Annotated in this window: 183 protein-coding genes, 1 tRNA gene and 3 pseudogenes (2 of these 187 cut by a window edge); 48 read left to right on the top strand and 139 right to left on the bottom strand. The window is 69.5% G+C overall.

Features of this window, described 5'->3' with window-relative positions; translation table 11 throughout:
* The 7 genes from JG540_RS02785 to iolC all read right to left on the bottom strand — a co-directional run.
* Nucleotides 1-83: the beginning of a sugar ABC transporter ATP-binding protein gene (locus tag JG540_RS02785; RefSeq protein WP_200276930.1), read on the bottom strand. 1,453 nt of this gene lie to the left of the window's left edge; the window shows 83 of its 1,536 coding nt (coding positions 1-83); it begins with the start codon at nt 81-83; its stop codon lies beyond the left edge, outside the window.
* Between the two features lie 36 nt (nt 84-119).
* On the bottom strand, nt 120-1,169 hold the full coding sequence (locus JG540_RS02780; protein ID WP_200276927.1) for a Gfo/Idh/MocA family protein: 1,050 nt from the start codon (nt 1,167-1,169) through the stop codon (nt 120-122).
* A 252-nt stretch (nt 1,170-1,421) separates the two neighbouring features.
* On the bottom strand, nt 1,422-2,915 hold the full coding sequence (locus tag JG540_RS02775; RefSeq protein WP_200278006.1) for a CoA-acylating methylmalonate-semialdehyde dehydrogenase: 1,494 nt from the start codon (nt 2,913-2,915) through the stop codon (nt 1,422-1,424).
* Nucleotides 2,916-3,116: 201 nt separating this feature from the next.
* On the bottom strand, nt 3,117-5,024 hold the full coding sequence (gene iolD, locus JG540_RS02770; protein WP_200276924.1) for a 3D-(3,5/4)-trihydroxycyclohexane-1,2-dione acylhydrolase (decyclizing): 1,908 nt from the start codon (nt 5,022-5,024) through the stop codon (nt 3,117-3,119).
* 33 nt (nt 5,025-5,057) lie between these two features.
* Entirely contained in the window at nt 5,058-5,927 is an 870-nt protein-coding gene (gene iolB, locus JG540_RS02765; protein ID WP_200276921.1) for a 5-deoxy-glucuronate isomerase, read from the bottom strand.
* Nucleotides 5,924-6,802: a Cgl0159 family (beta/alpha)8-fold protein gene (locus JG540_RS02760; protein WP_200278004.1), complete on the bottom strand. Its 879-nt coding sequence runs from the start codon at nt 6,800-6,802 to the stop codon at nt 5,924-5,926. The genes iolB and JG540_RS02760 overlap by 4 nt, the downstream gene beginning before the upstream one ends.
* Nucleotides 6,803-6,807: 5 nt before the next feature.
* Nucleotides 6,808-7,794, bottom strand: coding sequence for a 5-dehydro-2-deoxygluconokinase (gene iolC / locus JG540_RS02755; protein ID WP_200276918.1), 987 nt, complete (start codon nt 7,792-7,794; stop codon nt 6,808-6,810).
* Nucleotides 7,795-8,102: 308 nt separating this feature from the next.
* Between iolC and JG540_RS02750 the strand changes: the two genes are divergently transcribed.
* The 7 genes from JG540_RS02750 to JG540_RS02720 all read left to right on the top strand — a co-directional run bounded on the left by JG540_RS02750 (nt 8,103) and on the right by JG540_RS02720 (nt 16,205).
* Entirely contained in the window at nt 8,103-8,885 is a 783-nt protein-coding gene (locus JG540_RS02750) for a GntR family transcriptional regulator (RefSeq protein WP_200276915.1), read from the top strand.
* Nucleotides 8,886-8,974: 89 nt separating this feature from the next.
* Complete coding sequence (locus JG540_RS02745) at nt 8,975-9,574, top strand: hypothetical protein (protein ID WP_200276912.1); 600 nt, start codon at nt 8,975-8,977, stop codon at nt 9,572-9,574.
* Entirely contained in the window at nt 9,546-10,775 is a 1,230-nt protein-coding gene (locus tag JG540_RS02740) for a hypothetical protein (protein ID WP_200276909.1), read from the top strand. The genes JG540_RS02745 and JG540_RS02740 overlap by 29 nt, the downstream gene beginning before the upstream one ends.
* 165 nt (nt 10,776-10,940) lie before the next feature.
* Nucleotides 10,941-12,017, top strand: coding sequence for a transaldolase family protein (locus JG540_RS02735; protein WP_200276907.1), 1,077 nt, complete (start codon nt 10,941-10,943; stop codon nt 12,015-12,017).
* Between the two features lie 30 nt (nt 12,018-12,047).
* A complete protein-coding gene (iolG, locus tag JG540_RS02730; RefSeq protein WP_200276904.1) occupies nt 12,048-13,037 on the top strand; it encodes an inositol 2-dehydrogenase in 990 nt (329 codons plus the stop codon).
* 436 nt (nt 13,038-13,473) lie between these two features.
* Nucleotides 13,474-14,937 (top strand): phosphate acetyltransferase, encoded by a 1,464-nt coding sequence (gene pta, locus JG540_RS02725; protein WP_407648351.1) that lies wholly within the window; start codon nt 13,474-13,476, stop codon nt 14,935-14,937.
* 83 nt (nt 14,938-15,020) lie between these two features.
* Nucleotides 15,021-16,205: an acetate/propionate family kinase gene (locus JG540_RS02720; RefSeq protein ID WP_200276898.1), complete on the top strand. Its 1,185-nt coding sequence runs from the start codon at nt 15,021-15,023 to the stop codon at nt 16,203-16,205.
* A gap of 250 nt (nt 16,206-16,455) precedes the next feature.
* Here JG540_RS02720 and JG540_RS02715 read toward each other — a convergent pair whose 3' ends face one another.
* The 3 genes from JG540_RS02715 to JG540_RS02705 form a co-directional block, all read right to left on the bottom strand.
* Nucleotides 16,456-17,127, bottom strand: coding sequence for an RNase H family protein (locus JG540_RS02715; RefSeq protein WP_200276895.1), 672 nt, complete (start codon nt 17,125-17,127; stop codon nt 16,456-16,458).
* Nucleotides 17,128-17,405: 278 nt separating this feature from the next.
* Nucleotides 17,406-17,672 carry an HPr family phosphocarrier protein gene (locus JG540_RS02710; RefSeq protein WP_200276892.1) on the bottom strand — a complete coding sequence of 89 codons (267 nt, stop codon included), beginning with the start codon at nt 17,670-17,672 and terminating at the stop codon, nt 17,406-17,408.
* A gap of 268 nt (nt 17,673-17,940) precedes the next feature.
* Complete coding sequence (locus tag JG540_RS02705) at nt 17,941-19,077, bottom strand: GuaB3 family IMP dehydrogenase-related protein (RefSeq protein ID WP_200276889.1); 1,137 nt, start codon at nt 19,075-19,077, stop codon at nt 17,941-17,943.
* A gap of 363 nt (nt 19,078-19,440) precedes the next feature.
* Here JG540_RS02705 and JG540_RS02700 point away from each other — a divergent pair, with 363 nt between their 5' ends.
* Nucleotides 19,441-20,196 carry an exonuclease domain-containing protein gene (locus JG540_RS02700; RefSeq protein WP_200276886.1) on the top strand — a complete coding sequence of 252 codons (756 nt, stop codon included), beginning with the start codon at nt 19,441-19,443 and terminating at the stop codon, nt 20,194-20,196.
* Nucleotides 20,197-20,305: 109 nt separating this feature from the next.
* On the opposite strand, the pseudogene JG540_RS10290 reads toward JG540_RS02700, so the two are convergent.
* Nucleotides 20,306-20,671: pseudogene (locus JG540_RS10290) on the bottom strand (ISL3 family transposase); the annotation flags it as partial.
* A 245-nt stretch (nt 20,672-20,916) separates the two neighbouring features.
* Here JG540_RS10290 and JG540_RS02695 point away from each other — a divergent pair.
* Entirely contained in the window at nt 20,917-21,129 is a 213-nt protein-coding gene (locus tag JG540_RS02695; RefSeq protein WP_200276884.1) for a hypothetical protein, read from the top strand.
* Between the two features lie 353 nt (nt 21,130-21,482).
* Entirely contained in the window at nt 21,483-21,842 is a 360-nt protein-coding gene (locus JG540_RS02690; protein WP_200276881.1) for a hypothetical protein, read from the top strand.
* A 1,143-nt stretch (nt 21,843-22,985) separates the two neighbouring features.
* Here JG540_RS02690 and guaB read toward each other — a convergent pair.
* Entirely contained in the window at nt 22,986-24,506 is a 1,521-nt protein-coding gene (gene guaB, locus JG540_RS02685) for an IMP dehydrogenase (protein WP_200276879.1), read from the bottom strand.
* A 556-nt stretch (nt 24,507-25,062) separates the two neighbouring features.
* Here guaB and JG540_RS02680 point away from each other — a divergent pair.
* Complete coding sequence (locus JG540_RS02680; protein ID WP_200276876.1) at nt 25,063-25,398, top strand: WhiB family transcriptional regulator; 336 nt, start codon at nt 25,063-25,065, stop codon at nt 25,396-25,398.
* A 124-nt stretch (nt 25,399-25,522) separates the two neighbouring features.
* Here the strand turns inward: JG540_RS02680 and groES are convergent, their stop codons facing one another.
* Nucleotides 25,523-25,819, bottom strand: coding sequence for a co-chaperone GroES (groES, locus tag JG540_RS02675; RefSeq protein ID WP_200276873.1), 297 nt, complete (start codon nt 25,817-25,819; stop codon nt 25,523-25,525).
* 419 nt (nt 25,820-26,238) lie between these two features.
* Here groES and JG540_RS10550 point away from each other — a divergent pair, with 419 nt between their 5' ends.
* Nucleotides 26,239-26,367: a hypothetical protein gene (locus JG540_RS10550; RefSeq protein ID WP_267977948.1), complete on the top strand. Its 129-nt coding sequence runs from the start codon at nt 26,239-26,241 to the stop codon at nt 26,365-26,367.
* A gap of 76 nt (nt 26,368-26,443) precedes the next feature.
* On the opposite strand, the gene JG540_RS02670 is transcribed toward JG540_RS10550, so the two are convergent.
* Nucleotides 26,444-27,286: a SanA/YdcF family protein gene (locus JG540_RS02670; RefSeq protein WP_325133260.1), complete on the bottom strand. Its 843-nt coding sequence runs from the start codon at nt 27,284-27,286 to the stop codon at nt 26,444-26,446.
* Nucleotides 27,287-27,320: 34 nt separating this feature from the next.
* Here JG540_RS02670 and JG540_RS02665 point away from each other — a divergent pair, with 34 nt between their 5' ends.
* Entirely contained in the window at nt 27,321-28,571 is a 1,251-nt protein-coding gene (locus JG540_RS02665) for a class I SAM-dependent methyltransferase (RefSeq protein WP_200276870.1), read from the top strand.
* A 323-nt stretch (nt 28,572-28,894) separates the two neighbouring features.
* Here JG540_RS02665 and tsaD read toward each other — a convergent pair whose 3' ends face one another.
* Nucleotides 28,895-29,941 carry a tRNA (adenosine(37)-N6)-threonylcarbamoyltransferase complex transferase subunit TsaD gene (gene tsaD / locus JG540_RS02660; RefSeq protein WP_200276867.1) on the bottom strand — a complete coding sequence of 349 codons (1,047 nt, stop codon included), beginning with the start codon at nt 29,939-29,941 and terminating at the stop codon, nt 28,895-28,897.
* 679 nt (nt 29,942-30,620) lie between these two features.
* Here tsaD and JG540_RS02655 point away from each other — a divergent pair.
* From JG540_RS02655 to JG540_RS10545, 4 genes are all read left to right on the top strand, one after another.
* On the top strand, nt 30,621-31,325 hold the full coding sequence (locus JG540_RS02655) for a TetR/AcrR family transcriptional regulator (RefSeq protein ID WP_200276864.1): 705 nt from the start codon (nt 30,621-30,623) through the stop codon (nt 31,323-31,325).
* 890 nt (nt 31,326-32,215) lie between these two features.
* Nucleotides 32,216-32,893 carry a DUF6318 family protein gene (locus tag JG540_RS02650; RefSeq protein WP_200276861.1) on the top strand — a complete coding sequence of 226 codons (678 nt, stop codon included), beginning with the start codon at nt 32,216-32,218 and terminating at the stop codon, nt 32,891-32,893.
* 278 nt (nt 32,894-33,171) lie between these two features.
* A complete protein-coding gene (locus JG540_RS02645) occupies nt 33,172-33,726 on the top strand; it encodes a zinc transporter (RefSeq protein ID WP_200276858.1) in 555 nt (184 codons plus the stop codon).
* A gap of 245 nt (nt 33,727-33,971) precedes the next feature.
* A complete protein-coding gene (locus tag JG540_RS10545; RefSeq protein WP_267977946.1) occupies nt 33,972-34,859 on the top strand; it encodes a DUF6318 family protein in 888 nt (295 codons plus the stop codon).
* A gap of 589 nt (nt 34,860-35,448) precedes the next feature.
* Here the strand turns inward: JG540_RS10545 and JG540_RS02635 are convergent.
* The 9 genes from JG540_RS02635 to JG540_RS10650 all read right to left on the bottom strand — a co-directional run bounded on the left by JG540_RS02635 (nt 35,449) and on the right by JG540_RS10650 (nt 44,621).
* On the bottom strand, nt 35,449-36,222 hold the full coding sequence (locus JG540_RS02635) for a succinate dehydrogenase/fumarate reductase iron-sulfur subunit (protein WP_200276852.1): 774 nt from the start codon (nt 36,220-36,222) through the stop codon (nt 35,449-35,451).
* Nucleotides 36,219-38,219 carry a fumarate reductase/succinate dehydrogenase flavoprotein subunit gene (locus tag JG540_RS02630; RefSeq protein ID WP_200276849.1) on the bottom strand — a complete coding sequence of 667 codons (2,001 nt, stop codon included), beginning with the start codon at nt 38,217-38,219 and terminating at the stop codon, nt 36,219-36,221. Before JG540_RS02630 ends, JG540_RS02635 begins: the two co-directional genes overlap by 4 nt.
* Nucleotides 38,220-38,236: 17 nt before the next feature.
* Nucleotides 38,237-38,989, bottom strand: coding sequence for a succinate dehydrogenase cytochrome b subunit (locus JG540_RS02625; protein WP_200278000.1), 753 nt, complete (start codon nt 38,987-38,989; stop codon nt 38,237-38,239).
* Nucleotides 38,990-39,253: 264 nt separating this feature from the next.
* Nucleotides 39,254-39,832 carry a GNAT family N-acetyltransferase gene (locus JG540_RS02620; protein ID WP_325133255.1) on the bottom strand — a complete coding sequence of 193 codons (579 nt, stop codon included), beginning with the start codon at nt 39,830-39,832 and terminating at the stop codon, nt 39,254-39,256.
* The gene (gene tsaB, locus JG540_RS02615) at nt 39,829-40,539 is read right to left on the bottom strand and encodes a tRNA (adenosine(37)-N6)-threonylcarbamoyltransferase complex dimerization subunit type 1 TsaB (RefSeq protein ID WP_200276846.1); all 711 of its coding nucleotides are present in this window, start codon (nt 40,537-40,539) and stop codon (nt 39,829-39,831) included. Before tsaB ends, JG540_RS02620 begins: the two co-directional genes overlap by 4 nt.
* Nucleotides 40,540-40,650: 111 nt before the next feature.
* Nucleotides 40,651-41,436 carry a hypothetical protein gene (locus tag JG540_RS02610; RefSeq protein ID WP_200276843.1) on the bottom strand — a complete coding sequence of 262 codons (786 nt, stop codon included), beginning with the start codon at nt 41,434-41,436 and terminating at the stop codon, nt 40,651-40,653.
* A gap of 85 nt (nt 41,437-41,521) precedes the next feature.
* Nucleotides 41,522-42,106, bottom strand: a complete 585-nt coding sequence (gene tsaE / locus JG540_RS02605; protein WP_200276840.1) for a tRNA (adenosine(37)-N6)-threonylcarbamoyltransferase complex ATPase subunit type 1 TsaE — start codon at nt 42,104-42,106, stop codon at nt 41,522-41,524.
* Complete coding sequence (alr, locus tag JG540_RS02600; protein ID WP_407648350.1) at nt 42,103-43,434, bottom strand: alanine racemase; 1,332 nt, start codon at nt 43,432-43,434, stop codon at nt 42,103-42,105. Before alr ends, tsaE begins: the two co-directional genes overlap by 4 nt.
* The gene (locus JG540_RS10650) at nt 43,434-44,621 is read right to left on the bottom strand and encodes an ADP-dependent NAD(P)H-hydrate dehydratase (RefSeq protein ID WP_200276837.1); all 1,188 of its coding nucleotides are present in this window, start codon (nt 44,619-44,621) and stop codon (nt 43,434-43,436) included. The genes alr and JG540_RS10650 overlap by 1 nt, the downstream gene beginning before the upstream one ends.
* 110 nt (nt 44,622-44,731) lie before the next feature.
* Between JG540_RS10650 and JG540_RS02590 the strand changes: the two genes are divergently transcribed.
* Complete coding sequence (locus JG540_RS02590; RefSeq protein WP_200276835.1) at nt 44,732-45,142, top strand: holo-ACP synthase; 411 nt, start codon at nt 44,732-44,734, stop codon at nt 45,140-45,142.
* A 10-nt stretch (nt 45,143-45,152) separates the two neighbouring features.
* Here JG540_RS02590 and glmS read toward each other — a convergent pair whose 3' ends face one another.
* The gene (glmS, locus tag JG540_RS02585) at nt 45,153-47,117 is read right to left on the bottom strand and encodes a glutamine--fructose-6-phosphate transaminase (isomerizing) (RefSeq protein WP_200276832.1); all 1,965 of its coding nucleotides are present in this window, start codon (nt 47,115-47,117) and stop codon (nt 45,153-45,155) included.
* Between the two features lie 139 nt (nt 47,118-47,256).
* Between glmS and coaA the strand changes: the two genes are divergently transcribed.
* Together coaA and JG540_RS10540 are read left to right on the top strand one after the other, a co-directional pair.
* On the top strand, nt 47,257-48,264 hold the full coding sequence (gene coaA / locus JG540_RS02580; protein ID WP_234042873.1) for a type I pantothenate kinase: 1,008 nt from the start codon (nt 47,257-47,259) through the stop codon (nt 48,262-48,264).
* A gap of 135 nt (nt 48,265-48,399) precedes the next feature.
* Nucleotides 48,400-49,926 carry a dihydrolipoyl dehydrogenase family protein gene (locus JG540_RS10540; protein WP_200276826.1) on the top strand — a complete coding sequence of 509 codons (1,527 nt, stop codon included), beginning with the start codon at nt 48,400-48,402 and terminating at the stop codon, nt 49,924-49,926.
* A 150-nt stretch (nt 49,927-50,076) separates the two neighbouring features.
* Here the strand turns inward: JG540_RS10540 and glmM are convergent, their stop codons facing one another.
* From glmM to JG540_RS02555, 4 genes are all read right to left on the bottom strand, one after another.
* Nucleotides 50,077-51,429 (bottom strand): phosphoglucosamine mutase, encoded by a 1,353-nt coding sequence (gene glmM / locus JG540_RS02570; RefSeq protein WP_200276824.1) that lies wholly within the window; start codon nt 51,427-51,429, stop codon nt 50,077-50,079.
* A gap of 478 nt (nt 51,430-51,907) precedes the next feature.
* Nucleotides 51,908-52,402: a 30S ribosomal protein S9 gene (rpsI, locus tag JG540_RS02565; RefSeq protein ID WP_200276821.1), complete on the bottom strand. Its 495-nt coding sequence runs from the start codon at nt 52,400-52,402 to the stop codon at nt 51,908-51,910.
* 41 nt (nt 52,403-52,443) lie between these two features.
* Nucleotides 52,444-52,887, bottom strand: a complete 444-nt coding sequence (gene rplM / locus JG540_RS02560) for a 50S ribosomal protein L13 (RefSeq protein ID WP_200276819.1) — start codon at nt 52,885-52,887, stop codon at nt 52,444-52,446.
* A gap of 539 nt (nt 52,888-53,426) precedes the next feature.
* Nucleotides 53,427-54,395: a tRNA pseudouridine synthase A gene (locus tag JG540_RS02555; RefSeq protein ID WP_200276817.1), complete on the bottom strand. Its 969-nt coding sequence runs from the start codon at nt 54,393-54,395 to the stop codon at nt 53,427-53,429.
* Between the two features lie 99 nt (nt 54,396-54,494).
* Between JG540_RS02555 and JG540_RS02550 the strand changes: the two genes are divergently transcribed.
* From JG540_RS02550 to JG540_RS02540, 3 genes are all read left to right on the top strand, one after another.
* A complete protein-coding gene (locus JG540_RS02550) occupies nt 54,495-55,253 on the top strand; it encodes an ROK family protein (protein ID WP_200276815.1) in 759 nt (252 codons plus the stop codon).
* Nucleotides 55,254-55,936: 683 nt separating this feature from the next.
* Complete coding sequence (locus JG540_RS02545; protein ID WP_200276813.1) at nt 55,937-56,131, top strand: hypothetical protein; 195 nt, start codon at nt 55,937-55,939, stop codon at nt 56,129-56,131.
* A 613-nt stretch (nt 56,132-56,744) separates the two neighbouring features.
* The gene (locus tag JG540_RS02540; RefSeq protein WP_200276811.1) at nt 56,745-57,560 is read left to right on the top strand and encodes a hypothetical protein; all 816 of its coding nucleotides are present in this window, start codon (nt 56,745-56,747) and stop codon (nt 57,558-57,560) included.
* 916 nt (nt 57,561-58,476) lie between these two features.
* On the opposite strand, the gene rplQ is transcribed toward JG540_RS02540, so the two are convergent.
* From rplQ to JG540_RS02140, 81 genes and pseudogenes are all read right to left on the bottom strand, one after another.
* On the bottom strand, nt 58,477-59,223 hold the full coding sequence (rplQ, locus tag JG540_RS02535) for a 50S ribosomal protein L17, sunset domain variant (RefSeq protein WP_200276810.1): 747 nt from the start codon (nt 59,221-59,223) through the stop codon (nt 58,477-58,479).
* A gap of 31 nt (nt 59,224-59,254) precedes the next feature.
* A complete protein-coding gene (locus JG540_RS02530; protein ID WP_200276807.1) occupies nt 59,255-60,253 on the bottom strand; it encodes a DNA-directed RNA polymerase subunit alpha in 999 nt (332 codons plus the stop codon).
* Between the two features lie 174 nt (nt 60,254-60,427).
* Nucleotides 60,428-60,829, bottom strand: a complete 402-nt coding sequence (gene rpsK, locus JG540_RS02525; RefSeq protein ID WP_200276804.1) for a 30S ribosomal protein S11 — start codon at nt 60,827-60,829, stop codon at nt 60,428-60,430.
* 66 nt (nt 60,830-60,895) lie between these two features.
* On the bottom strand, nt 60,896-61,270 hold the full coding sequence (gene rpsM, locus JG540_RS02520; protein ID WP_200276801.1) for a 30S ribosomal protein S13: 375 nt from the start codon (nt 61,268-61,270) through the stop codon (nt 60,896-60,898).
* 157 nt (nt 61,271-61,427) lie between these two features.
* On the bottom strand, nt 61,428-61,541 hold the full coding sequence (gene rpmJ / locus JG540_RS02515) for a 50S ribosomal protein L36 (RefSeq protein WP_200276798.1): 114 nt from the start codon (nt 61,539-61,541) through the stop codon (nt 61,428-61,430).
* 32 nt (nt 61,542-61,573) lie between these two features.
* On the bottom strand, nt 61,574-61,795 hold the full coding sequence (infA, locus tag JG540_RS02510) for a translation initiation factor IF-1 (protein ID WP_003781847.1): 222 nt from the start codon (nt 61,793-61,795) through the stop codon (nt 61,574-61,576).
* A 175-nt stretch (nt 61,796-61,970) separates the two neighbouring features.
* Nucleotides 61,971-62,708 (bottom strand): signal peptidase I, encoded by a 738-nt coding sequence (locus JG540_RS02505; protein WP_200276795.1) that lies wholly within the window; start codon nt 62,706-62,708, stop codon nt 61,971-61,973.
* 502 nt (nt 62,709-63,210) lie between these two features.
* The gene (locus tag JG540_RS02500) at nt 63,211-63,861 is read right to left on the bottom strand and encodes an alternate-type signal peptide domain-containing protein (protein WP_200276792.1); all 651 of its coding nucleotides are present in this window, start codon (nt 63,859-63,861) and stop codon (nt 63,211-63,213) included.
* Between the two features lie 245 nt (nt 63,862-64,106).
* Nucleotides 64,107-64,985, bottom strand: coding sequence for a type I methionyl aminopeptidase (map, locus tag JG540_RS02495; RefSeq protein WP_200276789.1), 879 nt, complete (start codon nt 64,983-64,985; stop codon nt 64,107-64,109).
* A gap of 280 nt (nt 64,986-65,265) precedes the next feature.
* Nucleotides 65,266-65,850 (bottom strand): adenylate kinase, encoded by a 585-nt coding sequence (locus JG540_RS02490; RefSeq protein WP_234042872.1) that lies wholly within the window; start codon nt 65,848-65,850, stop codon nt 65,266-65,268.
* Nucleotides 65,847-67,139 carry a preprotein translocase subunit SecY gene (gene secY, locus JG540_RS02485; RefSeq protein ID WP_200276785.1) on the bottom strand — a complete coding sequence of 431 codons (1,293 nt, stop codon included), beginning with the start codon at nt 67,137-67,139 and terminating at the stop codon, nt 65,847-65,849. The genes JG540_RS02490 and secY overlap by 4 nt, the downstream gene beginning before the upstream one ends.
* 364 nt (nt 67,140-67,503) lie before the next feature.
* On the bottom strand, nt 67,504-67,977 hold the full coding sequence (gene rplO, locus JG540_RS02480; protein ID WP_200276782.1) for a 50S ribosomal protein L15: 474 nt from the start codon (nt 67,975-67,977) through the stop codon (nt 67,504-67,506).
* 1 nt (nt 67,978) lies between these two features.
* Complete coding sequence (gene rpmD, locus JG540_RS02475) at nt 67,979-68,173, bottom strand: 50S ribosomal protein L30 (protein WP_200276779.1); 195 nt, start codon at nt 68,171-68,173, stop codon at nt 67,979-67,981.
* The gene (rpsE, locus tag JG540_RS02470; RefSeq protein WP_200276775.1) at nt 68,173-68,877 is read right to left on the bottom strand and encodes a 30S ribosomal protein S5; all 705 of its coding nucleotides are present in this window, start codon (nt 68,875-68,877) and stop codon (nt 68,173-68,175) included. The genes rpmD and rpsE overlap by 1 nt, the downstream gene beginning before the upstream one ends.
* 34 nt (nt 68,878-68,911) lie before the next feature.
* Nucleotides 68,912-69,286, bottom strand: a complete 375-nt coding sequence (rplR, locus tag JG540_RS02465; RefSeq protein WP_200276772.1) for a 50S ribosomal protein L18 — start codon at nt 69,284-69,286, stop codon at nt 68,912-68,914.
* 2 nt (nt 69,287-69,288) lie between these two features.
* Nucleotides 69,289-69,828, bottom strand: a complete 540-nt coding sequence (gene rplF / locus JG540_RS02460) for a 50S ribosomal protein L6 (RefSeq protein ID WP_200276770.1) — start codon at nt 69,826-69,828, stop codon at nt 69,289-69,291.
* Nucleotides 69,829-69,849: 21 nt separating this feature from the next.
* Nucleotides 69,850-70,248, bottom strand: coding sequence for a 30S ribosomal protein S8 (gene rpsH, locus JG540_RS02455; RefSeq protein ID WP_200276767.1), 399 nt, complete (start codon nt 70,246-70,248; stop codon nt 69,850-69,852).
* Between the two features lie 58 nt (nt 70,249-70,306).
* Nucleotides 70,307-70,492, bottom strand: coding sequence for a type Z 30S ribosomal protein S14 (locus JG540_RS02450; RefSeq protein WP_200276764.1), 186 nt, complete (start codon nt 70,490-70,492; stop codon nt 70,307-70,309).
* A gap of 1 nt (nt 70,493) precedes the next feature.
* On the bottom strand, nt 70,494-71,051 hold the full coding sequence (gene rplE, locus JG540_RS02445; RefSeq protein ID WP_200276762.1) for a 50S ribosomal protein L5: 558 nt from the start codon (nt 71,049-71,051) through the stop codon (nt 70,494-70,496).
* 2 nt (nt 71,052-71,053) lie between these two features.
* On the bottom strand, nt 71,054-71,398 hold the full coding sequence (rplX, locus tag JG540_RS02440; RefSeq protein ID WP_200276759.1) for a 50S ribosomal protein L24: 345 nt from the start codon (nt 71,396-71,398) through the stop codon (nt 71,054-71,056).
* Nucleotides 71,399-71,402: 4 nt separating this feature from the next.
* A complete protein-coding gene (rplN, locus tag JG540_RS02435) occupies nt 71,403-71,771 on the bottom strand; it encodes a 50S ribosomal protein L14 (protein WP_200276756.1) in 369 nt (122 codons plus the stop codon).
* Between the two features lie 481 nt (nt 71,772-72,252).
* Nucleotides 72,253-72,546 carry a 30S ribosomal protein S17 gene (gene rpsQ, locus JG540_RS02430; protein WP_200276753.1) on the bottom strand — a complete coding sequence of 98 codons (294 nt, stop codon included), beginning with the start codon at nt 72,544-72,546 and terminating at the stop codon, nt 72,253-72,255.
* Nucleotides 72,543-72,788 carry a 50S ribosomal protein L29 gene (gene rpmC / locus JG540_RS02425; RefSeq protein ID WP_200276750.1) on the bottom strand — a complete coding sequence of 82 codons (246 nt, stop codon included), beginning with the start codon at nt 72,786-72,788 and terminating at the stop codon, nt 72,543-72,545. The genes rpsQ and rpmC overlap by 4 nt, the downstream gene beginning before the upstream one ends.
* A complete protein-coding gene (rplP, locus tag JG540_RS02420) occupies nt 72,788-73,207 on the bottom strand; it encodes a 50S ribosomal protein L16 (RefSeq protein ID WP_200276747.1) in 420 nt (139 codons plus the stop codon). Before rplP ends, rpmC begins: the two co-directional genes overlap by 1 nt.
* A gap of 5 nt (nt 73,208-73,212) precedes the next feature.
* Entirely contained in the window at nt 73,213-74,025 is an 813-nt protein-coding gene (rpsC, locus tag JG540_RS02415; RefSeq protein WP_200276744.1) for a 30S ribosomal protein S3, read from the bottom strand.
* Nucleotides 74,025-74,402: a 50S ribosomal protein L22 gene (rplV, locus tag JG540_RS02410; protein ID WP_200276741.1), complete on the bottom strand. Its 378-nt coding sequence runs from the start codon at nt 74,400-74,402 to the stop codon at nt 74,025-74,027. The genes rpsC and rplV overlap by 1 nt, the downstream gene beginning before the upstream one ends.
* Before the next feature lie 29 nt (nt 74,403-74,431).
* On the bottom strand, nt 74,432-74,710 hold the full coding sequence (gene rpsS, locus JG540_RS02405; RefSeq protein ID WP_008729396.1) for a 30S ribosomal protein S19: 279 nt from the start codon (nt 74,708-74,710) through the stop codon (nt 74,432-74,434).
* A 12-nt stretch (nt 74,711-74,722) separates the two neighbouring features.
* Entirely contained in the window at nt 74,723-75,559 is an 837-nt protein-coding gene (gene rplB, locus JG540_RS02400; protein WP_200276738.1) for a 50S ribosomal protein L2, read from the bottom strand.
* Nucleotides 75,560-75,577: 18 nt separating this feature from the next.
* Nucleotides 75,578-75,883 (bottom strand): 50S ribosomal protein L23, encoded by a 306-nt coding sequence (gene rplW, locus JG540_RS02395; protein ID WP_200276735.1) that lies wholly within the window; start codon nt 75,881-75,883, stop codon nt 75,578-75,580.
* Entirely contained in the window at nt 75,880-76,527 is a 648-nt protein-coding gene (gene rplD / locus JG540_RS02390; protein WP_200276731.1) for a 50S ribosomal protein L4, read from the bottom strand. Before rplD ends, rplW begins: the two co-directional genes overlap by 4 nt.
* A gap of 4 nt (nt 76,528-76,531) precedes the next feature.
* Nucleotides 76,532-77,200, bottom strand: coding sequence for a 50S ribosomal protein L3 (rplC, locus tag JG540_RS02385; protein ID WP_200276728.1), 669 nt, complete (start codon nt 77,198-77,200; stop codon nt 76,532-76,534).
* A gap of 11 nt (nt 77,201-77,211) precedes the next feature.
* Nucleotides 77,212-77,520: a 30S ribosomal protein S10 gene (gene rpsJ, locus JG540_RS02380; RefSeq protein WP_006946210.1), complete on the bottom strand. Its 309-nt coding sequence runs from the start codon at nt 77,518-77,520 to the stop codon at nt 77,212-77,214.
* A 621-nt stretch (nt 77,521-78,141) separates the two neighbouring features.
* Entirely contained in the window at nt 78,142-79,098 is a 957-nt protein-coding gene (locus JG540_RS02375; RefSeq protein ID WP_200276725.1) for a hypothetical protein, read from the bottom strand.
* An 839-nt stretch (nt 79,099-79,937) separates the two neighbouring features.
* A complete protein-coding gene (locus JG540_RS02370; protein WP_200276722.1) occupies nt 79,938-84,128 on the bottom strand; it encodes a DUF5979 domain-containing protein in 4,191 nt (1,396 codons plus the stop codon).
* A 113-nt stretch (nt 84,129-84,241) separates the two neighbouring features.
* Nucleotides 84,242-85,231, bottom strand: a complete 990-nt coding sequence (locus tag JG540_RS02365) for a class C sortase (protein ID WP_200276719.1) — start codon at nt 85,229-85,231, stop codon at nt 84,242-84,244.
* Nucleotide 85,232: 1 nt separating this feature from the next.
* On the bottom strand, nt 85,233-88,142 hold the full coding sequence (locus tag JG540_RS02360; protein WP_200276716.1) for a CshA/CshB family fibrillar adhesin-related protein: 2,910 nt from the start codon (nt 88,140-88,142) through the stop codon (nt 85,233-85,235).
* 58 nt (nt 88,143-88,200) lie between these two features.
* Entirely contained in the window at nt 88,201-89,268 is a 1,068-nt protein-coding gene (locus JG540_RS02355) for a class C sortase (protein WP_234042871.1), read from the bottom strand.
* A gap of 224 nt (nt 89,269-89,492) precedes the next feature.
* On the bottom strand, nt 89,493-91,232 hold the full coding sequence (locus tag JG540_RS02350; RefSeq protein ID WP_200276711.1) for a SpaH/EbpB family LPXTG-anchored major pilin: 1,740 nt from the start codon (nt 91,230-91,232) through the stop codon (nt 89,493-89,495).
* 394 nt (nt 91,233-91,626) lie between these two features.
* Nucleotides 91,627-93,378, bottom strand: coding sequence for a SpaH/EbpB family LPXTG-anchored major pilin (locus JG540_RS02345; protein ID WP_200276708.1), 1,752 nt, complete (start codon nt 93,376-93,378; stop codon nt 91,627-91,629).
* Between the two features lie 423 nt (nt 93,379-93,801).
* Nucleotides 93,802-94,140 carry an MSCRAMM family protein gene (locus JG540_RS02340; protein WP_267977956.1) on the bottom strand — a complete coding sequence of 113 codons (339 nt, stop codon included), beginning with the start codon at nt 94,138-94,140 and terminating at the stop codon, nt 93,802-93,804.
* Nucleotides 94,141-94,193: 53 nt separating this feature from the next.
* The gene (locus JG540_RS02335) at nt 94,194-94,349 is read right to left on the bottom strand and encodes a hypothetical protein (protein WP_200276702.1); all 156 of its coding nucleotides are present in this window, start codon (nt 94,347-94,349) and stop codon (nt 94,194-94,196) included.
* A gap of 182 nt (nt 94,350-94,531) precedes the next feature.
* The gene (locus JG540_RS02330) at nt 94,532-97,333 is read right to left on the bottom strand and encodes a CshA/CshB family fibrillar adhesin-related protein (RefSeq protein WP_200276699.1); all 2,802 of its coding nucleotides are present in this window, start codon (nt 97,331-97,333) and stop codon (nt 94,532-94,534) included.
* Between the two features lie 308 nt (nt 97,334-97,641).
* Nucleotides 97,642-98,832 (bottom strand): elongation factor Tu, encoded by a 1,191-nt coding sequence (gene tuf / locus JG540_RS02325; protein ID WP_200276696.1) that lies wholly within the window; start codon nt 98,830-98,832, stop codon nt 97,642-97,644.
* A 192-nt stretch (nt 98,833-99,024) separates the two neighbouring features.
* Entirely contained in the window at nt 99,025-101,160 is a 2,136-nt protein-coding gene (fusA, locus tag JG540_RS02320) for an elongation factor G (protein WP_200276694.1), read from the bottom strand.
* 87 nt (nt 101,161-101,247) lie between these two features.
* A complete protein-coding gene (rpsG, locus tag JG540_RS02315) occupies nt 101,248-101,718 on the bottom strand; it encodes a 30S ribosomal protein S7 (RefSeq protein WP_200276692.1) in 471 nt (156 codons plus the stop codon).
* Complete coding sequence (gene rpsL, locus JG540_RS02310) at nt 101,718-102,092, bottom strand: 30S ribosomal protein S12 (protein WP_111835869.1); 375 nt, start codon at nt 102,090-102,092, stop codon at nt 101,718-101,720. The genes rpsG and rpsL overlap by 1 nt, the downstream gene beginning before the upstream one ends.
* Before the next feature lie 558 nt (nt 102,093-102,650).
* Nucleotides 102,651-103,844, bottom strand: coding sequence for a hypothetical protein (locus JG540_RS02305; protein WP_200276690.1), 1,194 nt, complete (start codon nt 103,842-103,844; stop codon nt 102,651-102,653).
* Nucleotides 103,841-104,737 (bottom strand): hypothetical protein, encoded by an 897-nt coding sequence (locus JG540_RS02300; protein WP_200276689.1) that lies wholly within the window; start codon nt 104,735-104,737, stop codon nt 103,841-103,843. Before JG540_RS02300 ends, JG540_RS02305 begins: the two co-directional genes overlap by 4 nt.
* Before the next feature lie 21 nt (nt 104,738-104,758).
* On the bottom strand, nt 104,759-107,479 hold the full coding sequence (locus tag JG540_RS02295; protein ID WP_200276687.1) for a GAP1-N2 domain-containing protein: 2,721 nt from the start codon (nt 107,477-107,479) through the stop codon (nt 104,759-104,761).
* 4 nt (nt 107,480-107,483) lie between these two features.
* Nucleotides 107,484-109,736: a hypothetical protein gene (locus tag JG540_RS02290; RefSeq protein WP_200276685.1), complete on the bottom strand. Its 2,253-nt coding sequence runs from the start codon at nt 109,734-109,736 to the stop codon at nt 107,484-107,486.
* Nucleotides 109,737-109,813: 77 nt separating this feature from the next.
* On the bottom strand, nt 109,814-112,519 hold the full coding sequence (locus JG540_RS10535) for a hypothetical protein (protein WP_200276683.1): 2,706 nt from the start codon (nt 112,517-112,519) through the stop codon (nt 109,814-109,816).
* A gap of 1 nt (nt 112,520) precedes the next feature.
* Nucleotides 112,521-116,096 carry a tubulin-like doman-containing protein gene (locus tag JG540_RS02280; RefSeq protein ID WP_200276682.1) on the bottom strand — a complete coding sequence of 1,192 codons (3,576 nt, stop codon included), beginning with the start codon at nt 116,094-116,096 and terminating at the stop codon, nt 112,521-112,523.
* 85 nt (nt 116,097-116,181) lie between these two features.
* Nucleotides 116,182-118,929 carry a vWA domain-containing protein gene (locus JG540_RS02275; protein WP_200276680.1) on the bottom strand — a complete coding sequence of 916 codons (2,748 nt, stop codon included), beginning with the start codon at nt 118,927-118,929 and terminating at the stop codon, nt 116,182-116,184.
* Nucleotides 118,930-118,973: 44 nt separating this feature from the next.
* Entirely contained in the window at nt 118,974-119,543 is a 570-nt protein-coding gene (locus JG540_RS02270) for a hypothetical protein (protein WP_200276678.1), read from the bottom strand.
* A gap of 73 nt (nt 119,544-119,616) precedes the next feature.
* Nucleotides 119,617-120,183, bottom strand: a complete 567-nt coding sequence (locus JG540_RS02265; protein WP_200276675.1) for a hypothetical protein — start codon at nt 120,181-120,183, stop codon at nt 119,617-119,619.
* 336 nt (nt 120,184-120,519) lie between these two features.
* Nucleotides 120,520-120,960, bottom strand: a complete 441-nt coding sequence (locus JG540_RS02260) for a hypothetical protein (RefSeq protein ID WP_200276672.1) — start codon at nt 120,958-120,960, stop codon at nt 120,520-120,522.
* 210 nt (nt 120,961-121,170) lie between these two features.
* Nucleotides 121,171-121,338: pseudogene (locus JG540_RS10735) on the bottom strand (variant leucine-rich repeat-containing protein); the annotation flags it as partial.
* A gap of 239 nt (nt 121,339-121,577) precedes the next feature.
* Entirely contained in the window at nt 121,578-122,834 is a 1,257-nt protein-coding gene (locus JG540_RS02255; protein WP_200276669.1) for a variant leucine-rich repeat-containing protein, read from the bottom strand.
* A gap of 400 nt (nt 122,835-123,234) precedes the next feature.
* Nucleotides 123,235-125,829, bottom strand: coding sequence for a hypothetical protein (locus JG540_RS02250; protein ID WP_200276666.1), 2,595 nt, complete (start codon nt 125,827-125,829; stop codon nt 123,235-123,237).
* Nucleotides 125,830-126,291: 462 nt separating this feature from the next.
* Nucleotides 126,292-126,585 (bottom strand): WXG100 family type VII secretion target, encoded by a 294-nt coding sequence (locus JG540_RS02245; RefSeq protein ID WP_200276663.1) that lies wholly within the window; start codon nt 126,583-126,585, stop codon nt 126,292-126,294.
* Nucleotides 126,586-126,738: 153 nt separating this feature from the next.
* Nucleotides 126,739-127,305, bottom strand: coding sequence for a hypothetical protein (locus tag JG540_RS02240; protein WP_200276660.1), 567 nt, complete (start codon nt 127,303-127,305; stop codon nt 126,739-126,741).
* On the bottom strand, nt 127,302-127,925 hold the full coding sequence (locus tag JG540_RS02235; RefSeq protein WP_200276657.1) for a hypothetical protein: 624 nt from the start codon (nt 127,923-127,925) through the stop codon (nt 127,302-127,304). The genes JG540_RS02240 and JG540_RS02235 overlap by 4 nt, the downstream gene beginning before the upstream one ends.
* Before the next feature lie 29 nt (nt 127,926-127,954).
* On the bottom strand, nt 127,955-129,247 hold the full coding sequence (locus JG540_RS02230) for a putative T7SS-secreted protein (protein ID WP_200276655.1): 1,293 nt from the start codon (nt 129,245-129,247) through the stop codon (nt 127,955-127,957).
* On the bottom strand, nt 129,247-130,989 hold the full coding sequence (locus tag JG540_RS02225) for a hypothetical protein (RefSeq protein WP_200276651.1): 1,743 nt from the start codon (nt 130,987-130,989) through the stop codon (nt 129,247-129,249). Before JG540_RS02225 ends, JG540_RS02230 begins: the two co-directional genes overlap by 1 nt.
* Before the next feature lie 364 nt (nt 130,990-131,353).
* Nucleotides 131,354-135,829 (bottom strand): FtsK/SpoIIIE domain-containing protein, encoded by a 4,476-nt coding sequence (locus tag JG540_RS02220; protein ID WP_200276647.1) that lies wholly within the window; start codon nt 135,827-135,829, stop codon nt 131,354-131,356.
* Nucleotides 135,829-136,587 carry a hypothetical protein gene (locus tag JG540_RS02215; protein ID WP_200276644.1) on the bottom strand — a complete coding sequence of 253 codons (759 nt, stop codon included), beginning with the start codon at nt 136,585-136,587 and terminating at the stop codon, nt 135,829-135,831. The genes JG540_RS02220 and JG540_RS02215 overlap by 1 nt, the downstream gene beginning before the upstream one ends.
* Entirely contained in the window at nt 136,584-138,284 is a 1,701-nt protein-coding gene (locus JG540_RS02210) for a serine/threonine-protein kinase (RefSeq protein WP_200276641.1), read from the bottom strand. Before JG540_RS02210 ends, JG540_RS02215 begins: the two co-directional genes overlap by 4 nt.
* Nucleotides 138,277-139,869, bottom strand: a complete 1,593-nt coding sequence (locus JG540_RS02205) for an FHA domain-containing protein (RefSeq protein ID WP_200276639.1) — start codon at nt 139,867-139,869, stop codon at nt 138,277-138,279. The genes JG540_RS02210 and JG540_RS02205 overlap by 8 nt, the downstream gene beginning before the upstream one ends.
* Nucleotides 139,869-140,741, bottom strand: coding sequence for a PP2C family protein-serine/threonine phosphatase (locus JG540_RS02200; protein ID WP_200276637.1), 873 nt, complete (start codon nt 140,739-140,741; stop codon nt 139,869-139,871). The genes JG540_RS02205 and JG540_RS02200 overlap by 1 nt, the downstream gene beginning before the upstream one ends.
* A 5-nt stretch (nt 140,742-140,746) precedes the next feature.
* Entirely contained in the window at nt 140,747-142,171 is a 1,425-nt protein-coding gene (locus tag JG540_RS02195; protein WP_200276634.1) for an RDD family protein, read from the bottom strand.
* Nucleotides 142,171-144,606 (bottom strand): transglutaminase-like domain-containing protein, encoded by a 2,436-nt coding sequence (locus JG540_RS02190; protein WP_200276630.1) that lies wholly within the window; start codon nt 144,604-144,606, stop codon nt 142,171-142,173. Before JG540_RS02190 ends, JG540_RS02195 begins: the two co-directional genes overlap by 1 nt.
* Nucleotides 144,603-145,973: a DUF58 domain-containing protein gene (locus JG540_RS02185; protein ID WP_200276627.1), complete on the bottom strand. Its 1,371-nt coding sequence runs from the start codon at nt 145,971-145,973 to the stop codon at nt 144,603-144,605. The genes JG540_RS02190 and JG540_RS02185 overlap by 4 nt, the downstream gene beginning before the upstream one ends.
* 26 nt (nt 145,974-145,999) lie before the next feature.
* On the bottom strand, nt 146,000-146,965 hold the full coding sequence (locus JG540_RS02180; RefSeq protein WP_200276624.1) for an AAA family ATPase: 966 nt from the start codon (nt 146,963-146,965) through the stop codon (nt 146,000-146,002).
* Nucleotides 146,966-147,015: 50 nt separating this feature from the next.
* Entirely contained in the window at nt 147,016-153,030 is a 6,015-nt protein-coding gene (locus JG540_RS02175; RefSeq protein ID WP_200276609.1) for an Ig-like domain-containing protein, read from the bottom strand.
* A 526-nt stretch (nt 153,031-153,556) separates the two neighbouring features.
* Complete coding sequence (locus JG540_RS02170) at nt 153,557-157,510, bottom strand: DNA-directed RNA polymerase subunit beta' (protein WP_200276606.1); 3,954 nt, start codon at nt 157,508-157,510, stop codon at nt 153,557-153,559.
* Nucleotides 157,511-157,642: 132 nt separating this feature from the next.
* Entirely contained in the window at nt 157,643-161,158 is a 3,516-nt protein-coding gene (gene rpoB, locus JG540_RS02165; protein ID WP_200276603.1) for a DNA-directed RNA polymerase subunit beta, read from the bottom strand.
* A gap of 277 nt (nt 161,159-161,435) precedes the next feature.
* On the bottom strand, nt 161,436-162,338 hold the full coding sequence (locus JG540_RS02160) for a hypothetical protein (protein WP_200276600.1): 903 nt from the start codon (nt 162,336-162,338) through the stop codon (nt 161,436-161,438).
* A gap of 305 nt (nt 162,339-162,643) precedes the next feature.
* Nucleotides 162,644-163,033 carry a 50S ribosomal protein L7/L12 gene (gene rplL / locus JG540_RS02155; RefSeq protein ID WP_200276597.1) on the bottom strand — a complete coding sequence of 130 codons (390 nt, stop codon included), beginning with the start codon at nt 163,031-163,033 and terminating at the stop codon, nt 162,644-162,646.
* Between the two features lie 85 nt (nt 163,034-163,118).
* On the bottom strand, nt 163,119-163,640 hold the full coding sequence (gene rplJ, locus JG540_RS02150) for a 50S ribosomal protein L10 (RefSeq protein WP_200276594.1): 522 nt from the start codon (nt 163,638-163,640) through the stop codon (nt 163,119-163,121).
* A gap of 283 nt (nt 163,641-163,923) precedes the next feature.
* A complete protein-coding gene (locus tag JG540_RS02145; RefSeq protein ID WP_200276592.1) occupies nt 163,924-165,483 on the bottom strand; it encodes an OmpA family protein in 1,560 nt (519 codons plus the stop codon).
* Nucleotides 165,484-165,561: 78 nt separating this feature from the next.
* Entirely contained in the window at nt 165,562-168,144 is a 2,583-nt protein-coding gene (locus tag JG540_RS02140) for a serine/threonine-protein kinase (RefSeq protein WP_200276589.1), read from the bottom strand.
* 81 nt (nt 168,145-168,225) lie between these two features.
* Here JG540_RS02140 and JG540_RS10700 point away from each other — a divergent pair.
* Together JG540_RS10700 and JG540_RS02130 are read left to right on the top strand one after the other, a co-directional pair.
* A pseudogene (locus tag JG540_RS10700) lies at nt 168,226-168,681 on the top strand (DUF192 domain-containing protein); the annotation flags it as partial.
* Between the two features lie 106 nt (nt 168,682-168,787).
* Entirely contained in the window at nt 168,788-169,480 is a 693-nt protein-coding gene (locus JG540_RS02130) for a prepilin peptidase (RefSeq protein WP_234042869.1), read from the top strand.
* A 47-nt stretch (nt 169,481-169,527) separates the two neighbouring features.
* On the opposite strand, the gene JG540_RS02125 is transcribed toward JG540_RS02130, so the two are convergent.
* From JG540_RS02125 to JG540_RS02090, 8 genes are all read right to left on the bottom strand, one after another.
* On the bottom strand, nt 169,528-169,773 hold the full coding sequence (locus JG540_RS02125; RefSeq protein WP_200276555.1) for a hypothetical protein: 246 nt from the start codon (nt 169,771-169,773) through the stop codon (nt 169,528-169,530).
* Between the two features lie 68 nt (nt 169,774-169,841).
* Complete coding sequence (locus tag JG540_RS10530) at nt 169,842-170,921, bottom strand: OmpA family protein (RefSeq protein WP_267977945.1); 1,080 nt, start codon at nt 170,919-170,921, stop codon at nt 169,842-169,844.
* A 165-nt stretch (nt 170,922-171,086) separates the two neighbouring features.
* Nucleotides 171,087-172,664, bottom strand: coding sequence for an OmpA family protein (locus JG540_RS10645; protein WP_325133191.1), 1,578 nt, complete (start codon nt 172,662-172,664; stop codon nt 171,087-171,089).
* 223 nt (nt 172,665-172,887) lie between these two features.
* Complete coding sequence (gene rplA / locus JG540_RS02110; RefSeq protein WP_200276549.1) at nt 172,888-173,577, bottom strand: 50S ribosomal protein L1; 690 nt, start codon at nt 173,575-173,577, stop codon at nt 172,888-172,890.
* A gap of 74 nt (nt 173,578-173,651) precedes the next feature.
* Complete coding sequence (rplK, locus tag JG540_RS02105; RefSeq protein ID WP_200276546.1) at nt 173,652-174,083, bottom strand: 50S ribosomal protein L11; 432 nt, start codon at nt 174,081-174,083, stop codon at nt 173,652-173,654.
* 226 nt (nt 174,084-174,309) lie between these two features.
* Entirely contained in the window at nt 174,310-175,068 is a 759-nt protein-coding gene (nusG, locus tag JG540_RS02100; RefSeq protein ID WP_200276543.1) for a transcription termination/antitermination protein NusG, read from the bottom strand.
* A gap of 81 nt (nt 175,069-175,149) precedes the next feature.
* Nucleotides 175,150-175,377, bottom strand: a complete 228-nt coding sequence (gene secE, locus JG540_RS02095; protein ID WP_200276540.1) for a preprotein translocase subunit SecE — start codon at nt 175,375-175,377, stop codon at nt 175,150-175,152.
* A 94-nt stretch (nt 175,378-175,471) separates the two neighbouring features.
* A tRNA-Trp gene (locus tag JG540_RS02090) sits at nt 175,472-175,544 on the bottom strand.
* Between the two features lie 139 nt (nt 175,545-175,683).
* On the opposite strand from JG540_RS02090, the gene JG540_RS02085 reads away from it, so the two are divergent.
* Complete coding sequence (locus JG540_RS02085; protein ID WP_200276538.1) at nt 175,684-176,658, top strand: DUF4862 family protein; 975 nt, start codon at nt 175,684-175,686, stop codon at nt 176,656-176,658.
* A gap of 151 nt (nt 176,659-176,809) precedes the next feature.
* The gene (locus tag JG540_RS02080; RefSeq protein ID WP_200276535.1) at nt 176,810-178,024 is read left to right on the top strand and encodes a pyridoxal phosphate-dependent aminotransferase; all 1,215 of its coding nucleotides are present in this window, start codon (nt 176,810-176,812) and stop codon (nt 178,022-178,024) included.
* 205 nt (nt 178,025-178,229) lie between these two features.
* On the opposite strand, the gene JG540_RS02075 is transcribed toward JG540_RS02080, so the two are convergent.
* Both JG540_RS02075 and JG540_RS02070 read right to left on the bottom strand, forming a co-directional pair.
* Nucleotides 178,230-179,663, bottom strand: coding sequence for an alanine/glycine:cation symporter family protein (locus tag JG540_RS02075; protein WP_234042868.1), 1,434 nt, complete (start codon nt 179,661-179,663; stop codon nt 178,230-178,232).
* A gap of 184 nt (nt 179,664-179,847) precedes the next feature.
* On the bottom strand, nt 179,848-181,110 hold the full coding sequence (locus tag JG540_RS02070) for an aminoglycoside phosphotransferase family protein (RefSeq protein ID WP_200276530.1): 1,263 nt from the start codon (nt 181,108-181,110) through the stop codon (nt 179,848-179,850).
* A gap of 132 nt (nt 181,111-181,242) precedes the next feature.
* Between JG540_RS02070 and JG540_RS02065 the strand changes: the two genes are divergently transcribed.
* On the top strand, nt 181,243-182,292 hold the full coding sequence (locus JG540_RS02065; RefSeq protein ID WP_200276527.1) for an adenosine deaminase: 1,050 nt from the start codon (nt 181,243-181,245) through the stop codon (nt 182,290-182,292).
* A 166-nt stretch (nt 182,293-182,458) separates the two neighbouring features.
* On the opposite strand, the gene JG540_RS02060 is transcribed toward JG540_RS02065, so the two are convergent.
* From JG540_RS02060 to JG540_RS02045, 4 genes are all read right to left on the bottom strand, one after another.
* Entirely contained in the window at nt 182,459-183,397 is a 939-nt protein-coding gene (locus JG540_RS02060; RefSeq protein ID WP_200276524.1) for a DMT family transporter, read from the bottom strand.
* A 243-nt stretch (nt 183,398-183,640) separates the two neighbouring features.
* The gene (locus JG540_RS02055) at nt 183,641-184,891 is read right to left on the bottom strand and encodes a UDP-N-acetylmuramate dehydrogenase (protein ID WP_200277992.1); all 1,251 of its coding nucleotides are present in this window, start codon (nt 184,889-184,891) and stop codon (nt 183,641-183,643) included.
* A 332-nt stretch (nt 184,892-185,223) separates the two neighbouring features.
* Entirely contained in the window at nt 185,224-185,322 is a 99-nt protein-coding gene (locus JG540_RS02050) for a 30S ribosomal protein bS22 (RefSeq protein WP_003792170.1), read from the bottom strand.
* Between the two features lie 141 nt (nt 185,323-185,463).
* On the bottom strand, nt 185,464-185,709 hold the full coding sequence (locus tag JG540_RS02045) for a helix-turn-helix domain-containing protein (RefSeq protein ID WP_200276522.1): 246 nt from the start codon (nt 185,707-185,709) through the stop codon (nt 185,464-185,466).
* A gap of 268 nt (nt 185,710-185,977) precedes the next feature.
* Here JG540_RS02045 and JG540_RS02040 point away from each other — a divergent pair, with 268 nt between their 5' ends.
* Both JG540_RS02040 and JG540_RS02035 read left to right on the top strand, forming a co-directional pair.
* Nucleotides 185,978-187,465: a TrkH family potassium uptake protein gene (locus JG540_RS02040; RefSeq protein ID WP_200276519.1), complete on the top strand. Its 1,488-nt coding sequence runs from the start codon at nt 185,978-185,980 to the stop codon at nt 187,463-187,465.
* A 71-nt stretch (nt 187,466-187,536) separates the two neighbouring features.
* Nucleotides 187,537-188,205, top strand: coding sequence for a potassium channel family protein (locus JG540_RS02035; RefSeq protein ID WP_200276516.1), 669 nt, complete (start codon nt 187,537-187,539; stop codon nt 188,203-188,205).
* Nucleotides 188,206-188,368: 163 nt separating this feature from the next.
* Here the strand turns inward: JG540_RS02035 and JG540_RS02030 are convergent, their stop codons facing one another.
* Nucleotides 188,369-189,310, bottom strand: a complete 942-nt coding sequence (locus JG540_RS02030; protein ID WP_200276513.1) for an aldose-1-epimerase — start codon at nt 189,308-189,310, stop codon at nt 188,369-188,371.
* Between JG540_RS02030 and JG540_RS02025 the strand changes: the two genes are divergently transcribed.
* From JG540_RS02025 to radA, 3 genes are all read left to right on the top strand, one after another.
* Entirely contained in the window at nt 189,303-189,470 is a 168-nt protein-coding gene (locus JG540_RS02025; protein ID WP_200276510.1) for a hypothetical protein, read from the top strand. The two genes, JG540_RS02030 and JG540_RS02025, sit on opposite strands and share 8 nt — an antisense overlap.
* 192 nt (nt 189,471-189,662) lie before the next feature.
* Nucleotides 189,663-191,762, top strand: a complete 2,100-nt coding sequence (gene tkt / locus JG540_RS02020) for a transketolase (RefSeq protein ID WP_200276507.1) — start codon at nt 189,663-189,665, stop codon at nt 191,760-191,762.
* A 260-nt stretch (nt 191,763-192,022) separates the two neighbouring features.
* Entirely contained in the window at nt 192,023-193,465 is a 1,443-nt protein-coding gene (gene radA / locus JG540_RS02015; RefSeq protein ID WP_200276504.1) for a DNA repair protein RadA, read from the top strand.
* Nucleotides 193,466-193,542: 77 nt separating this feature from the next.
* Here the strand turns inward: radA and JG540_RS02010 are convergent, their stop codons facing one another.
* The 5 genes from JG540_RS02010 to glpA form a co-directional block, all read right to left on the bottom strand.
* Nucleotides 193,543-194,256 (bottom strand): hypothetical protein, encoded by a 714-nt coding sequence (locus JG540_RS02010; protein WP_200276501.1) that lies wholly within the window; start codon nt 194,254-194,256, stop codon nt 193,543-193,545.
* Between the two features lie 955 nt (nt 194,257-195,211).
* Nucleotides 195,212-196,171, bottom strand: coding sequence for a sugar-binding transcriptional regulator (locus tag JG540_RS02005; RefSeq protein ID WP_200276499.1), 960 nt, complete (start codon nt 196,169-196,171; stop codon nt 195,212-195,214).
* Between the two features lie 147 nt (nt 196,172-196,318).
* Nucleotides 196,319-197,662, bottom strand: a complete 1,344-nt coding sequence (locus JG540_RS02000) for an anaerobic glycerol-3-phosphate dehydrogenase subunit C (RefSeq protein WP_200276496.1) — start codon at nt 197,660-197,662, stop codon at nt 196,319-196,321.
* Nucleotides 197,662-199,200, bottom strand: a complete 1,539-nt coding sequence (gene glpB / locus JG540_RS01995; protein ID WP_200276493.1) for a glycerol-3-phosphate dehydrogenase subunit GlpB — start codon at nt 199,198-199,200, stop codon at nt 197,662-197,664. The genes JG540_RS02000 and glpB overlap by 1 nt, the downstream gene beginning before the upstream one ends.
* The gene (gene glpA / locus JG540_RS01990; RefSeq protein ID WP_325133474.1) at nt 199,197-200,915 is read right to left on the bottom strand and encodes an anaerobic glycerol-3-phosphate dehydrogenase subunit GlpA; all 1,719 of its coding nucleotides are present in this window, start codon (nt 200,913-200,915) and stop codon (nt 199,197-199,199) included. Before glpA ends, glpB begins: the two co-directional genes overlap by 4 nt.
* A gap of 428 nt (nt 200,916-201,343) precedes the next feature.
* Between glpA and JG540_RS01985 the strand changes: the two genes are divergently transcribed.
* Nucleotides 201,344-202,108, top strand: coding sequence for an MIP/aquaporin family protein (locus JG540_RS01985; protein WP_200277990.1), 765 nt, complete (start codon nt 201,344-201,346; stop codon nt 202,106-202,108).
* Between the two features lie 60 nt (nt 202,109-202,168).
* Nucleotides 202,169-203,704, top strand: a complete 1,536-nt coding sequence (gene glpK, locus JG540_RS01980; RefSeq protein WP_200276487.1) for a glycerol kinase GlpK — start codon at nt 202,169-202,171, stop codon at nt 203,702-203,704.
* A gap of 104 nt (nt 203,705-203,808) precedes the next feature.
* Here the strand turns inward: glpK and JG540_RS01975 are convergent, their stop codons facing one another.
* The 3 genes from JG540_RS01975 to JG540_RS01965 are packed head-to-tail and all read right to left on the bottom strand — an operon-like array spanning nt 203,809 to nt 206,201.
* Nucleotides 203,809-204,129, bottom strand: coding sequence for a metal-sensitive transcriptional regulator (locus JG540_RS01975; RefSeq protein ID WP_267977944.1), 321 nt, complete (start codon nt 204,127-204,129; stop codon nt 203,809-203,811).
* Nucleotides 204,130-204,132: 3 nt separating this feature from the next.
* Nucleotides 204,133-206,022 carry an FAD-dependent oxidoreductase gene (locus JG540_RS01970; RefSeq protein WP_234042866.1) on the bottom strand — a complete coding sequence of 630 codons (1,890 nt, stop codon included), beginning with the start codon at nt 206,020-206,022 and terminating at the stop codon, nt 204,133-204,135.
* 2 nt (nt 206,023-206,024) lie between these two features.
* A complete protein-coding gene (locus tag JG540_RS01965; RefSeq protein ID WP_407648335.1) occupies nt 206,025-206,201 on the bottom strand; it encodes a hypothetical protein in 177 nt (58 codons plus the stop codon).
* 201 nt (nt 206,202-206,402) lie between these two features.
* On the opposite strand from JG540_RS01965, the gene JG540_RS01960 reads away from it, so the two are divergent.
* From JG540_RS01960 to JG540_RS01910, 11 genes are all read left to right on the top strand, one after another.
* Nucleotides 206,403-208,097 carry an L-lactate permease gene (locus tag JG540_RS01960; RefSeq protein WP_200276481.1) on the top strand — a complete coding sequence of 565 codons (1,695 nt, stop codon included), beginning with the start codon at nt 206,403-206,405 and terminating at the stop codon, nt 208,095-208,097.
* Between the two features lie 288 nt (nt 208,098-208,385).
* Nucleotides 208,386-208,850, top strand: a complete 465-nt coding sequence (locus JG540_RS01955) for a hypothetical protein (protein WP_200276479.1) — start codon at nt 208,386-208,388, stop codon at nt 208,848-208,850.
* Nucleotides 208,851-209,161: 311 nt separating this feature from the next.
* Nucleotides 209,162-209,965 carry a (Fe-S)-binding protein gene (locus tag JG540_RS01950; protein WP_200276476.1) on the top strand — a complete coding sequence of 268 codons (804 nt, stop codon included), beginning with the start codon at nt 209,162-209,164 and terminating at the stop codon, nt 209,963-209,965.
* Nucleotides 209,962-211,587, top strand: coding sequence for a LutB/LldF family L-lactate oxidation iron-sulfur protein (locus JG540_RS01945; protein ID WP_200276475.1), 1,626 nt, complete (start codon nt 209,962-209,964; stop codon nt 211,585-211,587). The genes JG540_RS01950 and JG540_RS01945 overlap by 4 nt, the downstream gene beginning before the upstream one ends.
* A gap of 3 nt (nt 211,588-211,590) precedes the next feature.
* Nucleotides 211,591-212,250, top strand: coding sequence for a LutC/YkgG family protein (locus tag JG540_RS01940; RefSeq protein ID WP_200276473.1), 660 nt, complete (start codon nt 211,591-211,593; stop codon nt 212,248-212,250).
* A 431-nt stretch (nt 212,251-212,681) separates the two neighbouring features.
* On the top strand, nt 212,682-213,347 hold the full coding sequence (locus tag JG540_RS01935) for an ATP-binding protein (RefSeq protein ID WP_200276471.1): 666 nt from the start codon (nt 212,682-212,684) through the stop codon (nt 213,345-213,347).
* Between the two features lie 574 nt (nt 213,348-213,921).
* Complete coding sequence (locus JG540_RS01930) at nt 213,922-215,190, top strand: alpha-hydroxy acid oxidase (protein WP_200276469.1); 1,269 nt, start codon at nt 213,922-213,924, stop codon at nt 215,188-215,190.
* 828 nt (nt 215,191-216,018) lie between these two features.
* Nucleotides 216,019-216,624 (top strand): DivIVA domain-containing protein, encoded by a 606-nt coding sequence (locus JG540_RS01925; RefSeq protein ID WP_200276467.1) that lies wholly within the window; start codon nt 216,019-216,021, stop codon nt 216,622-216,624.
* 303 nt (nt 216,625-216,927) lie between these two features.
* Complete coding sequence (gene panC / locus JG540_RS01920) at nt 216,928-217,869, top strand: pantoate--beta-alanine ligase (protein ID WP_200276465.1); 942 nt, start codon at nt 216,928-216,930, stop codon at nt 217,867-217,869.
* A 343-nt stretch (nt 217,870-218,212) separates the two neighbouring features.
* On the top strand, nt 218,213-218,668 hold the full coding sequence (gene panD / locus JG540_RS01915; protein ID WP_200276463.1) for an aspartate 1-decarboxylase: 456 nt from the start codon (nt 218,213-218,215) through the stop codon (nt 218,666-218,668).
* 426 nt (nt 218,669-219,094) lie between these two features.
* Complete coding sequence (locus tag JG540_RS01910) at nt 219,095-220,807, top strand: lysine--tRNA ligase (RefSeq protein ID WP_200276460.1); 1,713 nt, start codon at nt 219,095-219,097, stop codon at nt 220,805-220,807.
* A gap of 36 nt (nt 220,808-220,843) precedes the next feature.
* Here the strand turns inward: JG540_RS01910 and JG540_RS01905 are convergent, their stop codons facing one another.
* The 6 genes from JG540_RS01905 to folP all read right to left on the bottom strand — a co-directional run bounded on the left by JG540_RS01905 (nt 220,844) and on the right by folP (nt 228,330).
* Nucleotides 220,844-221,821, bottom strand: a complete 978-nt coding sequence (locus JG540_RS01905) for a Rossmann-like and DUF2520 domain-containing protein (RefSeq protein ID WP_200276457.1) — start codon at nt 221,819-221,821, stop codon at nt 220,844-220,846.
* A gap of 161 nt (nt 221,822-221,982) precedes the next feature.
* On the bottom strand, nt 221,983-223,896 hold the full coding sequence (locus JG540_RS01900; protein ID WP_200276455.1) for a PH domain-containing protein: 1,914 nt from the start codon (nt 223,894-223,896) through the stop codon (nt 221,983-221,985).
* The gene (locus tag JG540_RS01895) at nt 223,893-224,582 is read right to left on the bottom strand and encodes a PH domain-containing protein (protein WP_200276432.1); all 690 of its coding nucleotides are present in this window, start codon (nt 224,580-224,582) and stop codon (nt 223,893-223,895) included. Before JG540_RS01895 ends, JG540_RS01900 begins: the two co-directional genes overlap by 4 nt.
* A 165-nt stretch (nt 224,583-224,747) precedes the next feature.
* Nucleotides 224,748-225,290 carry a DUF3180 family protein gene (locus JG540_RS01890; protein ID WP_200276429.1) on the bottom strand — a complete coding sequence of 181 codons (543 nt, stop codon included), beginning with the start codon at nt 225,288-225,290 and terminating at the stop codon, nt 224,748-224,750.
* A complete protein-coding gene (gene folK / locus JG540_RS01885; RefSeq protein ID WP_200276426.1) occupies nt 225,287-227,443 on the bottom strand; it encodes a 2-amino-4-hydroxy-6-hydroxymethyldihydropteridine diphosphokinase in 2,157 nt (718 codons plus the stop codon). Before folK ends, JG540_RS01890 begins: the two co-directional genes overlap by 4 nt.
* Nucleotides 227,443-228,330, bottom strand: a complete 888-nt coding sequence (gene folP, locus JG540_RS01880) for a dihydropteroate synthase (protein ID WP_407648334.1) — start codon at nt 228,328-228,330, stop codon at nt 227,443-227,445. The genes folK and folP overlap by 1 nt, the downstream gene beginning before the upstream one ends.
* Nucleotides 228,331-228,687: 357 nt before the next feature.
* On the opposite strand from folP, the gene JG540_RS01875 reads away from it, so the two are divergent.
* Both JG540_RS01875 and JG540_RS01870 read left to right on the top strand, forming a co-directional pair.
* Entirely contained in the window at nt 228,688-229,581 is an 894-nt protein-coding gene (locus JG540_RS01875) for an ABC transporter ATP-binding protein (protein ID WP_200276424.1), read from the top strand.
* Nucleotides 229,581-230,686, top strand: partial view of an ABC transporter permease gene (locus JG540_RS01870; RefSeq protein WP_200276422.1) — the beginning only. Its footprint extends 1,357 nt past the window's final position; only the first 1,106 of its 2,463 coding nucleotides appear in the window; it begins with the start codon at nt 229,581-229,583; the stop codon falls past the right edge of the window. The genes JG540_RS01875 and JG540_RS01870 overlap by 1 nt, the downstream gene beginning before the upstream one ends.

Genomic DNA, 230,686 nt, shown 5'->3' with positions numbered 1-230,686 from the left:
TCGTCGAGGGCCAGCACGCCCGGAAAGCGCTTGGTGATCCCCTGGGCCTCCAGCAGCGGCGTCTGCGTGGTGTCTACCGCCATATCTGGCCTCCTCCTTCCTTTGGTGTAGCTGTCGGGTCAGTTGGCTCGGATCTCGGAGACCTTAACGGGGCGCCCTTCCTCACGGGACCGGCCGATGGCCAGGGCCACGTGCAGGGCCTCCAGGGCGTCGTCGATGGTGCAGGGACTGGCGGCCCGGCCTGCGGCCACGTCCACGAAGGCACGCAGCTCAGTCTCGTAGCAGCCTTTGAAGCGGGCGATGAAGTCCACCCAGGGCTCGTCGTCAGGGAAGGTGACGCCCGGCTCGACGCTTACGAGCGGCACCTTTGGCTCCAGGCCCACGGTGGCGTTGGCCAGTGTGCCGGAGATCTCCATGCGCACGTCGTATCCCTGGCCGTTGTTGCGGGATGTGTGCGCGGTCACCAGGGTCTGGTCGTCCAGACGCAAGAGGGCCACACCTTCGTCGACGTCACCGTGGGTGCGGAAGTACTCCGCCCCGCGCACCGCCCCGAAGGCGAAGACCTCCTCCACCTCGCGCCCGGTCACCCAGCGCAGCGCGTCGATGTCGTGGATCAGGCAGTCCCGCCAGATGCCGCCGGAGCCTGCCACGAAGGTCTCCGGGGGCGGGTTCTGGTCGCAGGTGAGCATGTGGACGCGGTGGACGGCGCCCAGCTCTCCGGCGGCCACCCGGCGCCGCGCCTCCTGGTAGCCCGGGTCAAAACGCCGCTGGAAGCCGATCTGGGAGGCGACGCCGGCGCCGTGCACCGCCTGGATGCAGCGGCGGGTCCCCTCCAGGTCCATGGAGACGGGCTTCTCGCAGAAGAAGGGAAGTCCGGCGCGGGCGCAGCCGAGCACCAGCTCCTCGTGCGTGGCCGTGGGGGTGGCGATGACGACGCCGTCATAGTCCTGGGGGTGGGCCAGGACCTCCGGCGCGGTGGAGACCGCCACCTGGGTGCCGTGGGCCGTGCCGACCTCCTGGGCCACCTGGGCGGCCCGCTCGCCGTCGGCGTCGCAGACGGTCAGGCTGACCTCCGCGATACCCGCCAGCGCGGCCGCGTGCCCGACGCCGATGCGCCCGGCACCTATCAGGGCGATGCGTACAGTGCTCCCGCCGCTGCTTGTGACCATGTACAGCTCCTCCGAGCCAGGCTGTCGTCCTTGACAGCCGTTCCAGTGAAAGGGACTAGGTGGCACACCCTCGTGCCAGCAGGTATGTCGCAGATTACACTAAGTGCTTTGTCCCGACAATTGCTTTGGTAGATTTCGGGGCCCCGGCTGCGTTCCTGCGGTTCCTGCGGCACTCCCCCGCACCCGCAGGACCCGCGCCAGGGCCGCAGGAAGCCCGGGGACCAGGCTCCCCGCGGCCCGGAGGCCAGGGGCTTACTCCTCCCGCTGGAAGGACATGGTGGCCGCGTAGGTCTTCTCGGAGGGCCAGCGGCTGGTCACCGCCTTGGCACGGGTGTAGAAGCGCACGCCCTCGGGGCCGTGAATGTGGGTGTCGCCCAGCAGCGACTCCTTCCAGCCGCCGAAGGAGTAGTAGGCCACCGGCGTGGGGATCGGCACGTTGACCCCCACCATGCCCGCCTCCACGTCCATGGTGAAGCGGCGGGCGACCCCGCCGTCGTTGGTGAAGATGGCCGACCCGTTGCCGAAGGGCGAGGAGTTGACCTGCTTCATGGCCTCCTCGTAGGTGTCGGCGTGGACGATGGCCAGCACCGGCCCGAATACCTCCTCGGAGTACAGGGAGGAGTCCAGCGGCACGTTGTCCACCACGGTGGGGCCCAGGAAGTGGCCCTGCTCGTGGCCGGGCACCACCAGGCCGCGCCCGTCCAGGACCACCTGGGCGCCCTTGGCCTCCGCGTCGTCGATCAGGGAGGTGATGAACTCCTTGGCCTTGACGTTGATGACCGGCCCCATCTCCACGCCCTCGTCCAGGCCGTAGCCGACCTTGATCTTCTCAGCGTGGGCCTTGACCTTCTTGGCCAGCTCAGGCCCGCAGCCGCCCACGGCCACGACCACTGGCAGGGCCATGCAGCGCTCCCCGGCGGCCCCGAAGGCGGCGGCGGAGATGTGCTGGGCGGCGAAGTCCAGGTCGCAGTCAGGCATGACGATGGCGTGGTTGTTGGCCCCACCCAGGGCCTGCACCCGCTTGCCGTGGGTGACGCCCGTGTCCTGCACGATGTGGGCCACCGGGGTGGAGCCCACGAAGGAGATGGCGTCGATCCCGGGGTGCTCCAGCATCCGGGAGACCATCTTGCGGTTGCCGGAGACGACGTTGAACACCCCGTCAGGCAGGCCCGCCTGCTTGTAGAGCTCGGCAGTCAGCAGCGCCGCCGAGGGGGTGGCGGAGGCGGGCTTGAGCACGAAGGCGTTGCCGGTGGCGATGGCGATGGGGTGCATCCACATGGGCACCATGGCCGGGAAGTTGAAGGGGCAGATACCGGCTACCACGCCGACGGGCTGGCGCAGGGTGTGGATGTCCACGCCGGTGGAGATGTCGAAGGAGTACTCGCCCTTGAGGGCCAGGTTGATGGCGGTGGCGAAGTCCAGGGTCTCGCGGCCGCGCTGGATCTCACCGACGGCGTCGGAGTAGTTCTTGCCGTGCTCGGCCACGATCATGCGGGCCATCTCGTCCTGGTGGGCCAGGACCAGCTCGCGCATCCTGAACATGATGGCGGTGCGCTTGGCCAGCGAGACCTTGGCCCACTCCTTCTGGGCGGCGCGGGCGACGGCGACGGCGTGGTCGAGGTCCGCGTCCGAGGCCTCCAGCAGCTCCGCCTCCACCTGTCCCGTGCCGGGGTTCTCCACCTTGAAGCGCCCGGCAGGGGTGCCTTCGTAGTACTCACCGTTGATCCAGTGGGAGATCGTCTTCATCGTCATTGACTCCTGAGTCTCTTGGTGGCGTTCAGCCTGGGGGCGCGACGGCGGGCCTTAGGTCCCCTCCTTGCGACCTGGGCTCCACCCTAGCGCGCCCGCCCACCAAAAGCGATGCTTTTGTCAGTACATTTTCCAGAAAGTGGCGCCCCGGCCCCGGGGTGGTCCGGGAACGGGGCGCCAGCAGCGGCCGCGGCAGGCTCACAGGTAGTGGCGCTGCGGCTTGCGCTCCTCCAGGTAGCGCTCGTAGGCCTGCTGGGTGGACTCCAGGCGGGAGACGCCCGAGACCGCCACGTCCCACCAAGAGGAGCTGGGCGGGTTGGGCCCGTACAGGTCCGTCTCGATGTGGATCATGGAGGCCCGCGTGTCGGCGTGGGCGGCCGCGTAGGCCTCCTTGAGCTCCGCGATCGAGGAGACCCGGTAGACCTTCAGCCCCCAGGACTCGGCGTTGGCGGCGATGTCCACGCCCGGGACCTTGGTCTCGTCCTGGAGGTGGCCACCCTCCCCGCGCTGGCGGAACTTGGTGCCGAAGCGCTGGGAGCCGCGCGACTCGGACAGCGCCCCGATGGAGGCGAAGCCGTAGTTCTGCAGCAGCACGTAGATGACCTTGACGTTCTCCTGCACCACGGTGGCAAGCTCCATGGGCAGCATCTGGTAGGTGCCGTCCCCCACGATGGCCACCACCTCCGACTCCGGCCGGGCCAGCTTGCAGCCCAGCCCTGCCGGGATCTCGTAGCCCATGCAGGAGAAGGCGTACTCCACGTGGTACTGCACGGGGGTCCGGGCCTGCCACAGGGCCTGCAGGTCCCCGGGCATGGACCCGGCGGCGTTGATGAGGATGTCCTCCTCCCCCAGCATCTCGTTGAGGGCCCCGAAGACCTCAGTCTGGGCGGGCAGGGGGCCGTGGCCCAGGTGGTAGCAGCGCTCCGTGGCCTCCGCCCAGGCCTGCCGCTCCCGAGCGACCTCCTGGGTGTAGGTCTCGCTGACGTGGTAGCCCTCCAGGGCGGCGGTGAGCGCCACCAGGGCCTCCCGGGCGTCGGCCACCAGCATCTCCGCGCTCTGCTTGGCGGCGTCGAAGGGCCGGACGTTGACGTTGACGAACTTGACGTGCGGGTCCTTGAACTGGGTCTTGGAGGCGGTGGTGAAGTCCGAGTAGCGGGTGCCGATCCCGATCACCAGGTCCGCCTTGTCCGCGATGTGGTTGCCGGAGTCGCCGCCGGTGGAGCCCACGCCACCGATGGCGCAGGGGTGGTCGAAGCTGATGGCGCCCTTACCGGCCTGGGTGTCGGCCACGGGGATGCCGGTGGCGGTGGCGAAGGCGCGCAGCTGCTCGGAGGCCTCCGCGTAGATCGTGCCACCGCCCGCGATGACCATGGGCCGCTTGGCGGCCTTGATCATGGCCACCGCCCGCTCCAGGGCCGCCGGCTCGGGCACCGGACGGCGCACGTGCCACACGCGCTTGCGGAACAGCTCCACCGGCCAGTCGTGGGCCTCCGCCTGCACGTCCTGCGGCATGGCGATGACGACGGCGCCGGTCTCGGCAGGGTCGGTGAGCACCCGCACGGCCGCCAGCAGGGAGGGGATGAGCTGCTCGGGCCGGTTGACGCGGTCAAAGAAGCGGGCCACGGGCCGGAAGCAGTCGTTGACGGTCACGTCCATGTCCGTGGGGTCCTCCAGCTGCTGCAGCACCGGGTCGGGGACCCGGTTGGCGAAGACGTCGGAGGGGAGGATCAGCACCGGCACCCGGTTGGTGGTGGCCAGGGCCGCCCCGGTGACCATGTTCAGGGAGCCGGGGCCTATCGAGGCGGTGACCATGTAGGTGGACAAGCGGTTGCGGACCTTGGCGAAGGCGGCGGCGGCGTGCACGGCCCCCTGCTCGTTGCGCGGCATGATGTAGGGCATCGGGTTCTCGCCCTCCACCGGGGCGACCTCGTTCTGCAGCAGGGCCTGCCCGATCCCCGCCACGTTGCCGTGCCCGAAGATGCCGAAGGCCCCCTCGATCAGGCGGTGCTCCACCCCGTCACGCTCGGAGTACTGGTTGGACAGGAAGCGGATGGTCGCCTGGGCGACGGTCAGGCGGATGGTGCCCGCATAAGCCTCATTGCTCACGTCTACTTCTCCTTGGGTAGTTTGCTGGCGGCCTCAGTGGGCCATGGGCAGGCGGGGGTCGGGCTCCTGACCCTCCCAGCTGGCCCGCAGCCAGTGGTGGGCAGGGTCGTCGGGGGCGAGCCAGACCAGGTCGGTCTCCGGTCCTGCCATGACGTTGAGGTAGTACATGTCGTAGCCGGGGGCGGCCACGCAGGGACCGTGGTAGCCGTAGGGCACCAGGGCGACGTCGCCGTCGCGCACCTCCACGCACACGTCTATGGGGCGCTCGGGGCTGGAGGCGTAGGTGCGGTGCAGCCCGAAGCCGGGCCCGCCCTCCGGGGACGGGGCGATCTCGAAGTAGTAGACCTCCTCCAGCTCGCGCTCCACCTCGCTCTTGGTCTCGTGCTTGTGGGCGGGGTAGGAGGACCAGTTGCCGCCGGGGGTGAGCACCTCGGTGACCAGCAGGCGGGAGGTGAGGACGTCGTTGTTCAAGGCGTAGTTGCTCACCTGCCGGGAGCAGTCCCCGGCGCCACGAATGGTCACCCCCACCTGCTCACGGGGGAAGTACCTAACCGGCAGGTCGCGCTCGGCCACGGCTGCGGGCAGGGCGAAGCGCCCCCCGGCGGCGGAGGTGAGGGTAAAGGTGCTGGACCGGGGCACGTACAGGTAGTCGGTGATCTGCTTGAAGACGCTCTCGCGCCCGGCCAGCTGGTGGGACTGTCCGCCCACCTCCACGGTGCAGGCCCCGGCCAGGGGCAGCACCAGCAGCTCACTGTCCCCGGACTCCAGGGTCAGGGCCTGTCCCGGCTCCAGCACGGCCACGCGCAGGCCGCTGTAGCACCACCCGGCGTCGGCGGGGCTGATGTCCACGGTCAGGGAGCTGTGCGCGGTGCTTCCGGCACGTACGTGTGATGGCAGTGTCATGAGAGCAGTCCTACTGTCTTGTCAACGGCCCCGGCGACGTCGTCGTCGGGCGGGAAGAGGAGGGAGCGGCCGATCACCAGCCCCCGGACATTGGGCAGGGCCAGGGCCCTGGACCAGCCCTGCCTGGCAGCCTCGGCGTCGGCGCGTACGGCGCCCCCGAGCACCAGGGTGGGCAGCGTGGAGGCCCCGACTACGCGCTCCATGTCCTCCACCAGGGGGATCTTCAGCCAGGTGTAGGCGCTGGTGCGCCCCAGGCCGGAGGCCACGCAGACGGAGGTGATGACGGCGTCGGGGTTGAGGTCGTTTACCACCCGGCCGTCCCAGCGCCGGGACACGAAGGGCTCCACCATGGCGATCAGCCCCCGCTCGGCCAGCGCGTCGACCGCCTGGGCGCAGGCCTGGAGGGTGTCGGCGGTGCGGGCGTCGTCGTAGCCCAGGCGCAGCAGCATCTTGCCGCCGTCCAGGCGGGAGGCGGCCACACCGGCGGCGTCGTAGCCGGTCATGCGGTCGTCCAGCTCGAAGCAGGCTCCGGCCAGCCCGCCCCGGTTCATGGAGCCGAACACGGCCTTGCCGTCCAGGGCGCCGAGCAGGGTCAGGTCCTCCACCAGGTCCGCGGATCCCAGGAAGCCGTTGACGCCGGGGCGCGACAGGGCCGTCACGCAGCGGCGCAGCAGCTCCTCGCGCGCGCCCATGGCCAGGGGTGAGCCGCCAGCGGCCAGGGCCCCGCGGGCGGGGTGGTCGCAGGCGATCACCAGCAGGCGCTCCAGCTCGGTCACGGGCGGGCTGGGCGGGCGCTGCGCCAGGGCCTGGGCCACCCGCCCCGGCTCGCGGGCGCGCAGCCGGCACAGCTGCTCGGTCAGGGAACGGGAGGACACGGCGCTCACAGGTCCTTCACCCCGGGAGCGCACTGCTCCCGGAAGCGCCGCATCTCCGCCAGCAACTCCGGCTCGGTGGGCATGGCGGTGGAGCACTCCAGGCGGGAGGCCACGATCGCGCCCGCGGTGGAGGCCGCGAAAATGGTCTTCTCCAGGGACCAGCCCGAGAGCAGGCCGTGGCAGACGGCGCCCCCGAAGGCGTCCCCCGCCCCCAGCCCGTTGAGGGTCTTCACGGGGGTGACCGGCATGGCGATGCGCTCGGTGCGGGTCTTGGCCAGGGTGCCACGCATGCCCTGCTTGACGATCGCCAGCTCCGCCCCGGCCTCCAGCAGGGCGTCGGCGGCCCGCTCCGGGTCCGACTCCCCCACGGCCACGCGGCACTCCTCCCGGTTGCCGATGGCCACGTTGACCTTGGGCAGGACCTCCTGGACGTAGCGGTGTGCCTGGACCTCGCTGTCCCAGAAGTTGACGCGGTAGTCCAGGTCCAGGATCGTGAACTGCTTGCGGGCGCGGGCGTCCAGGGCCAGGTGGTGGGTGGCGCGGGAGGGCTCCTTGCTGAGCCCGGTGGCGGAGATCCAGAAGATACGGGCCTCCTTGACGGCCTCCAGCGGCAGGTCGTCCGCCGTCAGCTCCAGGTCCGGTGCGGAGGGCTCCCGGTAGAAGTACAGGGGAAAGCTGTCCGGGGGGAAGATCTCGCAGAAGGTCAGCGGGGTGCTGAAGTCGGGCTTGGTGACCACGTAGTCGTCGTAGACGCCGAGCTGGCGCATCTCCCGGCAGACGAAGCGCCCGAAGGGGTCGTCCCCTACCCCGGTGACGACGGCGGCGCGGTGCCGGTAGCGGGCCGCGGCCACGGCCACGTTGGTGGGGCTGCCGCCCAGGAACTTGCCGAAGGTGGACACGTCCTCCAGTCCCACCCCGGTCTGCAAGGGGTACACGTCTATCCCGCAGCGTCCTATAGTCAGGACGTCCAGCGGCGCGACGGTGCCGGTCACCTGGTCCCTCCACTTCCTTGGGGCGGGCAGTTGCGCGGGGGCGTGGTGGCCCTCACACGCCAAGCCTGCCCCAAGCAGGCAGCCCCGTCAACCTATTGTCCGAACATTTCTGACGGGCTACTGGGGTGCGCGGACGCCGTCGCCCCGTGGCACCTGTCCCGCCCCAGTGCCGCCATCCACCACTCCCCCTGCGCCACCGTCAGTCCTGCCGCCTGGACGCCCGCCGCCTCGCTAGGGCCGGTCATAACCCTCCACCAGCCAGCCCCCGCCACTTATCATGGCTGACAAGCCACTAGTAGGAGCTTGTCATGGCAAGTAACGCCCCCGCCCCGGAGCCGCACACGCAGGAGCCCGGCCCTTTCCAGCCCGAGCTCTCCATAGACCGTGGTTCCAGCACCCCGCTGCACCAGCAGATCTCTGAGCCGCTGGCCGCGCTTATCCTGGCGGGCACCCTCAAGGCCGGCACCCGCATAGAGGACGAGGTCTCCATGGCCCGGCGGCTGCACGTCTCCCGCCCGACCACCCGCCAGGCGCTGCAGAGCCTGGCTGACCGGGGGCTGGTCTCGCGCCGTCGTGGCGCGGGCACCGTGGTCACCTCCCCGCACGTGCACCGGCCTATGCAGCTGTCCAGCCTGCTGTCTGACCTGACCGACGCCGGGCACCAGGTCTCCACACAGCTCCTCTCCTACGAGGAGCGTCCGGCCACGGCGGAGGAGGCCGCCCAGCTGGAGACCGAGCCGGGCACCCTGATCGTCTCGCTCAAGCGCCTGCGCCTGGCCGACGGCGAGCCCATCGCCTTGATGCACAACCTGCTGCCCGCCGACCTGGCACCCACCGAGGCCGAGCTGGAGCAGCAGGGCCTGTACGACCTGCTGCGGGAGCGCGGCACGGTGCCGCATACCGCCACGCAGGTGATCGGGGCGCGCAACGCCACCAAGAAGGAGGCGGAGGCCCTGTCCGAGCAGCGCCGGACCGCCCTGCTGACCGCCCGGCGCACCTCCTACGACGCCGCCGGGCGGGCGATCGAGTTCGGCTCGCACATCTACCGGGCCGCCCGCTACTCCTTCGAGACCACGTTGTTCTCCGGCTAAGGCAAAGGTCGTTATGGTGGGGGTGGGTGGGGTAGCGTTCTTGGGGTGGGTACTGCTGAGCTCCCGTTGTGGGGAGGTAGGAGGTTGTGGTGGGTGAGGTGGTAGAGCCGGTGGGGCAGGGCTCGCCGGAGGGGCCGGTGGGCCAGGAGCAGCCGGGACCGGTTCCTGAGGGGCGGGTTGCTGAGGACTCGGTTGCTGGGAGGCTGGTGCTGGATGACGGGACGGTGCTGGTGGGTCGTAATGGTGAGGACCTGCGGGCCCGGGCCCTGCGGCTATTGGCTCCGATCGAGGAGGACCGTTTGAGCCGGGACCTGCTGGCCCAGGGGCTCAGCCCCCAGGAGGTAGCCGAGCGGGTGGGAACCGAGGTGCGGTTCGTGCGGGGTGTACGGCAGGACATGGAGCGGGGTGAGGAGATCCGTCCGGTCACGCCTGAGGAGCTGGTGTATCGGCGGGCTGCGGGTCAGATCAGTACCCAGGAGATGATGGAGCGGTTGCGGGCCTGGCCCTACACCTTTGGGCGGGTGCGGGGCTATGACGGCTACGAGAGCGGCAGCTGGGACGACATCATAGGCGTGCAGTTCTACGGCTTCCTCTCCCCGGAGGAGTTCGCGGAGCTGGATGACATAGCCCAGAGCCTGCCCCAGCCCCCGGAGGCGCCTTATGGCAGTGCCGAGTTCTGGGGGTACTGAGCCCGAGGGGCCCGTGGCGTCTGGGCAGGAGCGGGCGGGCGTGCTGGGGCGTACGGGGGCGCAGGTGGCTGAGGTGGTCCAGCGCCTGTCGCGGGAGCACTGCCTGCCCGCTAAGCCTGCTAGGGGTTCTGCCTGGTACGAGCTGCGGGAGGCGGTGCGGGCTGCTTACGTGGCGCGGGCGGGTGCCTGTGGTTCGCGGCGGGGGCGGGCGATCATTATGGCGGGGGCGCCGGGGGCGGGTAAGTCCCGGGCGGTGGGTGTGGCCGGGGGTGTGCTGGGGGCGGGTGAGTCTGGGCGTATGGGTCTGGACGAGGCTGGTTTCACCACGGTGGACGCTGATGACGTCAAGCAGCTGCTGCTGGGTAACCGGGTGGAGGGGCTGGAGGTTGACCAGGGGCTGCTGGAGGGGGCCCGGGCGCACTGGGACGCCTTGCTGGCGCGGCACGCGCCGCAGGTGCTGGCTGACGGGCGGCCTGTGGTGCGTGGGGAGCTGGCGACGCTGGTGCACCAGATGTCCACCGATACCGCGGACCTGGTGCGTAAGGACCTGCTCAAGGAGGGGTTTGACGTCAAGATCGAGGGGACCTTGCAGTGGATGGAGTCTCCTGCCCGGGGGCAGGGCCCGCGCCTGCTGGACGAGCTCAAGGCAGCCAAGTACGGGCAGGTGGTCGTGGTGGTAGCGGACACGCCGCGGCAGGTGTGTGAGCGGGGAGCGTTCCAGCGGTGGGCGGGTCCGCGTTCCCGGGGGGAGGTGGGGGCTCGTTTCACGCCCAGGAGCGCGGTGGCGGGCGTGTTCCAGGCTACTGGGGACGGGGAGGTGTGCCGGTGCACGGATAACGCCCGCGCGACCTTCAATCAGGCTAGGCAGGTCGAGAGCTTTGCCCAGGTGGACCTGGTAGTGGTCACTAGGCGGGAGGACCAGCCCACGCTGGTGGAGCACGTGGACCGCTGCGGGCAGTCGCACCGCCACGAGGTCCCGCAACAGGCACCACAACAGGCACCACGGCAGACCCCGCAGCAGGACCCGCAGCAGGGCCCGCATCGCTCTGCCAGCCAGCAGGCGTCCCGCCCGGGCCAGCCCAAGAAGCTCTCGCCCCAGCAGGTGCTGGCCTCTATCCAGCACACCGCCGCCACCCGCCACCAGGGCGCCCGCCCGCCCCAGCACGGCATGCCAGGCCCCCGCAACACCCTAGGACGCTAAGGCACCCCCCGCCCGGAACCGCCTCTCGACAAGCCTTGCAAATGCCCACCACATGACACCCTTTGTCCAGACAAAGGTTGACACCGGTGGGTGTGACGGATTCAATTGCCCTATGGGCCGGGCGGCAACGAGGCCGACCGGCTGAACCGACTCAGGAGCAAGCTGATGAGCATCGAGTACACCCCCGGCCCCCTCCTTGAGGCCTCACGCACCACCCCCACCGCCCTGTGGAACGACTCGGCCGACCCTGACGAGCTGCGCCAGTCCATCGCCTACGGCGGCGTGGGCGCCACCTGCAACCCGGCTATCGCCTTCACCTGCATCAACCAGAAGAAGGAGCGCTGGCTGCAGCGTATCGCCGAGCTGGCTGAGGAGATGCCGGAGGCCACCGAGTCCGAGATCGGCTGGCAGGTGGTGCGCGAGCTTTCCATCGAGGGTGCCAGGCTCTACGAGGGCATCTTCGAGGAGCACAAGGGCCGCAACGGGAGGCTCTCCGTGCAGACCGACCCGCGCCTGGCCCGCAGCGCCCAGGCCCTGGCGGACCAGGCCGAGGAGTTCTCCCGCCTGGCCCCCAACATCGTCGTCAAGATCCCTGCCACCAAGACGGGTATCGCCGCCATCGAGGACGCCACCTACCGGGGCGTGTCCGTGAACGTGACGGTCTCCTTCACCGTGGCGCAGGTGCTGGCTGCCGGGGAGGCCATTGAGCGCGGCCTCAAGCGGCGCGAGGCTGAGGGCAAGGACGTGTCCACCATGGGCCCGGTCATCACCCTCATGGGCGGACGCCTGGACGACTGGATCAAGATCGTCGCCAAGCGCGACCAGATGTTCCTGGACCCCGGACACCTGGAGTGGGCCGGCGTGGCCGCCATGAAGCGCGCCTACCACGAGCTGCAGGCCCGTGGCGTGCGGGCCCGCCTGCTGTCCGCCGCCTTCCGCAACGTCATGCACTGGTCCGAGCTGGTCGGCGGCGACCTGGTGATCTCCCCGCCCTTCAAGTGGCAGAAGCTCATCAACGACTCCGGCTACAAGGTGGTGCCGCGCATCGACGTGCCTGTGGCCCCGGAGATCATGCGGACCCTGGAGTCGATCCCCGAGTTCCGCCGCGCCTACGAGCCCGAGGGCCTCAGCGTGGAGGAGTTCGACACCTTCGGGGGCACCGTGCGCACCCTGCGGGGCTTCCTCCAGGCCGACGCCGACCTGGACGCCCTGGTACGCGACGTCATCATGCCCCAGCCCTGAGCGCCCACCCACAGACAGGAGACGTAGCAGATGCTCAACATCGCCATTATCGGTGCGGGCCGTATCGGCCAGGTGCACGCCAAGACCGTCGCCAGCCACCCCGGCGCCCGGCTCGTGCTGGTGTGCGACCCCGTGGGCGACGCCGCCCAGAACCTGGCCACCCAGTACGGCGCCCGCTCCTGCCAGGAGGCGGAGGAGGTCTTCGCGGACGCGGAGGTTGACGCCGTGGTGGTGGGCTCCCCCACCCCGCTGCACATCCCCCACCTGTTGGCCGCAGCCAAGGCGGGCAAGGCGGTCCTGTGCGAGAAGCCGATCGCCCTGGACATGGCTGACGTCAAGGCCGCCCAGGCCGAGCTGGACGCCATAACCACCCCCGTGATGTTCGGCTTCAACCGGCGCTTCGACCCCTCCTTCGCCGCGGTGCACGCGGCGGTGCAGGACGGGCACATCGGCGCCCTGGAGCAGCTGACGATCATCTCCCGGGACCCGGCCGCCCCACCGGTGGAGTACATCAAGGTCTCCGGCGGGATCTTCCGGGACATGACCATCCACGACTTCGACATGGCCCGCTTCTTCCTGGGGGAGATCACGCAGGTGCACGCCGTGGGCCAGAACCTGGACCCGGCTATCAAGGCCACCGGTGACTTTGACGCCGCCGTCGTCACCCTCAAGGCCGCCAGCGGGGCGGTGGCCACGATCATCAACAACCGGCACTGCGCCTCCGGCTACGACCAGCGGCTGGAGGCCTCCGGATCGGCGGGGGCCCTGTTCGCGGAGAACATCCGGGCCACCACCGTGCGGCTGTCCAACGCCCAGGTCACCGACGCCCAGGAGCCCTACCTGGACTTCTTCCTGGAGCGCTACGCCGACGCCTACCGCCTGGAGCTGTCCGCCTTCATCGAGTCGGTGGAGCAGGGACGGCCCACGCCCACCACGACGGCGGACGCCATCGCCGCCCTGGCCCTGGCGGAGGCGGCCACCGAGTCGGCCCGCACCGGCCAGCCGGTCCAGCTGGACTGAGTACCGCAGGCTGGCGCGAGCAGCACGTCCGGGGCCCGGTGACCAATGCAGGTCACCGGGCCCCGGCGTGTCCCTGGCAGTGCGTGGACCACTCGCATCCAACCGCAGCCATTGCACCCGGGGAGCCAAGCAGCGGCCCAGCAACCTGCCTGCAAGCACCTAGTGCTGCACCAGCGCCCGCGCGCACCACCCCTGCCCCCCCAGATGTGCCTGTTGCCACACGGCAGCCTCCTGAAGACGTAGGTCCTAAGCCTCTGGCAGGGGCAGACTTGGCACGTGGACTGTCGGCAGATCCCGGCGCCCCGCATGACGCCCGAACCCCGAATCCAGAACCAGAAGGAAGCAGACCGTGGCGCAAAGCATCTACCTCGCCTCCCCCAGCAAGACTGACCGCTCCACCGTCGTGGCGGCACTGACTGACAGCCTCTCCAAGGCGGTGTCCCGGGTAGGCACCTTCCGGCCCTTTGCCGCCGCCCCGGCTGCGGGCGTGGGCGTCACCTGGGAGGCCTACTACGCCGACCCGCAGGAGGCCCTGACCACCGTGGTAGACGCCTTCCGCACCGCCGCCAAGGAGACCGACGTCCTGGTCCTGGACGGCACCGACGGCACCGCCGCGCCCGGTACCCCCGAGCTGTCGCTGGACGCGCAGGTCGCCGCCAACACCGGCTCCCCCCTGGTGCTGGTACTGGACGGCAGCCAGGAGCAGGCGACCCTGGAGGCCAGCGCCCGCGTGTCCCTGGCCCAGGTCCAGGAGGCCCACGCCACCGTCGGGGCTGTGCTGGTGCTAGGAGGCCCCGGCCACACCCTGAGCCTGGAGGGCGTGGAGGTCGTGACACTGCCCGCCGGTGCCGACCTCAACGAGTCCGAGGCCCTGGAGACCCTGCTCGGTGTGGTCGAGCTGCCCACCAGCCAGGTGGTCACCCCCCTCATGTTCCAGGCCGGCCTGGTGGACCGGGCCCGCGCGGACCGCAAGACCATCGTGCTGCCCGAGCCCGACGACGACCGCATCCTGCAGGCCGCTGACGAGATCCTGCGCCGCGGCATCGCCGACCTGGTGCTGCTCGGGGACGAGACCACGGTGCGCGCCCGGGCCACCGAGCTGGGCCTGGACATCAGCGCCGCCCGGGTGGTGGCCACCAACGACCCCGAGCTGCTAGAGACCTACGCCGCCGAGTTCGCCCGCCTGCGTGCCAAGAAGGGCGTCACCCTGGAGCAGGCCCGCCAGACCGTCCAGGACGTGTCCTACTTCGGCACGATGATGGTGCACATGGGCCAGGCGGACGGCATGGTCTCAGGCGCGGCCCACACCACCGCCCACACAATCCTGCCCTCCTTCCAGATCATCAAGACCAAGCCGGGCACCGCTATCGTCTCCTCCGTGTTCCTGATGCTCATGGAGGACCGGGTCTGGGCCTTCGGCGACTGTGCCGTCAACCCCAACCCCACCCCGGAGCAGCTGGCGGACATCGCCCTGTCCTCCGCCCAGACCGCCCAGCAGTTCGGGGTGGAGCCCAAGGTGGCCATGCTGTCCTACTCCACCGGCACCTCCGGCACCGGCCCTGACGTGGACGCCGTCGTCGAGGCCACCCGCCTGGCCCGGGAGAAGGCCCCCGAGCTGGCCATTGAGGGCCCCATCCAGTTCGACGCCTCCGTGGACGAGGCCGTGGCCGCCAAGAAGCTGCCCGGCTCGGCGGTGGCCGGGCACGCCAACGTGTTCGTCTTCCCCTCCCTGAACGCCGGGAACATCGGCTACAAGGCAGTGCAGCGCTCCAGCGGCGCGATCGCCGTCGGCCCGGTCCTGCAGGGCCTGAACAAGCCGGTGAACGACCTCTCCCGCGGCGCCCTGGTGGAGGACATCATCAACACGGTGGCTATCACCGCCGTGCAGGCTCAGGGCTGAGCCGCAACGGCCGCCGTCCCCGCGGCGCCAGCCCCGCCACGCTGCCGCCGCCCACACCCCCAGAACAGAAGGAAAAAAGGCTCTTGAGCACACGTACCGTACTCGTCATCAACTCCGGCTCCTCCTCCATCAAGTACCAGCTGGTGGACCCCGACTCCGGTGAGCGTCTGGCCTCCGGCCTGGTGGAGCGCATCGGGGACAGCATCGGGACCATCACCCACAAGCACGGGGAGGAGAAGACCGAGATCACCGAGCCGGTCCCGGACCACGGCTTCGGCCTGGCCGAGGTGCTGCGGCTCTTCGAGGAGAAGGGCCCCACCCTCTCCGAGGCGCACGTGGTGGCCGTGGGCCACCGGGTCGTGCAGGGTGGCCGGTACTTCTCCGGCCCGGCCCTGGTGGACGACGCGGTCGTCGCCAAGATCGAGGAGCTGGTGCCCCTGGGCCCGCTGCACAACCCGGCCCACCTCAAGGGCATCGAGGTGGCCCGCAAGCTCATGGCCGGGATCCCGCAGGTGGTGGTCTTTGACACCGCCTTCTTCCAGGACCTGCCTGAGGAGGCGGCCCGCTACGGCCTGAACCGCGAGGTGGCGGACAGGTACTCCATCCGCCGCTACGGGGCGCACGGCACCAGCCACCAGTACGTCTCCCAGGAGATCGCCAAGCGTCTGGGCCGGGAGGACCTCAAGCAGATCGTCCTGCACCTGGGCAACGGGGCCTCCGTGTCCGCGGTGGTCAACGGGCACGCCGTGGACACCTCCATGGGGCTGACCCCCCTGGAGGGCCTGGTCATGGGCGGGCGCACCGGGGACATCGACCCGGCCGCCGTCTTCCACCTGGTGCGGGTGGCGGGCATGACCGTGGACGAGATCGACCACCTGTTCAACCGCGAGTCCGGTATGAAGGGCCTGACCGGCCAGCAGGACATGCGTGAGGTCTGGAAGCTGATCGAGGCCGGGGACCAGCAGGCCCGGGACGCTATGGACGTCTACCTGCACCGCCTGGTGAAGTACGTGGGCGCCTACACCGCCGTCATGGGTGGGGTGGACGCGATCACCTTCACCGCCGGGATCGGGGAGAACGACAAGCGTCTGCGGGCCGAGCTGTGCGAGCGCCTGGCCTTCCTGGGGATCACCGTCGACGCCGCCGCCAACGCGGCACCCGCCGGTGAGCCGGTGACCATCTCGACGCCGGAGTCCGCCGTGGTGGTCACGGTGCTGCCCACCAACGAGGAGCTGGCGATCGCCCGCCAGGCGGTCACCCTGATCTAACCGTGCCGTCCGGCTGCGGCGGCCCTCCTACTGGCTACGTGCCCCACACCGCCCCCGCCCGGCAGAGCCCTGCGGCGCACAGTGACGGCGTCAGCCCCCATACAGGTGGCTGACGCCGTCACTGCTGCTACCAGGCCGGGGAGACGGGCACCTGCTGGGTCCGGGGAGGCTTTGGCCTGGCAGACGGCACGGGCTGCTAGGCGGCGAGTGCTGCTGGCCCTGCCTAGGGGCAGTGGAGCGGGGCAGCCTGCTAGAAGAGAGTCTCCTCCTGGGACTGCCGCACGGCCTGGGCCTGCTGCTGGGCGAGCTTCTGCTGGGCCTGTAGCCGGGCCCGGCGGGCCGCCGTCGCCCCGGGCACCACCGGCTTTCCAGCACGCTCGCCTAGAGACGCTGTGCCTGTGGGCTGGCCAGGACCTGCCCCCTGGCCGGAGGCTCCACCAGGACGGCCTGCTCCCGCGTCCTGGGGCCACCCTGGTCCGGCTGGCACCGGCGTGCCGCGCTGGTAGGCCGTGGCGGCGGCCCGGGCCCGTGTGTCGGCGGCCTCGTTCAGCGGGTGTCCCACGTGCCCGCGCACCCACTCAAAGCGTACCTCGCGGCCCACCAGGGCCTGGTCCAGCTCCTTCATGAGGTCGTCGTTGAGGACCGGCTTGCCGTCGGCCTTGCGCCAGCCCCGCTTCTTCCAGCCGTGGCGCCACTTGGTCAGGGAGTTGATGACGTACTGGGAGTCGGCCTGGATCAGCAGGTCCTGGCCGGTGTGGGCGGTGGCGCGCAGCAGCTCCAGGACCGCGGTGAGCTCGCCCCGGTTGTTGGTGGACTCGGGCCAGCCCCCGGCGGCCCAGCAGGAGTCGTCCACGTACCAGGCCCAGCCTGCTGGTCCCGGGTTGCCGAGGGCGGAGCCGTCTGCGGCGGCGATGATCGTCATGCGGCACACCCTACCTGCGGAACCCTGGACGCTTGAGGGGCTCACGGGCAGGCCTCTAGGTGCGAGGCCAACCGGGTGCGGCCCCCGCCCGCTTGCGGGCGCGCTCCCCGAGTGGCAGAACCGGCTGGAGATTACCCGCGGCCCCACCCGCTCGCTGGGCGTACCTGTGGGCTGCAGGCACTTGCTGACGCCGACAAGGCGCCACCAGCACGCTGAGGGGCGCGCACCACGCAGGTGCGCGCCCCTCAAGCGGGATCTACTGGGCTGTCTGAGGCCGCTCAGGCGTCCAGGTCGGTCTCCAGGAGGTCCTTGAGCTCGGCCAGGCCCTTGTCACTGCCCTCGTCCTCGGAGGCGAGGGTGACGACGTCGCCGAAACCTGCGCCCAGGGTCATGACCCCCAGGATGGAGGAGGCGTCCACAGGGGCACCGCCCTCCTTGGCGATGGTGACCTTGATGCCCTTCTCGGCGACAGCCTTGACGAAGGTGGCGGCGGGGCGGGCGTGCAGCCCGACCTTGGAGGCGATGGTGGCCTTGACCTCTGCCATGGTTTGCTCCTTGTAGTTGGTTGAGCAGCGCAGCGGGGTGCCGCGCCCTTGGTCCACGGGGGCTGCGCCTCGTGGTCAACGTTGATGGGTCGGGCTTTAGCCTACCCGAAGGCGGGCCTAGCGGAGGCAGCCGAACGGGGTTCTGTGCCGCCTTCCCTACCGGACCGGCGCACGCAGAGGAAGCAGGGCTGGTAGCCGCTTCAGACTGTCTTCCGTCATGGACGCGCTAAGACCCCTGCCCCCAGCTGCGCAGCCTGCAGCCCAGGTCTCAGCTCCGGGGGCGGGTGCCCTCATAGGGGGCCAGGACCACCTCCACGCGCTGGAGCTCCTTGACGTCGGAGTAGCCGGTGGTGGCCAGGGTCCGTCGCAGGGCTCCCATGAGGTTCAGGGTGCCGTCGGCCCGGTCGGAGGGGCCGGTGAGGATCTCCGCCATGGTCCCCACCGTGCCCACGTAGGAGCGGTAGCCGCGCGGGAGACTCGGGTGGCGGGCCTCCGCGCCCCAGTGGTAGCCGCCGCCGGGGGCGTCGCTGGCCCGGGCCAGGGCGGCGCCCAGCATGACGGCGTCAGCCCCGCAGGCGATGGCCTTGACGACGTCGCCGGAGTTGCCCACGGAGCCGTCAGCGACCACGTGCACGTAGCGGCCCCCGGACTCGTCCAGGAAGTCACGGCGGGCGGCAGCGACGTCGGAGACGGCGGTGGCCATGGGCATGTGGAGCCCCAGGACCTGGCGGACGGAGGAGGAGGCGCCCCCTCCCTGGCCCACCAGTACGGCGGCCGCCCCGGAGCGCATGAGGTGGAGGGCGGCGGTGTAGGTGGTCACGCCGCCGACCACCACGGGCACGTCCAGCTCGTAGGTGAAGCGCTTGAGGTTCAGGGGCTCGGTGGAGCCAGAGACGTGCTCGGCGGAGACCACGGAGCCTCGGATCACGAAGAGCTCCACCCCGGCCTCCACCACGGTACGCCAGTGGCGCTGGGTCTGGGCGGGGCTGAGGCGCCCGGCCACCACCACCCCGGCGTCGCGCACCTGCTGCAGGCGGGCGGTGATGAGCTCGGGCTGGACCGGGGCGGCGTAGACCTCCTGGAGCACGCGGGTGGCCTGGTCAGGGCGGGCCTGGCGGATCCGCTCCAGGGCGGGGGACGGGTCCTCGTAGCGGGTCCACAGGCCCTCCAGGTCCAGCACCCCGATGCCGCCCAGGCGTCCCACGGCGATGGCGTTCTCCGGGCTCATCACGGAGTCGGCAGGGGCGGCCATGACCGGCAGGTCCACGTGGTAGGCGTCCAGCTGCCAGCCCACGCGCACCTCCTCGGTGTCGCGGGTGCGCCGGGCGGGCACCAGCGCGATGTCGTCAAAGGAGTAGGCCCGGCGGGCACGCTTGGAGCGCCCGATCTCAATCTCACCGCTCATGCCCTGATGGTATGCACTACCACCGTCACGAACCGCCGTACCAGGGCAGGCGGGTCTGGGGGGAGGCGCGAAGGCAACCTGGTTGCAGGAAGAAGGCGCGTGGCGGCCGCCGCACCGGGCCTGGCAGTGGTGCTCCCTGGAGGCGCCGCTGGAGGCTCAAGGGTGACGCCGGGGCCGCCCGTGCCCTGCAGGCTCTAGGTTCCTGCACAAGCTCAGCGTCCGCTCTCGGCAGTACGGGGCACGGGGTCCGCATCGTCCTACCCTTTCTCCCGCTGACAAGTCCGCTCCCCAGCGGTACCGGGTCCGGGACCAGTTGCTGCGTGGGCAGGGTTCTTGTCTGAGGCTGGTGGCAGACTCGGGGACATGAGCACTGACGCACCGCAGACCCCCACCTTCCCTGAGTGGCTGGAGGGCCCTCTGCTTGGCTTTGACACGGAGACCACCGGCGTCTCCCCCACCTCAGACCGCCTGGTAACGGTGGCGCTCGTGGAGCGCGGTCCGCTGCAGGACGGCGGCAGCCGGGCGCAGCGCACCACCACCTGGCTGGCGGACCCGGGGGTGGAGATCCCGCCAGCGGCCACGGCTATCCACGGGGTCACCACGGAGCGCGCCCGCACGGAGGGCCGCCCGGTGGCGGAGGTGCTGCAGGAGGTGGCAGAGCGCCTGTGCCAGGCCATGGCCGCGGGCACCCCGGTGGTGGCCTTCAACGCCGCTTTCGACCTGACCCTGCTGGAGTCGGAGCTGGCCCGGCACGGCCTGCCGACCCTGCGCGCCCGCCTGGGACGGGAGCTGGGGCCGGTGGTGGACCCGCTGGTGCTGGACCGGGCGGTGGACCGCTGGCGCAAGGGCAAGCGGACCTTGGGGGACCTTTCGGCGGTCTACGGCGTCCAGGTGCTGGACGACCTGCACACGGCGGAGGTGGATGTGGAGGTCACCCTAGACGTCCTGGAGGCCATGGCCGCCCGCCATGCAGCGCTGAGCCGGGTGCGGGCGGAGGAGCTGGTCTCCTGGCAGGCCCGGGCGCACCGCACCTGGGCGGAGTCCTTCAACCGCTGGCTGGAGTCCAAGGGCCGCACCCCGGACGTCCAGCTCGAGTGGCCCCTGCCCGCCAACCTTTAGCCCCACCCACGGGTGGCAGGCGGCTGGCCCCCGCAATGCCCCGCGCAGCCGGTCGTCACCCCTTCCGGCTCCCTCCGTGCTGGGTGAGTGCACACCCCGCGAGCGGCTGCAGGTGCTGGCACACCAGTGCCTCCAGGCCCCAGTGCACACCGGCCCGGAAGGCCTTGGCACGCGGCTGGCCACCTGGCTGGCATCCTGGCGCCACACGTGCCCACACCCCTGGCAGCGGTAGCGGCGCACGGTTACCAGCAGCGTGGTGGGTCTCCACCCAAAGGGCCATGAGCCAGCTGCCTGGTCACCGTGTCACGAGCCACCCCCAGGCCGCCCGCCAGTGGCACCACTCATCTGGCTCGACCACGCGGCAGGCCAGCACCGCACGCTCGGGCTCAAGGCGTTGGCCGGTGACCTCCCCACCGAGCCCCTCAAGGCCGGTGAACGTGGTCAAGCCAGGGACAGCCAGGGTAGCGTTAGACACATCGAGGTCTTCCAGACGGGCTGATGCAGCAACCCCCACCACTGGAACACCTCGACCCCCACCCAGGCACCAACACACCAACCCCACCCACACCCTCAATGGAGAAGAGCCCGTTTGGCGGGCGCTGTCGGGCCTGCCAGCACCAACCGATAGGAGACCCTAATGAAGACGCTGTTGCCTGTGGCTGGCCCGACACCTACTGCGATTGACCCGAGGGTCACCACCCTTCCGGGGCTGGCAAACTGGTGAACACCTTCCTGGGTTATGGCATGCGGGTTGGTGGTGCCATCACAGTGATCTCTCTGACTGCTCCGGGAGCCGTCGTCACGCTGAACTCATTCGGTCGTGCGGGCGACCACGCTAAGGTCATCGTCAAGGGCCTGGCGATGGTGGTGGCTGGGGCCGTGCTCATCACCTCGGCAACCTGTCTAGGTAGACTCCTGATCCCTGGGATCTGATGATGGTAAGTGCGAGGGATGAGGAGAGCCCGAGCCTGTGGACTAGTACACGGTTCGCTCTCTCGACCGTGATGATGCTTGTGCTGGTTGTTGCCGGGGTGTGGCTGGGTGTCAGCCATTTGACAAAGCCTGTGCAGGGGCAAGCCCAGTCCAGCCCAGGAGGGTCGACTACAGGTGTCAGCGACTCGGTGTACAGCCTGGAGGCCGAGTCACAGGACGTACCTACTGCTCAGCCTGAGACCCATAGGGTCTCACTGTCACCAGAACTGGTCATACAGACCTCGGCGCAGGCTGGGCCCAGACTGCTCGATGAGGTTCCTCTCCGCTTCGCCCACTCCCCCACGGGTGCGGTCATGTCCGCAGCGAACTTCATGCAGGTCTTCTCCTCGAAGTGGCGCATGGATGAGGTTGCCCAGGAGCAAATGGCCAGCGGCCCCGAGCGGGACGAGGCCGTCGCGGACATCAAGGCGCACTGGGACGGGCGCTCATGGCAGGGACTGCGGGTGCTCGGCTTTAAGGCTGATGTCAGGGGCCCGGACGAGGTCCTGGTCACGCTGGCGGCCGGTCTGCCGCAGGCCCCCTCACAGATGACGTCCTGGCCCCTCCTAATGGTCTGGGACGAGGGTGACTGGAAGTTCAAGCAGCCGGGCAACAACGCTTTGGGCGAAGAGCCGATTTCCAGCTTGTACGGATTCATTCCCTTGCAGGAGTAGGGACGATTACTTCAGCAGCCGCCTGGACTAAGGCGGAGACCAGGTGGATTCAGACCTCATCCCAATTGCGGGTGCAGGCGGGGTCTGAATCCTCAATTGGGAAGAGCCAAATAAGTCTTGCGCACTACAGCCTGGCACAAGCGCTACAGCGACCTTAACACGAAAACCCCACCCACCCACAACTAGTAGGAAGCAGATCAGTGTCCACCGCACCCCGGAGCAACACCACGACCCCGCCAGAGCACACCCAGGACAGGCACGACGAGGACACACCTCCCGGCAGTAGAAACATAGGCACACTGCTGCCGTCAAGGCGCACGATTATCACATCTTCCCTCACGGCAGCAGCCACCACTCTAATCATTAAGGCTTCTGATGCTTACACAAGCAAACCCCTCGACCAAAGTTCGAGCATAGTCGCAGGCGGAGAGGCCTTCGATCAAACCTTGCAAAATAGCGGGGCCTCAGGCATCAACTTCACTATCACCAACAAGGGGAAAGAATATGTCTCAGTAACGGGGATTCGCGTTAGAATAGAAGCATTTGAGTACCTGCAGATGTGCGGCTCAAGGCACGGACAGTCAAGACCGTCCACACATTGCTACAACGTGGTTCTACCGCTAGATAATGCCACAGGGCAAGTGATAGACCATAAGTTCATTCTAGCCCACAATGTCGAACCGGGCCGAACCATAAACCTGCCCGTGACCTTCACACTACCCGACTCCCTGTTCACACTATCCGTCGCACTGTACCGAATTCAAGTAGAACTGCTCCAGCATGATAGAGGACCTACTCCAGCAGGTTCATACGCGCTTGCCTTGCCAGGCGCAGACTTGATTTACCCACACTCATGGGCGGCCCAGAAATCAGAGTATGGACACAGAGCCAATGGGAGCAAACCGCTCAACCTAAGCAGAAATCAACAGGCTGCACGCTACTCCCACAGCCGTGAGCAACTCGCTGAGACCATCGCATGCTACTCACACAATGACCAGCTATTAAGGTCAATCTTATCTGACGACTTAGTCATGTCGCCCGCCCTGAGATCCATATGGGATGGAGTAATTACAGGCACCTATCGACCACTATACCTTCCCCCTCCCTCTCACCCTGAATGTTCCGCACTTTAGTGCACTATCTTCAGCCCCGGCCGGAGTAGTTGGGGGCCTCCACCGTCATCTGCACGTCGTGCGGATGGGACTCCTTCAGCCCCGCCGCCGTGATCCGCACGAACTGGCCGTTGGCCTTCAGCTCCTCGATCGTGCGGGCCCCCACGTAGAACATCGACTGGTGCAGCCCGCCCACCAGCTGGTACACCACGTCCCCCAGCGAACCCGAGAAAGGCACCTGGCCCTCGATCCCCTCCGGCACGATCTTGGAGTCGGAGGAGACGTCAGCCTGGAAGTAGCGGTCCTTGGAGTAGGACTTGCGGCCGCGCGAGCTCATGGCCCCCAACGAGCCCATCCCCCGGTAGCGCTTCCACTGCTTGCCGTTGACGAACACCAGGTCCCCCGGCGACTCCGTGCAGCCCGCCAGCAGCGAACCCAGCATCACCGTGGAGGCCCCAGCCACCAGCGCCTTGGCGATGTCACCCGAGTACTGCAGGCCGCCGTCGGCAATCAGCGGCACCCCCGCAGGCGTGCAGGCCCGGGCCGCCTCGTGCACGGCCGTCACCTGCGGCACCCCCACGCCCGCGACCACCCGGGTGGTGCAGATAGAGCCCGGCCCCACCCCCACCTTCACGGCGTCGACCCCGGCGTCGATCAGCGCCTGCGCCCCCTCACGGGTGGCGACGTTGCCGCCAATTACCTCTATCTCAGAGAAGGCTGGGTCAGACTTCAGGCGCGAGATCATCTCCAGCGCCAGGCGGGCCCCACCGTTGGCGGTGTCCACCACGATCACGTCCACGCCCGCCTCAGCCAGCGCCCCGGCCCGTTCCCAGGTGTCCCCCCAGTAGCCGACGGCGGCCCCCACCACCAGGCGCCCCTGGCTGTCCTTGGTGGCGTTGGGGTACTGCTCGGTCTTGACGAAGTCCTTGACGGTTATGAGCCCGGTCAGGCGCCCGGCGTCGTCAATGATGGGCAGCTTCTCCACCCGGTGCTGCGCCAGCAGGGACTTGGCGTCCTCACGCGAGATCCCCACCTGGCCGGTGACCAGGCGCTCACGCGGGGTCATGCACTCACGCACCGTCATGGAGGACCACTGCTCCGGCGGCACGAAACGCAGGTCACGGTTGGTGATGATCCCCAGCAGGTTGCCGCCCTCATCCACCACGGGCAGGCCGGAGACCTTGTAGCGGCCGCACAGCTCGTCCAGCTGGGCGATCGTGGCCCCCGGGCCCACCGTTACCGGGTCGGAGACCATGCCGGACTCGGAGCGCTTGACCTGGCGCACCTGCTGGGCCTGTTCCTCGATGGACAGGTTGCGGTGCAGGACGCCCATACCGCCCTGGCGGGCCATGGCGATCGCCATCTCGGACTCGGTGACGGTGTCCATGGCGGCGGAGAGCAACGGCACCTTCAAGGTGATGCGCCTGGTCAGGCGGGAGCTGGTGTCCACCTCAGAGGGGATGACGTCGGTCAACCTGGGCAGCAGGAGCACGTCGTCGTAGGTCAGTCCGGTGGGGGCGTACAGGTCTGGGTTGGTGATCGCGTCGCTCACGGAGCCATCGTATGGCCAGCAGGCGGCCCCACCCAAGGAGGGGCTGTTCCCATCCCGGCAGCGCACCGCCACCACCGTCTGTCGGTGCCGACGGCGGCGGCCGAGGCGCGGACGGCACGCAGGACGACGACGAAGCCGCGAGCAGATTCCCCACGGCCGTCCGCGACACCTTTACACCGCATCCACACCACCCAAGCCCATGAGCACCAAGACCGAGGCCCAGGCCCGGATCGCCGTTGTCCGTTCGGAGCCCCACCCGCGTGCCCCGCCACCCCACTGTGACCTCCTCCCAGCCAGCCCGCTCCCCCGAGACACCCCGCCACCCCCACCAGATTCCGGCCCTGCCCCCCCCAGGCCACGACCGACGGACGCAAGACCCTCAGCCTGTAACGCACTTCATATCCCGCCTGCCAGTCACTCCTAGCAAGCGGACATCGGTACCTATTCGTAACTGCATTGATATATGCCTGAGACTGGAACTACGCTTGTGTCATTCTCACGCGACCCGCGCGGGCAGCCCGCAGCCCCCTGGCCCGCCCTCCAGAAAGGACAGCCGATGCTGGCTCTCTCCCAACTCCCTGGCCCCCTGGCAGACCTCTGGGAGTGGCAGGTCCACGGCAGGTGCCGCACGGCTGACGCCTCGGTCTTCTTCCACCCCGAGGGCGAGCGGGGCTCGGCCAGGCGGAACCGCGACGCCCAGGCCAAGACCTTCTGCGCGCAGTGCCCGGTCATCGAGCAGTGCCGCGAGCACTCCCTGCGCGTCAAGGAGCCCTACGGCGTGTGGGGCGGCCTGACCGAGGAGGAGCGCCGCACCATCCTGTCCACCAAGCAGCCCGCCACCGCCTACCGGAGCCGCGTGCCGCTGGTCGAGGTGCAGGAGCCAGCAGCCTGAGCCGCTGGGCCATCCTCCTGGCTCGCCCAGCACCTTGACCCCAGAACGGCAGGAGCCCCGACCTACACAGGCCGGGGCTCCTGGCTTACCTGCTCAGGCGGATGCTGCCCGAGCAGGCCGACAGTCACTTGGTGACGACGGCGAGGATGTCGCGCGCGGAGAGGATGAGGTACTCCTCACCCAGGTACTTGACCTCGGTGCCACCGTACTTGGAGTAGATGACCACGTCGCCCTCGGCGACGTCCACCGGGACACGGTTGCCGTTGTCGTCAACGCGGCCGGGGCCCACGGCCACGACCTTGCCCTCCTGGGGCTTCTCCTGGGCGGTGCCCGGGATGACGAGACCGGACGCGGTGGTCTGCTCTGCCTCGACCGTCTGGACGACGACGCGGTCCTCGAGCGGCTTGATGGAGACCGACACTTCGGACCTCCCCTTCTCGCTGGTTAGCGTGTGGAACGACTCTTGGGTTCACGGCCCTCTGCTGCCAGCCGCCGTCGCGGGGGTCGGCCGGTGCCTGGGTCGCGAGCCGCAGGGGAAGGGGATCGCTCCCGCTCCCCTGCGCCTGATGAGAATCTACGACGCCGTTAGCACTCAGTCAACGCGAGTGCCAACGGCGTGGCCCAGGTTCGCCCCAGGCGAGCCCCCACCCCACCCAACCCCCTTGTTTACCGCGAGACCGGGACATATGGACCGCGAGGCCGGTAAGGCCACCCTAAGCTGCGGCGGCCAGCGACCCCGTCAGCACCGTCACCGCCCTGAGCGTCAGGCACCAGCGACCCCGCCCGCTCCCCTGCTAGACCCCGCGACTCAGCAGCACGCTGCGGCCACAGACCGCCACCATGACCCAGCCACGCACCACCGTTACGGTCCCCACAACCGACGACGTCGCCGTCGCCACACTCGCAGCCACCACCCACCCAGATGCCCCCACCCAGGCACCACCAGCACCCCCAGTTATCCACAACTAAGGTCACCCTTACCGAACTCGCGAGCCATATGTCCCGGTCTCGCGAAAGATAAAGACGGGGACGGGGCTGCCGGTGCTCAGGCGCGCCTGCGCTGGGTCCAGGCCACAGCCTCCTGCACACTCGTCTCCCGCGGCCCCAGCAGCGGCGGCTCACCCCGCACCTCCTCATAGGCGGCCTTGCCCACTGCCAGCCGCTCCCGCACCCAGGACTGCACCCAACGAGCCCGGTTGACATGCGCCCGCGTGTCCGCCACCCCGTACGCCTCGACCCCCGCCCGGCGGCACAGCGTCACCGCCCGTGCCTGATGGAAGTCCTGCGTGACCAGCAGGGCGGCGTCCACCCCGAAGACCTGCTTGGCACGGATACAGGTGGCCCGTGTGTCAAAGCCCGCATAGTCCAGCGCGATCGCCTCCGCCGGCACCCCCACCTTGACCAGGTAGCGCCGCATGGCCGTGGGTTCGTCGTAGTTAGCCACCCGGTTGTCTCCCGAGACCAGGATCGCGTCCACCCGCCTCTGCTTGTACAGCTGCGCTGCGGCGTCCAGCCGGTAGGCCAGCCAGGGCGACGGCGAGCCGTCAGGTCGCACCCCCGCCCCCAACACGATTGCCACAGGTGCGGTGCGGTTGTCATCCACCTCCCCCAGCACACTGACCCGGCCAGCCGCCCCGGCGACCACCCAGAGGTTGGCGCCCACCAGGGCCAGAAGCACCAGCACGACCAGCAGCACCAGTACCCGCAGCACCCACCGTGACCAGCTCGCAGCACCCCGCGTGGGAGCCCCACCACGCGCGCCACCCCGGAGGTCGGCGCCGAGACGCGCACCAACTGCACGTAGGGCCTGCGCCGGGGGCTCCTTCCCGGCACCGTCCTCAGGGCGCGCCCGCCTGGCCCGGATCAGCTCGCACATACTTGAGGTCACGCACCGAACCTACCTCCATGACATGATGCCCACGATGGATGCAACTGCCCTTGCCCCCCTGCTCACGCCCCAGGGCTGGGCCCTGCTGGAGTCTCTGCCGCCCTACGAGGAGTCCACCGCCCTTAGCCTGGGAGAGTCGCTGCGCGCCCAGGGCCACTCCCCCGAGCTGGTCGCGGCCGCCCTGACCCAGCAGCGGTTGCGCGCCCGCGCCCAGGGCAAGTTCGGTCCCTTCGCCTCCCAGATGCTCTTCACCCCGGACGGCCTGGAACAGTCCACCCGCCTGGTGGTGGCCGCCCACCACGCCAAGCGCTACCTGCAGGCGCAGGTGAGCAAGGTAGCGGACCTGGGCTGCGGCATCGGCGGCGAGTCGGTGGCCTTGGCCGGCCTGGACCTGCCAGTGCTCGCCGTCGAGCAGGACGAGGCCACAGCCGCCCTGGCCACCGTGAACCTGATGCCCTTCCCGCACGCACAGGTACGTTGCGCGGACGCCTTCAGCCTGGACCTGGCCGCAGAGCAGGTCGACGCCGTGTTCGCTGACCCGGCCCGCAGGCGCAACGGCAGGCGGGTGACTGACCCCGAGCAGTGGGAGCCTCCCCTGTCCCGGGTGCTGGGGCTGCGAGAGCAGGTGGAGGCAGTCGGGGTGAAGGTGGCTCCGGGTCTGGAGCACCGGGCGATCCCGGCGGACTGCCACGCCCAGTGGGTCAGTGTGGACGGCGACGTCGTAGAGGCTGGTCTGTGGTTCGGGCCGCTGGCCCCGGAGGGTCCCGGTCGCAGCGCCCTGGTCATCCAGGAGACTCTCGGTCAGGCCACCAGCGCGCACGTGCTGCAGGACCCTGACTGCCACGACCCGTCTACCGCCCCGGCCCAGGTGCAGGCCGTCTCCTCCCCGCAGGAGGTGGGCGCGTATCTGTTGGAGCCCGACGGCGCCGCCATCCGGGCGGGTCTGGTGGCCCACCTGGCGCAGCGCGCGGGGGCGCAGCCGGTCGGGGACAGGATCGCCTACCTGACCGGCGCCAGCCCGGCCCCCGCCGAGCTGCAGGCTTTCCTCCGCTCCTGGCGGGTGACGGAGGTGCTGCCGCTGCACCTGAAGTCCCTGAAGGCGCGGGCCCGCGAGCGCGGCCTGGGCCGCCTGGACATCAAGAAGCGTGGGGTGGAGGTCTCCCCCGACCAGCTGCGGGCCAGCCTGCGGCTGACGGCCGGGGCCGCGGGGCCGAGCGAGACCTGGATCCTGACCCGTGTGGGCGCGGCCCGAAAGGGGCTGGTGCTGGTGGTAGAGCCTGCCTGAGGGACCGGGGCGGCCGGGGCCGGGCTGGCTGCGAGGCCACCGCCCCCCTGCGGCACGCACCTGAGCGGCGCCCCCAGGGGACGACTCGCACACCCCGGGGTGCGGTCACGCGCCGGACCGCCTGAGCAGCCCCCACGGAAACCGCCGCCCGGCAGCTCCACTACCTACTGCCAAGCAGAGGCAGCTTAGGGACCACGCGGCGGTTCACCCCGTCAGGCCGAAGGAGGCACGCTCCACAGGTCCGTGACGGCGTCGGAGACGTCGCGGTTCACCCCGTCAGGCCGGGGCAGGCACGCTCCCACTCCGTCCCTGCTCCCGGCCCGTCAGTGCGCTACGGGCACGTCCAGGGGCATACCGGAGTCGGGGGCGAAGTCCAGGGGGCTGGGCTCCACCCCGGAGCGCACCGCGGCGGCCCCGAGCGCGGCGATCTGGGCGCCGTTGTCGGTGCAGTAGCGCAGGGGCGGCAGGCGCAGGGTGATGCCTGCGGCCTCACAGCGCTCAGCGGCCAGCGCCCGCAGGCGGGAGTTGGCGGAGAAGCCGCCCCCCACCACCAGGGTGTCGCAGCCGGTGTCCTGGCAGGCGCGCACGGCCTTGGCCGTCAGGGAGTCGTTGACGGCCTCGGAGAAGGCGGCGCAGACGTTGGCGGCAGGCACCTCCTGCCCCTGGTCCTGCAGCGACTCCACGTAGCGGGCCACCGCCGTCTTGAGCCCGGAGAAGGAGAAGTCGTACCTGTGCCGCTCCTTGTCCTTGCCTGCGGCCAGGCCGCGGGGGAAGCGGATGGCGGTCAGGTCCCCCTCCTGGGAGAGCCGGTCGACGTGCGGGCCACCGGGGTAGGGCAGCCCAAGCAGGCGGCCTACCTTGTCAAAGGCCTCACCGGCGGCGTCGTCCAGGGTGCCGCCCAGCTCGACGACGTCGCTAGCGATGTCCCGCACCGCCAGCAGGTTGGAGTGCCCGCCGGAGACGATCAGCCCGACGAAGCGCTCGGGCAGCGGCCCGTCCACCAGCTCGTCGACAGCCAGGTGCCCGAGCACGTGGTTGACGCCGTAGACCGGCTTGCCCAGGGAGGCTGCCAGGGTCTTGGCGGCGGAGATACCCACGGTGAGGGAGCCGATCAGGCCGGGGCCCGCGCACACGGCTACGGCGTCCACCTCCGCAAGGGTGACTCCGGCCTTGTCCAGGGCCGAGTCCAGGGTGGGCAGGAAGGCCTGCAGGTGGGCCCGGGAGGCGATCTCGGGGATGATTCCGCCGAAGCGGGCGTACTCGTCCATGGAGGTGGCCACGGTGTCGCCTAGCAGCTCACGGCCCCGCACCAGGGCGACGCCGGTCTCGTCACAGGTGGACTCGATGCCCAGGATCAGTGCTTCACTCACGGCCGCCAGCCTAGCGCCCTGTGGGTTTGCGGCCCCACCAGCCCTGGCGGACTGGGCGGCAGGACGGACGCCTCCCAACCACTGCCGCCCCAGCAAGGTCACAGCAACCGGCACGGAAACCGAGTGCGGCCGGGGCCGCCCACGGTGCGGGCGGCAGGAAGGTCACAGCAACCGGCACGGAAACCGAGTGGTAACCCGGGGAGACGCCAGTCACCTAGCAAGGGTCCCGCGCCCAGAGGCTGATTCTCATGCGCCTTCTGGGTACCAGCCAGCGGGCCCGGCACCTCCTCCATCAGCAGGATCGGGCGCCCTCTACACCAGCGTCGGCACTGGGATGCCGTTGAGAAGTTGTCACTGACGGAGGATTAGAGCCCGCCAGCCACCACAACCCCTCCTCAAGAACCGCATGATTCCAACAACAGCCCCGTCACCCACCCCCAGCCACCGGCTTCTAATCCTCCACCAGTGACAAAACCCGGCACAGGAACCGCGCAGCACCCAGGGAACGGCCAGCAACCGGCACAGGAACCGTGCTGCAACCCGGCGCTCTGGGACAACCTGACCAGCGGTGCCACCCACCGCCCACCCAGCAGGACCGAGACTGTTCTCACTGCCGCCAGCCAGCGCACCCCAACCAGGCAGATAACGACCACATTACAAAAGCGGTTATCTTAAAGGTATGTCGCGTGAGCCCCTGAACCCAGACCACGGTCCTGCCCTGACACGCGACGATGTGGTGGACACGGCTTTGTCTCTTGGCCTGACCACTTTCACCTTGGTGGGCGTGGCGGGCCGCCTGGAGGTGCCCACCTCTGCCCTGTACCGGGTGATTGACTCGCGCGAGGACCTGCTACGCGCCTGCCTGGAACGGATCTCCCAGGAGTGCCTGCCGGGCTTTGACGACCTGTCCGGCTCCTGGCAGGAGGTGGCCGAGCGGTACAGCCAGCTGTGGTGGGACCAGCTGGAGCACAGGCCGGGGCTGGCGCACGTGCTCATGTCCTCCCCCTGGGCCTACTCGGTGTTCGCCACGGTGGTCGGCTCTACCTGTGCAGGGCTGGAGGCTGGCGGGCTGCCTGCTGAGGAGGCACTGGTTCTGGCTGACCTGCTGGTTGACACGGTGGTGGCCACGCATCTGCAGCTGGAGGCGCTGGAGGCTGCTGGCGGCTCCTGGGCGGTCGGGACCCTCTGGAACTCGGAGACCTGGTTACGGCACCGGATCGGCATCGTGGTCGACGGCGTAGCCGTGCGCGCCGGTGCTGGCGGTGGCGCCCGATCGTCTTCTGCTGGTACGCAGGCGGCTGACACTGGTGCGCGCGACCGGTCTTCTGACCCTCGCCCCGGCCCTTCCGGCAGGTCTCCCAGCTCCGCTGGCGCTGTGCGCTAGACGACGCAGCCGCCAGCACTGCCCTTGCGGAGGCGGAGGGTACAGGTAAGCCGCAACCAAGGTAGTGGCTGCAGCCCAGGTCGCAGAACAGTCACCCCAGCTCTGCTGGCCCTGCCTTCTAGCCGACGCGGGCTCCAGACCATCTTCTGCAGGCTAGCCGCCATACACTGTGGCTGGTCTGCGGACCGTGCACTGGTCTTTGCTATCTGCTGAGCCCTGATGACTATCCGGGGCTCAAACGGCGCGACTACCGGCAGCGCTGTTCTTCAAACTGGTTGTCCACAGGTCACCCCAGTGGCCGTTGAGGATGGTTAAACTCTGCTTGTGCCTGTTTGGGCGGGTGGCAAGGTCTCCGTCTGTGCCGATGAGGGCCGCCACCCTGGTCATCTCCCTGAGCTTTTGTGAGGACAGCCGTGCGTAGTTCTGTGCCCGCTAGCGCAACCGTGCTCGCCGACACCAGCACCCCCACCCCGACCCGTGGGGCAGCCGAGGCGAGCGAGGCCTGCCGACAAGATGCTCCACCTACAGGAGGAGGAAGCCGCCATTCTGGCAAGCCGAATCCGTGGGAGGGCTTGCGCTGCGCGCGGTCCCAGGCCGAGCACCATAGGAGGCAGGAAGCGGAGCGTCGTTTACCCGAGCAGGGCCTCGGCAGCGGTGGGTGCGCGCAGCCTGGCGCTGCAAAGTACTGGCTGCGCACCGCTTCTGCCGCACCAACTCAGACGCGAGCACCCAAGCATGCCTCAGACGGTGGTGGGCGTTCGCGGCGGGGGTCTGTAGGCCATTGGCTGGGTGCTGCTTGTGCGGTGCTGGGGCGGTTGCGTTTGTTCGTGCAGGGAGTCGACGGCGGGCGTGGTGTGCGTAAGGTGTCTGCTGGGCGGGGTTGGCGGCTGGTGGCGGGGGTGCTGGCTGTGGTGGTGCTGGTGCTGCCGGTCAGTGCCTGTGGGGGTAATCGCTTGCCCGAGGCTAAGCCGACCTTGACGCGGGAGGAGGCGATTGCGCGGGCCAAGGAGCGTTACGCCTCGGCCGAGGCCTCTGCCTCGGCGGCGGGCCTGCCATGGCCGCCCACCCCCTCGGCCAGCCCGTCAGCGGCACCCTCGCTGTCTCCTGAGGCCCAGGCCAGCAAGGACCAGGCCCTGGCCACACCCCTGCCACCCCGGTTGGAGCGCATGGACGAGAACAGCCCAGAAGGTGCGGCCCAGGCAGCCAAGTACTTCATGCTGCTGTACACCTACACCTTCACAACTGGTAACACCCAGCCCTGGCAGGACATAAGCGAGGAAGGGTGCGTCTTCTGTCAAAATGTGGTCGACAACACCAAAGCCATCCAAGACAAGGGTGACTGGCTGGAACACTGGCATATTTCGATAAGTCGCATTTCATACATCAGGCCAGCGGAAGGAGATGACCTGCATCTTATCACATTGACCTTCTCTAATCCTGGTACTACTAGGCACAAGGCCGACGGGAGTACGGCGGCAACCAACTCTGAAACAGACCGTAAACTGCAGTTTGGGATGCGTTACGTAGACGGCCGTTGGGTTGTTAGCCGAGGAGCGACCGCCTCATGATCAGAAGCAAGGTAGCCGCACTTACAGCAATACTTTCCGCATGCGTGTGCGGTATTGCCCACGCGGAGGAACCTGATGTGGTTGCTCAAGGGGAAGGGAATGTTATCTCAACTACTGGTGACGCAGAGACATATATAGTCGTGTTAGACGAAGAAGATAGTGATGTGGTAAACCAGTTGACTTCTGATGGCAGCAGAGGCGATCCCGAGCCTTCAGACCTGGCCCCACCTGAAGTGGGTAACTCGAATAATTTCTGTGCTGCTCCGGATGATCCTGAGGTGTACTTCCAGGTGTGGAACGCTTGTCAGGAGCCTCCGGCTGAGCCTGTGGCTCCTGGTGGGCCCCAGCCAGCGGCCCGCCCCGGGGGCAAGCGGGTCATCACGATCACCCGCTCACAGGTCGCCCGCCTGCTGGTGGGCGGCTCGGGCATCACCCGCCAGCCACCCTCGCTCAACACCCGCCTGAACATGCCCCTGATCGTCTACACCAGCCCCAGCCCCCAGACCCTGTCTACCACCGTCCTGGGCACCCCCGTCACCATCACCGCCACCCCCAAGAGCTACACCTGGTCCTGGGGGGACGGCACCACCACCACTACCACCGACCCCGGCCACCCCTACCCCAACCACAGCGTCTACCACTACTACCAAGCCCCCGCCCAAGGACTGCACATCACCCTGACCACCAGCTGGAGCGCCACCTACACCACCCCCGAGGGCACCACCCGCCCCGTAGCCGGCACCATCACCACCACCAGCACCACCACCGCCTTCAACGTCAAGGACTACACCGCCGTCCTGACCGACGAAGCCGAAGAAGAACAAGGCCGCTAAACCCCCGCACCAACGTCACCACCACCCACCACGACCAGGACGCAGAGGCGACACCACACCACCACTCCCGCCCACAACAGAAGGGAGGGGTGGTGCGCCACCCTCACCCTCAGCACCACCAGTACGCCCCCCGCCCCGGTCCGGATCACCGCGGACAAGATCCCCCACGCACCAGAGGCTGCCAGACCAAACCCCCGGTCCCGCGGCAGGCACACCCCCAGCCCCTGAGCCCCTGAAAGACTGCTATGCCAAGTACAAGCTCTGCCCATGCCCCCAGCCCCGTTGACGACGCCGTGAACACCCTCAGGCCCCAGACCCTCACCAGCCCACTGGCAGACACAGACACGACCAGACAGAGGGAGGCCCCGCCCCCGCCTCGAAGGGTCCCGAGCGGGCGCCAGGCCGCCAGCACTCAGCGCTGGAGAGCAGCTCCAGCGCGCCCTTGGGCGCACGCCTGGGCCAGGGCGCTAGCGGCAGCGCTCCTGGTACTACCAGCCAGCGCCTGCACCAACCAGCCCACAGCACCGACCCCCACAGAATCCGCCAGCACCACAGTCACCCCAGGCACCACCCCCGCACCCTCCGCCGCAACCCTCGTCCCGACCACAGGCTCCTCCCAACCACCTGCCACCTCGGCCAGCCCGTCAGCGGCACCCTCGCTGTCTCCTGAGGCCCAGGCCAGCAAGGACCAGGCCCTGGCCACACCCCTGCCACCCCGGTTGGAGCGCATGGACGAGAACAGCCCAGAAGGTGCGGCCCAGGCAGCCAAGTACTTCATGCTGCTGTACACCTACACCTTCACAACTGGTAACACCCAGCCCTGGCTAGAAATGACCGAGGAAGGGTGCGTCTTCTGTAAATCCGTTGTAGACAACACAAAAGAAATCCATGACAAAGGCGACTGGGTAGACCACTGGGATATACTAATCAGTAGGATTACGTATGCCGCTCCAGTTGACGGATATGAACTGTCTGCCGTTACTTTAACCTTATCCCACCCCGGCACCACCACCAGATATAAGGCAGACGGGAGCATCGTGCAAGTGGAGGGGGAAGATGACTACAAGCTGCAGCTAGGGATGCGCTACACAGGTGGACGTTGGACGGTTCGTCAGGGAGCAAAGGTCGAATGAGCATCAGCGCACACACAGCGGCAACAGCCCTGCTTCCAATATGCTTGTACGGCACTATCTATGGTACAGATCTGACATTTGACGCCCAATCATTAGATAGCGAAGTGTCCGTGGTAGGTACACAACAAGAGGTAGAAGTTGTTTCTCCTCCAGCAAGTCGCAACGAGGACCCAGCCACTCAAGGACCCATTAAGCAAATATATGATCCGGCAGAGCTAGATTCCCATAAAGTAAAGAGCATCAGAGACTATTGTGCTGCTCCGGATGATCCTGAGGTGTACTTCCAGGTGTGGAACGCTTGCCAGGAGCCTCCGGCTGAGCCTGTGGCTCCTGGTGGGCCCCAACCAGCGGCCCACCCCGGAGGCAAGCGGGTCATCACGATCACCCGCTCACAGGTCGCCCGCCTGCTGGTGGGCGGCTCGGGCATCACCCGCCAACCACCCTCGCTCAACACCCGCCTGGGCATGCCCCTGATCGTCTACACCAACCCCAGGAACCAGCCTCGTACAGCACAGACACGTGTGGGGCCTGCGGAAGCTCCGCAGGCCCCACAACGCCAGCCAGTCACTCACCCCAGAAGGGGCTGGGTTCAGGAGTGCGCCACCGTGCCCTTCCACAGGGCCCGGCCCAGATCACGGTTCAGGCGGGCGATAACCTCCAGCGGCACCGACTTGGGGCAGACCGCGGCGCACTCACCAATGTTGGTGCAGCCGCCGAAGCCCTCCTCGTCGTGCTGGTTGAGCATGTTCACCACACGGTTGAGCCGCTCCGGCTGCCCCTGCGGGAGCAGGCCCAGGTGCGCCACCTTCGCCCCAGTGAACAGCATCGCGGAAGCGTTCGGGCAGGCCGCCACGCAGGCACCGCAACCGATGCAGGCAGCAGCCTCGAAAGCGGCCTCCGCCTTGTCCTTCTGCACCGGCACGGCGTGAGCGTCCGGGGCCGCCCCCGTGTTCACCGAGATGTAGCCACCGGCCTGGACGATCCGGTCCAGGGCCGAGCGGTCAACCACCAGGTCACGCAGCACCGGGAACCCGGTGGAGCGCCAAGGCTCAATGGTGATGGTGGAGCCATCCTTGAAGGACGGGTCCTCCGCCAGGTGGCGCATGTGCAGCTGGCAGGTGGTGGAGCGGATCGGCCCGTGGGCCTGCCCGTTGATCACCACACCGCACTGGCCGCAGATGCCCTCACGGCAGTCGGAATCGAAGGCCACCGGCTCCTGACCAGCCTGGAAAAGCTGCTCGTTGAGCAGGTCCAGGACCTCGAGGAAGCTCATGTGCTCCTCGACGCCGGACATCGAGTACTCCTCGAAGTGGCCCTTGGTGTTCTTGTTCTTCTGGCGCCAGATCTTCAGCTTGATGTTCACTTGTAACTCCGCTGCTTGAGCTCGATGTCGTTGTAGATGAGGTCCTCCTTGTGGAGGATCGGGGGCTGGTCCTCGCCGCCCCACTCCCAGGCCGCGACGTAGAGGAACTCGTCGTCGTGACGCATGGCCTCCCCCTCAGGGGTCTGGGACTCGGCGCGGAAGTGGCCACCACAGGACTCGCGGCGGTGCAGCGCGTCGATGCACATGAGCTCAGCGAGCTCAAAGAAGTCGAGCAGGCGGCCCGCCTTCTCCAGCGACTGGTTGAGCTCCATGGGCTCGCCGGTGACCCGGCCGTCACGCCAGAACTCGGCCTTGAGCTCGCGGATCATCTTGATCGCCTTACGCAGGCCGGAGTCGCGGCGCTCCATGCCGCAGTACTCCCACATGATGCGCCCCAGGGCCATGTGGAAGTCGTCCACGGAGCGGGTGCCGCGCAGCGCCATGAGGCGGTTGATGCGGTCCTGCACCGCGGCCTTGGCCTCGGCGATCTCCGGGGCGTTGGGATCCACCTTGCCCAGGCGCAGCATGTCGGCCAGGTAGTCGTTCATGGTGTCCGGCAGCACGAAGTAGCCGTCCGCCAGGCCCTGCATCAGGGCGGAGGCGCCCAGGCGGTTGGCGCCGTGGTCGGAGAAGTTGGCCTCTCCACCCACGTACAGGCCGGGGATGTTGGACTCCAGGTCGTAGTCAACCCACAGGCCACCCATGGTGTAGTGGACGGCCGGGTAGATACGCATCGGCGTCTCGTAGGGGTCGTCGCCGGTGATGCGCTGGTACATCTCGAACAGGTTGCCGTACTTGGCGGAGACCTGCTCCTTGCCCATGCGGGAGATGGCCTCAGAGAAGTCCAGGTAGACGCCACGACGCATCATGCGCTCGTTGCCGTCCGCGTCCCGCTCCTTGATGGCCGGGCCTACGCCGCGGCCCTCGTCGCACATGTTCTTGGCCTGGCGGGAGGCGATGTCCCGGGGCACGAGGTTGCCGAAGGCGGGGTAGATGCGCTCCAGGTAGTAGTCGCGGTCCTCCTCGGGGATGCTGCGCGGGTCCTTGTCACAGTCCTCCGCCTTCTTGGGCACCCAGATCCGGCCGTCGTTACGCAGCGACTCACTCATCAGGGTGAGCTTGGACTGGAAGTCACCGGACTGCGGGATGCAGGTCGGGTGGATCTGCGTGTAGCAGGGGTTCGCGAAGTACGCGCCCTTGCGGTAGGCCCGCCAGATGGCGGTGCCGTTGCAGCCCATGGCGTTGGTGGACAGGAAGAACACGTTGCCGTAGCCACCGGTGGCCAGGACGACGGCGTCGGCCAGGTGGGTCTCGATCTCCCCGGTGACCATGTCACGGGCGATGATGCCGCGGGCACGCCCGTCGACCAGGATCAGCTCCACCATCTCGTGGCGACGGAACTCCTGGACAGTACCTGCCGCAACCTGCCGCTCCAGGGCCTGGTAGGCACCGATCAGCAGCTGCTGACCGGTCTGTCCCCGGGCGTAGAAGGTACGGGAGACCTGCACGCCACCGAAGGAGCGGTTGTCCAGCAGGCCACCGTACTCGCGGGCGAAGGGCACGCCCTGGGCCACGCACTGGTCGATGATGTTCGCGCTGACCTCGGCCAGGCGGTAGACGTTGTCCTCACGGGCGCGGTAGTCGCCGCCCTTGACGGTGTCGTAGAACAGCCGGTACACGGAGTCGCCGTCGTTGCGGTAGTTCTTGGCGGCGTTGATACCGCCCTGGGCGGCGATGGAGTGGGCCCGGCGGGCGGAGTCCTGGTAGAAGAACACCTTGACGTTGTAGCCCTGCTCACCCAGTGAGGCCGCGGCGGCGCCACCGGCCAGGCCGGAGCCGACGACGATGACGTCCAGCTTGCGGCGGTTGGAGGGGTTCACCAGCTTGGTGTTGAACTTGCGCTGCTCCCACCTGCGGGCGATGGGGACGTCGTGGGGGGCCTTCGTGTCGGCGACCTTGTCGCCCAGCTTGTAGAGGCCATCGATGAGGTCAGTCATCATTTACTCGCTCTCGGTCAGTGGGTCAGCGCAGCGCAGTGGGAGACGTGCTCGGCCGCAGAGCCGACCGCCTCACACAGCTGCGGGTAGTAGTCGGTTGCAGCCATGGGGGCGTCCACCATGCCAAAGAGGATCGCGGTGGGCACCGCCATGAAGCTGGCGAAGACCGCGAAGGCCACCAGGAAAGCGATGATCCGGATACCGGGGACGGTCTGCCGACGGGTGGCCCCCAGCGTCTGCAGGGCGGACCACACGCCGTGCCACAGGTGCAGGCACAGGGAGATCAGCGCGACCACGTAGACCAGGTAGACCCACCACAGCTGGAAGCCCCAGTACATGTTGGCGTAGGCACGTCCGTGCACGTACTCGCCACCGGGGGTGAAGTGCAGGGTGGTGAACTGCAGCAGGTGCAGGATGATGAACAGCAGCAGGATGGTGCCTCCCCAGCGCATGGTGCGCATGGCGTAGCGGGAGGCGTAGGAGTCCGCCTTGGACACCTTGACCGCGTACCGGTCCGAGCCACGTGCCCGCTTGTTACGTGCCCACAGGGAGTAGGCGCTGTGCACGTGGGCCGCCAGGCACACCAGCAGGGCCAGGCGCAGGATCCACAGGAAGCCCTCGTAGGGGAGGATCGGCTCCAGCAGGGTGCGCAGGAACACGGCGTAGTGGTCGTAGGCCACCTCGCCCTGGAAGTAGTGGAGGTTGCCGTAGGCGTGGAATACGACGAAGAAAAGGAAGACGAGTCCGGAGACCGCCATCATGCGCTTCATGAAGACCGTCGTGGTGAAGGCGGTCCTCTTCTTTGGGGATGAGAGTGTCTTGGCCACGAAGACACCCTAGCCAGTGCACGGCGCCCGGCTGGCCGCCTTGGCCGCCCCAGGTTCACCGCAGCCCCACCGACCGCCACTATTCCCATTGCTGGCGCGGATCTTTGCGATAGGAGCCGGTTCTGACACTCGCCGGGCACACGTCACCACCGGCAGCCCTGGACAGGCTTTTGGTGACAAGCCTGTCAGCCAATTCTCAGGCGCGGGCTAGAGGTTCAGGCGCATGACCAAGGCGTCCTCCACAGGTGCGGTGTAGTAGCGTCTGCGCCTGCCCAACGGCTTGAAACCCCGCCCCAGGTAGAGCCGTTGTGCCGCGGTGTTGGACTCCCGCACCTCCAGCAGCAGGGCGGGGCACCCGGCGGCGCGGGCGCAGGCCACCGCCGCCTCCAGCAGGGAGCGGGCTACGCCCTGACGGCGGTGCTCGGGGACCGTGGCGATGGTCAGCAGGTCCGCCTCCCCCTGCCCGTCCCCCGTCCACACCCCGGCATAGCCCACGACGACGCCGCTGCCGGGCCCCTGTCCCTCGCGGCCATCCGGCCCGGCGTCGTCATCCGGCCCGGCGCCGTCATCCGGCCTCCCACTGGCCTGCACCGTCTCCGCCGCCGTGGCAGCGGCCTCCGCCACCAGGTAGCGGCGGTCCACTGGCCCGCGGACCCCGGCGGCAGCCGCCAGCTCGGCGGTCAGCAGCTCCTGGCTCCAGGCCTCGGCACCAAACAGCTCCTGCTCCAGCCTGGCTATCTGCGGCAGGTCCGCGGGGCGCATGGGCCGCAGGCGCCAGGCGGTCACAGGGCCCGCTTACGGGCAGCGGACATCTGCACGTCGGCGTGGCGCAGGTAGAGGGGCTCGGTGTCCAGCACCTGACCGGCAGGCAGCCGCTCCAGGCGGGCCAGCGCCACCCGCACCTGGGTCAGAGCGTCCCCGGAGACGGGGGCGAGCACCTGACGGCCCTCCGCCAGCACCGGGTGGAGCCGAGCCCCGGAACCGGCTACGGCATCGGCGGGCCCCAGGTCCAGCGCCTCCTGCGGCGCCGCCACCAGGAAGCCGTCCAGCCGCTCGACGTCGTCCGCCCCGGCGGCCCGGTACCTGGCGGCGTACACCTCCTTGCGGCGGGCGTCAGTGGCTACCAGCACCGTGGCGCCCTCAGGCAGCTCGTCCAGGGCCAGGCGGGCGACGGCGTCGAGGCTGGGCACACCGTGCACCGGAACTGACCGGGCGCGGCCCAGGACCCGGGCGGTTACCAGCCCGGCGCGCAGCCCCGTGAAGGGCGCGGGCCCCGTGGCCGCCACCACCGCCTCCAGCGGCAGCCCGTCGCTGTCGAGCCGCTCCAGCACCTGGGCGAGCATGGGCCCCAGGGACTCGGCGTGGTGGCGGGGGTCAGCCTGCTCGGCACGGTGCAGGACGCGCAGCTCCAGGCGGCCCGTACCCGGGTCGCGGAGGGCGTCGCAGGCCAGCAGCTGGGTGCCAAGGGAGGAGTCGATGGAGATAACACGCACGCCCCAAGCCTAGCCCCGGCCCGGGACCGCGACCCCAGCACCCCTGCCCAGAGGCCCAAGGGCCTAGCCGGGCCAACGCAACCGGCACGGCCAACGCAGCCCCGCCGTCGGCTAGTCCTCCGACACCTGGCGCTCGTGCCGCCAAGCCATCAGCACCGCGGTCACGGCCAGCAGCCCGAAGCCGCCCACCGCCACCCAGACCAGCTGGGGGCCTGGCAGCCAGCCGTTCCAGATCGGTAAGTCACCCGGCCCGGCAACGGCACGCCGCTCCTGCACGATCCTGGCGTAGACGCCTACCGGCAGCTCACCGGCCAGCACGCTCTGCCCGACAGGCCGCACCACTGCGTCACGCACCACGAACCAGGACTGGTCCACCTGGTCGTGGACTACCATCCCTGCGCCTTCGGCACCCGCCTGGGTCTGCTGGAGAAGAGCGTTCAGCAAGGCATCACCTAGGAGCGGGTCAGCCAGGTACTCGCCGTGGAGGACCATCTCCTTGGCCAAGGGGACAGCGCTCAGGCGGGGCCGGGCCGAGGCGGCTGCCGCCGGGGCGGGAGCGTCCTGGTGGGATCCAGGGGCCACCCGCCTGCTGTAGCGGAGGGCGTCCCCCGTCCACAGGTGCACCGCCCCCACGGTCTGCCCCAGCACCTGCACGGCGGCAGCCCAGTGCTCAGAGTCCTTGACCCCGTTACCCTGAGGCTCTCCCTGCAGGAAGGACTCGTCCCAGTCCCACACCCGCACGGGCTCCATGACACTGACCTCTGAGTTGGGCACCCCACCGGGGGTGGCGTCTGACACAACCTGTGGGGCGCTGCTTCGCAGCCACTCGCTGACGGCGGCAGGTACCGCCTCGGTCGCGGCCGCGCGGGGGGCCGGGGAGGTATGGAGAACCAGCACGGAGGCCAGGAGAAGTGATCCGGTGAGGGCCAGCCAGGAGCGGCTTACCTGTTGGGGAAGATAGCTGCAGCACATACTGGGGCTCTCAGCTCCCGGTCACGGCCACAGAGGACCAGTCCGTACCGGCCCACCGCGGTCCTACCGCCCTGATAGTCACGCTACGGCGTCCGTCATCAGCCTCCGCCAGGTCCGTGACCGCCTGGGCGGCCAGAGCGGCAGCTTCCTCCTGCTTTGGCGCAGGCCCTGCCCCCAGGCCACCATGAGGCCTGCTTACGGTGATCTCCAGCCGGTCAGCGGCCAGGGACTCCACCTTGTCCTCCCCCCACTCCACCAGCGTGACCGAGCTGTCCAGGGAGGAGTCCAGGTCCAGGGCGTCAACCTCCTCCAGGCTGTTGAGCCGGTAGGCGTCCACGTGGATCAGGTCCGGCCCCTCCCCGGTGGCGGGGTGGACCCGCGCGATGATGAAGGTGGGTGAGGAGACCCGGCCCCGCACCTGCATGGCCGCGCCGACCCCCTGGGCCAGGGTGGTCTTGCCTGCCCCCAGGCCGCCGGAGAGCAGCACCAGGTCACCCGCGCGCAGCAGCCGGGCCAGGCGGGCCCCAAGTTCCCGGGTCCCGTCAGGTCCGCTGGTCTCCACGGTCAGCTCGTGGACGCTGTGGCTGCTGGTCATGAATGTTCCTCATCGCTGTTGTCTGTGTATGCGCGCGGCACCCGCGGACCCAACCGGGTCACCATCTCGTAGCTGATGGTCTCGCAGGCCTGCGCCCAGTCGTCTGCTGTAGGCACCCCGGGCAGCGTCTGTGGGTCGCCCCACAGGACCACGGGGTCACCGGCCTGCGCCGGGGGCACAGGCTGCTCCTGCTGCGCTCCGCTGCCCGTCACGGGGCCCAGGTCGATCATGAACTGGTCCATGCAGACCTTGCCGACCACCTGGGTGCGCCTGCCACCAGCCCAGACCGGGCCGCAGGAGGCGGCGGCTCGGGGCACGCCGTCGGCGTAACCCAGGGGCACCAGCCCCACCCAACGGTCTGTGGGGGCCGTCCAGGTGCCCCCGTAGGAGACCGCCTGTCCCGCCGGGATCCGTTTGACCTGCAGGAGCCGGGACTCCAGCCGCATGGCCGGGCGCAGCCCCAGCTCCGTGCCAGAGGCCACCTCCGGGGCCGGACTGAGCCCGTAGAGCCCGATACCGGCCCGCACCAGGTCCAGCCTGGTCTCCGGGTGCCACAGCAGCCCGCCGGTGGCCGCCAGGTGCCGCAGCGGCGGACGCAGGCCCGCCTCGTGCAGCAGCTGCTCAGCCAGGCGGAAGCGCCGCAGGTGCTCCTGGGTAGAGCCGCTGCCTGGCTCGTCGGCCCGCGACAGGTGGCTCCACAGGCCCACCACCTGGATCAGCCCCGCCTCCTGGGCCTGCCGTGCACCGGCGGCCAGCTCAGGCAGGTCCTGCGCCACCGCCCCGGCCCGGGACATCCCGGTGTCGGCCTTCAGGTGCACCCGGGCCATCTGCCCCTGGGCGCGGGCGGCCGCCGTCACCGCAGCCAGCTGGTCGCTGGTGGAGACCGACAGGTCCAGGTCGGCGGCAAGTGCCGCTCGCAGCGGCGAGCCCTCCCCCGCTGCCTCCTGGGGGCGCAGCACCGGCATGATCCAGGTCAGCACCCGGGGCGCCTGCGGGCTGGCCGGAGCACCAGCAACCGGGCGGGCGACGGCGGCCTCGTCCAGCAGTGCCCGCAGGTGCAGGGCCTCCGCCAGCTGCGCCACCCCCAGCCAGGAGGCTCCGGCCCGCAGGCAGGTCAGGCTCACCGGCAGCAGGCCGTGCCCGTAGGCGTCAGCCTTGACCACCGCCATCCAAGGTATCGCGGCCGCGCGGGCCAGCACCTGGGCGTTGTGGGCCACCGCCTTCAGGTCCACCACCGCCCGGGCGGTTGCCGCGCCCGGGGCAGTACCAGCATCCAGGCCCGGTGGCACGTGGCCCGGGGCCTTAGGGGTAGGTACTTGCGGTGGGATCACGACGCCGATTCTTGCACTGCCTCCAGCAGTGCCTCCAACACCGCGGGCAGTGTCTCCACCAGGTCCAGGGCAGCCAGCGGACGCCCCTGACGGCCCGGGCCGGTGCCTGCGCAGATGTCTGCGGCGCGGGCATGAATCCGCCCTCCAAGAGCGGTCACCAGGAGCGGGTGCATCCATACCGGCACCAGCCCAGTGAGGCAGGACACCTTCACACCTCCAGTTTTATTGCTTGGAATTGCAACAGAGTCTCGACTTATATCTTCCTGGTAACACTCCAGCACCGATTTGGTTGAACCATGTAGCAGCGGGGCACTGTCAGCCGCCTGCGGCTCACCCGCAGACGGGTCCACCGGGGCGGGCCCCGGACTGCCAGCCCCCGGCTCGGCAGCGTCTGCCTGCCCACGGCCCGTGACGCAGGCTTCTCCGACGCGGTAAACCTCACTGTCAGGTCTCTCCCAGGAGGCGGCCTCCACGGCCAGCAGGGCACCCAGGACCCCGGCGAGTACGTCGCCGCTGCCCGCGGTGGCCAGCCAGGCGGGACCCGGGTCCAGGCGTACAAGGAGCTGTCCCCCCTCACCAGACACCAGGGTCGGGTTGCCTTTGAGCAGCACCGTGGCACCAGTCATCGCTGATAGCGCCCGGACGGTGGCCTCCGGATCCTCCTCCACCTGCTGGCGGCTGGTACGCCGTCCCAGGCCACTAAGCAGGACGGCGGCCTCACCCGCGTGGGGTGTGAGCACGTGCCAGGGCCAGCAGCGCGCGCCTGCCTGCAGGCGGCAGGCCAGCAGCGGCAGGGCCCCGGCGTCAAGCACCGCAGGCAGCGGCGGGGTGGTCGGGTCCCCCAGGGCCAGGGCCAGGGCGGCGTCGGCCTCTGCCGCGCGGGGCACGTCCTGCGCGCTGATGCCGGGGCCGATCAACAGGGCCTGGCTGCGCCCGGCAGCGGGCACCACCTCGGGACGGCGGGCCAGCACCAGGTCCGCCACCCGCTGCGGGGCCTGCAGGCGAACCAGCCCCACCCCCGTGCGCACCGCGGCGGCGCAGGCCAGCACCGCGGCCCCGGGGTAGGTCTGGGAGCCTGCCCACACGCCCAGCACCCCACGGGTGTACTTGTGGTCCTTCGCCCCTGGCACCCGTAGACGGCCTGCCAGCTGTGTGTCGGTCAGCGTCAGGGACTGCGGGCTCATGCGCCTATCTTCCCGTGGTCGGGCGGCGCCGTCGACCAGTAGCGGGCCCGCGACCAACCGGGCCGCAGGACGCAGCCCCACTACCTGAGGGGCTAAGGCACACTGGGGTGGTGATCGTGGCAGTAGGTACCGACGTCGTAGAGGTAGCACGTCTGGCCGCCCGCCTGGAACGGCACCCGGGGCTACAGGACCGGCTCTTCACAACCCGCGAACGCGAGCTGTGCGCAGGCCGCCCCCGCTCCCTGGCGGCGCGGCTGGCCGCGAAGGAGGCGGTGCTCAAGGCGCTGGGCAGCGCCCTGGCCCACGGCCCGCAACGCTCCCCGGCGGCGCCCCCCACGGGCTGGCGGCTGACTGATATAGAGGTCAGCACCCCACCCGGGGCGGTCCCCGGCCTCCGCCTGCAGGGGGTCACGGCACAGGTCGCCCAGGCGGCGGGAGTGCGGCACTGGCACCTGTCCCTGTCGCATGAAGGCGCGCTGGCGCTCGCCTTCGTCGTCGCGGAGGGCGACGCCCCGCGCTGAGGGGTACGAGCTACTCGACGGTGACGGACTTGGCCAGGTTGCGGGGCTGGTCCACGTCCAGCCCCCTGGCGGCGGCCAGGGCGGCGGCGAAGACCTGCAGGGGCACCACCGTCAGCAGCGGCCACAGGAGCGTAGGGGTCTGCGGGACCCGGATCACGTAGTCAGCGCAGGCGTCCACCGCCGTGTCCCCCTCCTCCGCGATCACGATGGTGCGCGCACCCCGGGCCCGCACCTCCTGGATGTTGGAGATGACCTTGTCGTGCAGCACCGGGCGGCGCGGGGTGGGCACGATGATGAACACCGGCAGGCCCTCCTCGACCAGGGCGATCGGCCCGTGCTTGAGCTCCCCGGCCGCAAAGCCCTCCGCGTGCACGTAGGCGAGCTCCTTGAGCTTCAGGGCCCCCTCCAGGGCCACGGGGAAGCCCACGTGCCGCCCCAGGAACAGGAAGGAGGTCTGGTCCGCCAGCTGCGCCCCCAGGTCCTTGACCCGCTGCTCCTGCTCGTCGAGCACCTGCTGGATCTTCCGGGGCACCTGGGCCAGGTGCCCCAGGTACTCGCCCACCTCGTCCGGCCACTTGTTGCCCCGCTGCTCGGCCAGGTACAGGCCCAGCAGGTAGCAGGCGGTGATCTGGGCGATGAAGGCCTTGGTGGAGGCCACCGCCACCTCCGGCCCGGCGTGGGTGTAGAGCACGGCGTCCGCCTCCCGGGCGATGGTGGAGCCGTAGGTGTTGACGATGGCCAGCACCTTGGAGCCCTGCTCGCGGGCGTGGCGCAGCGCCTGGATCGTGTCCATGGTCTCCCCGGACTGGGAGATCGCCACGGTCAGGGTCTTCTCGGAGACGATCGGGTCACGGTAGCGGAACTCGTGGGCCAGCTCGATCTCCACGGGCACGCGGCACCAGTGCTCGATGGCGTACTTGGCTACGTGCCCGGCGTAGGCGGCGGTGCCGCAGGCCACCACGATGATCTTGTCGATGCTGCGCAGCAGGGCGGGGTCGATGCGCATCTCGTCCAGGACCAGCTCCCCGTTCTGGTCCACGCGCCCGCGCAGGGTGTCGGCCACGGCTGTGGGCTGCTCGTGGATCTCCTTGTCCATGAAGGTGGCGTAACCGCCCTTGACGGCGGCGGAGGCGTCCCAGGAGACCTCCCAGCGGCGGGGCTCGACCACCTCACCCTGGGCGTCCCACACGGTGACGGCGTCGGCGCTGAGCAGCAGCACCTGGTCGTCGCCCACCTCAGCAGCCTGCTTGGTGAATGACACGAAGGCGGCGACGTCGGAGCCCAGGAAGTTCTCACCCTCGCCCAGCCCGATCACCAGGGGGCTGGAGCGGCGGGCGGCCACGATCACCCCGGGAACCAGCGGTGTGAGGGCCAGCAGCGCGAAGGTGCCTTCCAGGCGGGCGGTTACGGCGCGCATGGTCTCCACCAGCAGCCTGCGGGCCAGCGCGCTGTCGGGGGCGGCGCCGTCCGGGCCCCGCCAGCCGGTGGCCGTGTGCTGGCAGCCCGCAGCCTCCAGGCGGGCGGCCAGCTCCAGGTCCAGCAGGTGGGCCACCACCTCCGTGTCCGTGTCCGAGGCCAGGGCGCGGCCCGCCGCCTCCACCTCCACCCGCAGCTGGCGGAAGTTCTCGATGATGCCGTTGTGCACCACCGCCAGGTCACCGGCCTGGTGGGGGTGGGCGTTGGCGGCGGTGGGGCCGCCGTGGGTGGCCCAGCGGGTGTGCCCGATACCGGTGGTGGCCGGGGCCGGGTGCCGGTCGGCCAGGGCGGTGCGCAGCCCCTCCAGCTTGCCTGCGACCTTGACGACGTCCATGCCCTGCGAGGAGACCAGGGCCACGCCAGCGGAGTCGTAACCGCGGTACTCCAGGCGGCTGAGCCCGTCCAGCAGCACCTCCAGGGAGCGGTTGGAGCCTAGGGTTCCTGCCGAGGCTGCGGAGGCTGAGTCAGCGGGACCAACATGACCAACAATTCCACACATAGGAGTGATCGAACCATGCGTGGATCAATCATTCAACTGCTTCAGCCGGGTGCGGCCGCCGCCCGCCGTCGATAGTGCCCCTGCCCACTAGTGGACCAAACCTGCCGGACGACGGCGCCCTATGGGTAAGACTGGCCGGGTGACCGACTCCTTCAGCCCTACGGACGCCGCCCCTGGGCGTTCCGGCACCGGCCAGGGTGAGGCCTCCGCCTACATCGAGCTGTGCCGCGACCAGTGGCGGCAGCTGGCCTCCACCGCGCCCCTGCCCCTGACGCAGGCCGACGTGGAGAAGCTGCGCGGGCTGGGCGACCCCATAGACCTGGCGGAGGTCGACGTCGTCTACCGGCCGCTGACCGCCCTGCTGCAGGAGTACATCGCCACCAGCCGGCAGCGGGCCCGCCAGATCGCGGGCTTCCTGGGGGTGCCGGAGACACCCACGCCCTTCGTGGTGGCGGTGGCTGGCTCGGTGGCCGTGGGCAAGTCCACCACCGCCAGGCTGATCGCGCACCTGCTGTCACGCTTCGAGGCCACCCCGCACGTGGCCCTGGTCACCACCGACGGATTCCTGCTGCCCAACGCCGTCCTGGAGGAGCGGGGGCTGACCGCCCGCAAGGGCTTCCCCGAGTCCTACGACCGCCGGGCGCTGCTGGGCTTCGTCTCCGCCGTGAAGTCGGGGGCGCCGCGGGTGGAGGCGCCGGTCTACTCCCACTCCGTGTACGACGTCGTCCCCGGAGAGCACGTGGTTGTGCAGCGCCCCGACGTGCTGGTGCTGGAGGGCCTGAACGTGCTGCAGCCCGCGCCCCGGGGCCGCTGGCAGACTGACGGCGAGCCCTCCTCCGCCCTGGCGGTGAGCGACTTCATCGACTTCTCCATCTACGTGGACGCCGACCCCCAGGACATCCGCCGTTGGTACCTGGACCGCTTCCTGACGCTCAAGCGCACGGCCTTCCGCGACCCCGGCTCGTACTTCCGCCGCTACGCGACCATCCCGGACGACATCGCCGTGGCCGCCGCCAAGGAGGTCTGGGAGACTGTGAACCTGGCCAACCTGCGGGAGAACATCGAGCCCACGCGGGGCCGGGCCACCCTGGTGCTGCGCAAGGACGCCAACCACCACATGAGCCACGTCCTGCTGCGCAAGTCCTGAGGTCACGGCCCTCGGGCACCGCTCCCCCGCTCTGGCCGCACCGGCACCTCCACGGGCCTGCTCGTTGCTGCCCCCGGGCCTGAGCGCCCCACGGTCAGTTCGGGCCGCTCCACAGGTGTGCAAGTATTCGGGGCCATGAGCAGTACGAAGAACCCTGAGAACCTCGTTCCCCAGAGCGCCGGTCTGACCACCGTGGCGGCACAGGCCGCCCAGGGCAGCGCGCTGGCGGGCCCGGTCCCTGCCGAGCCCACCGAGGTATACGACGTCGTGGTGGTCGGTGGTGGGCCCGCCGGGGAGAACGTCGCCCAGTACGCCACCCAGGGCACCAGCCTGACCGTCGCCCTGGTCGAGGGCGAGCTGCTGGGTGGAGAGTGTGCCTACTACGCCTGTATGCCCAGCAAGGCGCTGCTGCGGCCGCTGGAGGTCGCCGCCGCCTCCCGCAACCTGCCGGGCCTGACCGCCGCCCAGCCCAGCGCCAACGGCCTGCTGGAGCGCCGAGACCAGTGGACCTCCCGTTACGACGACGCCGGGCAGCTGCGGTGGGCGCAGAGCCTCGGCATCGAGGTGCTGCGCGGCTGGGGCCGCCTGGTGGGTGAGCGCCGGGTGGCCGTCAGCGGCCCAGCAGGGGTACGACTGGTAGAGGCCCGCCACGCCGTCGTGCTGGCAACCGGCTCCCGCCCCGTGGTGCCGCCCCCGCTGCGCGACGTGGCCGCCTGGGACTCTCGTGACGTGACCGCCGTCAAGGACGTCCCGGAGCGCCTGGTGATCGTGGGCGGTGGCGTGGTGGCCTGCGAGGCCGCCACCTGGATGACCGCCCTGGGCAGCAAGGTGACCATGGTGGTGCGCGGGGGCCGGCTGCTGGCCACCTCGGAGCCCTTCGCCTCCCAGCTCGTGGAGAAGGCCCTGACCGACCTGGGCGTACGGGTGGTGACCGGCCTCCAGGTGGAGTCCTGCACGCGTGACGAGGTCGCCCCCGCCCCCGAGCTGGGCCGGATCCACGGTGGTCCGCTGCGGGTGCAGGGCGGCGGAGGGGTCCTGGAGGCGGACGAGGTGCTGGTCGCCACCGGCCGCCGTCCGGCCCTGGAAGGGCTGGGCCTGGAGTCGGTAGGCCTGACCGCCCAGGACGTGACCTCCGGGAACCTGCCCCAGTGGCTGCACGCGGTGGGTGACGCCAGCGGGCGCAACCCGCTGACCCACATGGGCAAGTACCAGGCGCGGGTCATTGGTGAGCGGATCGCCGCCCTGGCTGCGGGCCGCACGCCGGAGGAGGTCCCGGAGATCGTCCCGGTGCCCCGGGTGGTCTTCACCGACCCCCAGGTGGCGGCCAGCGGGCTCACGGAGGCCCAGGCCCGGGCCCAGGGCCTGGACGTGGTCACGGCCACGGTCCCCTACACCTCCGCCGCCGGGGCGGCCCTGCTGCGCGACGACGCCCACGGCCAGGCCATGCTGGTGGTGGACCGGGCCAGCCGCACCCTGGTGGGAGCCACCTTCGTGGGCCCGGAGGCCGGGGAGATGATCCACGCCGCCACCATCGCGATCGTGGGCCGGGTCCCGGTGGAGCTGCTGCGCCACGCGGTACCCGCCTACCCCACGGCCTCGGAGATCTGGCTGCGCCTGGTGGAGTCCCTGCCCGCTGAGCTCCTGCACCCGGCCCAGGACTGAGCAGGGGCCGCTGGCTCCTTCAGACGCGGCACCGCCCGGCGCGCTTAGCGCCGGGCGGTGCCGTCCTAGCCGGGCCCGGTCGCAGACGTCCTGCTTCCGGCAGGCAGCTCAGACCACCAGGTTCCAGTCCACTGCCCCAGGATCTCCTTCCTACAGGCTCAGGTTCTCCTTGACCACCTCGGCCAGGCCCTGGGCTACGGCGTCCGCCTCCGCCTGGGTGGCGGCCTCCACCATCACGCGCACCAGCGGTTCGGTGCCCGAGGGGCGTAGCAGCACCCGGCCGGTGTCGCCCAGGCGCTCCTCGGCCTCCGCCACGGCCTTCTGCACAGCGGCGTTGGTGCCTGCTGCGGACTTGTCCACGCCCTTGACGTTCACCAGGGTCTGCGGGAGCCGCTGGACGATACTGGCCAGCTCCGCCAGGCTCTTGCCGCTGCGCTTGACGCGGGCCGCGATCCGCAGCGAGGTGAGCACGCCGTCGCCGGTGGTGGAGTGGATCGTGTCGATCACGTGGCCGGACTGCTCCCCGCCCAGCGTGTAGCCGCCCGAAAGCATCTTCTCCAGCACGTAGCGGTCCCCGACCCCGGTCTGGACCGTGCGGATACCGTGCTCCTTCATGGCCAGCACCAGGCCCAGGTTGCTCATCACGGTCACCACCAGGGTGTCGGACCCCAGGGTGCCGTCCGCCTTCATACCCACGGCAAGCATGCCCATGATCTGGTCACCGTCCACGAGCCTTCCCTCAGCGTCCACCGCCAGGCAGCGGTCGGCGTCGCCGTCGTAGGCCACCCCCATGTCCGCGCCCACGTTGCAGACGTAGGCCTGCAGGCGCTCGGGGTGGGTGGAGCCGCAGGCGTCGTTGATGTTCAGGCCGTCCGGGGAGGCGTTGATGACGATCACCTCCGCCCCGGCGGCGCGCAGGGCGGCGGGGCCCACGTGGGAGGCCGCCCCGTTGGAGGCGTCCACCACGATGCGCAGGCCGGTCAGGTCGGTAGACACGGAGTCCACCAGATGGTTGATGTAGTTCTGGTCCGCGACGGTCTCACCCTTGATGACCCGCCCCACCCCGGCGCCCGTAGGCAGGTCGGTGACCTTGCCCAGCAGGGCCTCGATCTCGTCCTCCACGGAGTCCTCAAGCTTGTAGCCGCCCCGGGCGAAGAACTTGATCCCGTTGTCCTGGAAGGGGTTGTGGGAGGCCGAGATCATGACGCCCAGGTCAATGTCCTGGGTGGCGGTCAGGTGGGCGATGGCGGGCGTGGGCAGGATGCCGACGCGGGTCACGTCCACCCCGGAGGAGGCCAGCCCCGAGCTGATGCCGTGGTCCAGGAACTCACCACTGGCACGGGTGTCACGACCGACCACGGCCCGGGGGCGGCCGGAGCGGGAGGTGGTGGAGTCGGCGGCCAGCACGCGGGCCGCTGCCTCACCGAGCTGTACAGCCAGGGCCGGGGTGAGCAGGTCGTTGGCCAGGCCCCGAACGCCGTCGGTGCCGAAGAGTCTTGCCATGAGGTCCTCCTGGGGGTGTTCCCGGTGTAAGTCACGGCAATCATTCCACGCCTGCCCCGGCATTCGCCGTGTCTGAAGGGGCGCTTCGCAAGAGCCGGGGCTGCCTGCTGTGCCGTCGGGGCATTCGCCGTGTCTGACAGGAGCGCATCGCAAGAGCCGGGGCTACCTGCCGTGCCGTCGGGGCATTCGCCGTGTCTGACAGGAGCGCATCCCTGCCAGAGGACATGCGATTCATCCACGCACCCGTGAGCGCGGCGCAGCGTCGTCGTGCCCGCCTGGACCTGCGGCTGGCTCCCCGCCCGCGCCCCACTTGTGCATTTCGGCTCGACTGGTGCGGTTTTCCAGCACCAGTCGAGCCGAAATGCACAACTCGAGGCAGAGGAACAGGCAGGGGAACAGCGACGGCGACGCCCCGCCGTCGCTGTGGCAGCGGAGCGGGGCGTCGTGCTGTGGCTGGGGCCAGCCTGAGGTAAGCGGGTCAGCGCTTGGAGTACTGCGGGGCGCGGCGGGCCTTGTGCAGACCGGCCTTCTTGCGCTCGACGATGCGGGCGTCGCGAGTCAGGAACCCGGCCTTCTTCAGGGCGGGACGGTTCGCGTCGCGGTCGATCTCGTTCAGGGCGCGGGAGATGCCCAGGCGCAGGGCACCGGCCTGGCCGGAGATGCCACCGCCGTTGATACGGGCGACGACGTCGAAACGGCCCTCCAGGTCCAGCAGGGTGAAGGGGGCGCGCACGAGCTGCTGGTGCAGCTTGTTGGGGAAGTAGTCCTCCAGGGTGCGGCCGTTGAGGGTCCACTTTCCGGTGCCGGGCACGAGGCGCACGCGGGCGACAGCCTCCTTGCGGCGGCCCAGGCCAGCGCCTGGGGCGGTGATGGACTGGCCACGCCCCTCACGGGCGGCCTCGGTCTCGGTGGTGTAGCTGGAGGGGGCGTTCTCCTCGTCCAGCGTGTCGATGTCGACAGTGGTCTCAGCCACGATATGTCCTTTGCTTGTCGCGGGTGCCGGGCGCGGAGCGCTTACTGGGCGACCTGGGTGATCTCGAAAGCCTGCGGGTTCTGCGAGGCGTGCGGGTGCTCAGCGCCCGCGTAGACCTTCAGCTTCTTGAGCTGGGCGCGGCCGAGCTTGGTGTGAGGCACCATGCCCTTGACGGCCTTCTCCACGGCGCGCTCGGGGCGCGTGGCGAGCAACTCACGGTAGGAGACCGCAGTCAGACCACCGGGGTGGCCGGAGTGGCGGTAGGCGAACTTCTTGTCAGCCTTGCCGTTTGTAAGGGCGACCTTGTCAGCGTTGATGATGATGACGTAGTCGCCGCAGTCCGCGTTGGGGGCGAACTGGGGCTTGTGCTTCCCACGGAGCAGGGTCGCGGCCTGGGCCGCTAGACGGCCGAGGACGACGTCGGTGGCGTCGATGACGTACCAGTTCTTCTCGACGTCGCCGGGCTTCGGTGAATACGTGCGCACGGGCGTTGCCTTCGTTTCTCTTTGGCGGGCGGACACGCGGGCACCGCGATGAAGCTTCACGGCACTGCGAGACCACCATGGTCATGTGGGCGGTCGGAGCACGGGCGGTTCGAGGCGAGTGGGATGGCACCCGGAACGCGCACAGTTGTGCTTCACGACGTTGCCACACATTACCGGCTAGCCCGGACGGGGGTCAAAGCTGTGGTGGCTCGATCTGCCGTGAGTCCTGCCACGGTAGGCCCGCCCCGCTGGTGCCTGCACCCCGACGGCGGACGGCGGTCCCGGCCCACTGACTGCTGGTGCCCCCTTGGTGACTGGCGCACCGCTCTGGCCTCGGCCTGGACCCGGAACACCGGAAGGATCGCCGCTGCCCCAGCCTCGCTAGCGGCCCTCCACTTCCAGCCTGCGCTGCACCGCAAGCCTCAGCCCACCGCAAGCCTCAGCCCACCGCAAGCCTCAGCTCACCGCAAGCCGCGGCCCACCGCTAATCTCCGCCCACCACAAGCCGCGACCCGCAGCCGCCGTCGCCGTCGGCACCCTTAGCAGCAGTTCGTGCGCAGCACCCGCGCCCTGGCGGCCTGGGCGGCCAGCTCCTCGTCGGGCGGATAGCTGACCGCCTCCAGGGTCAGGCCGTGCGGCGGGGCCACCGGGGCCGCCCCCTGACGGGTGCGGGCCGCCAACAGCTCACCGGGCCAGTCCGGACCCTGGCGCCCCTGCCCCACGGCCAGGCCCGCGCCCACCAGGGCACGCACCATGGAGTGGCAGAAGGCGTCCGCCACCACTGTGAGCGTCACCAGCCCCGCCTCCGGCCCCTCGGACGCACGCCGCCACTCCAGGTGCCGCAGGGTGCGGATGGTGGAGGCCCCCGCCCGGGGCTTGCAGTAGGAGAGGAAGTCGTGCTCACCCAGCAGCGGCCTGGCGCTGGCCGCCATAGCCGCCACGTCCAGCTCGCCCGGCACCCACAGCACCCGGTGGCGCTGGGCGGGGTCGCGCTGGCTGGGACGGTCGCACACCCGGTAGGTGTAGCGGCGCTCCAGGGCGCTGAAGCGGGCGTCGAAGCCCTCTCCCACCACGGCCACCCCGTGCACCACCACGTCACAGGAACCTCGGGGCGTCCCCGGCGGCCCCGACTGCTGGCAGCGGTGGGCCAGCACTCCCGCCAGGCGGGACAGCAGGGCCTCCCCCGGCTCCCGTCCGGAGCGTCCCGGCAGCCGCTGCCAGACCGCCACCGGCAGGTCCAGGTGGGCGACCTGAGCCGCAGCGTGCACCCCGGCGTCGGTACGCCCGGCCACGGTCAGGCGCACAGGCACCCGGGTGACCGCCTCCAGGGCGGCGGTAAGCTCGCCCTCCACGGTGCGCAGGCCCGGCTGCGCCGCCCAGCCGGAGAAGCCTCCGCCGTCGTAGGCCAGGTCCAGGCGCAGGCGCAGCGTCTCCGGCCCGACGGCGCGCCCCCGTTCCGCTGCGGGCGGGCCCAGTGCCGGGCTGCTGGGGGGCGTGTTCTGGCTCATGCCCCCATTCGACCACGCCTGCACCGGTCCCGGCATCCCTGGCGGCGACAGCCCCCGCGCCTGCCGGGCCCAGCCCGCCCCGCACGGTAACTTCGTGCCGTGAGCAACCTGACCACCTTGTCCGTCGACTGCGGTGGCGGCGGGATCAAGGCCTCCGTGCTGGACGGCACCGGCAGCATCATCTCGGACGCCGTGCGCACCCCCACCCCCTACCCGCTGCCCCCGGAGCTGCTGGTAGAGACCATTGTGGCGCTGGCGGTCCGGCTCCCCCGCGCTGACCGGGCGACGGTGGGGATGCCTGGCATGATCCGGCACGGCGTGGTGGTGGCCACCCCCCACTACATCACCAAGGACGGCCCCCGTTCCCGGGTGCTGCCCGAGCTGGTGCAGGCTTGGCGGCGCTTCGACATGGGGGCGGCGTTGCGCGGCGCCCTGGACCTGCCGGTGCTGGTGCTCAACGACGCCGAGGTGGCCGGGGCGGGCGTGGTCACCGGCCAGGGCCACGAGATGATCGTGACCTTGGGCACCGGGCTGGGCAACGCCGTCTTTGACAACGGGGTGCTGGCGCCCCACGTGGAGATCTCCCAGGGACCGATCCGCTGGGGCCTGACCTACGACGACTACATCGGGGAGCACGAGCGTCTGCGGCTGGGGGACGCCCACTGGTCACGGAGGGTCCGGCGGGTGGTGGACTCGCTACGGCCCATGTACCTGTGGGACCGCCTGTACCTGGGTGGGGGCAACTCCCGGCGGATCGTGGCCTCCCAGCTGGCGCTGCTGGGCAACGACGTCGTGGTGGTCCCCAACGAGGCCGGGATGACTGGCGGCGCCCGCTGCTGGGACATGACCCGCCCCTAACAACCCCCTCCCTCACCGCGAGACCGGGACATCGGTACCGCGAGACCGGGACATATGGCTCGCGACTTCGGTAAGGGCGGCCTCAGTTGTGGATAACTCGAGCGGGTTTGGTGGATGCTGGTGGCTGGTCGACGACGAGGCTCGCTGGGCGTCTTGTCTGCGGGAAGAAAGTTGGGAGTGGGCGATAAGTCTTGCGGTGAGGCTGTGCCCCTGCTGCGGTTCTCCCGGCTGGTCTCGGTGAGCGTGGTCGACCCAGAGCTGTCACTGGCGGAGGACTAGAAGCCCCCACACCGACTGCTGACGGCTCAACTACCCCGGAATCAAGCCGAAACTTCCCAGGACCAGACTCAGGACACACTTCTAATCCTCCACCAGTGACAAAATCCTCCCCCTCAGACGACAGAAGGCCCAGCAACCAGGGACAAGACCGCCCCCCTAGATGGTTGTTTCCACGGGATGCGGGTAGGCGTGGGAAGATGTGGGTAGGCGTGGGAAGATGCGGGTAGGCGCGGGAAGATGCGGGTAGGCGTGGGAAGATGCGGGTAGGCGTGGGAAGATGCGGGTAGGCGTGGGAATCTGAGGCGCGGGCGAGGGCCTCGCAGCATCGGTACTGCTAAGCACCACCTCCGAACCCTGTTGGAAGGCGCCCCCATCGTGGACACCGACCTGAAGCCAGCCCCATCGTGGACACCGATCTGGAGACCCTCGCTACCGCGCTGCACGACATCGCTGATGACTTGTTGAAAGCCCGTCCCCAAATCGTTCCCGCTCGCCCACGCACTGGAATCGCTCCGACCATCACCGACGCCGAGGCCCTGCCCCTGACCACCATCGCACCGCTGCCGGGCATCAACACCGAAGGATGCTTCCTGCGCTAAGCCCGCAGGCACCTGGCAGCCAGGTTCCCCTACACCCCCTGGCCAGTGCTCGCACCCCGGCGCAGGCCGGGCTCACGGCCCACAGGCTCCCCTACACCCCCTGGCCACAGTGCGAGTACAACAAGCACATATGAGCCCTGGCCAGCACCATGGGATGGCTCACCACCGCGCTGGCCACGTCCACCAGCGTCTACACCGACGACGTGCGCCTGGCCGACTCCACCCCCCCCCGTTGAGTGCGCCCGCTCCCGGCCCACCGTCACACGTTCACACCTGGGCAACTTAGCCGGCTGGGCCGGCTGGGCCAGCTAGGGCCGACTGGGCTGGCTACGGATACCGCGCCTCCCGCTCACGCTTCTTCTGCGGCCTGCGCCTGCACCTGACCACCACCCCAGCCAGCCTGCCAGCGGCCTGGACCCAGACCAGCCCCAGCCCCTACCCCAAGCCCCAGCGCCCGCAGGCCACCAACGACACCAGCCACGCCGTCGCCGTCGCCCCTCCCACTCCTCCGACTGCTTTTCTGACGCCATATCTCACAGAACTGGACGAACACTCCGAACGAGGAGTATTAATCCATGGCAAGTACTCCCAACCCTGAACTGGATTCATAATCGTGCGCAAACCAGCACTCAAGACATACGCCCTTGCCCTGTCCCTGTCCGTCGCGGCCCTCACCGTCCCGGCCTACGCAGTGCCGGCGGAGACGCCGTCCACCACCACCGAGGCTGTAGCGAGCGGCGCCACAGCGGACGCCGACGACCAGGCCCCCTCCTCTGCCCAGACCGCTCCCGACAGGGCGGCGCGCTCCTCGGTCACCATCGAGGCCCAGCAGAAGCAGGTGCACCCCGGCGATCAGGTCACCATCAACGTAGGCGGCCTGGACTCCGGCGAGAGCGTCACTGTCACCGTCCGTGACAGCGACGGCAAGGTGGTGGCGACCCTGCAGTCCCCGCGCACCGAGCGCGGCACCGGCGAGACCACGGTGCTGTGGACGGTCCCGGCCAACGCCAGCCTGGGGTCCTACTCGCTGACCGTCGACCCGCAGCGCGCCACCACTTCGGTCACCGTCGTGGCCCGGCCCGTTCCCCCCATGCCAGAGGCGCCCAAGAACCCGGAGGCCCCGAAGCCGACCCCCACCAAGAAGCCGGAGGCCCCAGAGCCGACCCCCACCAAGAAGCCAGAGAACGACAAGCCGGAGGCTAAGGCCCCCGCCCCGAGCACCGAGAAGCCCGGCGAGCCGCAGGGCTCCGCGACTGCTACGCCTCAGGCGCCTGGTGCGGCCGGTGCAACGCCTTCCACCAGCCCCAGCGCCAAGGCCAAGAAGGGCCAGTCGCTGGCCCAGACCGGTGTTGAGGGCCCGCTGCTCGTGCTCGCCGCCTCCGTGCTGGTCCTTGGGGGCGTGGCTCTGCGCCTGCGTTCGCGCGCCTGACCTCTCCGGCCTAGCGGCCTAGCGGCCTAGGCCGTAACTGCCCCGCCGTCGTCCTTACTGCGCTCTTTAGCCTTGGTGGTACGACGGCGGGGCACTTTCGTACCTGCGGGTGGTCTCCGCTAACGACGGCGAGGCCACTTCTAGGCAGGCGTTGGCTGCGGCCGTTCAGGGTGGTCTCCACCTACGACGGCGAGGGCACGCTCTTACCTGCGAGTAGTAGCCGCCCCGGGGTGGCAAAGTGGGGCCTGGCCTCCGGACCGGTCTGGGCGGGCTACGGCTATGGCTGCTGCGACTCCCGGCGCAAGGACCCGCGGTGTCGGCTCTACCAGCACCGACACGCATAGCCACCTGCCGCAACGGTCATCCGACCACTACCGCGTCCTGGGACGCCTCCAGCCCTAAAACGGCGCTGGTACCACCAGATGCCGCCGTCATTCACCAGGAGGCGTTGGCACCCACCAGGGCGCCGGCACCCACCAGACGCCTCCAGCTCCCAGGCGCCGCCGTAAACCCCTGAGAAGGCGGAGCTATCCACAACCAAGGCCACCCTTACCGAACTCGCGAGCCGTATGTCCCGGTCTCGCGGTACATATGTCCCGGTCTCGCGGTACGTATGTCCCGGTCTCGCGGTACCGATGTCCCGGTCTCGCGAGAAGCGATCGAGAGCGGGGATGCGGAGGGCCCGGGCACCTTGTAGGTACCCGGGCCCTCCGGTCCAGTTAAGCAGCCAACTCAGCCAACCAGCTCAGTCACAGACCAACCCAGCCAAAACCAGCTCAGTCACAGACCAACCCAGCCAACCAACTCGGTCACAGACCAACCCAGCCAACCAGCTCAGTCAGGCAACCGTCCTGGTCACGCAACCAGCTGGGGCAGCTGGCGGTTCAGCCAGCAAGCGCCTCAGCCAGCAGCTAGCTCACTCAGCGATCTTCTGGGCGGCGGCGCCACCTGCGGGCTCAAAGCCCGCGGCGACGGCGTCCTCAGCGGTGGCGAACCAGACCTCGGCGATCGTGGCGTCGTACCAGCGGGAGCCGGGCACGTGGTACTTCATGGAGTCCTCGTTGCCCTTGATGAGGTGGTCGGCGTCGGGGGCCTCAGCAGCGCCCTCAGCAAGGCGCACCGCGCCCTTGTACTCCTTGGCCTCTACCTTGGCGGCAGCGTCCTTCTCAGCAGCCTTGTCCGTGGTCTTCTCGGTAGCCTTGGCAGCCTTCTTCTCAGCAGCCTTCTCCCCGGCCTGCTCGGCAGCCTTGGCGGCGGCCTTCTTGGCGGTGGCTACGGCGTCGTTCACGACCTCCTTCTTGGCCACCGGCTCGGTGACCAGGGCGATGACGGCCATGGGCGCGTTGTCACCCTTGCGGGGGGCGGTCTTGATGATGCGGGTGTAGCCACCCTCGCGGCCCTCGAGCTTGGGGGCGATCACCTCGAAGAGGCGGTAGACGGCTTCCTTGTCGGTGATCTTCTTGAGCACGGTGCGGCGGGCGTGCAGGTCGCCGCGCTTGCCCTTGGAGATGAGCTTCTCCGCGTAGGGGCGCAGACGGCGGGCGCGGGCCTCCGTGGTGGTGATGGACTCGTGCAGGAACAGCTGGCGAGCCAGGTTGGCGAGCAGGTGGCGCTCGTGCTGGGCGGAGCCGCCCAGGCGGGGACCCTTGGTGGGACGGGGCATTGTTGTCTCCTTGGTTTATGCGAGGCGGCGCTCAGGCCTGCTCGTCGCTGAAGGTGGGGTTTGCGTAGGCGTCATCCGCGATGTAGTCGATCGGCGAGCCCTTGAGGGACAGGCCCAGGGCCGCCAGCTTCTCCTTGATCTCGGAGATCGACTTGGCACCGAAGTTGCGGATGTCGAGCAGGTCGGCCTCGGAACGGGCCACCAGCTCACCAACGGTGTGGATGCCCTCGCGCTTGAGGGCGTTGGAGGAACGGGCCTGCAGGTCGAGCTCGTCGATCATCAGGGCGAGGTCCTGCTGGAGGGCCTGGTCCATCGGCGAGGGACCCACCTCGATACCCTCCGCCTCCACGTTGAGCTCGCGGGCCAGGCCGAAGAGCTCAACCAGGGTCTTGCCTGCGGAGGCGAGCGCGTCCCGCGGGGTCATGGAGGACTTGGTCTCCACGTCCACGATCAGGCGGTCGAAGTCGGTGCGCTGCTCCACACGGGTGGCCTCCACGGCGTAGGAGACCTTCTTGACCGGCGAGTAGATCGAGTCCACGGGGATCCGGGAGATCTCCGCGTTGGGGTCCTTGTTCTGGCTGGCGGAGACGTAGCCGCGGCCGCGCTCCACAGTCAGCTCGATCTCCAGCTTGCCCTTCTCGTTGAGGGTGGCGATCACCAGGTCGGGGTTGTGGATCTCCACGCCCGCCGGGGGGGTGATGTCACCGGCGGTGACGACGGCGGGGCCGGACTTGCGCAGGTACATGACCACCGGCTCGTCGTTCTCGGAGGACAGCACGATCTCCTTGATGTTCAGGATGATCTGGGAGACGTCCTCCTTGACTCCCGCGATGGTGCGGAACTCGTGGGGCACGCCCTCGATCCTGATCGAGGTGACGGCGGCACCGGGGATTGAGGAGAGCAGGGTGCGGCGCAGGGAGTTGCCGAGGGTGTAGCCGAAGCCGGGCTCCAGAGGCTCGATGACGAACCGCGAGCGGCGGTCCTCCTCGACAACCTCCTCGGTGAGGGTGGGTCGCTGTGCGATCAGCACTAGGTGTTCCTTTCGTCACGGCGCCCGCTATATGACGCCGGTCCAAGGTGGCCGCCCCGGCCCCGCCTGCGCGGGTGGCGGCCCGGCGTCCTCCCGGTGGGAGGTGCCGGTGCTAAACCGGTCCCGACGGCGTGGCTCGGCTGGGGGCCGGGCTACGCCGTCGGGGCTGGGTGGTCAGACGTGGCGCCGCTTGGTGGGACGGCAGCCGTTGTGCGCCTGGGGGGTGACGTCCGTGATGGAGCCGACCTCCAGGCCAGCGGCCTGCAGGGAGCGGATCGCGGTCTCACGGCCCGGGCCGGGGCCCTTGACGAAGACGTCGACCTTCTTCATGCCGTGCTCCTGGGCGCGGCGGGCGGCGGCCTCGGCCGCGAGCTGGGCGGCGTAGGGGGTGGACTTGCGGGAGCCCTTGAAGCCGACCTGGCCGGAGGAGGCCCAGGAGATGACGGCACCGGTCGGGTCCGTCAGGGACACGATGGTGTTGTTGAAGGTGGACTTGATGTAGGCGTGGCCGTGGGTGACGTTCTTCCGGTCCTTACGACGCGGCTTGCGCACGGCGGTGCGGTTCTTGGGAGGCATGTTTCCTTCTATGGGTGAGGTCGTCTGTCCGCGCCAGGGCTAGCCGCCCGGCGTGTGGATCACTGCTTACTTGGCCTTCTTCTTACCGGCCACGGTGCGCTTGGGGCCCTTGCGGGTACGCGCGTTGGTCTTGGTGCGCTGGCCGTGGACCGGGAGGTGACGGCGGTGGCGCAGGCCCTGGTAGCAGCCGATCTCAACCTTGCGGCGGATGTCAGCCTGGACCTCACGGCGGAGGTCACCCTCGACCTGGTAGTTGGCGTCGATGTGGGTACGGAGCTTGACCAGCTCCTCCTCGGTGAGGTCCTTGACGCGGGTGTCGGGGTTGACGCCCGTCGCCTTGAGGGTCTCGTCCGCACGGGTACGGCCGATCCCGAAGATGTAGGTGAGCGCGATCTCTACCCGCTTCTCGCGGGGGAGGTCGACACCGGAAATACGTGCCACGGTAGTGGTTCTCCTGTGTGGTCCCGGAGGTCGTCACCCATTCGCCCCGCCGTCCTCGTGGCGGCCCCGGCCTCCGAGAACCGGGGGTTGTGAGCTGGGCTCACTGGAGTGGGTGCTTGTGTTGTGGCCACCGCGGGGTGGCCGGCAGCGTGGGCGTTCAGCCCTGGCGCTGCTTGTGCCGCGGGTTGGAGCAGATCACCATGACACGTGCGTGGCGACGGATCACCTTGCAGCTGTCACAGATCTTCTTGACGCTCGGCTTGACCTTCATGATGTTCCTCCGCCGGCCCAGGGGCCGACTTGTCACTTGTACCGGTAGACGATGCGACCACGGCTGAGGTCGTAGGGGCTCAGCTCCACGACCACGCGGTCCTCGGGGAGGATCCGGATGTAGTGCTGCCGCATCTTCCCGGAGATGTGCGCGAGCACGACGTGCCCGTTGCTCAGCTCCACACGGAACATTGCGTTGGGGAGGGCCTCGACGACCGATCCTTCGACCTCGATGACGCCGTCCTTTTTCGCCATGCTTCCTTCTCGGTACTTTCTCGCTCGAGTTCCCCGACGACGACGCCGCCGGGCGTTCGCCTGCCCCGCCCTGCTGCTCCCCCTCCTGGTCCAGGACCGGTGTGCGGGCGCGGCAAAACATGGACAGACGTCCGGCTGCTAACTCTATGACAGGCTGACGCCCCGCCACCATCCGCTAGGGGCTTGCGGCCCGGTGGTTCCTGCCACACCGCTTAGCGACGGCGTCGGCGCCGTCTGGCTGCTGGTTGTCGGCGGCCTCTGGCACTGGTGGAGATGAGGGCCCCACCTCGGCGGCCTCTGGCACTGGTGGAGATGAGGGCCCTGCCTCAGTGGTATCTGGGGCCTGGGGGTTCTCGGGCCCCGCCTGGGCGGCGTCCTGCGCGCGCTCGCGGGCCTTGCACCTGTCCCGCCTCCACTCGATCACGGCCCCCACCCCCTCCCACAGGGCGTAGACGGCCAGAGCCAGTGCGACTACCAGGCGCCATGCAGCCTTCGCGCTCGGGTCCAGCAGTACAAGCAGCCGACCGAGCAAAGGCACGTGGTAGCGCAGGATGCCACGTATCTGCTTGGGCTGGACCCAGCCGGGGTCCGGGATCGAGTTGGCGTCCCCCTGGATCTGGTAGGTGGTGTCCCCACCGCCTGCCGAGCGGATGCCTACGATCCGGTGGGTGACCAGCACGTCTGAGTCGGCTTCGGGCAGGTAGATGACCACGTCCCCTATCGCCAGATTGCCCGCCTGCTCCAGGGAGAGGCTTTTAACCACGATCAGCGACCCTGCGGGGATACCTGGTTCCATGGATCCGGTGAGCACGGTCAGCGGCACCCAGCCCATCACCGCCGGCACTAGCGAGGTGGCAGACAGCACCGCCAGGATCCCGAGCCCCAGCAGGATCTCCGCAACGAAGACCAGCACCCCCAGGACCCCCTTCGGCCTGGGGCGTGGCCGGACCCGCCGCGGTTCGGAGCGTCCGGGTAGGGGTAGGACTGCACGCCAACGCGAGCTGGCGGCGGAGTGGACAGCTCCTTGCCTACGCGCCTCGCTTGGCCGCTCGTGGCGCCTGCAAGCGCGGGTAGAGGCATGCCAACGCTTACGTCTCCGTACCTGGCGGCGCGGCTCGTTAGGACCAGAGGTGGCACCTTCCCGAGGAGGTCCGGGCCAGTGGCCGTGAGCCGTTTGCGGCTGGCTGTCACTGTCCACACCCACAGCCACCTCCTATCATTCTGCTTCAGCCTGTAAATAGTCCACACCTCTTCGGCCTGGCGCTCTTGCCACCAGGCTACTTGCCACTAGGTCAGGCAAGCCGCGTCCGGGGCAGATATCACTTTGGGTCGGCCTCCTGATGGAGGCCGACCCAAAGTTGAAGCTAGCTCAACAGCTAGTCATGGCGAGTATCTCGGCTCGCCGACTGCTCGAATCAGGGAGCCGGCGCGGGGTCCGCCGGACGTGCCTGCTGCTCGAGCACCAGGGCGTATCCCGCCACGGAGATCCCCTTCCCCATCTCGGCGTCCGCCTTGCTCCAGTCCGTGTGCGTACCGTCACCCATACCGTTCGGGATGGCGGAACCCGTGTTGTCGTGGGGTCCTACCGGGTAGATGAGCTCAACCTTGACGGTGCAGGTAGCACCGTCGTCAGCTTCCGTGATCTGTCCCTGGTTAACACTGCCAACACCGTCCGCACGAACACAATCGATGTTGGTGATCTCCGACTTGATCTTGCCGATAGCTGGAGACGCGCTCGCCGGGGCGCTGACAGCAAACTCGGCACGAAGGTTCTTACCCTTAACGTCGAGCTTGATCTTCTTGGTGAAAGAGACGACGTCACCAGGAACGATAGTCTCAGTTGCCGGGTCAAACTCCTTGGTTGGGTCAGCCTCGGTACCTTCCTCCGGCGCGTTGATAAGCCACTTGTCCTTGACATCGGTGTCGACGATCTTCAGGGTACCGGTGGTGACCGAGGCGTCAGTCACGGTCTTCTCGTCGTACCAGCGGGCAAAGGTAGCGCCGGAACCAGCGAGCAGCGCCAGCGCGGCACCACCAGCGATCAGAGCGCGGGAAGTACGGGACATAGGTTGCCTCCTTGCGACCTACTAATGGGAATGGGGCTGGAACGCTCACCGACGTTCACCGGGCTCAACCTACCCTGCAACCGTTCCGATACACAAGCGGAACCCGGTCTTAACACCCGGCTAAACCCGCATACCTTGCCCTTAGGCCGCTGCTGACCCGCCCGCACCACCCCCACCCCGCCAGAGCCGGCCACAGCCCTCCGGCAGCAGCTCAGCCAACCGGGCCAGCCAACCGGGCCAGCCCCTCACAGGGGCCTGGGCCTGATCCCGTAAGGCGCCAGCCCCTCCACGCCGCCGTCAGGCGCCGTCAGCACCCACACCCCGCCGGGAACCACTGCCACCGTGTGCTCCCACTGGGCCGCCCGCGAGCCGTCAGCCGTGACCACCGTCCAGCCGTCGTCGAGCTCCCTGACCTGCGCGGAGCCCGCCGTGAGCATAGGCTCCACCGCCAGCACCATCCCGGGCCGCAGCCGGGGCCCCCTGCGCTTGACCGAGTAGTTCAGCACGTCCGGCGGCATGTGCATGGCCGTGCCGATCCCGTGGCCCACGTAGTCCTCCAGGACGCCCAGCTCCACGCCCTCCTCCTGGGCCACCCGCTCCACGCGGGCCTCCACGGCGTCGCCCACCACGTTCAGGCAGGCGGCACGCCCCTTGGCCTCACCGCTCACGGCGCGGGCGATCGCGGCGATCGCGTCCCACAGGGCCGCGCGCGTGGCCGTGTCCAGCACCCGGTCGGTCTCTGAGGCGTAGCGGCCCCCCACCACGGTGGTGAAGGCGGCGTCGCCGTGCCACTGGGTGCCGTCCGGGTCGGTCAGGTAGGCGCCGCAGTCAAAGGTCACCAGGTCGCCGTCCTCAAGCACCCGCGCGCCGGGGATGCCGTGCACCACCTCCTCGTTGACCGAGACGCACACGGTGGCCGGGTAGTCGTAGTAGCCCAGGAAGTTCGACCTGGCCCCGGCGGCGGCGATCGTACGCGAGCTGACGGCGTCCAGCTCGGCGGTGGTCACGCCTGCCGTCACCGCCTCCCGCAGGGCCTTGTGCACCTCAGCCACCACCAGCCCCGCCTGGCGCATCCTGCGCACCTGCTCCGGGGTCTTGATCTGGATCTGCTCCCGTCCCAGCACTGTGTTCCTCTCTGTCTGCTAGCCGTCTCGACGGCGGACGCGCCGTCGTCTGTGCCTGCCCTCGGCCCTGCGCGCCTGCGGCACCGGCGCCTGGTGCACCGTCTGCTCTGTGCGTCTGTCTCGCTGCCCGACCTGCGCCGTCGCCGCTCCCTGGGAGCCTGTGCCGGACGCGCCTGCGCCGTCTGTGCCTCCAGAGCGAGCCGCCCCGCCAGCCTCAGCGCCCCGGCCCCGAATGACGATGGCGGGCCGTCCGTGCTGGAACGACCCGCCATCCTCCGGCTCAGGCGCTCAGGCCCGCCTGCGCCAGGGCGGCCATTATGCGCTCAGTGACCTCGTCGATCTCACCGATGCCGTCCACCCGCACCAGCAGCCCCTTGTCCTGGTAGAGGGCGGCCAGCGGCTCGGTCTGCTCGGCGTAGACCTGCAGGCGGCGGCGGATCACCGGCTCGGTGTCGTCGGCACGGTTCTGCTCGGTGGCGCGCTTGAGCAGGCGCTGCACCACCACCTCGGCGTCGGCGGTGATCTCCAGTACCACGTCCAGCTTCAGGCCAGCGGCGGCGAGCATCTTGTCCAGCTCATGCACCTGCGCCTCCGTGCGCGGGTAGCCGTCCAGCAGGAACCCCTGGGCGGCGTCCTCCTGGGAGAGGCGGTCCTTGACCATGGCGTTGGTGACGGAGTCGGGGACGTACTCCCCCTTGTCCATGTACGCCTTTGCCTGCACGCCCAGGGGCGTGGCCCCGGCGACGTTGGCACGGAAGATGTCTCCGGTGGAGATGGCGGGGATCCCCAGGCGCTGCGAGATGCGGGCGGCCTGGGTGCCCTTTCCGGCTCCGGGGGGACCGAGTAGGACCATGCGTGCGCTCATGACAAGAACCCTTCGTAGTGGCGCTGCTGCAGCTGGGAGTTGATCTCCTTGACGGTCTGCAGGCCCACGCCGACCATGATCAGGATAGTGGTACCACCAAAGGGCAGCGCCTGTGACAGGCCGAGCCAGATAACTGCCAGGGTCGGGATCATGGCCAGCACCAGCAGGTAGACCGAGCCCGCTGCGGTGACACGGTTGATGACGTAGCTCAGGTACTTGACCGTGGGCTCACCGGCCCGGATGCCCGGGATGAACCCGCCGTACTTCTTCATGTTGTCCGCGATCTCCTCCGGGTCGAAGGTGATAGCCGTGTAGAAGAAGGCGAAGAACAGGATCAGGACGGCGTAGGCCACCAGGTAGACGGTGTCGGTCTGCTGCAGGTTGTTGGCGATCCAGTTGGTCCAGCCGTGGGGCCGGTCGGCGAACTGGGCGATCAGCTGGGGCAGCGCCAGGATCGAGGAGGCGAAGATCACCGGGATAACGCCCGCGGTGTTGATCTTGATCGGGATGTAGGTGGTGGAGCCACCGAACTGCCGCCGACCGATCATGCGCTTGGCGTACTGGACCGGTATGCGCCGGGTGGCCTGCTCGACGTAGACCACGGCCAGCGTGGCCACCAGGACCACCGCCACTACCACCAGGAACTTGCTGACGCCGCCGCTGCCCGCCGCGATGGAGATCATGTTGGAGGGGAACTGGGCGATGATCGAGGTGAAGATCAGCAGGGACATGCCGTTGCCGATGCCGCGCTCGGTGATGAGCTCACCCAGCCACATGATCAGGCCGGTGCCCGCCGTCATGGTGATGATCATGAGCGCCAGGTTCAGGGGGGAGGCGTTGGGGATCACGGGCACCGCGCAGTCGCCGAAGAGACGGTTGTCGGCGGCGGTGGCCACGATCGTGGAGGACTGCAGCAGACCCAGCGCAATGGTCAGGTAGCGGGTGTACTCGGTGAGCTTGGCCGTCCCGGCCTGGCCCTCCTTGTGCAGCTCCTCGAAGCGGGGGATCACCACGCGCAGCAGCTGGATGATGATCGACGCCGTGATGTACGGCATGATGCCCAGCGCGAAGACGCTCAGCTGGAGCAGGGCGCCACCGGAGAAGATGTTGATCAGGTTCACCAGGCCAGCGTCCTGCGCCTCACCCAGACAGGTGTTGACGTTCTTCAGCGAGACGCCGGGGGTCGGCACGACCGAGCCGAGCCGGAACAGTCCCATGATGCCTAGGGTGAAGAGGAGTTTCTTCCTCAGGTCGGGCGTCTTGAACGCCTGCACGAACGCGCTGAGCACTCGGACTCCTGTGGTGTGCGGATGATGATGTCCCTGCCGCATGCGGTGCTTGCGGCAGGCGGGCCAAGGCGCACGTAGCGCCGCAGTAACACTACCTTGCCTGCGCGCCCCTGAATAACCCGCCCGACGACGGCACCGGTCTCGTGGTATCGATGTCCCGGTCTCGCGAGACCGGGACATCGATACCACGAGACCGGGACATATGGCTCACGAGACCGGTAAGGGGGGCCTAAGAGAGGACCGAAGGCCGCCTGGGAGCTACGCAGGAGGCGAGGTACGAACGCCACGGACCCCGCCAGCGGGATCGCCTCCCGTGGCGGGGTCCGTTACCAGCTTGCAACGCGCGACGGCGTCGCTAGCGCGCTCAGCGAGCGGAGATGGAGCCTCCGGCAGCCTCGACCTTCTCCTTGGCGGAGCCGGACCAGGCGTCGGCGACGATCTCCAGCTTGACCTTCACGTCACCGGTGCCCAGCACCTTGACCAGGTGGCCGTCACGCACGGCCCCCTTGGCAACCAGGTCCTCAACCGTGACCTTGCCGCCCTTGGGGAACAGCTCGGCGATCCGGCCCACGTTCACCGGCTGGAACTCCACCCGGTTGGGGTTGCGGAAGCCACGCAGCTTGGGCAGGCGCATGTGCAGCGGCATCTGGCCGCCCTCAAAGCCCGCCTTCACCTGGTACCGGGCCTTGGTGCCCTTGGTGCCGCGGCCCGCGGTCTTGCCCTTGGAGCCCTCACCACGACCCACGCGGGTCTTGGCCTTCTTGGCGCCAGGGGCCGGGCGCAGGTGGTGGAGCTTGACGACGCGGGTCGTCTCCTCCGTCTTCTTGGTCTCAGCCATCTCAGACCTCCTCAACGGTCACGAGGTGCGCCACCGTGCGAATCTGGCCCTGCAGGGTGGGCGAGTCCTCGCGGACGACGGACTGGCGGATCTTGCGCAGGCCGAGGGTCTTCAGGGTGGCGCGCTGGTTGTGGGTGCCCCCGATACCAGAACGGACCTGCGTGACCTTCAGCTGCTTGGGCTTGGACTCTGCCATCACTCACCCACTCCTTCGGCGGCCAGCTCGGCCTCCTTCTTCTCGGCGGCGGCGCGCTTCTCGGCCTCGCCCTCGGCACGCGCACGCAGCAGAGACTGCGGGGCGATGTCCTCAAGCGGCAGGCCACGACGCGCGGCGACAGCCTCGGGCTGCTCGAGCTTACGAAGCGCGGCGATCGTGGCGTGCACGATGTTGATCGCGTTCGAGGAGCCGAGCGACTTGGACAGGATGTCGTGGATACCAGCGGCATCCATGACGGCGCGCACCGGACCACCGGCGATAACACCGGTACCGGGCGAGGCGGGACGCAGGAGGACGACTCCGGCGGAGTCCTCGCCCTGGATCACGTGCGGGATGGTGCGACGGATCATCGGGACGTGGAAGAAGTTCTTCTTGGCGAACTCCACGGCCTTGGCGATGGCGGAGGGGACCTCCTTGGCCTTGCCGTAGCCGACACCCACGGTGCCCTCGCCGTCACCGACGACGACCAGCGCGGTGAAGGTGAAGCGACGTCCACCCTTGACCACCTTGGAGACGCGGTTGATGGTCACCACGCGCTCGATGTACTGGTCCTTGCTGTCGCGGCCGTTGCTGCGGTCCCGACGGTCGTTGTTGCGGTCGCGACGACCACGGCCCTCGCCGCGCTCGTTGCTGGTGGCCGAGTCGGTGGACGACGCGGACCTGTTTCGCTGCTCTGCAGCCATCAGATTCTCCTCTGTTCTCTCGTCGTCTCAGGGCTCACAGAGCGAGCCCGCCCTCGCGGGCGCCTTCAGCCACAGCCGCCACACGGCCGTGGTACTTGTTACCGCCGCGGTCAAAGACGACCGCCTCGATGCCCAGGGCCTTGGCGCGCTCAGCGATCAGCTCGCCGACCTTGCGTGCCGCGCCCACCTTGTGGCCCTCAACGCCCTTGGCCGCAGCCTCCAGGGTGGAGGCGGCGCACAGGGTGTGGCCAACCGTGTCGTCGATAACCTGCGCAACCATGTGGCGGTTGGAGCGGAAGACGACCAGGCGGGGACGCTCTGGGGTGCCGTTGACGTGCTTGCGCACACGCTGGTGCCGGATCTTGCGGGCAATAGCCTTGGACTTGCCCCTCTTGATCGAGTAAGCCATGGTCACTTACCAGCCTTTCCGACCTTGCGGCGCACGTTCTCGCCGGCGTAGCGCACGCCCTTGCCCTTGTAGGGCTCCGGCGGACGGATCTTGCGGATGTTCGCGGCGACCTCGCCGACCTGCTCCTTGGAGATGCCGGAGACGTCGATCTTCAGGTTGCCGTCCACCTTCAGGGTGATGCCCTCGGGGGCCTCGACGACGACGGTGTGCGAGAAGCCGAGGGACAGCTCGATGCCGGTGCCCTTCTGCTGCGCACGGTAACCGGTGCCGACGATCTCCAGGCGCTTGGTGTAGCCCTCAGTCACACCGATGACCATGTTGTTGATCAGGGTGCGGGACAGGCCGTGCAGCGAGCGGGACTCGCGCTCGTCGTCGGGCCGGGTCACCAGGATGGAGCCGTCCTCCTGACGCGTGACCGACAGGGGGGCGGAGATCGTGCGGCTCAGGGTGCCCTTGGGGCCCTTGACGGTGATGTCGTTGCCGTTGATGGTTACGTCCACTCCGGCGGGAACCGGAACGGGAAGCCGTCCAATACGAGACATGGTGTTCCTCCGTTCCCTATCTCACCAGACGTAGGCGAGGACTTCGCCGCCCACGCCCTTGGACTCGGCCTGCTTGTCGGTCAGGAGGCCGGAGGAAGTGGACAGGATCGCCACTCCCAGGCCGCCGAGGACCTTGGGCAGGTTGGTGGACTTGGCGTAGACGCGCAGACCGGGCTTCGAGATACGCTGCACGCCCTGGATGGCGCGGCGGCGGTTCGAGCCGTACTTGAGGGTCAGGGTGAGCGTCTTGCCGACCTCCGCGTCAGTGACCTCGAAGCCGGAGATGTAGCCCTCGGTCTTGAGCATCTTGGCGATGTTGACCTTGAGCTTGCTCGAAGGCATCGAGACGGTGTCGTGGTAGGCCTGGTTTGCGTTACGCAGACGAGTAAGCATGTCTGCGATCGGGTCTGTCATAGTCATGAGTGGGCCTCAGCCCTTCCTCGTCGTGGTTTCCTCAGCGGACCTGCGACGTAGTTCCTTACCAGCTGCTCTTCGAGATGCCGGGGAGCTCGCCACGGAGGGCCATCTCCCGCAGGCAGATACGGCACAGGCCAAACTTGCGGTACACCGAGTGCGGGCGGCCACAGCGCTGGCAGCGCGTGTAGGCGCGGACGCCGAACTTCGGCTTGCGGTTGGCCTTCTGGATCAGAGCGGTCTTCGCCATGTCACTTCTCCTTGAAGGGGAAGCCGAGCTGCTTGAGCAGCGAGCGAGCCTCCTCGTCGGTCTTGGCCGTGGTCACCACGGTGATGTCCATACCGCGGACGCGGTCAATCGAGTCGGCGTCGATCTCGTGGAACACGGACTGCTCCGTGAGACCGAAGGTGTAGTTGCCGTTGCCGTCGAACTGCTTCGGGGACAGGCCGCGGAAGTCGCGGATGCGGGGAAGCGAGATCGAGATGAGACGGTCCAGGAACTCCCACATACGGGCACCACGCAGGGTGACGTGGGCACCGATGGGCTGGCCTTCACGCAGCTTGAACTGGGCGATGGACTTGCGGGCCTTGGTGATCTGCGGCTTCTGGCCGGTGATCGCCGCCAGGTCGCGGACGGCGCCCTCGATCATCTTGGAGTCGTGCGCGGCCTCGCCGACGCCCATGTTGACCACGACCTTGACGACGCGGGGGATCTCCATGACGTTGGCGTGCCCGAACTCCTTGCGCAGCGCGGGGGCGATGGTGTCCTGGTACTTGGCCTTGAGGCGGGGGGTGGTGTTCTCAGTCATGGTCACAGGTCCTCCCCGGACTTCTTGGCGTAACGCACGCGGACGGTGCGCTTGCGGCCGTTGGGGCGCTGCCCCTCCTCGACGCGGAAGCCCACGCGGGTGCGCTTCTTGGTCTTGGGGTCGATGGGCATGACGTTGGAGGCGTGGATCGGGGCCTCGACGGTCTCGATGCCGCCGGTGCGGGCGCCGTTGGCGGACTGCCCGACCTTGGTGTGCTTGGTGACGCGCTGGACGCCCTCAACCACCACGCGGTCAACGTCCTTGAGGACCTCCAGGACACGGCCGGTCTTGCCCTTGTCCTTGCCCGCGATGACGATGACCTGGTCACCCTTCTTGATGCGTGCCATAAGCTCAGATCACCTCCGGGGCGAGCGAGACGATACGCATGAACTTCTTCTCACGAAGCTCACGGCCGACGGGACCGAAGATACGGGTACCGCGCGGCTCGCCGTCGTTCTTGAGGATGACGGCGGCGTTCTCGTCGAAGCGGATGTACGAGCCATCGGGACGACGGCGCTCCTTGCGGGCGCGCACGACGACCGCCTTGACGACGTCGCCCTTCTTGACGTTGCCGCCGGGGATGGCGTCCTTGACGGTAGCGACGATCGTGTCGCCGATACCCGCATAGCGCCGACCAGAGCCGCCGAGCACACGGATGCAAAGGATCTCCTTGGCACCGGTGTTGTCGGCGACCTTAAGTCGCGACTCCTGCTGGATCATTGAGTGTTCTCCTGTCGTCGAGCCGGTTCTCGGCGTGCCGAGCCTGGCCGAACGTTCCTTCTGCAGTCACGCGCCCCCGGCAGCCACAGGGCTAGCCAGAGCCCCGACCACTCCCGCCAGACACAGGCACACTTACGTGCGAGGTCTCTGGCAGGCGCTTTCGGGCGCGCGCAACTCTCATAGCCTAGTGCAGGAGGCCAGTCCCGAGAACCGCGGTATCCCGCTACTCCCTGTGCCTTTGCTCACCGGCTCCTGGCGACGGCGCAGGAGGTGCCGACGGCGCAGGGGGTTCTCGACGGCGGCCCTGGGCTCGTGTGCGCTGGTCCTGCGTGCCAGTCCCTCGCGCTGGTCCTGCGCGCGGGCCCAGCCCCTCCCCCACCAACAGACGACGGTGCCGTCACCAGGGGGGTGGTGACGGCACCGTCCTCATTCAGGAGCTACTGCCTACTGGCAGCCACGTCCTGAGCCTGTGGCAGGAAGGTCACTTGGCCTTCTCGATGATGCTGACCAGGCGCCAGTGCTTGGTGGCACTGAGCGGACGGGTCTCCATGATCTCGACCAGGTCGCCGACGTGGGCGGTCTCCGCCTCGTCGTGCGCCTTAACCTTCTTGGAACGACGCAGCACCTTGCCGTAGAGGGAGTGCTTGTAGCGCTCCTCGATCTCCACGACGATGGTCTTCTGCATCTTGTCGGACACGACGTAGCCGCGGCGGACCTTGCGCTGGGGGCGCTCGGAACCAGCGACGACGTCCTGGGTGCTCTTCTGCTCGCTCACTTCGACTCCTCCGTGCTCGGAGCGGTACGGATGCCGAGCTCACGCTCGCGCACGATCGTGTAGATCCGGGCGATGTCGCGACGCACGGCCTTGAGACGGCCGTGGTCCTCCAGCTGGCCAGTAGCTGCGGCGAAGCGCAGGTTGAACAGCTCGGTCTTGGCCTTGGAGAGCTCCTCAGCGAGGCGCTCGTTGTCCATGGCGTCCAGGTCGGTCGGGGTCAGGTCCTTGGAACCGATAGCCATCAGACGTCACCACCCTCACGAGTAACGAAACGGGTCTTCATCGGAAGCTTGTGCATGGCGCGGCGCATGGCCTCACGGGCCAGGGCCTCGTCCACGCCGCCGAGCTCGAACAGGATGCGTCCGGGCTTGACGTTGGCGATCCACCACTCGGGGGCACCCTTACCGGAACCCATACGGGTCTCGGCGGGCTTCTTGGTGAGCGGGCGGTCCGGGAAGATGTTGATCCAGACCTTGCCGCCACGCTTGATGTGGCGGGTCATGGCGATACGGGCCGCCTCGATCTGCCGGTTGGTGATGTAGGCGGGCTCAAGAGCCTGGATGCCGTACTCACCGAAGGCGATGCGGTTGCCGCCCTTGGACAGGCCCGAACGGTGCGGGCGGTGCTGCTTGCGGAACTTCGTCCGGCGGGGGATGAGCATGGGGCTCAGGCCTCCGATCCCTGGGAAGCGGCAGCGTTCTCGGGGGCCGGCGTCTGCTCGGCCTGCTGCTCGGTGTTCTGACGCGCCGGGCGCTCACCGCGGCGGGCGCCGCCACGGCGGTCACCACGGCCGCCACGACCACGCGGGCCGGACTCGGCCTGCTGGCGAGCGAACTCGCGCTCGGTCAGGTCGCCCTTGTAGATCCACACCTTGACGCCGAGACGTCCGAAGGTGGTCTTGGCCTCGTAGAAGCCGTAGTCGATGTTCGCCCGCAGGGTGTGCAGCGGCACGCGGCCCTCGCGGTAGAACTCGGAGCGGCTCATCTCCGCGCCGCCCAGGCGGCCGGAGCACTGCACCCGGATGCCCTTGGCGCCGGCGCGCACGGCGGACTGCATGCCCTTGCGCATGGCGCGGCGGAAGGAGACGCGGGAGGCGAGCTGCTCAGCGATCCCCTGGGCGACCAGCTGGGCGTCCATGTCGGGGTTCTTGACCTCAAGGATGTTGAGCTGGACCTGCTTGCCGGTGAGCTTCTCCAGGGAGCCGCGCAGGCGCTCGGCCTCGGCGCCGCGGCGGCCGATGACGATGCCCGGGCGGGCGGTGTGGAGGTCCACGCGCACACGGTCGCGGGTGCGCTCAATGTCCACCTTGGAGATACCGGCACGCTCCATGCCGTCCTCCATGAGGCGACGGATCTGGACGTCCTCCTTTACGAAGTCGCGGTAGCGCTGACCCGGCTTCGTGGAGTCCGCGAACCAGCGCGAGCGGTGGTCCGTGGTGATGCCCAGGCGGAACCCGGTCGGGTTGACCTTCTGCCCCATTACCGGGCTCCTTCCTTCTTCGCGGTGTCGGCCTTCTCGCCGACGATAACGGTGATGTGGCTGGTCCGCTTCAGGATCCGGCCGGCACGCCCCTGGGCGCGCGGACGGAAACGCTTGAGGGTGGGTCCCTCGTCAGCGAACGCGGTCACGATGAAGAGCTCGTTCTCGTCGAAGCGCTCGTTGGCCTTCTCGGCCTTGACCCGGGCGTTGGCGATAGCGGACTCGATGACCTTGCGCACCGGCACGGCTGCGGCCTGCGGGGCGAAACGGAGGACGTTGACGGCCTCTACGGCGCGCTTGCCGCGGACGACGTCGATCACTCGACGTGCCTTCATCGGCGTGCAGCGCACGTACTTGGCCTGCGCCTTGGCTTCCATTCTTCCTTGCCTCTCTTCTTCCGACGGCGTCAGCGACGCGACTTGCGGTCGTCCTTGACGTGCCCGCGGAAGGTGCGGGTCGGTGCGAACTCGCCGAGCTTGTGGCCCACCATGGACTCGGTGACGAAGACCGGGACGTGCTTACGGCCGTCGTGGACGGCGAAAGTGTGTCCGAGGAAGTCCGGCGTGATGACCGAACGACGGGACCAGGTCTTGATGACGTTCTTGGTGCCCTTCTCGTTCTGGGCGTCCACCTTCTTCTGCAGGTGGTCGTCGACGAAGGGACCCTTCTTCAGGCTGCGCGGCATATCAGGCTCCTATCAGCGCTTCTTGCCGGTCCGACGACGACGCACGATGAGGCGGTCGCTGGACTTGTTGGGACGACGGGTACGGCCCTCGGGCTTGCCCCACGGAGAGACGGGGTGGCGACCACCGGAGGTGCGGCCCTCACCACCACCGTGCGGGTGGTCAACCGGGTTCATGACGACACCGCGGACGGTCGGGCGCACGCCCTTCCAGCGCATACGGCCAGCCTTGCCCCAGTTGATGTTAGACTGCTCGGCGTTGCCGACCTCGCCGACGGTCGCCCGGCAGGCGGCCTCGACGTTGCGGATCTCCCCGGAGGGCATACGCAGCTGGGCGTACTTGCCCTCCTTGGCCACCAGCTGCACCGAGGTGCCGGCGGAGCGGGCGATCTTGGCACCGCCGCCGGGACGCAGCTCGACCGCGTGCACGACGGTACCGGTCGGGATGTTGCGCAGCGGCAGGTTGTTGCCGGGCTTGATGTCGGCCTTGGGTCCGGCCTCCACCACGTCGCCCTGGCCGAGCTTGTTCGGCGCGATGATGTAGCGCTTCTCGCCGTCGGCGTAGTGCAGCAGCGCGATGCGGGCGGTGCGGTTGGGGTCGTACTCGATGTGCGCGACCTTGGCGGGCACGCCGTCCTTGTCGTGACGACGGAAGTCGATCACACGGTAGGCGCGCTTGTGGCCACCGCCCTTGTGGCGGGTGGTGACGCGACCGCTGTTGTTGCGGCCACCGGACTTGCTGAGCGGACGCACCAGGGACTTCTCGGGCTCGCTGCGCGTGATCTCGACGAAGTCGGCCACGGAGGAGCCACGGCGACCCGGGGTCGTCGGCTTGTACTTACGGATTCCCATCTCGATCTACCTTCCGCGTCACTCGGTAACGTCGCCGAAGATGTCGATGGTGCCCTCACGCAGCGTGACGATCGCGCGCTTGGTGTCCTTCGACTTCCCCAGGCCGGTCCGGGTGCGACGCACCTTGCCCTGGCGGTTGGTGGTGTTCACCGAGGCGACCTTGACCCCGAAGATGGCCTCGACGGCCTGCTTGATCTCGGTCTTGTTGGATCCCGGCGCGACGATGAACGTGTACTGGCCACGGTCCATGCAGGCGTAGGACTTCTCGGAGACCACCGGCGCGACGATCACGTCGCGGGGGTTCTTGCTCTTCTCGAGGCTCACTTGGACTCCTCCTCCTCGCGCTTGCCCAGGAAGGCGTCCAGGGCGTCGGCGGTGAAGATGACGTCGTCGCTGAGGAGGACGTCGTAGGTGTTGAGCTGGTCGGCCCAGGTCACGAGGACGTCGGGCAGGTTGCGCAGGCTCCGGGCGCTGAGCAGGTCCTCGCGGTCTACGACGACGAGGGCCTTGCGGTCCGTGAGGTTGCGCAGGGCGGACAGGGCCGACTTGGTGGAGGGCTTGTCCTGGGTGAGGAACTCCGTGATGACGTGGACGCGGGCGTTGCGGGCGCGGTCCGACAGGGCGCTGCGCAGGGCGGCGGCCTTCATCTTCTTGGGAGTGCGCTGGCTGTAGTCGCGCGGCTGCGGGCCGTGGACCGTGCCACCACCGGTGAACTGGGGGGCGCGGGTGGAGCCCTGGCGGGCGCGGCCGGTTCCCTTCTGACGGTAGGGCTTCTTGCCACCGCCGCGGACCATGCCGCGGGTCTTGGTGGCGTGGGTGCCCTGGCGGGCCGCGGCCAGCTGGGCCACGACGACCTGGTGCATCAGCGGGATGTTCAGGGGGACGTCGAAGACCTGGGCGGGAAGCTCGGCGGTGCCGGTCTTCTTGCCCTTGGAGTCGACTACGTCGACGGTCAGTGCCTCGGACATGGTCTCAGGCTCCCTTCACGGCAGTGCGGACGACGACCACGGAGCCCTTGGGGCCGGGGATGGCGCCGTTGATGAGCAGGTAGCCCTTCTCTGCGTCGACGCCCCGGACCTTGAGGTTCTGGACCGTGCGCTGGACGTGCCCCATGTGACCAGCCATGCGCAGGCCCTTGAAGATGCGTCCGGGGGTGGCGCAGGCACCGACGGAGCCGGGCTTGCGGTGGTTGCGGTGGGCACCGTGGGAGGCGGAGACACCAGCGAAGCCGTGACGCTTCATGACGCCCGCGAAGCCCTTGCCCTTGGTGGTGCCGGTGACGTCGACCAGCTGGCCGACCTCGAAGGTGTCGGCCCCGAGCTCCTGGCCGGCCTCGTACTCGCCGGTCAGGGAGGTACGGACCTCGGCGACGTGGCGGCGGGGGGCGGCGCCGGACTTGGCGAAGTGGCCCTTGAGGGGCTGGGTGAGCTTGCGCTCGTCGATCTCGCCGTAGGCCAGCTGCAGGGCCTCGTAGCCGTCGTTCTCGATGGTGCGGATCTGGGTGATGACGTTCTTGTCGACGCGGACGACGGTTACGGGACGCAGGTTCCCGTTCTCGTCCCAGACCTGCGTCATTCCCAGCTTGGTGCCGAGCAGCGCCTTCGCGGGCGCGGCGGGCGCCGACGTGGTGTGCGTAGTCATGTCGTGGAACCTCAGAGCTTGATCTCGATGTTGACGTCGGCGGGCAGGTCGAGGCGCATGAGCGAGTCGACCGCCTTCGGCGTCGGGTCAACGATGTCGATCAGCCGCTTGTGCGTGCGCATCTCGAAGTGCTCGCGGCTGTCCTTGTACTTGTGGGGCGACCGGATGACGCAGAACACGTTCTTCTCGGTCGGCAGCGGCACCGGACCCACGACCGTCGCACCGGCGCGGGTGACCGTGTCAACGATCTTGCGCGCGGAGGAGTCGATGACCTCGTGGTCGTAGGACTTGAGCCGGATGCGGATCTTCTGTCCCGCCATGGCGCCTAACCTCTCTTACTTTCGGTGACCGGTCCACGCGCTCGGGCGTGTCGGGTAGGCACGCATAAGCTCCGCTGTTCAAGTGGGTGGACTGGTCTGGACACACGGAAACCCGGTGGCAACCGGGTCCGTCAGACTGGTTCCCGGGACGACCCCGGGAGGTGGCTCCGGCGGAGCTCTCCGCCTCGGCCCGCCTACGGTATCAGCGCCAGGGACAGGCCCGGAACCTGCTGGGCTGTGAGACCGCCCACCCGGTTCACGCGCTCGGGCGTGTCGCGGCGGAGGCGCGGGCGTGTCGCGGCGGAGGCGCGGGCCTGTCGTGGTGGATGCCCGGGCCTGTCACGGTGGAGGCGCGGGCCTGTCGCGGTGGAGGAGGGTCCGCGCCAGGTGGGCACGCCCCCTCCCCTCACTCCACTTGTGCATTTTGGCTCGACTTGTGCGGGAATTCGGCACAAGTCGAGCCAAAATGCACAGATCAGGCCAGGGGGCGACGGCCCTGGCCCGCAGCCTGCCTGGCACACCGCGAGCCCACACGCCCGGCACACCCCCACTTGTGCATTTCGGCGCGAGTGGTGCAGGAAAATCGCACCACTCGCGCCGAAATGCACAGGTCGACGGGGGTCACCACTGACGGCCGGTGGGGCGGACCCCGACGTCGGCAAGTGCCTCCAGCATCCGCGCCCCGCCGTCATGCCACGCATCTGCCCAGGTCCACCTGGCGACGACGGCGCCGCAGGACTCCAGCGCGCGCTCCCTGCGCCGCTCCTCGAAGACCGTTTCCTCCGCCGCCACCCCGAAGGAGGCCCGGTGGTACTTCACCATGCCGTCAAACTCTCCGACGACGTGCGCACCGTCGCCCAGCTGCCACAGGAAGTCCACACGGAAGCAGCCCAGACGGGTGTCAACAGTGACCTGCAGCCTGGGCCGCGGCAACCCCGCCTGCCACATACGCACACGGGACAGCGACTCGCCCGGCGACTCAGCCAGCCCGTCCGTCAGGTGCACAGCACTCCTAGCGGCACAAACGCCCCGGGTGCCCTCCCCGAGCTCAGCCAGGGCGGCCTCCAGCTCACCCCGCTCACACAGGCCCTCACGCAAGGCGTGGTCCATCGCGCAGACGGCCTGGACCAGGTCCCCTGAGCGAGCCAGCTCCAGGCAGGTGGTCACTACATCAGATGCGAGCACCCCGCCAGCGTCGACTACCCGCTTGAGATCGCGGCAGTGGCGGTCGAACACCGCCGTGCGCCCGCGCTGGCTCCCCTGCCGAAGCACCTGTACACGCTTAGGCAAGCGACCGACCACCGGCAGGCCCTGAGCCAGTGCGGCGGAGGCACCTAGCAGGATCACGGCGTCTCCCTTTCGTCTGGCTGCCGCCGCGATCTGGGTGAGATGCCGTTGCTCCAGGTCGGCTAGCTCCCACTGCTCGGAATCCGCGTACGCGCCGGGGGCGATCCGGGTCCATTCCGGGGCGCTCTCGATGCGCTTACCTCCCTCGCTGCGAAGCCTCGGGGCCAGAGCCGTACTCAGGGCGCAGCCCTTGCGTCGACCCAGGCACGAGGCGGTCGGAACAGCCCACATGCTCTCGCCCTGTGGTGTGAGGGGTCTGTCCTTGACTGAGTGCATGCGTCAAGAGTCCGGCACCCTGGAGGCCTGCATCGCCCAGACGGAGGACATCAGACCACGCACCTTCCGCTTGCAGGACTGTGGAGCGTGCACCACCCCACCCCCGCCACCGGTGCCGTCGACCTGTGCATTTCAGCTCGACTGGTGCGGTTTTCCTGCACCACTCGCGCCGAAATGCACAAGTGGAGGCAGGGGGCTACGGCGTCGGTGGTGCCCCTCAAGGCCAGAGCTGACTACGACTTCGTGGGAACTGCGTACAGGAGGATGTTCTCTGGGTGCCCTTCAAGGCCAGAGCTGACTACGACTTCGTCCTTGGTGCGGCAGGAGCGGCTGAATCGGAAACAGCTGCGGATCGAGAAGCCGTAACGCAGTGCTAGCCCACCGGGAGGCAAGCAGCTAGCAGACAGGCGCTCACGTTATGGCTCCGACAGGCGAGGTCCTCTGTCTTCCCCACTCCACTTGTGCATTTTGGCTCGACTGGTGCGGCATTTCGGCACAAGTCGAGCCAAAATGCACAGGTCGCCGATGGCAGGCCGTCCTCATCGTCCACCTCCAGGCCTGCAGCCACCTGCAGACGGCGGCGGCCAGCACTACCTCAGAGCCTGCACCACCCCAGCTCAGAGCCCGCGCCACACCGCACCAGCTCAAAACACGCACCGCACCAGCTCAAAACACGCACCGCACCAGAGCTCGCACCACACCAACTCGGTGCACACACCGCACCACCCCAACTCAGAGCGCGGCCCGCCCCGGCTCAGAGCCAGGGCGGGCCGCTCCCCCGCTGGGGCCTGTGGCTAGGCCCGGCGCGTGCGCACGAACCTGCGGGCGCTGATGGCGGCCGCCCCACCGAGCAGCAGCGAAGCCAGCACCAGGTTGGGGACGATCCCGGCCCCACCCGACAGCGGCAGGCGCGCAGACTCAATGTCGGCGATCGTCATGGTGTCGAAGATCGTGGGGTCAGCGACAGCCGTGACGGTGGCGGTGGACACGCCCAAGGTGTTGCCGTTGAGCACCATGATGCCCTTGTCGGTGACCTTGAAGTGCACCGGCTCGGCCAGCAGGTTGTGCCCTGCGGGGGCCTTGGTCTCCACCAGCCAGTACTCGCGGTTGATGAGCTGGGGGGCCACGTTGAAGGAGCCCTTCTGCCCGTTGGGGGTCACGCCGCCGACCACCGGGGTGGCCCCTGGGGTGACGGGGTTGGTGTCGTAGAGGCTGAACTCAGCGCCCTCAAGCAGGCCCTGGGAGCCGCTCTTGATGACGGTGAAGCCGCGCCGTCCCGCGTTCGGGCTCACGTCATTGCAGGCCAGGTCGTGGTTGGGCCGCTTATCCACGTCCTTGCCGGGCTCGGTGACCAGCTTGTTGAGCAGGCCGTGACCTTCCTGGAGCAGCCCGCTACCCGCGTCGGTGGCGCAGGCCAGGGAGGCGTCCGAGTAGCCCGGCACGGAGGGGTCCACGGAGACGGTGACCACTACCTCCCAGGTCAGGGTCTGGCCGCTGGCGACGGTCTCGCCGGCGGTCACCAGGTAGCCGCCGTTGTCAGCCGGAACCTCCTGGGGGTTCTTGCCGCCCTTCGCCACGGTGACCCTCTTGACCACCAGGCCGGGGGCGAAACTGGGCTGGTCCACGACCTTGCCGGTGCTGCCCGGCAGGGCCCCCTGGTTCACCACGGACACGGTGTAGCCGACGTCGAAGGTCGAGCCGTTGCCAGGCGGGGTCGCCACGACCTTGGAGAAGTGCAGCAGCGCGGAGGTGGACAGGCAGGCGGTGTTGTTGCCCTCGCCGTCGGTGTCCCCGTCCATGAGGGCGGTGTTCACCAGGCCAGCGGGCTTACCGTCGGTGCGCTGGTTGCCACAGGTGTAGTCATCTGCCCGGTAGCCGGTGTCGGCGGCGTTGACGGTGAAGTGGACCTGCACGCCCAGTACCCGCTTGCCTCCTTCCTGCTGCCCGGGGACGGCCTTGGCCAGAGTCTCCCCGCTGCCTGCCTGCGCCAGCACCATGCCACCGGCAGCGCTGACGGCGGTTCCGGTGAAGGTCTGGGTGACTACGCCGCCCTCACGCACCTCCACCTTGGATACCTGGGTGGAGGCAGGCAGGTCCAGCTTGTCGCGCACGTCAGCGACGATCTTGGCGTCCACCTGGGAGGTGTTGGTGACGGTGACCTGGTAGCTGGCCACGTAGCCGTTGCCACCCGGCTCCCGGGTGACCTCCACCGGGGTCTTGGCCAGGGAGAACTTGGGGTTGGCGGGCACCATGCCGCAGGCGTCAGCCTCTACGGCCGTGCTGTCCCCCTTGGTGGTCACTGAGGCGGTGTTGCGCACGAACTTCCCGGCGGCCACGGCCTGGGCGTCACACTTCTGGCGGGCGTCCGGCTGGACACCGGCGTCAGGGGCACTCAGGTTCACGACGACGGTGTAGACGTGCTCCTGGCCCTTGGGGAGCTGCACGTTGCGGGTCTCCCAGTTGGCGGTGCCGGGTGCCACCGTTACGGTCTGGCCGTCCTGCCGGTTGACCGTGACGGTGTTGACGGTGGTACCGGTGGGCACGCTGGTGGCGTCGGCCAGGGTGTAGGTGAGCTCCTGCACGGTGGAGGGGTTGGAGACCCTGACCGTGTAGGTCTGGTCGAAGGTGTCACGACCATTGAGCTCCTGGCCCTTGGCGACCTTGTTGAAGACCTTGGTTACGGCGGCGTGGGGCACCACCTTGTTGGTGACGGCGATGCTCAGGTCACCCTGGGTGGAGTCAGGCACCGTGAAGCTTACGCCCGGGCCCTTGTCGCCCGCGGCGGCTACCGGGGTCGTCTGAACGTCCTGCAGGTTGCCGGTCTTGCCGATCTTCACGCTGAAGGTGGGCTCCCCCCAGGAGAAGGTGCCGCTCCGACCGACCACCAGGCCGCTGTCGTCCAGGACCTGCTCGGTGACGGTGCAGGTGGCTCCGCTCTGGAGGCCCGCGATCTGCACGGGGCTGCCGTCCTTGGGCAGCTCGAGGCTACCGGTCTCGGCCGCACCGCCGTTGGCGGGGCCGCAGGAGTAGGACAGCCGGTAGTTCTCCAGGGTGGCACCGTCAGAGGCACCGGTGACGGTCTTGGTGGCGGCGACGGGGGTCTTACCTGCCTTGTGGCGGACGGTGCAGGTGGCGCTGCCTCCGGTGAGCACGGCGTAGGTCTTGCCGCCCTCCTGCTTGACGTCGGCCCCGCTGCAGGTCCACTCGCCGCTGCGCACGTAGCCGTTCGGGCCGTTGTCTACTTCAAGCAGGTAGGTGCCACCTGCGGTCTTCTGGTTGGTGACATCCGGGCTGCCGGAGGCGCCGGTGATGGTCCTCTGGCCGAACAGGCCAGCCTCCTTGGGCGTGGCGGAGAGGGTCCACTCGTTGGGGTTGGCGCTGCCGGAGTCCACCTGGTTGACCAGGGTCAGCGTGGTGCTGGCGATCACGTACTCGTTGTTCCAGGTGCAGTTGACTGCGGCCTGGGTGAAGTCCACGGCCAGCTCGCTCTGGTCCAGCCGCAGGCTGCGTGCAGTGCGGTTCACGTTGCTGGACTCGTCCAGCCGTCCGCCTCCGTGCTCCCGGTTGAGCAGCAGCGGGCTGTGGGGCGGGTGGACGAACAGGCACTTGATCCCGGTCAGGTGCCAGCCGGAGCTGGTGATAGTGCCGTCCTGCTGCACAACGGCCTGAAGGTTCTGCTCGTCCTGGGTGACGGCGGCCAGGTCGTTGGGGGCCAGCAGGGTGTACTCCTGGGAGATGTTGGAGGGCTTGTCGAGCCCCCAGCCTGTAGGGGTGAGAGGGGTCAGGGTGTGTCCCCAGTGCGTCTTGCCGTAGGAGCCGTCAGCGGAGGTGTTGGTGTACCTGAAGGTGGGTGGGGTGCCCAGCTGCTGGCGGATGGACTCGTCCGCGTTAGCGGTGGCCTGGAAGGTGATGGGCCGCAGCTGCTCGATGGAGCCGTACAGGCAGCCGTAGGAGGTGCGCTTCTCCGGGGTCACGAAGAACTCGTTCAGGCGCTTGTTACCCGGGTTGGCTTCACATTGCTCATTGTCACCCCCGAAGGTGAATCCCCAGATCTTGAGCTGGTAGTTGATCTTGGTGACCGGGTCGGTCCAGACGGTCTCAGAGCGGTCAGCCTTAATCGTCAGGTGGTCGTCAGAGCAGGCCTGCCCCAAGGCGTCGTACAGGGTAGTTGTATCACTGGTGTAGAAGTAGTAGTCCCCGGCGCTGGACTGGTAAAGTTTGGTGCCTTTATGGTCGTAGATGTACTCTCCGCCTACCGGACCTACCTGCTGTTGCAGGTTGAAGGCGTACTCGGTACGGACACGCCTGTCATGGTCGTTTATGGACCCGCCGTGATCCTTGATCACCATGTGCCCGTTCTTATCCAGCTTTGCCGTGCAACGGTTTACGGTGTCCACCTCCGTCCAGGGGAAGACGGAGTCGATGGTTCCGGCCGTCTGGATCCGGAACTCCCCCTTGTATGCCGAGTTGGCCCTGAGGTTGTCGGCACCACTGTAGATCGGCTTGTTGATGTGCCTCATGGTGCCGATCAGGAAGGTCTCCCCAGCATTAACCTTGCTGATTCTTGAAGGCTTCAGTGACATGGAGGACTGTCCGGTGTTCTCTGGGGAGCTGCCGTAGTCGTCAGGACAGTTACCCACACTGGGCTGACCGTAGCTGACGGCCGCATAGACTCCGCTGCTGCCCTTAACCGGCCCGGTGCCGCTACTGGTTGCCGAGCCGTCTCCGTAGTAGTACAGGCAGGGCTTGCTGCTGGTATGCACCGTAGTTACTTTTTTTACCTCCACCGTGGTGTCGCCCAGCTGCACCTCCAGGGTGGTGGCGCCCGCCTCCGCGGGGGACCCTAGGGGGCTTAGCAGCGTACCCACCAAGGTGGCTGAGAGGACCGCTGTAGCAGCGGCCGCAACCCGTAGGCGGCGCAGGCTCCAGCCTTTACGGCCCCGTGCCGCCTTGGCTCCGCCCGTTGTCTGGAGAGCATTTCGCATCAGAGACTCCATCTGTTGCACCAGTGAAAGCACTAACTTGCACGTACTGTCTGAGAACTTAACAGGGCAATTGCCTGCAACCACGCACGATTCGGTAACACCCGGGCGTCGGCTTAGCGTCTGCCGGTACGCCGGGCAAAGAGGCGGCGACGCCGCCCCGCCTCGGCCCCTTCCGCACGCCCGCCCCGGCGTCGCACCGGGTAGCCCGAGCGCCACACGTACAGGACCACCAGGGTCATTCCCGCACTGAGCCACACAGCCCACCAGGGGAAGCCCGGGATATCCGGCTTGGCACCTGCGGCCTGCACGTCCTTGACCGGGGTGGGGGTCACCCGCTCCCCGGTCACGAGGATGCGGTGGGTGTTGATGCCCAGGGGCGTGCAGGTGACCAGCGTGGCCAGGTCCTTGCCAGGCACCGCCCGGAGCGACTCGGTCTCCTCCGGCTCCACCACCTGCTTGTCAAAGACCCGGTAGGTGAGCACCTCCCCAAACACCTCCATGACGAAGGTGTCCCCCACCTCCACCTGGTCCAGGTTGGTGAACATGGTGGCGTTGGCCAGGCCCCGGTGACCGGTGACCACTGACCGGGTGGAGTCCCCACCGACAGGCAGGGAGGTGCCTTCCAGGTGCCCCAGGCCCGCCAGCAGGGTCTCCTCGCTGGTGCCGTGGTAGATCGGCAGGTCCAGGTCGATCTTGGGGATGCGCAGGCGGGCCATCAGCCCGGCCCCGTTGGCGTCCAGGATGCGGTTGTAGCGCAGGGTCTCGTCCGAGCTGGTGCCATCACCGGTGGGCACGTTGGTGTTGGCCTCCAGTACGGCTCCCACGGACAGCGCCTGGTTGTACGCATGGGCCTGCTTGACCTGGTCGCTGGCCTCCGGCTTGGCGTGGGAGACCTGCTCCTCGTAGTCGTGCACGATCTGGGACTGGTTGTACTGACTGATCCAGGCCGCGACGCTGGGGTAGGAGAAGAGCCCCATACCAACAGTGGCCAGCAGGGCGGTCAGCAGGGACAGCCAGGACAGCCGCCACTTCTGCCCCTGCTTGCCCCGGGCCGCCCGTCCCCGGGCCCGCGCGTGACGCGGGACGGTGCGTACAGCGGTCATCTCAGCAGACCTCCTTCGCTGTCAGGCGCAGATTCCGACGACGCCGCAGCAGGCCCGTTCCCAGGGCCGCAACCGCCAGCAGCAGTCCGCCCGCCAGGAACACGTCCGCGCCTGTCCCGCCTGTCAACGGCAAGGCCGGTACCGAGGTCTTCCGGTTGGTAAAAGGCTGCGGGAAGGTGTGCTGTGGTGCCTGGGCACTCAGTGTGAAGGGGTGGGCGGTGGTGTCTAGCCGGTAGCCAGCCGGGGCGGCCGACTCCACCAGCTGATAACTACCCAGTCCCAGGCCCGTGACCCGGAGGTGGCCGGCCCGGGGGTCCGTGTCCCGCCACTGGCCGCCCAGGCAGGGGTCCTGCCCGCAGTCCGCCACCACGGTGGCGGCGGGAACCCCCGGACCGGTCAGGGCCCAGCTGGAGCCGCCCAGGGGACGCTGGTCCGCAGCGTCCACCTTGGACCAGCTGACCTGCCCGGTGACCGGGGAGTTGACCACCCCACCATCCAGCACCCCAGAGGCTGCCTGCAGGTGTGCCTCCAGGCGCTGCGCCCCCAGCTCCTCAAAGGAGAAAGAACCTTGTGCAGCCTGGTATCCCCGGGGCGCGCTCCGCTCGGTGACCGAGTAGCTGCCCCAGCTGAGGCCCTCCACCCGGAGCCGCCCCGTCTGGGGGTCAAGGTCGCGGGGGCCGGTTCCCCGGCAGGGCGCCTGCACACAGTCGTCAATCACCGTGCCGCTAGGCACGCCAGGTCCACGCAGCTGCCAGGAGGAGGCGCCGGTGGTGATCGGTGCCCCCGTGGGGTCCACCTTGCTCCACACCAGGGCACCGGGCTGGGGCGAGTTGGTCAGGGTGCACACCACCCACTCCCCCTCAACCAGGGTCAGGCTGGTGCCGTCAGCGGACAGGCGTGAGCGCAGCGGCTTGGTGCTGCTGGGGTGGGGTGCACAGCTGGCCCCAGCCAGGCTGTAGCCCTGGCGGGCCCCCGCAGACCGTCCAGTCTCCGAGAGCTTGACCGTACCGGCGGCCATCACCGTGGAATCCACCCGCCCGTTCCCTGTAACACGCCGGCTCCCTTGGGTCAGCGCCAGCTCCCACTGCTGGGGGGCCAGCAGGTTGCCGGTGCCGCCAGCAACTCCTTGGGGGTCCTTGACCTCCTTGACCAGGCTGACCATCGCCGCCGGTACCACAGTGACGGCGTAGTCCTCCACCTCGCCGGTAGCGGTAGCGCCAGTGGGACCGGGCAGCTCGGCGTCGGCGGTGATGCGCAGCCGCATGTACGAGCCGACCTCCGCCAGGCCGCCTGTGCCGCCCACGGCTACGTCCGCGGGCACGGTCCAGGTGATGGTGGCCTGACCGCCGCGGCAGGAACGGACGTCAGACTTCTCGGCGTCGTCAAAGGTGCCGTTGTGGTTCCAGTCCACCCAGCCCAGGACCTTGCCGTCACCGCCGCAGGAGACCTGCCTGCTGATCTGTGCCCCGGGGGCCACCACCAGGCGCAGGTCGGCGGCACTGGTGAGGCCGTCCTCGTCGTCCACGGACTGACGGTCTGACGCCTCGTCGTCGGCGTCGGCCCCGGCGGAGAAGACCTGGTGGTGCTCTGCGTCCACCTCCTGCCCCAGGCGGGGGGTGGAGGGGTCGGCACGCAGAATCGCCCGGCTCCCAATGAAGGCGTCGCGCGTGCGGTTCACCTCCCCTTCCTGCCACTTAGGCTGGAACAGGGAGGAGGCGGTGCCGTAGCTCTGCGGGGCGTCACCGAAGTCAGCTGACAGGACCAGCCCCAGAGCGACCGCGGAGTAGCCTGCACCCTGAATGGTCACGGTGGCTGAGGTAGCCCCTTCCATGAGCATCACCGCAGCGGGTCCACCAATGCCGTTGGGGTTGGAGTAGGAGCCACCGTTCTGGTAGACGCACTCGCTGCTGCTGGGCATCAGCCGCAGGGTGCGACCTCGCTCGCTGAGCTCGGCGTTGGTGGTGACCCGGCTGCCATCAGCCGTGGTGCAGTTGGAGGAGCGCCCCCGCTCCAGCACGCGCCAGGTGACCCGCTGGCTGGTGGAGGCCTGTACCCACTCGTCAGCCCACTCGTCACGGAGCTTGCCGTCACTGCCTCTGGTGCCTGAGCGCTTGGAGGAGGCTTCGGCGTCAGCAAAGACCAGGCCGTTCACGGGTACCGGGACGCTGCCGCTGGGGGTCTCCAGCTCAGCCGTGCAGGAGTAGTCAAAACTCAGCCGGGAGTTATAGCCAGTTGGTGCCCGGTCCGTTCCGGGGCTGCCCCAGATCTCGCTGCTGTTCTTGGCGTTGCCTCCGTTGTAGGCGTAGCCGTTGGCCAGGCCGATCACCATCTGGTTCTTGTTCACGTAGTCGATCGGGTACCGAGGTGTCGGGGCGTTCCAGTCCTCCACCACCTGGCCGTTGCGCTTCACGTGCCAGGGCTTAGGCCTGGGCTCGGAGGGACCGCCCACGTTGTACAGGTTGTCCAGCACGTCTCCGGCCCAGGTACCCGGGATCGTGGCCACTAGGGGCCCGTATGCCTGGGCGCTGGTCAGGGGGGAGCCGTCGTCCCGCTTGCTGCCGTGCCCCAGGTGCTTGAGGTTGCTCAGGGTGCACACCGTGTGCAGGCTCTGCCCGGGTCCCAACGCACGCACGTTGCGGAAGGTGCGGGTCTGTCCACGGTCCAGCACGGGCACGTCCGGGCGGTCATTGCCTTTGAACTGGGTCTCGTAGTCACCCCACTGGAGCCACTGGATGACGTCCTTGTACTGACCGACCCCACCTGTGGCAAATACTGCGGGCAGCTCGGTAGGGGCCGCCTGGGCTGCCGGGGCTGTCAGCCCTTGCCCCAGCAGGGAGCTAACGGCCAAGGCGCATCCCAGCATGATGAGGCACAGGTTCCTGCGCAGGCTGGGCCTTCCTTGTGCGGGCATGTACTTCTCCTGGTTCCTTGGGGCAGCTGACGAAGGCCGGAGCTAGCGGCTTGGCACCTCACACCGGCATCGGCAGACGCTCGTGCTCCGCGAGGTCTGCAACGTCTGGTTTGACGGCGGGGAGGCTGCTCCCTGACAGGTCGCTACGTTCCGGCACAGGCGGCTGCGGCAGCCGACCACCTTGCAGGGGTGCGCTGGGGTCGGCGGGGCTGGGGTCCAGGCCGCCGTCGCCACCGCCACCCTGGTCGTCAGGGCCGGGGCCGTCCGTGAGCCGACGACGCCGCAGCAGGGCGGCTCGCAAGGTGGCCAGCAGCACCAGGGCGACCACGCTCAGGACCGCGACCACCACCCAGATGATCGCCACCTGCCAGGTCTGCATGGGGGCGGGCAGGGCGCGGGCGGCGTCAGCGGCGGCCTCGACGGGGTCAGCGGGCACACGCTCGCCGGTGACCAGCAGGCGGTGGCTGTTGACGCCGTACGGGGTGCAGGTGATGAGGGTGACCAGGTCGCGCCCAGGGGCCTCCTCCAGGGACTGGGTCTCGGTGGGCAGGACCACCTGGATGTCCACCACCTGGTAGCGCAGCGTGCGCCCGGCCACGGACACGTAGAACACGTCATCCTTGGAGAGGTCCACCAGGTTGTCGAACATGGTGGCGGTGCCCAGGCCGGTGTGCCCGGTGATGACTGAGTGGGTGGAGGCGCCTCCCACAGGCAGGGAGGTGCCGAACAGGTGGCCGATACCCTTGTTCAGGGTGCTGGGCTGGGTGCCGTGGTAGATCGGCAGGTCCACGTGGATGGAGGGGATGGTGACCCGCCCCATGACCTCGTCCACGTCCAGCTCACGCAGGTAGTCCTGGTAGCGGGGGGTGTCGGGGCGCTGGGACTCCAACCAGGGGTCCAGGATCGGTGAGGACTCCAGGTTGGTGTTGTACTCCTCGGCGGAGGTGATCTCCTGCCCTAGCAGGTCGGGTCCTACAGCCTCCATGCGGGCCGTGTACATGCTGGCCAGCCGCTGCTGGTCGGCGTTGTTGTGCTGGGTGGCCAGCACCGGGTAGAGCAGCACGGCCACCCCCAGCAGCACCAGCACCAGCGGGGCGCTTACCCGCAGCCAGCGGGGCAGGAGCACCCGGGCGATCCTGGACGCCCTGGGAGATGTCTGGGGTACGGGTTCTGAGGCGGCTTCTTGCATCACGGCTCCGTGTACTGCGGCTGTTGGAGAAGGTTGGGGAGTACCGAGGTCTAGCGCCCCGGAGCTCCCGGGGGCCTGGCGTTGTGGGGGAGGTGGGCGAAACCCACCTCCCCCACGTTCAGCCGGGCCTCAGCCACCGTGGTGGCTGGCCTGCGCCAGGCTCAGTCCCGGGTGCGGCGACGGTGGTTGTACAGCGCCACGCCGCCACCACCGAGGACCAGCAGACCGCCCAGGGTGGTCAGGAAGACCACGCCACTGGCGCCGGTCAGCGGCAGGTGCAGCCCGGCGTTGGCGGGCACGTCCACCACGGTGACCTGCGTGTCAGTGCTGGTGTCCGTGGTGTCAGATGCCAACACACGGAACGGAATCGGGTCCGGAGCCAGGGAGTAGCCTGCAGGGGCCTTGGTCTCCACCAGGCAGTACCAGTTGTCCTTGTTAAGCTCCTTGGCCGCACCGTTCTCCCAGTCATTGGCACGCAGGGAGCCGATCACCAGCTTGCCGTCAACAGGAGCTTCACGCTTAGCCTTCTGAATGTTAGTAGCCTGACCGGTCACAAATACAGTCTGACCATCCACAGCCAGAGGATCCCTCTTGAGAACAGGATTCACGTCCTTCAAAAGAACGGGAACACTGCCATTCTTAGCAGCAATGTTTGCTTCCGCCAAAGCAGCATCATCCAGAGGAACACTGCACTCATAGACCTGGAACTCAGCCCCGTTGTACTTTGTCCCATCGGGAGACTTGTCCGTCCCAGTCTTGGTTATCTCAAGATCGCCATACTTACTAACAACTGTCTCAGAGGAGGTGCCAGGAAGATTTGGCTTACTGGGGTCCGGACCAGGGTCCGGGTTGTCCTTGTCCCAGGTGTAGTTAGGTGAGTCGTTGGGAACCAGTGAAGCCTGGTTGGTGATACCACCGTCCAGATTAGTTCCTGGAGCAAAGGTAGCGGTCAGGAGCAACTGCACCTTAGTGTCATTAGTTCCCGCACTCCGCGCATCGGCCAGCTTCTTTAGTCCACTGGGCTTAAAGTCTACCGTCAAGTAATTGCGCGTATCAGCAGGCGCACGCTTGCTGGCACGAACAACGATGTCGTAATCACCTTTATCCAAGGCCGGCAAACCGGGAGCCAGCCCCAAGATCTCCACGCGCGGGTTCAACTGCTGCGCATCCAAGCCGGTCTGCACGCGACCATCCAGGGCGTCAATGATCTGGTACTTCTTGATGCCCTCAGTGCCCACCTTGGGGATAGAGGTGGTGATGGTGTAGGTCAGGGCGTTACCAGAGCCGGACGCCGCCTCAGAATCCTTAACAGTCTTATCAATACCATTGAGGATATTCTTGGGATAGACGTGGACATCATAGTTCCACTTGGAGGTATCAGCCGGATTGGTCATAGGCAGAGTCACAATGAAGTCCGCCGCCGGAATAACCCCCGCCGGGGTCTTGGTCTCCGAAACTAGGTAGGCCCTTCCGGCACTGGTCTCTGCGTCACTAAAGACCGCAAGACCGCCACCAGCAGTTACTTTCTTAACTGGAGCCCCCTGCTTGTGATCAGAATCTCCGTCAATATCCTGAGTCACAGCTTTATTGACGTCACCATTTGCTGCCGCCAGATCAACCCAACCCTTCTGGGTGGTGAGGTCGTAATCAAGCTCGGTAATAGTGAACTCGACGTCGTTCACCGGAGTGCAGTTGACACTGTCATCCTGATTACCGGTGCCAGGCTTGTTCCCGTTATCGTCAGTCTGCTCGCACTTGTGCACGGTCAGTGTCGTGGGGGCGCTCGGGTCCACGTTGAAGGTTGTGGGGGCGGCCGCACCCGCCGGAGCGGCGAGGGCTGCCGCCGCCAACGTCGCAGACACGGCCAGGCCGATGCCCCGACGGATCCTGATTGAGCTCATGGTCTCTCCATCTCTCAGTTTGGTGGTTAGCTGACGACTCGTACCCCTAAGGGCCGCACCGGTCTTGTACTGGCTGGCTGGACCCTGTGCACGTAGATCGTGACGTCGGCATCTGAAGTTTCCGCAGATCCGTTCCCTGATATGCGGGATACCAGAAATGACTTTACTTGCCACATGTCACAGCGCAGTCTCGCCGCCCTGCCATTGCGGTCACGGTTTCCCTCTGCCCGTTGCCGCCGCAGGAGCGGGACCACCTCACCCCCCTCCCTCCACCCCCGCAAAGAAGCAGGCCCGGTGCGGGCCGACCCCTGAAGGCCGACCCGCACCGGGCTCTTGCGCATTGTCTATGCGCGGTGTCTAGGCAGGCTATCAGCACCACCTAGAGCATTCGCTCTCAGTCCTGAGCCTCGCGACGGCGAGCCACCAGCACGGTGCCAGCGGACAGCAGCACCAGCGCAGCACCACCAGCCATCATCAGCACCTGGCCGGACGCACCGGTCAGAGGCAGCGCCGGTACAGCGGTCTTGGTGTTGGTGATGACAATGTGGTTGTTGCCACCCGCATCACCGGCCGCACCAGCCACAACAGTGATAGGCGTGTGGGCTGCAGTGTCATCGGGCAGAACGTAACCGGCTGGGGCAGCCGTCTCCACCAGCACGTAGCAGCGCTGATTGTGGTCCGGCGTAGGAGCGTCGTCACCCGTACCTTTCTCCTCGTCCACGAACAGGCCGGGAATAGTTACTACGCCGTGCTCATCAGAAGTGAAGCTGTCCTTGGTAAGAACGGAGATCGCGTCACCAGACTTAACCGCATTGGAGCAGTCCTGGGCGTAGGGCTCAACGGCGTTGAATACCTGGAAGGTGGCACCCTTAAGCAGGTTCTCGCTGGCCTTGTCCTTCTTGGTGACCTTAACCTCACCCCAGGTGGTGACCACCTTGTTGGTGGGCAGCGGCGGCACGTCACCAGTGGTCTTAGGTGGTGTGTCTCCCTGGGGGGGAGTCAGCGGCGGCACACCGTCACCCGTCGGCGGCTCGTCAACCGTGGGCGGGTTGCCCGGGTCGTAAGGCTTGGTCTCGGTGTCCACCAGCAGGTAACCGGTGTTCTCCGCCGTTCCAGCCTCAGACAGGTTGTCCTGCTGAGCGGTGATGGTCACCCGGATGGTCTGCCCGGGAACAGACTCCAGGTAGGTCAACTGCGTAGCCTGGTTGAAGTCCACGCGGGCGAACCGGGTATCCTCATCAACGGTCTTGACATACTTGTCCGCGGGCACGTCCTGGGCAGCGGTGAGCGTACCATCACCACCCACACCGGTGCCGATCTGCACGCTAGAGATCTTGACGTGGCTCGCCCCCTTGGGCAGCTGGTCATAGATGGTGAAGTACTTGAAGTTCTCGGAGGCGTCATCCACATCCGGGACAACCGCGTCAATGGTGTAAGTGACCTGGTCAGCCGTGCCCAGACCGTGCGAGGCTTCGGTAACCTTCACGTTCTTGCTCGGCTTGTTGACCACGGTGTTCTTGGGGAAGGAGTGGACGTCGTAGATCCAGTCGCTGGCAGTTCCCTGAGCCGCCTTACTATTTGGGTACGGTAGAGCGACGATGAAAGGCAGCGCCTTATCGATCACACGCACGTCTGCGTTCTTGACCTTGGCACCAGAGGTGTCGGTCTCACAGATAAGAAAAGCCCCCAGCCCTAACTGCTTCGTTGCTTCGCCTGCCGTAGATGTCTTGTCAAATACGATCGGCTTGGCAGTGTCAACCGTCAGACCCCCCGGAAGACCAGCGCCAACCACAGTCCCATCACAGACGGAGGAGTTCAGGGGAGTCGAGGCATGCTTGGCCAGATTTTCCCAGTTATCCTGATTACTGAGGTCGAGGTTGTTGATCTTGTAAGCGGTAAATACCACACCCTCAACCGGATCAGAAGCAGTCTGCGGCTTGTCACCTGTCGGGTGCCCCGGAGTGGTACCCGGAGCCGGCTTAACGTGCTTGTGAATGGTCAGGGTAGCCTGGGCAGCCTTTGCGTCGTCAATATTGGCCAGCGTGTCAACCGCAGACGCGGTAGCCCCCAGACCGGCCAGGCCCACGGCGAGTGCGCCAGCTGCAGCAGCCGCCCGCACTGCGGCGAGACGAGTTGTAGTACGCATGTGGTACTCAATCCTTTCATCATGCACGGCTCCCACCGTGCCCCTGTGATGCGGAAAAGATGTTGACTTGGTCAGGGTCTGCTCACTGCGGACTGCTTTATCCAGCTGGCTGGATTAGCGCCCTCCCCCGGTCTCAGGTGCAACCAGGGCCCCGTCAGCGAGACTGTGCTTACTGATGGATCTGCGAGCCCAACCTCCTGTTCGCTCTGGCAACTACATCCACTGTCACCCGTTCCCAGCCTCCTGCCCAGGCGTCCTGGCTCGTGCCACCCTGACCACCAAGCACCTTCCAGCTGCGTGCGCAGTCTGAGACGGCCAGCATCAGGACCTCCACGGTGCAGACGATTGGGATGGGGAAGCAGGTTCAGGAAGCGTTTGCTTCCCTGCGGATAACTCCACTCTATTTGTGCTTGCTAACGTTTCTCACAACACGGTGTTTCGATACAGCCTCAGTGCCTGGTTCCTCCTGGCCACCCCCAGAAGCGCCGCCAGCAGCCCCGCAGCCATACCCGCCAGCCAGAAGGAGTCCGCCCCCATACCGCCGGTCAGCGGCAACGCCGGGACCACCACCTTGTGGTTCACGAAAGGCCGGTCAAAAGAGTGCTCCCGGCGCGCTGCATCCAAGCTGAAGGAGTGCACCTCGCTGTCGAGCCGGTAGCCGACCGGGGCCGTCTTCTCAGCCAGGGAGTACTGCCCCAGCGCCAGGCCACTCACCCTGAACCCTCCGGCTGCCGGGTCCTGCTCCGCGCCCCGGCACGCCACAGCCTCCTGCGCCACACAGTCCTCAACCACCTGCGCCTTGCCACCAGGCCCTGTCAAGGTCCAGGCGGAGCCCCCCCCAGCGGCCCGCCACCGGGAGAGACCTTGGACCAGGACACCTGCGGCAGGCTCTGATTGACCACCGCCCCCAGGTCCAAGGGCTGCCGGGCATGGCCCTCTACCAGCTCCAGCTCCTGCGTCCCCTCAGCCACATAGCCCTCCGGCGCCTTCACCTACACCAAGGAGTAGGCCCCCAGAGGCAGGTCGTCTACCCTCAACGCACCCGACCGTGAGTCAGTATCCCGCGCCCCGCCGTCAACGACCTTGATGGCCGCTCCACCAGCACGAGGCCGCAGCTCCCACTCTGACCCAGGCAGCAGGAACCACCAGCGGATCAGGCCAACCGTCGCCTAAGCCACCCAGCCACCAGGGCCAAAGCCGCCACGGCCGAACCCGCCAGCCAGAAGGAGTCCGCCCCCATACCGCCGGTCAGCGGCAAGGCCGGGACCACCACCTTGCGGTTCTCGAACGGGTCACTGAACTGGTAGTGCAAGGCTTCGCTGGTGATCATGAAGTCATGGACGGTCTTACGATCCAAGGCGTACCCGGCGGGAGCAGCCTGCTCAACCAGGCTGTACCGCTCCGACGACCAGGCCAATCCCCCCACCCGGAAGGCGCCCGGCAAAGGGTCCTCGTCCCGGTACGCCCCCGGACCGCACGGCTCCGCCTCACAGTCCTGCACCACCGTGCCCGGAGGCAGCCCCGGCCCGGTCAACGTCCAGGAGGTGCCCCCTAAAGGCTCGCGGCTGTGCCCATCCACCTTGCGCCAGGAAACCGACCCCGTCTCCAAGGCGTTCATGACGCCGCCGTCACTGACCGCCCCACCAGGCACCAGGGTGCCCGCAAGAGAGGCCCCACCGACCGGGGAGAAAGCCATCTCTTCACCAGCCGCCACGTAGCCGGTGGGCGCCTGGGTCTCAGCCAGGCTGTAGTCACCCCACTTCAAGCCAGTGACCTCAAGCTCCCCCGCCGCCGGGTCCTTGTCCAGACCGGTACAGGCCAGCGCGTTCGTGGCCACACAGTCATCCACCTCCACCCCCTGGCGGTGGCTCGGCCCGGTCAGCCGCCACCTGGCCCCGTGAAGCCCCGTTCCCGGCTGCTGCGCCACCCGGACAACCGCCCCGTCAGGGCCAGTCTTACGCCAGCTCACAGACCCCGGGACCGGCCGGTTGGTGAGCGTGCACTGGATCCAGTCCGCACCCCTGACCGTCAAGGTCTGGGAGGCGGCGTTGTAGGTGGAGGTGATACGCCCAGTCGTTCCCGGCATGTTCACGCAGGCCACCCGCTCCAGCTGGTAGCCCGCCGCCTCAGGGCGCGCAGAGGACTCAGTAAGCCTGATGGCCCCCGTAGGAACCTCCACCGGCTTGAAACCACCGTCACCGGAAGCCAGCACCTTCCCGTTGCTCACCACGGTGGCAGACAGCTCCCAGTCGCGCGGCTCCAGAGGAGACTCCGCCACGCCGTCAGGATCCTCAACCGCCTTCACCAGCGACAGCATCGGCACAACCTTGAAGGTCCCTAGGTAGTCCTCCACCTCACCGGTCAGCGACACCCCAGAGGGCTGCGGCTCCTCCACAGCACCGTCCCGACCCCGGTCGCCGGTGATCCGCAGCCGGAGGTAGGCCCGCTGGCCGTTGAGCGCGTCCCGGCTCACGCTGTCGGGCACCCTGAACCTCAGGGACGCCCTTCCCGAGGCAGGGCACTGGATCACCTCTGAGCGCTCGCCCTCCTCAAAGGTGCCGCTCATGTCCCAGTCCAGCCAGCCAGCTATCTTCCCCTCCCCGGTGCACACCACCTGCGGGGCCCAGACTATCCCCGGGGCGACCGGAACCTTCTTGTCCCAGACCTCCCCCTTGGGCCCCAGCAGGCCGTCCTCGTCATTAGGATCACCGCCCGAACGTGGCTGGCCTACTGAGTTGGTCCGGTCGTCCCCATCAGCTCCGGGTGAGTACACGGCCCGTATATCAGCGTCGATGCGGCTGCCGAGTCCGACGACGCCACGTTGCACCGATGCGAGCCGACCGGACTCCTGGGCGGAAGTCAGGTTGTACCAGTCCCCCTGGGTCCCCGCAGGATTACCCGAACGCGGTACGTCGCCGCTACCGCTACCACCGATCAGACCGCCACGCCAGACCGGCTGGAACACGGAGACAGCCTCACCATAGGACTCAGGCGCGTCACCGGTGTCAATAAAGGTCGCCACCCCGAAGGCTACGGCGCTGACGCCACCGCCCTTCAGCTCCACGTAGCCGCCCCGCGCATTCGGCATCAGCACCGCAGACGCCGCCCCGTAGCCCCCGGACCGCAGGCCTGCACACTCCCGGCCGTCTGAGCGCATCCGGAAACCGGAACGCTCCCCACCGGGATAGGGGAAGGTAGCCTCCCCACCCCAGGATGTCGTCGGGCACCCGGGCGAGCGCACGGACTCCAGCAGCCGGTAGGTGACATCACTACGACGTCTTCCGTCCACCGGGATCGGGTCTATCGTGACCGCCTCATAGTTACCGTGGATCCAGTTGGAGGACTCAGCGTCCGCGTACACAAAGCCCTCCACAGGGATCTCCTGCCTTGGCAGGGATTCCAGAGCAGCCTTCACGGGCCTGGTGGCGGACCGCAGCAGGTAGACCCGGCACTCCACCTGGAAGTAGGCGTCAGCCGAGGTCGTGTGCTCACCCCCCTGCACGTGGGCCAGACCTACATCCAGCCCCGACCGGAAGTCTCCGCCCCCCTTATGCACCCCGTTCGTGTACAGGGAACCGTTGTTGTAAAGGTGGGCGAATCCGTCACCCTGCCAGGAGCCAGGGTCATAGCCTACGTGCAGCCCCTCGTCATTAGACTTTACTACGAGACCATTCTCCACCCGCTCAAAATGGGTGTCTGCCACGTAAAGGGAACACTTGGCCGCGCGCCAGTAACCCGCTGCAACCCTAGCAGGAGTGGACCACACCTGGGACGTCACTCCGTCATTGACGACGTTCTTGCCGTACTTGCTGACGGTATTGGTCGCACCGCTCCAGTCGATCCAGTCGATAACGGGCTCGAACCTGCCCGAGCCACCCACCGGTTCAGCCGTCACCGCCCGGGCCACCGGACCCACGGTCCCCACCCCGCTCAGCAGCAGAGCCGTACAAGCCATCAGAACGCCACCGCAAGTAAGCACTGCACGGCTTAAGGCACCTACAGGCCCACCCTTAAGAGAATACATAGCAAATGCTCCGTCAGTAGGTCCACACCCATTGGCGGCACCCACTACCTGGGCACGTGAACAAGCCTAAGGTCCCGAACTAACGATTAACTAAACTACTGGTATCCGGTTCGCATCGGTTGACTGCCCGAAGCCGCACCGCAAAAGCTCCCGCGAGCACAAGAAAACGCCCCCGCCTGCACAACGCAGGCGGGGGCGCCAGGCGGAGCGCCTTTCAGGCACCCCAAGGAATCAGGTCATCACTTGATGATCTTGGTGACACGGCCGGAGCCGACGGTGCGGCCACCCTCACGGATGGCGAAACCGAGGCCCTCCTCCATGGCGATAGGCTGGATGAGCTCAACGGTCATCTCAGTGGTGTCGCCAGGCATGACCATGTCGGTGCCCTCGGGGAGGGTGATGACACCGGTCACGTCGGTGGTCCGGAAGTAGAACTGCGGACGGTAGTTCGAGTAGAAGGGGTTGTGGCGGCCGCCCTCGTCCTTGGTCAGGATGTAGACGTGGCCCTCGAACTCGGTGTGCGGGGTGATGGAGCCGGGCTTGACCACGACCTGGCCACGCTCGACGTCCTCACGCTTGGTGCCGCGCAGCAGCAGACCACAGTTCTCACCGGCCCAGGCCTCGTCCATCTGCTTGTGGAACATCTCGATACCGGTGACGGTGGTCTTCTGGGCCTCGCGGATACCCAGGATCTCGACCTCAGAGTTGATCGGCAGCTTGCCACGCTCCACACGGCCGGTGACGACGGTGCCACGACCGGTGATCGTGAAGACGTCCTCGATCGGCATGAGGAAGGGCTTGTCCATGTCACGCTCGGGGGTCGGGATGTACTCGTCGACCGCGTCCATGAGCTCCTTGATCTTGCCGGCCCACTCGGCGTCGCCCTCCAGGGCCTTGAGAGCGGAGACACGCACCACAGGGGCGTTGTCGCCGTCGTAGTCCTGGGAGGACAGCAGCTCGCGGACCTCCATCTCGACGAGCTCCAGGAGCTCCTCGTCCTCAACCATGTCGCTCTTGTTCAGGGCGACCAGCAGGACCGGCACGCCCACCTGGCGGGCGAGCAGGACGTGCTCACGGGTCTGGGCCATGGGGCCGTCGGTGGCGGCGACCACCAGGATGGCGCCATCCATCTGGGCCGCACCGGTGATCATGTTCTTGATGTAGTCAGCGTGACCGGGGGCGTCAACGTGGGCGTAGTGACGCTTGTCCGTCTGGTACTCGACGTGCGCGATGTTGATCGTGATACCGCGCTGACGCTCCTCAGGAGCCTTGTCGATCTCGTCGAAGGGGGTGAAGGGGTTGAGGTCCGGGTACTCGTCGTGCAGGACCTTGGAGATCGCGGCGGTCAGCGTCGTCTTGCCGTGGTCGACGTGACCGATCGTTCCGATGTTGACGTGCGGCTTGGTCCGCTCGAACTTGGCCTTGGCCACTTGTGTCCTCCTGGGACTCGGGTAGTGCTCTTCGTCGTGGACTGACCCGCCCATACTAGCGAGTCCGACGCAAAGCGTGTCTACGGTGGTTTGTTGGGAATCTTACTGGAACAGCGGCCTCAGGCGTAGTGCCGGGACCGCCAGGGCGGGGAGGGGTCGGGCACACCGGCCCCTCCCCCACCACGGCTGGGCTCAGGCGCCCTTGGCCTTGGCGATGATCTCGTCCGCGACGTTCTTCGGGACCTCCGCGTAGGAGTCGAAGGTCATCGAGTAGACCGCGCGGCCCTGGGTCTTGGAACGCAGGTCACCGACGTAGCCGAACATCTCCGACAGCGGCACCGCGGCCCGCACGACCTTCACACCCACGGCGTCCTCCATGGACTGGATCATGCCGCGGCGAGAGTTCAGGTCACCGATCACGTCACCCATGTACTCCTCAGGGGTACGCACCTCGACGGCCATAACCGGCTCCAGCAGGACCGGGGAGGCCTTCTTGGCACCCTCCTTGAACGCCATGGAGCCCGCGATCTTGAAGGCCATCTCAGAGGAGTCGACCTCGTGGTAGCCGCCGTCGATCAGGGTGGCCTTGACGTCCACCATCGGGTAGCCCGCCAGCACACCGGTGAGCATGGCGTCCTTGACGCCGGCGTCGACACTGGGGATGTACTCGCGCGGCACGCGGCCACCGGTGACGGCGTTGACGAACTCGTAGTGCGACTTCTCCTCGCCCTCCTCGGCCTCCACGACCTCCAGCGGCTCGAAGGACATGAGCACCTTGGCGAACTGGCCGGAGCCACCAGTCTGCTTCTTGTGCGTGTACTCGACCTTGTCCACCTTCTTGCGGATGGTCTCGCGGTAGGCGACCATCGGGTTACCCACGTTGGCCTCCACCTTGAACTCGCGGCGCATACGGTCCACGAACACGTCCAGGTGCAGCTCGCCCATACCGCCGATGACGGTCTGGCCGGTCTCCTCGTCCAGCTCGACCGTGAAGGTCGGGTCCTCCTCAGAGAGCTTCTGGATGGCCACGCCCAGCTTCTCCTGGTCACCCTTGGTCTTGGGCTCGATGGCCACGTGGATAACCGGGTCCGGGAAGGTCATGGACTCCAGGATCACCGGGGCGCTCTGGGCGCACAGGGTGTCACCGGTGGTCACGTCCTTCAGGCCGATGAAGGCGTAGATGTGGCCGGCGTGGGCCTCCTCCACCGGGTTCTCCTTGTTGGAGTGCATCTGGAAGAGCTTGCCGATGCGCTCCTTCTTGCCCTTGGTGGCGTTGAGGACCTGCTCGCCCTGGGAGACCTTGCCGGAGTACACGCGCACGTACACGAGCTTGCCGTAGAACGGGTGCGTGGCCACCTTGAAGGCCAGGGCGGAGAAGGGCTCGTTCTCGTCAGCCTTGCGGGTGACGGTCTTCTCCTCGTCGTTGGGCAGGGTGCCCTCGACGTCCGGCACGTCCAGCGGGGAGGGCAGGAAGTCGAGCACGGCGTCCAGCACCGGCTGGATGCCCTTGTTCTTGAAGGCGGAGCCCGCCAGCACCGGGAAGGCCTTGCCCGCGATGGTCAGCTTGCGGATACCGGCCTTGAGCTCGGCGACGCTGAGCTCCTCACCCTCCAGGTACTTCTCCATCAGGTCGTCGTCGGCCTCGGCGACCGTCTCGACCAGCTCGGCGCGCAGCTCCTCGGCGCGGGCCTGCAGCTCAGCGGGGATCTCCTCGTACTCGACGACGGAGCCGCGAGTGTCCTGGCCGTCAGCGTCCTTCTCCGGGAAGCGGATGGCGCGCATCTCCAGCACGTCAACCAGGCCGGAGAACTCGTTCTCCGCACCGATGGGGAAGTTGATGACGATCGGGGTGGCATGGAGACGGTCCCGGATGGTCTGGACGGAGAAGTCGAAGTTCGCGCCCAGCTTGTCCATCTTGTTGATGTAGCACACGCGCGGCACGTTGTACTTGTCCGCCTGGCGCCACACCGTCTCCGACTGCGGCTCCACGCCCTCCTTGCCGTCGAAGACCGCGACGGCGCCGTCGAGCACCCGCAGGGAGCGCTCGACCTCGACCGTGAAGTCCACGTGGCCGGGGGTGTCAATGATGTTGATCTGGTTCTTCTTCCAGAAGCAGGTGGTGGCCGCGGAGGTAATGGTGATACCGCGCTCCTGCTCCTGCTCCATCCAGTCCATGGTGGAGGCACCGTCGTGGGTCTCGCCCAGCTTGTAGTTGATGCCCGTGTAGAACAGGATGCGCTCGGTCACGGTGGTCTTACCGGCGTCAATGTGGGCCATGATGCCGATGTTGCGGACCTTGGTGAGGTCTGTCAGCACGTCAAGTGCCACTGGTGGTGTCCTTCGTTCGTGAGGTGGGTCTTGACGACGCTGGCCGGGTCCCGCCGAGGGCGAGCCCCGGCCAGCGTGCGGCTGGAATTACCAGCGGTAGTGGGCGAAGGCCTTGTTGGACTCAGCCATACGGTGCATGTCCTCGCGGCGCTTGACCGCGGCGCCCAGACCGTTGGAGGCGTCCAGGATCTCGTTCATGAGACGCTCGGTCATGGTGTTCTCGCGGCGCTGCCGGGAGTAGTCCACCAGCCAGCGCAGCGCCAGGGTGGTGGCGCGGCCCGGGCGGACCTCCACGGGGACCTGGTAGGTGGCACCGCCGACGCGGCGGGAGCGGACCTCCAGGGCGGGGCGGATGTTGTCCAGGGCGCGCTTGAGCACGGAGACCGGGTCCTGGTCCGTCTTGGAGCGGACACCCTCCAGGGCGCCGTAGACGATGCGCTCGGCGGTGGACTTCTTGCCGTCCAGCAGGACGCGGTTGACGAGCTGGGTGACGACCGGAGAGCCGTAGACCGGGTCGACGACGAGCGGCCGCTTGGGTGCGGGACCCTTACGAGGCATTACTTCTTCTCCTTCTTGGCGCCGTACTTGGAGCGTGCCTGCTGGCGGCCCTTGACACCCTGGGTGTCGAGGGAGCCACGCACGATGTGGTAACGGACACCGGGAAGGTCCTTCACACGACCACCACGGACGAGCACGATCGAGTGCTCCTGGAGGTTGTGGCCCTCGCCGGGGATGTAGGCGGTCACCTCGATGCCCGTCGACAGGCGGACACGGGCGACCTTACGCAGAGCGGAGTTAGGCTTCTTCGGCGTCGTGGTGTACACGCGGGTGCACACGCCGCGACGCTGCGGGCTGGCCTTCAGCGCGGGCGTCTTGGACGTCGAGCGCTTCGTCGAGCGGCCCTTGCGGACCAGCTGCTGAATCGTGGGCACTACTGATTCTCCATCTTCAGTGCATCGGACAGAACTGCTGCCTGCCGCCTGGGCCGCCCCCTGCACCGTGACGCGCGTGCCCCTAAGGGTCGGCCGGCCCGCAGGACCACCAGGCTGAGCGCCTGAGCAGTTCCACGCCCGGAGCCTCCGGCTACGGAGACCCGTCGGTTCCCGCCACGGCAGACCCGTGTCACGACCTGGCTGCGCGGGGCGCGGCCAGCCGCTGGGAACGGAATGGAGAACGGCACCCGGTTGCGGGCACCGCAGCAGAGGCTACACGGCCCGGCCCCCGCCCCGCCAGGCCGCCGAGGCCGGGAGGCACGTGGGCTCCGCCACGGCCCCCTGGCCCTACCGCTCGCCCATCCCCGCGCCCGCAAGCCCCCACCCTGCAGCCCCACACCCCACTCCCCCACCCCGCGCACCCACCGACTTGTGCATTTTGGCGCGAGCTGTGCGGGAATACCGCACAGCTCGCGCCAAAATGCACAAGTGGAGACAAGGGGAGGGCGCAGGTGGGGGCCCAAGGGGAGGGCGTAAGTGGGGCGCAGGAGCCTCAGGTCAGATCTCGATACCCTTGGTGGCCAAGCCCCACAGGATCGGGTCAAGCACCCGGAAAGGCGAGATCCCTCGCGCCGCCAGCAGCTCCTTGTGCTGCGGGCTCTCCCCCACCGCCGAGGCGACAAAGTGCTGTACCTGCCTGATCTTCCCGCTCTGGACCGCCTGGTCAGCGAAAGCCGTCACGGTCTTCTCATTGATCCGCTCAAACAGGGAGCGCACCTCCGCGTCCAGGAACACACAGTCCTCCGCGTGCAGCACAGCCGCCTGGCTCGGCGGCAACTTTGCGCGCCGCATAGTCTCATCCTGGTTGAAGTGCGCCGCCGGGTTGGCGAATACCGCCGCCAACGGGTTGCTGGCCAGCGGCAGCTGCTGCATGGCGTCAAACTTGGAGATGACCAGTGCCAAGCTAGTACTGCCGGAAACAGCCTGTCCCAGAACCTTAGGCAGCACCTCACCGGGCTTGTCCCCCAAGCGGTTCTCATCCACATCAGGAATAACTCCGGACAGGACCTGCCGCACAGTGTCCAGCATCAACGGGTCAAAGAGGAACACCAACAGGTCCGCCTGGTCAAAGAAGGAGAAGCTTGCTTGCGCACCCGCCGCGCGCTCCAGGTCCTCTCCCGCCACGTCCCGCATGACGATCGCCAGCGACCCGCCCGGAAGCCCAGAGACCGTCCAGATCAGCGGGTCCTGCTGGTACGCCCCACCACCGGAGATCGGTGGGGTACCGTCCATGACCTTGTTCTCCTTGAACAACGGGCGGTAGTACTTGTCCGAGTAGACCTCCTGCGTACCGGTGGTCTCCGCCCCCAGGGTCCAGCCCCGGGTCTTCGTGTAGCGGATAAGCATCTCCACCGCCACCGCGATGTATACCGACTTGCCTGCGCCGCGGGCCCCGGTCACCGCGATCGTGAACACCTCACGGTCCCGCCACCGCGGAGGCAGGTCCCGGTGGCAGATCGGGCAGATCTCCTGGGTGCACGCGGAGTCACAGGCCCGGCAGGGGATCATCGTGGGCAGGCTGGGCATCTGCTCAGAGACGACCCACCGGTAGTACCGGGTGATTTTCACCTCGTGGCCCGCCAGCCTGCTGGCCTCCGGGTCCGGCTCAGGGCTGCACCTGTCAGAGGTGCAGCGGTAGACGACCTCATCGACACCAAGGCGCGTAAAGCAGTGCGGGCATGCGGACTTCATCGGGAGACTCCGTTCTCGGACAGGGGGCGGGTGAGCCAGTCAAGCAAAGGGGTGAGCACGTCCAGGGTGGCGGGTCCGAAGGCCCGGTCCTCCCGCTCCAGCTCCGCCCAGACCGGGTCACTCAGGACCAGTGCCCCGGGCGTAGGCAATGCCTGGGTCAGCGCCGCCGGCCCCAGCAGCAGGCACTCTGGCCCCTGCGGGTCCGGGGCCGGAGGCAGGTCAGTAAGTAGCACCGGCCTGTCTCCACCACCGGGCAGCTGCTCAAGCATGCCGACGCCGTTGGCCTCTGCTCCCCCCACCCGCAGCCTGCGCACCGCTGGCACCACGGCCTCCGCCGTCTGCGCCATCTCCTCCAGGAACCGTTCTAAAGCCGCCACCTTGGACTTAAAGGGACGCATGGAAACCGAGGTGTCCACCCCGATCTGCGTCACCGTGGGGGCAAAAGGCAGCCCGGACTCCTGCCGACGACGCACGCACCAGCCCCCCAGGCCCAAGGTAGCGTTCCCGCCCTCACCAGGCGTGAGCAGCAGTCCCTGCGGCGCCCGCTCCAAGCGCACCAGCACCGTGTCCAGCTGGCCGGCGACGTCGAGCCCCCGCAGCATCCAGGACTGCCCTCCGCCCGCGGCGGAGATCACCAGGTCAACCGTCTCACCGACCCCGAAAGGCTGACCACCGGTAGCGACCACCCGCACAGAGACCGGCTGCACCTCCGAAACCGACTTAGCCGGGAAAGCCACCGTACGGCGCCCAGCACCCAGGTACTTGGGCTTGGTAGCGGTACCCAGCACCTCTATCTTGGAGGGGGTGCCCTGGGACACCAGATTGAGCTCAAAGGCGCCCAGGTCAGGCAGGATCTGGCGTTCCCACTCACCACTGCTGAGTATCTCAGGCATGACATTCCTTTCCGACGCAGGCTAGTGCGCACCAAACAGCCGCCGCAAGCCTTCAGCAGGCCCCCCGGCTGAGGAAGCTATGTTCTTGCTAAGCCACTTGCTGAAGCCGGGAGGATCATTCACCGCCCGCACCGCAGCCGTCACGAACCTGTCCCGCTCCGGGGCAGGCAGTATGGCCACACCGGCCCGGCAGACCGCCATCGCCGCCTCATCCTGGCTCCTGAGCGCGACCACTGACGCCGCCTCATTGGCTTCCAGCTGCCGCCGGTACTGGTCGGCCCAGTTCTGCCAGTCTTCCGGCATCTTGCTGCCGCTGCGGGAGACCAGGAAGAGACGGAAGGCCACCGGCGTCAGCACCCGGTCCACAGCGGCCGGGCCCACCGGCACCAGCAGCGCCTCCTGGGCACCCAGCCTTTGCGGCAGCCCTCTGACCAGATCTGCCGAGACCCACTGCGGCACCTGCGGCACAGGCAGCCCGGCCCACAGGCACAGCAGCAGACCGCTCAGGGCCTTGTCCTGCGCCCGGCTGACAGCGGCCTGTTGCGGCGCACCTAGTCCTTGAGGCAGGTAGGACAACGCCACCAGCGCGTTCTGGCTCACCGCCAGCACCTGCTGCGGGGCATATGCCAGCACCGGTGCCGCACAGAACCAGGCCACCACACAGCTGGCCGTAGAAACCGGCACCCGCGGCAAGACGCTGGAGAGCAGCACCTGCTCACTCAACCTCTGCTCCTGCAGGTAGGCGCGTGCCAGCTCCAGAGACACCGGGTCCTGCGGATGCGCCAGGACCACCGCCCCGAGCAGCTCAGCGCGGCTAGGAACCGAGGCTGGCAGGCGCCTGACCTGCTCCGGAGTGAGCACCTGGCCCAGCTCCGCCGTCAGCTCCTCTGAGAAGCGCACCTGCAGACCGCACCTGGCCACCAGGCCAACCAGCATGTCAACATGATTCACCCCCGCTGGAAGGGCCTTGGTGCCGACCGTCCCGCACAGAACCGCCGCGCACAGCTCCATGCTCAGGTAGGGACCAACCTCTGGCAGGCCCCGCGCCACCCATGCCAGGGGGGCACCAGCATGACCTGGCAGCACTAGCAGCCTGCGGCCCTGGGCCTCCTCCCGGAGCATCTCCTCCACGCGCTGCGCAATCAGCCAGCGGGTCGAAGAGCCGAGAGGCAGGCTCAGCACCTGCTCCAGGTCACGCCCCTGGGGGTTCAGCAGCATCGTGCACAAGCCGTTGAAGAGCTCGGGCACGTAGTCGGCTGGCAGGTGCAGGCCGTCCCGCAGGAGACGGTCAGCCAGCTGCAGCCGTACCAGAGGGTCCGGCCCCTGCTCCTCTACGGTGCGCAGCATGGTGCCGAGCAGCTCACGGAGCCGCGCGGCCTGGGTCGGCTCCGCGCTCCAGGCTCGGAGAAGCCGCCGGGTGGCCGCCGTCGCCTCCCGCCCCGTATCCAGCAGCCAGTCACGGCTGCGCGCCGCCGTCTCCAGGTACTTCTCCACCAGTCCGGCCACGACGGCGTTCCCCTGCGAGTAGACCGGCAGCGCCTCCAGCCGGGACCACCATTCCGCCGGCTCCCGTGTGGAGGAGCCCAGCACCCGGTCGGAGATCACCTGGGACAGGTACGGCTGTTCCGCCAGCTCCGGCGGGTAGCAGTCTACCAGCGCCCGTTCCACGACCTGGCTGAGCCCGTTGCCCACCAGGTCCCCCAGCAGGCCCGGGTTACAGCACTCTGCCACCGCCAGCGGCCAAGCGGGACTCAGCCTCCGGTGGTCCCTGAGCAGGCTCAAGATCTCCCGCACAGCCTGCGTGCCAGCCATCCAGGAGCCCAGGTCCTGGGCCACCACCGACACCAGCCTTCCCCAGTTCGTCCTCGGAGGCGTGGTAGGCGGTGCCGCCGGGTCGATCACCAACGCACCCGCCCGGGCAGCCGCCTCAAGATCCGCATGAGGTGCGAATACGAGGTCCAGGCGCTTGGTCGCCGCCCGGTCCAGGTCCCCAGTGCCAGCAACACGCTCCAAGGTGGAGTAGCCCAGCAGCCTGGTGGTCGCCGGGGCGCAGGTCCACTGCAGGGCCGCCACCCATAAGGCCGCCTCATCAGTGGAGTCGCAGCCCATCACCACCACCGAGCTCGCCCGCCCGTCCCAGTCCTGCCCGTTCACGCGGGCGAGCAGCCGCTCCTCCAGGGCGTCAGCCAAGGCCGACAGGACAGCGGCCCGCGGCTCTGCCGCGATAAAGGCCGCGACAGAGTCGTCAGTGACCGCCTGCCCAGGACGCAGCGCCGCCGCCTCCGGCAGCGAGGCCTGGCGGACCTGCTCAGGACCGAAAGGCACCACCCATCCGGCCGAACGCCACCAGGAGACAGTAGGTACAGCCGGTTCAGCCTCCGGCGGCAGGACCAGCACGTGCGTGACCGTGTTAGGCCGACCGGTAGTGTCCACCCCGGCGGGAGCCGTGTGCACCAGGACCGTGCCCAGGTCGGCGGGTGACTGCACCAGACGACGCTCCGCCGTCGCCACCTCCTCCGGGGTGGGGAAACCCGGCAGGTCACGCACGGGCTTCAGGTTCGTCTCCACCAGGCTCAGCAGCTGCTTGCGAGCCTCCTCCCCCAGGCTCGCGGAAGCCTCCATGGTCTGCCAGCCTGAGGTGGAGCGCCCGTCCACCACCCGGTCCACGTTGGAGTAAAGCAGCTGCGCCAGGCCCTGGGACAAGGCAGCAGCCGACTGCCCGGAGCCTACCTGAGCGGTCATGCTGTCACCGGTCCTTTACCAGGCTGCGCAGATCGGGGTCCACCAGGCAGTAGTGCTCCAAGGCAAGGTGCTGGTACTCCGGCGCGATCTGGGAGGCGGCTGAGGAGTTGACCATCAGCCGCAGGTAGCCAGGTGGGAGCTGGGCGTGGTCGAACCACAGGCTGATCTCCCCCGTACCGCCAGGCAGGGCCGCCAGCTGGGTCGCGGTCTGCCCGCCCTCCTTGGTGGGGCGCTCCGTGAACAAGGGCACCGGGGTGCCGTCATCCGGGCTGAGCGGCAGGCGCGACGGGTTGTGGATCAGCACCACCCAGACCGCGCTGGCTGGGTCGGTGAAGCCCTGCCGGGCTGAGACATGCACCTCCACCAAGGTCTGCCGGAGCATCGCCAGAACCCGGATGCCCTTGTTTCCGAGCATCTCTCCCGGCCACTTTATCTGGTACTCGTACACCCAGCGGGGCGGGACCACGATCGAGGTGATCTGGGAGGGGATCTGCCTGCCTTCCAGGTAGGTCAAGGAGTTCAGGTGCAGCTCCCCGCCCTCAGGCGGAAGGGCCTCCGGCAGCACCAGGCCTCCCTGGCCGTGGTACTCCTCCTTAGAGACCGTGACGTCGGCGGGCGCGTTGGGGTCAACCTGCTGACCGGGCAGCGTGCGCCGCAGCTCCACAGAGGCGGCCTCACCCGGCCAGGTGAAGGTCACCAGGTCCCAGGTCAGGCGGCGTACCAGGGTCGCGTTGCGGACCCCGCCGGCACGCTTGAGCCGCAGCGGCTTGCCAATCGTGGCCTGGTCCTCCGAGTGGAACGTGACCGGCGTCAGGTACAGGGCGTCCCAGCTCTCCCCCTCAGGCCAGGTGACCTCGGTCAGGGTGGCGGCGCACCTGTTGGAGTCGGGCAGCTCGGTGAGCTGGACCAGGCGGGTGCTGATCTGGCCGTCCTCAGGCAGGTGCGCCTCAGCCAGCTGGGACTGCGGGAAGGCGTCCCGGGAGCGGGCCTCCTCAGACACCGGCTTCTGGGTGCGGTACAGGACCACCTTGGTGTGCGGGTCCTGGGTCCAGGTGACTGTCAGGGTGGAGGGGCGCTGCCGGTCCGGGTCGGGAACCTCCACCGCCTCCAGGTCCATGATCCGCTCCACTGCCACGTCCGGCACGATAGAGCGCAGTGCCGGCTTGGAGCTGTGCGTCTGCCCGTTGACCGTCACCTCGACGGCGGCGACGTAGTTGTACTTCTTGCCGCCAACCACCTCAGCGTCCCGGAACCCGGAGCCGTTGTTGGCCAGCTCGTAGCCCAGCCAGGCCGCCGTCTTGATGAAACGTCCTGGGGACTGGTTCAGCGGGAGCCGGGCGGAACGGATCACGACGCTGGTGGCCGGGGGCGCCTCCGGGCGGGTCCAGCTGCCCACCACGGCACCGGTGTCCTGCTCCATCTCCACAGCCCAGTCGCGCAGCTCGTGCACCACCACCTTGGAGGCGACCCGACGGCACTGACCCAGGCCGCCGCCGTACTCCTCGTAGGCCCAGACGGTCACAAAGCGCACCGCCGTGGTGATCGGGGTCGAGTCCCAGGCCACGGGCTCACGGGTGACCGCCACCTCGTCAAAGTCATCAGGGCTGTAGGGATCCTCCAGGTCTGACACCACCACCCGGTAGACCTCACCCGCACCGGTGTCCGGCCAGGTGTAGCGCAGACGCCCTTCAAAACGCTCCACCGCCACCGGGCAGTGGGGGCCGTCCGGCTCAGCGGAGTCGAGGTCCTCCCGGGAGTAGTCGTAAGCGGGAAAGAGGAAGTTCTCGGCAGGTTCCTGGCTGTCTCCCGGCTGCTCCGGGCTCGCAGCAGCAGACTGAGACGCTGCCGCCGGGGCAGCAGCCTCCTGAACGGCCTCCGGGGCCGCCAGGCCGCTCTGGTGCTCCGGGGGCTCCTGTCCGGCACCGGCCTCAGAGCCAGCTACCGGTCCCGGCCCTGGAACGGTCTCGTGCGGCCCTACCTGCCAGGGGAATCCGCCCTCGGCCTGGGCGGGACCAAAACGGTCGTTGAGGAACTGGGCCAGCGGCTCAGCCACCGTCTCCTGCAGCTCGTAGCGCCCCGCCAAGGCCATCTGCACGATAACCGCCGGGGAGAAGACCGTGCCTCCCGGCACCTCCGTACCAGCCATGCGCACTTTCATCCAGGACGACGGCGGCAGGGCCGAGCTCGCCTCCTCGCTGGCAAGGTCACTGGCCCAGTGGGTCATGGCGTCCATGAAGTCACGCAGGTTGACAGGCATCTGTTTATTCCTTCGGGTGCACAAGATCGATTAGGAAAGGCTGGTCGCCTGGAGAGCTCAGCGCACTGCCTCTGGCTCTAGTACTCCAGGTGGCCAAAGGAGTTGCTCTGGGGCACGGCTCCCTGCGAGCCACCCCCGGCTGAGGCGGCAGAGACGCCGTAGTCAGGCTCCTGCAGGCGGAAGCCAGACATGCTGCGGCTCGGCTCCGGGTAGACGAAGGCCGAGGCCGGAACCGGCTGGGTGGCGGCTACCAGCACCAGGGTCTCGCTCAGTCCCTCAGCCGAACGGGCGAACCAGTGCCTGTCAGGCACGGTGAAGGCGGAGCCGTCTGAGCGGGCCGCCATACCCAGCACGTCCGGCACCACCATGCGCGGCTGGGCAGCCTCCAGGTCCTGGCGGTAGTCAGCCACGAGGCGTCGCCCCTGCCCCGGCAGCACCGCCATCAGCTCCAGCGAGATACCCGCAGGGTCGGCCAGCAGCTCCAGGCACCTGGCCCAGTGCTCTGCCCCCGCTCCTGAGCGGACACCCTTCTGCTGCAGGGCGGCAGCCCAGTTGCTGAGGGCTGAACCGGGTTCGCCCGACTCGGTCAGCAGGTCCAGCTGCCGGTTGTTGTAGCGGGTCCGCTGCTCCGGCGCCAGGTCCTCCTTAACGGTGCGCTGCATGGCCTCCCAGGCGTCGTTAAGCCAGCCGACGCGGAACACCTGCCCGCGCAGCTCTGCCGCCACGTCTGCCACGTGCCCCGGCTCAGCCTCCACCTTGACACGCTGCAGGCCGTTCGGCAGCACGGTGGCGTGCTCGCGGGCGGTGGCCTCAGTGTCCTGCTCCCCCAAGGGGTCAGCGAAGAAGGCCGTGGCAATGGTGGCCCACTGCTCGAACTGGGCGTAGGCCTGTCCCTGGGCTGCCAGGTCCTCCACCGCCAGACGCAGGTTGGCGGTCAGGCGGGGCAGCAGCAGCTCCCGCTCCTCCGCCTGGAACAGCAGCCGGAAAACCTCCTGCTGGCGCTTGACAAAGGTCATCACGGAAGCCACCAGCCAGGCGATCACAGCCAGTACCGAGAACACGGCCACCAGCAGCCAGCCGATACTGCCCAGCAGCGCCAGCACCACCGGCACGGCCAGCACCACCAGCAGTGCCAGCAGCATCAGCCGCAGGATCCGGGCCAGACGACGCTGCTTCTGCTCGGTCTCCGGCCCCAGGTCCTGCGAGACCAGGGCCTGCAGCCGCTGGCTGAGCGCAGCCACGTCCGCCCGGGTGGACTCGAAGGTGGTGGCCAGGGAACGTCCCAGCAGCGGGATGAATCCAGACTCGCAACGACGTCGCCACCGCTCCAGGTGCCCCAGCTCCTCACGGGCCTCCTGCGCCTGCAGGTCAGAGCCAGCTGCCACCTGCCGCAGGTCCTGGGACACCTGTGTAAGCGCCAGTGCGTCCCAGGGCTCAATGACGCTGCCCGCAGGCAGGTGCCCGAGGTTGCGCCGCAGGACAAAGCTGTTCTCCGGCCCGACCGGGGCGATCAGGTCCCGTTGCGACACGTAGCCCTCGTAGGCGCGCACCCCCAGGCTGTCACAGCCAGCGCCGGACAAGAGCGCGATCGAGCCGTCAAACAGGTCCTTCCACAGGGCTCCGAAGTCCCGTGCCGTCTCCTGCCCGGCGCGGGAGGAGACGGCGGGCAGGGACACGGCAGCGTTGGCGGCAGCCGCCGTCAGCTCCCGCCAGCCCACCGGCCGTCCCGTGTCGTCCACGCCTCCGACCACGACCCGCACCTGGGAGCCCTCACCAAAGACCGTGCTCGCCACCGAGCGGGCCACGCTCGTCTTCAGACCGTGCACCCGCGAGCGCAGCCAGTCACCGGGAGCCCCCATGATGGCCTTGACCAGGAAGCCGAAGAACATGGTGATGGCCTGCCAGGCGCCCACGGAGCGCTCCGCGCCCTGGGCGGGCAGCTGCACCTGGGGGCGGCGCAAGGTGCTGTAGTGCCGCTGGTGCCAGGCCTGGGCGGTGGCCATGACCTTGCCCGCCGGGTCCGGGAAGGCGTTGACCCACTGCTGGGTGTCTCCACGGATCGGCTGCGGGAAGGTGGCACCCACCTGGGTGACCAGGCTGCGTAGGGAGTCCTCCACCTGGTGCGCGTCCGTGACCCGCACAAAGCTGCGGGCCACCTCCACGTAGGTGGAGCCACCGGCGGGAGCCTGCTCCTGCGGGCTGCCTGCCACAGCCCCGCAGATACCTGCCTGCGCGGCCAGACCAACCGCCGCCGCTCCCGGGATGAGCTCCGGGTGCTGCCACCACCCGTTGGCGCTGTATGAGGGGTCCGCTGTGGACTCTGGCGAGAGCATCACATTGCTCCACCCCTGGTGGCCCAGCTCAGCAGGCAGCGGCTCGTCGCTCCAGGGCACCAGTACCCGCACGCAGTCGCGTACCGCGCTACTGGCGATGCCCAGCCCCTGGAAGTGCAGCTCGGCGTGGGCGCTGAGCGCGTCCTGGGCGGGGTGCCCCACCGGGACCACCACCAGCAACCGGACCCGGTTCAGCCCGTAGCGGTTGGCCACCGGTGAGAAGCTGGTGACGGTGCAGCGGCCCTGGTTGACCGTGATGGCTGCGGGGTCCCGGAAAGCCCGGTCTGCCTGCGGCTCCGGCACCGACTCGATCCAGTGGAAGGGGGCCAACAGCCCTGCGGCGGACAGGTCGGTCAGGGCTGCCAGCAGTGGCCGCTGGCTAGGCGGAGCAATGAAGACGACGGTGGTCCCCCGCTCGTCAAAGGTCTGGCTGGGCAGGTTCTCCCTCATCTCAGTACTCCAGACCGCCGAAGCTGATGGGGCTGGCAGCCGCCCCGGCGGGGACGACGCTCGCCAGGCTCTGGCGGACCGCCTGCAGCTCAGCCAGCATCTCTGCCGCCAGGTCAACGCTCAGGGGTGCGGTCTCCACCAGCTCACGCCTACGGAAGTTGGTCCAGCGCCCTGGCTCGTCGGCCTTGCCTGCACCCGGCAGGTAACTGGCTTCCAGGTCCTGGCAGACGGCGTCCACGAAGGCCAGCAGGACCGTGCGGCGCTCCGCGGGCGTGGTGGCTGCCGTCAGGTCCACGACCGGCGTCAGCCCGTCAACCGCACCCTGCCCCAGCAGGGTGGCCAGCATGGTTTCGACCGGGGTCTGGGAGCCGTAGCGTTCCTGGTGCCCGTTGGCACCGTCGTCGGCCCAGCGGCGCAGCGCCGCCCAGGGGCGGAAAGCCGCCATGCCTTCACGGCTGACCCGCAGGTAGGCCAGCAAGGAGGACTCCAACACAGCCGGAAGCCAAGCGTTGGGAGCGATCATCTGGGACGGAGGAGTGAGCATGGGGGCGGGGAAGTCGACCCACTCCTGCTCCTGCCGGTCCCAGACCCGCACGCTGTGCTGGTCGTTGACCTGGCTCCAGGGGTCGCGGGAGATACCACCGGCCAAGGTGGCCGCCCACCAGCCCCGCACCAGGGCCCGGCGCTCGTCGTCTCCCATGGGCAGGCCCCCAGCCAGCGGCCGGGCCCGGCGGAACCTCCAGAAGGCCTCGCGGGCGCCAGCAGATCCGGTGGCGGCGTCCCATGCCTCAGCCACGGACTTGAGCAACCCTGAGTAGGCCACCGGTAGGGACCGCGGGTAGGAACCGAATACGTCCACCCGGGCGACGTCGTCGTCCCCGAGACTGCGGTTGAAGTTGTCCACCACCAGGTCGGTGTCGAAGGCGTCACTGTGGCTGAGGTAGTCCAGGAACTCCCCGGCCACCGGCTGGTTACGGAAGGGGACCTGGGAGAAGTTGAAGGCTAGGCGGGGGCGGTCACCGTTGTGCAGGGTGGCGTAGACCTGGGGGTCGATCTCTACCAAGGGGCGGGCCATCTCCAGGGCGCGCCGCAGCCCTGCCTGCACGGCCTGGGAGCGTTGGTCACGCTCGTGGTCCCCGACGGTGTCGTCGTTCAGGAAGCCCCGCAGGGACTGGGAGGTGAAGGCCTCAAAGGACTCCCCCCGACGGCTGACGAAGGCCCGGGCGCGGCGCAGCAGGTCGGCGGGGCGCAGGCGCAACTCGTAACGGGCAGGCGTGGGCAGGCTGCCCTGAGTGGCTCCAGGCAGGCCCTGGGGCACCCAGGAGGCAGTCACGGTCAGCAGGTCCGCTGGGGAGGGGTCGCCAGCGCCTTGCTCCCACTCCCCGGTGACGACCTGCTGCACCACCGCCTGGTAGGCCCTGCCAGTCTCGTCCCGGGCCCCGACCGGCGCCGCCTCCTTGACGTGGACGCCAAAGGTGGCGGCGTAGGTGTCCACCCCCATGAGCACCACCTCGTTGTGGGCGGTGGCGAAGCGCTGCGGCACGGCAGCCACCTGCCCTGGCGGGGCCTCCTCCGGCCAGGCGGCGTAAAGGTCGGTAGCCACGTCCGCCACACCGAAGGCGCTGCGCTTGTCCGCCCGGGCGCCTTCCAGCACCTTGCGGGCGTCATTGAGGACGTTCTCCAAAGGCTTGATGGCCGAGGCGGCCAGGTCCCGCACCACGGGAGCCAGGTCCTGGGATACCTGGGCGGCCAGCCAGTAGAAGACCTGCTCACTGAGCTGGGCCTGCAGCTCGTTGTCCAGGCCGCGCAGACCTTCCGAGCCCAGGGTGCCGTTGCCCAGGGACCGGACCTTCTGCATGGTGCCCTGCGGCGGTGCCAGGGGGCGGGTCCGGTCTGCGTTGCCGATGGCCTGCAGGTGGTCCGCCAAGGCGGCCAGCACCCCACCGCTCTGACGCAGGTGGGTGAGCACGGTCAGTGCATAGGGGATGCCGAGCTCGGCCAGGTCCAGGCGGGTGTTGTCCGCCAGCCGCTGGGCGAGCTCCTTGGAGAGGTTGAGGGCCATCAGGGCGGCGGTCCGGCTGAGCTCAGCGGTGACCTGCGGCTCCTGGCTCAGCAGCCAGCGCTCATTGGTCTGGATCCAGTCTCCCGGGGTGATTCCCCCCTGGATAGCCATCTTGCGGCTGAAGAGGGAGCCCACGACCTCCCGGGCGCGTTCCCGCAGGGTGCGCTCGTTGACGGTGGGGCTGGTCTGCTCGGACAGGATCCAGGACACGGTGGCCTGGTCCACCGCCTGGCTGCCAGCCAGCACCGTGCTGGTGCTGGGCTGGGGCAGTGCCAAGCGGTTGAGCTCCAGAGAAGCCCGGTCACGCCACAGGTCCGCCAGGCGCTGGGTGTCCCCGGTGGTTGCCCCCGGAAGCTTGAAACCGTCTAGCAGGTGGTCCACGGCCCGGCGGGCGATCCGCTGGGAGGCGTACTCCGCGTAACGGTCGCGGCCCGTTGACAGGGAGGAATAGCCGAAGGAGGACCAGACCATGTCGGTGGGATCCACCCCCCAGCTGACCGCTTGCCGGTTCGGCACCGAGACCATGTTCGCGATGTCGTAACTGACATAGTCACGGAAGGCAGGCGAGGAGATGTACCGGGCCAGGCCGCGGCCCATCCCCCGGAACACGCCCTCCGCGGTGCCGTCCCCAAAGACCGCCCCGGAGCCGCCAGCCTTCAGGCCGATAGGCGTGACCCGTTTGAAGGCCCTTCCCGCCTGGTTGCTTAACCCCAGGAGGGAGTAAAGGGACTGGTCCTGCCTGGAGGTGGTGCCCTGCGCTCCGGCCTGGGCCGCCACGATCTCCCCCAGCATCGCCAAGGTGTTGCCAGGCATACCCGCCCGCAGGTGCGCTGGCACGGAGCCGAATGCCTCAGCCGTGTACAGGAACACCGAGATGAGCTGCGGATCGATAGCCGGGGTGGTGTTGGCGCCCGCCACCAGGCGGCACACGTCCAGGGTCATGGAGGCACCAGAGCCACCGGCCATGGAGGAGACCACCAGGACCAGGGGCGGGGCGGAGATGTCCGGCACGGTGCCCGCACCCGGTACGACCGCCGCCACCCGCGCTGCCTGCTCCTGCGACTCGGGGGATGACATGCGCGCCATCGCTGCCTCCACCGCGTGGGAGACCTCCCGCAACTTGGACAGGATCAGCAGCCGACCGATCCCCCGGAACTGCCCCGCCCCCACGGTGACCGGGAAGGTCACGTCCCGGGGGTGACGAGGCATCCAGGTGGCCAGGTGCCTGAGCCCTTCAGGGGCACCTTGCTGCACCCTCTCAGTCAGCGCCTGGTCCACCACCGCGTACTCGCCGGAAGCCACTCCGCAGGCCACGTAGGCGCCACCCTGCTTGCTGACGGAGCCTACGGCCTGGCCCTCCTCCTCCTGCAGGGGGGTGTCCACGTTCAGGAACTGCCAGCAGCCGGGTATCTCCTTGATCCCGAATACGGCCAGGTCCGCCCGTAGCTGGTCCATCATGTACGCCAAGGTCTTGGCTCCCGAGCCGCCACATCCGATGACGAGCACCTTGTACATATGCGCTGTTCCTTTCAGCCGTATTGTCGGCGGCGCAGAAGCTCTCCTGCGTCAGGTGGAAGAAGACTGTCTATCGGAAAAGCTCTCAGAGCTGCTGTCCGCCCACCGGCCCGAAGGGGTTAGGGCTGCCGCCCCTGCCGGGGCCGGGCGCGAAGGGGTTGAAGGCCTCTGGCTGGGCGGCGAAGGGGTTACCCGCGGTACCGCCGTCAGGAACCGGCCCACCACCTGCCGGAGCAAAGGGATTAGCAGCGCCAACAGCGCCGACGTCAGGGCCGGTGCTCGCCTGCGGGGCGGCCGGGAAGGACTCGGCCACCGTACGACCCAGGCGCTCAGCGGCGTCAGCGGTGATGGCCCCGATGGTCTGCGGGTCACTGTCGGCTGCCAGCACCAGCAGGCTGACCCTGCTGGGGGAGTCTGGCTGGTCCGCAACAGCCACCCAGTGCCCCCGGATCTCAAGCGGCAGACGGGCACAGCCGTTACGTGCCCCAACCAGGACCCCGGAGACGGAAGGAACCTTGGGCTCCACCAGCCGGACCTCAGGCAAGGAGGTGGGAGACCAGCCCAGGTGCACCCGCAGGCGGTACCCGGCGACCTGGAGCTCTCGCACGGGTTGCCTGACCGAGCGGGTCTCAAGCTCGGGCAGAGCGAAGCTGATGCTGGCGCCCTGGCCCGGGCCGGGGACCTCCACCACCTTCACGCCGCTCGTCAGCAGCCCCGGCCGGATACGCCCGGCCAGGAACCGGAATAGGTACAGGGCCGCCAGGGGCAGGCCGATACCAGCCAGGAGCACCAGCACGAAGGCGGTCCAGGCGGTACCCACGTCCAGGGGACGGCGCATGTCCGCCGTAAAGGGCACCTCGATCTGCTGGGCCCGCTCGGGGTGGTCCTTGGGGGCCACCGATACCTTGAGCGCCCCTGTCAGCGCACCGTTGGCGTGGTCGGAGACGCTTAGCGTCAGCGGCAGGGCGGCGGTGGCACCTTCCTCTACCGACACGCAGTTGTCCTGGTTGCTGGCCGTGGAGCTGATCTTGATGGTGCCCGCCTCAGCCGGGGCCCCGGTCAGCACGACGTCGTCGGGCTCCAGCCAGACGCAGCCGGGGCCGGTCACGGCCAGCTCCGTGCTCGCACTGACCTGCTCCTCCAGCAGACCGAAGTCGGCCTGCTTGGCCAGCACCGGGAAGTCCAGGGGCGGGTTCACCGTGACCGGCACGGAGCTGAGGGTGGGGGCCAGCGTGGTGCCCTCAATGCTCTGGCCGCCAACGGTGACCGCAGCCGTGGTCACGGTGACCGAGGTGGTCAGGGTGGCGGCCCCCAGGGGCACGTCCGGGCCGATCTGGAGGCTCAGCGGCTGCTGGAGCCGGCTCAGGTCCGAGGACTCCAGCAGCTTGTGCTGCTGCCCCTGCGCGTCGAACAGGGAGACGCTGTAGCTGACTGAGCCCTTGATGCGGGAGCTGTCCACGACGGCGCCGCCTGCCCGCTCCAGCAGGGCGATCTGCGCGCCGTCTATGGTCTCCCCCTGCCGCAGCGGCGTGTCAGCGAGGTTCTGCCACGACAGGGTGAGCGGCGACGACAGGTGGGTGTTGATATGCGCCTGCCGTCCCTGCGAGCTCGCCTGCTTGTCCACGAAGGTCAGGCGCCACTGGCCGTCCCAGCTGCTGATGTCCTTGGCTGACAGGTCGATCTGCAGGGTCTTTCCGGTCAGCCACTCCGAGCGGATACCGTGCTGCGTCTGCGGCCCCTTGGTGGTGGACGGCAAGCTCACGGCGGTGCTGGCACCGGGAGGCATGACGTGCACCTCCAGGCCCTCCACGTCTGCGGTGGCCAGGATGTGCACGGCCTGGAGGGTGCTGTCCAGCACAAAGCTGGTCTCCCCCTCCTGGCAGACCGCCCCCTGGCAGATCAAGGCGTTGCTCTGCGACACCTGGGTGCCGGGAGCGGAGACCAGGTCAAAGGCGAGCAGCAGGGAGTCGATGTCCGACACCTGGTAGAAGGCGCCTTCCGGCTCACTGACGTCGCCACAGGCGACCACCCCGTTGCGGGCGGCGTAGTCTCCTCCGCCGGAGACGACCCGGTGCATCAGCCCGAAGTCCGCGCCACCGGTGGACAGCCCTACACCTATGAGGGTGATGCCGGAGGAACGCAGCTGGTCAGCCAGCCCGGTGGCCCGGCACAGGTCCTCCGCACCTTTCTTCTCTGCCGCCCCCACCCCGGCCTCGCTGGTCAGGCTCGCGCCCGGGGCGTAGGGCTTGGTGTCCCCCACCTGCTCCTGGGCTGCTGAGCCCTCCCGCACGTCCAGGTCGAAAGCGCCGTCTGAGAACCAGATGACGGCCTGGCAGCCGTCCTGGGCGTGGTCCGCCAGGTCCTGGCGCGCCCCTTCCAGGGCCGTCCAGTAGTCGGTGTCGTAGTCCTTGATGGCGTCACCGACGTTGGTGATCGCCTCCGCGACCTGGGGCATGGAGGAGTCGTTCAAGGAAGCCCACTGCCCTTGCGGGTTGTAGACGTCTGCGAACCCTGCCACCCGCACGTCCAGGGTAAAACCGGTCCGCTTGGAGAAGTCGTTGAGACGCTCGGCCAGGTACTTGGCGGAGACGACGCGGCTCTTGTCGGGGTCGGTGCTGGTCAAGGAGCCGGACTGGTCCATCAGCAGGACCAGGGAGCCGTGCCCCTGTCCGGCCAGGCAGGCCCCGAACTTGGCCATCCCACCGGACTGGGGAGCCGGCGGCTCCTGCGCCTGCACCTGGGGGCTGAGTCCTAGGACCAGGCTGGCCACCAGGCACAGGGCGTAGACGCTGGCCAGGAGGCGACGGGGCGCCCGCTGCAGGCTGGCAGTCACTGGCGCTGTGGAGCGCCTATTGTTCGCAAGGAGGCGCAACTGCCTCACATCCTTCCGACGTAGAGCGCGATGCGTCCGGCGGCGGCAGCCACCGCTAGCAAGGCTGTCACCACAGCCCCTCGGTACAGCCACTGGTGCCAGGTCTGGCTCACGTACAAGGCTCTCGTCTTACGACGGGCGTCACGCACCAGGAACAGCGCCGTCAGCCCCAGGCCCACGAGCACCGCCAGGGCCCAGGCCAGGACCGCGATACCGACGTGCTCAAACAGGCCCGCCAGCGCCAGGGCGACTACAGAAGCGGCCAGCGAGCCGTACAGCAGCCCGACGGGAGCCTTGGTCCCCTGCAGACTGCTCGTAGGCGCCACCGCCATGTCCCCGATGCCGCTGAAGGCACCCGCGCCTGGCCCCGGCGGGAAGGTGGCCGACGGGGGGCTGGGAAAACCTGTCTGGGGGAAGGGCTGAGGGGACAGGCTGCTCTGCGCCACCACCGGCGGGGTCACCCCTACCGCACCGTTGCCATAGGCAGGCTGGCTACCGGCACCGTCCGGGGGGCTCGACCGGGGGCCGGAGCCCCAGGGGCCGACCGGAGGAATCTGCGATCCTGTAGTACTCATGCTGCTGCCAGTCCTGTGTAGTTGAAGCCGTCGAAGGTGTTGCGCGTCCGCGTGTCCGGGGAGGCTGCCTGGGTCATGGAGTCTCCTCCGGGTCCGGGGTAGGGGTTCCGGCGACCTCCCGGGCCTGCCGTAAGCCCTCGACCACCTGCTCCCGGCCAGGTGCCTTGATCCCGAAGGACTCCAGGTAGTCGTAGACCGTGTTGACGTCCTCTGGCTCAATCCGGCTTGCGTACTCGTTCACGCTGGCCAAGGTGCTGCGCTCCAGCTCCTGCCCACCCTGGTGCAGGCCCGCCGCCGTCGCCACCGCCGGCAGGACCAGGGACACGACCAGCAGCAGCGCCGGTACCCAGCGGGGCCTGGAGCGGACCACACCTACCAGAACCAGTACGCAGGCGACCAGCGCCAGCAGCGCACCCGCTAGCAGGCCACCTAAGGCCTGGCCGTTCAACAGGCTCGCCTCCCCCAGCAGCACCGCGAAGACCCGCAGGGAGGCCAGCAGGGTGTATGCGGACCAGGCCAGCAGCCCGCTGGCACAGACCGTCAGGAGCACCCCGGCGGCTACCGCCCGGGAGGAGCGGCGTGCACGTGCGCGCGGACCAGCCAGCGGCTGGTGAGGCGGCGGCGCAGCCAGCCTAGGCACTGGTACGTCCGGGTGCGCAGGCCACAGCGCCCCGAAGGGAGAGGTGGCCGCAGGTCCCGCCAGGGGGTCAGGGACTGGTCCTGGCTGCGTCCCTGTACCCCACAGGTCACCCGGCGTCGCCGACGACGAGCCAGGCAGGCTCCCACCACCACCGGAGGCGAACGGGGACCTAGCCGGGGAGCCAGAGACTAAAGGGGGCATCATGACCTTCCGTGGTCAGGAACAGCCAACACAGAGCCTGTGCTGCGGTGAACTGTTAGCACTCCCTGCACAATACTCGATCCAGTCTTAGGAGAGCAGCGCCGGCCCATATATCAGTTGCTAGACCTGGGCTCCTCAGAAAGTGTCGTAGCCCTCCCGGTAGATCGTGAAGCCATGACCGGTCTCCTGGTTCCAGCAGGTCATACCCGTGGTCCGCGAGGTGCAGGCGTACTTCTCCGACCGGGCTGATGAGCCGTACTGGAGCCTGGTGACATGCTGCCCAGGCACTCCTAGGAACTCCTCACCACAAGCGAGTGTGGGGCGCGAGTGGCTCACCGTGATGGAGAACAATCGGCTGGAACAGTCCTGCTGGCCGTTCTCCTTGTAGGTCCGCGTCAGGATCGAGCAGGAGACCGAGTTCTCGTACAGCTCGCAGGAGATGTTCTCAGACGGAGTGTCAACCAGGTCGGCGTAGACCGCAGTCCGTGGAGCGGGGCTGGCCAGCTGCTTCGGGGTCTCTTTCTTGTCTGGGAGGTCGGAGTCAGGGGTCGAGTCCGACCGCAGGTCGGAAGTCACGTCCCTCTGCGAGGACGACCCAGTGCTGAGCTCTTCCACCCCACGCGAGCTCAGGATGCTAGCGACGTACGCCACTATAGGGAGCATCAGCACCAGAAGCAGCACCAGTCCCGCAAGCAACAGCCCCGAGGAGGAGCCCGATCTGACAGGAACCGGAGACGGCGTAGGGACAGGCTGCTGAAGCAACTGGGGTGGATATGCCTGCCTCAAACCGGGGTTCTGCTGAAGGATCCACGCTCGTGTTCCTTCAGGACACCCGGGGTTCGCCACCAGGGCAGCATGCAGCTCTGGAAACTGGTCAGCCAGCCTGTCAAGGACCTCCGGCGGCGTGGAAGGGTCCTGGGCCTGACGAGCCTGTAGGAAGCTGTCCGCACTCATGCTGACCTCTGTGCACAGTGTTATAGGAAGGGAAGGCTCGCGCACCTCGGGGCACTTACCTGGGGATTTCATCCCCAGACTAGCATCCTGCCTGCTCTATCTCCTACAGGAAGGATAACTGATCACCAACCTGGCCAGACCTACATGCCCACCTGCTAGCAAGACCCAGTTTTCCGCGCCAGACCAACTGATTCCCGCCCCCGGCGCCGCCACCCGACGGCGGCCGCCCTGGAGGTCGCTCAGAAGGTCTGGTATCCCTCGCGGGCCAGCTTGAAGCCGTGCCCCGTCCACTGGTTCCAGCAGCTGACCCCGGAGGTCTCCACCAGGCAGGCAAAGTTCTCGGAGGCCGCGTACTGCTGCGGCGCCAGACGCTGCGGGACCTGCCCGGCCGCCCCCAGAAACGACTGGCCACAAGCCAGCTGGGGGGCGCCGTCGACGACGGTGATGGAGAACAGCTCACCGCTACAGTCCTGGGCCCCTGAGGCGTTGTAGTAGCGCTCCCGGATCGAGCAGGCGGCCCGCTCGTCACTGATCTGGCAGTAGATGTTCTGCGTCTGCGTGTCGATCAGCCTGGCCGGGAGCGCGTCAGCCGGGGCCGGGCGGAGCTTGGTACCGGAGTACCTGCGGCTGGGAGTGGGGCTGGGGGCCAGGGCGGTGACCTGCGGGCTGGGCCCGGCGGTAACAGCCTGGTCAGCACCCGACGTAGGACTGCCCGCGGAGGCCGTGTCCACCGCGCCAGAGCCACCGGCCTCAGAGGAGCCTCCCCCGGCCCCGACCAGGGCCCTGATACCCAGAACGAGGACCAGCGCCAGCACCACCGCCCCCACCAACCAGGCCACGCGCCGCGGCGTCAGCCCCTGCAGAGTGGCAGTCCGGACCCCGCGCCCCTGCAGGGCGGTCGACTGGGACCGGGCTCTAGACGGTGCGGCAGGGACTTCCGCCCGCCCGGCTACAGCCGGTGCTCCCCCCAAGGGGGTGCCCCAGCCCCGACCTGCCTGGACGGCGGCGGGCAGCACGGACGGCGGCAGGCTGGCAGGTGGTTCAGGGGCCTTCGGAGGCTGTGGCGTCACAGGCGGCAGCTCAGTGGTCGCGCCCTCAGCAGACCCCAGCGGCCCCAGGACCACCGGCAGCTCCAGGGTCGACGGCGAGGCGGCGCCCACCACACGCGCAGACCGCTGCGACGGCGTCTGGCCAGGTGCTGCGGAAGGCCCCGCCGTGGCCGCAGGCGTCAAGGGCCTGCCCACCGGGTCAGCCGCCCCACCGCTAGAGGCGGCGACCTGAGAGGTGGCTGGTGCCGGTGGCGGAACCGGTCGCTGAGGGGCCTGGGCCTGTGGACCGGTCTGCAGGATCCAGGAACGCAGTGCCTCCGTGCACGCCGGGTTCAGCAGCAGGTCCGCGTGCAGCTCAGGGGAGGACGCGGCGATCTCATAGAGCCGCTGCACACTGGTCTGCGGATCACGGGCCTCAACAGCCGCCAAGGAGCTCTTCATACTCATGGCCTCCCGGGACGTACTGACTTCTATCACCCGCTCCCAGCTGGAGGACACTCAGGAGAGGCTGCCAGCACGCCAACAGCGTCCGGCTGCTTTCAGGCTAACAGCCTGCTGCGGCCACCTCTGTGAGGCAGGCCATCTCAACCTGTCAGAAGCCGGGTGCGGGAGCTCCGCACGAGAGCCTTGACCGCAGCCGACGAGCCCCTCCACGCCCCCGGAAGGAGTAGGAGAAGGTCCCTCCACGCCTCAGACATCCACCCGCACAGGATCAGGTGCCCGCCTGGTAACCCCCTCTGGTGCCTGAGTCACAGGACCGCCAGGAAAGGGGCCTGCTGCACGGAGGCCCCGACCGGAGTCAGCCGCGGTCCCCTGTATGGCACAGGACACCGCGGCTGACCGGGGATCAGAAGCCGTAGTACTCGGAGGAACCAGTTACCTCAATCCTGGGTTCGGCACCGTCCGGGAAGGTTATCTTCCCCTTCATCTTGTACTTCGTCTCCTTGAACTTGGGGTTGGGGCGCCAGGAGGTCACCTTCTCCTGATACTTGAAGGTGACTGGGCCACCAGAGAAGCTCATGTCCTCCTCGATGCTCAGGTCAGACCCGGTTTCCTTCACCTCCAGGCTCTGCAGATCAAAGGTACGGATCAGCCAGGGGCACTCCTCATCCTTGCGGTTCTCGGGCTTCACACAGGACTCCGCCGCCGCCTCGACTGCTTTCTGCGCTAGCTCCTCCAGCTTGGAGGTGGGCTGGACAGTAACAACGGTCTTGGCCTGGTTACCACCAAAGCCAAGGGAGGTTACGGGCTCCACCAGCAGGGTGCGGTTGACCGGCTCCAGGTAGGTGGAGTACCCCTCAGGCAAGGCAAGGTCGTAGATCCCGAAGTACGCGTACTGCTCCACCGATGAGTAGCCGACGTCCTTTTTCTCCGGGAAGTCCAGGGTCGCACCAGATACCACTACCTGCTGCAGCCCCATAGCCGACAAGGTCACCTGCTGGACGGCAGGCGTGTCAATCTTCCAGGTGTTGAGCAGGCCGTAATCCTTGGGCCCCTTATGCACCTCTATAGTCAGCTCGTGGCTCTTATCGTCCAAGGAGACAGTGGCCTTGACTGTGCGGACGTCACCCTTTCCTTTAAGCTCTCTCACCTCGTCCACCACGATCCGGCTCTTGGCTGCACCCAGCACCTCGTCAGTCAGCAGCAGGCGCTGGTCATTGGGCACCCCCGGGTCCACGACGGCGTTGGCCTCGCTTGCCTTGCCCTCAGCCACCAGCTGCAGGTAGCTCTGAACCGTGGCCTGAGGCGTCCTGCTGGAGTTGAGGAAAGCCACCGCGCCTACCCCTACGGCCACCAGCAGGACCAGTACCCCAAAGCCTGCGCCGATGACCTTGAGCCGCTTACGCGCAGCCGGGTCCAGAGGGGCAGGGGCGGGTAGGGCCTGGCCCGGCTGAGCCACCGGCAAGCCCCCGGTCTGGGACGCCTGGTAGCCTCCAGCTGCAGCCGCCCCCGCATCCGGGGCCGCCATGAAGCCCTCCGGCGGAGCCACCGGCGCACCACCGCCTGGGGCCACCGGGAAACCGCCGGTCTGAGACGCCGGGAAGTCACCAGCAGCAGCCCCAATGACCGACCCCTGCGGCGTCGTAGTGAAGCCCCCGGCAACCCCGCCCGCAACCGCACCAGCGGGTACCGCCACTCCTGGCCCAGCCAACCAGCGGCTGGTCGCAGCTGAGCCCGCACACAGCCGCAGCAGCGGCTGGGAGAGGTTGTACATGATGGCAGGCACATACTCAGCGAGCACCGACACCGCCGTCACCAGCAGGGCGAAGGTGAGCGAGGACCACCAACTAGCGGTGACCGAAGACTCTTGCCGCGCCCCAAGGACCTTGGCGCTCAGGCTCACCGGAGCCAGCAGGTGCAGGAAGACCAGAGCCACCACCCAGGCCAGCACCGGCAGCTGCCAGACGCGGGTCAGGTCCGGGGCCGCCAGACGCGGACGCCGCACGCCCACGCTCGCCGCCAGCACCACCACCAGCACCACCATGACCAGGAACAGCAGCACGGACCAGGCACCCATAACGTCCCAGGCGAACTGGTACTCACTGCCCTTCTGCGCACCACCGTCAGCAAAGGGGTCTACGAATGGGTTGGAGTCCCCTTGCACGGCCCCGAAGGTCCCCAGGGCCAGCAGGCCGGTAAGCAGGTTGCCCAGGTAGACCGGGACCAGGGCGGAGGCCGCAGCCTGGTCCTGCACCAGGAGGAGCACGACACCGCCTACCAGCACCAGCGGGGCCATGAAGCGGAAGGTGTACGAGAACAACGCCCCCACCTCACGTAGAGACCCGGCGGCAGAGGCGGGCAGACGGCCCAGCAGCACGTCACCAGCGCGTCCCAGGAACAGAGCCGCGAACACCAGTACCAGCACCACCAGGAAGATCCCCAGGAAGCAGCCGCGCATCTCCACCTCTACTTCGTCCACCACGTGGACAGTGAGGAAACCCAGCAGGATCGCCGTCAGCAGGGAGACGGCAAGCGCCTCCACGCAGCTGCGCAGCGCCACCGCCCCCACAGGAGCCCAGGCACCGTCCAGGTGACGGCGTCGGCGGGCCAGCTGGAACAGCACCGTCCCAATAAGCGTCAGCGTGCCCAGCGCCAGGATGCTCAGGTTGACCTGTGCATCCCCCAGGAAGGCCTGTCCGGTGATACTGAGGCGACCAGACAGGCTCATCCCCAGCGCCACCGGCAGCATGTTGACCTGCGGCTCCTCCTCCCCAAGCTGGGAGGTACCTACGGCTAGCAGGATGCCACTCAGAAGCGCCGCCCCCAGGACCGTCAGCAGGCTGAACAGGACGGTGAGCTGGGCCGGCACGGCGGCCAGGGGCCGGAAGGCCAGTGAGAACGGGTCCGTAGCCGGAGTGCCCACTGGCGCCTGAGCGGCTACCGGCGCCTGGCCAGGGGCGGGCAGCGGGGTGCCTACTGGCACCGGGGCGGGGGCGGGCATGGAGGGCACCGAACCCACCGCAGCAGGCACCGCCTGCGTAGACGCCGACGCCGTAACCAATGGTCCCGGAGGTGCCGTGGAGGCCGATACCGGAGACGCCGGCTCCGTGGCGGGTGCCTGTCCCACCACGTCAGGAGCCGAGACGCCCAGGTACTCCGCCGGCGTTACCCCCGGCTGTACCGGTGCTGGCGGCGCTCCGGCCTCGGGGAACGTAGTGGGAGTCCCACCCTCCGCACCAGGAGCAGGAGGACCTCCAGGCACGGGAGCACCCGCGTAATCAGGGACGACGGGTTGACTGTCTTCAGGGCACACAGCTTCATCCTTGGTAATAGCTTGTTGTTCTGTTCCCACTAGGCAGGCGCACCTCATGAGACGATTCGCACCAGCAGCCTACGGCAAAAAGCGGCTTGGCGGCCGCCCCGGTAAGGGGCGGCCGCCAAGGACCACGTGAGAGCAACAGGCTCAGCCCATCTGGTTGGCGATCTGCTGGTCGGTCTCGCGGTAGGCGTTGGCCATGTTGCGCAGGTTGCTCGCCAAGGTGCCCAGGGTCTCGATGGTCCGGTTGGCGCTGGTGACGAAGTCAGTCACGGTGGACTCGAAGGCCCCGGAGGCAGAGTCCGTCACGAAGCCGGAGGAGACCAGGCTCTGCACCTGGGACTGGGACTGCTGCAGCTGCTGGGTGATCGAGTCGCGGGACTGCTCCAGGCGGGTGGCCTGCTGGTCCATCTCGTCATAGGTCACGTTAAGGTTGGCCATCTTGGATTCCTTTCAGGTTGTCGGAGCGGGCAGGGCGCCCGCTCCAGGTGGGGAGTTGTGTTGTTGGTACTGAGTCTGCCGGTAGCGCCCGCACCCAGCAATGGGGATCAAGCACCATCAGAGTCTGGCAGAAGATGATGTAGCCAGGTGGGCTCAGGGGACTAGCCTGAGACTCGCTAGCAGGTCCTCGACAGCGGGGACCACCTCCGCCAGTAGAGTGACTGACTCGCCCACCCAGGTGCGGGTTACGACATCCACCTCTCCGATACGGACAGCGTGGAAGGCACATACGGCCACGTCAGCCTCGTCCTCCGTGTCCGGGATCGGCACAGCAGCGACTGACCGGTGGATAACCCGACCGTCAGCCAGGTCCACAGTGTCCGACACATGCGGCCCTCGCTCATTCTTGTCCACCGTAATCAGGGATACCAGAGCGGCAGCCTCATCAATGTCCTTGTCCTGAGCGTACTCAAAAAGCTCTAGCATGACAGGCGCCATCTCGCTGCCGGGGAGAAAGAACAGGCGCTTAGTGACATCCTCGTCCTGCCTCGCACCAGCAACCTCGCGCAGGAAGCCCAGGTACGTGGAGGCCACAGCAGGATCCGGATACGGCAGCTCCTGCTCCACCTCCTTCAACCAGGCAGCAAGTTCCGCCCCCTGCAGAGGAGCTTCCGGCAAGGCGATCCACATCTGATCGGTATCAGCCACGTAGTTGCTCATGCGAACCTCACAGACCCGACGGTTGCATCACAGAGCCCCAGCAGCTTCTCCACGAGGTCCTTGCCTGCCTCGTCACCGCGGGTGCTCATCTGCGCGACCATAACCATCCAGTCATCAGGCGCACCCGGATGACCGACATAGTAGGTCGCGCTGGTACGTACCGCCTCGACATCAGCAGGATCCACGGCAGGAAGGTCGGCCGCCTCCACCAGGTCAAGCTGCTCACGCACAGCCTCTGTCCGGTCATCGGTCTCGATCGTACGCAGGACCACCAGCTCACCAGCCTCGAACACCACTGCACCCGGCGTCTGAGACGCGACAGAGACCAAGGTGTCCATAGGATCCTCATCCAGGTCGTCAGGGAAGGGGAACACGGTGATCGACACCCCCGTGAGAACCCCCATGAAGGGCTCCACCTCCGTCAGGAACAAGCTGGCTCCCTGCTCACGCAGGCCCTCCAGGTTCTCACGCAGCGCCGCGGAGATGACCACACGCTGACGCTCCGCATCCCCAGCTCCCTGCGTGAGCCTCTGGACAACGTCCTGGACCTGGGGAGCCAGATCTGCAGCAAAATCAATCTCCGCCCAGCCGCTGGGTAGGGCGTACTCAATCTTCCGCACAGTTTACCTCCTAATTAGACGACCACACGTTAATGCACAGGCTTCAGAGCCTTCTTAATCTTTCCGGGGAAGTAGTACTCCCAGGGCGCCTTCTGCTTATCTTTTCCAGTGTATGCCTCTACGATCTGGTCCTTGATGAGGTTACGGGTGCCCTTGTACACATCCTTAGTGCCTTCACGCAGAATCGAGTACTTGATACCACTACCGATGGTCTCGTTTGCGCCGTTGCGCCACAGGCGATAACCATACTCGTCAAGAACCCGCCGCTTCAAGGGCTCCCCGTTCCACAAGTCCTTCGCCTTACCATAGAGCCGTCGAACCGGGTTCGCCTCCCTGAGCTCGTTGGCACGCTTCGCCCAGCTAGTAGTGTCCTTGACGTGCTGCGCAGCAGCAGTGAGCCCCGTCCTAGACCCTTTCAGGACACCGATGGCACCCTTAGCGGACTTGGCGGCCCCCACAAAACCCAGCACGTCCATGCCGGTGTTAAGGGCAAACTCGCCCCAGCCCATCTCGCCGTCTATCAACTTCCTGCCATTGACCATCAGCCCTGTGGCCAGCGTAGCCGCTGCCAGCACTAGAGAAACTATCTTCAGCACCGCAGCAACCACCTGCAGTCCTGGGATGCAGGCCACCACGATACTCACCACAGAGAGGATGGCACTGATCTTGTCCAGCCAAGGCTTGATCTTCTCCAGCCACTCCGAGACCTTCCGCGCGATACCGCAGACCTTGTCCCACCAGGAGTCCTTCAGTCCGCTGTTACCTACCAGCTCCCGGAGCTTGCTGGCAGCGGTCTCGGCCGCGGAGTCCCGGCCTTCAATCGCATCCTGCAACCGACGCCGAGCAGCCTCGACCTGCTCACCCTCCTGCTTGAGCTTATTGTCCCACTGCAGGAACTGAGTACGAAGGTCATTACGCTGCTGGGCATCCTGCGAGGAGTTGTACTGCTCCCTGATGTTCTCCCGGTGCCTGTAGGCATTTTCACACTCAGCCTTATGGGTCTGCGCGTTCTGCAGCTCCTTGAGAGAGACCTCCTGGGCGCTCTCCAACACCTCTACATAGGGGTTCAGGGCGTCATCCACACCGTCACAGATCTGGTGCGCCTTCTGGATCTTTTCCGCGAGCTCATCACACTTCTGACGGATCTTGTGAATCGCCTCCCCCTGACCGTTTATCGAGATGTTGCGCAGGTGGCTCTCAGCCTTGCTGATCTCATCAGCGGTGTTCTGGAAGGTCTTGGCAGCACTGGCCACAGTCAGCGGGTCACCCGGCACCGGGTCGGAGGCGAAACCGATCGGGGACCAATCAGTTGGACGACTCATCAGCTGTTCTCCTTCGAGCTAGAGAGGCGATCACGCAGACGCCGGGCCTCCTCATTACGTTTTTCCTCCTCGGCACCGGTAAGCCCGGCCCTTCCACCAGCAGCACTCATACCGGCCGCCATGCCCATGCCCCCCATCATGTGGGCATGGCGCCTCTCCTTGACGACCTCCTCACGGTGAGCCGTCTCAGCCCCTTGATCCAAACTGGCCGCAGCACCAGCAGCCGGGGCCGCCTCAGCACCGCCCGACGCCGAGCCACTCGGAAGCGGTCCTCCCAGGTCACCGCCCGACGTCGAGCCACTCGGAAGCGGTCCTCCCAGGTCACCGCCCGACGTCGAGCCACTCGGAAGCGGTCCTCCCAGGTCACCGCCAGCGGCAGACGCTCCGCCACCGGCTCCACCAGCAGCGCCCGAGCCGGTCAGACCGGCATCGCTACCAGCAGGCAGGTCACCACCCAGGTCCTGGCCACCACCAGCCCCCAGATCTGACAAGGAAGCCTTCAATGCCTCACCCGAGAGCCCCGGCGCACCCTCCGGCAGCCGGGCGTCACCGCCGTCCCCCGAAGTAGGCAGCCCTTCAGCAGCCTCAGCCAGGGAATCACGCAGCTGCGCCCCAGAGCCACCAGCCCCGGCGTCGTCTCCAGAAAGCTCCGGTGACAGGTCCTTCAAGAGGGCGTCAATTAGGTTCTGCCGGTCAGTAGCCTGACGCGGCGCAGAATCACCCTTCAAGCCACCGGAAAGGTCACCGAGCCCGCTCCGCAGCCCCTCCTTCCCAGTACCCAGGTCACTCACCTCAGTATCGGCATCGTCACCGGAACGGCGCAGGGCCGCCAAGGTGGCTAAGGCCGCCAGGCCGATGCCGGAGACCCCGGCCAAGGTCAAGGTCGGCTCCCCGCCGCCCTTGCCTCCGGTCAGCGCGACCTCAACCATGCCGCCAAACAGCTCCTTGACCCGGTCAACCGCCTCCTGGGTGCGGGTGTCCAGCGTCGGCGCCGGTGCCGCAGAACCGTCAACCAGACCCGGGGCCTTAGCCCCACCCGCCTCAGTCTGCCCCGTGGCCGCCCCCAGGTCCTGCACCTTCACCGGCACCTGGTTAAGACCAGTAAGATTGCCCTTCTCGTCGTACTCCGGCTTGAGGTCAGCAATGTCCACCACCTTGCCGTTGCCGTCCACCACGGCGGAGACAGTCGGCGGATCGTCCTGCGAGCCCAAGAGCGTACCGATCCCCTCGACCTGACCGAGCGGACGCTGCACCTTACCGTCCACGGCAAAGACCGGCAGCCCCTGCTCCTGCAGCTGCTTAATCAGCTCAGCGTTGGCCGGGGTGTCATCCACCCGGCTGGCGTCCTGATGGGGCCCCATGACGACGCCGTCAACGCCCTCCCCACGGTTGCCACCGCCCTGGACCTGCCCCACCTCAGGAGCGCCAGGCGGCAGGTCCTGACCCAGGTCTGCCTGGGCGCTGCCACCCGTAACCTGGTTGACGTCCTTGTGCGGCTCAGTCTCGGTGCTCCCCAGGTTGGCTCCCCCACCGCCACCAGTCACAGAGGGTACCCCCGCGCCCCCGCCCAGGTCAGCACCTCCGCCACCGGAACCACCCGAGCCGCCAGTGCCTCCAGAAGGCGTCTGCGCCGGCGGCTCCGCTTGCGGCTGCGGCGTAGGCCGCTGGGGCTGGCTGTCCTCACCCCGGGGGGTAAGCTCCTGCTCAGTCTTGTCAAAAGCCTCCCTGGTCTGCTTCAGCATCTCAAGGTGCTTGTCGATCGCCCGCTGGATACGGTCCCGGTTAACGGACCAGCTAGAGACAAACTCCGTGCAAGCAGCAGCCAGGCCACGGTGCCCGACAGAGCTGGCGAGCTCATCACCCACCGACTTCATGCTCGAGAAACCGTCTTTAGTACGCGACAACCCAGTTATCGCATTATCAAAGTCGGCGTCAGTGACCTTTAGGTCAGCCATACTCGTTCCTCCTTGGACCAGCCCTGCAGACAGTGCTCCACCAGAAAACGGAATCGTGGAACCGGACCCGGGATCCGGCTTCTACACAGAGGGTATCTCCGATCCCCCGCGCAGCAGATGGGGATCGTCCCCCATCTACCCACAACCGCCTTCACCCCTCCAGCAGCGGCACCTGCACCTTGGTGGCCTTGGATGCCTGCACCCAGTAGCCCCGCCCCACAGGCATCTCCCCACGCCGGACCTTGGGGATAGAGGTACGCAGGATCATGTCCCCGTCCCCCGAGTCCGGCTGCAGCAGCAGGCCCGTGCGGGCAGAACGGATCTCCTGCAGCAAGGGCCAGGAGGAGTTCCAGCCAGAGGTCTCCCCCTCCGCCACCACCAGGTGCCCGTTACGCTTAGCCTTCTTGACGGCGTCAATCAGCTTGGCCTCCAAGGGCCCCTGCAGGAACTCCGGGTAGCCCTCAATGAACAGGGCGACCGTCGGGTGCCCGGGCCGGGCCTCCTGCTCCAGGGTGGGCAGGATCCGCTCCAGGGCCTCCTTGATCCGCTCCTCACCAGAGACGGACAGGTCCCACAGGTCCTCCAGGCCCGCCAGCGGGGAGCGGCGGGAGGCGATGTGCACGCGCACGGCGTCGGCGTCCCAGGCCTTAACCGCGGTGGCCATCCAACGGACAGCGTTGGTGGTGCCGGACTGCGGCGGACCCGCCACCAGCATCACCCCCACCGCCTCAAAGACCTGCGGCGCCAGCGTGTCCGAGGACATGCCGATAACCGGGCTGCCCGCCACCACCGGCAGCAGGTCCCGGGCCGTCAGGTCCGCAGGCAGGCGCTTGATCGCTGCCGGGCGCTGCCGCCCGCGCGACTCCAGGTACCTGCCGAAAGCCTCCAGCTCGCGCGCCTGGGCCAGCACGTCCATGGACTGCCCCAGGATCGCCATCTGCATCTCCTGCGGGTTGTCGGTCTGCATGGCGCGCCCTGGCGGGCTGGTCGGGGACAGCACGTCCTTGGGCAGGCCAAAGTACATGTAGCCGTCCTCGTCGCTCTGCCGCAGCACCACCTTGCGCAGGAAGGAGCTGGCCATCGCGGAGGTGATCGCCTGCGGACGCTCCGCCGTGCCAGCCACGTGCACGCCCACCGCCCGGCCATCCACCAGCACCCGTCCGAAGGCGTCCAGCAGGGCCATGCCGTCCATGGTCTTCTCCAAGGCACCCCGCCAGGCCCCCAGTCCGTCCACCAGCAGCAGGATGCGCGGCTCCGCGGTGTTGCCGCTGATCTGGCGGTAGTCGGTGATCGTGCCCGCATGCGCCGCCGAGTAGCGGTCAGCACGCTCGTCAATGACCTCTGTCAGGTGCCGGATCAGCCGCTGCACCCGCTCCGTGTCGTCAGCGTCAATGACGCCGCCCACGTGCGGCAGCACCTCCAGCATCTGCAAGGAGCCGCCAGCGGCGTCGATCGCGTAGACGTCCACCGGACCGGACCTCGGGGTGATGGCCGCCGCCACTGCCAGGGTGCGCAGGGCCGTCGACTTGCCGGAGCCACCAGCCCCGTAGAACACGATGTTCCCGTCCGTGTCCGGGTGGTAGTACTCCGTGTGCTGAGCCTGGTTGTCCGGGTCGTCCACCACACCCAGCAGCAGGTCCGTGTCCCGCCGCTGCGACAGGTGGTTCAGGTCGTAGCTGGCCGCCAGCTCCGGCAGCCAGGGCTTGCGCGGCACCGGCAGGCCCGCCAGGTCCGCCGCCCGCGCCAAGGTGTCCACCACCCGGTCAATGTCCTGGGGGATGTCCTCCGAGTGGGACTCGTGACGCGGCACCTGCCAGGGCCGCGGCACCCCGAAGGTCATCTCCTCCACCGCCACCTGCGCCACCGGCACCTCCGCGCTGGTGCGCGCCCCCGGGTAGGCGGACTGGAACTGCTTGATGCGCCCCGGCCCCGTCTTGGCGGCGCCCCGGCCCGGGATCTCCGGAGGGAAGTGGGCGGCGCTCTTGACCCCCAGCACGTCCTGGGAGTCCGACTCGTCCGCCATGCGCAAGGCCACCCGCAGGTTCGTGTTCGCCCGCAGGTTGTCCTTGATGACACCCGCCGGACGCTGCGTGGCCAGGATCAGGTGCAGCCCCAGGGAACGCCCCCGCTGGGCCACGTCCACCACGCCGTCCACGAACTCCGGCACCTCAGAGACCAGGGCCGCGAACTCGTCCACCACGATCACCAGGCTGGGCGGGCAGTCCGGGTCACCGCTCTTCTCCAAGGTCACCAGGTCCTTGGCCCCCTTGGCGTTCAGCAGGTGCTCCCGGTAGCGCAGCTCAGCCCGTAGGGAGGTCAGCGCCCGGCGCACCATCGCGGGCGACAGGTCCGTCACGATACCGACGGCGTGCGGCAGGTCCGTGCACCGGGCAAAGGCCGAACCGCCCTTGTAGTCCACGAACAGGAAGGTAACCCGGTCCGGGGACAGGGCCTGGGCCATGCCCAGCACCCAGGACTGCAGGAACTCCGACTTGCCCGCCCCCGTGGTGCCCCCGACCAGGGCGTGCGGGCCGTGCACCCGCAGGTCCAGGGAGATCGGCCCCTCCGCCCCCTGCCCCACCAGGGCCGCCAGGGACACCGGCCGCTTGAGCGGGAAGGTGCCGGTGCGGTTGATGACCGAGTGGTTGGCCTGCCAGCGCAGGACCTGCGCCTCCGGGGAGTCCGCCAGCTCCTCACCCGTCAGGGACACGAAGGATATGGAGCGCGGCAGGTCGGACTCGTCGTCCACCGGGACCCCCGCGTCCACCACCGGGGCCAGCACCCGCCCCAGGCCCCGGCTGCGCTCCGGGCTCAAGAGCTCCGGCACGACGTCGTCACTTGAGCGCGACCGGCGCACGAAACCGACAGTGGTGCCCTGCGCCTGCACATCCACGAAGGTGCGACAGGCCGCAGGCAGGTCCTTGACGTGATCGGTGACCCATATCACGTGCACGCCCACGTCCGGCCCCTGCTCCACCACCCGGTTCAGGCGGGCCCGGTCCACTGCGGCGCCATCCACCAGCACCACCACCGCGGGCACCGTAGGCTCGTCCCCGGAGTCGTCCTCATGCTCCGCAGGCCCACGCAGCCCCGGCGTGCCTGCGCCGCCACGCACCGAGATCAGCTCCTCCAGGCGAGCCAGCAGGGCCGTGCCCGTTGTGGGGTCGCAGGCCAGCTGCATGGAGCCTATCGGCGAGTGGGGTGAAGACGTGTGCGGCAGCCACTCCAGCCACCCCCAACGGCCCTTGCCACGGGTGTCAGTCAGGCACACCAGGGACAGCTCTGCCGGGGAGTGCAGCAGCACCAGCTGGGCCAGTACCGCCTGGGCCACGCCGTCGAGCAGGTCCCGGCGGCCCGCCAGGCCCACTGAGCCGTCCTCCCGCAGGTTAGCCACGATCGGCACCTCGGAGATCAGGTCGTTGCGGGCCTGGACCTCCCGGATCATCTCCTTGTGCACCGGCACGGCGTCGGCGTCGTTGCCGCCGTCCAGCTGGGTGCGCGGCACGTCCGAGCCCAGCCCCAGACGCAGCTGCAGGAACTCCGGGTGCTCCGGACGCCGGGCCCAGAGCATGGGCCCCATCAGCAGCGCGTCCGCCAGCACCTCCTCCGTGGAGGGGTACTGGGCCAGACGAGCGGCCCGCTCCCTCTCGTGCGCCTCCTCCAGGTCCTTCCCCGCCTGCTCAATCGCCTCCGAGAAGACCTCCACCTCATGCTTGTAGGTTCGCTTGGACCTGATCCGCTGGTCGATCCAGTTGCCGATCATGATGATCGGGCTCAGGGCCACAAAGACCAGGCTGAGCGGGTTGCGGGTCATCAGGTACATGGCGGCGCCCATCACCAGCGGGGCCATCATCGCCAGGATCGGGAAACGGGCCTTGTCCCGCGGCCTAGGGGCGTTCGGCAGGTCAATCGTGACCTCCGGGGTGCGTGGCACCACCCGGGGGGAACGTATGTGCCCCAGGTCCGTGGTGTCCGCGCTGCCTGGTATCTCCGAGGCAGCCACCACCCGGGAGACGCGCAAGGTCGTGCTGCCGATCGTGATGACGTCGGCGGCCCCCACCTCCTGGCGCTGCACCTTGAGGTCCCCCACCAGGACCCCGTTGGCGGAGCCCAGGTCACTGACCTCCACCGTGGCCCCCACCAGCAGCCGCAGATGGTGCTTGGAGACCAGCGGGTCCTTGCCCAAGGTGATGTCGCAGCGGGAGGAGCGCCCGATCTCCGTGGCCCCCACCGGCACCGGGAAGGACTCACCCCCGTGCGGGCCGCTCAGGACGGTCACGACCGCCCCCTCCTGGGCGCTGTCCCGGTGGGAGCGGCTTACCGCCCGTACCGTCACCACCGCCCCGGAGCGCAGCCCGGACTCATCCAGGTGCAGCGCCGGGTCCAGCATCCGCCCCTGCACCCCGCCACCAATTGAGGACCCAGCACGACCGGTGGTGGACACCGGACCACCCGGCTCCAGCACCTCCAGGGTCACTGAGCGCGGATCCACAGGGTCGCTCGCCCGGGACGGGCCAGCACCGGCCAGCCCCGCGGCCACGTCCCCGATCGTGGCCGTGGCGTCAGCCGTGACCTGCAGGTTGCGGGCGACCCCAGAGGGCGCAGTGACAGTCAGACGTAGCTTCATCAGGCCTCCTTGGCCGCTGCAGCGGCCGCATCCAGCAGGGGCAGGTCCTCGACGCCGACCAGGCGGGCCGCGAGCGCGTAGTCCACCAGGGCCACCCGCCGGAATGAGGCGTGCGCCTTGGGTCCCCCACGCATCCCCTTGACCCCCACCCGGTCCAGCTTGTCGCAGACGTTGTCGAGCTTGCGGTTGAAACGGGTCAGGCTCCAGCCCAGGCGGGCGGCGGCATCCACGTTGCGTGGCAGGTCCACCGGTCCTGTGCCCGCACGACGCAGCCAGGGCTCCGCCAGGGCCAGGATCAGCAGGCGCTGGCTGGCGGTCAGGCTCACCGCGCCGATCGTCGTCTCCATGTCGGTGGCTGCGCTCATCGTGCAGGCGCTGTAGGCCGGGCAAGGGACCTGCAAGAGGATCTCGTAGGTGGTGGTCCCGGCTGAGAAGACCAGCGCCATCTCCGGGAACACCAGCGGCACCCGCGAGCCCGGGGCCACGTGGGAGACGGAGGAGCCGGTGCTGTCCGCCGCCGAGGCCGCCAGCCGTGAACCGACGTTAGACAGCCACCACAGGCCGTGCACATACTCCAGGACCAGGAAGCTGCGGTGCAGGAAGGGGTTGTCGTCCAGGGACAGGTCTCCCTGCCTACCGATCCTGAACACCTGCCCGGGCTGTACCTCGTACAGCTCCCCACAGAAGTCGACTTTCAGCGGGGCCCGGGTATCAGCCTCCGCCGAGGACTGGCTGGCTGGCGGCTGCTCCTGGCTCATGGGGTCTCCTGGCAGGCGGTCACGGGTACCGAGGAGGAACCCGAGGCGCTGCGGGCCACGACCTGCACGCAGGTGCGTCCCGGCAGAGCGTCAACGGTCACGGAGTGCTCAGAGGTCTCCTGCACCTGCTGCTCTGCCGCAGGATCCACCACCGAGTAGAGGAAGGTCGCGCCCTGGGGACCGTCATAGTCCCAGGTGACAGTCACCTGCTTGCCGTTGGCGGCCAGCTGCAGGTTGGTGACCCCGGCGTCGCGAGCCACCTCGCCACCAGGGCCGACGACGTCGGCCTCCGGGCTGGCGGTGGACTGGACCTGGTGGGTGCCGCCCTCATCGCGCAGGACCGACCAGACGGCCACCCCCGCCACAGCCAGCACCAGCACCGCTGCGGCCACCAGTCCCAGGACTGATCTTCTGGACGGCGGGGACACGGCCTCGTCCTCCCGCGGGGCGACGCCGTCACCCGGTGCCTGCGCCGCAGCAGCCGCTGGCTCGGGCTCGGGGCCCGGCAGGGGCGAGGCAGTGGTGCTGTGGCGGAAGTCCTGGGTGCGTTGCCTCCCAGTGCTCTCCGCAGCCGGTGCCAGGCCACCGCCGAAGAGAGGGCCTTCCACTGGCAGCGCCTGGCCTGACTGGGGATGGCCTCGCAAGGTGTCGGCGCTGGTCCGCTCGTCGGGCTCCGGCTGGGGGACGATGATCCGGGGCTTGAAGCGGGTGGCGTCGGCCACCATGGAGTCCTGGGTCCCCTGGTAGGGGTCTATGGAGGTCACCGGCCGCAGGACCGTGTGGTCCGCCTCCCCGGTCTGCGCCGACGCCACTAGGGACTGCTCCATGATGTCGGCCTCAGTGACCGCCAGGTTCTGGTCACGCTGGACCTTCTGCAGGTCACGCACCAGGCTCAGGACCGTCTGGTAGCGGTCTACGGGACGTGGGGCCATAGCGGTGCGCAGCACCCGGCGCAGCTGCTCGGGCACGTCAGCCCGGCTGATCGGGAGGATGTCGCCCCGCTGGGCGCGGCGCAGCATGTCTGACCGCTCGTTCTGGGCGCCTTTGCCCGGGTCCACGTGCGGGGGGTGCCCGGTGAGCAGGTTGTAGACGGTGGCACCCAGGGCGTAGACGTCAGCCGCCGGGGTCAGGGCCGTGTTAGCCAGCTGCTGCTCGTAGGGGGCCCAGGGCGGGGAGGCTCCGCCGAACTCGTCGTCCACCACCTGCGCCTCAATCGGCACGGCGATGCCGAAGTCCGTGAGCACAGGCCGCTTGAAGGGAGTGAGCAGGATATTGGCTGGTTTGATGTCCCGGTGCAGGTAGCCGCTGCGGTGGATGGTCTCCACCGCGGAACCGATATTGACGGCGTACTTGAGCACCCGGTCCAGGGAGGGAGGCTCCTGCCTGCACAGCTGCCCCAGGTGGGGCGGCGGACAGAACTCCATGACTATGTAGCCCCGGCCGTCCTTGGTCTGGCCGGCGTCGAACACGGAGACCACCGAGGGGTGGGAGGAGAACAGGGCCATGGTGTCGGTCTCGTGCTTGAACCGGCTCTGCGCCTCTGTCTGGGCCTCGAAGCGGATAACCTTCACGGCCACGTCCCGGGAGGGAGACTCCTGGTGGTACAGGAACACGTCGGCGAATCCTCCCGCCCCCAGGAAGCGCACGTAGCTGGCCCCGGGGATGTCCGGCGGGACCGGGCGGGAACGCTCAAACACCGTAGGCCTCCACGGCAATGGTCACCGAGTCGGCCAGGTTGAGCACGTCCCCCGCCTGCAGTGGCTCCGGGGCGCCTCGGGTAACCCGGCGGGGAGCCTCGCCTCGGCGCAGGAGGAAGGTGCCGTTGGTGGAGCCCAGGTCCTCCACCAGCAGGTCCCAGCCCTCGACCCGTACCGCACAGTGCGTCTTGGACACCGACTTGTCCGGGCAGGCGACCGCCAGCAGCTGCGGCATGGTGCCGTTGGGCAGGGGAGCGGCCTGGGGCGCCCGGCCGATCACGACGTCGCTGTGGAGCACCACCTCCTCCTGGCTGGAGGTGCGCAGGCGTCCCAGGACGGGTCTGGGAACGTGGACGCTCGGGCCACCCACCGGCGCCCCACAGACCCGGCAGGCCAGGGCAGTGACCGCGTTGGGGTGCTGTGCGGGGCACATAACGGCTAGGACGGTGCCCTCACGGTCCGGGCCTGCTGGCTGTGCCGCCTCGGCCGGGCTGGCGGCGTGCGCACCCCGACGTGCCCCCCGTCGCACTGGCACCTGGACGGTGTGGCCGTCGTGCATCCACCCGGGAACCACCTCCGGCGGGATACTGACGGGCTCTGGTCGAGGGTCCTCAGGGGAGTAGGTGACCGGCAAGGCGTCTGCTACCGCGCCACTCGGTGAGCCCACTGGATCCGCGGGATCAACCGTCGTGGGCTGCCCCGCCTTGGGCACCGAGGTGACCAGACCCGGTTCCTCTGCAGGCTTGGCGATAGCGGCCTCCGCCAGGCTGACGGCCATAGTGTGGTCACCGTAGTGGTGGGCGTAGACGCTGGGCTCCTCCAAGGGATGCTCTGCGGGGGCGGACTCCGCTTCCCCGACCAGGTCCAGGTGGTCCATACCCAGGGTGGCAGCGGAGGCAGGGCTGCCTGCTACCGCGGGCTCGTCCGGGTACACCGGCTCCTCGTAGGGTTGGGTCTCCACTCCAGGCTCAGACGGGTCCTGCGGAGCCGGGAAGACCTGGCAGGGCTTGCCCGCAGCCGGCTCCGGGACCTCCAGGACAGCGGGACCGGGCAGGCCTGTACCGGGAGCCACAGGCACCGGCTCGGCAGGAACAGACGACGCAGGCAGTGGCTGCTCAACCTGGCCACTGATACGGGGCTGCGCCCCTGCCGCCGAGAATCCCTGAAGACGCAGACTGCTGGCGGGGACTACTCCCGACTGCAAGAGCCAGCCAGGCCCGACTGGCTCACCCCCCTCAAGCTCCATGACGACCTCAGTGCCTGCGGGTACCCTGACCTCCTCCCAGGCCACGGGGTCGGGTGCGTGCAGCAGGACCGCACCAGCGGCGTCAAGCAGGCGGAACCGCCCCCGGGCCACCGCCCGCAGGCCCTCCTCCTGCGCCGTCACCAGCAGGAAGTCCGGCAGGTTGAGCAGGGAGCCGTCGTAGGCCAGCACCAGCACGCGCAGCACCTCTGCGACGTCGACGCCCCGCTCCAGCTCTGCCCACAGGCGCTCCAGCAGGGAGCCGTCCCCGTCCAGCGCCAGTGCCCCGGTGGCGCTGACGGCCACCGGCACCTGCCCCGTCCACCAGCTGGTTCTGCTCACTATGCCTCCTCCGGGCCGGGATGGCTGACACTCGGCGTAGGCACGGTGTCATCCGGCGCGAACCCGTGGGAGCCGGAGCCATCGGGCTCCGCGTCGCTCCAGCTGGGGCTCACCTCCAGCAGGTCCACCACGACGACGGTGATGTTGTCCTGCCCGCCTTCTCCCAGCGCGAGCTCAAGCAGACGCTCCGCCGCCTCCTGCGGGTCCTGGTGGCTGAGTAGGACCTGCGCCAGCGCGGCGTCGCGCACCTGGCCGCTCAGGCCGTCAGAGCAGATCAGGAACCGGTCCCCCTGGACGGCGGGCAGCAAGGTCTGGTCCACGCGGACTACCGGTCCCGCCCCGGCGCCCAGCGCCCGGGTGATGACGCTGCGGTCCGGACGCTTACGGGCCTGCTCCGGGCTGATGAAGCCCGCGTCCACCAGGTCCTGGACGTGTGAGTGGTCCCGGGTCACCTGGCCGAACACGCCGCTGGAGAGCTGGTAGGTGCGGGAGTCCCCGATGTTGAGCACCCGCAGGCAGGGGCGCTGTCCCTGCAGGGACAGGACCGTGCCGGTCAGGGTTGAGCCCGGGGCCACGGCGTCGTGCCCCAGCGCGGAGACCTCTGCCGCTGCCCGGGACAGGCAGCGTTCCAGCTCGGCAGAGTCCACGAACTCCTGCCCCACCAGGTGCTCGAAGGATGACAGAGCCAGCCGGGAGGCCTGGTCCCCCAGACGGTGCCCGCCCATGCCGTCAGCCACCAGGAAGACCGGGCTGCTGGCCAGGAAGGCGTCCTCGTTGTGCTCGCGCACCAGCCCCGTGTGGGTCACCGCCCCCCAGGACACACGCAGCCGGGGGCGCTCCGCAGGGCAGGACCGGGGTTTGTCAGGGTTCACTTCATTCACCTTTCTACCGCGATCAGGCGCTCGCCCACGCGGATACAGGCTCCCTCAGGCAGGAGGGACGCCTCGGGTCCTTCCACAGCCACCTCGGTGGCGTCCGGCATCACTATGGTGGTTCCGTTCGTTGAGCCGAAATCCTGGAGCCACAGCCCCTGGGGGGTGACGATCACGCCCAGGTGGGTCTTGGAGACGCTGCGCTCCGGGTCCTCAACCGGCACGGCTGCAGCCTGCGCCCACTCGCCACGGGCCTCCGGGGCCCGCCCCAGCACCGTGCGCTCAGTGGTCAGGGGCACTACCTGTCCGGTGTCAACCCGCAGCAGCGGCTCTGCGCCTCTCCCAGGCATGACGGTGGCCGCCCGCTGGTCCCAGGGCTGCGCAGCGGCCACCGCCCACGGAGTGGCTGACGGCTGCGACGGCGCAGGCGGCACCGGCACCACGTCCTCGACAGCACCCGACCCCGGCTGTGGTGGGACAGCCTGCCCCGGCGGCATGGACGGTGCAGGCGGCAGCGAGGTCACAGGCGGCGCCTGGGACGGGACAGGCGCTGCAGGCGGCAGCGGCGACGGAACGGCCTGGGCAGGCGGAACCGGTCCCCAGGCCGGAGGCATCGCCTCCCCCCACGGAGGCGGCACCTGCGGGCCAGGACCGGGGGCTTCCCAGGGAACAGAGGTGATAAGCGGCTCTGCCTGCGGCAGAGGGGCCAAGTGCCCCTGCCCGGCAGGCTGCTGCGGAAAGGCTGGTTGCCCACTCAGGGTAGGAGCGAACATGGGCGCGTCCCCACCTGGCTGGAGTACCGCCTGGCCGCTGGGCACCGGCAGCCCCTGACCGGCCCCCTGCCACTGCACCGTGACGGTGGCCCCGAGCGCCTCATCCGGGTCAGTCAGCTCCTGGTCAGGCTCCAGATCCTGCGGAGCGGCAGGGCGCAGCGGATCAGCCCCGGCCCGCGTGTCCACCACGTAGGTCCCGGCCGTGCGGTCCAGCCAGTTGCGGCCCTTGCTGTCAGGCTGCAGCAGCACCACCAGGGGCGCTATCCCCAGGCTCACGGAGCCGATCAGCCCCGCCAGCAGGAACCACAGCAGCCCACGTCCGCGCGGCGCCCGCCCGTCGTTCCAGCAGACCATGCGGATGCCCAGCAGCGCGTAGCCCGGGGTGCGCCCCCGCGCCCACACCCAGACCGCGTAGAAGACCGTCAGCGCCAGCGCCACCAGGGCCGGCACGGGCAGCCAGCCCGCCTCCACCTGCTCCGGCGCCGTGCCCGCAGCCAGCTGCTGCAGTATGCCGCCCCAGGCCACAGCCACCACCAGCGCCTGTACGACGGTCAGCAAGAGGCCGTCCAGCAGCACCGACCCCACCCGTTTGCCGGGAGCAGCGGACTTGCTCCCCTCCAACCTGGTGGCGGCAGCCGCCCTGTTCCTGCGCGTCATCACCTGTCTCCTTGCCTGACTCCGCGGGCCCCGCCCTCACTGGCTGCCGCAGGGCCAATCCTGCCAGCCCGGCGCCCCTTGGTAGCTGCATGCGCGCTACGGGCGCGCGGCCCCTTGGCCTGCCTGGCCCCGGCCCGGTGCCGCAAGGAGGCCAGGGAGACGGCGGCCCGCAGACGCCGTCGGCGGGTGGACTGCTGCCGCAGCCCCAGAAGCACCTGGTCCAGGCTGCTCCAGGAACGTTCCACCACCGTAGGCGGAACGGAGGTGCCAGAGAAGACCGCGCCATCAACCTCCTGCGCCAGCTCCTCCAGGCTGCCTGCCTCCGCCACCGGCCGGAAGCCTGAGCGGGCGGGCTGCCCGCTGCCGCTGCGGATGGCCTCCGCCTGCTCACGTCTAGGCTCCGTGAGCGGCACCGGCAGGCGCAGGTCCCGCGCCCGGTCCACCAGCTCGTCCCAGGCCCCCGTGACGCGGGCCAGCGGCTCCTTGGCCCGACGTCGACGCCGCCGTAGCAGCGCCTTTGCCAGAACGATGATGATGAAGGGGGACAGGAGCAGCAGCAGGCCACCGAGCACCTGCAGTCCCAGCAGCACCCAGGGCCACCAGGACAGCGGCTCGTCCTGGTCGTCCTGGTCGTCCTCGTCTATGTCCGGATTGAGGTCCGCCGGGTCCTGTGGGGGCACCGGCGGCTGGATCACCTGGGGCCGCGGGTTCGGCTTAGGCTCAGGCAGCTCCGTCTGCGGCTTCTTGTCCCGGGGCGGGGTGGGGTCGAAAGCCACCCAGCCCGCCCCGGAGAAGAACACCTCCACCCAGGCGTGGGCGTCGGTACCGGTGATCTCCTGGGGCCCGCCACTGTAGGAGTCCGGGTAGAAGCCCAGCACCACGCGGGCGGGGAAACCGGCCTGCCGGGCCATCAGGGTCATGGCGACGGCGTACTGCTCGTCGTCCCCGACCATCAGCCGGGCCGGGTCCAGGAACTTGGACAGGCGGGCCGCCGAGTGGCTGGCCAGGGAGAGCTTGTCAGAGCCGTCGGAGTAGAAGCCCAGGGTGCTGAAGGCCTGCGCAAGTGCCCGCACCGACTCCACCCCGCCCTGGGTCTCCCCCAGGAACTCCGGCAGGCGCTGGCCCACCTCCTCAGGCACCTGCTGGTCCGCGGGCAGGGGCACCTGGCCGAAGGCCCTCCCGGCGAGATCGGCGTCGCTCCACTGGACCGGCAGCACGGTCTCCACCTGGTAGGTGTCCCCCTTGGTCAGCCCACGGGTGGTCATGGCGGTCTGCAGGTAGGAGGAGTAGTAGACGGTGTCCTGGAGCTCCTGGGCCGCGGCAGAGGTCACCTCCAGACGGCGCAGCTCGCCGCCCCCGGGGATCCAGTAGCCGTTGTAGTCGTTGATGGTGATGCTCAGGCTGGTGGTCTGCGCCTCCGGCGGCAGGGGCGTGTCCGAGACCGTGGCGCCCACCCGCCGGAAGCCGGCGCCGCTGCCCGCGTCGCCCACCCGCATGACCACGCCGTCGTAGGCGTCCAGGGTGGCCAGGCGCACCCGTTGGTTCTTGCGCAGCCCGTCCACCGTGAACAGGACGGAGTCCTTCTTGTCGTCCATCCAGTACCGGTAGCTGGTCAGCGGTGAGGCGTAGCTGCTCAGGTCCAGCGGCGGTTCCAGCTGGTCGCGCAGCACCGCCCGGTGCGCCTGCGGGTCCAGGTACCGCGGGGCCGCCACCCCCGCACCGGCAGCCAGGGCCAGTACCAGGACCCCGCCCACCACCCGGGCGGGGCGCAGCCGTGCGGCCGCGGCCTGGGAGACCACGATCCCGGCGGCACCGGCCTGACGCCGTCGCCGTGCCAGCCAGCCGCCCCACAGCACGGCCAGGATGACTGCCACCGCTCCCAGCCAGCTGCTCAGGGGGGCGTTCTGGGAGCCCCAGGCCGCCCCCACCACCCCCAGGACCGTCACTGGCAGCAGCGCCCAGCCGGGCCGGGAGCCGCGCAGCGCGATGGTCACGGCCAGCACCGAGCACAGCAGACCGGACAGGAGGGGCACGATCGCAGGGCCCACGAAGGCCCCGGCGGGCGGGGTGAGCGTGAGCAGGTCCTTCCAGGACTGCACCGCCCCCACGACCAGCCCCTGGAGGGTGGCCAGGGAGGGCAGCACCCGCAGGCTGGTGGTGCTGGGCAGGGCGAGCGCCCCGCCCCCAAGCAGGTAGACGACGACCGTGTCCAGGCTGGTCTCCAGCAGGCTCCAGCGCCAGCGGGCGGCCGGGACAGCCACCAGCAGCCCCAGCAGCACCCCGCCTGCTACCGCGACGTAGCCGGAGTGGTCCCCGAAGACGGGCCCGTGGGTGGCACCCGCCAGCAGCAGCAGGACGGTCAGGGCCAGCAGGTCCCCCACGTGCAGGCGACGGCGGTCCCCGGCTGCGGTGCCCGGATTTGCTTGAGCGGTCACTGGGCGGCCCTCCTCATGGCCAGGGGCAGCGACTCCAAGGCCCCCAGGGTGAACAGCCGCAGTCCACCGACCTGGGAGGAGACCAGCGTGGAGCCACGGTCCACCCGCAGGCCGAGCGTGTAGGCGGCCAGGGGCAGCTGGCAGTAGGCCCGGTGCAGCTGGGTGGCTGGCTGCTGGGAGCCGGTCACCAAGGCCACCACGGAGGCGTGAGGCACGTCCTGGGCGGCCTGTCGGGCCAGCGTGCCCAGGTCCGTGCGGGTGCGCAGCCGCTCCAGGCGGGTGATCGCGTCCAGGGCCCGCACGGCGGTGGGTGCCACAGGGATGCCCGCCTGGCTGAGCAGGGTGACCTCACGGTCGGCCCGGTATGCGGCCAGCACCAGGGAGGCGGCGCAGGACACACCGGTCTCGAACTCCTCCGGGTCGGCCCAGGCCACCTCATCCAGGTCCAGCACCACCAGCAGGTGGGCGCGGCGGGTCTCCTCGAACTGGCGGACCATGAGACGGCCGGTGCGGGCGGTGGAGCGCCAGTGCACGTTGCGGCGGTCGTCACCGGGCACGTAGTCGCGCAGGGCGTGGAAGGAGACGTCCGAGCTGGACAGCTCCTGGGTGACGGCGCCCTCAATGTCCCGGATGAAGCCGATGGACTCGGCGTCGATCGCGGTGGTGCGCGGGTGCACGAAGAGCTCCACCGGCTCGTTCCAGCGCTGCCGACGGCGCAGCAGCCCCACCGGGTCGCCCCGCACTGAGGTCACGGGCCCCACGACGATCACGCCACGACGTCGGGTCGGGATCGTGAAGACCTCCTCGTGGGAGGCCTTCCCCGCCAGCCTGGGAACCTGGAAGACCGCGGTACCGGCCCCCACCGGCAGCTCCACGGCGGAGCCGCCCACACGGCGCGGGGCCGGGTTGCTAAGCCGCACGGTACCGATCGCGGGCTCCCCCACGGTCACCCGCCCGGAGGCCAGGCTCACCTGCACCTGGTAGGTGCGTCGGCCGATCACGGTAGGCAGCGCCAGCACCAGCAGCACCGTCAGGACCACCGCCACCCCCCAAACCTCCTGCCAGTGGGTGAGCAGGGCGACGGGCCAGGCCAGCAGCACCGCCAGCAGGCTCCAGCGCCCCAAGGGGGTGACCACGTCCAGCACCCGGCCCAGGGCCCCGAGCAGGGCAGCCAGCACCGGCTGGCGGGCCGCCCGGGCCAGAAGGGCGCTGAGCCGCTCCAGCAGGAGCAGGCGGCGGGAGCGGACCCGGGCCCGCAGCGCCTGCGCCCTGCCGCTGGGGAAGGGCCGGGGCCTGCGGGGGCCTGGCCGCCCCAGACGAGGCCGACGACGTCTGGGGCTCGGTTCGTTGACGACCTGGCTGACCATGGTGCGGGACCTGCTGGGCTGCCCGCTCAGGCGCGGCCCTGCGGTGCTGGGACCTCCGCCAGGGCCCGGGCTACCACGTCCTGGGCGGTGGCGCCCGCGAACTCGGCGTCCGGGTCCATGACCAGACGGTGCGCCCACACCACCTCCGCCAGGTCCTTGACGTCAGCAGGGAGGACGTAGGGGCGGCCCTGGGCGGCGGCCCACACCTTGACCGCCCGGGTCATGCCGATAGCCCCACGGGTGGACACGCCGATGCGGGTCTGGGGGAACTCGCGGGTGGCCCGGGCCAGCTGGGCGATATAGGCCAGCACCGAGCGCTCCACGTGGTTCTCCGCCGCCAGGTCGGCCATGGAGGCGACGGCGTGGGAGGCGATCACCGCCCCCAGCTGCTTGGAGCGGTCGGGGGCGGCGGAGCCCGCCAGCACCTCGATGAAGGCCTCCTCCTCGGGGTAGCCGATGGAGGTCTTCATCAGGAAGCGGTCCAGCTGGGCCTCAGGCAGCTTGTAGGTACCCGCCTGCTCCACCGGGTTCTGGGTCGCGATCACCATGAACGGCCGCCCCGCCTCATGACGCACCCCGTCCACCGTCACCTTGGACTCCTCCATCACCTCCAGCAGCGCCGACTGCGTCTTGGGACTGGCCCGGTTGATCTCGTCAGCCAGCACGATCGAGGCGAACACCGGACCCGGGTGGAAGTCCCACGACCCCGTCTTCTGGTCATAGATCGTCACACCCGTGATGTCACTAGGCAGCAGGTCAGGAGTGAACTGGATACGCGAGTGCGTCCCCTGCACCGTGGCCGCCAGCGCCCGCGCCAACGCCGTCTTACCCGTACCCGGCGCGTCCTCCAGCAGCAGGTGCCCCTCCGCCAGCATCGTGGTGAGCGCCAACCGGATAATGTCCTTCTTCCCCAGCAGCGCCAGACCAACATTGTCAACAATACGCGCGAAGGTGTCGGCGAACCAGGTCGCGTTCTCCTGTGTCATAGGCATAGGACAAGGGGCCTTTCTCTAGGCTGGGGACAGTCACAGCGGCTGACGGGTCACCGGCAGGTGAACCACGGGGGGTTACTGAAGTCATTGCGGTCGTTGCTCATAAGCGTGCCCTCCCAGTGCCCGTGCCAGCGGGGCTGGCCATGGTAGTTCCCTGCACCGTCAACGGTCACGGTGGTGGTCATCTGGTGCCCGGCCCAGGGGCCGGAGCAGGTGACGCTGCTGCTGGGCGGCCAGCCAGACAGGGAGACCCCCACGCGCCACGACCTGGTGCCGTTACAGGGACCGTAGGTACAAGTTCCCTGAGCGCCCTGGAAGGTGCCGAAGCCACGGCTGTAACTGGGGGCGACGGCGCTGGCGCACTGGTTGCCGTTCGGGGCCCCCGCGTGCCCGTCACGCACCGCGTTCACGCACAGCCTGCCGGTGCCGCCCTCACCCACGTTGAAGCTGCGCTGCCCTGATTCCTGCAGGGCGATCCGTTCGTGGGAGCCGTTGGCGTCGATCTCCAGCGTGGCGGGAATCCCGCCGTTCTTGGCGCCGCTCCAGGAGCAGCTGACCTGCCCCACGCCCGCTGGGGAGCAGGAGACGCCGGGGCTGGTGGGCGGCTGGAAGGGGGTCACCGAGCCCACCACCGTGGGCTGGGAGCACACGTCCGAGCCGGTCTTGGTGCCGCAGGCCCGCACCGACACGGAGGCTGCCGAGCCGACGGCCAAGCCGTTGCCGGAGAGGTCGCTCAGGCCCTGCCAGCTGCTGCCGTCCACGCTCCACTGCACGCTCAGGTCCGAGGCGCTCCAGCCGTTGCCCTCCCGTGCCGCGGCCTGCAGCCGGATCGAGGCTCCCTGGCCGGTGGCCTCCAGGCCGCTGCCGCTGGGCGAGGGCGGCAGCCCCACCACCCAGGTGGAGGTACTGGTCTCCACGGAGGTGTGGGCCTCCGGGGCGGCGGCGTCGTTGGTGGCCGTGATCCTGAAGACCACCTGGCTGGTGGAGGTGCTCACGGACTCCAGGGTGGTGGAGGTCGCGGCCTCCACCCGCTTGGAGCCGCCCGGCCAGCTGATGGTGTAGTACACGATGTCCCGGCCGTTTCCGTCGGCGGCGCTCCAGGACACGTTCACCCGGTCGCTGTTCCCACCGGTGCCCAGGGAGGCGGCCCGCGCCGTCAGGCTGCCCACGGCCCCAGGACGCCCGTAGGGGGTGACGGACTTGGAGGCCGGGGAGACCTTGGAGGAGCCCTTCTTGTTGGTGGCGGTCACGGTGGCTGTGTAGGCCGCGCCGTTCCTGAGCCCGGTGAAGTTCGCGGAGGTGTCAGTGACCTGCTTCTCCGTGACCCCGTCCGGGCCGGAGAGGTAGACGGTGTAGCTGCTGATCGCGGAGCCCTCGTTCTCCGGGGCCGCCCAGGTGAAGGTGGCCTGCTGGTCCCCGGGCGTGCCGGTGAGGGCCGCCACCGCCGCCGGGACGACGTCGATATTGGTGGTGGCGCTGGCGGAGGCGGGCGAGTCACCCACCCCGTTGGTCGCCACCACGTGGAAGGTGTGGTCCACCCCGTTCCTGCGGCCCTCGATCAGGCAGGTGGTGACCTGCCCGCAGGACTTGGAGTCCCCCTGGGTCTCGTCAAAGACCGTGAAGCCGCTGATCGGGTCGCCGTTGGCGGAGCCAGCGGTCCAGGAGACGGTGGCGGTGGAGGCGGCTGCCGAGCTGGCGGTGACGCCGGTGGGGGCCGCCGGCTTGTCCTTGACCGTGACCTGCACGGTGCCCTCCACCTCCCGGGCCGGGTCATTGGTCTTGTCGCCCAGCCGGAAGCTGACGGTGCTGGTGCCGTTGGTCCCCGCGGGCGGGGTGATGGACAGGGTGGTGCCGGAGACGCTCACCGTGCCGGAGTCGGAGGACACCGGCGTGCCCACCACGTGCAAGGGGGTGTCCGGGAAGGGGTTGGAGGCGTACTGCCCCAGGTCCACGCTCACGGCCTGCCCCGCGTTCGTCGTCACGGACACCGGCGAGACCTGGATGCGCTCCCTGGTGGAGGCCACCACCTGCACCTGAGCGGTGCCGATGGCGGTGGCCCCGGCCGTGTCCTTGACCGTGATGCTCAGCTGGCCCGCAGGCCCCTGCGCGGTGCTGGCCTCGGCGGAGACGGACAGGGTGTGCCCGCTCAGGGAGGCGCTGGCCCCCAGCAGGGAGGGCTCCACCGAGTAGGTCATGCTGGTGGGGTCCTCCCCGTCCAGGTCAGTGACCCACTTGCTCAGGTCCACGCTGACGGGCTCGTCACCGGCCGCCACCTCGACCTGGGTGGGGGTGAGCGTGGGGGGCTGGTTGCCAGCGGGCAGCACGGTGATCGGCAGGGTCAGGGTGGCTACCCGCCCGTCGGAGTCGTTCAGGTCCTGGCCGTCGGTGACCTCAAAGGTCACCGAGCTGGGGCCGGAGTAGTCCGCGGCCGCCCCGAACACCAGGGTGGTGGGGTCCTTGACCAGCGAGGAGCCGTCCCAGCCCAAGGAGGCCGATACCTTTGCGGCGTCGGTGATCTGCACCTTGTGCCCCGCCCGCGTTAGCACGTAGTCGTTGACCGGGATGGTCACGCTCTCACCCGCCTTGACCTGCAGGCTGCCGGTCCTGGTGGTGTCCACCTCCGGCGCGCTGACCTGGGAGCCGGGCACGTGCACCACCGCGGAGGAGGACAGTCCGTCCGGGTCCGTGAGCGTGTACAGCACGTAGTAGGCGGTATCCCGCACCGGGACCGTGAGCGTCCCGCCGGAGACCTTCACGCCCTCGTCGCTGCTGGTGACCTGGTCGGCGTCGACGTCGCCGTCGGGGTCGGAGTCGTTAGCGGTCACGTCCACCTCCACCGAGATGGCCTGGGCGGCGTCGGCCACCGCCACCGAGTCGTCCCGGGCCACCGGGGCCAGGAGCGGGGCGGAGGCGGACACGACCACGGTCAGCAGGCCGGTGACCGGCTCCGAGCGGGTGTCAGTGATGCCGTACTGCACCGTGAAGGTGCCCTCCACCTCCGGGGTGGTCAGGGAGACGCTGTTGCCCTTGGCCTCCACCACCACGCTGGGGTCGGTGGCGGAGAGCATCTCGGGGACCGTCTCCAGCTCGTCGCCGTCGGGGTCCACGTCATTGGCCAGCACCGGCACGCTCACCCGTTTGCCTGGGCGGACGTTGACCTGGTCCGGCACGGCCACCGGCCGCTGGTTGGTGGTGGCGGCCGGGGCCACGCCCACCCGGGCGGTGGCGGTGGCGGTCTTGCCCAGGCGGTCCTTGACCGTGTAGGAGAACACGTCCGTGCCGGCGGACTTGGCTCCGGCCGTGTAGCGGAACCCGCCTGGCTCCAGCTCCACCGTACCCAGCCTGGGCGAGGAGGCCACCCCCACCAGGGTCACCGAGTCGCCCTCGGAGTCGATCCCGGTCAGGGGCACCGGGATCCGCACGCTCTGCCCCGCCACGGCCCAGCCGGTGACGTCCTTGGGGTGGGGCGCGGTGTTGCTGGCCTCGTCCAGGGCCACCACGCTCACCGCCACCTGCGCGGAGGCGATGTTCCCGGCGGAGTCGTGCACCGTGTACACCAGGGTGCCGCTGCCGGGCTTGTCACCGGCCCGCACCCGCACCACGCCGTCGGAGACGAAGGGGCTGGCAGTGGCCGGGTCCAGGGTGTGCTGGAGCTTGTCGTCCACGCTGAGGTGCAGGCCGGAGGGTGAGCGGTCGTTGTCCAGCACCCGCACCGAGCCGACGTCGCCCACCCGGACCACCAGGGTGTCGTCCGCGAGCACCGGCGGCTCGGTGGCGGAGACCGCCGGGGCCGGGATCACCAGCACCTGCCCCTCCACGCTGCCCGCGCCGTTGGCCACCGTGTAGCTCACCTGCTGGGTGGAGGTCAGTCCGGACGGGGCGGTCACGCGCAGCACGTGGTGGTCCAGCAGCGCCACCACCAGGGGCGAGCCGTCAGGCACCTTCACTGACTGCACCACCAGCACCCCGCCGCTGGGGTCGGTGTCATTGGCCAGCACGTCCACCAGGGCCTGCCCCCCGGCAGGCAGGGTGGTGACGTCGTCCTGCGCCACCGGCAGGCTGCCCTCTTCCTGGGCTACCACGTCCACCCGGATGAATCCCGTGGTGGCGGCTGGCCCGTCCGTGACGTTGTACTCCAGGTAGTAGGTACCCACCGTCTGCCCGGTGACCGAGATGATGGACAGGTCCGGGTCGAGGGCGACGGCCAGGCCCGCGGGGGCTGGGGAGACCGAGGCGACCCGCAGGGAGTCCCCGTTGGGGTCGGTGTCGTTGAGCCGGGGGTCCAGCTGCGCCGTCTGCCCCTGGGACACCACCAGGTGGTCGCCGTTGGCCACGGGCGCGATGTTCTCCGCGCCGCGCACGTCCACCCGCAGCAGGCCCTCGCTGGTCTTGGAGCCGTCAGAGTAGGTGACGGTGAGCTCGTGCACGCCGGTGCCCTGCCCCAGGTCGCGGACCGTGACGGTGCCGTCAGCGCGCCAGCCCACGTCCAGGCCGGCGGGGAAGGCCACGGACTCCAGGTAGGCGGGGTCGCCGTCCGGGTCTATCCAGTCGCCGGAGACGTTCACGGTACCCCGCGCCCCCTGGCCCAGGATCAGGCTGGAGACCCGCAGCTGCCTGGGTCCCTCGTTGACCTCCCAGGGGTGGACGCTCAGGGTGACGCTGGCGGTGTCGCTGGCCCCGCCGTCGGAGAGCTCGTAGGTGAAGGTGCTGGTGCCGGTGGCCTCCGGGCGGACGCGGGCCTGCAGGGCCGCGCCGTCACGCACCTGCACCACCTCCGCCCAGGCGGGCTGGGTGGTGGGGGTGGCTACCAGCACGTCGCCGTCGGGGTCGGTGTCGTTGACGATCACGGGCAGGCTCACGGATCGGCCCGGACGCACCCCGAACTCGTCGTCGACGGCGTCCGGCGGGGTGTTCTGCTCGCGCCGCTCCGAGGGCGCCTCCTGGTCGGTGCGGGTGGTGTCGTCCTGCTTCTGGTCGTCCTGCTTGAGCTCGGAGTTGATCTGGTCCCAGTTGTCGACCTTGAGCATGTTCTCGTCGGGCAGCCAGACCCCGCCGTCCTCGGTGTTGTTGAGCACGATCGCGGTGCGGTTGACCCGGAAGACGGCGGAGGTGGCCCGGTTCAGGTCCTCGCGGTCCTCGTTGCGGTCGTCCACCTCCCCCGGGCAGTCGCGCAGGTAGCCGCCCTGGCCGCTCCAGGCGGAGTAGACGCAGCTGCGCAACCGTACCGGGCGGGTGGGCCGTCCCCCGGCGCTGCGCTTGGGCACTGTGGTGACCTGGCCGTCGGCGGCCACCCGCAGCAGGGCCTCCGCGCTGGCCACCAGCACCTCGTCCGCCGCCGGACCAGGCTGCTGGAGCTGCAGCTCTGAGCCGGAGAGCTGGACCTTGGAGCCGTCCCCGCGCACCAGGGTGCCGGAGGTGCGGTCCAGGACCACCGTCTGGTCCCCCACCGCGGAGACCTGCAGCTCGGCCTGCTCCCCCAGGGAGGGCAGGGCGGTGGTGAAGGTGTCCTGCAGCGCCCCAGCCTGTTTGATGGTGGTCATCCGGCCGGTGTCCAGGGAGACGACGTGGGCCGAGCCGTCCACCCCCATGGCCAGCAGGGCGCCCTTCTCCTCCTGGAGCACCGGCTCGGTGGCAGCCGGGTCAAAGCTGTTCTGCTGCTCGGCTGGCAGCACCCACACGGAGCCGCTGGCCGGGTCCGCGACCCCCACCCGGTTGCCTCCCAGCTGCATGCTGGCGGCTTCCTGCACCGGGGCCAGCAGGACGTTCTTGGCCACGTCCACCTGCGTGTAGGAGCCGTCCTCCTGGTCGGAGACGAAGACGGTGGACGCCTCCTGGGAGACGTCGAACTTGCCGGAGGCGGCCCGCAGCCCGCCGTCGATCACGTGGGCCGGGTAGTTCAGGTGGCCGATCGTGCGCAGGTTCTGGTTGGTGACCCACACGCCCCCGTCATGCAGCTCGACCTCCCGGGTGACCACCCCGGGGTGCCACAGCGCCAGAGCCACCGCCCCAGCCGACAAGGCACTGATCATCCCAGCGGCAGCACGGCGCAGTGTCAGGTAGGGCATGGATACGTCCAATCACGGCCGGAGCTAGAAGAGGGAGCGCAAGGGGACTGCACTGCAGCCATGATCTATCTGAAAAGAGTCTTTGACAACCTCCTGAGGCTACTTGTGGGGATCTCTCCCCTACCCGACCCGGCAAGCCGGGACTGCCCGCCCGTTACCTTGGCTGTGGTTGCTGGCCGCAAGAGTGCTGGTGGTCGGACCGGCGGTGGTCAGCATGATGGTCTGCTCTTGTCTGACTGAATGACCCGGGGGGTGTCACTAGCCGCCGCGACGCCCAAGTCATGACGCCCAAGTCATCACCCAGGCGGCCCGCACCCTCGCCTCCACTTCTGCATTTCGGCGCGAGTTGTGCCGGAAAACCGCACAACTCGCGCCGAAATGCACAAGTCAGGGTGGGGTGGGCACCCCCAGGGAGCCCCAGCCGGTCCAGGCACGACCGCCGGGAGCAGGCAGAGGCCGACCACTCCCCTTCCTGCGGGAGCAGCCGGCCTCGGCCAGGGCGCTCAGGGCCGGAGCCCTGAGGCGTTCAGAACTGGTAGTCCTGGTTGTTGAAACCGGTCTGGAAGTCGTCGGAGAAGTCCGCCCGGAAGTCGCCGCTGAACTGGAAGTCGTCCAGGGCCACCGACTCCGCCAGGCCGTAGCCCAGCGCCGCGCTGGTGCGGCTGAAGGCCTCCGTCTTGGCCTCCTCCGTCGGCTCCACCTCGATGTCGGCGTAGCGGGCCAGGCCCGTGCCAGCGGGGATGAGCTTACCGAGGATCACGTTCTCCTTCAGCCCCAGCAGCGGGTCGGACTTGCCGTTCATGGCGGCCTCGGTCAGCACGCGCGTGGTCTCCTGGAAGGAGGCGGCACTGAGCCAGGAGTCCGTGGCCAGGGAGGCCTTGGTGATGCCCATCAGCTCGGTACGGGCCGAGGCGGTCTTGCCGCCCTCAGCCATGACCCGGCGGTTCTCCTCGCGGTAGTGCATGACGTCCACCAGGTCACCCTGCAGCAGCGTGGTGTCACCCGGGTCCAGCACGGTCACGCGGCGCAGCATCTGCCGCACGATGACCTCAATGTGCTTGGAGTGGATGTCCACGCCCTGGGAGCGGTACACGCCCTGGACCTCGTCCACCAGCTGGCGCTGGGTGGCCCCCACAGAGCGCAGGCGCAGCATCTTCTTGGGGTCGATCGGCCCCTCGGTGAGCGGCTGGCCGGGCTCCACGGAGTCACGGTCCTGCACGAGCAGCTTCTGGCGGCGGGAGACCGGGACCACCAGGTCCTCCTCGCCGTCGTCACGGGTGATGACGATCCGCTTGCCGTCCACGTCGTCCTCGATCTTGACGCGCCCGGCGGCCTCGGCCACCGCGGCCTCACCCTTGGGGGTACGCGCCTCGAAGAGCTCCTGCACACGCGGCAGACCCTGGGTGATGTCAGCGGCACCAGCGGCACCACCGGTGTGGAAGGTACGCATGGTCAGCTGCGTGCCCGGCTCACCGATGGACTGGGCGGCGATGATGCCCACCGCCTCACCGATGTCCACGCGCTTGCCGGTGGCCAGGGAGCGGCCGTAGCAGGCGGCGCAGGTACCGACGGCGGACTCGCAGGTCAGCACCGAGCGGCAGGTGACCTCCTCGATCCCGGCGTTGATGGCCGCCTGGATCTGCTCGTCACCCAGGTCGGAGCCGGCCTTGACGACGACGTTGCCGTCGGCGTCCACCGCGTCCCGGGCCAGGGTCGTGCCGAAGACCGTGGTCCCCAGGACCTCGCTGGGCTCCTTGAAGCGCTCGCCGTCGACCTCCTTCCAGGAGAAGATCCGCTTGGTCAGGCCCTTGCGCGTGCCGCAGTCGTCCTCACGGACGATCACGTCCTGGGACACGTCCACCAGACGACGGGTCAGGTAGCCGGAGTCGGCGGTACGCAGGGCCGTGTCAGCCAGGCCCTTGCGGGCGCCGTGGGTAGCGATGAAGTACTCCAGGACGGACAGGCCCTCACGGTAGTTCGACTTGATAGGCCGCTCGATCAGCCGCTGCTTGGGGTCGGCCACCAGGCCACGCATACCGGCGAGCTGACGGATCTGGTCCCAGTTACCACGGGCCCCGGAGACCACCATCTGGTAGACGGTGTTGCGCTGCGGGAAGTTCTCCCGCATGGCGGTGGCGACCTCGTTGGTGGCCTTGGTCCAGATGTCGATCAGGGAGGAGTAGCGGTCCTCCTCGGTGAGGGCACCCATGTCGAACTGCTCCTCGACCTCGGTGGCCTCAGCCTCGTAGCGGGACAGGATCTCCGCCTTGGACTCGGGCGAGACGACGTCGGCGAAGGCCACCGTGATCCCCGACCAGGTGGACCAGTGGAAGCCGTTGGCCTTCAGCGCGTCCAGGGAGGCGGCCACGTCCACGCGCGGGTAGGACTCGGCCAGGGTGTTGATGATGTTCCCCAGCTTCTTCTTGTCCACCGTGTAGTTCACGTAGGGGAAGGACTCGGGCAGCGCCGTGTTGAACAGGGCCCGGCCCAGGGAGGTGCGCAGGGTGATGGGGTCACCCTCCTGCCAGCCCTCGGGGGCCTGCCAGTCCTCGGGGGCCACCACGCCCTCCTCGAAGCGGATGTCGGCGGCAGCGTTGACGTGGAGCCTGCCGAAGTCGTAGGCCATGACGGCCTCCGCGAAGGAGGAGAAGCTCGGCACCGCCTGCTCACCCTGGGCGTCCTTCTCCACCGCCAGGGCGGGGTCCGGCTCCTGGGTCAGGTAGTAGGTGCCGATGATCATGTCCTGGGAGGGCATGGTCACCGGGCGCCCGTCCGAGGGCTTGAGGATGTTGTTGCTGGAGAGCATGAGGATACGGGCCTCAGCCTGCGCCTCCGCGCCCAGCGGCAGGTGCACGGCCATCTGGTCGCCGTCGAAGTCGGCGTTGAAGGCGCCGCACACCAGCGGGTGGAGCTGGATGGCCTTGCCCTCAATCAGCTGGGGCTCGAAGGCCTGGATACCCAGACGGTGCAGGGTGGGGGCCCGGTTGAGCAGCACCGGGTGCTCCCGGATGACCTCGGCGAGCACGTCCCAGACCTTGGGGTTGGCACGCTCCACCATGCGCTTGGCGGCCTTGACGTTCTGGGCCTCCTTGAGCTCCACCAGGCGCTTCATGACGAAGGGCTTGAACAGCTCCAGGGCCATCTGGCTGGGCAGGCCGCACTGGTGCAGCTTGAGCTGGGGGCCGACGACGATCACGGAACGGCCCGAGTAGTCCACGCGCTTGCCCAGCAGGTTCTGGCGGAAGCGCCCCTGCTTGCCCTTGAGCATGTCGGACAGGGACTTCAGCGGGCGGTTGCCCACGCCGGTGACGGGCCGACCGCGGCGGCCGTTGTCGAACAGGGCGTCCACCGCGTCCTGGAGCATGCGCTTCTCGTTGTTGACGATGATCGTCGGCGCACCCAGCTTCTTGAGCCGGTCCAGGCGGTTGTTGCGGTTGATGACGCGGCGGTAGAGGTCGTTAAGGTCGCTGGTGGCGAAGCGGCCACCGTCGAGCTGCACCATGGGGCGCAGGTCCGGCGGGATCACCGGGATCAGGTCCAGGACCATGGACTCGGGGGAGGTGCCGGTGACCCGGAAGGCGTTGATGACCTTCAGGCGCTTGATGGCGCGGACCTTACGCTGGCCGGTGCCGTTCTCCACGACCTCGGCCAGGCTGGCGGCCTCGGCCTCCAGGTCGAAGCTGCGCAGGCGGGCCTGGATGGCCTCCGCCCCCATGGCGCCCTTGAAGTAGATGCCATAGTCGGCCTGCATGTCGCGGTAGAGGAGCTCGTCACCCTCCAGGTCACCGACCTTCAGGCCCACGAAGCGGTCCCAGACCTTGTCCATGTGCTCCAGGGTCTTGACCGAGCGACGGCGCAGCGCGGCCATGTCCCGCTCAGCGGCCTTGCGCAGCTTCTCGCGCTGGGACTGCTCGGCGCCCTCAGCCTCCAGCTGGGCCAGCTCGGACTCCAGGCGCTGCTGGCGGGCCTCGACGTCGGCCAGCCCGGCCTCCTCGACGTGCTTCTTCTTGACCTCAAACTCGTTGCGCAGGCTGGGCAGGTCGTCGTGACGCCCCTCCTCGTCCACCTCGGTGACCATGTAGGCGGCGAAGTAGATGACCTTCTCCAGGTCCTTGGGGGCGACGTTCAGCAGGTAGCCCAGGCGGGAGGGCACGCCCTTGAAGTACCAGATGTGGGTGACGGGGGCGGCCAGCTCGATGTGCGCCATGCGCTCACGGCGCACCTTGGAACGGGTGACCTCCACGCCGCAGCGCTCGCAGACGATGCCCTTGTAACGCACCCGCTTGTACTTGCCGCAGGAGCACTCCCAGTCCCGGGTGGGGCCGAAGATCTTCTCGCAGAAGAGGCCGTCCTTCTCCGGCTTGAGGGTGCGGTAGTTGATGGTCTCAGGCTTCTTGACCTGGCCGTGGGACCAGCTCTTGATGTCCGAGGAGGTGGCCAGACCCAGCTGGATGCGATCGAAGACGTTGGCGTCGAGCACAGTTCCTACTTCCGATTGGTCATTGCATCGGTTTGCTTGTGGGGGCTGCTCCGCGCTTTTCCAGGGCGGGGAGCTGCCCGGTGGGACCAGCCGGGAGGTGCCTGGGCTCCTCTACCGGCTGGCCCCCTGGTGTCAGATCTCGTCCACGGAGGCGGGTGCCCCGGGGCGGCGGCCCAGGTCGAAGCCCAGCTCCTCACCGACGCGACGGTCCTCGTCATGGTCGTCCAGGGCGATGGTGTTGCCCTCGGCGTCCAGCGCCTCCACGTTCAGGCACAGGGACTGCATCTCCTTCATGAGCACCTTGAAGGACTCGGGGATGCCGGGCTCGGGGATGTCCTCGCCCTTGACGATGGCCTCGTAGACCTTGACACGGCCGTTGACGTCGTCGGACTTGACCGTGAGGATCTCCTGGAGGGCGTGCGCGGCGCCGTAGGCCTCCAGCGCCCACACCTCCATCTCACCGAAGCGCTGGCCACCGAACTGCGCCTTACCACCCAGCGGCTGCTGCGTGATCATGGAGTAGGGGCCCGTGGAGCGGGCGTGGATCTTGTCGTCCACCAGGTGGTGCAGCTTGAGGATGTACATGTAGCCGACCGAGATCGGGTACGGGAAGGGCTCGCCGGAGCGGCCGTCGAAGAGCCGGGCCTTGCCGTCAGGCTGCACCAGCTCGAAGCCGTCCGCGTCCGGGACGGTGGAGTCCAGCAGGCCCATGAGCTCGTCGTCGCGCACACCGTCGAACACGGGGGTGGCCACAGGGGTGCGGGGCTCCGCCTTGACACCGTTCTCGGGCAGGCGCAGGGCCCACTCCTCGCCGGCCTCACGGGCCTTGGTGGCGTCCCAGCCGCGGGAGGCCACCCAGCCCAGGTGCAGCTCCAGGACCTGTCCCACGTTCATACGGCTGGGCACGCCCAGGGGGTTGAGGATGACGTCCACCGGGGTGCCGTCCGCCAGGAAGGGCATGTCCTCGACCGGGTTGATCTTGGAGATGACGCCCTTGTTGCCGTGACGGCCCGAGAGCTTGTCACCCACGGTGATCTTGCGGCGCTGGGCGATGAAGACGCGCACCATGCGGTTGACCCCGGCGGGCAGCTCGGCGTCGTCGGAGGAGGCGTCGATCTCACGCACACCGGTGACGATGCCGTACTCGCCGTGGGGCACCCGCAGGGAGGTGTCGCGCACCTCGCGGGCCTTCTCCCCGAAGATGGCACGCAGCAGGCGCTCCTCGCTGGTCAGCTCGGTCTCCCCCTTGGGGGTCACCTTGCCCACCAGGATGTCCCCGGAGCGGACCTCCGCACCGATGCGGATGATGCCGCGCTCGTCCAGGTTGGCCAGGGCCTCCTCGGAGACGTTGGGCAGGTCGCGGGTGATCTCCTCCGCGCCCAGCTTGGTGTCGCGGGCGTCGACGTCGTGCTCCATGATGTGGATGGAGGTGAGCAGGTCCTCGGCCACCACCCGCTGGGACACGATGATGGCGTCCTCGTAGTTCAGGCCCTCCCAGGTCATGAAGGCGACCAGGAGGTTCTGCCCCAGGGCGAGGTCGCCCTCGTTGGTGGCCGGGCCGTCCGCCAGGACCGTGCCGACCTCCACGCGCTCGCCCTCGGAGGCGACCACGCGCTGGTTGTAGCAGTTGCCCTGGTTGGAGCGGCGGAACTTGGCCACCTTGTAGACGGTCTCGGAGGCGTCGTCATTGGCCACGCGCACGAAGTCACCGCAGACCTCGGTGACCACACCGGCCTTGGTGGCCACCAGCACGTCCCCGGCGTCGACGGCGGTGCGCCGCTCCATGCCGGTGCCCACCAGGGGGGCGTCGGGCCGCAGCAGGGGCACGGCCTGACGCTGCATGTTGGCGCCCATGAGCGCGCGGTTGGCGTCGTCGTGCTCCAGGAAGGGGATCAGCGAGGTGCCCACGGAGACCATCTGGCGCGGGGAGACGTCCATGAGGTCCACCTGGGAGGCAGCCACCAGGGCGGGCTCGCCACCGGTGACCCGGCACAGCACCTGCTCCTCCGCGAAGTGGCGGCCGTCCTCGGTGAGCTCGACGTTGGCCTGGGCGATGGTGTGGCGGTCCTCGTCGTCGGCGGTGAGGTAGTGGACCTCGTCAGTGATCTTGCCGTTCTTGACCACCCGGTAGGGGGTTTCGATGAAGCCGAAGGGGTTGATGCGCGCGAAGGTGGCCAGCGAGCCGATCAGGCCGATGTTGGGGCCCTCAGGGGACTCGATGGGGCACATGCGCCCGTAGTGGGAGGTGTGCACGTCACGCACGTCCATGGAGGCGCGCTCCCGGGACAGGCCACCGGGCCCCAGGGCGGACAGGCGCCGCTTGTGCGTCATACCGGCCAGGGGGTTGTTCTGGTCCATGAACTGGCTCAGCTGGGAGGTCCCGAAGAACTCCTTGATCGCGGCCGTCACGGGCCGGATGTTGATCAGGGTGTTGGGGGTGATGGCCTCCACGTCCTGGGTGGTCATGCGCTCACGCACCTGGCGCTCCATACGGCCCATACCGGTGCGCACCTGCGCCTGGATCAGCTCGCCCACGGCACGGATACGGCGGTTGCCCAGGTGGTCGATGTCGTCAAACTCGACGGCGACGTCGATGATCTCGCCGTCGCGCACGCCCTCGACGGTCTCGGCACCTGCGTGCAGGGACAGCAGGTACTTGATGGCGGAGACGACGTCCTCGATGCGCAGCACGGACTCGTCCAGGCGGGCGTCCAGGCCGAGCTTCTTGTTGATCTTGTAGCGGCCGACCTTGGCCAGGTCGTAGCGCTTGGGGTTGAAGTAGAAGTTCTCCAGCAGGGCACGGCCAGCCTCCACGCTGGGCGGCTCACCGGGGCGGATCTTCTTGTAGATGTCCAGCAGGGCCTCGTCCTGCGTGGTGATCTTACGGTCCTCGTCCAGGGAGGAGACCAGGGCCGGGTAGTCCTTGAAGGTCTCGCGGATCTCGGCCTCGTCCATGCCCAGGGCCAGCAGGAAGACGGTGATGTCCTGCTTGCGCTTGCGGTCGATGCGCACGGCCACGCGGTCGGACTTGTCCACCTCGAACTCCAGCCAGGCGCCGCGGGAGGGGATGAACTTGGCGTTGTAGAGGAACTTGTCGCTGGCCTTCTCGGTGGTGCGCTCAAAGTAGACGCCCGGGGAGCGGACCAGCTGGGAGACGACGACGCGCTCGGTGCCGTTGATGATGAAGGTGCCGCGCTCGGTCATGAGCGGGAAGTCGCCCATGAACACGGTCTGGGACTTGATCTCGCCGGTCTGGAAGTTCTCGAAGTCGGCGACGACGTACAGGGGGGCCGCGTAGGTGAGGTCCTTCTCCTTGCACTCCTCGGCCGTGTACTTGGCCTCCTCGAAGCGGTGGTCGTGGAAGGACAGGGCCATGGTCTCCGCGAAGTCCTCGATGGGGGAGATCTCCGCGAAGATCTCCTCCAGGCCGGAGGTCTCGGGCAGGGAGCCGGGGCGGGCGGCGTTGGCGGCCTCGGTCCGTGAGCGCCACTTCTCGTTGCCCATGAGCCAGTCGAAGGACTCGGTCTGGAGGGCCAGTAAGTTAGGAGCCGCCATGGGCTCCGGGATCTTCCCGAAATTGACTCGCCGGGACGCGGTACGGGCGGCGATTTCTTCTGCGGTGGGTGCAAAGGTGCGCGAGGCAGCCAACAGTTTCCCTTCCCTCAAGAGCGGGGCTTAGAGTGCGCGATCAGTGGGCTGCTGGGCCGGGGGCCGAGCCCGGCACAGGGTCTGGCTGGACTCCAGCCAGGTCCCGTCCAGGTGGTCGACATATGGCAGTCCACACAATGCACGCGAAGCGCTAGCCTACACGGGGCGTTCAAGCAGGTCTATCCGTAAGGCGTGTCAGTAGTTGCGATTCCCACCACAGTCGTAGATACTGCCTGGCTTCGCACCTGCACAGGCCCCCGGTGGCCGCCGTCGCGGCTCACTGCCCGGAGCCCTCCTGACCTCCCCGACGACGGCGCCAGGCCAGCAGCAGGCCCCCGAGGAGCAGCAGGCCGCCTACCCCGACGCCTACGCCCAACAGGTCCACACCGGTGACGGCCAGCCCGGGGCGACCGGGGGCGCCGGGCCGACCCAGCCAGCCGGCCCCGGACCCTTGGCTGCTTCCGGACCCCGTCTGACCAGGTCCCGCCGGGGCCCCCGGCGCCGGGTCCAGGTCCTGGGCCGCGACCTGGATGCTGAAGCCGAGCCACACGCGCTCACGCTGGGTGTCGTTCAGGTTGCTGTCAAAGGGGAAGTCCACCAGCCCCTGGAAGTCCAGCCTCTCCCCCGGGGACATGGTGATCTGGGAGGTCTGGGTGGAGCCGGTGCAGCGCAGGCTCTCCGCCGTCAGCCGGGAGCCGCCGTACTCCACGGCCGCCCGCATCCCCGGCGAGTAGAAGCGGGTCTGGCCGCCGGGGTGGGGCAGGCCGCTCAGGTGGGGGTCCTGAGCGAAGGACTGCCCGGTGCAGCGGTCGTTGCGCCAGTCCATACGGACCACCACGGCCACCGGCTGGCTCCCTAGGTTCTGCACGGCGAAGGCCGGGCGCAGGCTGTCTCCGGGCACCAGCGCGAAGGCTCCCGGCTGCCCCTCCCCCAGGCTCAGGTCCGGCACGCGGTCCACCACCTGGCGGGCCACGCCGTCCACGCAGAAGGTGTCTGCCGGGCAGTCCTCCAGCCCCCCGGCAGCCGGCTGCGCCGCCTGTGCCACCGGCAGCGCGGTCGCGCCGCACAGGAGGGCACCTGCGGACGCGGCGGCCCCCAGGGCCCCGAGCAGACGGCGTAACACCACCGATACCGAAAAGCAATCATCTTGCAGCGCAAGACGGCGGAACCACGTCGTCATGGAGGTCTCCTGGGCGGGGAAAACGGCACCTTCGTTGGCACCGCTAGGGAATGCCCACATCTAACCACCGAGCCTCCGGACGCACCACCGCAACCGTTCCGTTATGGCCGCAACCTCACAGTTACATTCATCATGCCCGGTTCAGGGTGGCCACCACCGGGGCCCAGGGCGCCACTCGCCGCCACGGTCTACCGGCAGACAAAAAGCCCTGCCCCGCCCACCAGTGGTGGACGGGGCAGGGCTGGAGCACGTTCCCCTACCGTCAGGCTGCTGTCAGCGCAGCACCCCCGACGGCGGGGCAGGACTCACTTGAGGGTGACGGTGGCGCCAGCGCCCTCGAGCTGAGCCTTGGCCTTCTCGGCGGCCTCCTTGTTGGCGCCCTCGAGGACGGGCTTGGGGGCGCCGTCCACGAGCTCCTTGGCCTCCTTCAGGCCGAGGGAGGTCAGGGCGCGCACCTCCTTGATGACCTGGATCTTCTTGTCGCCAGCGGACTCGAGGATGACGTCGAACTCGTCCTTCTCCTCAGCGGCGGCGGCCTCGCCGCCAGCAGCCGGGGCGGCGGCAACGGCCACGGCAGCCGGGGCGGCGGCGGTGACGTCGAAGGTCTCCTCGAAGGCCTTCACGAACTCGGACAACTCGATGAGGGTGAGCTCCTTGAAAGCCTCGATGAGCTCGTCAGTGGTCAGCTTCGCCATGATGGGCGTTCCTTCCTGGATATGGGGTCCTGCACCGTCTGTATCTCAGCACAGGCTGGGGTTGTGGTTCTGACGCGGGCGACGCTCAGGCCGCCTGCTCCTGCTTGTCGCGCAGGGCGTCGACAGTGCGGACCGCCTTGGAGGCGGGCGCAACGAAGAGGTAGGCCGCCTTGGACAGGGACGCCTTCATAGCGCCCGCAGCCTTGGCCAGCAGCACCTCACGGGACTCGAGCGAGGCCAGCTTGTCGACATCAGCGGCGCCCAGGACCTTGCCGTCCATGAAGCCGCCCTTGATAACGAGCTGCTGGTTGTCCTTGGCGAAGTTACGCAGCGCCTTGGCGGCCTCAACCGGCTCCCCGGTGACGAAGGCCAGGGCCGTGGGACCCTTAAGGTCGTCCGCGAAGGCCTCCAGCCCGGTCTGGCGGGCGGCGATCGCGGCAAGCGTGTTCTTCACCACGGCGTACTCGGCGTTACCGGCGAGGGAACGGCGCAGCTCCTTGAGCTGGGCGACGCTCATGCCCCGGTACTCAGTCAGCAGGACAGCGCTGGCGTCGCGGAACCGGTCCGCGATCTCAGCAACCGCTGCCTCCTTGTCAGGCCTTGCCATGGGCCCTCCTTCCGTGGTCATCCGCCGGCCCTGCGCGAAAGAGCCCCGCGCCGGTGGGCACGGGGCTCGCAGTCCGCATACACGGAAGGATCTCGTTAGGCTCACCTGCGCTGGCTCCAACCAGGTTGGACTTGGCCCCGTTGACGAGGAACCGGCGGTCTTTGGCAGGGCCAACCCTATCTCGGCAGCCGGGCGAAGGCGCAAGCCGGCCCCCCGCCCCAGCGTGGTGCAATCGCTCACGTCCCCTGGCGGCGGATGGTCTCCGACGGGCCTAGGCGCCCTCTCAGGCCTGCTCCACCGGGATATCAGTCAGACGCAGGGCGAGCACCGCATCGGAGGTGTCGGCCTGCTTCAAGCCGGGCAGGTCCAGCACCACCTTGTCCTCGCCGGTGTCCGGCCACACGGCGGGCAGGCGCACCGGCTCACCTCCGCCCTTGATCCTCACCGGCACGGCCCCGGACAGCGGGTAGGTCTCCTCCCCGCCCACCAGGTAGGCCGCCACCGGCAGGTACACGTTGCCCTTCAGGAGCGTCAGGCTGCACACCCGGGAGAAGCGGTCTCCCCACTTGATGGTGCTGCTGAAGGAGCTAGGCAGGACCAGGGAGCCGTACGGGAGCTCGACGTCGGTGGCGGAGCGCATTAGCACCTCTCCCACCAGGAAGCCGTTCACACGGGTCACCTTGTCCATCCACACGTGGATGGTGCTCCCCTCGTACTGCACGTCCACACCGTCCTTGCCGGTGCCGACCGGCCCGCGCGCCGCCGGCTGCTGACCCGGCCCTGTCGGTGGGGCCGTGGGCTGGCCCGTCCGCCCCTGCTGCCCCTCCTCGGGCTTGACCGGGGTGAGCAGCACCTCCACCCGCCGGTTGAGCTGCCGGTTCTCCTCCGAGTCGTTGGGGACGCGCGGCGCCGTCTCCCCCTTGCCGGAGACGGTCTGGGTCCAGGCGCTCAGGGAGGTCAGCTGGCCCAGCCGCTGGGCCACGGCCTGGGCGCGCTGCTCGGAGAGGATCTGGTTGGAGGCGTCGTCGAGCACGTCGTCGGTGTGGCCGGTGACCTCCATGGTGCCGCCGGAGGGGAAGCGCCCCACCTGCTCCACCACCGAGGCCAGCACCGCGTCCGCCTGGGCTGACAGGGTCGCCGAGCCGGGGTCGAAGGTCACGTCCCCGCTGATGGTCACCGTGGTGACGCCCTCGTCCTCCTTGGTGTCGGCGGAGCCGTCAGCCACCAGCCGGCGCGTGATGATCCGGTAGCTCCCCTCAGCGGAACGGTCCACCTTGGCCTCGCGCAGCACCTCGTCCAGGTCGAAGCCAGCCTGGCTCGGCGCCACCACCGGCACCCCCAGGACCACCCCGCTGCGCGGCACCATCACCTCCACGCTGTCCAGTCCCTCCGGCAAGGCGTTGTAGACCGGGAAGACCTGGATCCACTCCCCGACGCTCGCGGAGCTGAAACGGCTGGGCTGGTAGCCCCCGATCACCGGGTACATGACGGAGCGGGGCAGGGACAGTAGCCGCAGGCCCCCAAGGGGCAGCGAGCTCCCGTCCTGTAGCAGCCCGGCCCCCAGGGTCACCTTCTCCCCAGCCGACGGGCTGTAGGCCACCCGCAGCACAGTCAGGCCGTCGCGTACCACCGCGGGACCGACATGCACGTCCCATACCTGGCCGCCCAAGGAGGTCCGCACGCTGACCCCGTCGGCATTGGCCGGGACGGCTGCCGCGCTCGGGGTGGCCGTGGCAGCGCCGTCAGCAACACCCTGGGCGTCCTTGCTACAGGCTGCCAGGACTGGTATGCCAGCCGCAGCCAGGGAGGCCAGGATCGTGGCTCGTCTAGAGACCAGGACCATCAGGGACCAGCTCCTTAGGTTGACGCTTCAGAAGTACCTCAGAGAACAGGTGGACAGGCTGCGCGCGGGTCCAGGGACTCAGCTGGCGACGACGGTGTACAGCACCAGGTCACCGTAGTCCCCGCCCTCACGTACCAGCAGGCGCCGGGACTTGGCCATGGTGCCGCTGGCCTTAGGGTGCTGCGACAAGGCCGTGACCAGGGTCCCCTTGACCTGCCAGGTCTGCTCCCCGGTCTTGCGGTCGTAGGCCACCACCTGGTCACCGGTGGCACCCTGCCTGGAGGAGCTCTTGCCTGTAGAGAAGACCACCCCGGCGCCGTCGGCGATGATGCCTATAGGCGTGATCGTGCAGGGCTCTCCCTCAGTGCGCTGGGGGGCGGCGAAGCCGGTACCCTCCTTGCCCATTACGTTGGCCGTACAGGCGTTCGTGTCCAGGGACAGGGCCAGGGACTCACCGCCGGAGACCAGCAGCACCCGCTCATAGCGGCCGGAGTCCTGCGGCACCGATTCCAGCGCCTTCTTCATGTCAGCCGCCGAGGTCGGGTCCTGGGCCCGCCAGCTGGTGGGCAGGCCGTTCTCGGTGGCGACCTCCCCCAAGGAGTTTCCCTCAGCGTCATAGACCACGGAAGGCGAGCCCTCCACCAGGAAGCCCTGCCCACCGACGAGGATATCGATGCCGCCTGGGCGGGGCTTGTCCCATTCAGGGGTCTTCTCAACCGGCTGCGACAGGCGGATAGCGCCGTTGGCGGCCTTAATCACCTGCATACGCCCGGAGCCGTCCTCATAGGTCAGGATGAAGTCCTTGGACACCCAGGCCTCGGTGTAGCCGCCGTCTAGCCGCCAGACCTGGTTGCCGGAGCCGTCCAGGGCCACCAGGGAGCCTTTGTACGAGCCTTCGCGGACGATCGCCAGGTCCCCAGTGGTTCCCAGCACCTCCGTGCCCTTGGAGAGCTCCAGGGAGCTGGGCTGCCCGTCCAGGCCGATGAACTGCCGCTTACCACCGGTCTCCTCACAGGCAAAGGTGTCGTTGGTGAAGAAGTAGCCGCTCGAGCAGTGCCCCTTCCAGAAAGCCGCCTGGTCGTCGCTGTCCAGGTCCCGCAGGCTCCAGTCACCGAGGTTCTCGGTGGCCAGGACCCGCTCGTTCGGGGAGAGCCTGATTCTGGACACGTCCGCGATCCGCTGGCTCTCCTGCAGCTTGGCGTGCAGGGGGAGGCCCAGCACCGCGCCACCGCTGCCAGCACCCCCCCAGCGGTTGTAGAGCCAGTAGCCCCCGATCCCGGTGCCCGTGAGCGCCAGGACCGCCACCAGCGCGGCCACCAGCCCGGCCCGGCCCCGCCTGGGGGTAGGGCCGGCAGGTGTGAGGCCAGCCGCCGCGAAGGGCGCCGGGGAGGAGCCGTAGGAGACCGCGGCAGGCGCCGGGCTGCCTCCCGCAGGGGGCAGTACGGAGGTAGCCACCGGGCCGGAGAGCGGCGCGGTCCCGTAGCCTGTACTCAGCCTGCTTCCCTGAGGCATCCCGTAGGCCTGGGAAGGGGAGGCCACCGCCTGCGGGGAGCCTACGGACGCTCCTGCCTGGACACCGCCGTAGAGCCCGTAGCCGGCAGCGGTCCCGGCTGGTACCGCTGCCGACGGCTCCACCAGGGTGGCTTCCCGGACTGCACCTGCCGTACCCGCCGCCGCAGGCTCCTGCGGGTCCCACTCAAAGGGGTTGTGGGCGCGGGTCGCGGGCAGCGGGGTGCTGAGCCGTGGAGCCGCCGGGATCTCCCGCAGCGAGGGCTCCAGCAGCCGCAGGCGCTCAGCGACCTCAGCGGCGCTCGGCCGGTCAGCAGCCTGCTTGGACTGCATGGCCAGGATCAGCTCCCACAGCGCGTCCGGGATCCCTTCGGGGCGCCCCGGGGTATGACGTGCGTGGCTGGCCAGGACCTGTGGAGTGCTCCCCTTGAACGGAGGTACCCCGCAGGCCATCTCGTAGAGCATCACTCCCAGGGAGTAGACGTCAGCGGTCAGTGGAGGAACCTTGCCGGTCAGCACCTCCGGGGCCATGTACAGGGGAGTGCCGATAGCGCTGGTGGAGGTGGTGGCACCCACCGCCTCACAGATCCTTGCCACCCCGAAGTCCGCCAGACGGGGTACCACCGACTCCCCCTCAGCGTGCCGCTCCAGCAGCACGTTAGCGGGCTTGATGTCCCGGTGCAGCACGCCCACCGCGTGCACAGCAGCCAGTCCCTCCGCGATCAGGGCGCCCAAGCGGGCCACCTCAGCCGGGGGCAGCGCGCCGCGCTCCGCCAGGTACCCGCGCAGGTCACCGCCGTCCACCAGGTCCATGAGGATGGCGAAGGTGTCCCCCTCCACCACCAGGTCACGCACCGCCACCACCGACCGGGACCGGATACGCATCAGGGTGGCACGTTCTCCCAGGAACCGTTCCAGGACGCCGGGCTGGGAGGCTATCTCAGCGCGCAGCACCTTGGCCGCCAGCTCCTCGTGGACGCCGGGCGCGCTGGTGTCGGCCCCGACCGGGTCCCAGAGGCCGGAGGCGTCCTCGGCACGCTGCGCACGCCAGACCTCACCTTGGGCACCGGAACCGATGCGGTCCAGGAGGACGTAGGCACTACCCAACCGGCGCAAGGGAGCAGACGCAGGAGAGTTTGCAGATGTCGTCATTGGGGTCTCCGGGGATCGTTAACCGTTTCAAGTAAAGGCTGGCACTGAACCTACCGCCCGACAAACCGGTTCTCAGCACCTATGTGGAACCATGACGGCTTGTGCGCCCTGGTTTGCGGGAACCGGGGCAGCCGGGACGTTCGGAAACCGGACGTCTCCCCGAGGCTAAAGGGGGCTGCCCCAGGCTGCCAGGGGCAGATCCCCCCGCCTCCCCAGGTACTCCCCGTGGAGGCTGGACCTGCCCTGGGAGGCGGCTCCCTAGACGGCTTCCACCTAGCAGCCCGCAGCGCTCAGGAACGCCGTCAGGGCCTGCGGGGCACGGACAGCCTGGCCGGAGCCCTGTGGATCACCCGTTGCGCCGCCGTGCACTGCATAGGCATGAGGTACCCGATTGACGTAGTCCACGTGACCCGCCGCGGCCAGGTCCTCTGCGTGCGCCTGATGCGCCCCGGTAGCATCGGCCTGCCCAGGCTGCGCGCCTACGCGGTGCTGGAGCTGCCCGCAGGCTGGGCGGCCAGGCTGGGGATCAGCACAGGCGCAGCCGTGGCCCTGGGCCCGCCCCGCCAGCAGGAGCGGGGGGGAGGCAGATGGAGCCCCAGCCCGGTCCGGGTACTAGCCACGACACCTGTGAGACAGTTTGCCGGTGCTGTTCCCCCTGACCCTGACGGCGCTGGTGCTGGCGAGCACCCTGCTGGCCGCGCTGCCCGCCTCCGCCTTTGCCCGCAGCTACGTGGAGGCTCTCAGCCCGGACGTGCCGGTCCGGGGGACCAGGTTCCTAGACCGACTGCCCCAGGCTCTGCTGGCCCTGGCCGCCACCGCCGCCTCCGCCTGGTGGGTGTGGCGTACGGAGGCCGGCTGGATGGGGCTGGTGGCCCTGCCCGTCATCGCCCTGCTCGGGGTGGCCGCCAGCACCGACGCCGTATGCCACCGCCTGCCCAACCGCCTGCTGCTGGCCGCTGGGGCCTGGGTGACCACCGCCCTGGTGGCGCTCGCCATCGCCAGGGCGGTGGCCGGGGCGCCCCTGCCGGAGGCGGTATGGCCGCTGGGGCGCGGACTGCTGAGCGCCGTAGCCACCTTCACGGTCCTGCTGGTCATGACCATGCTGCCTTCCGGGATGGGCATGGGCGACGCCAAGCTAGTGGCGGTACTCGGCCTGTGGCTGGGGGCGCTGTCCCCCTGGGCGGTGGTGGCGGGCCTGGTGCTGGGCTTCTTCATCGGCGGCGTGGTGGCGCTGGCGCTCCTGGCCTTCCGGCTGGTTGGGCGCAAGGACGTGCTGGCCTTCGGCCCCTACCTGTGCTGCGGGGCCTGGCTCTCCTGGGCCTGGGCGGTGGACTGAGCCGCACGCGACGGCCTGGGCCCAGGGAGGAGGAGAGCCGCTCCGGGTCAGCCCTGCTTCACCGGCACACGGTTCAGGCGGCCGATCGCTCCACGCACCGACTCCTTCTGGCTGGCGCCTGGCAGGTCCAGGGTGACGGTGTCGGTTCCTGGGTCGGCCCAGATGACCGGCAGGACCAGAGGCCCCTGGGTGCCTACCTGGCCGTAGATGTTCATGGAGAGCAGCGGGCGCTGACCGCTGGCCAGCCGCAGGTCCGCGGGCAGGTAGCGCACGCCGCCTGAAAGCAGCGTCAACGCCGCGGTGCCCCCGGTAGCGGGGCTGTTGGCACCCTCCCAACGGCTCCCCCAGGGCTCTGGGAGGCCTAGGCCTCCTCCGGCTTGGCCGGGCTGACCTGGAGCTCGACGCGCCGGTTGGCGGCGCGAGCCTCCTCAGTGGTGCCTGGTACGCGGGGCTCGGACTCTCCCTTCCCGGAGACGGTGACCTGCCACTGGGACAGGTCGGTCAGCTGTCCCAGGCGTCCGTGGACAGCCTGCGCCCGCTTCTCGGAGAGGGTCTGGTTGTAGGCGTCATCGGCGACGTCGTCGGTGTGGCCCACGATGCTCAAGGAGCCACCCGAGGGGTAGCGTCCCAGCTCTGTCACCACGGTGGCGAGCACCGAGTCCGCCTGCCCGGAGAGCTCGGCGGAGTCGACGGCGAAGGTCACGTCATTGGCCAGGCTGACGGTGACCTGGTCCTGGCCACGATCGACGTCGAAGGAGCCGTCCGCCGCCCCGCAGAAGAACTCCACCGGCAGCGGCCCCTTGTCCGCGGCGTCCAGCACCGCGGCGGACACCACCTGCTGGGCGTCAAATCCCGCCTGGTCCGGGGTGACCACCGGTACGTCCAGCGCCACCCCGAAGCCGGGGACCAGGACCTGCACCCGGGAGAGGCCCTCCCCCAGCGCCCCGAAGACCGGGAATACCACCAGGGGCTTGCCTGGGGAGGTCACGCCGCCGGTATCCCCCTGAGCCGCCTTGGAGGAGGTGTCCTGCACGGGCCAGGCCAGGGACTGCTCCAGGGACAGCAGGTAGACGTCCGTCAGTCTGGAGCTTCCGAAGCTTAGGGGGGCCGTGCCGCCAGTGTCCACGGAGGCCTCCAGGCGCACCACCGTCTGCTGCCCCACACGAACCGCCGGACCCACGTCCAGGTGCACGAGCCGCTCTCCCAGGGTGCTGTCCAGGCGTACCACGGGGGGCTTACCAGGCTGGCTAGCCTCCACGCTGGGAGTACTGGTGGGCGCCTGGGTCGGCTCACCGGTAGGCTGGGCCGACGGCGAGGTGGCCCCAGAGTGACCGCCCCCGGCCTCACCGCCAGGGACCTTCTTGCCCCCGCACCCGGTCAGCAGCGGCACCCCCACCGCCACCGACCCCAGCAGCACCCCACGACGAGACAACCCGCCCACAGCACACACTCCTTAAAGCCACGACCACAGGGACAACCACCACGCTAAGCACCCACCACCCCCAAGTCGATGGGCACCCACCCCACCCTCCCCAGGCACTCCCCGGGCAGACCACCCGCACTACCGGGTACCCACAGCCCCTGCTGTGTTCTACCCGCGGCCCTCTCAGCCCTGGACGACCGGCACGTCGGTCAGGCGGCAGATCAGGCCCCGCAGCTTGTACTTCTTGCTGGCTCCGGGTAGGTCCACGGTGACCGTATCGCCGCCGGGATCGGGCCAGACCACCGGCAGGGTCTGGGTGGCCCCGTGACCCACCGAGGCCAGGTTCAAGGTGGTCAGCGGCGTGAAGCCTTTCTCCCCCTTGTAGTCCGCGGCCAGGTACCGCACCCCGCCCTTGAGCAAGGTCAAGGAGGCACTGCCTGGGCCATCAGCGACCCCGTCCCCCCACCGGTAGAAGAAAGGACTCGGCAGCTGCATGTACTGCTGCATGTCTCCTGTACCGCCATCCGGGTTCTGGGCGTGGAGGTTGCCGACCAGGAAGGAGCCGATACGGGTGACCTTATCCAAGGTCACCTTCCACGACCCCTTACTGGAGCTACCTACCAGGGGGGCCGTCACGCCCTCGGGTCCCTTGCCTACCGGTCCTTCCGGGGCGGGCTCGGAGCCCTGGGCCAGCACCGCTCGACGCCGCTCCTCAGCCTCCTGCGGGTCAGCAGGCTTCGCCACCACCTCCACACGCCGGTTAGCCGCCCGGGCCTCCTCGTCGCTCCCCTGCACCCTAGGCTCGGACTCACCCTTACCGGACTCCGACACCTGCCACTTGGACAGGTCCATCAGCTCTCCCAGGCGCTTGCGCACGCTAGCAGCCCGCTTCTCCGAAAGCGCCTGGTTGTAGGCATCATCGGCCACGTCGTCAGTGTGCCCCACGATGCTCAGCGAGCCGCCCGAGGGGTAAAGGCCCAGCTCAGCCACCGCCCCGGCCAGCACACCATCGGCCTGAACCGAGAGCTGATCAGAGTCCACCGCGAAGGTCACGTCACTGGCCAGGCTCACCGTCACCTGGCCACCATCACGCTGCGTGTCCAAGGACCCGTCCGCCGCCCCCGAGAAGAACTCAATCGGCAGCCCCTGCCCCAAAGAAGCGTTGATCTTCGCCTTACGCAGCCCCTCCATCGCGTCATAACCAGCCTGGCTTGGCTCTACCACCGCCACCCCCAGGGCCACCCCGTAGTTCGGCACCAGCACCTGCACCGACCCCACCTGCGCGTCCAAATCCCCGAACACCGCAAACAGGTCCACAGGGCTACCGGGCTTCACGGAGTCTCCTAAAGTCGTCCAGCCGCCCTGGTCCTGGTTGCGCCACACCAGCCCCTGCTCCAGGGACAGCAGGCACACGTCCCGCAAGTCATGGCCCTGTCCCAGGTGCGGGGTAGCGATCTTCTCGGACTCGAAGCGCAGGCGCACCACCGTGTGCCCCTCCACCCGCACCGCCGGCCCCACCACCACGGACATCGGACCGCTGCTCCCACCACTGTCCAGCCTCGCAGCACCAGCCCCCGGCGAAGCAGCCCCCGACGCCGACGGCGCTGCCCCGCCAGAACCTGTTGCCTCCGGCGAGGCACCCCCGGAGGGATCGCCTCCGGCCTCACCGCCTGGAACCTTCTTGCCACCGCAACCAGCCAGCAGCGGCACCCCCACCACCACCGCCCCCAGCAGCACCCCACGACGAGACAGCCCGCTCACAGCACACACTCCTCAGAACCACGAACACAGGGACAACCACCACGCTAAGCACCCGCCACCCCCAAGTCGATGGGCACCCACCCCACCCTCCCCAGGCACACCAGGCACTCCCCGGGCAGCAGACCGCCAGCCGTCGTCACTCCCCGCACAAACACTGACGCCGGGCCCCACAGGGGACCCGGCGTCAGTGTGCTCGTCAGTGCGCTGCTACGGCGTCAGCAGATCAGGCCTTGGTGACATCCATCGGGATGCCGGGACCCATGGTGGTGGCCATGGTGGCCTTCAGCAGGTAGCGGCCCTTGGAGGTGGACGGCTTGAGGCGCAGGACCTCCTCCAGCGCGGCCTTGAAGTTCTCCACCAGCTGCTCCTCGGTGAAGGACACCTTGCCGATCACGAAGTTCAGGTTGGCCGCCCGGTCCACGCGGAACTCGATACGGCCACCCTTGATGTCGGTGACGGCCTTGGCCACGTCCATGGTCACGGTGCCCGTCTTGGGGTTGGGCATGAGGCCGCGGGGACCGAGCACGCGGCCCAGGCGGCCGACCTTACCCATCAGGTCCGGGGTGGCGACGGCGGCGTCGAAGTCCGTGTAGCCCTTGGCGACCTTCTCGATGAGCTCGTCGCCACCGACCTCGTCAGCGCCAGCGGCGAGGGCCTGCTCGGCGCGCTCACCCTGGGCGAAGACGATGACGCGGGCGGTCTTACCGGTACCGTGCGGCAGGGACACGGTGCCACGCACCATCTGGTCGGCCTTGCGGGGGTCCACGCCCAGCCGGAGCACGACGTCCACGGTGGAGTCGAACTTCGTGATGGCGGTCTCCTTGGCCAGGTGGACGGCCTCGGCCGGGGTGTAGAGGATCCCGGACTGGATCTTCTCAGCGGCGGCGCGGTAGGCCTTGCTGCGCTTGGTCATCTGCTTCTCCTTGCAGTCGTGGTGAACGGGCCGCGCTGGCCCTTCCACGGGGGTTTGTCTAGGGGTGCTGAGGCTCAGGCCTCAACGGTGATGCCCATGGAGCGGGCGGTGCCGGCGATGATCTTCGCGGCGGCGTCGACGTCGTTGGCGTTGAGGTCAGCCATCTTGGTCTGGGCGATCTCCTTGACCTGGTCCATGGTCAGCGAACCGACCTTGGCCGTGTGGGGGGTCGCGGAGCCCTTGGGGACACCAGCAGCCTTCTTGATCATCTCCGCGGCCGGGGGGGTCTTGGTGACGAAGGTGAAGGAGCGGTCCTCGTAGACCGTGATCTCAACGGGGATGACGTTGCCGCGCTGGGCCTCCGTCGCCGCGTTGTAGGCCTTGCAGAACTCCATGATGTTGACGCCGTGCTGACCGAGCGCGGGACCGATCGGCGGAGCAGGGTTGGCTGCGCCGGCCTGGATCTGGAGCTTGATGAGCCCGGCGACCTTCTTCTTGGGAGCCATGTGTATGGATCTCTTTCTTGTCCGGAAAGGCTGCACGCCTGCCGTGCAGCAGCGGCGCGCACCTGGGCGGAGCGCCTAAGCGCACGCACGAACGCCAATCCTAGCCCCGCCCAACCACCTGGAACGACCGCGGTGCGCGGAATCACAAGCCAATCCGTGTGAGACACGACGCCCGCCGCGGCGGCTGTAGCCACCGGCAGCGGGCGTCACGACGTCGAGGCTGGGCTCAGATCTTGGCGACCTGGTTGAAGGAGAGCTCGGCCGGGGTATCACGACCGAACAGGGAGATAAGCACCTGCACCTTCTGGGTGTCGGGGTGGATCTCCGCGATGGTGGCGGGCAGCGACTCGAAGGGGCCGTCGGTGACCATCACGGACTCGCCCACCTCGAAGGCCACCTCGTAGACCTGACCACCGGCGGCGACCTGCGTCCTGGCGCCCTCCTCCGGGGCGGCGTTGGCGGCCTCGGCCTGCTTGGCGGCCAGCTCCTCGGGGGTGGGGCCCAACTGGGAGACAGCCTCCTCGAAGGTCAGCGGCACCGGGTTGTAGCGGTCGCCCACGAAGCCGGTGACCGCCGGGGTGTCCTTGATGGTGCGCCACACGCGGTCGGAGGTCTCCGGGTCGTCCAGGTCCATGCGCACGAACACGTACCCCGGGATCCGGACGCGTGAGACCTCCTTCTTCTTGTTGCCGTTCTTGATCTCGATGACGGTCTCCATGGGGACCACGGCGTCGAAGACGTAGTCCTCGATCTCGAAGTTCTCCGCACGGGTGCGGATGTCGGTGGCGACGCGGCGCTCGTAGCCCGAGTAGGTGTGCAGCACGTACCACTCGCCGGGCAGACTGGACATCTCCTTGCGGAAGGCCTCCAGCGGGTCGACGGCGGGCTCAGCCGCGGCCGCAGGCTCGGTGGCCGCGGGGGCGGCAGCCTCCTCCTGGACCTCGTCCTGGACGAGGGGCTCCTCGGGAACGTTCTCCTCAGACACGGTGTACCTGCTTTCAGCTAAATGTCTTGGTTCGGTGCGGGCTTCCCAGGGCCTTGGAGGGCAGCCCGGCACAGGGCCAGCTCAGGCGAACACCCAGTTGACTACCTTGCTGAACAGGAAGTCAAGGACACCGGTGTAGACCATGATCGCCAGGATGAAGACGATCACCACGATGAAGTAGGTGCTCAGCTCGTTACGGGTGGGCCAGACCACCTTCTTGAGCTCGCCGACCACCTGACGGAGGAACAGCGTGACGCTGGCGATCAGGCCACGCTTCTTACGCTGCTCAGTGGCGGCGCTCTCGCTCATAATCACGGTCCTCAGGCTCGGCGGTCCAGTCACTGCCCCTTGTCGGGCGAGAAGACGAAACCGACGGGGCCTCCCGGCAGATCCGCCGTCTCAGCAGGGCAGGCGGGACTCGAACCCACAACCGCCGGTTTTGGAGACCGGTGCGCTACCAATTGCGCCACTGCCCTTTAGCGAGACCTAATACTTGCACAGCCAGCCCCCGAACGCGAAATATCTTGAGGTGGCCTGCGCCACGTGCCTGCCAAGCAGCTACCATCAGGACATCAGACGTCCTGTCGGGACGACGCTCAACGAGGAGGGACCCACATGGCTCACGGCCTGATCGGCGCCTACGCCGCACTGCCCGCACCGCAGGAGGAGCAGGAGGAGCTCTACCGGCTGCTGGGACAGCTGCCCGGGGTGCGCGGGCTGGAGATCCCCTACGTGCACGGGCTCGGGGACCTCCCCTGGCTGGCCCGGCAGCTGGCCCCGGCCTGGGACCGCAACGTAGTCACCGGGGTCGGCGGCACCATGGTGCGCGTGTGGGACACCGGCACCTTCGGCCTGGCCTCCACCGATGCCGCCGGGCGCCAGGCGGCCCTGGCCTTCACCCGCCAGCTGCGCGACGCCGTCGAGGCCCTGCGGGAGGCCGCCGGACGCGACGTCGTGGCCGGTGTGGAGATCCACTCCGCCCCCTCCGGCGCGCACGGCACCGCCCACAGCCCGCAGGCCTTCGGCGAGTCCCTGGCCCAGGTGGTCGACTACGACTGGGGCGGGGCCCTGCTGCTGGTGGAGCACTGCGACGCCTTCGTGGCCCCCAACCGGGGCGAGAAGCGCCTGCTGAGCCTGGAGGACGAGCTGGCGGTGCTCACCGAGCTGGGCCGTCCCGAGCTGCGCGTGACCCTGAACTGGGGCCGCTCCGCCCTGGAGGCCCACGACGCCGCCACCGCCGTCGCCCACGTGCGCCAGGTGCGGGCGGCCGGGCTGCTGGAAGGGGTGATGTTCTCCGGCGCCGGACCGGTGGACACCCCCTACGCCAAGGCCTGGATGGACGGGCACCTGCCCCTGGACGTGGACGAGCCCGGCAGCGCCATGGGGGCCGCCCAGGTGCGGGAGTGCGCGGTCGCCGCCGTCTCCACCGACCCCGCCGCCCTGGCCGCCGCAGGCAGCCCCGCCGCCCTGGCCGAGGCCGTGCCCGCCAGCTACGTGGGTGCCAAGTGCCAGGTGCCCAAGGACGCCGACCTGGCCACCCGGCTCGGCTTCGTGCGCCGCATCCTGGAGGCCACCGAGGTCCTGGGTTGAGCGGGCGGCGCCGCAGCAGGGCCACCACTGGGGGCGTGGGCTGAGCAGGCGGCGCCGCTGGCAGGCCACCACCGCGGGCGCGGGCAGCCAGGCATAGCCGCGCGGGCAGCCAGGCATAGCCGAGGGCTCCGCCACGTGGGACCATTAGCCCGTGAGCACAGCACCAAGGACGCGGGTCTCAGCCCGCCTAGCCGCCATCGCCCCCTCCGCCACCCTCGTGATCGACGCCAACGCCAAGGCCCTCAAGGCCGCTGGCCGTCCGGTTATCGGCTTCGGTGCCGGTGAGCCGGACTTCGCCACCCCCGGCTACATCGTCGAGGCCGCCGTCGCCGCCGCCCAGGACCCGGCCAACCACAAGTACACACCCGCCAAGGGCCTGCCCGCCCTGCGCGAGGCCGTGGCCGCCAAGACCCTGCGCGACTCCGGCTACGAGGTCAGCCCCGACGACGTCATCATCACCAACGGCGGCAAGCAGGCCGTATACGAGGCCTTCGCCGCCCTGGTGGACCCCGGTGACGAGGTCATCCTGCCCGCCCCCTACTGGGTCACCTACCCCGAGTGCGTGCGCCTGGCCGGCGGCACCCCCGTGGAGGTCTTCGCAGGCGCCGACCAGGGCTACAAGGTGACCGTGGAGCAGCTGGAGGCCGCCCGCAGCGAGCGCACCAAGGCGGTCCTGCTATGCTCCCCCTCCAACCCCACCGGCGCGGTGTACACCCCCGCCGAGCTGACCGCGATCGGCCAGTGGGCCCTGGAGCACGGCGTGTGGGTCATCTCCGACGAGATCTACGAGCACCTGCTCTACGACGGCGCCCAGAGCGCCCACGTGGTCGCTCTGGTGCCCGAGCTGGCCGAGCAGACCCTGGTCCTCAACGGGGTGGCCAAGACCTACGCCATGACCGGCTGGCGGGTGGGCTGGATGATCGGCCCCTCCGACGTCATCAAGGCCGCCACCAACCTGCAGTCCCACATGACCAGCAACGTCGCCAACGTGGCTCAGCACGCGGCCCTGGCCGCCGTCAGCGGCGACCTGTCCGCCGTGGCCGAGATGCGGCAGGCCTTCGACCGCCGCCGCCAGCTGATGGTGCGGATGCTCTCGCAGATCCCGGGCCTGCTGGTGCCCACCCCCCAGGGCGCCTTCTACGCCTATCCCAGCGTGGAGGGGCTGATCGGCAAGAGCCTGCGCGGCCGGGTGATCGACTCCTCCCTGACGCTGTCCGACGCGATCCTGGAGCACGCGGAGGTGGCGGTGGTGCCCGGTGAGGCCTTCGGGCGCTCCGGCTACCTGCGCCTGTCCTACGCCACCAGCGACGAGGCCATCACCGAGGGCGTGGGCCGTCTGCAGCGGCTGCTGGCCGAGGTGGAGTGACCCCTGGCAGGAGCCGCGGGGGGCGGGCCTGGCGTTGTAGCTGCCGGGCCCGCCCCCGCGTCCGTACCAGCGCGCCTGCACAGGCTGCTGCTACCGCACTGACGACGGCGCCCGCCCCGCCGTCGACCAGCAGTCACGGCGGCCCACCCGGCAGCCTGCCGTACGCCGCAGCGGACCCGGGCACGCAGCAGCCCCAGGGCGGTGCTCAGTGGCCGCTGTCCTGCGGGACGGAGGAGAAGCTGGTCCCGTCACACCGCAGCCGCGGGTCCTGCTCCAGGTAGGCCCGGGTCTCCCGCGCGATCAGCGGGGCCAGGAGGAGCAGGCCGATCAGGTTCGGGATCGCCATCAGGCCGTTGGCGATGTCCGCGAAGGTCCACACGTCCTTCAGGTCGGTGACCGTGCCCAGGAAGATCAGCACCGTGAAGAACAGGCGGAAGGGCAGGACGCCGTGTACGCCCACCAGCCGCTCCGCACAGCGCTCCCCGTAGTAGGCCCAGCCCAGGATCGTGGAGGCCCCCAGGAAAACCAGGGACACGGACACGATGTAGTGCCCCCAGTCCCCCGGCAGGCCGGTGGTGAAGGCCTGCGCCGTCATGGTGGCAGGGTCGTCCCCGGTCCAGGTGCCCGTGGACAGGATGACCAGGCCGGTGCAGGTCACCACGATGATCGTGTCGATGAAGGTCTGGGTCATGGAGACCAGGCCCTGGCGGGTGGGGTGCTGGGTCTTGGCGGCCGCGGCCGCGATCGCCGCCGAGCCCATCCCCGACTCGTTGGAGAAGATGCCGCGCGCCGCACCGTACTGCAGGGCCATGATCATGGTGGAGCCCAGGAAGCCGCCCACCGCGCCCTGGCTGGTGAAGGCCGAGGAGACCACCAGGGCCAGGGCCCCGGGCACGGCGGAGATATTCACCGCCAGGATGTACAGGCAGCCGCCCACGTAGAAGACGATCATCATGGGCACGAAGGCCGACGTAACCTTGCCGATAGCCTCGATGCCGCCCAGCAGCACGCCCCCGATAGCGATCGCCAGCAGGATGCCCACCAGGGGCGGGTCCGCGTTGAAGGAGTGCTGCAGCTGCGCCGCGATCGAGTTGGACTGGGTCATGGAGCCGATACCGAAGCAGGCCAGCAGCGTAGCGACCGCGAAGAACACGGACAGGAACCTGCCCAGCGGGCCCCGCACCGCCTCACGCAGGTAGTACTGGGGTCCGCCGGACTGCTTGCCGTTCCTGTCCGTGGTGCGGAAGCGCACCGCCAGGAAGGCCTCTGAGTACTTGGAGGCCATGCCGAACAGGGCCGTGACCCACATCCACAGCAGCGCCCCGGGCCCGCCCAGGTGGATAGCGGTGGCCACACCGATAATGTTCCCTACCCCCACGGTGGCGGCCAGCGCCGTCGTCAGGGCCTGGTAGTGGGAGATGTCCCCCTCAGCGGAGTCCCGCTCCTGGTCGTCCCGGTCCAGGAAGGCGAAGCGCAGCGCAGGCAGCAGCATCCTGAGCTGGATGCCCCGCAGCTGGAAGGTGAGCCATACGCCGGTGCCCAGCAGCAGCGGGATCAGCAGCCACGGCCCCCACAGGAAGGTGTCGACCGCGGTCAGCCAGTCGGACAAGGTGGACTGGCTGGGGGCCTTAGCCGTCATGGGCGGGAGGGCGGCACTGGGTTCTGGGAGGACCATCGGCTGACCTGTCTGGACGTCGGGGAGCGCGGGCGCCCGAGTGGTTCCCAGGTGCCCGCCCGAGCGCTCCGGCCTGCGCTCGAACCGCCCAAACTAGCCGCCGGTCTGTGTCAGGCGGGTTTCACCGCCCCGGCGCCGCCGTCCGGCCTCAGACCACCGGGGCGGAGTGGGGCGCGCGGCGGGTGTCGATCTCGCGGGCCTCAGCCAGCCACAGCTCGGCGCGCGCCAGGCGGCCCTCCGCGTCAGCCCGCCAGGCCCCGCCGTCCTCCCGGCGGGCGCCCGCCACCAGGGACAGCACCACCCCCGCGCAGCGGGCCCGCAGCGCCACCGGGTCCGCCTGCAGGTCCGCCAGGCGGGTCCAGGTGTCCACCGACGGGCGCAGGAAGGGGTAGGAGGCGGGAGCCAGGTGGTCCAGGATGCTTACGTGCCCCAGCAGGCAGGCCAGGTCGTCCACACGGTGGCCGGGTCCCAGGGAGTCCACGTCCAGCAGGCAGGAGACCTGCTCGCCGTCCATGAGGACGTTGGCCTCATAGAAGTCACCGTGGACCGGCACCACCGGCCCCGGGTCGGTACGGGCCATCAGCTCCACGACGCCGTCCGCCACCGCCTGGGTGCGGGCGGCGCACTGCGGCAGCACGGTGGCGGCAGCGTGGGCGTAGTGGCGCACGCGCTCCGACCAGGCCGGACGCCGCGGCAGCCGCACCGCCTCAGCCGGCAGGGAGTCCAGCAGCCCCGTGAGCGCGCCAAAGACCCGCGTGGCCTGCGCCTCGTCCATGCCCGCGGCCAGCAGCCCGGACAAGGGGGTGCCCGTGCCCGTGGACAGCAGCACGAAGCCGTCCGGGTCCTCCCGCAGGACCCGAGGTGCCGGCACGTTCGCGATCTCCAGCAGCCGGTGGCGCTGCACGAAGGGCAGGGCCTGGGAGGGGCGCAGCACCTTGGCGTAGGCGGTGGAGGAGTCCGGGTAGGTCACGCGCAGCACCGCCCGCCTGGTGGGCCGGTAGACCACCACCTCCACGCTCACGGCGGTCCCCAGCCGGGCCCCCAGGGCCGAGGGGGTGCAGGCCACCGTCAGGGCGGGCAGCTCCGGGTCCGCCGGGTGGCGCCAGACGTGGATGGTCGGACCGGCGCCCTCCACCGGCGCCACCCGCACCAGATGGGGCGAGCCGGGGTTGGACAGGCGCGCCGTCGTCGCGAACAGGTACTCGGTGGCCCGGTAGCCCTCCGGGAAGTCAACCAGCGCCGTGTATCCCACGGACACCCCCGCGCCGGGGCGGTGGTGCACGGAGTGGACGCGCCAGGACACCAGGGTCTGTTGGGCGGGGGCCAGGGCCGCGGCGAGCACTGAGGCGGCGCGCGGGCCCGTCAGCAGAGAGACGTCCTGTGCCTCTCGTCCTGCCAACGCATTGTCCATGGGGACAAGTCTGCCCTACGCGCAGGCAGATGCACTCCAGGAGAGCGGGCTCTGGTGCCCATCTCCGCCGTGAAATCCCGCCCGTACGCGCTCGGCGAATTAACCGGGGGACTACGTGGCACAATCCGGCACATGCGTGACCTAGCCAAGCTGCCCAAGGCGCACCTGCACCTGCACTTCACCGGGTCCATGCGCCTGGACACGCTGGTCGAGCTGGCCTCCGCCACCCGCACCCGCCTGCCAGCCTCATTCATCGACGGCGACCCGCTGCACGTCCCGGCCGACCACCGCGGCTGGTTCCGCTTCCAGCGCTCCTACGACACCGCACGCGCCCTGGTGCGCAGCGAGGAGATCATGCGCCGCCTGGTGCTGGAGGCCGCCCTGGACGACGCCGCCGAAGGCTCCCGGCGCCTGGAGATCCAGGTGGATCCCACCTCCTACGCCCCCTACGTGGGCGGTCTGACCCCCGCCCTGGAGATCATCCTGGACGCCGCCCAGCAGGCCACGCTGCTCAGCGGCGTGGAGGTGGCGGTGGTCGTGGCGGCCTCCCGGATACGCCACCCCCTGGACGCACGCACCCTGGCGCGACTGGCGGTGCGCCACGCCGGGGAAGGGCCCGGGCAGGTGGTGGGCTTCGGCCTGTCCAACGACGAGCGGGCCGGAGACACCTCCTCCTGGGCGGCGGCCTTCGCGATCGCTCGGCGGGCGGGGCTGGCCTCGCTGCCCCACGGCGGGGAGCTGCTGGGGCCCGAGCACGTGCGGGCGGTGGTCTCCGCCCTGGCCCCCACGCGCCTGGGCCACGGGGTGCGGCTCAGCGAGGACCCCGCCCTGCTGGACCAGGTGGTGGAGGCCGGCATAAGCCTGGAGGTGTGCCCCGCCTCCAACGTGTGCCTGGGGGTGTACCACGAGCCGGGCGACGTGCCCCTGGGGGTGCTGCGCGCGCACGGTGCGCAGGTGGCGCTAGGTGCTGACGACCCGCTGCTGTTCCACTCCCGGCTGGTGGACCAGTACGAGATCGCCCGGGGCCAGGGGCTGGACGACGCCGCCCTGGCGGAGCTGGCCCGGGGCTCTATCCGGGCCTCACTGGCCACAGAGGGCTCCAAGCGCCGGTGGCTGGCGGAGGTGGACGCCTGGCTGGCTGCGCCGCAGACCGAGGGGGAGGCGGAGGCGGCCCGGGGCTGAGAGGACGGCGGTCTGTGCTGACCTGAGTGGCTCTGCCGGTCCAGGTGGCCCGCTCGGACCGGGTGGCCCGGCGTAGACCTGAAGGGAGCCCCGCACAGCCCAGGTGGCCCGCTCGGACCGGGTGGCTCGGCGTAGACCTGAAGGGAGCCCCGCGCAGCCCGCGCCGTCAACCGTAGGTGGGTGCCGAGGTGCCCAGCGCCCGCAGGTCCGCGACCAGGCGGCGCCGTCGGATCAGAGGAGCCAGCTCAGCCACCACCGAGGCCGCGAATATCAGGCTGCCGCCCACCAGCAGGCGCACGGTGACCGGCTCACCCCCCAGCACAACCGCGAAGGCCGCCGAGAACACCGGCTCCAGGGCCATGATGACCGCCGCCCGGGCCGCCTCCATATGCGCCTGCGCCCAGGTCTGCCCCAGCAGAGCCACCAGTCCCACCACCACCGACAGGAACAGCAGCAGCCCCCACTCCCGGGGACCCTGCGGCAGCACCACACCTCCCGGCAGGGCCAGCAGCAGGTGCAGCACCCCCAGAGCGATCATCTGGATCGCCCCCAGCGCCATCGCGTCGCGCCCCACGCTCCACCGGCCCATCAGGGCCACGTGGAAGGAGTAGCCGACGGCCCCACCCACCAGCAGCAGCTCCCCCAGGCCCACGTGCAGCCCGGACAGCCCCAGCACCGCGGCCCCCGCGAGCGCCAGCAGCACCGCCAGCAAGGTGGAGCGGGCCGGACGGATGCGCCACAGCATCCAGGCCACCAGCGGGGTGCCCACCACGTACAGCGCCGTCAGGAATCCGGAGACGGAGGCCGAGGCCCGCTCCAGGCCATAGGTCTGCAGCACCTGGGAGACCCCGTAGATGCCGCCCAGCGCCAGGCCACGCCCCCAGGTCCCGGCGTCGGCGCGCCGCAGCCGTGGCAGCAGGGCCACCGCCCCCAGGACGGCGGCGATACCGAAGCGCAGGCCCAGGAAGTCCAGTGCGGGGAGGCGCGCCAGCAGATCCTTGGTAAGGGTGAAGGAGGAGCCCCACACCAGGGCCACGGCCACGAGGACCAGACCCGGTGCCAGCTGGGAGAAGGGCGTGCCGGAGTTGGAAGACTTGACAGACATTGACTTATCGCAGGATGGGGGTTGCTGGGGAGTACGGGGAGGGGTTTGGCCGGGCTGAGGGGCCGGCACCCGGTGCGGGCTGGCCGGAGCAGCCGGGCTGGTGGCCAGGGCGCTCTAGCCGGGGCCCTGTGCGGACCAATGGCCAGGACTGGCAGGCTGACAGGAGAAGCTGGGCTGGGCGCCGGGAGCCAGGGCTGATGCTCCGGCTGGGGCAGCCGGGCCGGCTGGAGCAGCCGGGCTGGCTCACCAGCCCACGTGCACCGGCTCCGGCACCAGGGTGATGCCGTAGCGCTCACGCACGCCGTCCACGACGGCGTCGCGCAGCCGGGCCAGGTCCGCGGCCTGGGCGCCGCCCCGGTTGGTCAGGGCCAGGACGTGCTTGGTAGACAGGCTCGCTGCCGGGGTGGCAGGGGCCGCCGGAGGCGCGGCGACGGCGTCGGCAGCAGCAGCAGCGGCGGAGCTGGCGGGCAGGGCCCAGCCCTTGGAGAAGCCCGCGTGGTCGATCAGCCAGGCGGCAGAGGTCTTGACCAGCCCCTCCACCACCGGCACCCCCCCGGCGCTGGTGGCCCGGGAGTGGTCCGCCACCGGGAAGCGGGGGGCGTCGTCGGGAAGCGCGCGGGCCTGGGCGGCGTCCAGGACCGGGTTGGTGAAGAAGGAGCCCGCGCTCCAGGTGTCGTGGTCGCTCGGGTCCAGGACCATGCCCTTGGAGCGGCGCAGCTCCAGCACCGCCTCCCGCACCTGCCGCATGGGGGCGCGCTGCCCCAGCTCCACGCCGAGAGCCTGGGCCAGCTGCTTGTAGGCGACCGGACCGGACAAGGTGGCCTGCCGCACGGCGAAGACCACCTGCAGCACCACCCAGCGGCCGGTGGGGCCCCAGGTGCGTCCGCCCCCTACGGTGGCGTCGGTCAGGGAGCGCTTCAGGGCCGAGTCACGGTAGCTCAGGGCCAGGGAGCTCAGCGGCAGGTGGACGGGGCGGCCCTGGGCACGGTCCCAGGCGCGCACGGAGGCGATCAGCTCAGCGACCTCCGCCCCGTAGGCGCCGATGTTCTGCACCGGGGCGGCCCCCACCGTGCCAGGGATGCCGGACAGCGGGGCGAAGCCGCCCCACTGGCTGGCCACGGCCTCCCGCACCAGGTCGTCCCAGGTGGTGCCCGCGGTGACCTCTATCTCGACGCCGCCGCAGCGGTCGTCGGAGAGCAGGCGCACCTGGCTGCGGGCATCACGGACCACCAGCCCCGCGAAGCCGGCGTCGGAGGCGAGGATGTTGGAGCCGCCGCCGATGACCAGCAAAGGGGTGCCTGCGGCGTCGGCCTGGCGGACGGCGTCGATCAGCTCCGCCTCCGTGCTGGCCTCCACGTAGCCGCCCACCGGCCCGCCGACGCGCAGGGTGGTCAGCTCCGCCAGGGTGGTGGGGGCGGGGACGGTGCCGACCTGGTGGGCCAGGGACTCCACCGGCGCGGGCCAGGTGCTGGGGTCCGCGGGGCCGTCCGTCATGGGCATCTCGCAGGAGGCGTTGTCCGCGTAGACGGGCAGGATGCCTGAGGCCTGGGGGAAGGCGTCCTGCTGGGGGCTGGGCGGCTGGGTCATCTGGGCTCCTGTGGGTGGTGGTGGCGGCCGTCAGGATAGGCGACGGCGTCGGGCGCCCCTCTCCCCAGTTGTGCATTTCGGCGCGAGAGGTGCGGTATTCCGGCACAACTCGCGCCGAAATGCACAAGTCGGAGGGAGGGCGGGAAGGGAGGCGGGGGAGGCGGGGAGGGTGTGGACAGAAGGAGGGCCCCGGGCTGAGGCTCGGCTCGGCTCGGGGCCCTACGGTCACGCAGGACGTGTCACTTCTTGTTACGACGCTGGTGACGGGTCTTACGCAGAAGCTTGCGGTGCTTCTTCTTGGCCATACGCTTGCGGCGCTTCTTGATGACGGATCCCATGAGATCTCCTCAGTATTCGTGGTGGGCTGGAGCCCGGTTGGCCCGTGCCGGTCCGGCCGTGGTCTTCTCGGGGTGTCGACCGGCGGCGCGCTGGCGCACGCAGGCACCGGCCACACAGTGACCGGGCGATTCTAACGGCTCTCAGGAGCCCGTAACCGCCTGATCCCCGTGGCCCCAGTCACCAAGGCCCGCCGACAGGTACTCCTCCACAGCCCGCTGCGGCACCCGGAAGGACCGCCCCACCTGCATGGCCACCAGCTCACCGGAGTGGACCATGCGGTAGACCGTCATCTTCGAGACACGCAGGATCGCGGCGACTTCCGCCACGGTGTAGAAGGCAGGCGCGGCGCCGACGCCAGCCGCAGAGGTAGGCAGACCCGAAGGCATGGGTGTACTTCCCGTCGTCAAGGGCGAACAGATGCATAGAACATGCGGCCAGGCACGCTGACCGTCGGTCAGCACCTACAGGGCCTCCCCAAATATAACCCAGTCACACGGATCGCATAGATGTGTTTTCGTCACAGAGGCACCTTCCGGTCCGCCCAGCCCAGCACAGTACAGCTCCCGGAGCGGGCCCGCCCCAGGCTCGGAACCCCGGCCCCACCCCTCCGCGGCAGGACGTACCACCCCCACCAAGGCCACGGTTCTTGCGAGGATGCACCACAATAGCCAGGTGCCCGCCACGAAAGACGACCTCCTGCCGCTACCCAGCAGCGGCGAGGAGGACGACCACAGCCCCCGGCAGGTCGCGCGCATCAGCAAGCCGACCGGCTGGCGGGCCGTCGTCGCCCGCCTGAGCCCACGCGGCTACGTGACCAAGGCGGCCCGGACCTCCCCCGCCCGCCTGGCCTTGTTCATCTTCGGCTCGATCATCGCCGTCATCACCGGGCTGCTCAGCCTGCCGGTGGCCACCGCCCCCGGGCAGCCCTCCGCCCCCTTCGTGGACGCCCTGTTCCAGGCCACCTCCGCCGTCTGCGTCACCGGCCTGACCACCGTGGACACCGCCACCTACTGGTCCCCCTTCGGGCAGGCCACCATCATCCTGGGGGCAGCCATCGGCGGCCTGGGCGTCATGACCCTGGCCTCCATCCTCTCCCTGGCCGTCTCCCGCCACGTGGGCCTGACCCAGCGGATGCTCACCGCCTCCGAGACCCGCGCCTCCCTGGGCGACGTCGGCAGCCTGCTACGCGCCGTGATCGCCACCTCCCTGGGGGTGGAGCTGCTGCTGAGCCTCGCCCTGCTCCCCCGCTTCCTGACCCTGGGCCTCCCCCTGCCGCGCGCCACCTGGCACGCCGTCTTCATGTCCCTGTCCATCTTCAACAACGCGGGCTTCGTGATCATGCCGGAGGGCCTGGAGCCCCACGCCACCGACTGGTGGATGTGCCTGCCCATCGTCCTGGGCACCTTTATCGGGGCCGTGGGCTTCCCCGTGATCCTGGACGTCGTGCGCGGTTACAAGCGCCCCCGCGCCTGGAGCCTGCACACCAAGCTCACCCTGGCCACCTACAGCCTGCTGAGCCTGTTCGCGGCCGTGGCCATCGGCGCCTTCGAGTGGAACAACCCCAGCACCTTCGGGCAGCTGCCCCTGCACGGCAAGGTGCTCAGCGCCCTGGTCAGCTCGGTCAACGCCCGCTCCTCCGGCCTGGCCACCGTGCCCACCTCCGAGATGCAGGAGACCACCTGGTTCCTCCAGGACATCCTCATGTTCATCGGTGGCGGCTCAGCCTCCACCGCCGGGGGCATCAAGGTCACCACCTTCGCCGTGCTGGTGCTGGCGATCCTCGCCGAGGCCCGAGGCGACCAGGACATCGAGGCCTACGGACGGCGCATCGGCCTGTCCACCGTGCGCCTGTCCGTGTCCGTGGTGTTCATTGGGGCCACCGCCGTGGGGGCCGCCACCCTCCTGCTCCTCCAGCTCACCGACCTGGAGCTGGACCTGATCCTCTTCGAGACCGTCAGCGCCTTCGCCACCGTCGGCCTGTCCACCGGCATCACCCCCGCCCTGCCCGACACCGCCAAGTACGTGCTGGTGGCCCTGATGTACATCGGGCGCGTAGGCACCATGACCATGGCCTCCGCCCTGGCCCTGCGGGAGCGTCGGCGCGTGATCCGCATGCCCGAGGGCAGCCCGATCATCGGCTGAGAGGCTTCAAGGGGCTAACGTGTAGCCCGTCGGCCCGGCCGCACCTGCCCCCTAGCCCCGTAGGAGTCCACATGCCAGACCCCAGCGCCTACAACGACTCGACCCTGGTGATCGGGCTGGGACGCTTCGGCTCCGCCGTGGCCGCCACCCTGGACCGGCTGGGCCGTGAGGTGCTGGCCGTGGAGCACGACCCGGTGATCGTGCGCCAGTGGTCCGGGCGCATCCCCCTGGTGGAGGCCGACGCCACCGACATGGAGGCCCTGGAGCAGCTGGGCGCCGTCGAGTTCGGCACCGCCGTCGTGGGGCTGTCCTCCTCCCTGGAGGCCTCCGTGCTCATCACCGGCAACCTGGTGGACCTGGGCACGCCCCAGATCTGGGCCAAGGCCACCAGCCGCGCCCACGGCCGGATCCTGCGGCGCATTGGCGCGCACCACGTCGTCTACCCGGAGTTCGACGCCGGGCAGCGCGCCGCCCATCTGGTCTCCGGGCGCATGCTCGACTACATCGAGATGGAGAAGGGCGGCTTCACGATCGTGAAGATGCACCCGCCCGCCGAGCTGCACGGCTTCACCATCGGTGACGCCAAGGTCCGCTCCCGCTACGGGGTCACGGTCTTCGGCCTGATGAGTCCCGGTGAGCCCTTCGAGTACGCCCAGCCAGACACCCTGGTCAGTGCCGACGACGTGCTGGTGGTCGGTGGCGACGCCGCCCTGCTGGAGCGCTTCGCCAACCGGCGCTGAGACGGCACCGGTCCGCGCCGGTCCGCCCGGGCGGTGACGAGCCAGCCCAGGCCGCGCCAGTACGCACTAGGAGGCTGGCTGGCCCGGTCCGCCCGAGTGACGGCGAGACAGCCCGCGCCGTCTGACCGTCTGGGAGGCACCGGACCGCGCCGGGAGACGGCGCTCAGTCCACCTCGCGCAGGGACCAGGCCAGGGTGTGCTCCTGGCCCACCTCCAGCTCCACCAGCCCCACCCCGCTGTTGAAGGCGTTGGCCGGGCAGGTCATAGGCTCCACCGCCAGGCCCCGGCGACCAAGGTGCTCCGCCGTGTAGATCTGCGCCCAGGGGGCGTCCGCGGACAGCACCACCGCGGGACCGCCCTCAGCCCGGGCCAGGCGGATCTCCCACACCCCCTGCGGCAGCCCCGTGAAGGCATTGTCCGCCCGGGCCTCCCCGATGCGCCTGCCCGCCCGCCAGTCCTGCTCCGTGCCCGCCACGTCCCGCAGCACGGTGGGCACCAGGCGCTCGTCGGTCTCCAGCACCTGGTCACCGGGCAGGGTCAGCACGCAGTCGTCGATCCGCACCCCGCGCGTCAGGTAGGGGTGGGCGGCCACCCCGTAGGGAGCGGCCGCGAGCGCCCCCGTGGACAGGTCCTCCGGCGCACCCACGACGTCGTCGGTGGCCAGGGCCGCGCCCACGCAGATCGCCCGGGTGCTCACGGACAGGCCCGACACCGGGTGCAGGCGGTAGCAGGTGGTCACCAGCAGCGACCACGGGTAGCCGTAAGAGGCAGGCAGCAGGGTCTCGAAGGAGGCTCCGTCCACGTCGACGCCGGTTACCTCCCAGTCGGTCCAGGAGACCAGGCCGTGGTTGGCTGACCCCGTCTCCGGCTCGTTGCAGGCCACCTGGAAGGTGCGCCCGCCCCGGGTGTAGGCCGCCCCGGCGATCCGGTTGGGCCAGGGCAGCATGGTCTTGCCCTGCCAGCCGGAGGGCAGGCTGGCCTCGGCGTCAAAGGGAAGCACCAGGTCCCGGCCCGCCCGGGTCAGGGACACGAGCATCCCGCCGCAGGAGGCCACCTGCGCCTGGTAATCCCCAGCGTCCAGGGTGATGAGCTCTCCGTTGATCATGGTTTCCTCCCGGGAGGTGCAGGGCTGGGCTACGGGCTTGAGCCTAGCGGGCTGCTGGGGGCGCTCGCCTGGACCGTGCGCCTGGGCCACCCTCGGCCTGACGGCGGCCCGCCACGCCGTCGCCCGCCTGCGTGCCGGGCTGCGCCGCACCGTCCTGTGACGGGGCCGCCCGGGACCGGACGCCGCCCGGGCCTGCCCCCAGCCCTACCGGCCGTGACCGGCCGCGCCGTCACCGTTACGCCAGGGTGACAAGACAGACCGCCAGGGGCTTTGCCGCCCCACCCCCGGCAGTGCACAATGCGAGGACAACCACCCCAGGCGGCCCGCAGCACCGCCGTTAAGGAGAAGCCCCATGCCCACCGAGACCCTGAACATCACGGATCTCGACCTCCAAGCCATCGCCACCGCCAAGGCCCTGACCGCCGACGCCGTCGAGCGGGCCGGATCCGGTCACCCCGGTGCCGCCATCTCCCTGGCGGGCGTGGCCCACCTGCTCTACCAGCACGAGATGCGCCTGGACCCCACCGACCCGCACTGGCTGGGACGCGACCGCTTCGTGCTGTCCATCGGGCACGCCTCCTTGCTCCAGTACTGCCAGCTCCTCATGGCGGGCTTCGGCCTGGAGGTGGAGGACCTCAAGCACCTGCGCCGGTGGGGCTCACTGACCCCCGGCCACCCCGAGCGCGGCCACACCGCCGGGGTGGAGACCACCACCGGGCCGCTGGGGGCCGGCTTCTCCACCGCGGTGGGCATGGCCATGGCCGCCCGCCGCCAGCACGGCCTCCTGGACGCCGCCACCGCCCCCGGGGAGTCGGTGTTCGACCACTTCGTGTACACGGTCCTGGGAGACGGCTGCATGCAGGAGGGGGTGACGGCGGAGGCCGCCTCCCTGGCCGGCACCCAGCAGCTCGGCAACCTGATCGCCATCTACGACGACAACGACATCTCCATCGAGGGCAGCACCGACATCGCCTACACCGCCGACCCCTCCGCCGAGTTCGCGGCCTACGGCTGGCAGGTGCTGGAGGTGGACTGGACCCACGGCGGCCAGGAGTACTCCGAGGACCTGCACGCCCTGCACGCGGCGCTGGTGGCCGCCCGGGCCGAGACCCGCCGCCCCACCCTGGTGCGGCTGCGTACCGTGATCGCCTGGCCCTCCCCCACCAAGGCCGGTTCCGCCTCCGCCCACGGCGCCAAGCTGGGCGCGGAGGAGATCGCGGGCCTCAAGCGGGCGCTGGGCCTGGACCCGCAGCAGGAGTTCTTCGTGCCTGCGGGCCTGCTGGAGGCTGTGCGGGAGCGGTCCGCCGCCCGGGCCGCCGCCGCCCGCCAGGACTGGGACGCCCGCTTCGCCGTCTGGCAGCAGGCCAACCCGCAGGAGGCGGCCCTCCTGGAGCGCCTGCAGGCTGGCCGCCTGCCCAGCGGCTTCGACGCCGCCCTGCCCGGCTTCGCCCTGGGCGAGTCCGTGGCCACCCGCGTGGCCTCCGGCAGGACCCTGACCGCCCTGGCGCCCGTCATGCCTGAGCTGTGGGGCGGCTCGGCGGACCTGGGGGGCTCCAACAACACCACCATGGCCGGGGAGCCCTCCTTCCTGCCCGCGGAGCTGGCCCAGGCGGAGGGGGACGGCCCCTACGGGCGCACCCTGCACTTCGGGGTGCGGGAGCACGCGATGGGCTCGGTCCTCAACGGCATCTCCCTGGACGGACTGACCCGCCCCTACGGCGGCACCTTCATGGTCTTTTCCGACTACATGCGCCCGGCGGTGCGCCTGGCCGCGCTCATGGGCCTGCCCACGGTGTTCGTGTGGTCCCACGACTCCATCGGCGTGGGCGAGGACGGCCCCACCCACCAGCCGGTCGAGCACCTGGCCGCGCTGCGGGCCATCCCGGGCCTGGACGTGGTACGGCCTGGAGACGCCAACGAGACCGTGGCCGCCTGGGCGCAGGTGCTGCGCCATCGGGACCGGCCTGCCGGGCTGGTGCTGACGCGCCAGAACCTGCCCGTGGTCGTGGAGGCGCAGGCCGCCCTGGCAGGCGTGCCCAAGGGCGCCTACGTGGTGGCCGAGGCTGAGGGCGCTGACGGCGCGGCGGCGCCCCGGCTGGTGCTCGTGGCCACCGGCTCGGAGCTGGCCGTGGCCCTGGAGGCCCGGAGGCTGCTGCAGGCTCAGGGCGTGCCGACGCGGGTGGTCTCGGCTCCCTGCCTGGAGTGGTTCGCCCAGCAGGACGAGACCTACCGGGCCTCCGTGCTGCCGCGCGAGGCCGTGAAGGTATCCGTGGAGGCGGGCATCGCCCAGGGCTGGCGTGAGTACGTGGGCGACGACGGCGCGATCGTGTCCCTGGACCACTTCGGGGCCTCCGCTTCCGGCAGCGAGCTCTTTGAGCGCTACGGCTTCACGGCGCAGAACGTTGCTGCGGTAGCGCAGGCGGCGCTGGAGCGGGCGGCGCAGGGCCGGTAGCTGCCGGGCGGGCCCCGCCGGACGGGGCCGCCAGGGCCTGCAGCCACCCGCTGGTAGCCGCGAGAGACCCTGCATCCCTTGCCGCACCCGCACGGGTGGCCCACCGGCACAGGTACTCCCCCACTTACACGCTGACCTCCGGGCGCCCCCCTCCCTCACAGCCACCAAGTAAGGCCACCCTTACCGGTCTCGCGGTACATATGTCCCGGTCTCGCGGTAGGCAAGGGGGTGATGTCGGAGGGTGGAAATATCCTCTAGCCATGCCTGCAGCCAGAGCCTCCGCCAAGACCTCCAAGGCCCGCGTCTCCTTCCTGTGCTCCGAGTGCGGCTGGACCAGCCCCAAGTGGCTGGGCCAGTGCCGCGAGTGCAAGGAGTGGGGCACCCTGGAGGAGTTCCGTGAGCCCGGGGCCGGGACCACTACTGCGGCACCCGGCGGCGGGGCCGCGCTTGCCAGCGCCGTCACCGTGCGCCCCACGGTGGCCGCCCGCCCTATCGCGGAGGTCAGCGCCCAGGAGGCCCAGGCCCGCTCCACCGGGGTCGGGGAGCTGGACCGGGTGCTGGGCGGGGGCGTGGTGCCCGGGGCCGTGGTGCTGCTGGCGGGTGAGCCCGGCGTCGGCAAGTCCACGCTGCTGCTTGACGTCGCCGCCAAGGCCGCCGCCGTATCCCGCCAGCAGGGCACCGGCCCGGTCCTGTACGTCACCGGGGAGGAGTCCGCCAGCCAGGTGCGCCTGCGTGCGGAGCGGATCGGGGCGATCGACCCGGCGCTGCTGCTGGCCTCCGAGACCGAGCTCGGCACCCTGCTGGGGCACGTGGAGGCCACCAACCCCTCCCTGCTGGTGGTGGACTCCGTACAGACCGTCTCCTCCACCCAGGTGGAGGGCGGCGCCGGGGGCGTCACCCAGGTGCGGGCCGTCGCCTCCGCCCTGATCTCGGTGGCCAAGAGCCGGGGCATCCCGGTGCTGCTGGTCGGCCACGTGACCAAGGACGGCGGGATCGCGGGCCCGCGGGTGCTGGAGCACCTGGTGGACGTCGTCTGCCAGTTCGAGGGGGACCGCCACGCCCGCCTGCGCCTGCTGCGCGCCGTCAAGAACCGCTACGGCCCCACGGACGAGGTGGGCTGCTTCGACCTGGGTGAGCGTGGCATCGTGGGCCTGGCCGACCCCTCCGGCCTGTTCCTGTCCGCCGCCCGCAGCGAGGTGCCCGGCACCTGCGCCACCGTCACCCTGGAGGGACGGCGCCCCATGCCCGTGGAGGTGCAGGCCCTGGTGGCCGCCACCGGCGCAGGCTCCCCGCGGCGCACCACCTCGGGGGTGGACCACGCCCGTGTGGCCATGTCCTTGGCGGTCCTGTCCGCCCGCCTGCGGGTGGACACCTCGACGGCGGACGTGTACGTCTCCACGGTGGGCGGGGCCCGGGCGGTGGAGCCCGCCACGGACCTGGCCGTCGCCGTCGCCGTGGTCAGTGCCGCCCGCAACCTCCCCACGCCCCCAGGACTGGTGGCCTTCGGGGAGGTCGGCCTGACCGGTGAGGTACGCGCCACCGTGGGCATCCAGCGGCGCCTGGCGGAGGCTGCCCGACTGGGTTTCGACCGGGCCATAGTGCCTCTGGCAGGCAGCGAGGAGCTGCGCCCGGTCAAGGGCCTGACCTTCCTGCCGGTGGGGCACGTGGGCGAGGCCGTAGGGGCCGCCCTCCCACACGGCTAGAGGCGGCCGAGGCGGCACGTCAGGGGCTGGTGGCCACGGAAGCCGTAGAGGTAGCGCAGACGGCGGGGACGGCGGGCTCAGCGGACCACGAAGACGCGGTCCCCCAGGACGTCCTCGCCCCCCAGGGCCACGCGCAGGTGGTAGGTGCCCGCGCCCGCCACCGTGGCCTTGTCGGCGGCGCAGCCCGGCCCGGAGACCTTCCCGTCCCAGTGCAGCGACGCCGTCGCCGAGCTGGACAGCCCGGCGGCTGCGGGCGTGGGGACCAGCCCAGCCGGGTCCACCGCGGTGGCTGCACTGCCCGGTAGCAACAGGGTGCCCCCGGCGTCGCCTGCCGGACAGACCTGGGAGTCCCACACCGTCTGCCCCCCGGAGGTGACCAGCATGGTCAGGGACTCAGCGGAGGTGTCCAGCAGGCAGTCCTCCACCCCCTGGTTGACGAACTCCAGGTTGACCGTGGCCCCCGCCCCCACGGCCACCGTGTCAGGCAGGTTCACCCTGACCTCCAGGTCTCCCGGAGCACAGCTAGAAGGCACCGGGTACACCGTCTTCTGTGCCCGCGCCGCCGCTTCCGCGTTCTGCTGCCGGACCATCTCCCGGTACGCCGCCGTGCCCCAGATCAGGAGCACGCTGATGACGATCACCCCCAGCACCGCCGCCACCCCTTTCCCGATCCAGACAAGGCGCTGGCGCTCCTGGGGCGAGAGCGTGCGGCGGGGCCGGGGGGCGAGCCCACGGCGCGCCTGCCCCGGACGGTGCTGCGCCACCGGGTTCACTGCCTGGCGGGTGCGCAAGGCTCCGCTCTTCCCGGGTACCGACGGCGTCCGCCCGCCCGCCCGCTGTCCCCGCTGCTGCGCGGCTTGCGGCCGCTGCCGCCCGTGGGTGCCTCCGGGAGCCGGGGTCCGGGTGGAGCGGCTCGGCCTGCCACCCGCCGGGCTTGCCTGGCTGGCCCCGCGCGGGGCGGCCCCGGTCTGGCGGGGGCGGCCCGCAGCGGCCGTCCGGCCTCCTGCCTGCCGGGTGCCACTGGCAGCAGCCCGGGTGGTGCCCGCCGTCCTCCGGCCTGCACCGCCCGGGGCGCTACCCTTTCCGCCTGCAGCTGGCGCGGCGCCCGCCGTCTGCCTGGCGCTGGCCCCTGGGCCTCCGCGAGCCCGGCCAGCCGCACTAGCCCTGCTGGCAGTCCTAGCACCACCGGCGGCCGGACGCTGCTGCCGCCCGCTCGCCGCAGCCGGACGCTGCTGGCGGGCGCCTCGGCCGGGGGCCCCGGGCACGTCTGAGTCCGGCTGCTCCCGGTGGGTACTCCCTGGCGACGCGGAGCGGCCTGTACCCGACCTGCTAGCGCCGCTCCTGCCGGTGCCGCTCTGGGCGGCCCGGCCCGTACCAGGCTTGGCTGAACCGGCTTTGGCGGTACTGCTGCGCGTGGCCGCGGTCCTGGGCGCTCCACCGTCCGCTCCCCGGGCCGGGCTCCTGCCGTTAGCACCCGGGGTGCTTCCAGTCCCGGCGCGCTCTACCCCAGCAGGCCCCGCCCCGGCAGCACCCCGCCGTCTGCTTTCCGCCGCCTTCTTGCGAGCGCGGGCTATCCGGACGCCCTGCTCGACGGGGATCCACCGTGGTCCCCGCCCGTGCGCCTCATCCCCCGCTGCCATGTCCTGCACTGTACCGGCCAGGTCACAGGTGCCCGGGGAGGCACGAGGCGGCTTGGGCCTCACAGATGCGTCACTGGCCCAGCCTGTGTCAGGGCCTACGCGCAGCTCAGCGGCTACCGCGTGGCCGGGGGCGGCGCTTGCGGGCCAGGGCCAGCACCGCCCGGGCCGTGGCCTCGTCCACCACCAGGTCGGTGGCCACCCGCGCCCGCAGGGCCGCCAGCAGGGCCCGGGCCTTGCCCGTGCCTGCCACCACGCACAGACGGCGGGGGATACGGGCGAGCTGCGCGGGCGTGGGGCCGGTGGCCCGCCGGTTCAGGGGGATGCCCTGCCAGGAGCCGTCGGCGCGCAGCATCACCGTGCACACGTCCCCCACCACGTCCTCGCGGCTCAGCAGCAGGCGGTCGGTGTCAGTAAGGTGCCCTCCGGCGTAGACCTGGCTGGGCAGGGTGACGGCGTGCCCCTGCCCGGGAACCGGGGCGGTTCCCACCCCGAAGACCGCCAGGTCGGCCCGCTCAGCCAGTGCCAGCACGCGCCGCACCGAGCGCTCCGACCACATGGCCTCCCGCGTGGAGGCGTGGTCAAAGAAGGCGGGCACGGGGAAGGCGACGGTGCGTGCCCCCAGGCGCTCATGGAAGGCCGCCAGCACCTCCCCGGCGCTGGGACCCACGCCCTCAGGGTCGGAGGCGCCGTTGAGCTGGACCACGCTCAGGCCCGGCACCGGGCGCGCTGGCAGGGCCGCGCACACCTCGCTCATGGTGGTGCCCCAGGCGGTGCCGATCACGCCGTCGGCGGGAGCGAGCTCAACCAGCCTGCGCGCCGCTACGGCACAGACCTGCTCCAGGCGGTGGATCTCGGTGGTGCCCTCACGCACCGGCACGATACGGGCCTCCACGCCGAAGGACTCCCGCAGCTCGGACTCCAGGCTGCCGCGCCCACCAGGCTCTACCAGGGTGATGCGCACGACGCCGTCCTCACGGGCGCGGGCCAGCAGGCGGGAGACGGTGGAGCGGGAGACCCCCAGGTGCCGGGCGATAACCTCCATGGTCTCGCCCTGGACGTAGTACATGGAGGCGGCCTCATAACACTGTGAGGCGCTCCTGGGCGGTTCTACGGGCACGTCGCCCACCCCCTAGATGGTGCACGTCCGTTCAGGGTCCCTGCCCATGATTCCACAACCGGCGCCGCGGGACAGCGGTTCAGGCTGGCAAAAGGCTCAGTCCTCCACCCCAGGCAGCCGGGAGAGCCCGTAGGCCGCGTGGATGACCCACACCGGGTGCACGGTACGCACCCCGGAGGACTTCTGGATCTGCCAGCGGCAGGTCTCCGTGTCGCAGACTGCCAGCCCCGGGTTGACCTCCCGCACCAGCTCGAACAGGGACGCCCCCACGGCCTGGGCCACCTCGTACTTCTCCTTCTTGAGGCCGTAGGTACCCGCCATGCCGCAGCAGGCCTTGCCGGACTCCACCACCTGGAAGCCGGGCACCAGCTCCATGACGTCTATGGCGGGCAGCCCCATGTTCTGCCCCTTGAGCTGGCAGGGCGGGTGGTAGGCGACCGTAGCCTCGATACGCCGGAAGCTGTGCGGCAGCTGCCCGGCCTCGTCCAGGTCCCGCAGCAGCTCGGAGACCTCGACGGTGCGGGTGGACACGTCCGCGAGCGCAGGAGCCTCCACGCCCATGATCTCGTGGGCCTCGTGCTTGAGCATCCCGGCGCAGGACCCGGCGGTGGACACGATGGTCAGCCCCTCCCCGGCGGCCCGCAGCTGCTCGCACAGGCGCACCACGGAGGCGCTGGCCTGCCCGTACAGGCCGTTGGACTGGGCGGCCAGGCCGCAGCAGCCCTGCTGGGGGATGACGACGTCGTAGCCGATGTGCTCCAGCACCTCGATGGCGCGCTTGGAGGTCTCCACCTCAAAGTACCCGCCCGCGCAGCCGTGGAAGAACACGATCGGCCCGCGCGAGCCTGCGGGTACCAGGGTGTCGGTGCGCTTGCGGCGGTGCTTGAGCCAGTGCCGCAGGGAGCGGGGCTCGGCCTGGGGCATGGGGGCGTCCCGGTGCACGCCGATGACCTTCTCCATGACCACGCGTGCGGGCTTGTTGGCCAGCACCGCGTTGGCGACAGGGGCCACGGGGGTCATGACCTTGCCCATGAGGGTGGTCTGGGTGATGATCCGGTCACGCAGGCTGACCGCACCGGTCTGGGCGCGCATGACGGCGCGGGCCTGGTTGTTGAGCTCGGCGACCTTGACGCCCTGGGGGCACACGCGGGTGCAGGTGCCGCAGGAGGAGCAGTAGTCGATGGAGTGGTCCACGCTCTGGCCGTTGCGGTAGCGCTCCGCCTGGGGCCCCACGAACTTGGGCCCGGGGAAGAGCTCGGTGACGGCCATGACCGGGCACATGGTCTCGCAGATATTGCACTTCACGCAGCAGTCCAGGCTGGCTCGGGCCAGGTTGTGGCCAGCGCTGTCCAGGGCGGCGGAGCCGCTGCGCACGGCCCGTCCCCCGGCACCGGGCAGGGCCAGGTCCCACCGCTTGGCAAGGACGTCCAGGTCAAACATCAGTGCTGCTCCTTGGGGTCGCGCTCTGCCGGGGTGCCGACGACGTCGGCCCGGTCCTGGGCGGTAGCGCCGGCGATCCGGCTCGGGCGGCTGCCTGCCGTGGCCGGCCTGGCGACGTCGAGGTCTGCGGCGGCCTCCTGGCCCGGACGCGCTGCGCTGCTGGGCTGGCTTGCGGGCTGGCCGCCGTGCCCCAGCCCGGCCAGCACCGCGTCGGCGGCGGCCCAGGCGGAGCCCAGGGCGATGCCCTCACCGGACATCTCCGCCCAGCGCACCGCCCCGGCCAGCACCGACCCGGCGGCGTACACCCCTTCCAGGGCGGGCTCGCCGTCGGGGCCCAGGGGGCGCATCTGGGAGTCCACGGCCACGCCGACCCGGAACACGCCCTGGGGCATGCCCCAGTAGTCGCGGTGGATCAGGCGGCGCAGGTTCTCAGCGGGGTCCGGGCTCACGCCCGCCAGGGGCAGGCCCAGCACGGTCTCGGTGACCTGCCCGTGGGAGTCCATGGCCAGCGCCCCGGACTCGAAGCCGCCTGCGGCCAGCACGAAGGCGGCGGCGTGGTGCTCGCGGGCGCGCCCGGAGGCGGCGCTGGTGACGGAGACCAGGCGGCCGCGCTCACGGCGGCTGGCGACCACGCGCCCGCCCATGACCACACGTACGCGCTGGGCGACGGCCAGGCGCTCCAGGTGGTGCTCCAGGCGCAGCCCGGGCACGGAGGGCGGTACCAGGGGTATCTCCCCGACCGGGGCCCCGAGCCGCTCAGCCAGCTCCTGGCAGGCACCGGGGCGCTCCAGGCCCAGCACGGCAGGCAGCAGCACGGTCTCTCCGGGGCGGACCTGCCCGGCCAGGGCCTGGGCCAGGCGCTCACGCCCGGCTGGGGTGTCCAGGGCGCGGGCGTGGCCGACGGCGTTGGTGTCCGCCTCCCCGCTGCGGGCCTGGAAGTCGATGGTGACGGCCCGGGCCTGCACCTGCCCGCCCTCCGGCAGCTCGCTGCGGCTGAGGTTGGCGGCCACCAGCTCGGCGTTCAGGTCCTTGAGACGGGCCAGGCCGACCACCAGGTAGCTGCCGCCGGGCCTCAGCGCGGAGGCGGTCATGGTGGGCTGGACCACCAGGCTGGGGCGGACGGCGCCCAGGGCGGTGGGCAGCCACAGGTTCTGCGGGCCTGCCGGGTCCTCGTGCGCCCGGGGGCTGAGCAGCTCCGGCCCCACCAGGGCGCACAGGCCCGACACGGCGGCAGCGGTGCGCTGGGCCCCGATGACCCGGTAGGGGTGCCCCTCCGGCAGGAGCCCGTCCTGGGCGATAGCGGCGTAGGGGTGGGTGACGGCGCGGCGCTGCCAGCGCTCGGCCTCGCCACCCGCCCCGGGGCCAGCAGGTCCCGCCACGCCTCCCAGGCGTCCCAGTACGTCCAGGTTGCCGGTGGACAGGGACAGCCCGCCCATCCCCTTGGTGAGCAGGGTGACACGGGCCCCGGCCTGGCGCAGGCGCAGGGCGGCGCTGTACCCGGCGATCCCGGCCCCGATCACGACGACGTCGCTGCTCATGCGGCCCCCTCCTGGTGGGTCTCCCTCACCGCCGGTGCCGCAGCGGCCACGACGGGTGCCTGGCTGAGCCAGGCGCGGGCGGCGGCCAGGTCGGCGGCGTCCTGCTCGCCGTCCTCGGCCCCGGTTATGGCGGTGGCGACCTGTGGTGGCGGCGGGGTGGCGGGCAGGTCCTCCAGGGCCAGGGTCCCTTGGACCATCCACAGGTTCAGGGCCGCCTCACGCACCTGCAGCCCGTGCAGGACGGGCCACAGGCCGATCCAGCGGTGGCGCAGGAAGGTGCGCAGCATCTCGGTGGAGGTGGCGGCCTGGGCCTGCTGGCAGCTGGCGTGTATCCCGGCGACCCGGGGCGAGCAGAAGCCTCCCTGGCAGGGGCCCATGCCGACGCGCAGCTGGCGGCGCAGGTCGTCTATGGAGGCGTTGGGCTGCTCCTGCAGCAGGTCGGTGACCTGCTGGCGGGTGACCAGCTCGCACTCGCAGACTACCTGGTTCTCCAGGCGGTCGGCCTCACGCTGCTCCAGGCGGTGGGTGGCCCGGTGGTTGCGCCCTGCCTCGGCCCCGGGGCAGGGCTCGGTGTCGGTGGTGCAGGCGGCCTGCACCCCCAGCTCGGCGCAGGCGGCGTCGACGGCCAGCTTGGCCATGAGGCGGTAGGTGGTGAGCTTGCCTCCCGCGACGGTGACCATCCCGGCCACGCCGTCGGCCTCCCGGTGGCTGATGACGGTCATGCCGCGGCTCATGTGGCGGGTGTCGTCCCCGGAGACGCGCTTGTCCAGCACCAGGGGCCGGGCTCCGGCCCAGGCGTGCACGGCCCGGCTCTCCCGGAAGCCGGGCAGGAGCACCTCCCCCTGGTCCAGCATGTAGGCCACCTCGTCCCGGGGGATGGCCAGGTGGTCAGGGTCCTCGGCCCGGTGGTCGGTGGTGCCGATAACCGTGACCGTGTGGGCGGGGACGATGATGTCACCGTCAGCGGGCTTGACGCAGCGGTTGACGACGTGGTTGACGAGCCGGTGGTTGACGGCCACCATCACGCCCGCGCCGGAGACCACCTCCACGCTGGTGGCCCCGGCCAGCGCGGCCACCCGTCCGGCCCAGGGCCCGGCGGCGTTGATGACCACGGCGCTGGAGACGGTCAGCTCCTCACCGGTCTTCAGGCCGCGGGCGCGCACGGCCACCACCCGCCGGTCGCTGCCGGTGCCTTCCACGACGAAGCCGGTGACCTCGTGGTAGGTGAGCACCTGGGCGCCGTAGGCCTGGGCGGAGCGGGCGGCTCCCCAGACCATCTGCCAGCCGTCCACGGCGGCGTCGTTGACCCGGAAGGCCCGCTTCAGGCCCGGGTTGAGGCGGGGCTCCAGGCGCAGGGCCTGGCCGGGGGTGACCTCCTCACAGGCCACCCCGTTCTCCCGGGCCCCGGCGAGGAACTGCTCGGAGAAGTCCAGGTCGTCCTGGGGGGTGACCACGAACAGCCCACCGGTCCGCTCGACGGCGTTGGCGTGGATGCGGCTGACGACGTCGTTCTCCTGGGCGCACTGCTGGGCGGACTCAGGGTCGGAGACGACGTAGCGGCCCCCGGAGTGCAGCAGCCCGTGGAAGCGCCCGGAGGTTCCCTGCGCCAGGTCCGCCCGCTCCAGGAGCACCACCTGCAGCCCGCGCATGGCGGCGTCGCGGGCGGCACCGACGCCAGTGGCCCCGCCGCCGATGACGACGACGTCCGCGCTCATGGTTCTCACGCTGGTCCTCCTAGCCCAGAGTGCCGGGGCCGGGCCGTCCCGGTTGGGGACCATCCCAGTCGTCCTGGTTCTAGAAGTACACGCTGTTAGAAAATCGTGCACGCACCTAGCACAAACGTTCACCCGGTGGGGCAGGAGGCTGCACCTTATCCTGCCCGGCCCGTAGACCACCTGCACTTGTCCCTACAGGCACAAGGCAGACCCCCGCCGAGACGGCTGGCCCGGGACGGCGGCCGGCCCCGAACAGCCCACCAGAAGCAGGCAGGCGCAAGCACTTTGTGACCTACCCTCATTCTACTGACGGGCCCAGGTCACCTTCCCGCACAGGCTTGGCGCCCAGATCCGGCCCCAGGCGCCTGACGCCCGTCGCAAGGCCGCACACGACGCACAAGGACGTGCAGAAAGTGAGTCAGCTGGCAATGAGCCTCACTCAGATATTTATGTCCGAGCTCCTCGGCACCGCCATCCTCCTGCTACTTGGTGGTGGCGTGGTCGCCACCAACCTGCTGCCCAAGTCCAAGGGCAAGGACGCCGGCTGGTTCATGATCAACTGGGGGTGGGGCCTGGCCGTGCTCGCAGGCGTCTACGTCGCCTACGGCACCGGCGGGCACCTGAACCCGGCCGTGACCCTGGCCAAGGTGGTCGGGCACCTGTTCGACCCGGCGGTCACCCTGAACGGGCCCGCCCTGGACGCCGGCGGGATCGCCGTCACCGCCACCAACGTGCTGGTCTACTGCGTCGCCCAGCTGCTAGGGGCCTTCACCGGGGCCGTCCTGTGCTGGCTGACCTTCAAGCAGCACTTTGACGAGGACTGCGACCCGGCCCTCAAGCTGGCCGTGTTCTCCACCGGCCCCGCCATCCGCTCCTACGGCTGGAACACCCTGACCGAGGCCATCGGCACCGCCGTCCTGATCCTGTGGATCTACGTCTCCGGCCACACCCAGAGCCAGATCGGCCCCCTCGGCGTGGCCCTGGTCATCGTGGTGATCGGTACCTCCCTGGGCGGGCCCACCGGCTACGCCATCAACCCCGCCCGCGACCTGGGCCCGCGCGTGGCCCACGCCCTCCTGCCCATCAAGGGCAAGGGCGACTCCGACTGGGGCTACGCCTGGGTCCCGGTGGTCGGCCCGCTCCTGGGCGCCGTCGCGGGCACCGTGCTCGCCTTCGTCAGCGGCCTGGCCTGAGCGCGCCCCGCACCGGCCCGAGCCCCCACAACCCCTAACCAACAGCTGAAAGGACCATCCATGACCGAGCACACCGAGAAGAAGTACGTCCTGGCGATCGACCAGGGCACCACCTCCTCCCGCGCCATCGTCTTCAACCACGCCGGGGAGGTCGTGTCCATCGGCCAGAAGGAGTTCACCCAGATCTTCCCCAGCCCCGGCTGGGTGGAGCACGACCCGGTGGAGATCTGGGAGTCCGTGCGCGCCGTCGTCGCCGAGGCCCTGCAGAAGGCGGAGATCAACCGGCACTCCCTGGCCGCCGTCGGCATCACCAACCAGCGCGAGACCACCATCGTGTGGGACAGGAACACGGGTGAGCCCGTCTACAACGCCATCGTCTGGCAGGACGTGCGCACCGGGGCCATCGCCCGGAAGATCGCCGCCGGGCACCCCCTGGGCACCGAGCGCTACCGGCAGGTCACCGGCGAGAACATCTCCACCTACCCGTCAGCCACCAAGGTCAAGTGGATCCTGGACAACGTGGAGGGCGCCCGCGCCAAGGCCGAGGCCGGGGACCTGCTCTTCGGCACCCCCGACACCTGGGTGCTGTGGAACCTGACCGGCGGCGTCAACGGCGGCGTGCACGCCACCGACGTCACCAACGCCTCCCGCACGCTGCTCATGGACGTGCGCACCCTGCAGTGGCGTGAGGACATCTGCCAGGACTTCGGCATCCCCATGTCCATGCTGCCCCAGATCAAGTCCTCCTCCGAGGTCTACGGCTACGGCCGCAAGAACGGGCTGCTGATCGACACCCCGATCTCCGGGATCCTGGGCGACCAGCAGGCCGCCACCTTCGGCCAGGCCTGCTTCGAGAAGGGCATGGCCAAGAACACCTACGGCACCGGCTGCTTCATGCTGATGAACACCGGCGAGGAGCCGATCTTCTCCAGCAACGGCCTGCTGACCACGGTCCTGTACCAGCTGGGTGACTCCAAGCCGGTCTACGCCCTGGAGGGCTCGATCGCCGTGGCCGGGTCCCTGGTGCAGTGGCTGCGCGACAACCTGGGCCTGATCGAGAAGTCCTCCGACATCGGGGAGCTGGCCAGGACGGTGGAGGACAACGGCGGGGTGTACTTCGTCCCGGCCTTCTCCGGCCTGTTCGCCCCCTACTGGCGCGACGACGCCCGTGGCGCGATCGTGGGGCTGACCCGCTACGTCACCAAGGGGCACATCGCCCGCGCGGTGGAGGAGTCCACCGCCTTCCAGTCCGCGGAGGTGCTGGAGGCCATGAACGCCGACGCCGGGGTGCCGCTCAAGGAGCTCAAGGTGGACGGCGGCATGACCCACGACGACCTGGTCATGCAGTTCCAGGCGGACCTGTGCGGCGTGGACGTGATCCAGCCGGTGGTGGCAGAGACCACTGCCCTGGGGGCCGCCTACGCCGCCGGCATCGCGGTCGGCTTCTGGAACGGAACCGACGACGTGATCGCCAACTGGCAGGAGGGCAAGCGCTGGAAGCCCTCCATGGACCAGGCCGAGCGCGACCGCACCTACCGCCTGTGGAAGAAGGCGGTGACCCGCACCTTCGACTGGGTGGACGACGATGTGGACTAGCCCCCAGGCCCCACTTGTGCATTTTGGCTCGACTGGTGCCGGAATACCGCACCAGTCGAGCCAAAATGCACAGCTCGGACGCACAGATCGAGGGTCGGGACCTGTCAGGACAGGGACAGGAACAGCTTCTCCAGCCGGGTGGTGTCCAGGGCCCGTCCCTGTGCGCCCCCCGGCTGGTCCTGTGCCTGGGGCGCCGCCTGGGCCTGCTCCCGGGCCTCTGCCTCCAGGCAGGCGCGCATGCCGGTGGCGATCACGGTGAAACCGGCCCGGTCCACCGCCTTGGACACGGCGGCGATCTGGGTGACCACCTCCTCGCAGTCCCGCCCCTCCTCCAGCATGCGGATCACGGCCTCCAGCTGGCCACGGGCCCGCTTGAGCCGGGTGATGGTGGGGCGCAGCTGCTCGGGGTCCAGCGCCACGGCCACGGCTCAGCCCTCCTGCCGGGCGGGGGCAGTGGTCGCATCGGGACGGGCGGCCGAACCAGCGCCGGTGGCCGCACCCGGACCGGTGGCCGTCCCAGCACCCGTAGCCCTACCAGCGGCGGGCACCGCACCAGCACCTGCTCCCGCGCCAGGGACGGTAGCCGCGCCGGGGGCGCTGCCGGTCACCCCGGTGCCGTGGACCGCGGACCAGGTGCGGTAGCCGCCGTCGAGGTTGCGCACGTCGCGCCCCAGCTGGCTGAGCAGGCGGGCCGCCACGTGCCCGCGCAGGCCCACCTGGCAGGAGACCACCAGGGGCCCGGCGGGCAGCTCGTCCAGGTGCTCGCGCAGGCCGTCCACGCTCAGGTTGACGGCGCCGGGGACGTGCCCGCGCGCGTACTCGGCCGGGCTGCGCACGTCCACCACGGTGGCCCCGGCGGCCACGGCGGCGTCGAGCTCATGCCACTGGATGGTGCGGGTCAGGCCGCTGAGCACGTTGTCCGCCACCAGCCCGAGCATGTGCACCGGGTCCTTGGCCGAGCCGAAGGGCGGGGCGTAGGCGGTCTCCAGGTCGGCCAGGTCGGCGGCGGTGAGCCCGCCGCGGATGGCGGTGGAGATGACGTCCAGGCGCTTGTCCACCCCGGTCTCCCCCACGCCCTGGGCCCCCAGGATCCGCCCGCTGCCAGCCTCAAGGACCAGCTTCAGGCTCATGGGCCGCGCCCCGGGGTAGTAGCCCGCGTGGTCGGTGGGGTGGACGTGCACGACCTCCACCTCCAGCCCGGCGGCGCGGGCCCGGGTCTCGGACCAGCCGGTCAGGGCGACCTGCAGCCCCAGCACCCCGACGATCGCGGTGCCGATGGTGGGCACGGACCGGCTGGGGCGGCCCGCGATGGCGTCAGCCACCACGCGCCCGTGGCGGTTGGCCACCTGGGCCAGCGGCACGAGGGCGGGGGCGGCGTCGATGGCCCCGGTCTTGACGGCGGCGTCCCCGGCGGCCCAGATGGCGGGGTCGCTGGTGCGCTGCTGGGCGTCCACCACGATGCCGCCGCGCTCGTCCAGCTCCAGCCCGGCGGCGCGGGCCAACCCGGTGTCGGGGCGCACGCCCACGGAGACCACCACCAGGTCGGCGGGCACGGTGGTTGAGTCGGTCAGCTGGGCCGTACCCGCGGTCAGGGCGGTGACGGAGGTGCTGGTGCGCACGTCCAGGCCCGCCTGGGTCAGCCGCTCGGCCACGGGGGCGGCCATCTCCGGGTCCAGGGGCGCCAGCACGTGCTCGGCGAGCTCCACCAGGGTGACGGCCAGGCCCTGGCGGTGGAGGTTCTCGGCCACCTCCAGGCCGATGAACCCGGCCCCGATCACGACGGCGCTGCGGGCGGGCCCGCCGTCGGCCCCACCGGTGGCGACGGCGGCGGCCAGGGCGTCGGCGTCGTGCACGTCCCGCAGGGTCAGGGCCCGCTCGATGCCGGGGACCGGGGGCACCACGGGCCTGGCGCCGGGGGCCAGCACCAGGGCGTCGTAGGGCAGGAGGGTCTCGGTGACGGAGCCGTCCGGGTGGGTGGTGCGCGCCTGCACGGTGCGGGCGGCACGGTCGATGCCCAGGGCCTCGGTGCGCACGCGCACGTCCAGGTTGAAGCGGGCGGCCAGGGAGGCGGGGGTCTGCAGGAGCAGGTCCTCACGCCGGGGGATGACTCCGCCCACGTAATAGGGCAGGCCGCAGTTGGCGAAGGAGACGTGCTCGCCGCGCTCCAGCACGGTGATCTGGGCGTGCTCGTCCAGGCGGCGCAGGCGGGTGGCGGCGCTCATCCCGGCTGCCACCCCACCGATGACGACGACGCGGCGGCCGGGGGCAGCCGGGGCCTGGCTGGCGGCGGGAGCGGGAGCAGGGGCGGGGGCAGCCATGCTCAGCGCCCCCCGAGCAGACGGGACAGGAAGCCGCCGCGGGAGGTGGTGGCCCCGCCGTCCTTGGGGGCGTTGCGGTCGCAGGTGCACCACTGGCCCGGGGGGACCTGGGCCTTGACGCTGGCGACGTGCTGGCCGCAGCCAGCCCAGGTGGTCTTGGAGCACTTCTTGCAGGTCACAGGTCGGCACATGGGGCTCTCCACTTCCTTGTTAGACGGGCGTCATCGGGGCCTCTCAGCACCCAATGTATACCCCAGGGGGTATATTGCCTAGACCTTGGTCCCAGACAGTCTCGTAACAGCGGTCACGTGTGTGCCAGTATGTGCGGGCAACCGGCGGACGCAACGGCGCCCCACCGAGCCCCTAGCCACGGAGCAGATATGACTCTTGCACCCTTTGCAGACCTGCCGAGCCAGTACCTGGCTCTGCCGAACGCCACCTTCACTCCCTCCACCACCGCGGTGGGGGACAACGTCTTCGCCACCGCCGCCGTGGGCCTGCTGCCCCTGGTGGCGTTCTTCGTGCTCATGGGCGCGTTCAAGGTCAAGACCCACTGGTGCGCGATCATCTCCTTCGCCCTGTCGGTCCTGATCGCGGTGCTCGCCTTCGGCATGCCGGTGGGTATGACGATCATGTCCGGCACCCAGGGCCTGGCCCTGGGCTTCGTGCCGATCATCTACATCATCATCGCCGCCGTGTGGCTCTACAACCTCACGGAGACCTCCGGGCGCAGCCAGGACCTCAAGGCCGTGTTCAACACGATCGGCAAGGGCGACCAGCGCGCCCAGGCACTGATCGTGGCCTTCTCCTTCTGCGGCCTGATGGAGGGCCTGGCGGGCTTCGGCGCGCCGGTGGCCATCACCGGCGCCATGCTCGTGGCCCTGGGCCTGCCGCCCCTGAAGGCCGCGATCGCCACCATCGTCGGCAACGCCATCAACGTGGGCTTCGGCGCCATGGCCATCCCGACGACGACCGCGGGCAAGCTCGGCGGCGTCGAGCCCACCCTGGTGGCCCAGAACATGGGGCACCTGTCCTGGATCATCGCCTCCTTCGTGCCCGTGGTCCTGCTGTTCATCCTCGACGGCACCCGCGGCATCAAGCAGCTGTGGCCCCTGGCGCTGGTCTCCGGCGCCGCCACCGCAGCCGGGCACTTCTTCACCCCCGCGGTCTCCTACGAGCTGACCGCCGTGGTCGCCTCCCTGCTGGGGCTGGCCGCCTGCTACCTGTTCCTGCTGGTGTGGACCCCCCACACCCCCGAGGAGTACCGCACCGAGGTCGCGGCGGCGGACAAGCCCAACGGTGAGCGCGTGGTCCTGGCCCTGCTGCCCTACGTGCTCGTGGTCACCATCATCGCCGTGACCAAGCTGTCCAAGCCCCTGGCCGCCGCCCTGTCCGCCACTGACATCAAGATCCAGTGGCCGGGCGTGTACGGGTCCCTACTCAACGCCCAGGGCGAGCCCGCCAGCTCCGCGGTCTACAACCTGCAGATCCTGTCCAACCCGGGCACCTGGATCTTCGTGACCGGCGTGATCGTGGCGGTGGTCTACGGCCTGCGGTCCTCGGGCGGGCGCTTCCAGACCAGCGTGGGCGAGATGTTCGCCGTCCTGCCCAAGACGGTCTACAACCTGCGCCTGGCGATCCTGACCATCTCCATGGTCATGGCCCTGGCCTACGTCATGAACTTCTCCGGGCAGACCACCTCCATCGGCGCGGCCCTGGCTACCACCGGCGCGGCCTTCGGCTTCCTGTCCCCGATCCTGGGCTGGATCGGGACCGCTGTGGCAGGCTCCGCCACCTCGGCGGGCGCGCTGTTCGCGAACCTGCAGGCCACCGCCGCCGCCGGGGCGGGCCTGGACCCCCAGATCCTGCTGGCCGCCAACACCGTCGGTGGCGGCCTGGGCAAGATCGTCTCCCCGCAGAACCTGGCTATCGCGGCCACCGCCGTGAACGCACCCGGCACGGACGCGGAGATCCTCAAGAAGGCCGCCCCCTACTCCATCGGCCTGCTGCTGGTGCTGTGCACGCTGGTGTTCATCGCCTCCCAGGGCTGGCTGGGCAGCTACATGCCCGTGTGACACCTGCACTGGCACCAGGCACGCAGCGGCGCCGGTCGGGCCTACGGGCTCGTCGGCGCCGCTGCCGTCCTCTGCCGTTTTCTGGTGCCGACGGCGGGCGGCGCGGGCGCGTCTGGCACTGCTGGCGCGGCTGCGGACTGCGGTATCGCCTAGCCCCCGGAGCCCCACCTGCGGAGGCAAACAGTAGGACTCAAACTGGCGACCTCCTGCGGAAAGGCCCGGCACCCCCGTCCACGCAGGCACACATGCAGCAAGCCACGGCGCGCCTGGCAATCTCCCCCCTGGAGCGTGGCGGCGTGGCTTAATTGGCGGGTAACCAGCGCGCGCAGCACCGTCCCCGTCACCACCCCCGACGGCGCCCCCGTCCAGCTCATCTCAGATGAGGCCTTCTCCGACACCGGGCACCTGGAAGGCCCGGTCTACACCTGCGTGACCCGCAACGGGGACGTGCTCAGCGTGGACGTCACCACCGGCGTCCTGCAGAACCGCTTCCAGGTCCCCCTGACGGACAGGGACTGGAGCTCCAGGTTCGTGGTCACCGACACCGCCGTCTACGCCCTGTACGTGCCCCGGGACACCACCAAGCCCCTGACCCTGACCCGCTACGACCTGGCCACCGGCAGCCCCCAGCCCCTGATCACCGTGCCAGGTGCCGCCAGCTACCTGGACGGCAGCCTGCTCACCGACCAGCTACTCGTAAAGTCCGTCGCCCTGCGCCCCAGCTACCTGCAACAGCTCGCGGCTCGCCCCTAAGGTCCCACCCGGGCGCCCGCCCGGGCACCGGAGCCCACCTGACCTCCCGGCGCGGGAGGCTCACCGCGCCCCGCCGCACCCCGCCGTCGCCCTCCTGACAAAACCCAAGCCGGGGCTTGCGCAATACCTCCCAAAAGACGGCTTCCAGGGCGCCGCCAGAGCCCCACCCCGCCTCCGGTTCCACCGGACTTTTCCGCACCGTCACGGCCTTTCGTCCTAGCGGCCGGGAGCCCGCCCCGTTCCCGGAGGCCAAGCAGCCCACGGCGTCCATATGCTGGCCCGGTCTCGTCAACGAAGCCGTGGAGGTAACCGTGCGAATCGCACTCTTTGCGACCTGCCTCGCAGACACCATGTTCCCGCAGGCAGCGCAAGCAACAGTCAGCATCCTGGAGCGACTCGGGCACGAGGTCGTCTTCCCCGAGGGGCAGGTGTGCTGCGGCCAGATGCACGCCAACACCGGCTACTTCAAGCAGGCGGCCGCCATCACCCGCAACCACGTAAAGACCTTCTCCCCCGTGCTGGACGGCGAGTGGGACGCCATCGTGGTGCCCTCCGGCTCCTGCACCGGCGCCGCCCGCCACGAGCAGGAGCTGGTGGCCAACCACGTCGGCGACGAGGAGCTGGCCAAGCAGGCCGCCCGCGTGGCCGCCCACACCTACGACCTCTCCGAGCTGCTCACCGACGTGCTCGGCCTGGAGGACGTCGGCGCCTACTTCCCGCACACCGTCACCTACCACCCCACCTGCCACTCCATGCGCGTGGCCAAGGTCGGGGACCGCCCCTACCGGCTGCTCAAGGCCGTGGAGGGCCTGACCCTGATCGAGCTGCCGGAGGAGAAGGTCTGCTGCGGCTTCGGCGGCACCTTCTCGGTGAAGAACTCCGACGTCTCCACCGCCATGCTGGCCGACAAGGTCTCCAACATCGTCTCCACTCGCGCCGAGGTGCTGTGCACCGGCGACTACTCCTGCCTGATGCACATCGGTGGCGGACTGTCCCGCCTGAAGTCAGGCGTGCGTGTCATGCACCTGGCCGAGATCCTGGCCTCCACCAAGGACGCCCCCTTCACCGGCAACATCTCCTTCGCCCCCGCTAGCGCACAGGTGGTTTCACGATGACGCAGACGTACCTAGGCATGCCGCAGACCGTCAGCCCCCAGGAGGAGACCCACACCGGCGGCTGGCGCACCACCGTCTCCATCCCGGAGGACGCCCTGCGCTGGGGCCCCACCTTCCCCGAGGCGGCCCGCAAGACCCTGGCCAACACCCAGATGCGCCGCAACCTGGGCCACGCCACCCGCACCATCCGCGGCAAGCGCCAGATGCGCGTGGACGAGATGCCTGACTGGGAGCAGCTGCGCGAGGCCGGTGAGGCCGTCAAGTTCGAGGTGGCCTCCCGCCTGCCCGAGCTCCTGGAGCAGTTCGAGGCCAACGTCACCAAGCACGGCGGGATCGTGCACTGGGCGCGGGACGCCGCCGAGGCCAACGCCATCATCACCGACATCCTGCGGGCCAAGGGCTGCGACGACGTCGTCAAGGTCAAGTCCATGGCCACCCAAGAAATCAACATGAACGAGCACCTCAAGGCCGAGGGCATCGACGTCCACGAGACCGACCTGGCCGAGATGATCGTCCAGCTGGCCGACGACATGCCCTCCCACATCGTGGTGCCCGCGATCCACCGCAACCGCTCCGAGGTGCGTGGCATCTTCCTGGACCGCATGGAGGACGCCCCCCAGGACCTCTCTGACAAGCCGGAGGAGCTGGCGGGAGCCGCCCGCGCCCACCTGCGCAAGAAGTTCCTGCACGCCCCCGTGGCCATCTCCGGCACCAACATGGGTATCGCCGAGACCGGCACCGTGTCCATCTTCGAGTCCGAGGGCAACGGCCGCATGTGCCTGACCCTGCCGGACACCCTCATCACCCTGATGGGCGTGGAGAAGCTGGTGCCGCGCTACCAGGACGCGGAGATCTTCGCCCAGCTGCTGCCGCGCTCGGCCACCGGCGAGCGGATGAACCCCTACACCTCCATGTGGACCGGCGTCACCCCCGGTGACGGCCCCCAGGAGTTCCACCTGATCCTCATGGACAACGGCCGCACCAAGGTGCTGTCCGACCCGATCGGCCGCTCCGCGCTGGCCTGTATCCGCTGCGGCTCGTGCATGAACATCTGCCCGGTGTACCAGCACACCTCCGGACACGCCTACGGCTCGGTCTACCCTGGCCCGATCGGCGCGATCCTCACCCCCCAGCTCACCCAGGGGCTGGCCGACGACGACCCGGTGCACACCCTGCCCTTCGCCTCCTCGCTCTGCGGGGCCTGCGGCGAGGTCTGCCCGGTCAAGATCGACATCCCCACGATCCTGATCCACCTGCGCGCCCGCAGCGTGGACGTCAAGCGCAAGCTGCTGCCGGACGTGTGGGACCTGGCCATGAACGCCGCCGCCCCCGCCATGTCCAACAAGACGATCTGGGGCGCCCTGGCGCAGGGCGCTAAGACCACCCGGCTGCTGGGCGGGAAGAAGGGCTCTATCGGGCACATCCCCGCCCCCGTCATCAGCGGCTGGACCTCCGCCCGCGACCTGCCGGTCACCCCCAAGGAGACCTTCCGCCAGTGGTGGCACCGCACCCACCCGGACTCGGACGCCAGCGCCCCGCGCACCGACGCCCCCGCCCGGGGCGTGCCGCTAGCCGGTCACGACGGCATGACCACCCGCACCAACGACCAGCCGGAGGCCTGACAGATGGACGCCAAGACCGCAATCCTCGCCCGCGCACGCGACGCCATCGCCCGCTCCCAGCAGGGCCGCCCCGTGCTGGAGGTGCCACGCAACTACATCCGCACCGGGGAGCACGCCCCCGGCTCCGAGCCGGTGGTGGCCGACATGGTGGAGAAGCTGGAGGACTACTCCGCCCAGGTGTCCCTGGCCCCGGAGGAGGCGGAGGTGGCTGAGGCGATCGCCACCTTCCTGGACGAGGCGCAGGCCCGTAGCGTGGTGGTCCCCGACGGTCTGCCGGAGGCCTACAAGAAGGCTGCGGGCCGCGGCGGGCGGACCGTCCACGAGGACTCCCGCGAGACGCCCATCCCGACCCTGGAGCTGGACCAGATCGACGCCGTCGTCACCTGTGCCCGCGTGGGGATCTCCATGTCCGGCACCATCTGCCTGGACGGCGAGCCGGACCAGGGGCGCCGCGCGATCTCCCTGGTGCCGGACACGCACGTGGTGGTGCTGGAGCGTGAGTCGATCATGCCGACGGTCCCGCAGGCGGTGGACGTCCTGGGGCAGCACCCCACCCGCCCCACCACCTGGATCGCAGGCGGCTCCGCCACCAGCGACATCGAGCTGGTGCGGGTCAACGGCGTGCACGGCCCCCGCAACCTGCGAGTGGTTATCGCGCACTGACACCCGCCCCAGGAGAGCCTGGGACGCTTGACTCCCTTGCCCCGTCGGCTGCACAAGTCGGCGGGGCGAGGGCTTTCTTGGGGCTGCCGCGGCAGGGCGGGGCGGGCCGCGGAATGGGAGGGGCTGCGAGTACGGGTGCGGGCAGGCCCCGGGCTGGCGGGGCGGGAAGGGCCGTCGGCTGGGCGTGGGTTCAACCTTTCGGACGCTGTTCCACCCAGACGACGCGGATTCACCCCCACGGACGCGCCCCACCCCACGCCCACAGCACACAACCTGCGCCCACACGCCAAACCCGCACCTATGCCCACAGCACACAACCTGCGCCCACACCCCGCACCATGTCCGGCGTCCCCTGCCGGGCAACGCCGTCGTGAGGGACGGTGGTCTCCAGCGGTCAACGACGCTGCTGACTGGCCTTAGGCTTAGGGGCCGTGACCGCCCGCGTGATCCTCCTGACCGGCCCCTCCGGCTCCGGCAAGACCTCCCTGCTACGCCACGTGGGAGCACAGCGCCTTAACCTGGACAACTTCTACCGCGACGGCGACGAGGCAGGCATGCCCCTGCTGGACGGCACCTTCTCAGGCGCGCAGGGCGTGGACCGGGCCCAGGCCATGAGCCAGATCGACTGGGACAACCCGCTCGCCTGGGACAGCGGACGCGCCCTGGAAGCGATCCTGTCCCTGTGCCGCACCGGGGTGACCCAGGTGCCTGTCTACTCGATCCCCGACAACGCCACCATCGACCACACCACCCTGGACATCGGCAGCACCCGGGCCTTCGTGGCCGAAGGGGTCTTCGCGGCAGAGCTGATAGAGCGGTGCCGCCAGGCCGGGGTCCTGGCTGAGGCCCTGGTACTCAGGCGCCCCCGTCTGTGCTCCTGGTGGTTCCGGCTGCGCCGTGACCTGGCCGAGCGGCGCAAGCCCCTTTACGTGCTGCTCACCCGAGGGCTGCGCCTGGCCCAGGCCGAGCCGGCTGCCGTCGCCAAGTGGGTGGAGCAGGGCTGCCGCCCCGTGAGCCGCCACGAGTGCGCGGCGCTGATAGCTGAGCTCATTGGCTCCCCCGAGACCTCGACCAGCCCAGGCAGCCAGCGGGCCTGAGCCACCCAGGCAACCAGCGGGACTGAGCAAGCCGCGCTTCATTCACTGCGCCCCTGGGACGCTGAGTGCCTGCGCGTCCAGTGCGTCCGGCCCCCCGCGCCCCGGTACTTCTGTCACTGGCGGAGGACTAGAAAGACCCGGAGGCGGTCAACCAGCACAGCAAACGCTGCAACCACAAGGTTTGCCTAGAGACAGCCAGCGGCTGGCACAGCTCTAAGCCTCCACCAGTGACAAACCCCAACAGCCAACCGGCCCCCTGCCCACCCCGCGCACCGGCACTTCTGTCACTGGCGGAGGACTAGAAGGGCCCGGACGCGGTCAACCAGCACAGCAAACGCTGCAACCACAAGGTTTGCCTAGAGACAGCCAGCGGCTGGCACAGCTCTAAGCCTCCACCAGTGACAAACCCCAACAGCCAACCGGCCCCACCCCGCACGAGCCCACCCGGTAACGACAAGCAGTCATTAACTTAGGTTTACCTTGCCTAACCGGCCCGCCCTCCCCTACCCTCGCCACTACTGGGCCCTTGTACCCAGACAGAACCCACCACCCCACGACAACGAAGTTGGTCATCATGGTCAAACGACAGGTCCCCAACCCCGCCGAGATCTTTGAGCTGCTGCACTTCAAGACCCCGGACCTGAACGGGCGCCGCCGTCGCCTTGCCGCCTGCCAGACGATCTGGGACCTGCGCAAGGTGGCCAAGCGCCGCACCCCCGCCGCCGCCTTCGACTACACCGACGGCGCCGCCGAGGGCGAGCTCTCACTGCGCCGCGCCCGCCAGGCCTTCCGGGACGTAGAGCTCCACCCCGACATCCTGCGCCCCGCCGTCGACGTGGACACCTCCTGCGAGATCCTGGGCGGCCCCTCCTCCATGCCCTTCGGCATCGCCCCGACCGGCTTCACCCGCCTCATGCAGACAGAGGGCGAGGTCGCCGGGGCCGGGGCCGCCGGGGCCGCCGGGATCCCCTTCACCCTCTCCACCCTGGGCACCACCTCGATCGAGGACGTCAAGGCCGCCAACCCCCAGGGACGCAACTGGTTCCAGCTCTACGTCATGCGCCAGCGGGAGATCTCCTACGGCCTGGTGGAGCGCGCCGCGGCGGCTGGCTTCGACACCCTCATGTTCACGGTGGACACGCCGGTGGCCGGAGCCCGACTGCGGGACAAGCGCAACGGCTTCTCGATCCCGCCGCAGATCACCGCCGGGACGGTCCTGAACGCGATCCCCCGCCCCTGGTGGTGGTTCGACTTCCTGACCACGCCCAAGCTGGAGTTCGCCTCCCTGAGCTCCACCGGCGGTACCGTCGGCGAGCTGCTGGACTCCGCCATGGACCCCACCATCAGCTACGAGGACCTGAAGGTCATCCGCAGCATGTGGGACGGCAAGATCGTCATCAAGGGCGTGCAGAACATCCCCGACGCCAAGCGCCTCCTGGACCACGGCGTGGACGGCATCCTCCTGTCCAACCACGGCGGCCGCCAGCTGGACCGCGCCCCCATCCCCTTCCGCCTGCTGCCTGAGCTGGTACGGGAGGTCGGCAGCGACGCCACCGTCATGATCGACACCGGCATCATGAACGGCGCCGACGTCGTGGCCGCCTGCGCCCTGGGGGCCAAGTTCTCCCTGGTCGGGCGCGCCTACCTCTACGGGCTCATGGCCGGAGGACGCCAGGGGGTGGACCGGGCGATCGCGATCCTGCGCGAGGAGCTGGTGCGCACCATGAAGCTGCTGGGCGTCTCCAGCATCGCGGAGCTGGAGCCCCGCCACGTCACCCAGCTGACCCGGCTGGTGCCGGTGCACAGCCAGGTCAAGGCCGCCGCCGACCAGCTCAGCCGCTGAGGCCGCCCGGGTGCTGCTCGACCCCGCGCCCGTAGGCCTGCGGGGGCCTGTGCGGGGCCTGGTTCACTGTGGCGACGGCGCAGGCGGTGCCCCTGGGCCCTTCTGGGGCCCGCCTGCCCGGCGTCGCTGGGGTCGCACCGCCTCGCACCACCAGCCGGGCTGTGCGCTGGCCCGCCTGCCCGGCGTCGCTGGGGTCGCACCGCCTCGCACCACCAGCCGGGCTGTGCGCTGGCCCGCCTGCCCGGCGTAGCTGGGGCCGCACACCTGCGCACTGGCGTGCGACCCTTTACCGGAGGCGGTTCTGTCACTGACGGAGGACTAGAGAGTCCTGGACATAGCCGAGCAACGCAGGCATCGTTGCAATTGCAAGGTTCCACTGGAGGGCTCGAGCGGTCGGAGCAGTTCTAACCCTCCGCCAGTGACAAGCTCCCGCGCCCCAGCCCGCCAGAACCGCCCGGGCAACGCAATGCGGCCCGTACCGAGACCAGCACGGCTCCGGTACGGGCCGCATTGCGCTTACAGCAAGCGCCTTAAGCGATAGAGGGCTGCTAGCCTCTTTGCTGGTCAAGGGCTCTTTCCGCCACCTTCAGCGGCCTTAGGGCCCGCCCCGGCACAGCCCCGGAAACGGCGCCGCCACCGGAACCACCACCTGCCGCTCAGTAAAAGTTGAGCCCACCGGAGCTCATCCAGACAATTGAACCGAAAGACTCACGCACCGGCCTTCCCGCCCACGCAGCCTGGACGCCGCAGACCGGAACGCGCAACCTTCACCACGCACCCCGCCACCTGGCGGAGACACCGCAACAGCAACACATCGAGGACCCTGACATGCTGCTGACCTCCACCCAAGTGACTGAAGCACGGTTTCCTGCCACCGAGTACCAGGACGGCTACGACATCCACTCCGTGGACACCTACCTGGACCAGATCACCAGCACCCTGCGCGCCTGGGAGCACGGAGCCAGCGACGGCGAGGGCAAGGCCATCCTGCGGTCCCAGGACGTCCACGACGTCATCTTCCCGATAACCACCGCGGTGGACGAGGAAGGCTACTCGGTGGAGCAGATCGACGACTTCCTGGACGAGGTGGTGCGCACCCTGCAGCATTACGAGGCCCGCGCCAACGCGAACGTGCCGGGGCGCCCGCTCACCGCCGAGGACGTCAGCCACCTGGTCTTCACCACCGTCAAGCTCCAGGAGGGCTACGACCGCGAGCAGGTGGACACGGTGCGGGACAAGATAACGCAGACGCTGCGCGCCCGGGAGGCCGGCACCTGGGTCGGCGGCCCTTACGGCATGCTCACCTCCACCGACGTCCGCCAGCTCGGTTTCCAGCGGACCATGTTCCACACCGGCTATGAGCCCAATGAGGTCAACGCCTTCCTCGACGACGTGGCCCGCACGCTAGCAGGCTACGAGGCCCAGTCGGCCTGAGGCCAGTGCCAGGGGCCCTCTGCGGCCAGGTCCGTCCTGAGGGCCGGACCCCTGCGGCCAGCCGCCGCCGGTAGCCGCTCCCCACGCGCACGCTCGCACCAGTTCCGGGTGCTACAGGCGGTGAAGCGACGCAGCCGCTTCCTGCGCGCACGCTCGCACACACAACCTTGCAGCACGTCTAGACAGGGGCCGCAACACCCCCAGGGACACCGACTCACAGCCTCTCAGCGCCCCGAGGTTCAGGGCACTCCCCCACACCCTGCTGCGGTGCGCCGCTGCGCCGCCGGGGACTAACTTGGCACCATGAGCCCCGCACAGCTAACAGCCCCCGCCACCCTGGTCCGCACCCGCGCCGAGCTGGCCGCCGCCCTCCAGCACGACACCGCCCCCCGCGCCGTCGTCATGACCATGGGCGCCCTGCACCAGGGGCACTTCGACCTGGTAACCGAGGCTGCCCGCCGCGTGGGGCCGCGGGGCACCGTCGTCGTGACCATCTTCGTGAACCCCCTACAGTTCGCCCCCGGGGAGGACCTGGATGCCTACCCCCGCACTCTGGAGGCCGACGTCGCCGGGCTGGCCGCCACCCTCACCGGCGCTGACGGCGCCCTGCAGGTGGGGCGTCTGGTGGTCTTTGCCCCCACCCCCCAGGTCATGTACCCCGACGGCGAGCCCGGAGTCCGCATCGACCCCGGCCCCCTGGCCACGGTGCTGGAGGGAAGGACCCGCCCCACGCACTTTGGTGGCGTCTGCCAGGTGGTGCTGACCCTGATGCACCTGACTGCGCCGCAGTGGGCGCTGTTCGGGCGCAAGGACGCCCAGCAGCTGGCGATCGTGCGCGCCATGGTGCGCGACCTGGCGGTCCCCGTGGAGGTAGTGCCGGTGGAGATCCGCCGGGAGCCGGACGGGCTGGCCATGAGCTCGCGCAACGCCTACCTGTCTGCCGCCGAACGGCAGCAGGCCCTGGCCCTGTCCCAGGCCCTGACCGTGGGGCGGCAGGCTGCCGCGCAGGGGGCCGGACCCGCGCAGGTACGGGAGGCTGCGCTGGCTTTCCTGCAGGCGGCCGACGGCGTGGAGGTGGACTACGTGGCGCTGGTGGACCCGGACTCCTTCGTGGACCTGGCGGGCGCGGGCCTGGGGCTGCCCGCCCCTGCAGGGGTAGCAGGGCCTGGGCAGGGGCTGCTGGCCCTGGCCGCCCGGGTGGGCAGGACCCGCCTGATCGACAACACCCTGGTGCCCCTGGCCTGAGCCCACGCCCCCGGTGCCCGGAGCCTAGCCTGGAGCTCGGCGACGGTCTGGAACAGGTACCGCCACGCCCCGGAGCCCGGGGCCCAGCCTGGAGCTCGGCGACGGTCTGGAACAGGTACCGCCACGCCCCGGAGCCCGGGGCCCAGCCTGGAGCTCGGCATCCAGGGGGCGAGCCGCGTTGCGCCCTTCTGCGCCCCACCCGCCCGGCGCACCCGCCCCTTAAGGGTGCCCAGGTCACAGACCACGGGGAGCCCCCTGCCCGCCCAGCACGCCCCTGTCAGGTCCACCACTTTCCACTGCCAGCACTTCTTGGGCCCCAGGTCCCACGCCTACGCTGATGCCGATGAGCACCCGCCTGCGGACGATGATGACGTCCAAGATCCACCGCGCCACCGTCACCCAGGCCGACCTGAACTACGTCGGCTCGATCACCGTGGACGCGGACCTCCTAGACGCCGCGGACCTCCTGCCCGGCGAACGCGTGGACATCTGCGACTGCACCAACGGCAACCGCCTGTCCACCTACCTGATCCCCGGCAGGCGCGGCTCCGGGGAGATCTGTGTCAACGGGGCGGCCGCCCACCTGGTGCAGCCCGGGGACGTGGTGATCCTGATCGCCTACGCCCAGATGGATGACGACACCGCCCGGAGCTACCGCCCCCACGTGGTCTTCGTGGACGAGCACAACCGGATCGTGGAGCACGGCAGCGAGCCCGGGCAGGTCCCTGAGGACTCAGACGCCGCCCGCCATCAGGGCCTGCGCTCCTCCGGCACCCCGCTGGCCGAGGCGCGGGACTGATCCGCAAGCCCCTAGCAGAAGGCTGGGGGCAGGGGCTCTGTGCGGACACGGGACCGGCCTGCTGGCGGAGCAAACCCCGCCTCTGAGGCCGACACACCCCCTGCGGGCACAGTCCACCGGTACACAGGTGTGCCCGCGCAAGGTCCCGGGCACCTTCCCGGCGGGCACAGTCCACCGGCCTCCAAGCACAGCCACGCAAGGTCCTGGGTGGCGAGTAGTCAGGAAGAGCGCTCAGACACGCCACAGGCACGGCCACGCAAGGTGCCGGGGCACAGTCCCCCGCAGGCACGGCCCACGCCAGCCACCGCCGCACGGTCCCACGTCCAACCGCCCAGAGCGGCAGAAGCGCGCCTCTCACCCGCAAGGCGTGGCCCACGCCTCTTGCGGGCGAGCCCCCGGCCAGCGCCACCCCGGTAGGATCGGCCTGTGACTGACGCGCAGACCCAGCCCGAGAGCACCCCCGTCCCTGCTGCCGCCGACGCCGCCGCGCCCGCCGTGCAGGAGCAGGTCACCCAGCCCAGCCCGGACGCCCCCGCTAAGGCCCCCAAGGCGGCCCCTGGCCCGGGAGAGCAGTTCGAGGTACGGGCCGCCAAGCGCGAGCGCCTGCGGGCTGAGGGCTGGGAGCCCTACCCGGTCCAGCTGCCCATCACCTCCACCATCGCCCAGGTCCGGGCCGCCTACAGCCACCTGCAGCCTGGCGAGGAGACCCAGGACGAGGTGGGCCTGGCCGGGCGCGTGGTCTTCCTGCGCAACACCGGCAAGCTGTGCTTCGTGACCCTCCAGGACGGCCCTGGGGCCACTATCCAGGCCATGCTCTCCGCCAAGTCCCTGCCCGGCCACGGCCACACCAGCCTGGCCTCCTTCAAGTCCGACGTGGACCTGGGCGACCACCTGTTCGTGCACGGCCGGGTGATCGCCTCCCGCCGCGGCGAGCTGTCCGTCTTCGCTGAGACCGCGCTGACGCAGGGCACGGACCCGGCCACCCTGCCCGACCTGGGTGACGACGCCGTCGCCACCCCCGCCTGGCGTATCGCCTCCAAGGCCCTGCGCCCCCTGCCCAAGACCTGGACCAACGAGGCCGGTGAGGCCGTCACCCTCAGTGAGGACAACCGGGTCCGCCGTCGTGAGCTGGACCTGCTGATCCGCCCGGCCGCCCGGGACATGGTGCGCACCCGCGCCGCCGTCGTGCGCTCCCTGCGCGAGAACTTCCACCGCCGTGACTACATCGAGCTGGAGACCCCCATGCTCCAGGTGATTCACGGGGGCGCCTCCGCCCGTCCGTTCACGACCCACATGAACGCCTTCGACATGGACCTCTACCTGCGGATCGCCACCGAGATCTACCTCAAGCGGGCGGTCGTGGGCGGCGTGGACCGGGTCTTCGAGATCAACCGGAACTTCCGCAACGAGGGCGTTGACTCCTCCCACTCCCCCGAGTTCACCGCGCTGGAGGCCTATGAGGCCTACTCCGACTACGACGGCATGGCGGAGCTCACCCGCAACCTGGTGCAGCAGGCCGCCCGGGACGCCCTGGGCCTGGAGGAGGGCAAGGAGGTCGTCACCCTGGCCGACGGCACCGAGTACGACCTGTCCGGCCAGTGGCGCAAGATCGACCTGTACACCGCGGTCTCTGAGGGCGTGGGTGAGGAGGTCACGGTGGAGACCCCCCGTGAGCGGCTCGTCCAGCTCGCGGAGAAGCTGGGCCTGGAGGTGGACGACTACGCCGTGGCCGGGAAGATCGTGGAGGACATCTTTGAGGTCACCGTGGGCGACAGCCTGTGGGAGCCGACCTTCGTCTACGACTTCCCCGAGGACACCTCCCCCCTGACCCGCTACCACCGCTCCAAGCCGGGCCTGACCGAGAAGTGGGACCTCTACATCCGGGGCTTCGAGACCGCCACCGCCTACTCCGAGCTGGCTGACCCGGTGGTGCAGCGCGAGCGCTTCGAGGCCCAGGCCCTGGCGGCCGCCAACGGCGACCCGGAGGCCATGGTCCTGGACGAGGACTTCCTGGTGGCCATGGAGCAGGGCTTCCCGCCCTGCGGCGGCATGGGCATGGGCATCGACCGCCTGCTGATGGCCCTGACCGGTCAGGGCATCCGCGAGACCATCACCTTCCCGCTGGTCAAGCGCTCCTGAGCCCAGGCCGCTGCGGCTCGCGGTCCGCACCCGGGCTCAGCTACCGGGGGCGGGACCGCCCGCAGACTCACCCGCAGGCCCGTCCTCACACCCGTCTGCGGGCCCGGCCGCACTCAGGGCCTCCTGCACCGCCTGCGCCTGGCTGGCGCTGATCCTTCCGGATGCCTGGCAGCGACGCGCCGTCGCCTCCGCCAGCACCCGGTAGGTGGCGACGACGTCGCCCAGGTCCCGGCCCGTCTCGTCCCGTAACCCGCCCAGGGCCTGCAGGTGGGCGGCGACGGTTCCGGCGTCACCCCGGGAGACCGGCCCGGTCAGACCCGCCTCCCCCTCGCTCAGGGCCCGCTCCAAGGCGGTGCCGAGCAGGGGCCGCAGGGTGGCTGCGCCGTCAGCCACCCCGGCGGCGGCGAGCACCCGCACCGCCTGCGAGACCAGGGTGACCAGGTGGTTCGCCCCGTGGGCGAGCGCGGCGTGGTAGGCGGGGCGGGCGGCCTCCTCCAGCACGAAGGGCTCACCGCCGAGCTCCACCGCGAGCGCCTGGGCGATAGGCAGCACGGGGGCGGGCGCGGTCACGGCCATGGGGCAGCCCACCAGGCGGGCCACGTCCGTGGAGAAGCCCCCGAAGGTCATGGCGGGGTGGATCGCCAGGGGGATCGCCCCGGCCCGGCGCGCAGGCTCCAGGACGGCGGTGCCGTAGCGGCCGGAGGTGTGGACCACCAGCTGGCCATCCTGCCAGTGGCCCAGGTCTGCGGCCCCCTGGACCAGGGGGGCCAGGGCGTCGTCGGGCACTGCCAGCAGCACCAGCTCGGCGCGGCGGAGGATCTCGTGCACCTCCAGCAGGGGCACCCCGGGCAGGAGCACCTCGGCGCGCTCACGGCTGTCGGCGGAGACGGCGTGCGCACCCACCACCTGGTGCCCGGCGGCCCGCAGCGCGGAGCCGAGCACGGCGCCCACGCGCCCGGCGGAGATGACGCCGACGCCCAGGCGGCCCGGTCTGGAGGAGGTCTCAAGGCTCATGGCCCGACCCTAACCCGCCGTGCCCGCCAGGTCCGCTGGGGCAGCCGTACCCAGTGAGCCTGCCAGACCTGCTAGGGACTGCCTCGTCCGCTCGCAGACGCTCCGGGCGACGGCGACCGTCTCCACCAGGTCCGCCGGTCCTGCCTGCGGCAGGCGCGCGCTCAGGAGGCCTGCGGTGCGTCGCCGGTGGCGCGCTGCAGCCAACGGTCCAGCTGCTCCTCCCCACGCCGCCGCAGCGCCCGCTCGGAGATGACCTGGGCGACGGCGGCGGCCTCCGCCAGGTCCAGGTTGCTCAGGTTGCGGGCGATCGCGATGTCCACCATGTCCAGGTGGATGGTCGCCAGGCCGCGGCGTCGGGCGAACGGCCCCTGGCTGACCCGCAGGGACTGTATCCGCTCGTAGGGGATCACGCTGGTGCGGCGCCACCAGCGGCCCAGCCGCAGCACCACGCAGGTCTCGGTCAGCGCAATGCCCTCACGCCGCCAGGCGAAGGGCGAGAACACGCGCCCCCGCGGTGAGATGCCCACGAAGCCCGCGGTGGGGATCGCCACCGTCGTCGAGGCGGAGGCCGGCCCGGCGGCAGCCTGGCTCGGGCTCGCAGCCTGGACCGGGCCTGCGCCGCCTCCAGGCGCACCCGCTGCGACTCCGGCGGCCGCGCCGCCCACCTGGCCTGGGCCCAGGGCCTCCTCCAGGAAGGCGTCAGGGTCGGGCACGCCCAGGTCGGGCACCACCAGCCACAAGGCTCGCAGCGCCGTGTCCCGCACCCCCACGGGCAGCAGCACGTTCGCGCCAGTGTTCTGCACTCCGTTGGAGCTGGCCTCCACGTTCTCCCGCCCGGCCACGCTGGTCTCCACCCGCCACCAGTCGGGGCCCCGCCACAGCGGCCCCTGCTGCAGGTGGACACCGTGCACCCGTCCCGGGGGCAGGGTGGAGGAGGTCTCCGCCGTCAGCCCGAAGCGCATCCGTATGCCTGCGGGGGTGGCGGCCGCCCGGAAGCGCCAGGCCTTGTCAAAGCGGTTCCACAGGTAGCCGCCGAAGGCCACCGGCACGGTCAGCACGGGCAGGAGGGCGGAGAGCACCGCCCCGGCCCTCAGCTCCTCGTCGGAGGCGTTGATCGAGAGCAGCACCACGGTGGCCGCTATGCCGTAGCCGAGCAGCACCAGCAGGAAGACCAGGCTGGCACCAGAGCGCAGCATGGAGCCGAGCAGCACCTTTATATCCACCTCGTACAGGTCGTGCTCGACGTCCTGCACCAGGCCCGGGGCCAGCGGCTTGGCGCTGAGCGCGTCCGCGAAACCGCGCGGCGCCGCGTCAGCCTGTGGCCACCCTGCACCCGGCGCGACGCCGTCGGCGCCAGTCCCGCCCCTCGCATCAGGCCCAGCATCAGCCGCTGCGGCCTGCCCCGCCCCATAGCCAGCGACGCCGTCAGCCCCGCCGGGGCTGCTGGGAGCGCTGCCACGGGCGACGCCGTCGGTGACTGTGGCACCTGCTGGCCGCGCGCCTGCCTGAGCTGGGGCCAGGAAGTTGCCCCGCAGCTGCTGGCCCGCGGCCAGGGAGAGGATCTGGTCGCGCAGGGCCTGCAGCTCGCTGGTGCGCAGGAAGCCGATGACCACGCGGGAGTCGCCGCCACCTGCCACCTCCACGGTGAGCCGCCCCAGCCCGAGGATCCGGCCCAGCAGCGGGTGCACCACGTCGACTGACTGGATGCGTGGCAGGCGGGCCGTGCGCAGCTGCTTGTTGAGCACGCCGGTGCGCAGGTACACGGCGTCCTGGTCCACCGCGAAGCTCCGCATCCGCCAGGACAGCCAGAGTCCCAGGGACACCAGCGCCAGGGCGAGCAGCACGGTGGCCAGCACCCAGGGCCAGACGCGGGCCAGGGTGGCGGAGCCGACGCCGTTGAGGGCCTCATAGGCGTCACCCAGCAGCTGGGCGTTCTGCCACACCACGAAGGCGAACAGGGCGGTGACGACCTTCCAGCCCTCCAGCAGCGGGGTGATCGGGTGCACCCGCCGCCACTGCGCCTTCTCGGGCAAGGGGATAGCCCGCTCCTGGGCAGGCCGCCGGTTGCTGCTCACAGCCCCGCCATCCGCTGCTCGCCCCGTTCCGAGAGCAGCTGGCGCAGGTGCTCGGCCTCAGCCACCGGCAGCCCGTTGATCGTGGCGTCGGTGGAGGCGGAGGCCGTGTGCAGCTTGACCTCGGCGATGCCCAGGTAGCGGCCCAGCGGCCCCTGGGAGGTGTCCACGAACTGCATACGCCCGTAGGGGATCACGCACAGGCTGCGGAACATGATCCCTTTGCGCCACAGCAGGTGGTCCTCGGCCAGGGCGTAGCCCATAGCCCGCACCTGCCGGGGAATGAGCCACAGCTCCCACAGCAGCGCCAGGGCGCAGACGGCCGCGCCGATGTAGGCCCAGGGGCTCAGCAGCACTCCGGCCACCACGAAGCCGATAGCCGCCAGCAGGTCGAAGCCGACTGCTGGTATGAGCCGGGCTGTGGCCAGGCGCGGGGAGATCGGCTGGAAGGTGACTCCCTGGGGGGCGAAGGGGTCACCACCAACGGCAACCACCGTCTGCGGCGGCCGGGCCGCGGAGCCTACCGGGGAATATGGCTGGGAGTCCGGCAGAGAGCGTGGATGATAGTCCGGCAGAGAATCCGGCAGGGGGCCTGCCGGGCAAGCTGGCAGGGAGTCTGGCAGGGAGTCTCCCACCGGCGCGGCGGCCGTGCTGTTGGGCGTGGCGGGCCCGGCTGGCTGGCTGGTCATGCAGGTTCCTTCGGCTCGGATGAGCCGATCATCTCAGGCCCGCGGCCACCGGGCATCCTCCTGCAGGACGGTCTGTGCCAGGACGGCCTGCGGCTGGCGTCCCCGTCTGAGGCTGCCTACTGACGGCGATGGCGTCGCTCGCCTGCAACTCACGGCGGCAGCACGCTAATGGTGGCGGCGGGAAGGGCCGGGAGGCGACGCCGTCCGGGCAGTCCCACGGGCGGCGTCCGGGGACTCAGCGCCGGGGGCACCACCGGTGCCGTCCTCGTCGTCGTCCTGCTTGAGGGCGCACCAGGACTCCACCAGCAGGCCGGTGCCGCACCAGATCAAGGCAGCCAGCAGGCAGCTTCCGGAGGCCCAGGCCAAGGAGGTCATGGCCGGGGAGGGGTCAGAGCTCAGGGCGATCACCAGCTCGGCGGCGTACACCCCAGCCACCAGCGCCCCCACCACGGCGGAGGCCTTAGCGGCCACTGCTGTCAGGGCCGCCCCGATAGGGGTGATCCAGGTACGTTCACGGGAGCGCAGGCGCCGTACCGCCAGCCCGCACCACAGCACCACGGCGCTGACCACCAGGGCCAGGGCGGCACCCCAGGGAGTCAGTGCGGGCACCCAGCCCTGGTAGCGCAGCACCAGGTCCAGCACGGTCCAGGCCACGACGCCGGTGCCCAGGAACCAGGCCAGGACAGTGGCCCAACGGGTTCGGGTCATTCGCGGCCCTGGTTGCCGCCCAGGACGTCCTTCCAGGCCACGGGGGCGCCCCAGGAGTCCTCTGCGGAGGGAGCCTCAGCCTCCGGGGAGGCCACGGCGGCGGGCTCCGCCTCCGGCATCTCCTCCAAAGCCGTGGCGTGCTCCTGGGGCAGCGGGGCGGCAGCCTCGTCAGTGTGCCGCGGCAGGGCATCCTCCTCCGGCTCCTGCCCCTGGGGGGCCTGCTCGGACAGCTCGTCAGCCGCCAGCGGCGGGGCGATGTACTGGCCGGTGGGCAGCGCGGGCAGGCTGTCCGAGTCCTCCCAGTCCAGGGCCAGCCAGCGCACGCCGTCCCGGTCGGCGGCGTTCTCAGCCAGCAGGGCCACTGACTGCCCGCTGATCTCCGCCAGGTCGTCCACCTCTGCCCAGGGCACCAGGACGAAGGCCCGCTGGACGGCGCGTGGGTGCGGGAGGGTGAGCTCGGGGTCGTTGGAGACGACGCCCTCATAGTCGATCAGGTCCACGTCCAGGGTGCGTGGGCCGTTGACCTTGGTGCGTACCCGCCCGGCGTCGGCCTCCAGCTTGCGGGCCACCTCCAGCAGCTCCATCGGGGACAGGACCGTCATGCCCAGCAGCACCGTGTTGAGGAAGTCCGGCTGGGGCTCGGAACCGGGGTCAGTGACGGCGGCGGTACGGGCCAGCGGCGCGACCTGGGCCAGCTCCACCCCCACGGTGTCGCGCAGCGCTGCCACCGCGTTACGCAGGTTGGGCAGGACCGCACCCACGTTGCCGCCCAGGGCCAGCACGAAGGCCGCGGGCTGGGCAGGGCGGCTGCGCAGCGGGTCGCTGAAGGGGGCCGGGGCAGCCGTGCCACCACCCGGCACGGGGGGCTCCGGGAAGCCTGCGCCAGGCTGCCCCGGGTGGTTCTCGCCCAGCGGGGCGGACTCCGCCTGCGGGTGCAGGAGGTCCTCTGCCACGGGGGCGGCGGGAACGTTCTCCGGGTCAGGGGCGAAGGGCGAGAAGGGCTCCGCGCCCCGGCCCCAGCCCGCCGGGCCGAACTCAGCCTCGGCGGAGGCCTCGACGGCGTGGGCGTCCGCGATCAGAGCCTCGATACCGGACTCTGCGCGGCTCTCAGCCGCCACAGCACCGGCGGCCAGCGTGCCAGCCGCTGCCGCACCGGTGGCTCCTAGGGCACCGGCGGCCAGGCCGCCTGCCTCGGCGTCCACTGCGTCCACAGCAGGGCCCTCAAAGCCGGAGGGCGCGCCGTCTGCCTGGTCCAGGCCACTGGGCTCGACGGCCTGTACGGGCTCCTCGGCCTCGGGGGCTGCGAGATCCGCTACCGGAGCCTCAAGGAGCTCGGGAGCGTCCTCAAAGACGCTCATGTCCAAGGGGGCGGGGGCGGGGGCGGCCAGGGCGGCAGCCAGCTCGGGGTCCACCGGCGCCTGGGGGGCCTTGCCGATAGCAGAGTCCAGCGGGCCGATGCTGGCGTCAAAGGCCAGGGGCTCCTCCGGGCCAGGTACGGACTGTGCCTCCGGCGCTCCCGGTAGCTCCTGCGGGGAAGGCTCCACCTCCAAGGCCGCAGGCTCAGACGGGACCGGCACCTGCGTGAGCACCGGCGGCGGGGGCGGCACGGAGGCGTCCTGCACCGGCAGGAAGGCCCGCTCGGCCTCCGGCACGAAGGCGGGGGCAGGCACTGGTGGGAAGGCGGGATCAGCCGTCGCCGCAGCCACCTGGGCGGCTGGCGCTGGCAGCTGCTGGGAGGCGGGCGCACCAACGGACCCGGCAGCAAGCTCGCCACGGCGGATGGTCACGGACACGTCGTCGAAGGCCACGTCCAGGGGGGCCTCCGGCTTGTGGACCGTGACCTCCACGGCCCGCACGCGCGGGTAGCCCAGCACCAGGTCAGCGATCCGGGCCGCCAGCGTCTCGATCAGGTTGACGCTGTCGCCCTCGATCACCGAGATGACGGAGGTGGCCACGGCGGCGTAGTCCACGGACTCAGCCAGCTGGTCGCTGGCGGCGGCGGCCTGGGCGCCACCGGGCCCCAGCTCCAGGCTCAGGTCCACCACGAACAGCTGCGGCTCCTCCCGCTCCAGGGGCAGGACACCGTGAAGTCCCCGGGCTGACAAGCCCTTCAGGCAGATCCTGTCACTGGCGCCGGTCAGGTTGACACTCATCAGCTGTGCTCCTTCCAAAGAGCGGAGGTTCGTACCGCGTCCAGGCTGGACGGGACGTCGTGGACGCGGACGGCCCAGGCGCCAGCGGCGGCAGCCAGGGCAGTGGTGGCGGCGGTGACGGCGTCGCGCGCCGTCGGGTCCACCGGGCCACCTTCCCCGGCCGCCTTCAGGGCAGCGGCCAGGAAGCGTTTACGGGAGGCTCCCACCAGCACCGGCAGCCCCAGGTCGGTGCTGAGCCGGTGGGTGGCGGCCAGCAGCTGCCAGGACTGCGGGTGGGTCTTGGCGAAGCCCAGGCCGGGGTCCACCACCAGCTGGCTGCGGGACACCCCGGCGGCCTCCAACTCAGCCAGGCGCTGGGAGAGCTCGGCCTCCACCCCGGCGACCACGCCCTGGGGGTAGTCGGTGAGCCGGTCCATGGTCTCGGGGGTACCACGCCAGTGCTGGCAGACGTAGACGACGCCGGTACGAGCCACCAACGCGTGCATCTGCGGGTCGGCCAGGCCCCCGGAGACGTCGTTGACTATGCAGGCTCCCGCCTCCACGGCGGCGCGGGCGGTCTCGGCGTGGATCGTGTCAATGGAGACGACGTGGCCTGCGGCAGCCAGGCCCCGCACCACCTCACCCACGCGGGCGATCTCCACGTCCGGGGTGATGCGCTGGGAGCCGGGGCGGGTGGACTCCCCCCCGACGTCGATAATGTCCGCCCCCTGCGCGGCCAGCTCGTGGCCGCGGGCGAGGGCGGCCTCCACGGTGTCCCAGCGGCCCCCGTCAGAAAAGGAGTCCGGGGTGACGTTGAGGATCCCCATGACCAGGGTGCGCCCGGCCGCGCTGGCCCGCCCCAGGTGCTCAGGCAGGGGCGCGGGAGTGAGTACGGCACTCGTGGACACAGCCCCAGGCTAACGGACCTAGGGCCTGCCGGACCGTAATGACAGCCTGCCGTTCCGCGCCAAGCGCACAGCAAAAGGTCCCGGCCGCTGGTCGGTTTCCGGTGGGAGGGGGGAGCCTTGGCAGCCGTCTGCCTGGCCAGGCCCGCCCGGGGCTGGCCAAGGCCCTGGGGCTAGCGGCCGTCCCGGTCCCTGCGAGCCACCGCCTGGGCGGGGCCGCCGACGCCTTGAGCCCTCATACCAAAGGTGGAGAGCGCCAGGAAGTCCCGCCCTTAGGCGCATTCAGGGCCCGTACCCCCCGTTCCTACGCTCAACCCGAGGCCCAGCCCGTGGGCCGCCGACCGGAAGGGAAAGAGGAACATGCTTGAAGCCAGCCGCGCCAGCAGCCCGGAGCGAACGCCCCGGCAGACCCAGACCCCCGCAGACCCCTGGCAGGCCAGTGCGGGCTCCAGCGGCAGCGCCCGGCCCAGCCGCCCGGAGGGTGGAGCCGAGGTGGTGGTGGAGGCCCGTGGGCTGAGCCGGGTCTACGGCAGCGGGTCCACGCAGGTGCTGGCCCTGGACCAGGTGAGCCTGAGCGTGCCGCGCAGGCAGTTCGTGGCGGTCATGGGCCCCTCCGGCTCCGGCAAGTCCACGCTCCTGCACTGCCTGGCCGGGCTGGACTCCCCCACCTCCGGCACCGTGCTCGTGGGCGGCCAGGACCTGGCGGGACTGGACGACAAGGCACTGACCCGGGTCCGTCGGGACCACCTGGGATTCGTGTTCCAGTCCTTCAACCTGCTGCCGCAGCTGACCGCGGAGGAGAACATCAGCCTGCCGCTGCGGCTGGCCCGGCGCCGCCCGGACCCGGACTGGTACCGGCTGGTGATCGAGACCCTGGGGATCGGGGACCGGCTGACGCACAGGCCCACGGAGCTCTCCGGCGGGCAGCAGCAGCGGGTGGCGGTGGCCCGCGCCCTGGTGGGCCGCCCCGAGGTCGTCTTCGCTGACGAGCCCACCGGCGCCCTGGACTCCGCCTCCTCCACGGCTTTGCTGGACGCCCTGGCGCAGATGTGCGACCAGCTGGGGCAGACCGTGGTGATGGTGACCCACGACGAGGGCGCCGCCGCCTTCACCAACCGGGTCGTCCGCCTGCGCGACGGTCGGCTGGTGGCCGACGACACGCAGCGTCCCGGCGCCTCCGGCCCCGTACCGGCGGCAGGCTCACCCGCCACTGCAGCCCCCGCCGCCGCGCGCCCACGGAAGGAGGCCCGCTGATGCCTGCCGTCATGGACCTGCGGCGCGCCCTCGCCGCCCTGGTTGCGGTGGCCCTCAGCGCCGCCCTGATCACCTTCGCCTTCATCATCTCCGACTCCTACCGGACCCAGGTGACCGCGCAGGCCCGGACCTCCTTGGGCGGGGCCGACGTCATCGTGCTGCCAGGGCGCGGCCAGGCCCTTCCTGCTGACACCGCCGTCCGGCTGCAGCAGGTGGCCGGGGTGGCGCAGGCGCGCACCTACCTGGAGGGTCACGCCGTGGTGGACCACCCCGGCCGGGCCTATGACGAGCACGTGTTCGTGCTGGCTGCCGAGGCCCCGGGCACGGCGCAGCACCTCACCGCCGGGCGCCTGCCTGAAGGAGCGGCCGAGGTGGCCGTGTCCACGGGCCTGGCTGAGGCAGAGGACCTGCGTGTAGGAGACACCCTCCCCCTGCTGGAGAGCTTTGACGCCCCCAGTGGGCAACAGCTCCAGGTGGTGGGGATCGTGGAGGGCGCTGCGGAGCTCTCCCGGCGCAGTCCTGATGACACCTTCGTGTTCGCGACGTCGGAGGGGCGGACACGGCTCGGTCAGGACGACCGTCCCCAGACCGTCTACCTGCACGCCCAGCCCGGCACCTCCGTCAACACGCTCAAGGAGGCGGTCACGGCCGCCACCGGGGACCTGGACAGCGAGATCTACACCGCTGAGGAGCTGCTGCCGTTGCGGGCGCGCCTGGACTCCTCCCACACAGCAGCGATCCTCACGCTCCTGTCCCTGCTGGGGCCGGTCTGTGCAGTGGTGTCCGCGATCGTGATCGCCGCCACCTTCTCCACCCTGGTGGCCCACCAGACCCGGCAGATCGGCCTGCTGCGCTGCGTGGGGGCGAGCCGCCGCCAGGTGCGTCTGGCGGTACTGCGCGGGGCGGTTGCCACCGGTCTGCTAGGGGCGGGGCTGGGTACGGTCCTGGGCTCCGCTACCGCCTGGCTGCTGGTGCGTTCAGGCACGGTGCAGGGGCTGGCGCCTGCCAGCCTCACGGTCTCCTGGCGCTCCGTGGCCCTGGGCCTGGTCCTGGCCCCGCTGGTGACGGTGCTGGCGGCGGTGCGCCCCGCCGGGCAGGCCAGCCG

This window comes from Actinomyces weissii, assembly GCF_016598775.1.
Taxonomy (GTDB): Bacteria; Actinomycetota; Actinomycetes; order Actinomycetales; family Actinomycetaceae; genus Actinomyces; species Actinomyces weissii.
This window is presented reverse-complemented; position numbering and strand designations above follow the sequence as displayed.

What these genes read in the sequence shown, in the direction of transcription:
- JG540_RS02780 (WP_200276927.1), bottom strand. Translation starts at nt 1,169, where the DNA reads ATGGTCACAAGCAGCGGCGGGAGCACTGTACGCATCGCCCTGATAGGT.
- JG540_RS02775 (WP_200278006.1), bottom strand. Translation starts at nt 2,915, where the DNA reads ATGAAGACGATCTCCCACTGGATCAACGGTGAGTACTACGAAGGCACC.
- iolB (WP_200276921.1), bottom strand. Translation starts at nt 5,927, where the DNA reads ATGACACTGCCATCACACGTACGTGCCGGAAGCACCGCGCACAGCTCC.
- JG540_RS02750 (WP_200276915.1), top strand. Translation starts at nt 8,103, where the DNA reads ATGGCAAGTAACGCCCCCGCCCCGGAGCCGCACACGCAGGAGCCCGGC.
- JG540_RS02740 (WP_200276909.1), top strand. Translation starts at nt 9,546, where the DNA reads ATGGCAGTGCCGAGTTCTGGGGGTACTGAGCCCGAGGGGCCCGTGGCG.
- JG540_RS02735 (WP_200276907.1), top strand. Translation starts at nt 10,941, where the DNA reads ATGAGCATCGAGTACACCCCCGGCCCCCTCCTTGAGGCCTCACGCACC.
- iolG (WP_200276904.1), top strand. Translation starts at nt 12,048, where the DNA reads ATGCTCAACATCGCCATTATCGGTGCGGGCCGTATCGGCCAGGTGCAC.
- JG540_RS02715 (WP_200276895.1), bottom strand. Translation starts at nt 17,127, where the DNA reads ATGACGATCATCGCCGCCGCAGACGGCTCCGCCCTCGGCAACCCGGGA.
- JG540_RS02710 (WP_200276892.1), bottom strand. Translation starts at nt 17,672, where the DNA reads ATGGCAGAGGTCAAGGCCACCATCGCCTCCAAGGTCGGGCTGCACGCC.
- JG540_RS02705 (WP_200276889.1), bottom strand. Translation starts at nt 19,077, where the DNA reads ATGAGCGGTGAGATTGAGATCGGGCGCTCCAAGCGTGCCCGCCGGGCC.
- JG540_RS02700 (WP_200276886.1), top strand. Translation starts at nt 19,441, where the DNA reads ATGAGCACTGACGCACCGCAGACCCCCACCTTCCCTGAGTGGCTGGAG.
- JG540_RS02690 (WP_200276881.1), top strand. Translation starts at nt 21,483, where the DNA reads ATGTCCGCAGCGAACTTCATGCAGGTCTTCTCCTCGAAGTGGCGCATG.
- JG540_RS02680 (WP_200276876.1), top strand. Translation starts at nt 25,063, where the DNA reads ATGCTGGCTCTCTCCCAACTCCCTGGCCCCCTGGCAGACCTCTGGGAG.
- JG540_RS10550 (WP_267977948.1), top strand. Translation starts at nt 26,239, where the DNA reads ATGACCCAGCCACGCACCACCGTTACGGTCCCCACAACCGACGACGTC.
- JG540_RS02665 (WP_200276870.1), top strand. Translation starts at nt 27,321, where the DNA reads ATGGATGCAACTGCCCTTGCCCCCCTGCTCACGCCCCAGGGCTGGGCC.
- JG540_RS02655 (WP_200276864.1), top strand. Translation starts at nt 30,621, where the DNA reads ATGTCGCGTGAGCCCCTGAACCCAGACCACGGTCCTGCCCTGACACGC.
- JG540_RS10545 (WP_267977946.1), top strand. Translation starts at nt 33,972, where the DNA reads ATGCCAAGTACAAGCTCTGCCCATGCCCCCAGCCCCGTTGACGACGCC.
- JG540_RS02630 (WP_200276849.1), bottom strand. Translation starts at nt 38,219, where the DNA reads ATGACTGACCTCATCGATGGCCTCTACAAGCTGGGCGACAAGGTCGCC.
- JG540_RS02625 (WP_200278000.1), bottom strand. Translation starts at nt 38,989, where the DNA reads ATGAAGCGCATGATGGCGGTCTCCGGACTCGTCTTCCTTTTCTTCGTC.
- tsaE (WP_200276840.1), bottom strand. Translation starts at nt 42,106, where the DNA reads ATGACCAGCAGCCACAGCGTCCACGAGCTGACCGTGGAGACCAGCGGA.
- JG540_RS10650 (WP_200276837.1), bottom strand. Translation starts at nt 44,621, where the DNA reads ATGAGCCCGCAGTCCCTGACGCTGACCGACACACAGCTGGCAGGCCGT.
- glmS (WP_200276832.1), bottom strand. Translation starts at nt 47,117, where the DNA reads ATGTGTGGAATTGTTGGTCATGTTGGTCCCGCTGACTCAGCCTCCGCA.
- JG540_RS10540 (WP_200276826.1), top strand. Translation starts at nt 48,400, where the DNA reads ATGAGCAGTACGAAGAACCCTGAGAACCTCGTTCCCCAGAGCGCCGGT.
- glmM (WP_200276824.1), bottom strand. Translation starts at nt 51,429, where the DNA reads ATGGCAAGACTCTTCGGCACCGACGGCGTTCGGGGCCTGGCCAACGAC.
- JG540_RS02555 (WP_200276817.1), bottom strand. Translation starts at nt 54,395, where the DNA reads ATGAGCCAGAACACGCCCCCCAGCAGCCCGGCACTGGGCCCGCCCGCA.
- rplQ (WP_200276810.1), bottom strand. Translation starts at nt 59,223, where the DNA reads ATGCCCCGTCCCACCAAGGGTCCCCGCCTGGGCGGCTCCGCCCAGCAC.
- rpsK (WP_200276804.1), bottom strand. Translation starts at nt 60,829, where the DNA reads ATGCCTCCCAAGAACCGCACCGCCGTGCGCAAGCCGCGTCGTAAGGAC.
- rpmJ (WP_200276798.1), bottom strand. Translation starts at nt 61,541, where the DNA reads ATGAAGGTCAAGCCGAGCGTCAAGAAGATCTGTGACAGCTGCAAGGTG.
- infA (WP_003781847.1), bottom strand. Translation starts at nt 61,795, where the DNA reads ATGGCGAAAAAGGACGGCGTCATCGAGGTCGAAGGATCGGTCGTCGAG.
- JG540_RS02500 (WP_200276792.1), bottom strand. Translation starts at nt 63,861, where the DNA reads ATGTCCCGTACTTCCCGCGCTCTGATCGCTGGTGGTGCCGCGCTGGCG.
- JG540_RS02490 (WP_234042872.1), bottom strand. Translation starts at nt 65,850, where the DNA reads ATGAGCGCACGCATGGTCCTACTCGGTCCCCCCGGAGCCGGAAAGGGC.
- rplO (WP_200276782.1), bottom strand. Translation starts at nt 67,977, where the DNA reads ATGGCTGAGACCAAGAAGACGGAGGAGACGACCCGCGTCGTCAAGCTC.
- rpmD (WP_200276779.1), bottom strand. Translation starts at nt 68,173, where the DNA reads ATGGCAGAGTCCAAGCCCAAGCAGCTGAAGGTCACGCAGGTCCGTTCT.
- rpsE (WP_200276775.1), bottom strand. Translation starts at nt 68,877, where the DNA reads ATGGCTGCAGAGCAGCGAAACAGGTCCGCGTCGTCCACCGACTCGGCC.
- rplR (WP_200276772.1), bottom strand. Translation starts at nt 69,286, where the DNA reads ATGGCTTACTCGATCAAGAGGGGCAAGTCCAAGGCTATTGCCCGCAAG.
- rplF (WP_200276770.1), bottom strand. Translation starts at nt 69,828, where the DNA reads ATGTCTCGTATTGGACGGCTTCCCGTTCCGGTTCCCGCCGGAGTGGAC.
- rpsH (WP_200276767.1), bottom strand. Translation starts at nt 70,248, where the DNA reads ATGACTATGACAGACCCGATCGCAGACATGCTTACTCGTCTGCGTAAC.
- JG540_RS02450 (WP_200276764.1), bottom strand. Translation starts at nt 70,492, where the DNA reads ATGGCGAAGACCGCTCTGATCCAGAAGGCCAACCGCAAGCCGAAGTTC.
- rplE (WP_200276762.1), bottom strand. Translation starts at nt 71,051, where the DNA reads ATGACTGAGAACACCACCCCCCGCCTCAAGGCCAAGTACCAGGACACC.
- rplX (WP_200276759.1), bottom strand. Translation starts at nt 71,398, where the DNA reads ATGGCACGCATCAAGAAGGGTGACCAGGTCATCGTCATCGCGGGCAAG.
- rplN (WP_200276756.1), bottom strand. Translation starts at nt 71,771, where the DNA reads ATGATCCAGCAGGAGTCGCGACTTAAGGTCGCCGACAACACCGGTGCC.
- rpmC (WP_200276750.1), bottom strand. Translation starts at nt 72,788, where the DNA reads ATGGCTATCGGTTCCAAGGACCTGACCCCGACCGACCTGGACGCCATG.
- rplP (WP_200276747.1), bottom strand. Translation starts at nt 73,207, where the DNA reads ATGCTCATCCCCCGCCGGACGAAGTTCCGCAAGCAGCACCGCCCGCAC.
- rpsC (WP_200276744.1), bottom strand. Translation starts at nt 74,025, where the DNA reads ATGGGGCAGAAGGTCAACCCGACCGGGTTCCGCCTGGGCATCACCACG.
- rplV (WP_200276741.1), bottom strand. Translation starts at nt 74,402, where the DNA reads ATGGAAGCCAAGGCGCAGGCCAAGTACGTGCGCTGCACGCCGATGAAG.
- rpsS (WP_008729396.1), bottom strand. Translation starts at nt 74,710, where the DNA reads ATGCCGCGCAGCCTGAAGAAGGGTCCCTTCGTCGACGACCACCTGCAG.
- rplB (WP_200276738.1), bottom strand. Translation starts at nt 75,559, where the DNA reads ATGGGAATCCGTAAGTACAAGCCGACGACCCCGGGTCGCCGTGGCTCC.
- rplD (WP_200276731.1), bottom strand. Translation starts at nt 76,527, where the DNA reads ATGTCCGAGGCACTGACCGTCGACGTAGTCGACTCCAAGGGCAAGAAG.
- rplC (WP_200276728.1), bottom strand. Translation starts at nt 77,200, where the DNA reads ATGACTACGCACACCACGTCGGCGCCCGCCGCGCCCGCGAAGGCGCTG.
- rpsJ (WP_006946210.1), bottom strand. Translation starts at nt 77,520, where the DNA reads ATGGCGGGACAGAAGATCCGCATCCGGCTCAAGTCCTACGACCACGAG.
- JG540_RS02375 (WP_200276725.1), bottom strand. Translation starts at nt 79,098, where the DNA reads ATGTGGGCTGTTCCGACCGCCTCGTGCCTGGGTCGACGCAAGGGCTGC.
- JG540_RS02370 (WP_200276722.1), bottom strand. Translation starts at nt 84,128, where the DNA reads ATGCGAAATGCTCTCCAGACAACGGGCGGAGCCAAGGCGGCACGGGGC.
- JG540_RS02365 (WP_200276719.1), bottom strand. Translation starts at nt 85,231, where the DNA reads ATGACCGCTGTACGCACCGTCCCGCGTCACGCGCGGGCCCGGGGACGG.
- JG540_RS02360 (WP_200276716.1), bottom strand. Translation starts at nt 88,142, where the DNA reads ATGCCCGCACAAGGAAGGCCCAGCCTGCGCAGGAACCTGTGCCTCATC.
- JG540_RS02350 (WP_200276711.1), bottom strand. Translation starts at nt 91,232, where the DNA reads ATGAGCTCAATCAGGATCCGTCGGGGCATCGGCCTGGCCGTGTCTGCG.
- JG540_RS02345 (WP_200276708.1), bottom strand. Translation starts at nt 93,378, where the DNA reads ATGCGTACTACAACTCGTCTCGCCGCAGTGCGGGCGGCTGCTGCAGCT.
- JG540_RS02330 (WP_200276699.1), bottom strand. Translation starts at nt 97,333, where the DNA reads ATGGCTTGTACGGCTCTGCTGCTGAGCGGGGTGGGGACCGTGGGTCCG.
- rpsG (WP_200276692.1), bottom strand. Translation starts at nt 101,718, where the DNA reads ATGCCTCGTAAGGGTCCCGCACCCAAGCGGCCGCTCGTCGTCGACCCG.
- JG540_RS02305 (WP_200276690.1), bottom strand. Translation starts at nt 103,844, where the DNA reads ATGAAGTCCGCATGCCCGCACTGCTTTACGCGCCTTGGTGTCGATGAG.
- JG540_RS02300 (WP_200276689.1), bottom strand. Translation starts at nt 104,737, where the DNA reads ATGCCTGAGATACTCAGCAGTGGTGAGTGGGAACGCCAGATCCTGCCT.
- JG540_RS02295 (WP_200276687.1), bottom strand. Translation starts at nt 107,479, where the DNA reads ATGACCGCTCAGGTAGGCTCCGGGCAGTCGGCTGCTGCCTTGTCCCAG.
- JG540_RS02290 (WP_200276685.1), bottom strand. Translation starts at nt 109,736, where the DNA reads ATGCCTGTCAACCTGCGTGACTTCATGGACGCCATGACCCACTGGGCC.
- JG540_RS10535 (WP_200276683.1), bottom strand. Translation starts at nt 112,519, where the DNA reads ATGAGGGAGAACCTGCCCAGCCAGACCTTTGACGAGCGGGGGACCACC.
- JG540_RS02280 (WP_200276682.1), bottom strand. Translation starts at nt 116,096, where the DNA reads ATGTACAAGGTGCTCGTCATCGGATGTGGCGGCTCGGGAGCCAAGACC.
- JG540_RS02270 (WP_200276678.1), bottom strand. Translation starts at nt 119,543, where the DNA reads ATGAGTACTACAGGATCGCAGATTCCTCCGGTCGGCCCCTGGGGCTCC.
- JG540_RS02255 (WP_200276669.1), bottom strand. Translation starts at nt 122,834, where the DNA reads ATGAGTATGAAGAGCTCCTTGGCGGCTGTTGAGGCCCGTGATCCGCAG.
- JG540_RS02250 (WP_200276666.1), bottom strand. Translation starts at nt 125,829, where the DNA reads ATGCCCGCCCCCGCCCCGGTGCCAGTAGGCACCCCGCTGCCCGCCCCT.
- JG540_RS02245 (WP_200276663.1), bottom strand. Translation starts at nt 126,585, where the DNA reads ATGGCCAACCTTAACGTGACCTATGACGAGATGGACCAGCAGGCCACC.
- JG540_RS02240 (WP_200276660.1), bottom strand. Translation starts at nt 127,305, where the DNA reads ATGAGCAACTACGTGGCTGATACCGATCAGATGTGGATCGCCTTGCCG.
- JG540_RS02230 (WP_200276655.1), bottom strand. Translation starts at nt 129,247, where the DNA reads ATGAGTCGTCCAACTGATTGGTCCCCGATCGGTTTCGCCTCCGACCCG.
- JG540_RS02225 (WP_200276651.1), bottom strand. Translation starts at nt 130,989, where the DNA reads ATGCTGAAGCAGACCAGGGAGGCTTTTGACAAGACTGAGCAGGAGCTT.
- JG540_RS02220 (WP_200276647.1), bottom strand. Translation starts at nt 135,829, where the DNA reads ATGAAGCTACGTCTGACTGTCACTGCGCCCTCTGGGGTCGCCCGCAAC.
- JG540_RS02215 (WP_200276644.1), bottom strand. Translation starts at nt 136,587, where the DNA reads ATGAGCCAGGAGCAGCCGCCAGCCAGCCAGTCCTCGGCGGAGGCTGAT.
- JG540_RS02195 (WP_200276634.1), bottom strand. Translation starts at nt 142,171, where the DNA reads ATGACGCGCAGGAACAGGGCGGCTGCCGCCACCAGGTTGGAGGGGAGC.
- JG540_RS02185 (WP_200276627.1), bottom strand. Translation starts at nt 145,973, where the DNA reads ATGGTCAGCCAGGTCGTCAACGAACCGAGCCCCAGACGTCGTCGGCCT.
- JG540_RS02180 (WP_200276624.1), bottom strand. Translation starts at nt 146,965, where the DNA reads ATGCCTATGACACAGGAGAACGCGACCTGGTTCGCCGACACCTTCGCG.
- JG540_RS02175 (WP_200276609.1), bottom strand. Translation starts at nt 153,030, where the DNA reads ATGCCCTACCTGACACTGCGCCGTGCTGCCGCTGGGATGATCAGTGCC.
- JG540_RS02160 (WP_200276600.1), bottom strand. Translation starts at nt 162,338, where the DNA reads ATGACGACGTGGTTCCGCCGTCTTGCGCTGCAAGATGATTGCTTTTCG.
- rplL (WP_200276597.1), bottom strand. Translation starts at nt 163,033, where the DNA reads ATGGCGAAGCTGACCACTGACGAGCTCATCGAGGCTTTCAAGGAGCTC.
- rplJ (WP_200276594.1), bottom strand. Translation starts at nt 163,640, where the DNA reads ATGGCAAGGCCTGACAAGGAGGCAGCGGTTGCTGAGATCGCGGACCGG.
- JG540_RS02145 (WP_200276592.1), bottom strand. Translation starts at nt 165,483, where the DNA reads ATGGTCCTGGTCTCTAGACGAGCCACGATCCTGGCCTCCCTGGCTGCG.
- JG540_RS02140 (WP_200276589.1), bottom strand. Translation starts at nt 168,144, where the DNA reads ATGACGACATCTGCAAACTCTCCTGCGTCTGCTCCCTTGCGCCGGTTG.
- rplA (WP_200276549.1), bottom strand. Translation starts at nt 173,577, where the DNA reads ATGACCAAGCGCAGCAAGGCCTACCGCGCCGCCGCTGAGAAGATCCAG.
- rplK (WP_200276546.1), bottom strand. Translation starts at nt 174,083, where the DNA reads ATGGCTCCCAAGAAGAAGGTCGCCGGGCTCATCAAGCTCCAGATCCAG.
- secE (WP_200276540.1), bottom strand. Translation starts at nt 175,377, where the DNA reads ATGAGCGAGAGCGCCGCCACTGAGCAGCGTAAGAAGCGTGGCCTGATC.
- JG540_RS02085 (WP_200276538.1), top strand. Translation starts at nt 175,684, where the DNA reads ATGGCTCACGGCCTGATCGGCGCCTACGCCGCACTGCCCGCACCGCAG.
- JG540_RS02075 (WP_234042868.1), bottom strand. Translation starts at nt 179,663, where the DNA reads ATGACGGCTAAGGCCCCCAGCCAGTCCACCTTGTCCGACTGGCTGACC.
- JG540_RS02070 (WP_200276530.1), bottom strand. Translation starts at nt 181,110, where the DNA reads ATGGACAATGCGTTGGCAGGACGAGAGGCACAGGACGTCTCTCTGCTG.
- JG540_RS02065 (WP_200276527.1), top strand. Translation starts at nt 181,243, where the DNA reads ATGCGTGACCTAGCCAAGCTGCCCAAGGCGCACCTGCACCTGCACTTC.
- JG540_RS02060 (WP_200276524.1), bottom strand. Translation starts at nt 183,397, where the DNA reads ATGTCTGTCAAGTCTTCCAACTCCGGCACGCCCTTCTCCCAGCTGGCA.
- JG540_RS02055 (WP_200277992.1), bottom strand. Translation starts at nt 184,891, where the DNA reads ATGACGGACGGCCCCGCGGACCCCAGCACCTGGCCCGCGCCGGTGGAG.
- JG540_RS02050 (WP_003792170.1), bottom strand. Translation starts at nt 185,322, where the DNA reads ATGGGATCCGTCATCAAGAAGCGCCGCAAGCGTATGGCCAAGAAGAAG.
- JG540_RS02045 (WP_200276522.1), bottom strand. Translation starts at nt 185,709, where the DNA reads ATGCCTTCGGGTCTGCCTACCTCTGCGGCTGGCGTCGGCGCCGCGCCT.
- JG540_RS02040 (WP_200276519.1), top strand. Translation starts at nt 185,978, where the DNA reads ATGCACCACAATAGCCAGGTGCCCGCCACGAAAGACGACCTCCTGCCG.
- JG540_RS02035 (WP_200276516.1), top strand. Translation starts at nt 187,537, where the DNA reads ATGCCAGACCCCAGCGCCTACAACGACTCGACCCTGGTGATCGGGCTG.
- JG540_RS02030 (WP_200276513.1), bottom strand. Translation starts at nt 189,310, where the DNA reads ATGATCAACGGAGAGCTCATCACCCTGGACGCTGGGGATTACCAGGCG.
- tkt (WP_200276507.1), top strand. Translation starts at nt 189,663, where the DNA reads ATGCCCACCGAGACCCTGAACATCACGGATCTCGACCTCCAAGCCATC.
- radA (WP_200276504.1), top strand. Translation starts at nt 192,023, where the DNA reads ATGCCTGCAGCCAGAGCCTCCGCCAAGACCTCCAAGGCCCGCGTCTCC.
- JG540_RS02005 (WP_200276499.1), bottom strand. Translation starts at nt 196,171, where the DNA reads ATGTACTACGTCCAGGGCGAGACCATGGAGGTTATCGCCCGGCACCTG.
- JG540_RS02000 (WP_200276496.1), bottom strand. Translation starts at nt 197,662, where the DNA reads ATGTTTGACCTGGACGTCCTTGCCAAGCGGTGGGACCTGGCCCTGCCC.
- glpB (WP_200276493.1), bottom strand. Translation starts at nt 199,200, where the DNA reads ATGAGCAGCGACGTCGTCGTGATCGGGGCCGGGATCGCCGGGTACAGC.
- glpA (WP_325133474.1), bottom strand. Translation starts at nt 200,915, where the DNA reads ATGAGCGCGGACGTCGTCGTCATCGGCGGCGGGGCCACTGGCGTCGGT.
- JG540_RS01985 (WP_200277990.1), top strand. Translation starts at nt 201,344, where the DNA reads ATGAGCCTCACTCAGATATTTATGTCCGAGCTCCTCGGCACCGCCATC.
- glpK (WP_200276487.1), top strand. Translation starts at nt 202,169, where the DNA reads ATGACCGAGCACACCGAGAAGAAGTACGTCCTGGCGATCGACCAGGGC.
- JG540_RS01970 (WP_234042866.1), bottom strand. Translation starts at nt 206,022, where the DNA reads ATGGCTGCCCCCGCCCCTGCTCCCGCTCCCGCCGCCAGCCAGGCCCCG.
- JG540_RS01960 (WP_200276481.1), top strand. Translation starts at nt 206,403, where the DNA reads ATGACTCTTGCACCCTTTGCAGACCTGCCGAGCCAGTACCTGGCTCTG.
- JG540_RS01945 (WP_200276475.1), top strand. Translation starts at nt 209,962, where the DNA reads ATGACGCAGACGTACCTAGGCATGCCGCAGACCGTCAGCCCCCAGGAG.
- JG540_RS01940 (WP_200276473.1), top strand. Translation starts at nt 211,591, where the DNA reads ATGGACGCCAAGACCGCAATCCTCGCCCGCGCACGCGACGCCATCGCC.
- JG540_RS01930 (WP_200276469.1), top strand. Translation starts at nt 213,922, where the DNA reads ATGGTCAAACGACAGGTCCCCAACCCCGCCGAGATCTTTGAGCTGCTG.
- JG540_RS01925 (WP_200276467.1), top strand. Translation starts at nt 216,019, where the DNA reads ATGCTGCTGACCTCCACCCAAGTGACTGAAGCACGGTTTCCTGCCACC.
- panC (WP_200276465.1), top strand. Translation starts at nt 216,928, where the DNA reads ATGAGCCCCGCACAGCTAACAGCCCCCGCCACCCTGGTCCGCACCCGC.
- panD (WP_200276463.1), top strand. Translation starts at nt 218,213, where the DNA reads ATGAGCACCCGCCTGCGGACGATGATGACGTCCAAGATCCACCGCGCC.
- JG540_RS01905 (WP_200276457.1), bottom strand. Translation starts at nt 221,821, where the DNA reads ATGAGCCTTGAGACCTCCTCCAGACCGGGCCGCCTGGGCGTCGGCGTC.
- JG540_RS01895 (WP_200276432.1), bottom strand. Translation starts at nt 224,582, where the DNA reads ATGACCAGCCAGCCAGCCGGGCCCGCCACGCCCAACAGCACGGCCGCC.
- JG540_RS01890 (WP_200276429.1), bottom strand. Translation starts at nt 225,290, where the DNA reads ATGACCCGAACCCGTTGGGCCACTGTCCTGGCCTGGTTCCTGGGCACC.
- folK (WP_200276426.1), bottom strand. Translation starts at nt 227,443, where the DNA reads ATGAGTGTCAACCTGACCGGCGCCAGTGACAGGATCTGCCTGAAGGGC.
- JG540_RS01875 (WP_200276424.1), top strand. Translation starts at nt 228,688, where the DNA reads ATGCTTGAAGCCAGCCGCGCCAGCAGCCCGGAGCGAACGCCCCGGCAG.